General features: G+C 45.6%; 215 protein-coding genes, 7 tRNA genes, 1 other RNA gene, 5 pseudogenes, 1 CRISPR repeat array and 3 riboswitches (2 of these 232 cut by a window edge). Of the genes and pseudogenes, 202 read left to right on the top strand and 26 right to left on the bottom strand.

The window, feature by feature from the left end; genetic code table 11:
- Both comA and BR63_RS07940 read right to left on the bottom strand, forming a co-directional pair.
- Positions 1–331: the start of a phosphosulfolactate synthase gene (gene comA / locus BR63_RS07945; protein WP_051966152.1), read on the bottom strand. The gene continues 485 nt to the left of window position 1, outside the view; only the first 331 of its 816 coding nucleotides appear in the window; it begins with the start codon at positions 329–331; the stop codon falls past the left edge of the window.
- Between the two features lie 175 nt (positions 332–506).
- Positions 507–1,352, bottom strand: coding sequence for a transposase (locus tag BR63_RS07940; protein WP_051966154.1), 846 nt, complete (start codon positions 1,350–1,352; stop codon positions 507–509).
- A 276-nt stretch (positions 1,353–1,628) separates the two neighbouring features.
- On the opposite strand from BR63_RS07940, the gene BR63_RS07935 reads away from it, so the two are divergent.
- The 3 genes from BR63_RS07935 (at position 1,629) to BR63_RS07925 (ending at position 4,908) form a co-directional block, all read left to right on the top strand.
- The gene (locus BR63_RS07935; protein ID WP_034424846.1) at positions 1,629–3,083 is read left to right on the top strand and encodes a menaquinone biosynthesis decarboxylase; all 1,455 of its coding nucleotides are present in this window, start codon (positions 1,629–1,631) and stop codon (positions 3,081–3,083) included.
- On the top strand, positions 3,064–3,924 hold the full coding sequence (locus tag BR63_RS07930; RefSeq protein ID WP_034424847.1) for a UbiA-like polyprenyltransferase: 861 nt from the start codon (positions 3,064–3,066) through the stop codon (positions 3,922–3,924). The genes BR63_RS07935 and BR63_RS07930 overlap by 20 nt, the downstream gene beginning before the upstream one ends.
- A gap of 240 nt (positions 3,925–4,164) precedes the next feature.
- Positions 4,165–4,908 (top strand): demethylmenaquinone methyltransferase, encoded by a 744-nt coding sequence (locus BR63_RS07925; protein WP_034424848.1) that lies wholly within the window; start codon positions 4,165–4,167, stop codon positions 4,906–4,908.
- Positions 4,909–5,132: 224 nt separating this feature from the next.
- Here the strand turns inward: BR63_RS07925 and BR63_RS07920 are convergent, their stop codons facing one another.
- Together BR63_RS07920 and BR63_RS07915 are read right to left on the bottom strand one after the other, a co-directional pair.
- The gene (locus BR63_RS07920) at positions 5,133–5,546 is read right to left on the bottom strand and encodes a hypothetical protein (protein ID WP_034424851.1); all 414 of its coding nucleotides are present in this window, start codon (positions 5,544–5,546) and stop codon (positions 5,133–5,135) included.
- Positions 5,547–5,560: 14 nt separating this feature from the next.
- The gene (locus BR63_RS07915; RefSeq protein WP_034424853.1) at positions 5,561–5,968 is read right to left on the bottom strand and encodes a ferritin family protein; all 408 of its coding nucleotides are present in this window, start codon (positions 5,966–5,968) and stop codon (positions 5,561–5,563) included.
- Between the two features lie 180 nt (positions 5,969–6,148).
- On the opposite strand from BR63_RS07915, the gene BR63_RS07910 reads away from it, so the two are divergent.
- From BR63_RS07910 to BR63_RS07895, 4 genes are read left to right on the top strand one after another with little or no spacing between them, the layout of a single operon-like run.
- Positions 6,149–8,011: a spore germination protein gene (locus tag BR63_RS07910; protein WP_081908283.1), complete on the top strand. Its 1,863-nt coding sequence runs from the start codon at positions 6,149–6,151 to the stop codon at positions 8,009–8,011.
- On the top strand, positions 7,995–9,107 hold the full coding sequence (locus BR63_RS07905) for a GerAB/ArcD/ProY family transporter (protein WP_034424854.1): 1,113 nt from the start codon (positions 7,995–7,997) through the stop codon (positions 9,105–9,107). Before BR63_RS07910 ends, BR63_RS07905 begins: the two co-directional genes overlap by 17 nt.
- Complete coding sequence (locus BR63_RS07900) at positions 9,082–10,359, top strand: Ger(x)C family spore germination protein (RefSeq protein ID WP_034424855.1); 1,278 nt, start codon at positions 9,082–9,084, stop codon at positions 10,357–10,359. The genes BR63_RS07905 and BR63_RS07900 overlap by 26 nt, the downstream gene beginning before the upstream one ends.
- A 2-nt stretch (positions 10,360–10,361) precedes the next feature.
- Complete coding sequence (locus tag BR63_RS07895; protein ID WP_034424856.1) at positions 10,362–10,544, top strand: hypothetical protein; 183 nt, start codon at positions 10,362–10,364, stop codon at positions 10,542–10,544.
- Positions 10,545–10,618: 74 nt separating this feature from the next.
- On the opposite strand, the gene BR63_RS07890 is transcribed toward BR63_RS07895, so the two are convergent.
- Complete coding sequence (locus tag BR63_RS07890; RefSeq protein WP_034424857.1) at positions 10,619–10,807, bottom strand: 4-oxalocrotonate tautomerase; 189 nt, start codon at positions 10,805–10,807, stop codon at positions 10,619–10,621.
- 393 nt (positions 10,808–11,200) lie between these two features.
- Between BR63_RS07890 and BR63_RS07885 the strand changes: the two genes are divergently transcribed.
- The 4 genes from BR63_RS07885 to BR63_RS07870 all read left to right on the top strand — a co-directional run bounded on the left by BR63_RS07885 (position 11,201) and on the right by BR63_RS07870 (position 14,665).
- Complete coding sequence (locus BR63_RS07885; protein ID WP_187142658.1) at positions 11,201–12,460, top strand: IS91 family transposase; 1,260 nt, start codon at positions 11,201–11,203, stop codon at positions 12,458–12,460.
- Positions 12,408–12,662 (top strand): hypothetical protein, encoded by a 255-nt coding sequence (locus BR63_RS07880; RefSeq protein ID WP_243269976.1) that lies wholly within the window; start codon positions 12,408–12,410, stop codon positions 12,660–12,662. Before BR63_RS07885 ends, BR63_RS07880 begins: the two co-directional genes overlap by 53 nt.
- 541 nt (positions 12,663–13,203) lie before the next feature.
- Positions 13,204–14,463 carry an IS91 family transposase gene (locus BR63_RS07875; protein ID WP_187142658.1) on the top strand — a complete coding sequence of 420 codons (1,260 nt, stop codon included), beginning with the start codon at positions 13,204–13,206 and terminating at the stop codon, positions 14,461–14,463.
- On the top strand, positions 14,411–14,665 hold the full coding sequence (locus tag BR63_RS07870; protein ID WP_243269976.1) for a hypothetical protein: 255 nt from the start codon (positions 14,411–14,413) through the stop codon (positions 14,663–14,665). The genes BR63_RS07875 and BR63_RS07870 overlap by 53 nt, the downstream gene beginning before the upstream one ends.
- A gap of 35 nt (positions 14,666–14,700) precedes the next feature.
- Here the strand turns inward: BR63_RS07870 and BR63_RS07865 are convergent, their stop codons facing one another.
- Positions 14,701–14,934: a hypothetical protein gene (locus BR63_RS07865; protein ID WP_034425168.1), complete on the bottom strand. Its 234-nt coding sequence runs from the start codon at positions 14,932–14,934 to the stop codon at positions 14,701–14,703.
- A gap of 396 nt (positions 14,935–15,330) precedes the next feature.
- Here BR63_RS07865 and BR63_RS07860 point away from each other — a divergent pair, with 396 nt between their 5' ends.
- The gene (locus tag BR63_RS07860; protein WP_034425169.1) at positions 15,331–16,578 is read left to right on the top strand and encodes a Glu/Leu/Phe/Val family dehydrogenase; all 1,248 of its coding nucleotides are present in this window, start codon (positions 15,331–15,333) and stop codon (positions 16,576–16,578) included.
- Positions 16,579–16,645: 67 nt separating this feature from the next.
- Positions 16,646–17,722, top strand: a complete 1,077-nt coding sequence (locus BR63_RS07855; protein ID WP_051966183.1) for a peptidoglycan-binding protein — start codon at positions 16,646–16,648, stop codon at positions 17,720–17,722.
- Between the two features lie 44 nt (positions 17,723–17,766).
- On the opposite strand, the gene BR63_RS07850 is transcribed toward BR63_RS07855, so the two are convergent.
- Positions 17,767–17,988: a DUF4177 domain-containing protein gene (locus tag BR63_RS07850; protein WP_034425170.1), complete on the bottom strand. Its 222-nt coding sequence runs from the start codon at positions 17,986–17,988 to the stop codon at positions 17,767–17,769.
- A gap of 147 nt (positions 17,989–18,135) precedes the next feature.
- On the bottom strand, positions 18,136–19,089 hold the full coding sequence (locus BR63_RS07845; protein ID WP_051966185.1) for a GGDEF domain-containing protein: 954 nt from the start codon (positions 19,087–19,089) through the stop codon (positions 18,136–18,138).
- A gap of 210 nt (positions 19,090–19,299) precedes the next feature.
- Between BR63_RS07845 and BR63_RS07840 the strand changes: the two genes are divergently transcribed.
- From BR63_RS07840 to BR63_RS07830, 3 genes are all read left to right on the top strand, one after another.
- Entirely contained in the window at positions 19,300–20,061 is a 762-nt protein-coding gene (locus BR63_RS07840; protein ID WP_034425171.1) for an ATP-binding protein, read from the top strand.
- A gap of 134 nt (positions 20,062–20,195) precedes the next feature.
- Positions 20,196–20,630: a nucleotide triphosphate diphosphatase NUDT15 gene (locus BR63_RS07835; protein ID WP_051966187.1), complete on the top strand. Its 435-nt coding sequence runs from the start codon at positions 20,196–20,198 to the stop codon at positions 20,628–20,630.
- 40 nt (positions 20,631–20,670) lie between these two features.
- Positions 20,671–21,516: an MBL fold metallo-hydrolase gene (locus BR63_RS07830; protein WP_051966189.1), complete on the top strand. Its 846-nt coding sequence runs from the start codon at positions 20,671–20,673 to the stop codon at positions 21,514–21,516.
- 72 nt (positions 21,517–21,588) lie between these two features.
- On the opposite strand, the gene BR63_RS07825 is transcribed toward BR63_RS07830, so the two are convergent.
- Positions 21,589–21,753, bottom strand: coding sequence for a hypothetical protein (locus BR63_RS07825; protein ID WP_187142855.1), 165 nt, complete (start codon positions 21,751–21,753; stop codon positions 21,589–21,591).
- 277 nt (positions 21,754–22,030) lie between these two features.
- On the opposite strand from BR63_RS07825, the gene BR63_RS07820 reads away from it, so the two are divergent.
- The 12 genes and pseudogenes from BR63_RS07820 to BR63_RS07770 all read left to right on the top strand — a co-directional run bounded on the left by BR63_RS07820 (position 22,031) and on the right by BR63_RS07770 (position 32,166).
- Positions 22,031–22,273 carry a YkoF family thiamine/hydroxymethylpyrimidine-binding protein gene (locus tag BR63_RS07820; RefSeq protein ID WP_034425172.1) on the top strand — a complete coding sequence of 81 codons (243 nt, stop codon included), beginning with the start codon at positions 22,031–22,033 and terminating at the stop codon, positions 22,271–22,273.
- 126 nt (positions 22,274–22,399) lie between these two features.
- Positions 22,400–22,834 (top strand): GNAT family N-acetyltransferase, encoded by a 435-nt coding sequence (locus BR63_RS07815; RefSeq protein WP_034425174.1) that lies wholly within the window; start codon positions 22,400–22,402, stop codon positions 22,832–22,834.
- Between the two features lie 205 nt (positions 22,835–23,039).
- Positions 23,040–23,777 (top strand): HesA/MoeB/ThiF family protein, encoded by a 738-nt coding sequence (locus BR63_RS07810; protein WP_034425176.1) that lies wholly within the window; start codon positions 23,040–23,042, stop codon positions 23,775–23,777.
- 15 nt (positions 23,778–23,792) lie between these two features.
- Positions 23,793–23,910: riboswitch (molybdenum cofactor riboswitch) on the top strand.
- Positions 23,911–23,975: 65 nt separating this feature from the next.
- The gene (locus BR63_RS07805) at positions 23,976–25,202 is read left to right on the top strand and encodes a molybdopterin molybdotransferase MoeA (RefSeq protein ID WP_034425178.1); all 1,227 of its coding nucleotides are present in this window, start codon (positions 23,976–23,978) and stop codon (positions 25,200–25,202) included.
- Positions 25,203–25,214: 12 nt separating this feature from the next.
- Positions 25,215–27,122, top strand: coding sequence for a molybdopterin biosynthesis protein (locus tag BR63_RS07800; protein WP_081908300.1), 1,908 nt, complete (start codon positions 25,215–25,217; stop codon positions 27,120–27,122).
- 25 nt (positions 27,123–27,147) lie between these two features.
- On the top strand, positions 27,148–27,840 hold the full coding sequence (locus tag BR63_RS07795) for an ABC transporter permease (RefSeq protein ID WP_034425181.1): 693 nt from the start codon (positions 27,148–27,150) through the stop codon (positions 27,838–27,840).
- A gap of 5 nt (positions 27,841–27,845) precedes the next feature.
- Positions 27,846–28,544, top strand: coding sequence for an ATP-binding cassette domain-containing protein (locus BR63_RS07790; RefSeq protein ID WP_034425183.1), 699 nt, complete (start codon positions 27,846–27,848; stop codon positions 28,542–28,544).
- 14 nt (positions 28,545–28,558) lie between these two features.
- Complete coding sequence (gene moaA, locus BR63_RS07785; RefSeq protein ID WP_034425185.1) at positions 28,559–29,551, top strand: GTP 3',8-cyclase MoaA; 993 nt, start codon at positions 28,559–28,561, stop codon at positions 29,549–29,551.
- 13 nt (positions 29,552–29,564) lie between these two features.
- Positions 29,565–30,026 (top strand): annotated as a pseudogene (gene mobB / locus BR63_RS19500) (molybdopterin-guanine dinucleotide biosynthesis protein B); the annotation flags it as partial.
- 42 nt (positions 30,027–30,068) lie between these two features.
- Complete coding sequence (moaC, locus tag BR63_RS19495) at positions 30,069–30,551, top strand: cyclic pyranopterin monophosphate synthase MoaC (protein ID WP_034425197.1); 483 nt, start codon at positions 30,069–30,071, stop codon at positions 30,549–30,551.
- Positions 30,552–30,640: 89 nt separating this feature from the next.
- Complete coding sequence (locus BR63_RS07775) at positions 30,641–31,558, top strand: MOSC domain-containing protein (protein WP_034425187.1); 918 nt, start codon at positions 30,641–30,643, stop codon at positions 31,556–31,558.
- Positions 31,559–31,611: 53 nt separating this feature from the next.
- Complete coding sequence (locus BR63_RS07770; RefSeq protein ID WP_034425188.1) at positions 31,612–32,166, top strand: UbiX family flavin prenyltransferase; 555 nt, start codon at positions 31,612–31,614, stop codon at positions 32,164–32,166.
- 83 nt (positions 32,167–32,249) lie between these two features.
- Here the strand turns inward: BR63_RS07770 and BR63_RS19745 are convergent, their stop codons facing one another.
- The gene (locus BR63_RS19745; RefSeq protein ID WP_276568964.1) at positions 32,250–32,540 is read right to left on the bottom strand and encodes a CC/Se motif family (seleno)protein; all 291 of its coding nucleotides are present in this window, start codon (positions 32,538–32,540) and stop codon (positions 32,250–32,252) included.
- Positions 32,541–32,646: 106 nt separating this feature from the next.
- Here BR63_RS19745 and BR63_RS07760 point away from each other — a divergent pair, with 106 nt between their 5' ends.
- Together BR63_RS07760 and BR63_RS07755 are read left to right on the top strand one after the other, a co-directional pair.
- Entirely contained in the window at positions 32,647–32,895 is a 249-nt protein-coding gene (locus tag BR63_RS07760) for a hypothetical protein (protein ID WP_051966191.1), read from the top strand.
- A gap of 18 nt (positions 32,896–32,913) precedes the next feature.
- Positions 32,914–33,336, top strand: coding sequence for an acyl-CoA thioesterase (locus tag BR63_RS07755; RefSeq protein WP_034425190.1), 423 nt, complete (start codon positions 32,914–32,916; stop codon positions 33,334–33,336).
- A gap of 115 nt (positions 33,337–33,451) precedes the next feature.
- On the opposite strand, the gene hcp is transcribed toward BR63_RS07755, so the two are convergent.
- The gene (gene hcp, locus BR63_RS07750; RefSeq protein WP_034425191.1) at positions 33,452–34,735 is read right to left on the bottom strand and encodes a hydroxylamine reductase; all 1,284 of its coding nucleotides are present in this window, start codon (positions 34,733–34,735) and stop codon (positions 33,452–33,454) included.
- Positions 34,736–35,047: 312 nt separating this feature from the next.
- On the opposite strand from hcp, the gene BR63_RS07745 reads away from it, so the two are divergent.
- The 10 genes from BR63_RS07745 (at position 35,048) to BR63_RS07700 (ending at position 44,706) form a co-directional block, all read left to right on the top strand.
- Complete coding sequence (locus BR63_RS07745; protein WP_153802177.1) at positions 35,048–35,194, top strand: hypothetical protein; 147 nt, start codon at positions 35,048–35,050, stop codon at positions 35,192–35,194.
- Between the two features lie 63 nt (positions 35,195–35,257).
- On the top strand, positions 35,258–36,517 hold the full coding sequence (locus tag BR63_RS07740) for an IS91 family transposase (RefSeq protein ID WP_187142854.1): 1,260 nt from the start codon (positions 35,258–35,260) through the stop codon (positions 36,515–36,517).
- Positions 36,465–36,719 (top strand): hypothetical protein, encoded by a 255-nt coding sequence (locus BR63_RS07735; protein WP_243269976.1) that lies wholly within the window; start codon positions 36,465–36,467, stop codon positions 36,717–36,719. Before BR63_RS07740 ends, BR63_RS07735 begins: the two co-directional genes overlap by 53 nt.
- Positions 36,720–36,927: 208 nt before the next feature.
- A complete protein-coding gene (locus BR63_RS07730) occupies positions 36,928–38,187 on the top strand; it encodes an IS91 family transposase (RefSeq protein WP_187142658.1) in 1,260 nt (419 codons plus the stop codon).
- On the top strand, positions 38,135–38,389 hold the full coding sequence (locus BR63_RS07725; protein ID WP_243269976.1) for a hypothetical protein: 255 nt from the start codon (positions 38,135–38,137) through the stop codon (positions 38,387–38,389). The genes BR63_RS07730 and BR63_RS07725 overlap by 53 nt, the downstream gene beginning before the upstream one ends.
- A 196-nt stretch (positions 38,390–38,585) precedes the next feature.
- Positions 38,586–38,825, top strand: a complete 240-nt coding sequence (locus BR63_RS07720) for a spore germination protein (protein WP_034425710.1) — start codon at positions 38,586–38,588, stop codon at positions 38,823–38,825.
- Between the two features lie 259 nt (positions 38,826–39,084).
- Positions 39,085–40,038, top strand: a complete 954-nt coding sequence (locus tag BR63_RS07715) for a D-2-hydroxyacid dehydrogenase (RefSeq protein ID WP_034425708.1) — start codon at positions 39,085–39,087, stop codon at positions 40,036–40,038.
- Positions 40,039–40,082: 44 nt separating this feature from the next.
- Positions 40,083–40,721, top strand: a complete 639-nt coding sequence (locus tag BR63_RS07710) for a potassium channel family protein (protein WP_034425706.1) — start codon at positions 40,083–40,085, stop codon at positions 40,719–40,721.
- Positions 40,722–40,860: 139 nt separating this feature from the next.
- On the top strand, positions 40,861–42,852 hold the full coding sequence (locus BR63_RS07705; RefSeq protein ID WP_051966259.1) for a PAS domain-containing hybrid sensor histidine kinase/response regulator: 1,992 nt from the start codon (positions 40,861–40,863) through the stop codon (positions 42,850–42,852).
- A gap of 159 nt (positions 42,853–43,011) precedes the next feature.
- Positions 43,012–44,706, top strand: a complete 1,695-nt coding sequence (locus BR63_RS07700) for a methyl-accepting chemotaxis protein (protein ID WP_051966257.1) — start codon at positions 43,012–43,014, stop codon at positions 44,704–44,706.
- 57 nt (positions 44,707–44,763) lie between these two features.
- On the opposite strand, the gene BR63_RS07695 is transcribed toward BR63_RS07700, so the two are convergent.
- Complete coding sequence (locus BR63_RS07695) at positions 44,764–46,023, bottom strand: glycosyltransferase family 2 protein (protein ID WP_338056032.1); 1,260 nt, start codon at positions 46,021–46,023, stop codon at positions 44,764–44,766.
- Positions 46,024–46,453: 430 nt separating this feature from the next.
- Positions 46,454–46,567, top strand: a riboswitch (SAM riboswitch).
- Between the two features lie 134 nt (positions 46,568–46,701).
- Here BR63_RS07695 and BR63_RS07690 point away from each other — a divergent pair.
- The 4 genes and pseudogenes from BR63_RS07690 to BR63_RS07675 all read left to right on the top strand — a co-directional run bounded on the left by BR63_RS07690 (position 46,702) and on the right by BR63_RS07675 (position 50,866).
- A complete protein-coding gene (locus tag BR63_RS07690) occupies positions 46,702–47,514 on the top strand; it encodes a MetQ/NlpA family ABC transporter substrate-binding protein (RefSeq protein ID WP_207724777.1) in 813 nt (270 codons plus the stop codon).
- A gap of 101 nt (positions 47,515–47,615) precedes the next feature.
- Complete coding sequence (locus BR63_RS07685) at positions 47,616–48,647, top strand: methionine ABC transporter ATP-binding protein (RefSeq protein ID WP_034425699.1); 1,032 nt, start codon at positions 47,616–47,618, stop codon at positions 48,645–48,647.
- On the top strand, positions 48,637–49,329 hold the full coding sequence (locus BR63_RS07680; RefSeq protein ID WP_051966255.1) for a methionine ABC transporter permease: 693 nt from the start codon (positions 48,637–48,639) through the stop codon (positions 49,327–49,329). Before BR63_RS07685 ends, BR63_RS07680 begins: the two co-directional genes overlap by 11 nt.
- A 299-nt stretch (positions 49,330–49,628) precedes the next feature.
- A pseudogene (locus tag BR63_RS07675) lies at positions 49,629–50,866 on the top strand (IS110 family RNA-guided transposase).
- 411 nt (positions 50,867–51,277) lie between these two features.
- Here the strand turns inward: BR63_RS07675 and BR63_RS07670 are convergent.
- On the bottom strand, positions 51,278–52,171 hold the full coding sequence (locus BR63_RS07670) for an MBL fold metallo-hydrolase (RefSeq protein ID WP_034422372.1): 894 nt from the start codon (positions 52,169–52,171) through the stop codon (positions 51,278–51,280).
- A 129-nt stretch (positions 52,172–52,300) separates the two neighbouring features.
- On the opposite strand from BR63_RS07670, the gene BR63_RS07665 reads away from it, so the two are divergent.
- From BR63_RS07665 to BR63_RS19740, 16 genes are all read left to right on the top strand, one after another.
- Positions 52,301–52,504 carry a PspC domain-containing protein gene (locus BR63_RS07665; RefSeq protein WP_034422375.1) on the top strand — a complete coding sequence of 68 codons (204 nt, stop codon included), beginning with the start codon at positions 52,301–52,303 and terminating at the stop codon, positions 52,502–52,504.
- Positions 52,505–52,656: 152 nt separating this feature from the next.
- The gene (locus BR63_RS07660; RefSeq protein ID WP_034422378.1) at positions 52,657–53,853 is read left to right on the top strand and encodes an efflux RND transporter periplasmic adaptor subunit; all 1,197 of its coding nucleotides are present in this window, start codon (positions 52,657–52,659) and stop codon (positions 53,851–53,853) included.
- A complete protein-coding gene (locus tag BR63_RS07655; RefSeq protein WP_034422381.1) occupies positions 53,837–54,571 on the top strand; it encodes an ABC transporter ATP-binding protein in 735 nt (244 codons plus the stop codon). The genes BR63_RS07660 and BR63_RS07655 overlap by 17 nt, the downstream gene beginning before the upstream one ends.
- A gap of 3 nt (positions 54,572–54,574) precedes the next feature.
- A complete protein-coding gene (locus BR63_RS07650) occupies positions 54,575–55,771 on the top strand; it encodes an ABC transporter permease (RefSeq protein WP_034422383.1) in 1,197 nt (398 codons plus the stop codon).
- 101 nt (positions 55,772–55,872) lie between these two features.
- The gene (yhbY, locus tag BR63_RS07645) at positions 55,873–56,166 is read left to right on the top strand and encodes a ribosome assembly RNA-binding protein YhbY (protein WP_034422385.1); all 294 of its coding nucleotides are present in this window, start codon (positions 55,873–55,875) and stop codon (positions 56,164–56,166) included.
- Between the two features lie 31 nt (positions 56,167–56,197).
- On the top strand, positions 56,198–57,328 hold the full coding sequence (gene proB / locus BR63_RS07640) for a glutamate 5-kinase (RefSeq protein WP_034422388.1): 1,131 nt from the start codon (positions 56,198–56,200) through the stop codon (positions 57,326–57,328).
- Between the two features lie 13 nt (positions 57,329–57,341).
- Positions 57,342–58,595: a glutamate-5-semialdehyde dehydrogenase gene (locus BR63_RS07635; protein ID WP_081908158.1), complete on the top strand. Its 1,254-nt coding sequence runs from the start codon at positions 57,342–57,344 to the stop codon at positions 58,593–58,595.
- Positions 58,596–59,023: 428 nt separating this feature from the next.
- Positions 59,024–59,668, top strand: a complete 645-nt coding sequence (gene nadD / locus BR63_RS07630) for a nicotinate-nucleotide adenylyltransferase (RefSeq protein ID WP_051965752.1) — start codon at positions 59,024–59,026, stop codon at positions 59,666–59,668.
- 88 nt (positions 59,669–59,756) lie between these two features.
- A complete protein-coding gene (locus tag BR63_RS07625) occupies positions 59,757–60,008 on the top strand; it encodes an RNA recognition motif domain-containing protein (protein WP_034422391.1) in 252 nt (83 codons plus the stop codon).
- A gap of 59 nt (positions 60,009–60,067) precedes the next feature.
- Complete coding sequence (yqeK, locus tag BR63_RS07620; RefSeq protein ID WP_034422393.1) at positions 60,068–60,655, top strand: bis(5'-nucleosyl)-tetraphosphatase (symmetrical) YqeK; 588 nt, start codon at positions 60,068–60,070, stop codon at positions 60,653–60,655.
- A gap of 36 nt (positions 60,656–60,691) precedes the next feature.
- Positions 60,692–61,045, top strand: coding sequence for a ribosome silencing factor (gene rsfS / locus BR63_RS07615; RefSeq protein ID WP_034422395.1), 354 nt, complete (start codon positions 60,692–60,694; stop codon positions 61,043–61,045).
- On the top strand, positions 61,042–61,788 hold the full coding sequence (locus BR63_RS07610; RefSeq protein ID WP_034422397.1) for a class I SAM-dependent DNA methyltransferase: 747 nt from the start codon (positions 61,042–61,044) through the stop codon (positions 61,786–61,788). Before rsfS ends, BR63_RS07610 begins: the two co-directional genes overlap by 4 nt.
- 101 nt (positions 61,789–61,889) lie before the next feature.
- Positions 61,890–61,965 (top strand) — tRNA-Ala (locus BR63_RS07605).
- 450 nt (positions 61,966–62,415) lie between these two features.
- Positions 62,416–62,868, top strand: a complete 453-nt coding sequence (locus BR63_RS07600; RefSeq protein WP_161781880.1) for an IS3 family transposase — start codon at positions 62,416–62,418, stop codon at positions 62,866–62,868.
- Positions 62,869–63,042: 174 nt separating this feature from the next.
- Entirely contained in the window at positions 63,043–63,618 is a 576-nt protein-coding gene (locus tag BR63_RS07590) for a hypothetical protein (RefSeq protein ID WP_034422399.1), read from the top strand.
- A 221-nt stretch (positions 63,619–63,839) separates the two neighbouring features.
- Positions 63,840–63,974: a hypothetical protein gene (locus BR63_RS19740; protein WP_276568963.1), complete on the top strand. Its 135-nt coding sequence runs from the start codon at positions 63,840–63,842 to the stop codon at positions 63,972–63,974.
- 97 nt (positions 63,975–64,071) lie between these two features.
- On the opposite strand, the gene BR63_RS07585 is transcribed toward BR63_RS19740, so the two are convergent.
- Positions 64,072–65,814 carry a methyl-accepting chemotaxis protein gene (locus BR63_RS07585; protein ID WP_034422401.1) on the bottom strand — a complete coding sequence of 581 codons (1,743 nt, stop codon included), beginning with the start codon at positions 65,812–65,814 and terminating at the stop codon, positions 64,072–64,074.
- A gap of 338 nt (positions 65,815–66,152) precedes the next feature.
- Here BR63_RS07585 and leuS point away from each other — a divergent pair, with 338 nt between their 5' ends.
- From leuS to holA, 8 genes are all read left to right on the top strand, one after another.
- Entirely contained in the window at positions 66,153–68,621 is a 2,469-nt protein-coding gene (gene leuS, locus BR63_RS07580) for a leucine--tRNA ligase (RefSeq protein WP_034422403.1), read from the top strand.
- A 19-nt stretch (positions 68,622–68,640) separates the two neighbouring features.
- Positions 68,641–68,877 (top strand): type I restriction-modification system subunit M N-terminal domain-containing protein, encoded by a 237-nt coding sequence (locus BR63_RS07575; protein WP_034422405.1) that lies wholly within the window; start codon positions 68,641–68,643, stop codon positions 68,875–68,877.
- Between the two features lie 92 nt (positions 68,878–68,969).
- Positions 68,970–69,566 carry an alpha/beta fold hydrolase gene (locus BR63_RS07570; protein ID WP_034422407.1) on the top strand — a complete coding sequence of 199 codons (597 nt, stop codon included), beginning with the start codon at positions 68,970–68,972 and terminating at the stop codon, positions 69,564–69,566.
- A 158-nt stretch (positions 69,567–69,724) separates the two neighbouring features.
- Positions 69,725–70,312 (top strand): helix-hairpin-helix domain-containing protein, encoded by a 588-nt coding sequence (locus BR63_RS07565; RefSeq protein ID WP_051965755.1) that lies wholly within the window; start codon positions 69,725–69,727, stop codon positions 70,310–70,312.
- Between the two features lie 102 nt (positions 70,313–70,414).
- On the top strand, positions 70,415–72,652 hold the full coding sequence (locus BR63_RS07560) for a DNA internalization-related competence protein ComEC/Rec2 (protein WP_161781882.1): 2,238 nt from the start codon (positions 70,415–70,417) through the stop codon (positions 72,650–72,652).
- Positions 72,653–73,058: 406 nt separating this feature from the next.
- Positions 73,059–74,198, top strand: coding sequence for a GGDEF domain-containing protein (locus BR63_RS07555; protein WP_034422411.1), 1,140 nt, complete (start codon positions 73,059–73,061; stop codon positions 74,196–74,198).
- A 119-nt stretch (positions 74,199–74,317) separates the two neighbouring features.
- Complete coding sequence (locus tag BR63_RS07550) at positions 74,318–75,517, top strand: D-alanyl-D-alanine carboxypeptidase family protein (protein WP_051965759.1); 1,200 nt, start codon at positions 74,318–74,320, stop codon at positions 75,515–75,517.
- 8 nt (positions 75,518–75,525) lie between these two features.
- Complete coding sequence (holA, locus tag BR63_RS07545; RefSeq protein ID WP_034422412.1) at positions 75,526–76,551, top strand: DNA polymerase III subunit delta; 1,026 nt, start codon at positions 75,526–75,528, stop codon at positions 76,549–76,551.
- 193 nt (positions 76,552–76,744) lie between these two features.
- Here holA and rpsT read toward each other — a convergent pair whose 3' ends face one another.
- On the bottom strand, positions 76,745–77,011 hold the full coding sequence (gene rpsT, locus BR63_RS07540) for a 30S ribosomal protein S20 (RefSeq protein ID WP_034422413.1): 267 nt from the start codon (positions 77,009–77,011) through the stop codon (positions 76,745–76,747).
- 152 nt (positions 77,012–77,163) lie between these two features.
- Here rpsT and BR63_RS07535 point away from each other — a divergent pair, with 152 nt between their 5' ends.
- The 24 genes from BR63_RS07535 to BR63_RS07420 all read left to right on the top strand — a co-directional run bounded on the left by BR63_RS07535 (position 77,164) and on the right by BR63_RS07420 (position 104,553).
- Positions 77,164–77,493, top strand: coding sequence for a phage holin family protein (locus BR63_RS07535; protein WP_034422414.1), 330 nt, complete (start codon positions 77,164–77,166; stop codon positions 77,491–77,493).
- Between the two features lie 51 nt (positions 77,494–77,544).
- The gene (spoIIP, locus tag BR63_RS07530) at positions 77,545–78,684 is read left to right on the top strand and encodes a stage II sporulation protein P (RefSeq protein ID WP_051965761.1); all 1,140 of its coding nucleotides are present in this window, start codon (positions 77,545–77,547) and stop codon (positions 78,682–78,684) included.
- Between the two features lie 229 nt (positions 78,685–78,913).
- Entirely contained in the window at positions 78,914–79,636 is a 723-nt protein-coding gene (locus BR63_RS07525; RefSeq protein ID WP_243270081.1) for a LuxR family transcriptional regulator, read from the top strand.
- Between the two features lie 12 nt (positions 79,637–79,648).
- Positions 79,649–81,745: an ATP-binding protein gene (locus tag BR63_RS07520; protein ID WP_081908162.1), complete on the top strand. Its 2,097-nt coding sequence runs from the start codon at positions 79,649–79,651 to the stop codon at positions 81,743–81,745.
- Positions 81,723–82,634, top strand: a complete 912-nt coding sequence (locus tag BR63_RS07515; protein WP_034422416.1) for a response regulator — start codon at positions 81,723–81,725, stop codon at positions 82,632–82,634. Before BR63_RS07520 ends, BR63_RS07515 begins: the two co-directional genes overlap by 23 nt.
- Positions 82,635–82,934: 300 nt before the next feature.
- Positions 82,935–85,649, top strand: coding sequence for a 4-hydroxyphenylacetate decarboxylase large subunit (hpdB, locus tag BR63_RS07510; protein ID WP_034422418.1), 2,715 nt, complete (start codon positions 82,935–82,937; stop codon positions 85,647–85,649).
- A 20-nt stretch (positions 85,650–85,669) separates the two neighbouring features.
- Positions 85,670–85,936: a 4-hydroxyphenylacetate decarboxylase small subunit gene (gene hpdC / locus BR63_RS07505; RefSeq protein ID WP_034422420.1), complete on the top strand. Its 267-nt coding sequence runs from the start codon at positions 85,670–85,672 to the stop codon at positions 85,934–85,936.
- A gap of 106 nt (positions 85,937–86,042) precedes the next feature.
- Positions 86,043–87,335: an MFS transporter gene (locus BR63_RS07500; protein ID WP_034422421.1), complete on the top strand. Its 1,293-nt coding sequence runs from the start codon at positions 86,043–86,045 to the stop codon at positions 87,333–87,335.
- Between the two features lie 82 nt (positions 87,336–87,417).
- Positions 87,418–88,371, top strand: coding sequence for a 4-hydroxyphenylacetate decarboxylase activase (gene hpdA / locus BR63_RS07495; protein ID WP_338056031.1), 954 nt, complete (start codon positions 87,418–87,420; stop codon positions 88,369–88,371).
- Positions 88,372–88,507: 136 nt separating this feature from the next.
- Positions 88,508–88,879, top strand: coding sequence for a hypothetical protein (locus tag BR63_RS07490; RefSeq protein WP_034422424.1), 372 nt, complete (start codon positions 88,508–88,510; stop codon positions 88,877–88,879).
- A gap of 39 nt (positions 88,880–88,918) precedes the next feature.
- A complete protein-coding gene (gene murJ, locus BR63_RS07485; protein ID WP_034422426.1) occupies positions 88,919–90,481 on the top strand; it encodes a murein biosynthesis integral membrane protein MurJ in 1,563 nt (520 codons plus the stop codon).
- A gap of 111 nt (positions 90,482–90,592) precedes the next feature.
- The gene (lepA, locus tag BR63_RS07480; RefSeq protein ID WP_034422428.1) at positions 90,593–92,395 is read left to right on the top strand and encodes a translation elongation factor 4; all 1,803 of its coding nucleotides are present in this window, start codon (positions 90,593–90,595) and stop codon (positions 92,393–92,395) included.
- 8 nt (positions 92,396–92,403) lie between these two features.
- A complete protein-coding gene (gene hemW, locus BR63_RS07475) occupies positions 92,404–93,540 on the top strand; it encodes a radical SAM family heme chaperone HemW (protein ID WP_034422429.1) in 1,137 nt (378 codons plus the stop codon).
- 248 nt (positions 93,541–93,788) lie between these two features.
- Positions 93,789–94,814 (top strand): heat-inducible transcriptional repressor HrcA, encoded by a 1,026-nt coding sequence (gene hrcA, locus BR63_RS07470; RefSeq protein ID WP_034422431.1) that lies wholly within the window; start codon positions 93,789–93,791, stop codon positions 94,812–94,814.
- A gap of 21 nt (positions 94,815–94,835) precedes the next feature.
- Positions 94,836–96,407, top strand: a complete 1,572-nt coding sequence (locus tag BR63_RS07465; RefSeq protein WP_034422433.1) for a TCP-1/cpn60 chaperonin family protein — start codon at positions 94,836–94,838, stop codon at positions 96,405–96,407.
- Between the two features lie 13 nt (positions 96,408–96,420).
- A complete protein-coding gene (gene grpE, locus BR63_RS07460) occupies positions 96,421–97,011 on the top strand; it encodes a nucleotide exchange factor GrpE (RefSeq protein ID WP_051965763.1) in 591 nt (196 codons plus the stop codon).
- A 21-nt stretch (positions 97,012–97,032) separates the two neighbouring features.
- Positions 97,033–98,862: a molecular chaperone DnaK gene (dnaK, locus tag BR63_RS07455; protein ID WP_034422437.1), complete on the top strand. Its 1,830-nt coding sequence runs from the start codon at positions 97,033–97,035 to the stop codon at positions 98,860–98,862.
- A gap of 253 nt (positions 98,863–99,115) precedes the next feature.
- On the top strand, positions 99,116–100,258 hold the full coding sequence (dnaJ, locus tag BR63_RS07450; protein WP_034422438.1) for a molecular chaperone DnaJ: 1,143 nt from the start codon (positions 99,116–99,118) through the stop codon (positions 100,256–100,258).
- A 10-nt stretch (positions 100,259–100,268) separates the two neighbouring features.
- Positions 100,269–101,198: a 50S ribosomal protein L11 methyltransferase gene (prmA, locus tag BR63_RS07445; RefSeq protein WP_034422440.1), complete on the top strand. Its 930-nt coding sequence runs from the start codon at positions 100,269–100,271 to the stop codon at positions 101,196–101,198.
- 157 nt (positions 101,199–101,355) lie between these two features.
- Entirely contained in the window at positions 101,356–102,096 is a 741-nt protein-coding gene (locus tag BR63_RS07440; RefSeq protein WP_034422443.1) for a 16S rRNA (uracil(1498)-N(3))-methyltransferase, read from the top strand.
- Between the two features lie 2 nt (positions 102,097–102,098).
- Positions 102,099–103,412 carry a tRNA (N(6)-L-threonylcarbamoyladenosine(37)-C(2))-methylthiotransferase MtaB gene (gene mtaB / locus BR63_RS07435; protein WP_034422445.1) on the top strand — a complete coding sequence of 438 codons (1,314 nt, stop codon included), beginning with the start codon at positions 102,099–102,101 and terminating at the stop codon, positions 103,410–103,412.
- Positions 103,413–103,432: 20 nt separating this feature from the next.
- Positions 103,433–103,774 (top strand): histidine triad nucleotide-binding protein, encoded by a 342-nt coding sequence (locus BR63_RS07430; protein ID WP_034422447.1) that lies wholly within the window; start codon positions 103,433–103,435, stop codon positions 103,772–103,774.
- Between the two features lie 131 nt (positions 103,775–103,905).
- Positions 103,906–104,082, top strand: a complete 177-nt coding sequence (gene rpsU, locus BR63_RS07425; protein ID WP_034422448.1) for a 30S ribosomal protein S21 — start codon at positions 103,906–103,908, stop codon at positions 104,080–104,082.
- Positions 104,083–104,094: 12 nt separating this feature from the next.
- Positions 104,095–104,553: a GatB/YqeY domain-containing protein gene (locus BR63_RS07420; protein ID WP_034422449.1), complete on the top strand. Its 459-nt coding sequence runs from the start codon at positions 104,095–104,097 to the stop codon at positions 104,551–104,553.
- A gap of 55 nt (positions 104,554–104,608) precedes the next feature.
- Here BR63_RS07420 and BR63_RS07415 read toward each other — a convergent pair whose 3' ends face one another.
- On the bottom strand, positions 104,609–105,214 hold the full coding sequence (locus BR63_RS07415) for a lytic transglycosylase domain-containing protein (protein ID WP_051965764.1): 606 nt from the start codon (positions 105,212–105,214) through the stop codon (positions 104,609–104,611).
- 225 nt (positions 105,215–105,439) lie between these two features.
- Between BR63_RS07415 and BR63_RS07410 the strand changes: the two genes are divergently transcribed.
- The 63 genes from BR63_RS07410 (at position 105,440) to BR63_RS07100 (ending at position 174,103) form a co-directional block, all read left to right on the top strand.
- Positions 105,440–106,762 carry an NfeD family protein gene (locus BR63_RS07410; protein WP_034422451.1) on the top strand — a complete coding sequence of 441 codons (1,323 nt, stop codon included), beginning with the start codon at positions 105,440–105,442 and terminating at the stop codon, positions 106,760–106,762.
- A gap of 16 nt (positions 106,763–106,778) precedes the next feature.
- Complete coding sequence (gene floA / locus BR63_RS07405; RefSeq protein ID WP_276568962.1) at positions 106,779–107,774, top strand: flotillin-like protein FloA; 996 nt, start codon at positions 106,779–106,781, stop codon at positions 107,772–107,774.
- Between the two features lie 110 nt (positions 107,775–107,884).
- The gene (locus BR63_RS07400; protein ID WP_034422453.1) at positions 107,885–108,403 is read left to right on the top strand and encodes a hypothetical protein; all 519 of its coding nucleotides are present in this window, start codon (positions 107,885–107,887) and stop codon (positions 108,401–108,403) included.
- A gap of 173 nt (positions 108,404–108,576) precedes the next feature.
- Complete coding sequence (cas6, locus tag BR63_RS07395) at positions 108,577–109,536, top strand: CRISPR system precrRNA processing endoribonuclease RAMP protein Cas6 (protein WP_034422455.1); 960 nt, start codon at positions 108,577–108,579, stop codon at positions 109,534–109,536.
- Between the two features lie 587 nt (positions 109,537–110,123).
- Complete coding sequence (cas3, locus tag BR63_RS07390; protein WP_034422458.1) at positions 110,124–112,556, top strand: CRISPR-associated helicase Cas3'; 2,433 nt, start codon at positions 110,124–110,126, stop codon at positions 112,554–112,556.
- A 10-nt stretch (positions 112,557–112,566) separates the two neighbouring features.
- Entirely contained in the window at positions 112,567–114,273 is a 1,707-nt protein-coding gene (locus tag BR63_RS07385; RefSeq protein WP_034422459.1) for a hypothetical protein, read from the top strand.
- Positions 114,274–114,301: 28 nt separating this feature from the next.
- Positions 114,302–115,270, top strand: coding sequence for a DevR family CRISPR-associated autoregulator (locus BR63_RS07380; RefSeq protein WP_034422461.1), 969 nt, complete (start codon positions 114,302–114,304; stop codon positions 115,268–115,270).
- A 1-nt stretch (position 115,271) separates the two neighbouring features.
- Positions 115,272–116,000: a hypothetical protein gene (locus tag BR63_RS07375; RefSeq protein WP_034422463.1), complete on the top strand. Its 729-nt coding sequence runs from the start codon at positions 115,272–115,274 to the stop codon at positions 115,998–116,000.
- A gap of 176 nt (positions 116,001–116,176) precedes the next feature.
- Positions 116,177–117,184: a CRISPR-associated endonuclease Cas1 gene (gene cas1, locus BR63_RS07370; RefSeq protein ID WP_034422464.1), complete on the top strand. Its 1,008-nt coding sequence runs from the start codon at positions 116,177–116,179 to the stop codon at positions 117,182–117,184.
- Positions 117,184–117,453, top strand: coding sequence for a CRISPR-associated endonuclease Cas2 (gene cas2, locus BR63_RS07365; protein ID WP_034422466.1), 270 nt, complete (start codon positions 117,184–117,186; stop codon positions 117,451–117,453). The genes cas1 and cas2 overlap by 1 nt, the downstream gene beginning before the upstream one ends.
- The gene (cas4, locus tag BR63_RS07360) at positions 117,446–118,021 is read left to right on the top strand and encodes a CRISPR-associated protein Cas4 (protein ID WP_034422468.1); all 576 of its coding nucleotides are present in this window, start codon (positions 117,446–117,448) and stop codon (positions 118,019–118,021) included. Before cas2 ends, cas4 begins: the two co-directional genes overlap by 8 nt.
- 5 nt (positions 118,022–118,026) lie before the next feature.
- Positions 118,027–118,947 carry a type I-A CRISPR-associated protein Cas4/Csa1 gene (gene cas4a / locus BR63_RS07355; protein ID WP_034422469.1) on the top strand — a complete coding sequence of 307 codons (921 nt, stop codon included), beginning with the start codon at positions 118,027–118,029 and terminating at the stop codon, positions 118,945–118,947.
- A gap of 266 nt (positions 118,948–119,213) precedes the next feature.
- Positions 119,214–124,837: direct repeats of the CRISPR family, unit length 37 nt; unit sequence GTTCCATTGAATAGACCCGATACATGGGGACTGAAAG.
- Positions 124,838–125,593: 756 nt separating this feature from the next.
- Entirely contained in the window at positions 125,594–126,043 is a 450-nt protein-coding gene (locus BR63_RS07350) for a copper chaperone Copz family protein (RefSeq protein WP_034425768.1), read from the top strand.
- Positions 126,044–126,375: 332 nt separating this feature from the next.
- Positions 126,376–126,660 carry a sporulation protein YqfC gene (gene yqfC, locus BR63_RS07345; RefSeq protein ID WP_034425764.1) on the top strand — a complete coding sequence of 95 codons (285 nt, stop codon included), beginning with the start codon at positions 126,376–126,378 and terminating at the stop codon, positions 126,658–126,660.
- 11 nt (positions 126,661–126,671) lie between these two features.
- Complete coding sequence (gene yqfD / locus BR63_RS07340; RefSeq protein WP_034425762.1) at positions 126,672–127,883, top strand: sporulation protein YqfD; 1,212 nt, start codon at positions 126,672–126,674, stop codon at positions 127,881–127,883.
- Positions 127,884–127,913: 30 nt separating this feature from the next.
- A complete protein-coding gene (locus BR63_RS07335; protein WP_051966275.1) occupies positions 127,914–128,939 on the top strand; it encodes a PhoH family protein in 1,026 nt (341 codons plus the stop codon).
- 66 nt (positions 128,940–129,005) lie between these two features.
- On the top strand, positions 129,006–131,150 hold the full coding sequence (locus tag BR63_RS07330; RefSeq protein ID WP_051966273.1) for an HD family phosphohydrolase: 2,145 nt from the start codon (positions 129,006–129,008) through the stop codon (positions 131,148–131,150).
- The gene (gene ybeY, locus BR63_RS07325; RefSeq protein WP_081908337.1) at positions 131,080–131,556 is read left to right on the top strand and encodes an rRNA maturation RNase YbeY; all 477 of its coding nucleotides are present in this window, start codon (positions 131,080–131,082) and stop codon (positions 131,554–131,556) included. The genes BR63_RS07330 and ybeY overlap by 71 nt, the downstream gene beginning before the upstream one ends.
- A 7-nt stretch (positions 131,557–131,563) precedes the next feature.
- Positions 131,564–131,902, top strand: coding sequence for a diacylglycerol kinase family protein (locus BR63_RS07320; protein ID WP_034425754.1), 339 nt, complete (start codon positions 131,564–131,566; stop codon positions 131,900–131,902).
- 12 nt (positions 131,903–131,914) lie between these two features.
- On the top strand, positions 131,915–133,189 hold the full coding sequence (locus BR63_RS07315; protein WP_207724775.1) for a hemolysin family protein: 1,275 nt from the start codon (positions 131,915–131,917) through the stop codon (positions 133,187–133,189).
- 29 nt (positions 133,190–133,218) lie between these two features.
- A complete protein-coding gene (locus tag BR63_RS07310; RefSeq protein WP_034425750.1) occupies positions 133,219–133,854 on the top strand; it encodes a DUF502 domain-containing protein in 636 nt (211 codons plus the stop codon).
- Positions 133,855–133,872: 18 nt separating this feature from the next.
- A complete protein-coding gene (locus BR63_RS07305) occupies positions 133,873–134,910 on the top strand; it encodes a DUF3048 domain-containing protein (protein WP_051966271.1) in 1,038 nt (345 codons plus the stop codon).
- An 11-nt stretch (positions 134,911–134,921) separates the two neighbouring features.
- Entirely contained in the window at positions 134,922–135,347 is a 426-nt protein-coding gene (locus BR63_RS07300; protein ID WP_207724774.1) for a cytidine deaminase, read from the top strand.
- 68 nt (positions 135,348–135,415) lie between these two features.
- Positions 135,416–135,640 carry a MerR family transcriptional regulator gene (locus tag BR63_RS07295; protein WP_243270002.1) on the top strand — a complete coding sequence of 75 codons (225 nt, stop codon included), beginning with the start codon at positions 135,416–135,418 and terminating at the stop codon, positions 135,638–135,640.
- A complete protein-coding gene (locus BR63_RS07290; RefSeq protein ID WP_187142711.1) occupies positions 135,609–137,054 on the top strand; it encodes an IS200/IS605 family accessory protein TnpB-related protein in 1,446 nt (481 codons plus the stop codon). Before BR63_RS07295 ends, BR63_RS07290 begins: the two co-directional genes overlap by 32 nt.
- Positions 137,055–137,173: 119 nt before the next feature.
- A complete protein-coding gene (locus BR63_RS19335; RefSeq protein WP_153802080.1) occupies positions 137,174–137,350 on the top strand; it encodes a hypothetical protein in 177 nt (58 codons plus the stop codon).
- A gap of 79 nt (positions 137,351–137,429) precedes the next feature.
- Positions 137,430–138,332 (top strand): GTPase Era, encoded by a 903-nt coding sequence (era, locus tag BR63_RS07285; RefSeq protein WP_034422268.1) that lies wholly within the window; start codon positions 137,430–137,432, stop codon positions 138,330–138,332.
- Between the two features lie 96 nt (positions 138,333–138,428).
- A complete protein-coding gene (locus BR63_RS07280; RefSeq protein ID WP_034422270.1) occupies positions 138,429–139,580 on the top strand; it encodes a YibE/F family protein in 1,152 nt (383 codons plus the stop codon).
- 199 nt (positions 139,581–139,779) lie between these two features.
- On the top strand, positions 139,780–141,147 hold the full coding sequence (gene mgtE / locus BR63_RS07275) for a magnesium transporter (protein ID WP_034422273.1): 1,368 nt from the start codon (positions 139,780–139,782) through the stop codon (positions 141,145–141,147).
- Between the two features lie 15 nt (positions 141,148–141,162).
- Positions 141,163–141,840, top strand: coding sequence for a deoxyribose-phosphate aldolase (gene deoC, locus BR63_RS07270; RefSeq protein WP_034422274.1), 678 nt, complete (start codon positions 141,163–141,165; stop codon positions 141,838–141,840).
- A 21-nt stretch (positions 141,841–141,861) separates the two neighbouring features.
- Positions 141,862–142,521: a LuxR C-terminal-related transcriptional regulator gene (locus tag BR63_RS07265; RefSeq protein ID WP_034422275.1), complete on the top strand. Its 660-nt coding sequence runs from the start codon at positions 141,862–141,864 to the stop codon at positions 142,519–142,521.
- A 194-nt stretch (positions 142,522–142,715) separates the two neighbouring features.
- Entirely contained in the window at positions 142,716–142,937 is a 222-nt protein-coding gene (locus BR63_RS07260; RefSeq protein WP_034422278.1) for a FeoA family protein, read from the top strand.
- Positions 142,938–142,950: 13 nt separating this feature from the next.
- Positions 142,951–144,924: a ferrous iron transport protein B gene (feoB, locus tag BR63_RS07255; protein WP_051965742.1), complete on the top strand. Its 1,974-nt coding sequence runs from the start codon at positions 142,951–142,953 to the stop codon at positions 144,922–144,924.
- A gap of 2 nt (positions 144,925–144,926) precedes the next feature.
- A complete protein-coding gene (locus tag BR63_RS07250) occupies positions 144,927–145,064 on the top strand; it encodes a hypothetical protein (RefSeq protein WP_153802081.1) in 138 nt (45 codons plus the stop codon).
- Positions 145,065–145,322: 258 nt separating this feature from the next.
- Positions 145,323–145,454 carry a YqzL family protein gene (locus BR63_RS07245; protein ID WP_081908150.1) on the top strand — a complete coding sequence of 44 codons (132 nt, stop codon included), beginning with the start codon at positions 145,323–145,325 and terminating at the stop codon, positions 145,452–145,454.
- A 4-nt stretch (positions 145,455–145,458) separates the two neighbouring features.
- Positions 145,459–146,196 carry a DNA repair protein RecO gene (recO, locus tag BR63_RS07240; protein ID WP_051965743.1) on the top strand — a complete coding sequence of 246 codons (738 nt, stop codon included), beginning with the start codon at positions 145,459–145,461 and terminating at the stop codon, positions 146,194–146,196.
- Between the two features lie 61 nt (positions 146,197–146,257).
- On the top strand, positions 146,258–146,710 hold the full coding sequence (locus tag BR63_RS07235) for a DUF4342 domain-containing protein (protein WP_034422280.1): 453 nt from the start codon (positions 146,258–146,260) through the stop codon (positions 146,708–146,710).
- A gap of 486 nt (positions 146,711–147,196) precedes the next feature.
- The gene (gene glyQ / locus BR63_RS07230) at positions 147,197–148,114 is read left to right on the top strand and encodes a glycine--tRNA ligase subunit alpha (protein ID WP_034422281.1); all 918 of its coding nucleotides are present in this window, start codon (positions 147,197–147,199) and stop codon (positions 148,112–148,114) included.
- Positions 148,115–148,116: 2 nt separating this feature from the next.
- On the top strand, positions 148,117–150,192 hold the full coding sequence (glyS, locus tag BR63_RS07225) for a glycine--tRNA ligase subunit beta (protein ID WP_034422283.1): 2,076 nt from the start codon (positions 148,117–148,119) through the stop codon (positions 150,190–150,192).
- 213 nt (positions 150,193–150,405) lie between these two features.
- Complete coding sequence (locus tag BR63_RS07220; RefSeq protein WP_034422284.1) at positions 150,406–150,825, top strand: MaoC family dehydratase; 420 nt, start codon at positions 150,406–150,408, stop codon at positions 150,823–150,825.
- A gap of 152 nt (positions 150,826–150,977) precedes the next feature.
- Positions 150,978–152,189: a threonine ammonia-lyase gene (ilvA, locus tag BR63_RS07215; protein ID WP_034422286.1), complete on the top strand. Its 1,212-nt coding sequence runs from the start codon at positions 150,978–150,980 to the stop codon at positions 152,187–152,189.
- A gap of 12 nt (positions 152,190–152,201) precedes the next feature.
- Complete coding sequence (sdaAB, locus tag BR63_RS07210) at positions 152,202–152,873, top strand: L-serine ammonia-lyase, iron-sulfur-dependent subunit beta (RefSeq protein WP_207724773.1); 672 nt, start codon at positions 152,202–152,204, stop codon at positions 152,871–152,873.
- A gap of 9 nt (positions 152,874–152,882) precedes the next feature.
- Positions 152,883–153,758, top strand: a complete 876-nt coding sequence (gene sdaAA, locus BR63_RS07205) for an L-serine ammonia-lyase, iron-sulfur-dependent, subunit alpha (protein ID WP_034422288.1) — start codon at positions 152,883–152,885, stop codon at positions 153,756–153,758.
- A 181-nt stretch (positions 153,759–153,939) separates the two neighbouring features.
- A complete protein-coding gene (gene ccpN / locus BR63_RS07200; protein ID WP_276568980.1) occupies positions 153,940–154,599 on the top strand; it encodes a transcriptional regulator CcpN in 660 nt (219 codons plus the stop codon).
- Entirely contained in the window at positions 154,557–155,414 is an 858-nt protein-coding gene (locus tag BR63_RS07195; protein WP_051965745.1) for a pyruvate, water dikinase regulatory protein, read from the top strand. The genes ccpN and BR63_RS07195 overlap by 43 nt, the downstream gene beginning before the upstream one ends.
- On the top strand, positions 155,404–158,049 hold the full coding sequence (gene ppdK, locus BR63_RS07190) for a pyruvate, phosphate dikinase (protein ID WP_034422291.1): 2,646 nt from the start codon (positions 155,404–155,406) through the stop codon (positions 158,047–158,049). Before BR63_RS07195 ends, ppdK begins: the two co-directional genes overlap by 11 nt.
- 152 nt (positions 158,050–158,201) lie before the next feature.
- On the top strand, positions 158,202–159,245 hold the full coding sequence (locus BR63_RS07185; protein ID WP_034422292.1) for a deoxyguanosinetriphosphate triphosphohydrolase: 1,044 nt from the start codon (positions 158,202–158,204) through the stop codon (positions 159,243–159,245).
- Positions 159,246–159,464: 219 nt separating this feature from the next.
- Positions 159,465–161,294 (top strand): DNA primase, encoded by a 1,830-nt coding sequence (gene dnaG, locus BR63_RS07180; RefSeq protein WP_051965747.1) that lies wholly within the window; start codon positions 159,465–159,467, stop codon positions 161,292–161,294.
- Positions 161,284–162,414: an RNA polymerase sigma factor RpoD gene (gene rpoD / locus BR63_RS07175; protein ID WP_243270078.1), complete on the top strand. Its 1,131-nt coding sequence runs from the start codon at positions 161,284–161,286 to the stop codon at positions 162,412–162,414. Before dnaG ends, rpoD begins: the two co-directional genes overlap by 11 nt.
- Before the next feature lie 63 nt (positions 162,415–162,477).
- Positions 162,478–162,552, top strand: a tRNA-Ile gene (locus BR63_RS07170).
- Between the two features lie 8 nt (positions 162,553–162,560).
- Positions 162,561–162,636, top strand: a tRNA-Val gene (locus BR63_RS07165).
- A gap of 331 nt (positions 162,637–162,967) precedes the next feature.
- The gene (locus BR63_RS07160; protein WP_034422297.1) at positions 162,968–163,231 is read left to right on the top strand and encodes a gamma-glutamyltransferase; all 264 of its coding nucleotides are present in this window, start codon (positions 162,968–162,970) and stop codon (positions 163,229–163,231) included.
- A gap of 3 nt (positions 163,232–163,234) precedes the next feature.
- A complete protein-coding gene (locus BR63_RS07155; RefSeq protein WP_034422298.1) occupies positions 163,235–163,444 on the top strand; it encodes a hypothetical protein in 210 nt (69 codons plus the stop codon).
- A 150-nt stretch (positions 163,445–163,594) separates the two neighbouring features.
- Entirely contained in the window at positions 163,595–164,302 is a 708-nt protein-coding gene (locus tag BR63_RS07150; protein ID WP_034422300.1) for a tRNA (adenine(22)-N(1))-methyltransferase, read from the top strand.
- The gene (locus BR63_RS07145; protein ID WP_034422302.1) at positions 164,278–165,390 is read left to right on the top strand and encodes a Nif3-like dinuclear metal center hexameric protein; all 1,113 of its coding nucleotides are present in this window, start codon (positions 164,278–164,280) and stop codon (positions 165,388–165,390) included. Before BR63_RS07150 ends, BR63_RS07145 begins: the two co-directional genes overlap by 25 nt.
- Before the next feature lie 61 nt (positions 165,391–165,451).
- Positions 165,452–166,165: a zinc ribbon domain-containing protein gene (locus BR63_RS07140; protein ID WP_034422304.1), complete on the top strand. Its 714-nt coding sequence runs from the start codon at positions 165,452–165,454 to the stop codon at positions 166,163–166,165.
- Between the two features lie 35 nt (positions 166,166–166,200).
- Entirely contained in the window at positions 166,201–167,571 is a 1,371-nt protein-coding gene (locus BR63_RS19490) for a stalk domain-containing protein (protein WP_081908152.1), read from the top strand.
- Between the two features lie 249 nt (positions 167,572–167,820).
- A complete protein-coding gene (locus BR63_RS07130) occupies positions 167,821–169,518 on the top strand; it encodes an FAD-dependent oxidoreductase (RefSeq protein WP_034422306.1) in 1,698 nt (565 codons plus the stop codon).
- An 85-nt stretch (positions 169,519–169,603) separates the two neighbouring features.
- Positions 169,604–169,777, top strand: coding sequence for a hypothetical protein (locus BR63_RS07125; protein ID WP_161781878.1), 174 nt, complete (start codon positions 169,604–169,606; stop codon positions 169,775–169,777).
- Between the two features lie 80 nt (positions 169,778–169,857).
- A complete protein-coding gene (locus BR63_RS07120) occupies positions 169,858–170,253 on the top strand; it encodes an iron-sulfur cluster assembly scaffold protein (RefSeq protein ID WP_034422307.1) in 396 nt (131 codons plus the stop codon).
- A gap of 309 nt (positions 170,254–170,562) precedes the next feature.
- The gene (locus BR63_RS07110; RefSeq protein WP_034422309.1) at positions 170,563–171,360 is read left to right on the top strand and encodes an FAD binding domain-containing protein; all 798 of its coding nucleotides are present in this window, start codon (positions 170,563–170,565) and stop codon (positions 171,358–171,360) included.
- Positions 171,351–171,800, top strand: a complete 450-nt coding sequence (locus BR63_RS07105) for a (2Fe-2S)-binding protein (RefSeq protein ID WP_034422310.1) — start codon at positions 171,351–171,353, stop codon at positions 171,798–171,800. The genes BR63_RS07110 and BR63_RS07105 overlap by 10 nt, the downstream gene beginning before the upstream one ends.
- Before the next feature lie 2 nt (positions 171,801–171,802).
- Positions 171,803–174,103, top strand: coding sequence for a xanthine dehydrogenase family protein molybdopterin-binding subunit (locus BR63_RS07100; RefSeq protein WP_034422312.1), 2,301 nt, complete (start codon positions 171,803–171,805; stop codon positions 174,101–174,103).
- Between the two features lie 143 nt (positions 174,104–174,246).
- Here BR63_RS07100 and BR63_RS07095 read toward each other — a convergent pair whose 3' ends face one another.
- From BR63_RS07095 to rnpB, 4 genes are all read right to left on the bottom strand, one after another.
- A complete protein-coding gene (locus BR63_RS07095; RefSeq protein WP_034422314.1) occupies positions 174,247–174,492 on the bottom strand; it encodes a DUF1540 domain-containing protein in 246 nt (81 codons plus the stop codon).
- Positions 174,493–174,591: 99 nt separating this feature from the next.
- Entirely contained in the window at positions 174,592–175,500 is a 909-nt protein-coding gene (locus BR63_RS07090) for an esterase/lipase family protein (RefSeq protein WP_034422315.1), read from the bottom strand.
- A gap of 69 nt (positions 175,501–175,569) precedes the next feature.
- Positions 175,570–176,265 carry a zinc dependent phospholipase C family protein gene (locus BR63_RS07085; RefSeq protein ID WP_034422316.1) on the bottom strand — a complete coding sequence of 232 codons (696 nt, stop codon included), beginning with the start codon at positions 176,263–176,265 and terminating at the stop codon, positions 175,570–175,572.
- A gap of 136 nt (positions 176,266–176,401) precedes the next feature.
- Positions 176,402–176,771, bottom strand: an RNA gene (rnpB, locus tag BR63_RS07080) — RNase P RNA component class A.
- 278 nt (positions 176,772–177,049) lie between these two features.
- On the opposite strand from rnpB, the gene BR63_RS07075 reads away from it, so the two are divergent.
- The 6 genes from BR63_RS07075 (at position 177,050) to BR63_RS07050 (ending at position 188,043) form a co-directional block, all read left to right on the top strand.
- Entirely contained in the window at positions 177,050–177,523 is a 474-nt protein-coding gene (locus BR63_RS07075) for an HAD family hydrolase (RefSeq protein WP_034422317.1), read from the top strand.
- 16 nt (positions 177,524–177,539) lie between these two features.
- A complete protein-coding gene (gene dapF / locus BR63_RS07070) occupies positions 177,540–178,400 on the top strand; it encodes a diaminopimelate epimerase (protein ID WP_034422318.1) in 861 nt (286 codons plus the stop codon).
- A 70-nt stretch (positions 178,401–178,470) separates the two neighbouring features.
- The gene (ilvN, locus tag BR63_RS07065) at positions 178,471–178,965 is read left to right on the top strand and encodes an acetolactate synthase small subunit (protein WP_034422320.1); all 495 of its coding nucleotides are present in this window, start codon (positions 178,471–178,473) and stop codon (positions 178,963–178,965) included.
- A 161-nt stretch (positions 178,966–179,126) separates the two neighbouring features.
- Positions 179,127–182,603 carry a helicase-exonuclease AddAB subunit AddB gene (addB, locus tag BR63_RS07060; protein ID WP_034422322.1) on the top strand — a complete coding sequence of 1,159 codons (3,477 nt, stop codon included), beginning with the start codon at positions 179,127–179,129 and terminating at the stop codon, positions 182,601–182,603.
- A complete protein-coding gene (addA, locus tag BR63_RS07055) occupies positions 182,596–186,342 on the top strand; it encodes a helicase-exonuclease AddAB subunit AddA (RefSeq protein ID WP_034422323.1) in 3,747 nt (1,248 codons plus the stop codon). Before addB ends, addA begins: the two co-directional genes overlap by 8 nt.
- Before the next feature lie 96 nt (positions 186,343–186,438).
- Positions 186,439–188,043 carry a sigma-54-dependent Fis family transcriptional regulator gene (locus tag BR63_RS07050; RefSeq protein WP_034422325.1) on the top strand — a complete coding sequence of 535 codons (1,605 nt, stop codon included), beginning with the start codon at positions 186,439–186,441 and terminating at the stop codon, positions 188,041–188,043.
- 165 nt (positions 188,044–188,208) lie between these two features.
- Here BR63_RS07050 and BR63_RS07045 read toward each other — a convergent pair whose 3' ends face one another.
- Together BR63_RS07045 and BR63_RS07040 are read right to left on the bottom strand one after the other, a co-directional pair.
- Positions 188,209–188,439 (bottom strand): MoaD/ThiS family protein, encoded by a 231-nt coding sequence (locus BR63_RS07045; RefSeq protein WP_243270111.1) that lies wholly within the window; start codon positions 188,437–188,439, stop codon positions 188,209–188,211.
- 19 nt (positions 188,440–188,458) lie between these two features.
- On the bottom strand, positions 188,459–190,189 hold the full coding sequence (locus tag BR63_RS07040) for an aldehyde ferredoxin oxidoreductase family protein (protein WP_207724772.1): 1,731 nt from the start codon (positions 190,187–190,189) through the stop codon (positions 188,459–188,461).
- Positions 190,190–190,571: 382 nt separating this feature from the next.
- On the opposite strand from BR63_RS07040, the gene BR63_RS07035 reads away from it, so the two are divergent.
- A complete protein-coding gene (locus BR63_RS07035) occupies positions 190,572–191,222 on the top strand; it encodes a TVP38/TMEM64 family protein (RefSeq protein WP_051965748.1) in 651 nt (216 codons plus the stop codon).
- A gap of 89 nt (positions 191,223–191,311) precedes the next feature.
- Here BR63_RS07035 and BR63_RS07030 read toward each other — a convergent pair whose 3' ends face one another.
- Positions 191,312–191,956: an MtnX-like HAD-IB family phosphatase gene (locus BR63_RS07030; RefSeq protein ID WP_034422329.1), complete on the bottom strand. Its 645-nt coding sequence runs from the start codon at positions 191,954–191,956 to the stop codon at positions 191,312–191,314.
- A 299-nt stretch (positions 191,957–192,255) separates the two neighbouring features.
- Positions 192,256–192,368: riboswitch (FMN riboswitch) on the top strand.
- Positions 192,369–192,494: 126 nt separating this feature from the next.
- Between BR63_RS07030 and BR63_RS07025 the strand changes: the two genes are divergently transcribed.
- Positions 192,495–193,058, top strand: a complete 564-nt coding sequence (locus BR63_RS07025) for an ECF transporter S component (protein WP_034422331.1) — start codon at positions 192,495–192,497, stop codon at positions 193,056–193,058.
- Positions 193,059–193,161: 103 nt separating this feature from the next.
- Here BR63_RS07025 and BR63_RS07020 read toward each other — a convergent pair whose 3' ends face one another.
- Positions 193,162–194,343: a pyridoxal-phosphate-dependent aminotransferase family protein gene (locus BR63_RS07020; RefSeq protein ID WP_034422333.1), complete on the bottom strand. Its 1,182-nt coding sequence runs from the start codon at positions 194,341–194,343 to the stop codon at positions 193,162–193,164.
- A gap of 154 nt (positions 194,344–194,497) precedes the next feature.
- Between BR63_RS07020 and BR63_RS07015 the strand changes: the two genes are divergently transcribed.
- The 18 genes from BR63_RS07015 (at position 194,498) to BR63_RS06930 (ending at position 207,348) form a co-directional block, all read left to right on the top strand.
- Positions 194,498–194,833, top strand: coding sequence for a cupin domain-containing protein (locus BR63_RS07015; RefSeq protein WP_034422334.1), 336 nt, complete (start codon positions 194,498–194,500; stop codon positions 194,831–194,833).
- 348 nt (positions 194,834–195,181) lie between these two features.
- The gene (gene ychF / locus BR63_RS07010; RefSeq protein ID WP_034422336.1) at positions 195,182–196,264 is read left to right on the top strand and encodes a redox-regulated ATPase YchF; all 1,083 of its coding nucleotides are present in this window, start codon (positions 195,182–195,184) and stop codon (positions 196,262–196,264) included.
- Between the two features lie 196 nt (positions 196,265–196,460).
- Positions 196,461–196,631, top strand: coding sequence for a hypothetical protein (locus tag BR63_RS07005; protein WP_153802084.1), 171 nt, complete (start codon positions 196,461–196,463; stop codon positions 196,629–196,631).
- A 110-nt stretch (positions 196,632–196,741) separates the two neighbouring features.
- On the top strand, positions 196,742–197,182 hold the full coding sequence (locus BR63_RS07000) for an NUDIX hydrolase (protein ID WP_034422338.1): 441 nt from the start codon (positions 196,742–196,744) through the stop codon (positions 197,180–197,182).
- A gap of 132 nt (positions 197,183–197,314) precedes the next feature.
- The gene (locus BR63_RS06995; protein WP_034422340.1) at positions 197,315–197,611 is read left to right on the top strand and encodes a hypothetical protein; all 297 of its coding nucleotides are present in this window, start codon (positions 197,315–197,317) and stop codon (positions 197,609–197,611) included.
- 67 nt (positions 197,612–197,678) lie between these two features.
- Entirely contained in the window at positions 197,679–198,926 is a 1,248-nt protein-coding gene (locus BR63_RS06990; RefSeq protein WP_034422342.1) for a sigma-54 interaction domain-containing protein, read from the top strand.
- 194 nt (positions 198,927–199,120) lie between these two features.
- Complete coding sequence (gene ald, locus BR63_RS06985; protein ID WP_034422344.1) at positions 199,121–200,236, top strand: alanine dehydrogenase; 1,116 nt, start codon at positions 199,121–199,123, stop codon at positions 200,234–200,236.
- Between the two features lie 131 nt (positions 200,237–200,367).
- The gene (locus BR63_RS06980; RefSeq protein WP_034422347.1) at positions 200,368–201,468 is read left to right on the top strand and encodes a DUF362 domain-containing protein; all 1,101 of its coding nucleotides are present in this window, start codon (positions 200,368–200,370) and stop codon (positions 201,466–201,468) included.
- A gap of 141 nt (positions 201,469–201,609) precedes the next feature.
- Entirely contained in the window at positions 201,610–202,068 is a 459-nt protein-coding gene (locus tag BR63_RS06975) for a pyruvoyl-dependent arginine decarboxylase (protein ID WP_034422349.1), read from the top strand.
- A gap of 10 nt (positions 202,069–202,078) precedes the next feature.
- On the top strand, positions 202,079–202,912 hold the full coding sequence (gene speE / locus BR63_RS06970) for a polyamine aminopropyltransferase (protein ID WP_034422351.1): 834 nt from the start codon (positions 202,079–202,081) through the stop codon (positions 202,910–202,912).
- 32 nt (positions 202,913–202,944) lie between these two features.
- Positions 202,945–203,793, top strand: coding sequence for an agmatinase (speB, locus tag BR63_RS06965; RefSeq protein WP_034422367.1), 849 nt, complete (start codon positions 202,945–202,947; stop codon positions 203,791–203,793).
- A gap of 180 nt (positions 203,794–203,973) precedes the next feature.
- Positions 203,974–204,049: transfer RNA gene (locus BR63_RS06960), tRNA-Phe, on the top strand.
- Positions 204,050–204,064: 15 nt separating this feature from the next.
- A tRNA-Gly gene (locus BR63_RS06955) sits at positions 204,065–204,139 on the top strand.
- Between the two features lie 144 nt (positions 204,140–204,283).
- Positions 204,284–205,213, top strand: a complete 930-nt coding sequence (locus tag BR63_RS06950) for an inositol monophosphatase family protein (protein ID WP_207724771.1) — start codon at positions 204,284–204,286, stop codon at positions 205,211–205,213.
- A 71-nt stretch (positions 205,214–205,284) separates the two neighbouring features.
- A tRNA-Cys gene (locus BR63_RS06945) sits at positions 205,285–205,360 on the top strand.
- Positions 205,361–205,485: 125 nt separating this feature from the next.
- Positions 205,486–205,574: transfer RNA gene (locus tag BR63_RS06940), tRNA-Leu, on the top strand.
- A gap of 312 nt (positions 205,575–205,886) precedes the next feature.
- A complete protein-coding gene (locus tag BR63_RS06935) occupies positions 205,887–207,146 on the top strand; it encodes an IS91 family transposase (RefSeq protein ID WP_187142658.1) in 1,260 nt (419 codons plus the stop codon).
- A complete protein-coding gene (locus BR63_RS06930; protein WP_243269976.1) occupies positions 207,094–207,348 on the top strand; it encodes a hypothetical protein in 255 nt (84 codons plus the stop codon). Before BR63_RS06935 ends, BR63_RS06930 begins: the two co-directional genes overlap by 53 nt.
- A gap of 99 nt (positions 207,349–207,447) precedes the next feature.
- Here BR63_RS06930 and BR63_RS06925 read toward each other — a convergent pair whose 3' ends face one another.
- Positions 207,448–207,756 carry a hypothetical protein gene (locus BR63_RS06925; protein WP_187142851.1) on the bottom strand — a complete coding sequence of 103 codons (309 nt, stop codon included), beginning with the start codon at positions 207,754–207,756 and terminating at the stop codon, positions 207,448–207,450.
- Between the two features lie 417 nt (positions 207,757–208,173).
- On the opposite strand from BR63_RS06925, the pseudogene BR63_RS06920 reads away from it, so the two are divergent.
- From BR63_RS06920 to BR63_RS06905, 4 genes and pseudogenes are all read left to right on the top strand, one after another.
- Positions 208,174–209,411 (top strand): annotated as a pseudogene (locus tag BR63_RS06920) (IS110 family RNA-guided transposase).
- Positions 209,412–209,637: 226 nt separating this feature from the next.
- Complete coding sequence (locus BR63_RS06915; protein WP_034426067.1) at positions 209,638–212,730, top strand: DEAD/DEAH box helicase; 3,093 nt, start codon at positions 209,638–209,640, stop codon at positions 212,728–212,730.
- A 3-nt stretch (positions 212,731–212,733) separates the two neighbouring features.
- A complete protein-coding gene (locus BR63_RS06910) occupies positions 212,734–213,627 on the top strand; it encodes an SWIM zinc finger family protein (RefSeq protein ID WP_034426071.1) in 894 nt (297 codons plus the stop codon).
- 223 nt (positions 213,628–213,850) lie between these two features.
- Positions 213,851–214,922, top strand: a pseudogene (locus BR63_RS06905) (IS3 family transposase).
- 259 nt (positions 214,923–215,181) lie between these two features.
- Here BR63_RS06905 and BR63_RS06900 read toward each other — a convergent pair.
- On the bottom strand, positions 215,182–215,763 hold the full coding sequence (locus tag BR63_RS06900) for a nitroreductase family protein (protein ID WP_034425800.1): 582 nt from the start codon (positions 215,761–215,763) through the stop codon (positions 215,182–215,184).
- Between the two features lie 447 nt (positions 215,764–216,210).
- Between BR63_RS06900 and BR63_RS06895 the strand changes: the two genes are divergently transcribed.
- The 17 genes and pseudogenes from BR63_RS06895 to BR63_RS06810 all read left to right on the top strand — a co-directional run.
- Positions 216,211–216,978 carry a creatininase family protein gene (locus tag BR63_RS06895; RefSeq protein ID WP_034425805.1) on the top strand — a complete coding sequence of 256 codons (768 nt, stop codon included), beginning with the start codon at positions 216,211–216,213 and terminating at the stop codon, positions 216,976–216,978.
- Between the two features lie 80 nt (positions 216,979–217,058).
- Complete coding sequence (locus tag BR63_RS06890; protein ID WP_034425799.1) at positions 217,059–218,222, top strand: ABC transporter substrate-binding protein; 1,164 nt, start codon at positions 217,059–217,061, stop codon at positions 218,220–218,222.
- Positions 218,223–218,308: 86 nt separating this feature from the next.
- Positions 218,309–219,178 (top strand): branched-chain amino acid ABC transporter permease, encoded by an 870-nt coding sequence (locus BR63_RS06885; RefSeq protein ID WP_051966277.1) that lies wholly within the window; start codon positions 218,309–218,311, stop codon positions 219,176–219,178.
- Positions 219,179–219,199: 21 nt separating this feature from the next.
- Entirely contained in the window at positions 219,200–220,183 is a 984-nt protein-coding gene (locus BR63_RS06880) for a branched-chain amino acid ABC transporter permease (protein ID WP_051966276.1), read from the top strand.
- Between the two features lie 20 nt (positions 220,184–220,203).
- Entirely contained in the window at positions 220,204–220,995 is a 792-nt protein-coding gene (locus BR63_RS06875; RefSeq protein ID WP_034425794.1) for an ABC transporter ATP-binding protein, read from the top strand.
- A complete protein-coding gene (locus BR63_RS06870; RefSeq protein ID WP_034425791.1) occupies positions 220,982–221,686 on the top strand; it encodes an ABC transporter ATP-binding protein in 705 nt (234 codons plus the stop codon). The genes BR63_RS06875 and BR63_RS06870 overlap by 14 nt, the downstream gene beginning before the upstream one ends.
- A 246-nt stretch (positions 221,687–221,932) precedes the next feature.
- Entirely contained in the window at positions 221,933–222,937 is a 1,005-nt protein-coding gene (gene asrA, locus BR63_RS06865) for an anaerobic sulfite reductase subunit AsrA (RefSeq protein WP_034425789.1), read from the top strand.
- The gene (gene asrB, locus BR63_RS06860; protein WP_420825503.1) at positions 222,930–223,721 is read left to right on the top strand and encodes an anaerobic sulfite reductase subunit AsrB; all 792 of its coding nucleotides are present in this window, start codon (positions 222,930–222,932) and stop codon (positions 223,719–223,721) included. Before asrA ends, asrB begins: the two co-directional genes overlap by 8 nt.
- 14 nt (positions 223,722–223,735) lie before the next feature.
- Complete coding sequence (asrC, locus tag BR63_RS06855; protein ID WP_034425784.1) at positions 223,736–224,740, top strand: sulfite reductase subunit C; 1,005 nt, start codon at positions 223,736–223,738, stop codon at positions 224,738–224,740.
- Positions 224,741–225,224: 484 nt separating this feature from the next.
- Complete coding sequence (locus BR63_RS06850; protein ID WP_187142800.1) at positions 225,225–225,407, top strand: hypothetical protein; 183 nt, start codon at positions 225,225–225,227, stop codon at positions 225,405–225,407.
- A gap of 113 nt (positions 225,408–225,520) precedes the next feature.
- The gene (locus BR63_RS06845) at positions 225,521–226,186 is read left to right on the top strand and encodes a reverse transcriptase domain-containing protein (RefSeq protein WP_243270077.1); all 666 of its coding nucleotides are present in this window, start codon (positions 225,521–225,523) and stop codon (positions 226,184–226,186) included.
- Positions 226,187–226,370: 184 nt separating this feature from the next.
- Positions 226,371–227,168: pseudogene (locus BR63_RS06835) on the top strand (IS3 family transposase); the annotation flags it as partial.
- A gap of 459 nt (positions 227,169–227,627) precedes the next feature.
- Positions 227,628–227,936, top strand: a complete 309-nt coding sequence (locus BR63_RS06830; protein WP_051966088.1) for an ACT domain-containing protein — start codon at positions 227,628–227,630, stop codon at positions 227,934–227,936.
- Positions 227,937–227,947: 11 nt separating this feature from the next.
- The gene (locus BR63_RS06825) at positions 227,948–229,315 is read left to right on the top strand and encodes a PFL family protein (RefSeq protein WP_034424423.1); all 1,368 of its coding nucleotides are present in this window, start codon (positions 227,948–227,950) and stop codon (positions 229,313–229,315) included.
- A 31-nt stretch (positions 229,316–229,346) separates the two neighbouring features.
- Positions 229,347–229,892, top strand: a complete 546-nt coding sequence (locus tag BR63_RS06820) for a pyruvate kinase alpha/beta domain-containing protein (RefSeq protein WP_034424422.1) — start codon at positions 229,347–229,349, stop codon at positions 229,890–229,892.
- A gap of 272 nt (positions 229,893–230,164) precedes the next feature.
- Positions 230,165–230,464 carry a DUF5665 domain-containing protein gene (locus BR63_RS06815; RefSeq protein ID WP_034424421.1) on the top strand — a complete coding sequence of 100 codons (300 nt, stop codon included), beginning with the start codon at positions 230,165–230,167 and terminating at the stop codon, positions 230,462–230,464.
- Positions 230,465–230,487: 23 nt separating this feature from the next.
- Positions 230,488–230,686 carry the beginning of a nitroreductase family protein gene (locus BR63_RS06810; RefSeq protein WP_034424420.1) on the top strand. Its footprint extends 326 nt past the window's final position, so 199 of the gene's 525 nt are visible here — the first part of the coding sequence; the start codon lies at positions 230,488–230,490; the stop codon falls past the right edge of the window.

Here is a 230,686-nt window from a genome sequence, read left to right as displayed (position 1 = left end):
TATTGAACCCCAGTTCTTTAATACGTGTCAAAAAGGCTTCATAGCGACCCTGCAGTAAGGCTACCTCCATAAAGGTACCGCCCGGGTAGATCTTAACATCATATTTACGGCAAAGATCAATCTTAGCCTTTAAATATTCTTCACTGTAAAGGGCAGGTGTGCCAAAACCGAGTTTGAGAAAATCCAGGTAGTTTCCGGCTACCTCCAGGAGGTCTTTTAATTCTCTCATTCCCAGTCCTTTATCAATGACCATGGTTATCCCGCTTCTTCTGGGTTTTAAACCTCTTTCTCCCAAAGGATAATGAATGATACCCTGCCATGATTTCATCATGAATGCCCATCTCCTTATAATTGAAGCCGCTAGTGCGGTTTCTTTCACCTCCTGCTTATGTGATATGATAGGACAATTGAGAGAAGTGCCTGATTTCACAAAGGTCAGACCACCAACCTTCTCTGTCAAGCCTCCCCCTAAATGTTAAATAGTTGTAGTTGAGGTGCTTGGCACCTCAACTATTTAACATTCTCTTAACAATACTGGCTAATTCCTTTGTTTTATCATTGGATTTATTTTTGGTATCGAGGTATCTACTAATTCCTGATAAGCTTATATCTAAAAAGCCTGATAATTCATTTCTGGTATAATGAAATTCTTCATAGGCTAACTGACAGAAAAGCTGGCGGCCTGATACGGCGTTTTTTATACGAGAATCAGAGAGAATTGATTTAGGTGATACATTAAGATGGTCACTTACTGTCCTAAGTAGGTGTTCCAGGGTGGGGAGGGGTAGGGTATACGGTGGGGATGAAAGGGTATCATTTTTTATATCTACTAACTGCTGATAGGTTCTTAACATTCTTTCAGGTGTTTCGAAAAGATCAACAACAACCGACAGGTCAATGAGGTTTGATTTTAATTGAAGGATATCGTGGTGACTTGTCCAGGGGTAATCCCTTAAAAATTCAACTAGTCCTGCTCTCATAGGGTTGAGGTGGATATATCTAATTAACTGCAGCAAATACTGGTTTTCCTCTACGTGAAAGGCTTTATAACGATCCTGAAAAAGACTACCGACTTTATTGTGTCTCATATTGAAATAATGGGCATAATTACTTTGTAATCCGTGCATGAATTTACCAAGGGGGATGGCGGATACCTTTACTAAAAAATGAAAGTGATTAGGCATAAGAGTATAGCACAATATAGAGATATTGTTCTTTTCTTTTTGTTCCCATAAAAACTTAAGAAACACATGGTAATCTTTTTTATCTATAAAGATATTGTCTTTGTTATTACCACGGTTCAAAACATGATAGATAGTTCCCTCCATATGGTTTCGTGGTTTTCTAGGCATCTTATTTATACCTCCCTAATAAATCGAATTTCCTATATCCATATTTTCAACAATAGTAATAAAATCCCTCTATGGAAATAGGAATATTCAGATAGTTTAGGTGCCAGGCACCTAAACTAATTAACATTATCTTAACAATACTGAATAGAACCAGTCATGTTATAAAAGGGGGGATGGGACTGGGAAAGTTGACTTCTAGACACTTGTACACATGTAAGGTATTATGGATTAAGTAAGCACTTACCGATACTTTAGATAGTTGTGGGGTGAAAAACCATGGCATATCGTAATTTACGAGATTTTATGCAGGAACTGGAGAAAAAGGGATTGCTGCACAAGGTTGAGGCAGAGGTAGACCCTGTACTGGAGATCACGGAAATTACGGACAGGATCTCCAAGTCCTTTGGTCCCGCTTTATATTTTTCCAAGGTGAAAGGCTCACCTTATCCCGTCTTGATTAACACCTTCGGCAGTATGGAACGAATGACAATGGCTTTAGGGGTGCAAAATCTCGATGAAATCGGCGCCCGTATTGAAGAGTATTTAGCCCTGCCCCATGTAGCAGGGGGAAACTTCATGGATAAACTTCTGGCTCTACCCAAAGTTGCGGAAGTAACCAGGTTTATGCCCAAAATGGTGAAAAAGGCTCCCTGCCAGGAAGTAGTGGAGCATGATCCTGATCTCAACACCTTACCTATTTTACACTGCTGGCCCCAGGACGGGGGAAGGTTTATCACCCTGCCTTTAGTCTTTACCAAAGACCCGGAGACGGGAAAGCGCAACTGCGGCATGTACCGCATGCATGTTTATGACGGTAAAACCACCGGTATGCACTGGCACCTGCATAAAGACGGTTCCCGGCATTATCACAGGTATAAGGAAAAGAAGGGAAGGATGGAGGTTGCAGTAGCTATAGGTGCTGATCCTGCCACAATTTATGCGGCTACAGCCCCCCTGCCCAAAGATATCGATGAAATGATTTTTGCCGGTTTCTTACGGAAAGAACCGGTGGAAATGGTGAAATGCAAAACCGTGGATATAGAGGTACCGGCAGAAGCCGAGTTTGTGTTAGAGGGGTATGTTGATCCTGAAGAGAGACGGATGGAAGGGCCCTTTGGCGACCATACCGGTTATTACTCCCTGGCTGATGAATATCCTGTTTTTCATCTTACATGTATGACCCGCAGGGCTAAACCCATCTATCCTGCCACTGTAGTGGGCAAACCGCCTATGGAGGATTGTTTCCTGGGCAAAGCCACGGAGAGAATTTTTTTGCCTTTATTGAAACTCCAGTTGCCGGAAATTGTAGACATGAACTTACCTTTGGAAGGTGTGTTCCATAACTGTGCTGTAGTTTCCATCAAAAAAAGTTACCCCGGCCATGCCAAGAAAGTGATGCATGCCATCTGGGGTATGGGCCAGATGATGTTTACCAAAATGATCATTGTGGTGGATGAACACATTGATGTCCAGGATATGTCCACCGTATGGTGGAAGGTCTTTAATAATATCGATGCCAGGCGCGATGTAGTGGTGGTGGAAGGACCCCTGGATGCCCTGGATCACGCTTCGCCGCTTCCGCACTATGGAGCAAAAATGGGTATCGATGCTACGAAAAAATGGCCCAGTGAGGGACATCACCGGGAATGGCCTGATGATATAGTCATGTCCCCGGAGATTAAGGACCTGGTGACGAGGAGATGGCAGGAATATGGCTTTAGTAAGAAATAAAGTTAGGACCTTTGCTGAACTGGTGAAATTTGAACACACCATCTTTGCCCTGCCTTTTGCCTACATGGGGGCTTTATTAGCGAAAAAAGCCCTGCCTACCTGGCCGCAGTTTATTTGGATTACGCTAGCCATGGTGGGGGCCCGAAGTGCTGCCATGGGTCTGAACAGGGTCATCGACCGCTATATTGATAAAGAAAATCCCCGTACTGCTAACCGCCACTTACCCCGGGGCCTTATCTCCGTAGGGGAAGTCATGTTATTCGTGGTGCTGTCTTTTCTTTTGCTCATCTATGCCACCTACCGGCTCAGTCCCCGGCATCTTATTTATTTACCGGTGATTATGGCTATTTTAACAGGTTATTCTTATACGAAGCGTTTTACCTGGCTGTGCCATCTTGTTTTAGGGGTTGCCATCGGTTTTGCCCCCATGGGGGGATGGATAGGTGTCACCCAAAGTATGCAGTTGGGAACTTTTATCTTAGGTTTGGTGGTAGCCTTTTGGATTGCCGGGTTTGATATCATTTACGCTACTCAGGACCTTGAGTTTGACCGTCAATACGGCCTTTATTCCATGCCTGTCACCTTTGGTTTAAAGAAAGCCCTCTTTGTGGCCAAGCTGTTCCATGTGGTGGTAGTATTATTACTGGTTAGCCTGTATTTCCTGCTGGATTTGGGCTGGTGGTACCTGGCAGGGGTCTTCGTCACCAACCTCCTGCTTCATTACGAGCATTCCATTATCTCACCCCAGGATCTGAGCCGGGTCAATGTGGCATTCTTCAATATAAACGGGTTGATTAGTATACAACTGTTAGTGTTTACCCTGCTGGATATATTGCTTTAGAATCGTTAACTGTAAACAGTGAACCGTGAACGGTAATCGCTACCCGTTACCCGATCCCCGCTACCCGAAAATAAAATAAAAGATGAAAAATTTGGGAAGCGGGAAGCGTCAGGAAATTCGTTTTATGCGAAGAGCGGGATACGTGGGGGCAAGCCTGGATAAATATTGGTGACGCAAAAGCGGTATGAGTGTCTAGTAACTAAGAACTAGTAACTAGTAACTGAACAAGGATGTGACATCATGAACAAACACCTGGGGGAGCAGTTTGAAGGTAAAGAGGAGTATGTGAAGAACCTTTTCAACTCTATAGCTCCCTTTTATGACCGGATGAATATGATTATGACCTGGGGACTTCTCAAAAGCTGGCAGAGGTTTGTGTTGAACCTAACCAACCTTAGGCCCGGGGATAAAGCTTTGGATGTGTGTACGGGTACAGGGGAGCTGGCCTTTCAGATGGCGGAAAAGGTTGGTCCTACAGGGGAAGTCATGGGTTTAGATTTGTCTGAAGAAATGCTGAGTATTGCCCGGGAAAAATTAGTAAAGCAGTACCCTCAGCGTAAAGTGATTTTTATGGAAGGTAATGCCCTTTCACTGCCTTTTCCTGCCGGGGAATTTGCCTGTGTTACCACGGGATTCGCTATGCGGAATGTGGTGGATATTCCCCTGGCTGTCCGGGAGATGACGCGGGTATGTAAAAAAGGGGGGAGGGTGATCTGCCTGGAAATTTCCCAGCCTACCATTCCTCTTTTTCGGCAAGGATTTAGTTTATACTTTTTTCACTTTATCCCCCTTTTGGGGCGTCTTGTGGATAAGGGGCAAAGGATTTTCGGTCGCTTACCTGCCTATACATGGCTGCCGGAGTCTTTGAAAAAATTTCCCGATAGGGAAACCCTGGCCCAGATTTTTCGTGAGGCGGGCTTGCGGGAAGTCAAGTATTATCCCTTGAGCGGGGGAGTGGTTACTGTGCATGTAGGCGTCAAGTAAGTTACTAGTTATCAGTTACTAGTTATTAGTGAATAAAGCACTATAATTTAAGTGTTAAGTATAAGTAGAAAGAGCCACTAACCAATTGGGTTATGGCTCTTTCTTTGATTGTTCAGGAAAGTATAACTTTATAATCAGTAAGTAGAAAAGGGATGTGGAAATTGATGCGGCGTAGCCGCATTTTTATTTTACTAGTAACTAAGAACTAGTAACTAGTAACTAATTTACCCAATAAGGTACAGCAATCTCATGGCATTGAGGGCATGATCGTGCATGGTATCGAAGAAGACATCCCGGTAGCAGGCATCGGCAATAAGATATAGTTCTTTAAGCCAGTTGAAGAGTTGGGCTTCTTCTTTAAAAGCGTAGCGGGCGGCATCGACAAAATTGGTGAATTGGCGAGGTTCTTCCAGGGCTTCTTCATGAAGCGGTGGAATAGCTTTTCCGCCCATTTCCATGTAGAGTTTCTTCATTTTTTCCATAGTATGATGGACGGTCATGCGGTTCATTTCCACCATTCTGCGAGCCTCTTCCGTGGGGGCGTTTTGAATCATGTAACCGTAGACATGATGGAGTTCCATGAGTTCTCCCACAATCGTTGTTAAGAAAGCGGGTAAAGTAAAAGTCATATGAATCATAATTCATCCTCCTTTTAGTTTAATAAATAAGTGAGTAACATAGCATGACGGAATTCATCATGCATGGCATTAAAAAGTGTATCGCGATACTCAGGATTGTCTGTCATAAGATACATATCTTTGTACTTTCTAAAATCGGCATATTCATCAAAAAGCTGCATGCGTACATGATCTAGAAAGGTCATGTTTTCGTTCACGGGCATCATATGCATACCCGTATCACGCGGCTCTGTTCCGGTAAGTTCTTCGTAGATTTTTTCAAAAGCCTCTGCATGCCTATGTTCATCCTGGGCATTCATCATCATTATATGTCGTGCTTCTTCTGTAGGCGCCATTTGGGCCATCGTCATATAGTGGTGATGCGCCTGCATTTCTGCAAAATAGGATTCTAAAATCAGTTGAGTAAACCTGTCATGAGCCATTGTCACACCCTCCTTGATAGTGTCTCTATATACAATATGCTTAGTGTGGAAAAGGGTGACAAGTTGACAAAAGGAGTGCTGCTTAGGCAGCACTCCTTTTGTCTGGTTTGTCAGTTTTACTAATAGCATATTTTTACCAGGGATTTAACAGAATAATAGAATAGGAAGGGAGGTCCGACTATGCCGCAGGAAAATAAAAAAACGGAAAAGTCACCAATCCCCCCGACTGGTTTCGTACAAAAGCTGTGGGAAATGAGCAAAAACACCCTAACTTTCAAGGCAGAAAAGCAGAGGGAAGGCTTTATTTTGTTAGGTGTGGAAGATGGACCCTCTAAGGGAAAAAGTCAGGCTGAGGATAATAATAAAACCAAAGATAAGAGCCGCAAAAAAGCGGGGAAGCGAGAGGATCCCCGGGTTAATAAGAAACCGATCCGCGTCCAGCGCCTTTCCTCCTATAACAATAATAAAGGTGTAGAAGAAAAACCGGAGAAGAGGGTTAGCCCCGAAAACCTTTTGGTAGATCCCCAGTTAAAGATAAATAAATACTATATCGAGGAAATCTATTCCCTTCCCAAGAATAAGGATATAATTCTCAGGGAATTTACGATTTCTCTAAAACCTCCTCTCAAGGCCTTTGCGGTTTTTATGGAGGGACTGTCCGACAAAAACATCATCAATGATGTCGTTTTAAAGCCTCTGATGATTCTCTCCAATCTGGAAGAAAAAACTGATCTTTATAACCTGGCCGAATACATTAAGGATAATATTTTGCCGGGCAACCAGGTGGAAATAACCAATGAATACAGAAAAATTGTAGAGAGTGTGAATTACGGGGGGACTGCGGTTTTTATAGAAGGAAGCCCCTATTGCCTGTTGGTTGAAACAAAGGGGTGGGACAGGCGTGCAGTGGGTAAACCGGCTACTGAACAGGTTATCCGCGGGCCTCATGAGGCTTTTAATGAAACCCTGCGCTCCAATACCGGACTTGTACGAAAGCTCATTCGTAATGAGAAGTTGATTACCGAGATGTTTCCTCTTGGTGAACGCAATAAGACCAATATAGCCATTATGTACATCGAAGATATTGCTAACCCTGAACTGGTCAGGGAGGTTAAACGGAGAATTAACTCTATCAAAACTGATTTCGTGGCCGAATCAGGGATTTTAGAACAGTTTATAGAGGACCATCCCCTGATGCCCAGTCCCCAGGTCTTAAGCACGGAAAGGCCCGACCGGGTAGCTGCTTTTCTGGTGGAAGGGAGGGTTGCCATTTTTGTGGACGGCAACCCTAACATTCTCATTGTGCCCACTACTCTCTTTAGCCTGCTGCACAGTGCTGAAGACTATTATCTTCGCATGCCCTACGGTAATTTTGTGCGTTTACTGCGGGTTGTTGCCGTTTTTATTGCCATCATGACTCCCTCCATTTATGTAGCCATCATCACTTTCCACCAGGAAATGATTCCTACCGAACTAATATTGGCTATTGCCGCCAGTCGAGAAACAGTTCCTTTTCCCACCATTCTGGAAGTGATGATGATGGAGTTGGCTTTTGAGCTGATCCGAGAGGCGGGGGTTAGGGTACCCGGTGTCATTGGTAATACCATCGGTATTGTGGGGGCCTTAATTTTGGGCCAAGCTGCTGTCCAGGCCGGAATTGTCAGCCCTATTCTAATCATTGTCGTAGCGGTAACGGGTTTAGCGTCCTTTGCTATTCCTAACTATTCCCTTTCCTTTGCTTTCCGTGGTGTGCGTTTTATCTTTACTCTCCTTGCGGCCGGTTTTGGTTTTTTTGGTGTTTCTGCCGGATTATTTCTTTTATTGACCACTATGTGCAGTATGAAATCTTTCGGTGTTCCCATGTTGTCCCCTATCGGGCCCCGGACTAAAGCCGGGCCTGACCTGGTACTGCGAGGTCCCATGTGGTCTATGGAGGAGCGGCCAGATAGCCTGGATACCCTGGACCGGCAGCGCCAGCCCCGGGTGAGCCGGGGTTGGGTGAAGCCGAAGAAGGAGGATCAGGATAATGAACAATATCGTTAAACTGGGGTACAGTGAAGCGGCAGCTATGACCATTGTTTTTTTGGGAACCAAGGTATTCCTGGGTTACCCCCGGACTATAGTACAATTTGGCTCTACTACTGCCTGGTTAGTCATACTTATTAATCTATCCGTTGCCGTTGTTGTCTGGCTGGTCATCTCATCACTCCTGGGTCGTTACCCCGGGAAATCCATCATGACCATTAATGAGCTGGTACTGGGGCCTGTGTTAGGGCTGGGTGCCAACGTGCTTATTTTCTTCTATGCAACAGTTGATAATAGTATACACTTAAGGCTTTTTAGCGAAGCGGTAATCCTCACAGCCTTACCCCAAGCACCCATCTCTTCCCTGGCTTTTCTTTTTATCATTCCCGTATGGTTGGCAACCTACCTGGGTCTGGAAGCATTGAGTCGCAGTTCCTATATCGCTTTTCCTTTTGTCCTGGTAGGAGTGATAATAGTACTTTTAGCCCTGTACCCTTATTGGGATTCCAGACAGTTGTTACCTATAATGGGAGAGGGACTGGTTCCAATTCTAAAATATGGTGTCCTTGGTGTAACGAGTTTTGCCGAGGTTATCCTCCTTGCTTATTATGTGCCCTTTTTTGCCTTTGGGCCCCAACAATTAAGATACGTGGGATTATTTAGTTTAAGCTTTATAGCCGTGATTTTCCTGATGGTGGTCATTACTTATCTTATGGTTTTTCCCTTTCCTTCGGCTATGGAAACACTTGCTCCTTTTTATCAATTGAGCCGCACCATATTTCTGGGAAGATACTTTCAGAGGGTGGAGGCGCTTTTTGTTCTCTTCTGGACCTTTATTGCTTTTTTACGCCTGGCTCTGGGAGTACTGGTATCGGCAATCATTTTACAGGATACGTTAAAACTCCCCTATTACCGTCCTCTTTTGCCTGCCCTATGTATTTTAATCTTTAGTGTTGCATTAACACCTATCAGCCTAATTCAAGCTGTAGATATTGAAAAAATACGCATAATTACCGGCTGGTTATTCACAATGGCCTTACCCTGCGGGGTCTGGCTGGTGGCTCTGTTGCGGGGGAAGGGGGAGAAAAGTGACAAAAATAAACCGAACGCTTAAACTCCTTCTGCTTAGTATTATCATTATGCTTCTGCCCACAGGGTGCTGGGGGGCCAGGGAAACGGACCAGATGGCCTATATCCTGGTTATGGGTATTGATAAAGGCCAAAACAATCTTGTAGAAGTAACATTCCAGATTGCCAAACCTCAAAATATTGGGGGAGGTGAGGGAGGAGGGGGAGGACAGGGGGCCAATACAGAAATCGTTTCTGTAGAAGCAGCTTCTCTTTTTGGCGCCCTCCAGCTGGCCAATGCTTTTGTGAGCAGGGAACTGACCTTCATCCACAATAAAGTAGTGATTGTCTCCGAAGATATCGCCCGGGAAGGGATGAGCAAATACATCAATCCTCTGGTACGGAGCCGGGAGATACGGCGAACCACATTTCTCATGGTCAGTAAGGGGAAAGCCCGGGATTTTATTGAAAAAAATAAGCCGGTGCTGGACAGGAACCCTTCGCGGCAGTTTGAAACATTGATGCAGGGTAATTTTATTACGGGGATTATACCCTATGGCACGATCCATGAATTTTATATTAACATCAAGTCACCGGGAAGTGAACCCTTTACCAATCTGGTAGGAGTTCAAAAAGAAGGGGAACCGGGCAGTAAAAAGCAGGGAGGTGACGATAAAATTATGAATGAAGTAGCTTACTTGCCCGGGGAAATCCCCCGCAAAGGTGGTAATAAAATAGAGGTAATAGGCCTTGCAGCATTTCGTAGTGACAAACTGGCTGGTTTTCTTAACGGTGCGGAAACTCGCTATCATCAGATGGTTACGGGTAGGTTTAGGAGTGCTATTTTTACTTTTCCTGACCCCCAGAGAGATGATAGAAAAAATATTATAGTTATGGAAATCAAAAAAGGCAGCAATCCTACTGTCAAAGTAACTTTAACGGGGGATAAACCTCTCATTGAGGTGAACCTTGTTCTAGAAGGGGAAATTGTTAGTATCCAGAGCGGTATTAACTATGAAGCCACAGACAAAATCGGTGAGTTGCAAAGCAACATCGAAAGGTTGATATCCGGTGAGGTGCTGAAAGTAATCAGAAAGACCCAGCAGGAATTTAAAAGCGACATTTTCGGCTTTGGCGAATACACCCGCCAATACTTCTGGGTCTGGAAGGAGTGGGAGAAATTTGACTGGCTAAAGCGTTACCCCGAGGCTGAGGTTAAAGTAACCACAAGCCTCGCCATACGCCGCACAGGGCTCATGACCAAGACAGTACCCACCCATTCCGGTTGGGGGGAATAACTATGGGGGGATTTTTGTATGACCTTTTTTTATGGACGGTACCTCTTTTGATTAGTTTCTATACCTTAACATATGCCTGGTGGCTGTGGCAGCAGAAAAAGAAAAGGGGTGCTCTCGGGGTGGCGGCTTTGGCTCTTTTTACTGCCCTTTACCCCGGCTTTGTGTTGTTTTTTATCCACAAATAAAAGAAAGGGACGCCTTTTTCAGGCAACCCCTTTTTTCTTTCATTTACTACCAACTGCCAACTAACAACTACCAACTATGATTGGTCACACTTCAACACGCCACCATCGGCGATGTTGTGTTTTTCCATATCCCGGATAATAATCTTAACGCTTTCCCTCTTGCAATTGATGGTTTTCACTAGAGCCTCTGTTACTTCTTTTACCATAGCCCTTTTTTGTTCAATTGTCCTGCCGCCGATCATTTCAATTTGCACAATTGGCATGATAAGTACCTCCCTTAAAAATGTATTGCAAACTTTATTATTCGCCTATTTCCTGGGGAAACCCTGCAGGCTCTTTTAGAAAAAAACAAGAATAATATTTCACAAAAAAGAAAAAAACATCTAGACAAAACCTTAAATTCCATTTTATAATGTATACAAGAGTGGGATGAAGCCTCGCAAGAGTTCTTCCGCTTAGCAAAAACTGTATCTGCAGTGACATGGGTCACCCCATTGTTAAGAGTGCAGGTAGTAAATCGCTCAAGTGATTTACTACCTGCTTTTTTTAACGTATAGGAAAGTATAAAAATTTTTGTGGTTCTCAGCCCTTGCTAAGCAAGGGTTTTTTCATTTTTTAACGAAAGCAGGAAGTAGTTGTTAGAAAGGTGAGAACATATGGGCCAGGATAATATCTTAAGAGAGATATTTTTTGATGAGAACAAGCATTGGGAAAAGTTTGTTAATAAATACGAAGACAGAATACGTCCTGTTGTGATAAAGGAAATCAATAAATTTAATCGATGTGGACAAAAAGAAGCAGGATTTACTCTGTTCGCATGTCCGGTATGTGGAGAAATGAAAATAGTTCCTCACACGTGTAAGGGACGTTTTTGTACATCGTGCGCAACCGGATACACCCAAGAATGGAGTCGAGAAACCAGTAAAAGAATGTATCCGGTTCCTCATCGCCACATCATGTTTACAGTGGACGAACGTTTGTGGGAAATATTTACCCGTCATAGAGAACTCTTGAAAGATCTAATGGACCTGGCAGTAAAAATACTATTAGAATGGCTGAAGAAAAGAGGAAAAGTCAAATCCGGCGCCATGGTAGGAATACATACCTTTGGAGCAAGAATGAACTTCAATCCCCATGTACATATCCTAGTAACTGAAGGTGGTTTTGACGGAGCGGGGAAATGGGTTGTTAAAGACTTTATCCCATATGTAATGCTGAGGAAAAGGTGGCAGGCGGCAGTAATGGAGATGTTGAAGAAAAAACTGCCGGAACAAGAAGTTAAACGATATAAGAAGTTGTTTCAAAAGATATGGGATGATAACCCTGAAGGATTTGTAATCTATGGTCCGCCCAATAAAAAAGGACAAGGGTCAGTAGAAGCCCAAGTAGGATATATAGGGCGGTACATGAGAAGACCTGCCATGGCGTTAAGCAGAATTGTAGACTATGACGGGGAAAATGTAACCTTTAAATACTTTGATAAAACAGAGCAAAAAGAAAAACAAGAAACCATCACCGTAGAAGAATTCATATCACGGATAATAAGGCATATACCGGATGAGCAATTTAAAACAATCCGGTATTATGGAATTTACTCCAGAAGGAGTAAAAGATTGGCTGACAAATTAATGGAAGCATACCTGGGAAGGCAGAAAAGAAGGAAAAACGGCCAAAGAGGAAAGCAACGGATAGGCTGGAGAAATAAAATAGAAGAATTCACAGGAAAAGACCCGTTAGAATGTATGAGATGTAAAGAGATAATGGAATACAAGGGGAAAGTGTGTCTAAAATCAGGGATATTGAAAGTTGTTGATGCCGTAGATGACTTTGCTAAAAAAAGACTAAAGGAGTTGGCAGGAATAGATGAGCCCAGTAAGCAGAAAAAGAAAGAAACACGCAAAGAAAAAGCCGCCTAAAGTAGGCGGCAAGGCAACCATCAAATTTGTTTGTTTGCAGTGTAACATAGAAGAAGACATTCCGAAGGAAGTGGTGGATTACTGCGATATGATGGATGACGGAGATATTTCAGTTCCACCAAGGTTTAGTTGTGAGGTTTGTGGCGGTGAGATGCGCCCAAAAGAATACTTAGGTGTGCATGGTATTAAATATGAGTTATAGGAACCAAAGAGCGCGCGACCTTGGTCGCGCTTTTTTTAAATTGAAATTATAATGATATAAGGCTTTGGACTGGGGATCACCCTCCCCTATGGGGAGCGACTCCGGACCTGCTTAAACCAGTCATTCTCTACACGGCCCGGTCTACCCCCGGAGCCATCTGTAGTTGAGCAGGTAGCTAGCGTTCCCCTGGCTACCTGTGTATGTTTTTGGGGAAGGGTTGTAAATTATCGAAGACCTCATCAATACCGGAACCACCGTCAAACAGGCTATAACTATGGCCAAGGCCCATGGCGAAAAGAAAAATTTTGCGGCTTAAGTTGTTTCTCGCCCCAGTAGGAGATGAAGATAACCAAGATACAAAAGAGATATATACATTGGAGGGTACTAAAAAAGTTAAAACCCGGCTGCCTTGCGCCCGGGTTTTAACTTTTTTAACGTATAGGAAAGTATAAAAATTTTTGTGGTTCTCAGCCCTTGCTAAGCAAGGGTTTTTTCATTTTTTAACGAAAGCAGGAAGTAGTTGTTAGAAAGGTGAGAACATATGGGCCAGGATAATATCTTAAGAGAGATATTTTTTGATGAGAACAAGCATTGGGAAAAGTTTGTTAATAAATACGAAGACAGAATACGTCCTGTTGTGATAAAGGAAATCAATAAATTTAATCGATGTGGACAAAAAGAAGCAGGATTTACTCTGTTCGCATGTCCGGTATGTGGAGAAATGAAAATAGTTCCTCACACGTGTAAGGGACGTTTTTGTACATCGTGCGCAACCGGATACACCCAAGAATGGAGTCGAGAAACCAGTAAAAGAATGTATCCGGTTCCTCATCGCCACATCATGTTTACAGTGGACGAACGTTTGTGGGAAATATTTACCCGTCATAGAGAACTCTTGAAAGATCTAATGGACCTGGCAGTAAAAATACTATTAGAATGGCTGAAGAAAAGAGGAAAAGTCAAATCCGGCGCCATGGTAGGAATACATACCTTTGGAGCAAGAATGAACTTCAATCCCCATGTACATATCCTAGTAACTGAAGGTGGTTTTGACGGAGCGGGGAAATGGGTTGTTAAAGACTTTATCCCATATGTAATGCTGAGGAAAAGGTGGCAGGCGGCAGTAATGGAGATGTTGAAGAAAAAACTGCCGGAACAAGAAGTTAAACGATATAAGAAGTTGTTTCAAAAGATATGGGATGATAACCCTGAAGGATTTGTAATCTATGGTCCGCCCAATAAAAAAGGACAAGGGTCAGTAGAAGCCCAAGTAGGATATATAGGGCGGTACATGAGAAGACCTGCCATGGCGTTAAGCAGAATTGTAGACTATGACGGGGAAAATGTAACCTTTAAATACTTTGATAAAACAGAGCAAAAAGAAAAACAAGAAACCATCACCGTAGAAGAATTCATATCACGGATAATAAGGCATATACCGGATGAGCAATTTAAAACAATCCGGTATTATGGAATTTACTCCAGAAGGAGTAAAAGATTGGCTGACAAATTAATGGAAGCATACCTGGGAAGGCAGAAAAGAAGGAAAAACGGCCAAAGAGGAAAGCAACGGATAGGCTGGAGAAATAAAATAGAAGAATTCACAGGAAAAGACCCGTTAGAATGTATGAGATGTAAAGAGATAATGGAATACAAGGGGAAAGTGTGTCTAAAATCAGGGATATTGAAAGTTGTTGATGCCGTAGATGACTTTGCTAAAAAAAGACTAAAGGAGTTGGCAGGAATAGATGAGCCCAGTAAGCAGAAAAAGAAAGAAACACGCAAAGAAAAAGCCGCCTAAAGTAGGCGGCAAGGCAACCATCAAATTTGTTTGTTTGCAGTGTAACATAGAAGAAGACATTCCGAAGGAAGTGGTGGATTACTGCGATATGATGGATGACGGAGATATTTCAGTTCCACCAAGGTTTAGTTGTGAGGTTTGTGGCGGTGAGATGCGCCCAAAAGAATACTTAGGTGTGCATGGTATTAAATATGAGTTATAGGAACCAAAGAGCGCGCGACCTTGGTCGCGCTTTTTTTATGTGCCATTATGATCCCTTGCTTCTACCTGTTGTTCCGCCGCAGTCTGGTTATCTTCATCGAGAGTCGACTCTTCTTCCATCAGCTGCTGCCGTAATGTAACAGCCTCCGGAGAAGTATCTTCCGATAGAGAAAGAGCCAGTTTGAATCGTTCTAAAGCCAGTGCTCCCGGTGGTAAACTGTTGATGGTACTGGCACAAACGGCAGGATTAATTTCCTGATTTTCGCTCATAGGTTTCACCATCCTGACCAATGTATTTACATTCTTATCATTCCCGGGCCTCGTAAACTCCTATGCTGGTAATAGCGACCTCTTAAATGCAAAAAATCCACCCACTGGCGGATTTTATTATTACGCACTTTTGGTGATCAAATAATTTTAGAAAAAGATTGCCCCTATTGTTGGGGGCATTACACAAAAATTATATAAAACATTGGAGGGTATAATTAAGAATACCATATATCTTGCGTATGAACAATAAGGTAGCAGCCTTATCTCAGAAGTGAAAAAATATTTTTTCTCTTTCATGAGTATAGAGGAAATTAATATTTAATATACTGTATACACGATACACTGCAAAATGGTATAATTAAGCTGAAAATTTAAAAAATCTCAGGGGGGATTCACATGGAGAACAACCTTTTCTATCAAAGGGCTATCAGTTTGGTACAAAAAGCCTGTGATAACCTGGGACTTGATGAGGCAACCCGTCAGGTGCTGACTGAACCCAAACGGGCGGTGGAAGTGGCCATTCCTGTCAAGATGGATGACGGTTCAACCCGTGTTTTTAAAGGTTGGAGGGTGCTGCACACCGATGTGATGGGACCAGGCAAAGGTGGTATCAGGTTCCATCCAGAAACGACTTTCGATGAGGTAAAGGCCTTGGCCACGCTCATGACTTTTAAATGTGCCATAGCCGGATTACCTTACGGCGGCGGAAAAGGTGGCGTACAGGTTAATCCCAGGGAATTATCAGTAATGGAGTTAGAACGCTTAAGCCGCGGTTATATCAGAGCCATTGCTCCTGTCATCGGTGTTGATAAAGATGTTCCGGCACCGGACGTGTATACAAACCCCCAGATCATGGCCTGGATGATGGACGAATTTTCCATTATCCAGCAAAATCCTGAATTCGGTGTCATTACCGGTAAACCTCTAAGTGTAGGCGGTTCCAAAGGTCGTGTATCGGCAACCGCCCAGGGCAGTCTCTATGTAACGAGAGCCGCTTACCGCAGCATGGGTAGGGAATTAGCCGGGGCGACCGTATGTGTTCACGGTTACGGTAATGCCGGAGCCATAGCCGCCCGTCTCTTTGCGGCTGAGGGTGCCAAAATTATCGCTATTTGTGACAGCAAATCGGGAGTTTATGATCCTCAAGGAATCAATGTTGACCTGGCTGATGAAATTAAGGCTAAAACCGGCAGTCTGAAAACTTACCCAAACGGCAAACAAGTTACACCCGATGATGTTTTGGAAATTCCCTGCGATATCTTTTTACCCGCCTCTTTAGAGGGGATTATTCACGAAGGTAATGTGGATAAAATCCAGACCAGCCTGATTTCCGAACTGGCCAACGGACCAATTACACCGGAAGCCGATGAAGTTCTTAATAAAAAAGGAGTCATCATTCTTCCCGATATTTTAGCCAGCGCCGGTGGTGTTACCGTGAGTTATTTCGAATGGGTACAAAATAGAACCGGTCTCTACTGGTCTGATGCGGAGGTACAGGAACGGTTGGAAAATATGCTGGTTGATGCCTTCTATACCATTAAAAAATTTAAAGAGGAGAAAAACTGGGATAACTGGCGGGCGGCTGCTTTTGGTGTGGCTGTACAGCGTGTGGCTAAAGCTTTGAAAGATAGAGGCTGGTGCTAGAATAACAATATCACCCGCTAAAACATATCATATAGGGCAAATCATATCATAAGGAGATGATTACCCTATGCAATATGTGGTTCAAGCGGGTGACACCTTATCATCGATTGCCCAAAGATTTAATACTACAGTTGAAGCTATTGTACGGGCTAATAATATCAGCAATCCCAACCTAATTTTTGTTGGTCAGGTTTTGATCATTCCTACAGGACCCACACCCACACCACCACCACCGCCACCTCCACCAACAACTGTCTGTCCCCGCTTAAGTTTAGGAAGCCGAGGTCCTGCTGTTACCCGGTTGCAAGTTTTACTAAAGAATGCCGGTATTGACCCGGGACCCGCCGACGGTATTTTTGGACCGAAGACCGACGCTGCGGTAAGGGCTTTTCAACGGCAGCGGGGATTACCTGTTACAGGTATAGTTGATGTACCAACCTGGGTTGCTTTAGGTGAGAATTGTGGTGTAACTCCCGGACCAACTCCCCCTCCTCCGCCTCCGCCGGAAGAGTGCCATTGCCCTGTATTAAGACTGGGCCGTAGGGGCCCCGCTGTAAGGTTGCTGCAGAGACTTTTACAAGAACGGGGTTTTTATTCAGGTGCAATAGACGGAGATTTCGGTAGAAGAACAGAGCGGGCTGTGCGGCAATTCCAGCGTCAACAAGGCTTACCCGTAACGGGTGTGGTTGATGAAGCCACCTGGAGGGCTCTGGGAGTAAGTTGTTGTCCAATTGAACCCAGACCCCCTGCTGGGATGCCCATTGATACCAAGGTTGTACGAGGTTTGCGACTCATACTTTTTACAGACAAACGTGTTTATCAACGGGGAGAGAGCATAAAAATTACCCTGACCAAAACAAACACCACGGATGATCCTATAACATTAAGGTATCCTACTACTCAAATTATCGAAATTACAGCTACTAACGCCCAGGGAAATGTAGTATGGCGCTGGTCGGAGGGCCGTCAATTCGCCCAGGCCCAGCGGGTAATCACTATCTTCGAGGGTGGCACACAGGTAATTACCGAGTTTTGGAACCAGCTAGATAATAATGGGCGTCAGGTACCGCCTGGAACATATACTATTACGGCGAGAAACCTGGCTCTTGAAGTCACCTTGTCTGTGCAGATTGAAATAAGATAGAATCAAGAACAAAGCACCTCGTTTAGAGGTGCTTTGTTCTTGGTCTAGTCGCTATAAGGAGGGTAGTTAATATTGAAGAGGGAGGTTTTTTTTTCTCGAGAGAAGATGGCAAGGAGACAGAGTTCGGATTTTTTACATTGGTGGGGAAGGATAGTTACCAGGGCCCAGCCTTCGGTAGCCAGGTCATTTAGGGCCGAATCAAGAACGGCCCCGGATAGGCATGTATTCTGGTTTTCAATTTGCACGGTTTTATATTCATAACGCATGTTTGTTCTCCCCAGTCAATTAAATACTATAAAATTTATACCTTTCTCCTAGCTTATACTATTCCTTGTAAAAACTACTGGGGACAAAAAAAGTGACCGGACAGCTTTGTGTGCTCCTTAATTTATTTATAGACCCTATAAAAATAATTAATAAACGTAAACATAATTTTTCCCTCGTTCTTTAGCCTTATAGAGAGCCTCATCGGCTTTTTGTAAAATACCCTCCGGGTTATGGGCGTCGTCGGGGAAGGCCGCAATCCCTATAGATAAGCTGATACGGGAATAAATAAGGAATTTGGGATGAATTAAGACCTTGTTGCGGATCCTTTCCGCAATTTGCTTGCTGTCTTCTTTCGAGGTGTGAGGTAAGATAATGGCGAATTCATCACCGCCGTAACGGGAGGAAATATCCGAGGACCGTGTACACTCCTTGATTGTAGCCGCCACGATTTTGAGGACATAATCGCCATGATGGTGACCTTGTGTATCATTAAGAATCTTAAAGTCATCAAGGTCTAAAAGCAGCAGGGAAAAAGGTATTTTCCCATCTACTAACTGGGACAAGGCGTGATTAAAAAAACGCCTGTTGTGAATTTTTGTTAATGTGTCCAGGTTAGCCTGGGTGAAATACGTTTGACGATAACTCTGCTGTTGTGCCCACGTAAAAAGGGCCAGGATAAAGAAAAGAATAACCTGTATACTCATCAGAGCCGGGGAAAACTTAGCATAATACCCCGTAAACAAATAGGCGAGACCGGCGAGAAAAGCCGTAAACAAGGCCGGGTAGGGTTTTATATGGGAAGCCATACTGATGATAGGAAGAAAATAAAAACCTGCCAGTACCTGACCATAATGCCTGCCGTAGTAAACAATGAAGCTGATTAAAATCAGGTCAATAAAAAAACTGCAGAAAAAAACGAGAGGAATATTCTTTTTTAGTCTTGCCAGTAAAAAAAGGATAAGGGCGTAAAGAAAGGTAAACCCGGCAACGTAATAAAATTCCCGGGGGAGATTCTGGTTCATAAGCAAAAAACCGGGAAGGAAAAGAATACATACCATTAAGCGTAAAAAAGACATCTTTTCCACGACTATATTGGCCATTTTTTATCCTCCTCTTCTCCCCCTTTTTTTACTTTATTCTCTATAAGAAGGCTTTTACCCTCTGTAAATCCCTTAAATTTCTGGAAAATCGCATGAAGTAAGTACAAACAAATCAAGGTTTAGGATGATTTAAATCACAGACTGATTTTTACCTTTCTGCCATAATGAAAGTACAAAAAACACTAGTTAATTGTTAAGGAGGTAATATAGATGGCTGTACGTAAAATTGTGAAAATTGACGAGGAAAAGTGCAACGGCTGCGGTATTTGTGTACCGGCCTGTGCAGAGGGTGCTATTCAAATCATTGACGGGAAAGCCCGCCTGCTGGCGGAAAACCTGTGTGACGGGCTGGGAGCCTGTTTAGGGCCTTGTCCCATGAATGCCATCACCATTGAAGAAAGGGAAGCGGAGGAATTCGATGAAGCGGCTGTAGAAAAACACAAGAAGAGTATTGGACGGGAACCCCATAAACACGAACATCATGAAACCCCTAAACCGGTAGCACCGCCCGCCGGTGGCTGCCCAGGCTCCAGGCTGATGTCTTTCCGTAATGAAGAGGAAAAGGCCGGCACGTATCAGGGAGAGCTGCCCAGTGCTTTGAGACAGTGGCCTGTACAGTTAAATTTACTCCCTGTTACAGCACCGTTTTTTGAAGGAGCCGACTTACTGCTGGCTGCTGACTGCGTACCCCTGGTTTATGCCGATTTTCACCGTAAATTCCTCAAAGGCAAAACAGTAGCCATGGGCTGTCCGAAACTGGATAATGTAGAACATTATTTGGAAAAACTGACGGCTATCATTAAGCACAATAACCTAAAGAGTATTACTGTTACCCATATGGAAGTGCCCTGCTGTTATGGCATGGTGCGCCTGGTACAGGAGGCAGTAAAGCGTTCCGATAAAAAGATCCCTGTACAGCGTGTAAAAATTGGGGTACGCGGGGAGATTCTCGAAACTGAATTAATGGTATAAAGGAAAAAGGAGTAGGTTCCCGGAGGACTTACTCCTTTTTTGCGATTAAATTACCGGAAAAAGAGTAAAGAGGTGTTATAATGAACTAAAGGTAATCAAATTTTATAGTAATAACACATGTTTTTGGAGGAAAAATGAAACCTGGGGTAGCTGTTGGCGTGCTTGTTATTGAAAAGGGGAAAGTCCTCTTGGGGAAAAGGCATCCTGATTTGGTAGGAGGAGGGTACTGGTGCGTCCCCATGGGGAGGCTGGAGTATGGAGAAGCCATACGGGAATGCGGCTTGCGGGAGCTAGAGGAAGAAAGCGGTCTTACTGCCCGGGAGATTCGTGTTTTATCAGTACATAATGTTATTTTACCCACATCACACTATTTAACCTTTAGCCTTCTGGCCCATGGCATTTCTGGTGAACCTCAAGTGAAATCACCCCTGGAAATTACAGAATGGGCATGGTTCTCCTTAGACCAGCTGCCCCAGCCTCTTTTTTATCCCATTAAGGAAATGATTACAGTTTACCACCGGCAGCATTCTCTAATTGATGGGGTGGTATTAGAACATCGCTGGGGTTAATTATTTCCTGTAATAATGATTTATGGAATGGAGGGAGAAAATGGTAGACAACCTTATAGTGCAAATTCTTGCCGATAATAAGGCGGGGGGGAAAGGTCTTCTAGCTGAGCACGGCTTATCTTTACTGGTGGAATGTGATGGGGAACAGCTTCTCTTTGATACCGGACAAGGGTTGGTACTGAATCATAATGCAGCGAAACTTAACATTGATCTGGCTCAAATAAAAAAAGTCGCCCTGAGCCATGGTCATTACGACCATACGGGAGGATTACTTTCCCTGCTTAAAGGGGGCTGTCATCCTGTTGTTTACGCCCACCCCGATGTTTTTATCACACGCTATGTTCGCGAAAAAGAAGTGATGCGTGATTGTGGCCTGCCTTTTTCCCAAAAAGAATTGGAAGAACAGGGGGCCAGTTTTACCTTTTCCCGAGGTCCCACTGAACTCTATCCAGGGGTGATCTTGTCTGGAGAGATACCGCGCCTTTCCCCTGTGGAATATCCTAATTTCCTGGTTCCCGGTAAGGAGGAATGGCTTAAGGACTCCCTCGCCGATGACCAGTTTATTTTAGTCTTGACAAAACAGGGCCCGGTTTTGATTTTAGGCTGTACACACGCAGGGCTAGCCAATACCCTGGCCTATGCCCAAAGACTGGCGGGTGGACAGAGGATTTTTGCTGTCCTGGGAGGTATGCACCTTGCGGAGGCCAAACCCGCTGTGATTGAGAATAATATAAATATTATCCGGGAAAGTGGTATAGAATATGTCATACCACTACACTGCACAGGGTTTCACGCTATGTCTCGATTGTACCAGGTTTTTGATCCCAAGTTTAAAGAGGGCAAAGTGGGTATGAAAATTAGTTTTAGCGAATTATTATGTTCATAAACATAAAAAAGTGAAGGCCGTCCCCGGGGGACGGCTTTTAACAAAGGAAGATATTAATGCAAAATCCACAAACTAGCGGCGAACCGTGGGTCTAAAATTGTCTAAAACTCCGAGCACAACATGGGCCAGGCCGAAACCTGCTATGCCTGCACCCAGACTTCCCCCAACTAAAGCCCCGACTCCGGTTACAGCAGCACCTACTCCTGTAACAATCCAGCCCGTAGTGTTCTTTTGCATTAATTTCACCTCCCTAGCATTATTATTTCTTCTTCCCGGGTGATTATGAGGAGTTTTTTTCTATGCCGGGATAACTAAATGCATATTTAAGGTAAATTGAGTTAAAGTTAAATAGTGTCCAAAAAAATCCCGGGATAAAAGAGTCTGGTTAGTCCTTCCACCGGATGCAGAGAAATTCTCCCCCCGGGATTTTTCTTTTTTGCCTTACTTATGATGTATAGAAAAAAAGGGAATTACCAAACAATACTGATGTAAAAGCATACGAGGAGGTAAAAACATGAAAATATGTGCCGAAGTATCCTTATACCCGCAAAAAACCAATAAGGCCTCGGAGATTATTAATGATTCCCTGGAAGCTATTAAAACCAGCGGAGTAGAATATGAGGTTGGCTCTATGTCTACCCACCTGCATGGTGAGGAAGGTGCTGTATGGCGCAGTCTGATGACCATGTTTAACACAGCGGATAAAGAGGGAGAAGTAAGTATGGTGGTGACCGTAACCAACTCCGCTCATAACTAGTTGGAGAAATGGTCGTAAAGTGGTAATATTATACTTGTGTTATCTAAACAGAAGGAAATATCCTTCTGTTTCTTTATAGCAGGAGTCTATTATGTACTTTTGTTTCAATTAAGGACGGTGTAGAGAATGGTGGAGATAAGAGAAGCAGAGTTAGGCGATATTGAGGCAATCATTATACTGGTTGGCGAACTGGGATATACCATGACCAGGGAAGAAGAAAGAGATGTTCTCCGGTACATGATAGAAAATCCCGATTATTATGTGTATCTGGCCATATACCAGGGGGAAATAGTGGGGCTGGTCAGCTTTAACATAAAATATTATCTGCATAAAGCCAGGCCAGTGGCTTACATCGGCAGCATGGTGGTAAAAGAAGGCTTGCGCTCGCTGGGTATTGGAAAAATGCTTATGGCCAAGGTGGAGGAAATTGCCCTAATAAGAAATTGTCTTAGTATCCAGCTCAATAGTAACAAAAGAAGGGTCAGGGCCCACGAATTTTATCGAAAATTAGGTTATAGCGAAGTCTCTTTGAAGTTTGAAAAAATATTAAAAGAAGAATAGTCAACTGTCAGTGATTGAGATGATTAGGTGAACCGATGACCCAAACAAGATGTATGTTATATGTGGGTATCGGATAGCTCTTGGCCTGTTACTTTTTGGGGCTGCCCCTCTTATACCTGTTAAAACGTTACAACTGGGATAGGATTAGCAGGATTTTTCTTATGGACGTGGAATACCTTTAAAAAGCTAGTTTGGGGGAATAAGCATGACTGAGTATCCAAAAGAATTTTTGCGTTACGAGCGGCAGTTGATTCTTCCCCAGGTAGGCGAAGATGGTCAAAGAAAACTGTTGTCGGCCAAGGTCCTGGTCGTAGGAACAGGCGGATTGGGCTCCCCAGTTTTATATTATCTGGCGGCGGCAGGAGTAGGGACCCTGGGATTGGTAGACAGTGATACCGTAGAGATAACTAACCTTAATCGCCAGATTATTCACTGGGAAAAAGACTTATCCAGGCCTAAGGTTATTTCGGCCCGAGAGAAACTAGAGGCCTTTAACTCCCAGCTTAAAATAAACACCTATCAAATGCTTTTTGATCCCCATACTGCCCGGGAAATCATTCCCCAGTATGATCTTGTCATTGCCGCTGTTGACAATTTAGAAACTCGCCGGGTAATCAATGAGGTCTGTTTCGCCCTGGAAAAACCCTGGATTGAAGGCGGCGTTAAAGATTTTGCCGGGCTTATCACCACTTTTCGTCCTCCCCAGGGACCTTGTTACCAGTGCCTTTATCCCGACGTAAATCTCCGGGAGAAGAGACCTATAGGGCTTATGGGTGTAATGCCCGGAGTGATTGGGGTACTGCAGGCCCAGGAAGCCATCAAACTCATCCTGGGAATTGGCACACCTTTGGCAGGGAGACTTCTAATTTTCGATGCCCTGGAAACAAGGTTTGAGACCATTACTTTAGCTCGTAATCCTCAATGTCCTATCTGCAGCCACTAAATTTTTCACAAAGAGAATAAAAGATAACTCCGAACTCACAATACCTAAGGGAAACTATGGTATTTGAGTCAATGGGTACCAGGAGAAATTCTGCTGCCTCCCGTGTTTGGAAAGGAGATTTGCTTCATAGTGATTTCACTGCCGGCATCTTTCCGAGGGAGGGAAAATGCTGGCAATTATTTTTATTGAGGTGATAATGTGCGCCTTTTGCAAGTTACTTCACCGGAAGATGTACTAAGAATTATCAGGGAAAATTTTTCCTCTTTAGGTGGGGAAACCGTAGAGATTAAACATGCAGGGCAGCGTGTCGTGGGCAGCGATGTGATTGCCCCGGAAGATGTGCCCGGTTTTGACCGTTCCACAGTAGATGGCTATGCGCTGAGGGCTTGCGACAGTTTTGGCGCCGGTGAAGCCATGCCGGCCTTGCTCAACCTTGGAGGTGAGGTACGGATGGGTGAAGCAGCGCCTCACCTCCCCCTGGGAGCCTGCATCTATGTACCCACCGGGGGGATGATCCCTGAGGGTGCAGATGCAGTGGTCATGCTGGAAGATACGGAGGTTTTGGGGGATATCGTCAATTGTTACCGGCAAGTGGCTCCGGGAGAAAACATCATCAGGCGGGGAGAAGATATCAGCCGGGGGGAAGTAATCTTGAAAAAGGGACGCCTGCTGCGTGCTCCGGAAATCGGGGTACTTGCATCCCTGGGCATCACAGACCTTCAGGTGACAGTAAAACCCAGGGTAGGCATCCTCTCCACGGGTGATGAAATCGTTCCCTATACGACGGCTTCACTGCCGCCCGGGCAAGTCCGGGACAGTAATGCTTTAGCTGTAGGTGAACTGGCCCGGCAAAAAGGTGCGGAAATTATCTACGGAGGTATTCTGCAGGATTCCTATGAGATTTTTAAATCCGGGGTGGAAGAATTACTAGAGCAGGTAGATTTTCTCGTTCTTTCCGGAGGAAGTTCCGTGGGCACCAGGGATTTTACTGCCCAGGTGCTGGAGGAACTGGGCAAACCGGGTCTTTTGGTGGAAGGGGTAGCCATACAGCCGGGAAAACCGACACTTCTGGCCAAGTGCCGGGAGAAACCCGTCCTGGGTCTTCCTGGGCATCCCGTTTCCGCTTTAAATATTTTTGCCTTGTTCGGTACAGCCATTATTGACAGGTTATTAGGCAGAGAGGAACAGGAATTCTTAGCCACGGTGAAAGCGCGCTTAAGCAAAAATATACCCTCACGTACGGGAAGAACGGACTTTGTGCGAGTTAAACTCAGTAAAAAAGATAATGTGACAGAAGCCACGCCCGTTTTTGGCCGTTCTGGGCTCTTACGGACTTTAGCCGATGCTCAGGGGCTTGTGATTGTCCCGGCTCAGAGTGAGGGCGTCCTGGCCGGTTCCGAGGTAGACGTCATTTTATGGGAATAGGTGGTGGAAGATGTGCGGAAAATCTATTTAAACAATACACTACGGAGCCAGGCAAAACAGATACTCCTGGAAAAGGTTGATTTTACGCCTAAGAAAGAAACGATACCCGTTACTGCCGCCTTAGGCCGGGTCACAGCTGAGGCGCTTTTTGCTGAATGCTCCATGCCCTCTTATCCTGCCTCGGCCATGGACGGGATTACGGTAAAGGCCCAGGAGACTTATGGGGCTAATGACCAGAATCCTCTTGTCCTTACCGAAGGGAAAAATTATCTGGTGGTGGATACGGGAGACCCCATACCCGAAGGTTTTGATGCCGTCATCAAGATAGAGGATGTCCAGCCTATCGGAGAAAACCAGGTGGAAATCATGGCTCCCGCCGCTCCCTGGCAGCATGTGCGCCCTGTAGGTGAGGATGTGGTGGCGGGAGAAATTATTGTACCTGCTTTTCATTATTTGACTCCCCCCGATTTAGGGGCTATTCTGGCAGGTGGTAAAGAACAAATAAAAGTTTTAGCCAAACCCAAGGTGACCATTATACCTACCGGGGATGAACTGGTAACACCGGGCACCAGGGCCAAAGTTGGAGAGATTATTGAGTTTAACGGTACCGTCATAGCCAATTATCTCAGGCAGTGGGGAGCCGAACCTTACCTCCATGAAATAGTGAGAGATAAGCTCCGGAATTTAAAACAGGCTGTAGAGGAGGCTTTGCCCCACTCCGATGTGGTTATCATTAACGCGGGGTCTTCCGCCGGCCGGGAAGATTTTACCGTCCATGTCATTGAGTCAATGGGAGAGGTTCTGGTGCACGGCATTGCCACGCGTCCCGGTAAGCCAACTATCCTTGGCATTATAGAAGGAAAGCCTGTCATCGGTTTACCGGGGTATCCCGTTTCCGCTTATCTGGCTTTAGACTGGTTTGTCAAACCCCTCATTTATAAATACCTGCACCTGGCTGAACCCCAACGTCCCCGGCTCAAAGCCAAACTGGGGCGCCGCATTGTTTCCGAGATGGGCAGCGAAGAATTCGTCCGCATGACGGTGGGATTTATCAATGGTAATTATGTGGCCAATCCCCTGAACCGTGGGGCGGGAGTAACCATGTCCCTGGTGAAAGCCCATGGGTTGCTTACCATACCGGCGGAATCCCTGGGTTATGAGCAGGGAGAAGAAGTGGAAATAGAGCTCCTGCGCCCGGAACAGGAATTAAAAAACACCCTGGTGGCTGTAGGCAGCCATGATTTAACCCTTGATCTTTTAGCTACCGCTTTAAGGCGTATTGATCCCAGGCTCTTTTTATCTTCCTCCCATGTAGGCAGTATGGGGGGAATGATGGCAATCAAGAAAGGTGAAGCTCATCTGGCCGGAGTCCACCTCTTCGACAGCCAGACAGGGGAGTACAATATTCCCTATTTAGAAAAGTATTTAGGGGGAGAAAATGTTATCCTGGTAAACCTGGTGTACAGGATGCAAGGGTGGATGGTTTCCCCGGGTAACCCCTTGGATATCCGGAATGTTAGAGATATTGTAAGGACCAGGGCTCTCTTTATCAACAGGCAGAAGGGTGCGGGAACCCGCCTGCTTTTCGATTATCTATTGCAGCAAGAAGGCATAAGCACTAGTGAAATACTGGGTTACCACCGTGAAGAGTATTCCCACTTGAATGTAGCCGCCGCAGTGGCTGCGGGAACGGCTCAGGTGGGATTGGGTATTCTCTCTGCGGCCCGGGCCTATCACCTGGATTTCGTTCCCGTGGGTGAAGAACGTTATGACCTGTTGATGACCAGGGATTTTTATCATTCTTCCCTGGGACAGACTTTGTTACAGGTGATCAAAGATCCCGTTTTTCAACAAGAAGTAGAAACACTGGGTGGATACAGCATGCGAGACGCGGGAAAAGTCATGTACGGGTATGTGTAATGCCCTGTCCCCCAGGGAAAGGTAGATGAATTTGCTGGGAGAAGCTTTATACAAAGCATTAGAACTTATTTTTTCGGGAGATAGGGAGCTTTATCAGGTTATTGGCCGGTCTCTTTATATATCCATCACAGCGGTTGTCCTGGCCGGTATCTTTGGCATACCGGTGGGGCTGTTCTTAGGTCTTAGGAATTTTCGCGGAAAAAGTATCATTCTTAAAATATTGTACGTGGCTATGGGCCTCCCGCCTGTCTTTGTGGGCCTCCTGGTCTTTCTTTTACTCTCACGCAGCGGCCCCATAGCACCTTACTTTTATATCCTTTTCACACCGTTAGCCATGATTTTAGCCCAGTTTATCCTGGCTTTTCCTATTGTGGTGGGATTAACGATTTTGGCAGTAGCGGGAAAAGCCGAGATGGTGCTCATGACAGCCCGTGGTTTAGGGGCCAGCCCCAGGCAGGCGTTATTGACCCTGGTTACGGAATTAAAGGTAGCGCTGGTCACTGCCCTGGTCACGGCTTTTGGCCGGGTCATTGCCGAGGTAGGCGCAGTGATGCTGGTGGGAGGAGATATTAAAGGCTATACCCAGGTCCTAACCACCGCCATTGTCCTGGAGACCCGCCGGGGCAACTTTTCCCTGGCCATTGCTTTAGGGCTGGTTCTTCTACTGCTGTCTTTTATCGTGAACAGCCTGTTGTATGCCTGGCAGTACCGGAGGTGAGGAGGATGCTGGAAATAAAAGATATTTCCCAGTGCTACGGCCAACACTGGGTGTTAAAGGAGATTAATTTTACTTTTACAGAGGGTAGGATTTACGGGATTATCGGACCCAACGGTGCAGGAAAAAGTACACTCCTCCGGGTACTTACCGCTATGGAAAAGCCCCGGGCAGGTGAGATTTGGTGGGAGAAGAAACTCTTAACCCAGCCTATACCTGAAATCACCTGCATGTGGCAGAAGCCTTACCTTTTCCAAACCACGGTCAAAGAAAACCTGCTCTACGGTTTAAAAATCAGGAAGTGGCCCCAAAGAGAACAGAACGAGAGGCTAGAATATCTTCTCGATAAATTCCGTCTTAGGGAGTATAAGCATAAATACGCAGAGGCCCTGTCAGGTGGGGAAGGAGCCCGGGTAGCCCTGGCCAGGGCCATAGCCCCCCGGCCCCGCCTCCTGGTCCTGGATGAACCGGCAGCCAATCTGGATCCGGGGCATACAGGTCTTTTGGAAAATATCCTTAAGGAAATCTGCCGGGCGGAGGGGATGGCGGCCATTGTGGTTACCCATGATATGTTCCAGGCCAAACGGCTGGCCGATATCACGCTCTTTTTAAGTGAAGGAAGATTGATTGAAGCGGGAACTACCGATTTACTCTTTACTCAGCCACAGTCGGAAAAGACACGCAAGTTTATTTCGGGGGAAATATAGGTGGGGGTATGTAAATGATGAAGTTATTGGAAGACAGGTACGGGCGAAGGCATGATTATCTCCGGATTTCCGTAACGGACCGCTGTAACCTGCGCTGTGTTTACTGCATGGGACCGGAAGGGGTCAAACTCCTTGAGCACCGGCAGATTCTAAGCTATGAGGAGATTCTTAAAATAGTAAGAGCAGCGGCCGAAGTGGGTGTAAAAAAAATCCGGATTACCGGGGGGGAACCCCTGGTGCGCAAAGGTATAGAATACCTCATCAAAAAGATTGCGGAAACTCCCGGTATCGAGGATATAGCCATGACGACCAACGGCCTCCTCCTGGAAGAGAAGGCTCTTGCCTTAAAAGAGGCCGGTCTAAAACGTGTCAATGTAAGTCTTGATTCCTTAAAGCCTGAGACTTACAGCCAGGTCACCAGGGGTGGGGATCTTAATAAAGCCCTGGCCGGCATTAAAGCAGCCCTTCATTACCGGTTGACCCCCGTAAAAATAAATGTAGTGCTTATGAAAGGGATTAACGATGAGGAAATTGACGATTTTCTCCGTTTAACCCTGGAATACCCCCTGCACGTGAGATTTATTGAATACATGCCCATAGATGCCCATGATATCGCCTGGGAGGGAAAATATCTTTCTCTCCAGGCCGTCAAAGAAAGGGCCAGCACCCTGGGCTTGCCTCTGGAGTCTATAGAAGTTAGAGGCTGTGGTCCTGCCGAGATGTTTAAACTTCCCGGTGCCCTGGGCTCCGTTGGTCTTATACATCCTGTCAGTAAACATTTTTGTTTTAGTTGCAACAGGCTGCGTCTCACAGCTGACGGGTATTTAAAACCCTGTCTTTACTGGCAGGAGGAACTGCCTGTGCGTCCCGTCCTTAATGACAAGGAGGCCTTACAGGAATTATTCCGGAAAGCTCTGGATGTAAAAAGACAGCAACATACCATGAGCCCCCAAAGAAACCGCGATCTGGAAGAAGACAGGCGCGGCATGTCTAAGGTTGGTGGGTGAGGAGGATGTATTTATGACAGTACCGATGGTATCTATTGTGGCCCGTGCTTCGGGGACAGGTAAGACTACAGTCATGGAACAGTTAATCAGTGAATTAATTAAACTGGGTTACAGGGTGGGCGCTATTAAAAACGATGCCCATGGGTTCCAGTTGGATCATCCCGGCAAAGATTCCTGGCGCTTTGCCCAGGCCGGGGCCAGGGCGATAGCCATTATCTCTTCGGAAAAGTATGCCATCATCCAGCAGACACCGGCCCGCAGAAACCTGGACGATATAGGGTCATTGCTGCAGGATGTAGACATCATTCTCATCGAAGGATACAAGTGGGGAAATAAGCCCAAGATTGAAGTGATCAGGCAGGAAACAGGAAAAGAAATCGTCGCTCCCTTGGAGGACCTGGCAGCGGTGGTAACGGATATAGCTGATTTGGAAGCCCCTGTGCCTACTTTTTCTTTTGACCGCATAAACCTTCTGGCAGAGTTTGTTGCCGCAAAATATCTGAAAACCAAACCACCTCTGGCGGAGTTGACCCATTTTGATGTTCACGGCCGGGCCCATATGGTGGATGTATCGGAAAAAAATGTGACCCAGCGAGAAGCTGTGGCCAGGGGTGAAATTTCCATGAACAGGTATACTTTTGCCCTGGTGAAGGCAGGGAGAATGGCCAAAGGCGATGTCCTGGCAGTAGCTCAGGTGGCCGCTATTATGGGTGTTAAGGAAACCAGCCGTTTGATACCCATGTGTCATCCTCTCTTTGTGAGTGGCGTTTCCGTAGACTTTAACCTGGATGAGAACGAGCATAAAATTGAGGTGACCGTAAAAGTAAAGACTTCGGGCCAGACAGGCGTTGAAATGGAGGCCTTAACAGGCGTAAACGTGGCCCTTTTAACCATTTATGATATGTGTAAAGCAGTGGATAAAGAGATGGTCATGGGAAATATCCGGCTGCTTGAGAAGAAAGGCGGGCGTTCCGGGCATTTTCAGAGGGAAACACCTTAAGTTTTTACGCATAGGTATTTTTATGGTAGTCGGATAGCGGTAATCGGAAGGCGAATGCCGCGGAAGCGGCTATAAGGAGGGAAAGAAGAATGGGAAAGTTAGTGGCCGTGTGTACCAGTAAAAGAAAAGGGGAACGGAAGAAGAACGTTGGCACTGTGATGCTCTTGAAAAACCTGGGGCTGGAGGGGGATGCCCATGCGGGCTTTGCCCACCGCCAGGTGAGCTTGTTAGCCCTGGAAAGCATTCAGAAGATGCGGGATTTAGGCCTTGATGTTAACCCCGGGGATTTTGCAGAGAATCTTACTACCCAGGGCCTGGATTTATTGAAACTGCCGGTGGGAACACGACTAAAAATAGGCAGGGATGTCTACCTGCGGGTAACGCAAATCGGCAAAGAGTGCCACACCCGCTGCGCTATTTATTACCAGGCCGGGGATTGCGTGATGCCTAAGGAAGGGATTTTTGCCGAGGTCCTGCGGGGAGGGACCGTTTCTGTAGATGATGAAATAAATCCATATCCCCGGTATCGTTTTGCCGTCATCACGGCCAGTGATAAGGGCTCCCAGGGAGAACGGGAAGATAAAAGCGGTCCCCTTTTACAGGAGATGCTTTTACCCTGGGGTGATGTGGTGGCTTACCATGTAGTGCCTGATGAAATAGATAAACTGGGGGAATTGATGCGTAAATTAGCCGATGAAGAAAAAGTTGATTTAATTCTTACCAATGGAGGTACAGGGTTAAGCCCCAGGGATGTAACCCCGGAAGCCACCCTGCAGGTTATCGATAGGATAGTTCCCGGTATTCCCGAAGCCATGCGCCAGGAAAGCCTAAAAATTACCCCAAAAGCCATGCTTTCCCGGGGTATTGCCGGGACCAGAGGCAAGACTCTCATCATTAATCTCCCGGGCAGTCCTAAAGGGGTGCGGGAGAACCTCCAGGTGTTTTTGCAGGTCATTGACCATGCTTTGGAGATACTGACCGGGCGTGGCGGCGAATGCGGCAATTAGTTAGTTGTTAGTTGTTGGTTGATAGTTGGCAGTTGTGAGTTGGAGATGATTGCATGCGAATTGTTGTGGGCATTACGGGGGCTAGCGGTACGATTTATGGCATCAGGCTGCTGGAAGCATTAAAAAAATCGGATGTAGAAACACATCTAATCATGAGTAACTGGGCCCTCGAAAATCTCAAATTGGAAACGGATTATTCCCTGGAGAATGTAAAAAAATTAGCGTTTAAATATTATGCCAGCAAGGACCTGGGGGCGGCTGTATCAAGTGGTTCTTTTCGTACTGATGGCATGGTGGTTATACCCTGCAGTATGAAGACCCTTGCTGCCATCGCCCATGGCTATAGTGATTCCCTAATCCAGAGGGCTGCCGACGTAACCATGAAGGAGCGGCGTAAGCTTATTCTGGTTCCCCGGGAAACACCCTTAAGCAGTATTCATCTGGAGAATATGCTGAAATTGTCACGGCTGGGGGTTGTCATCATGCCCCCCATGCCTGCCTTCTATCATAAACCCAAGGACATTATAGATATTGTAGACCACCTGGTGGCAAGAATCCTGGACCAATTGAAGATAGAACATCAGTTAAGCTCCCGGTGGGGGGAATAAAACAAAGACCCAGTACTATTTTTAGTACTGGGTTAAATTTTTAGTATTTCAATCAGGGTTTTTCCTAAAGGCTATCAGGTTGGTCAGCAGGAAAGGCCCTGTACTTCCAGTTCCTTAAAAATCCACATTCCCTGGAGAGAGATGGTTGCTTTCACGCCAGGTTTATGTTTTACGGCTTGTGAAAGGTAAATGGAGATGCCGTCTTTCTCCACCAGAGTAAATCCCTGCTTTTGTGCTGGCTCGCCCACAGACACGGTGGGCTTTAGCATGCCGCCACATCAGCCGCTTCCTAAACGCATGCACTGGATGGTAATCATACCACCTTTGTTCTTAATAAAAGCTAAGGCTTCATCGGTTATGTTAAGATCAAACACACTGATCCCTCCCTTATTATCCGTTTATTAGTATTGTAACAAAAGCTTTAAAAGGAGTGAAAGAAATTATTTTGTTCTGTTTTAAACCAAAATATCTTGTCTTAAGATGGTTTTTCATGTAAATTATGAACATGTTGATAATATCTTTGTATCTAAAAATATTTGCAAACAGTTGGCTGTCCTGCGCGCCAAAAATCTCGTGGTCGGTGCCAAGGAAGGTACCAGGGTAGCTTATTCTGTGAAAGACCCCCTCGTTTTTCAGGTTTTAGATGGTGCCAGGCGCATCTTTGACAACCATCTGGTTGACACCTTGACTTCCTGGACAGAAATAAAAAAGAACCTTGGAAGTAGGTAATGATTAGGGGGGATCTCCATGATAAACGAAACGAAAGTACGCGTCACCTACAAGGATACTGACCAGATGGGCGTAGTTTACTACGGCAACTATTTCACCTGGCAGGAAATAGGGCGTACCGAACTCTTGCGCTCTTTAGGCTATACCTATAAACAGATGGAAGAGGAGAAGGTCCTTTTGCCGGTAATTGAAGCAACCTGCCGCTATAAACATCCGGCCAGATATGATGACATGGTTTTGATAAAGACCCGGATAGCGGAGTTATCCCCTGTGCGTATCGTTTTCTACTACGAGATGATGAATGAAAGCGGGGATATTCTTTTGGCTTTTGGCAGCACCAGTCATGCTTTTGTTAATGAGGCCGGCCGCCCTATAAACTTAAAAAAGCGGAATCCCGAGGTTTGGGAGATTGTTTCTCAGGCCGTTGGGAAAAGTGAATAATAAGATGCGAAAGCCCCACCGTTTTTCCGGTAGGGCTTTCTATTTACTTAATCAACAAAGTATGACTGACTATATGCGGGAATCGGAAGTCGGAGATCGGAAGTTAAAGACTTTATTAGCCTTTCAGCATGTTCTGCAGGTCTTCCTGGGCGTTGCCGGTGAGTTTCAGGTTGAAGTGCTTCTGGAGCACATTGACCACGCCGGGAGTGAGGAATTCGGGTGCTTTGGGACCGATGTAGATATTCTGTACACCCAGACTGAAGAGACCGAGGAGGATAGCGACGGCTTTTTGTTCAAACCAGGAAAGAACGATGCTCACGGGCAGTTCATTGACGGAGCAGTTGAAGGCTTCAGCCAAAGCCACAGCAATTTTTACTGCAGAAATGGAGTTGTTGCACTGTCCCAGGTCAATGTAGCGCGGTATTCCGTCAATAGTGCCGAAGTCGTGGTCATTGAAGCGGAACTTGCCGCAGGAGGTGGTGAGAATCACACAATCCTGGGGTACGGAAAGAGCTAATTCACGGTAGTATTCCCCACCTTTACCGGGGGCGTCACAGCCGGCGATGACAAAGAAGCGGCGGATTTTCCCGGATTTAACGGCGTCGATGATCTGGGGGGCTAAGCCCAGGACCGTGGTATGATGGAAACCGGTGAGCAGTGATTTATCGGATTCTATATTGGCTTCTGGTAAAGAGAGGGCTTTCTCAATAAGGGGAGTAAAATCATCGTTTTCGATCTTGGTAACCCCTTCTAAGCCTGTCACATCATAGGAGAACATGCGGTCGCCATAGGTGCCCTTGATAGGCATTACACAGTTGGTGGTAGCCAGGATAGCACCGGGGAATTCTTCGAAAAGCTTGCGCTGGTCATACCAGGCCTTACCGATATTTCCTTTGAGATGGGGATATTTTTTCAATTCAGGATACCCATGGGCGGGAAGCATTTCCGAGTGGGTGTAGATGTTTATCCCTTTGCCTTCCGTCTGTTTCAGCAGTTCTTTGAGGGCAAAGAGGTTGTGACCGGTTACCACGATAGCCTTTCCTTCGATTTTATCTGAAGAAACTTGTATGGGCTTAGGGATACCTAGATATTCTGTATGGGCTTTATCCAGCAGTTCCATGGCTTTCACTGTAGCGGAACCTACTCTAAGGGCCATTTTAATATGTTCTTCCAGGTTGAAGTTCACATTGGTTAAGGTCATATAGAGGGCTTCCTGGGTAATGTTGTCAATTTCAGGATCAGTATATCCCAGCTGCTGGGCGTGGGTACGGTAGGCCGCCACACCTTTCAAACCAAAAATAATGGTATCCTGCAGGCTGGCGATATCCTCGTTTTTGCCACAGACCCCGATTTTAGTACAGCCTCCTGAGGGAGTTTGCATACACTGGTAACAAAACATCAATATTCCTCCTTTAAAATTGTTTTGCACACTTATATCCTAATGCTTTCCGGATGGTTATGCTGTGATATAAATCATAGCGGTGACTGACAAAATTAACATTCGTCAACACTTAAGAGGCAGAATATCTGGAGTAAATGAAAACAACTATCGATAAAGAGAAGTGCTCAGGAGGCCTCAGGAGCTAGGTATCGTGCGGGTAATGACGCTGTTAACAATAAGTATACAATATAATTGACAAAGATACTTGCCAATAACATAAAAATAGCAGTATAATGTAAATGAAAACAATTATCAATGGAGGTGTGAGATATGTTAAACTATCTTACTGGAGATAAATTTGTTCAAAACAGAGTAAAAAAAGAAATGGACAGATATAAAAAAGAGTTGGGTAAAAAAATGGGTCAATACAAACTCTGGAAAGCTGAATTGATAGAAAACCTTTACACAAGAAGATAAACAAGGCTCAGGCCTTGTTTTTTTAACGAAAACAGGAAGTAGTCGTTAGAAAGGTGAGAACATATGGGCCAGGATAATATCTTAAGAGAGATATTTTTTGATGAGAACAAGCATTGGGAAAAGTTTGTTAATAAACACGAAGACAGAATACGTCCTGTTGTGATAAAGGAAATCAATAAATTTAATCGATGTGGACAAAAAGAAGCAGGATTTACTCTGTTCGCATGTCCGGTATGTGGAGAAATGAAAATAGTTCCTCACACGTGTAAGGGACGTTTTTGTACATCGTGCGCAACCGGATACACCCAAGAATGGAGTCGAGAAACCAGTAAAAGAATGTATCCGGTTCCTCATCGCCACATCATGTTTACAGTGGACGAACGTTTGTGGGAAATATTTACCCGTCATAGAGAACTCTTGAAAGATCTAATGGACCTGGCAGTAAAAATACTATTAGAATGGCTGAAGAAAAGAGGAAAAGTCAAATCCGGCGCCATGGTAGGAATACATACCTTTGGAGCAAGAATGAACTTCAATCCCCATGTACATATCCTAGTAACTGAAGGTGGTTTTGACGGAGCGGGGAAATGGGTTGTTAAAGACTTTATCCCATATGTAATGCTGAGGAAAAGGTGGCAGGCGGCAGTAATGGAGATGTTGAAGAAAAAACTGCCGGAACAAGAAGTTAAACGATATAAGAAGTTGTTTCAAAAGATATGGGATGATAACCCTGAAGGATTTGTAATCTATGGTCCGCCCAATAAAAAAGGACAAGGGTCAGTAGAAGCCCAAGTAGGATATATAGGGCGGTACATGAGAAGACCTGCCATGGCGTTAAGCAGAATTGTAGACTATGACGGGGAAAATGTAACCTTTAAATACTTTGATAAAACAGAGCAAAAAGAAAAACAAGAAACCATCACCGTAGAAGAATTCATATCACGGATAATAAGGCATATACCGGATGAGCAATTTAAAACAATCCGGTATTATGGAATTTACTCCAGAAGGAGTAAAAGATTGGCTGACAAATTAATGGAAGCATACCTGGGAAGGCAGAAAAGAAGGAAAAACGGCCAAAGAGGAAAGCAACGGATAGGCTGGAGAAATAAAATAGAAGAATTCACAGGAAAAGACCCGTTAGAATGTATGAGATGTAAAGAGATAATGGAATACAAGGGGAAAGTGTGTCTAAAATCAGGGATATTGAAAGTTGTTGATGCCGTAGATGACTTTGCTAAAAAAAGACTAAAGGAGTTGGCAGGAATAGATGAGCCCAGTAAGCAGAAAAAGAAAGAAACACGCAAAGAAAAAGCCGCCTAAAGTAGGCGGCAAGGCAACCATCAAATTTGTTTGTTTGCAGTGTAACATAGAAGAAGACATTCCGAAGGAAGTGGTGGATTACTGCGATATGATGGATGACGGAGATATTTCAGTTCCACCAAGGTTTAGTTGTGAGGTTTGTGGCGGTGAGATGCGCCCAAAAGAATACTTAGGTGTGCATGGTATTAAATATGAGTTATAGGAACCAAAGAGCGCGCGACCTTGGTCGCGCTTTTTTTAACGTATAGGAAAGTATAAAAATTTTTGTGGTTCTCAGCCCTTGTTAAGCAAGGGTTTTTTCAAACGTATAGGAAAGTATAAAAATTTTTGTGGTTCTCAGCCCTTGTTAAGCAAGGGTTTTTTCATTTTTTAACGAAAGCAGGAAGTAGTTGTTAGAAAGGTGAGAACATATGGGCCAGGATAATATCTTAAGAGAGATATTTTTTGATGAGAACAAGCATTGGGAAAAGTTTGTTAATAAATACGAAGACAGAATACGTCCTGTTGTGATAAAGGAAATCAATAAATTTAATCGATGTGGACAAAAAGAAGCAGGATTTACTCTGTTCGCATGTCCGGTATGTGGAGAAATGAAAATAGTTCCTCACACGTGTAAGGGACGTTTTTGTACATCGTGCGCAACCGGATACACCCAAGAATGGAGTCGAGAAACCAGTAAAAGAATGTATCCGGTTCCTCATCGCCACATCATGTTTACAGTGGACGAACGTTTGTGGGAAATATTTACCCGTCATAGAGAACTCTTGAAAGATCTAATGGACCTGGCAGTAAAAATACTATTAGAATGGCTGAAGAAAAGAGGAAAAGTCAAATCCGGCGCCATGGTAGGAATACATACCTTTGGAGCAAGAATGAACTTCAATCCCCATGTACATATCCTAGTAACTGAAGGTGGTTTTGACGGAGCGGGGAAATGGGTTGTTAAAGACTTTATCCCATATGTAATGCTGAGGAAAAGGTGGCAGGCGGCAGTAATGGAGATGTTGAAGAAAAAACTGCCGGAACAAGAAGTTAAACGATATAAGAAGTTGTTTCAAAAGATATGGGATGATAACCCTGAAGGATTTGTAATCTATGGTCCGCCCAATAAAAAAGGACAAGGGTCAGTAGAAGCCCAAGTAGGATATATAGGGCGGTACATGAGAAGACCTGCCATGGCGTTAAGCAGAATTGTAGACTATGACGGGGAAAATGTAACCTTTAAATACTTTGATAAAACAGAGCAAAAAGAAAAACAAGAAACCATCACCGTAGAAGAATTCATATCACGGATAATAAGGCATATACCGGATGAGCAATTTAAAACAATCCGGTATTATGGAATTTACTCCAGAAGGAGTAAAAGATTGGCTGACAAATTAATGGAAGCATACCTGGGAAGGCAGAAAAGAAGGAAAAACGGCCAAAGAGGAAAGCAACGGATAGGCTGGAGAAATAAAATAGAAGAATTCACAGGAAAAGACCCGTTAGAATGTATGAGATGTAAAGAGATAATGGAATACAAGGGGAAAGTGTGTCTAAAATCAGGGATATTGAAAGTTGTTGATGCCGTAGATGACTTTGCTAAAAAAAGACTAAAGGAGTTGGCAGGAATAGATGAGCCCAGTAAGCAGAAAAAGAAAGAAACACGCAAAGAAAAAGCCGCCTAAAGTAGGCGGCAAGGCAACCATCAAATTTGTTTGTTTGCAGTGTAACATAGAAGAAGACATTCCGAAGGAAGTGGTGGATTACTGCGATATGATGGATGACGGAGATATTTCAGTTCCACCAAGGTTTAGTTGTGAGGTTTGTGGCGGTGAGATGCGCCCAAAAGAATACTTAGGTGTGCATGGTATTAAATATGAGTTATAGGAACCAAAGAGCGCGCGACCTTGGTCGCGCTTTTTTTATTGTACAGGAAAGCAAGCTGTACTTTCCTGTACAAAAGTATAAATATAAATAGTCATAAAGGGTAAATTAGTAAGACAAGTACCATTCTGTTTTCCACTTACATAGAATAGGGTATAACCGAACACGCAAATAGTTTGGTTACAAGGAGACAGAAGGTATGCCCGGTTCATTGATTAACTTTAACATCGGGATCATTAAAGTTAATAGTATGTCTGGTTCTTCAAGTTTTGTAGTGGGGGATGCCGTTTTCCCGGGTACCCAGAGCCAAACCAAAAACTTCACGACCGGCGCCTTTAACACAGGCGATGCCGCTCCCATTAACTGCCCTAATGCACCATTCTTTAATGATCCCGACGTGATCGACACCTCCAGCCCCAGGCAGTTTACGGCCACTTAAACCAGCATATTTAAGTATCATACTCTTTTTCTATGCCCTATGAGGGCTATTTTTTGTGTTGTATCTAACGTTCTTTTTATTCCGCTAATTGATTAAATTATCATACTTGATGGCGTTATGCAGGAAATAGTGAGTTCATGAAGAAAATGACATGATATCAAGTACTGATATTCTCCCAGGGAATTTTTTATGATAGATCTTTTTCGGAGAAAAGTATATATACATTTAGAGAGTTACTAGTTCAGAAAGGAGGCCAAGCATGGCTAAAATTATGACTACTTTTCCGCTAAAAGAAAGACATTTGAAACTCATCATGGAACTGGGACAGCTGGAAGTGAAAGTTTTTCCGAATATTAAGGAGGCAAGCCCTTATCTGAAGAGCACTGAGATATTACTGACTTATGGCGAAGATTTAACACCTGAGATTCTTTCCGAAGCCACCAATCTCAAATGGATTCAGGTAATAAGCGCAGGGCTGGATAAAATGCCTTTTGCCTACTTAAAAACACGACCGGATATCCTGATCACCAACGCCAGGGGTATGCATGGCGGGCCTATGGCAGAGTTTACGATAGGGGCCATTCTTTTATTGGCCCGGAAAAATGTAGAAATCCTGGAGAATCAGAAGAAACATCTGTGGGACCGTTCAATCCGTGTGGAAGAAATTGCTGGCGCCACCTTAGGGATTGTGGGTGTAGGGAGTATTGGGCAAACCATAGCCAAAAGGGCAAAAGCCTTTGACATGAGGGTACTGGGACTTAATACGGATGGCCGGCCTGTAGACGGCGTAGATGTTATGTATGCGAGGAGCGGGCTCCATGATTTGTTGAGTCAAAGTGACTATGTGGTAGTAGTTACACCCCTTACCCATGCTACCCGGGATATGTTTGGACAGGCGGAATTTAGGGTCATGAAGCCCAGTGCCTATTTTATCAATATAGGAAGAGGAGAATTGGTCCAGGAGGAGGCTCTGCTTAAGGCTCTTCACGAGAAGTGGATTCGCGGCGCCTTGTTGGATGTTTTTCGGGAAGAGCCTTTACCCCCCGAAAGCCCTTTGTGGGATGCACCCAACTGTGTGATTATCCCTCATTTATCCGGACGCTCACCCAAGTATATTGAGCGAGCCATGGAGATTTTCCGCCATAACTTAAGTGTGTACCTGCGGAAACAGGGTGAGTTTATGAATGTCATCAACGTTCATAAAGGTTATTAGTGAGGGAAAGACTATTAGACAGTAAAATCATGGGGAGGAAAGGCATGAGACAATTTGCTGTCATTGGTCTAGGTCGTTTTGGCATGAGTGTGGCCCGTACTCTCCATGCCCTGGGCTATGACGTTCTGGCTGTTGATAGTAGTGAAGACTTGGTGCAAGAAGCTACCCAGTATGTTACTCATGCCGTTCAGGCCGATGCCCGGGATGAAGAGACCCTCCGTTCCCTGGGTATTCGTAATTTTGACCTGGTTGTCGTAGCCATTGGCGAAGATATTGAAGCCAATGTCCTGGTGACAGTCATATTGAAACAGTTAGGTGTAAAGTACGTCATTGCCAAGGCCCACAGCCCTTTGCACGGACAAGTTTTAGAGAAGATTGGTGCCGATAAAGTAGTTTACCCTGAACGGGATATGGCCTTACGCCTGGCTCACAACTTAACGACTTCCAATATCCTGGATTATATTGAACTGTCTCCCCAGTACAGCATTGTAGAATTAACCGCAAAAGAGAGATATCATCATAAGACCCTGGCTGAACTTAATCTCAGGGTAAAAGAGGGAATCTGGGTCCTGGCCGTGAAAAGGGATGGAACCCTTCATGCGGGGCCCGGGGGTGAGTTTCGTATCTTACCTGGCGATGAACTGATTCTTATCTGTCCTACAAATAAATTGGCAAGTTTATAATGTATGAAAAAAATCAGGTTTAACTACCTGGTTTTTTTATAACATTTTTACGAACGACAAATATCGACAATATTTAAGAAGGGAATTTCCGGGTCTTTGGCGAAAAAACTTTTTATGTTTGTATGTTGGGGGAGTGGAAATGGGAGATGGGGATACTATAGAACATAGAAAAAAAGGAAAAATGCAAATAGTTAATAATCAGGTGTTGCAGTACAAATCAGTGGAAGAGGGATTTCAGCAGTCCTTATCTCTCCTGAGGGCTACTCTGGAATCGACAGCAGATGGTATTTTGGTAGTAGACCGGAATAGGAAAATTGTTAGCTTTAACCAAAAGTTTCTAGATATGTGGCAAGTTCCGGAGTATTTAGTGAAAGATTTTCCTGATAACACGCAGTTATTAGCCTATGTTTCTAAGCAGTTAAAAGACCCTGATGCTTTTTACAAAAAAGTGATGGACATGTATCAGCAACCCGAAATAATCTGTTTTGATCTCCTGGAACGTAAAGACGGTAGAGTATACGAAAGATATTCCATACCACAACGGATTGGTGAAGAGATTGTGGGGAGGGTCTGGAGTTTTCGGGATGTTACTGAACAAAAAAAAGTGGAGAGGGCTTTGCGGGAAAGTGAAGAACGTTACCGGGAGCTGGTGGAATATTCTCCTGATTCTATAGTTATACATTGTGAAGGAAGGATTGTCTTTGCTAATTCGGCAGCTTTGAAGCTCCTGGGGGCCGGGGCCATGGACGATATCTACGGTAAACCTGTCCTCGATTTTATCCATGAGGATTATAAAAAACTAGTACTGCAACGTATCGGGGAAGTAGAACAAGGTAAGGTAGTTCCTATTCTTGAGGAAAAGTTAATTCGCCTCGATGGAAAAGTGTTAGACTGTGAGATCCTGATTACACCTTTTCAACATCAAGGTAAACCTGCAGTATTGGTAATAGTACGTGATATTACAGAACAAAAACAAATGGAACAAGAACTCTTAAAAGCCGACAGGCTGGAAGCCCTTCGTCTCCTGGCAGGGGGGATTGCCCATGATTTTAATAACATCCTCACAATAATTTTGGGCAATATCTCCCTGGCCAAGATTTCCGTGAGGTCAAATGAAAAAATATATAGGAAACTGGAGGAAATAAAGAAAGCGACACTGCAGGCCAAAGAACTTACCCAGCAGCTTCTAACTTTGGCTAAAGGGGGAGCGCCTGTGAAAAAGACGGTATCTTTAGGGGATTTTCTTAGAGAGACCGTTGTCTTTGCGCTGCGCGGCTCCAATGTCTTAGCGGAATTTACCCTGCCCGATGACCTGTGGCTGGTGGAGATAGATGAGAATCAAATGAGCCAGGTGATTTATAATCTAGTAATTAACGCTGTGCAGGCTATGCCTTCCGGTGGTGTTATCCAGGTCAAAACGGAGAATATCTCCCATGGCAGGGAGGAGACAGCGGCGGTAGGTATATCCCTTTGCCAGAGAAATTATGTAAAAATCTCTATTGAAGACCAGGGTATTGGCATAGGCAGGGAATACCTGCACAAGATCTTTGACCCATATTTTACAACCAAACAAAAAGGAAGTGGCCTCGGGCTGGCAACTTCTTACTCTATTATTAAAAAACACGAGGGACACATTAGTGTCGAATCTGAAGTTGGCCGGGGGACGACGTTTCACATATACTTGCCGGCATCTTTGGGGAAAAATGCGAACCCTGAGATGGAAGAAGAAGAACTGCTACTGGGAAAAGGTACAGTTCTGGTTATGGAAGATGACCCCGCCATTGTGAACATTGCGGCGGAGATGCTTCAACTGCTGGGCTATGAGGCCAGGTTTGCCGGTAACGGCAGGGAAGCTTTAGCCATGTTCCAGGAAGCCAAAGAAGCGGGGACACCATTTGCCTGTGTGATTATGGATTTAACCATCCGGGGAGGTATGGGAGGAAGAGATGTGATTGAAAAAATACGTCAAATTGATCCTACCATCAAAGCCATAGTTGCCAGTGGTTATAGCAACGATCCTGTTCTGGCTGATCATAAACGATACGGCTTTCATGGTGTTGTTGCCAAGCCCTATGAAGTAAAAACCCTGGGTAAAGTCCTGCAAAAAGTGCTGAATGAGGAACCATTTTGACTAAATGTTAGATTAATACCTGAAAAGTGTCCGTTTTTTCTAATAAAAACCTTCCACCGGAGAAGGAATTTAGCTAAATTTGTCAAATGTAGTAATTATTAATTTTTTAAATTATTTGGGACGGTAGTATAAAAATAAGAATTGGAAGGAGTCGATAAGGTGTTCAACGTAAAACTTCGTACAAGACTGCTGGGCCTTATTTTGTTTTTCGCCCTTGTATTAGGTTTTATCGGTTTTCAGGTGATGACGGAACTTAAAAAGATTGATGATTCAGTAACGGTGTTGTACGAAAAATCAGTATCTGGACTTGTCGCCCTTAGTGATAGTAAGTCATCTCTCCAGGAGATGAGCCGTGCGGCATTGATGTATATCCTGTCCCAGGACGACGGGCAGCGGGAAGCTATGGAGAAACTAATCAGTCAACAGGAAAATGCCGTATATCAGGCCATTGCCAATTTTGAAAAAGTAGCTTCTGATGATGTACAAAAAATAAATATCGACCAAATTAAAAAGAGGCTTGTAGATTATTCTACTACGGTGGAAATAATTAAGGCAAAAAGTAAAAAGGGTGAATTCAACAATGATTATCTGAATGAGCTCACCCAAAAACAGATTTCTGTTTTCCAGAATATCCAAACTCTGCAGAATTATCAGCAGAAGTTAAGTTTAACCAAGTATGAGGAGAGCCATGATGCCTATAACAAGGCACATAATTTCCTCCTGATTATCATATCCGTCAGTATCCTCCTGGCTTTTGTCTTTGGTATCGCCATCTACCGTTCTATTATGAAACCTCTCTGGGAATTAACCAGAATCGCAAAAGGTTTGGAGGAAGGGGATTTAAGGTCGGAAGTAAAATACACGGCGAAAAACGAGATTGGTCAGGCTATGGCTGCTTTTGCCTCCGCCACGCGCAATTTACGGCAGTTGATTGTGCAGATTGATGAGACGGCCCAGGGAGTGGCCCAGGCCAGCACTGAACTTTCTTCTGCTGCTGAACAAACTGGCGAAGGGGCTAATCAGGTAGCCGTTACGGTGGAAAACCTGGCCAGAGCCACAGAGGCCCAAATGATGCAGACGGAAAGCGTGAAAAAGGCTGTGGAGGCCATGATTGAGGCAGTTAATAAAATCAACGAAAGTTATCAAAGAGCCCAGGCTGATACAGACTTAACCAGCCGGTTGGCAGGTGATGGACAGAATTATATCGACCGGGCTGTGGCTCAAATGGAGCAGATTAAAAATTCTTCCTACGCTATGGGGGATAAGGTTAAGGGCTTAGGCGCCTTATCAAAGCAAATCGGGGAGATTGTGGATATTATCAGTGCCATTGCCGAACAGACAAACCTGCTGGCCTTAAATGCTGCTATTGAGGCGGCCAGGGCTGGTGAACACGGCAGGGGCTTTGCCGTAGTGGCGGAAGAAGTGCGTAAACTGGCTGAACAATCCGGCCAGTCGGCCCAGGAAATAGCCGCTTTGATTACGGGCATCCAAAAAGGTGTGGAGGAGGCCATAGTGGTTATGGAGCGGGGCGCTAACGAAGTAAATGCCGGCACCCAGAGCATCGAAATCAGCGGCAAGTCCTTCAAGGAGATAATGAAATCAATTGACCATCTGAAGGCAGCAATGAGCGAGGTTGGTTTGTCTGCACAGCAGATTTATCAAAAAAGCAATGAGGTACAAAAGAGCATTGCTGTAACCATTCAAGAGTTTGAGAATACGGCCGCTCATACAGAGGAAGTCTCCGCTACTGCTGAAGAACAGGCAGCGGCCATGGAACAAATGATAGCTTCCACCTCCACGCTCAGCAACCTGGCGGAAGAGCTGAAGTCTTCGGTCCGCAAATTTAAAATATAGAAAAAAACAAAGAACCCAGAAGCTAGATGGCTTCTGGGTTCTTTACTTTATTATTCGTTATCTTTGTCTCATTATATCAGCATAGCTGATATTGCGGGTGTGTATGGTATGGGACCAGGACACCCGGGTTTTGCTGAAGAAACTAATGAACACGATAGGTATCCAGCTGTAGACAAAGGCGGGATAATGGAAGAATACCCATTTAACGATGCGCTTGGGCAGATTATCGAGCCAAATGACTAAGAAGGGGTAGATAATCTGCAATGTGCTCACAAGTTCCCATAAGAGGGGAGGCCAGATGTATTTAAAGATAGAGGTGTAGATGTCTACAAAGAAACTATCGATGAGACCCAGGACAGAAAAAATACCCATGCATATGACGAGAAGTGGCTGGAGAATTACCATGGCGGCATCGAGGAGGACGAGGTCTCTCTTTTTTATTCCTTCTTTAATAAACTCTAAACTGTAAGTACGGAATAATTCTACGTGACCTAAGGCCCAACGCTTCCGCTGGTTCCATGCTTGTTTGAAGGTAAGCGGTTTTTCATCGTACACAACAGCCTCATGGGCCCAGGTGGTCTTATGACCCAGGAGCAGGGCTTTTAAACTGAATTCCAGGTCCTCTGTCAGGGAGGTTGCTCCCCAACCGATTTCTTTCAAGACATCGACAGAAATGGCCATACCCGTGCCACCGAGGTAATTGGAGAGGCCTAAATTATATCTGGCTAACTGGAGCATCCTGTTAGCAACCCAGAAGGCCATGGCAAAAGCAGCGGATACCCAGGTATCATGGGGATTTTTTGCATCAATGTATCCCTGGACGATTTTTGCCCCATCGCAAAGCCTGTTGTTCATGTGATTAAGGAACTGTGGATCAACCAGGTTGTCCGCATCAAACACCACTACGGCGTCGTATTTTTTAGGCATATTAAAAAGTTTGGCGAAGAACCATTCCAGGGCATAGCCTTTACCCCGCAGGGTGGTGTCAAAGCGTTCAAAAACCGTGGCTCCGCGGTTTCGTGCAGCGGCGGCGGTACCATCGTTAGAATTATCAGCAATGACAAATACGTCATAAAGTTCTTTGGGATAAGTAAGAGCCATTAAGTTATCAACGAGAGGGCCGATGACCGTTTCTTCATTATGGGCCGGTACAACCAGGGCAAATCGTTTCTGGGGTGCATGTACTTTAGGTGTACGAAATTGGGCCAGGCCGGACATACCAAGTATGAAGAAATATACGGCCACCAGTGATAAGATTACCTGTGCCGGTATCATAATTACATCCAAGGGTAGAGAAAAGAGTTCATTAGTGTCCACTGGATTTCTCCTCCAAATTAAAATTCACAAACATTGTTACCACAACAATCTTACATTAGTATTAATACCCAAAGACAACCGTTTTATTAGCCAATTTTAGCCCAATTTTGCCGGGTTAAGGCAATTTGAGAAAATTACTTTCCAAAACATAGCATTACCTAATCTTAGAACAATTTACGTGGTTTTTTTCGAAAACCTAACGCTTTATTAGACGAAGAAAGCTTCTTTTTGTTCCCCAAGGTTTTTTGGGGGGCCTGCATGATTATAGCATATTTTCCAGGAAGATTACAGCTATTTTCTTATTAATACATATTGTCAATAGGTAAAATAATGTTAATATTTTCCACAAACTTTTTTCATAGACTGTATTGACAAAAAAACAAAGCCAGTGTAATCTACTATACAACTGTTGCAAAACACAACTGAATATCTCTTATCCAGAGAGGTGGAGGGACTGGCCCGATGAAACCCAGCAACGGGCCTCACGGCAAGACCGGAGGCGCTGTGCTAATTCCTGCAAGATTAATTTCTTGACAGATAAGAGCGCGAGTTAGTATATTAATTCCCTCTTTATCTGTGGTGATGAGGAGGGATTTATTTTTTTACCAGTAGAGTTTAACCAACTAGTTTACGCTTAGTTTTTTAAGAATCACACCAACATAAAACACAAGGAGGGACATGATGAAAAAACATATTTTTATTATTGCGATCATTCTATTGCTTGTTGTTGCTGTTACCGGCTGTGGCAGCAAGAAAACCACCCCCGAGGCACCCGCTAAATTGAAAGTCGGTGTTACGGCGGGTCCCCATGAACAGATTATGAATAAAGTGAAAGAACTGGCCAAGAAGGAAGGATTGGATATTGAGGTTGTGGTGTTTAATGAATATGTTCAGCCCAACATACAGCTGGCGGAAAAGGTCCTTGACCTCAACAGCTTTCAACATGGCCCTTATTTAGAGAACTTTATAAAAGAAAGAGGCCTAAAATTAGTTAAATTGGCAGATACGGTTACTTTTCCTATGGGCATTTACTCGCAAAAAATAAAAAATGTGAATGAACTGAAAGCAGGAGATAAAGTGGGTCTTCCCAATGATCCTACTAACGAAGCCAGGGCTCTGCAGCTTTTTGAGAAAGCGAATCTTATCAAATTAAAAGAGGGAGTAGGAAACAAAGCAACGGTCAGAGATATTGTGGAAAATCCTAAAAACTTAGTGTTTGTAGAATTGGAAGCTCCTATCATTTTGAGAACTCTTCCTGATTTGGCTGCTGCTGCCATTAATACTAATTTTATTATCCAGGCAGGTAAATCACCTGTACAGGATTCCATCTTCATTGAACCAAAAGATTCACCATGGGTAAATATCATTGCTGTTCGTCAGGGAGAGGAAAACAATCCATTATATCAAAAGTTCGTAAAAATTTATCGTTCTGAAGAAGTAAAACAGTTTATTAATGAAAAACTTAAAGATTCCGTGGTTCCTTCCTGGTAAACAGGAGATATGGTACTCACCCTCCCCCCTTTCCTGAACCCCTCATTTAGAATTAGCCGGGTACGGGAAAGGGGATAGGGATGGAGTAAGGGAGAGAGAAAATGATCAAGCTAACGAACTTATCTAAGACTTATAGGAATAACGGTAAAGAAGTAAAAGCTTTACAGGACATTAATCTTCACGTTCCAAAAGGCGAGATTTTCGGTGTCATTGGTTACAGTGGCGCCGGAAAAAGTTCCCTGATCCGTTGTGTCAATATGCTGGAGGTACCCGATGCAGGATCAGTTTCTGTTAATGGCGTAGAGATGACTCAATTAAAAGGACACAAGTTACGCCAGGCCCGGCGGAAAATTGGCATGATCTTCCAGCACTTTAACCTGCTGCAGTCGGCCAATGTCCTGGAAAATGTGGCCGTACCCCTCCAGCTAGGTGGGATAAAGAAACATGAAGCAGAGAAAAAGGTAAGACACCTCCTGGAGGTAGTGGGATTAAGTGAAAAAGCAGAAAGTTATCCCCAGCAGCTTTCCGGGGGACAGAAGCAAAGGGTGGCCATTGCCCGGGCTTTAGCCAGTGATATAGATATCTTGCTTTGTGATGAGGCTACTTCAGCCCTGGATCCCCAGACAACGGATTCTATCTTAGACCTCTTGCTGGATATTAATCGTAAGTTTGGCATCACCATACTCCTGATTACCCATGAGATGCACGTGATTAAAAAGATATGTGATAGGGTGGCCGTTTTGGAACAGGGGAAAATCATAGAGGAAAATAGTGTGATTAATCTATTTACTAATCCCCAGACTGAAACCACCAGGCGTTTCATTAAAAACATTATTGATGACGATTTGCCGCAAAGCATCTGGGAGAAGCTGCGCCAGGAAAAAAGAGAGCCTGGTGTGGTATTGAGGCTTACTTTTGTAGGCTGTACAACAGCCCAGCCTATGCTGGCCCAGCTGGCTAAAGAGTACACCCTGTGGCCCAATATTCTCTATGGTAATATTACCCAAGTTAAAGATCGTACTTTGGGTAGATTAATTGTGGAATTACAAGGAGACAATTCCTTTGTTCAAAAGGGAATAGGGTTTCTTCAGGAAAAAGGGGTAAAAACGGAGGTGATGGAACATGTCCGGTAGTGGCGGAATCTTCCTCTGGTTAAGCCAGCGGGGGGCTGAGGTAGCGCCGATCCTGGGAAAAGCAACGGTGGAAACACTTTTAATGGTCTTGATAACTCTTGTTTTGGCAACTTTAGTAGGAGTACCTCTTGGTATTATCCTTGTAATAACCAGACCCGGACATATCCTGGCCAGTCCCAGGGTATATCAGGGTTTGAACATAATGATCAATTTAATACGGGCTATTCCTTTTATTATCCTGATGGTTGCTTTATTGCCCCTGAGCCGGCAGATTGTGGGAACTACTATTGGGGTAAAGGGAGCCATTGTTCCTCTAACTATTTTTACCATACCTTTTATCGGCAGAGTGGTAGAATCTACCCTCTTGGAAGTTGATCCCGGCCTGATTGAGGCTTTTCAGGCCATGGGGGCCACTCCTTTCCAGATTATACACAGGGTTCTGATTAAAGAATCCAAATCGGGATTGATTCTGGCCCTGACTATTGCCGCTATCAGTCTCATCGGTGCCTCGGCCATGGCCGGTATTGTAGGTGCCGGTGGACTGGGGGACCTGGCTATCCGTTTTGGTTATGTGCGCTATGAACTGGATGTCATGATCATTACCATCATCGTCCTGATTATTCTGGTCCAGGGAGTGCAATCCCTGGGTAACCGTCTGGCTGCCAGCCTAAAGAAGAGATAAAAATATGTATTCGCTTTAAAATTTTCATAAAAACCACCCATGCCTAGAAGGCACAACCAATTATGAAAATATGTAGAAGTGATTACAATGGTCTAATTTTCTGCTACATTGGAATTATCAGGGACAAAGGTTGATTATATTTTGATGGTATAACCTCGACTAAAAACCTAACCTGATTGCCTTTGAGCACAGCCAATTGTCGCCCCTTGTTTTTAAGGACTTGGGAACAGCACGGGTACTAAACTCCATATTTTCTCGGGCAATCATCCCTGAAATCCATTGGAGCAGGAGTGAGTCGTATGCAAGACATTCTGGAAATTTGTTGTGGTCTTGATGTCCACAAGGAAACTGTTGTCGCCTGCTTATTAAAAGGCAATGTTGACGGGGAACCAGTTAAAACCATCCGCACTTTTTCCACCCTTCTTGCTGGACTTGATGAACTAAAAGCCTGGCTGGAAGAGGAAAACTGCCGGAATGTGGCTATGGAAAGTACTGGTGTTTATTGGCAGCCTGTATATAACGTACTGGAAGAAGCCTTTGACGGCAGTATGGTTTTGATTGTTACCAACGCCCGGCACATGAAGAATGTTCCTGGCAAAAAGACCGACATGAAGGACGCTGAATGGATAGCCACTCTCTTGCGTGCCGGATTGTTAGAAGGAAGTTTTATCCCCTCGAAACCTATCCGGGAACTCCGTAATCTGACCCGGTACCGTAAAAGCATCGTCGAGGAAATTACTTCCCAGAAAAATCGGATTGAAAAGCACTTACAAAGCTGCGGCTTTAAGCTGTCAACATTTCTTACCGATATATTCGGCGTATCAGGCCGAGCAATTATAGATCACCTTTGCTGCTACGGGAAGATATCTGCCCGCGAAGTAGAAACATTTGTAAAGGGGCGCGCTAAGAGCAAGCTCCATGAGATCAAACAGGCTGTCAATGGTAAAATGGATGTTCACCAAAGGGAGTTCCTCAAGCTTTTGCTAGGGTGGCTGGATCAGCACTACGAGCATCTTCACCAGGTAGAGCAAAAGCTTGAGGAAAAACTCAAGCAATATCAAAGACAACTGGAGCAACTGGACGGCATCCCGGGGATTGACAAAACCGCCGCTGCTGCAATCTTGGCGGAAATCGGCATTGATATGAGCCGATTCAAAACCGCGGAACATATCTGTTCCTGGGCGGGCTTAAGTCCTGGTAATAATGAAAGTGCAGGAAAAAAAAGTCCACCCGTACCACCCATGGCAACACCTATCTAAAACGAATCCTTTGCGAAATTGCCTGGTGCATCACCCGAATACGCGATAGCTATTTATCGTCTTGGTACTGGAAGATAAAACAACGCCGCGGGGCCAAGAAAGCTCTCATTGCATTAGCCAGAAAGCTCCTCGTGATCATTTACAACTTATTGAAGAAAGATGTTGACTACGACGAGACATCCTTTGAAAAAGCTAAACAAAAACAGGAAAAATTCCGTGTAAAAAGAATTATTGCCGAAGCTAAAAAACTCGGTCTGGAGGTGAGAGAAGTCCAGTAAGCTGTCTAACAGTTATATCCTCCAGAAGGATTAATCCGTCAGATGCATGAACTTGCATCTGCTAGTTCGTTATTGTCTTTTTTGCCTTACAAGCATATTGATTATTTGATAGGGTTATTTTCGTACTAACTTAACAGTTACTACACACTTGGTTAAAGTTTTTTGCATATACTAAAGATGACAGTAAGGTTAAAACATCAGGTGCGGGTCGGGTAAGACCTAGCTGGCTTACACTTGATCCCGCACCTGTTGATATAAACTTTTCTTCATCAAACCCTCCCCAATTTTACCCAGTAGATATATCGTGTCGTGGATAACCGGAGCTTTCTCCGGTTTTTTCTTTAATGAAAAGTCCCCGGGAAATTATCCCGGTGCCTGAAATATTTTTGCTCTCTTTTTCGTCTACATTATTTAGGATTGGTTTCTATGCCAGCAGAGGAGGTTATCGCAATAGACCACATTGATTTTCCCCGTGTTGACCAGGTAACTCAGCAAGGCCTGGAGGCTGGCCTGCATCAGGTAGAAGGAGGAGGGATTGTTAATGGTTATATTTTTCTCCCGGAGTATTTTCCCCAGCAGTTCTGTTGTGGTGTGCGGCTCTTTAAGGTGGCCCAGTACCATGTCCAGTAATTCCTCCAGGAATTTTTTGTTGACAAGCGTTAATTCTACCGGGTTTTCAACCACACTGCCATGGGAGGGAACGTAAAAGTCATAAGAACTCTCAGAGAGTTTGCCCAGAGTATGTAAGACAGCCCCTATGTCCACGAAATAAGGGAGGCCATGTTTAGCCAGTATTTCCGGGGCGAAAAGGGCATCGGCCAGGTATAAAGTTCCTTCATAAGCGATCCCTATTTGTCCGGGAGTGTGGCCGGGTAGAGGGATAACATCAACAGCAAAACCCAGGAGGTCTTGCTTACCTGGTTCCAGGCAGATATCAACAGAGCAAGGAGGGGCCTGGAGAAATTTATTTTCCATAGTCTTTAAAGGGGTGGCCCCTCCGAACAGGTAAAAGGGTTCCAGATGAGGATGTTCTATGAAAGGTTTCTCTTGAAAAGAGCTTATAACCGGTATGTTTAAACTGTTTTTTATGTAAGCTGCACCTCCCGTGTGGTCAGCATGGGCATGAGTCAAAATAAGACCCGACAGCTTCAAATTCTTTTCATTAATCAGTTTTAGAACTTTCTTAGCTACACTTACCTCAATTCCGGCATCAATCAAGATTGACTTTTCTCCACTGCAGATTAATCCTAAATTTACTCCCGCATCGATATAGGCCGTTTCCTTTGACAAAAAGTGTATGTCCATTAACAAATCCCCTTTTATTTTAATTTGGTAGAAATAATTATATAATAGATAATCAGTAAAACAAATTCATACTGCAATTATTGATAAGCCTTTGGTGTTTCTAGATAACGCTATTAGGAGGAATGCAAAATGGCAGAGAAAAAATTATACCGGTCCCATACTAAAAAAATGCTGGGTGGTGTATGTGGCGGTTTGGCAGAATATTTTAACATCGACGTAACCCTCATTCGTCTTTTATGGGCTGCCGCTGTTTTCATGATGGGAACAGGAGTACTGTTCTATATTCTATGCTGGATCATTATTCCCGAGGAGCCCTTTTATACTATAAGTTAGTTTCCGACCATGATTTTAAATTGTACAGTAAAGTGTGACTTTTGCCGAAAAGGGTGTTTGACTACTGTCACTGTTTACGGTTAACGGTTCACTGTTCACGAAGCCGTATATTAGTTTCATATTAATATAAACCAGGGTGGAGGGAGAGAGCTTTGCATTTGGCTTGGCAATTACCACGTAAGAAGTGGTTAGTCACGGGAACCATCCTGTTACTTATATTAGGCTTAGTATCTTACAAGGTATGGAGCGGACAGAGTAATAAAAGTGTAATCATCGTAAAAACTGCCCAGGTTAAAAAGCAGGATTTAGAAGCCAATATTTACACCACAGGCACTTTACAGCCTGCACAGCAGAAAGAATATTATGCCAAAGCGGCCACTACGGTGAAGGAAATCCTAAAAGAACCCGGGACAAAAGTAACCCAGGGGGAGCCAATCGTCATTCTTGATGACAGCCAGGCTTTACTAGATTTGGGGCAGGCCGAAAGTACACTGGCCCTGCAGGAAAGCGAATACCGGAAAGGGCTGAGTAATAAGCTTTTCCTGGAAAAGAAACTGGAAGATGCCCAAAAGAATCTCCAGCGCCAGGAACAGTTGTATGAACTGGGGGCCGTGGCCCTGAAGGAAATAGAAGGATACAGGCTGGAGGTAGCCAGCCTGGAAAACCAGCTGGCAGCTATAGACTTGAAGGCCCTGGAAGCCCAGGTTAATAAAGCTAAACTGGCCTTGCAGGGAGCCCGGGAGGTTGCGACCAGCACTGTGATTACCAGTCCCTTTGACGGTACAGTACTGAAAATTGGGGTCAAGGAGAATCAACCCGTGACACCGGGGATGTTTATTGCCAGTATTGGCGATGTCCATACCCTGGAAGTAAATTGTTCCGTAAATGAATATGATGCCCTCAAACTGAAAATCGGCCAAAAGGCGCAAATCAGCAGTGAAGGACTGCGGGAGAAGAAATTTAGCGGGGAGATTACTCAAGTTGCCCCCCAGGCCGAAGTGGAGCAAACCACCACTGGTTCAGAAAACAGGGTAAAAGTGAAATTAACCCTGACGGAAAAAGTAGAAGAGTTAAAACCTGGCTATAGTGTGAACGTAAAGATTTTAACAGATAAAAAAGCTGACGCTTTGATTGTGCCTATTGAAGCCCTGCTGCAGCGGGATGGTAAAGATGTAGTGTTTGTCTACCAGGATGGCTTAGCCGTACTGCGTGAGGTGAAAAAAGGACTCAGCACGGAATTGTACCAGGAAATCACAGAAGGATTGGCACAGGGTGAGCTGGTCATCATTACTTCCCAGGAAAAGCTTAAAGATAATACCAGGGTGAAGACTAATGATAAAAATAAGTAATCTCACAAAGGTTTACCGGACGGGAGCTATCTCCGTCACCGCTTTAAAAGGGATTAATTTAGAAGTGGCAAAGGGAAGCATGGTAGCCATTATGGGACCTTCGGGCTCGGGGAAATCTACCATGATGAATATTTTGGGCTGTTTGGACAGGGCCACCTCCGGCTCGTATATTATTGACGGGGTGGATGTTTCCACTTTACAGGAGAAGGAGCTGGCCAAAATACGTAACCATAAAATAGGTTTTGTTTTTCAGACTTTCAACTTGCTCCCCCGTCTCACAGCCTTGAAAAACGTAGAGCTTCCCATGATTTATGCCGGGATACCCGCCAAAGAAAGAAGGGAGCGGGCTTTAAAAGCATTGGACAAGGTAGGTTTGGCAGACAGGATTCATCACCGTCCCAACGAATTGTCCGGCGGACAAAGACAGCGGGTGGCTATTGCCAGGGCCTTAGTGAATAATCCTGCCATTATTTTAGCCGACGAACCCACCGGTAACCTGGATACCCGTTCCGGGGAAGAAATCATGGACATCTTCCAGCAGTTAAACCAGGAGGAGGGTGTGACCATCATCATTGTTACCCATGAACGGGAAATCGCTGATCACACCAGGCGTATTGTCCATTTTCGGGACGGCGTGATTATTAAAGATGAGGAAGTACTGACTCCCATATCGGCCCGGACAACTCTGGCCGCACTTCCTCCTGCCGGGGAGGTGTAATAATTGGATATTCTAGAGAGTATTAAGGTTGCTTTGGAAGGTATCTGGGTAAATAAATTAAGGTCTGCCTTAACCATGCTGGGCATAATTATTGGAGTAGCGGCAGTTATTGCTGTAGTGACCATTGGACAGGGTGGGCGTGCTGCTATTCTTTCTTCTTTGGAAAGTATGGGTACTAATCTTTTTGTGGTTTACCCTTCCAGCCGCAATGCCACTACCCCTATTACCAGACAGGATCTAATCACCCTGGAGGATGTTGAGGCCATAAAAAACATTGTGCCTACTGTGAAAGCCGTGGCTCCTACCAGCTATCTTTCCATCATGACCCAGGTGGGCAGACAGAAAGAAAAGACCACCATTATCTGTACCGGTCAGGATTATAAAAGCATACGAAATTTGGAACTTGTGGAAGGGCGTTATTTTACCTCCGAGGAGAATAACAGCAGGCGGCGTGTGGCGGTGATCAATGAGGAATTAGCCAAGACCTACTTTTCAGGTGAATCAGCCCTGGGTAAACAGGTTTATCTCATGAATACACCCTTCATTGTCATCGGTGTGGTGAAAAACGATCCCTCAAATGCCCTGGGCTTTGGCGGCGATCCGCCGAAAGAGGCTACCATTCCTTTTCATACAGGCGAGACTCTTTTCCGTAACTTACGAATTCAGATAGAAGGGCAGACCTACAGTAAAGAAGAGGTACAGGAGACTATAGACCAGATTGTAAAACTCCTGCACAAGAGACATCGCAATGAAGGAAAATACCGGGGGTACAGCCTGGATCAGGAAGTGGCTACAGCCAATAAAATCCTGGGGATTATCGCCTTGATCATTGGTTCTATCGCGGGGATTTCCCTCCTGGTAGGCGGTATTGGTGTGATGAATATTATGCTTGTTTCCGTTACGGAGCGGACCAGGGAGATCGGCATCAGAATGGCTTTAGGCGCGCGAAGGAGGGATATTCTCGTCCAGTTCTTGATTGAAGCCGTAGTTATATGTCTGGTGGGAGGAACCATTGGAACCATTTTAGGCACAGGGGGGGCTTTGGCCGTGGCTTTAATCGCCAAGTGGCCGCCCTTGATTACACCGGGTACCATTTTTATTGCCTTTTTCTTTTCCGCTTCCATCGGAATCTTTTTCGGTATTTACCCTGCCAACAAGGCGGCCAAATTAGACCCCATTGAAGCCTTGCGCTATGAATGATTTCACTAGTAAGAATGGCGAGATATTGATATAATAAATCTACTAATTGGCTTTAAGGAGGTGTGATACCGGTATCCCTTAAAGAGGATACTGGTAGTTAAATGCTTACCGGTAAACAGCGAAGGTTTTTGCGGGCCCTGGGTACAGGGATTGATCCTGTTATTCAGATAGGCAAGGGTGGTATAGGAGATACTTTGGTTCAGCAGCTGGACGAAGCTTTGGAAGCCCGGGAACTTGTAAAAATCCGGGTAATCAATAATGCCCCTCTTGAACCCCGTGAGATTGCTGAACAGCTGGCTGAAGCCACAAATTCAGAGTTGGTACAGGTAATCGGCAGGAATCTATTGTACTACCGTCGTTCCTTAAAAAAACCTTCAATTGAGCTGCCCAGTTGATTACACAGGAGAGAAACCAGGTGATAGAGAAATGGATGAGAAATTTAGGGAACTTTTAATCAGAGCTCACCGGATTGTGGTTAAGGTAGGAACCAGTACTTTAACTCACTCCACCGGTAAGCTCAATTTGTTTCGTTTAGAAAGTCTCGTCAGGGAAATGGTGGATCTGCGCCACCAGGGCAGAGAAGTAATCCTGGTCACATCCGGTGCCGTAGGTGCCGGTATGGGAAAAATGGGGCTTTCTGAACGTCCCAAAACCATGCCGGAAAAACAGGCCCTGGCGGCTATTGGACAGGGTATTCTCATGCACATGTATGAAAAACTCTTTGGTGAATATGGCGAAACAGTGGCCCAGGTTTTGCTGACCAAGGATGACATTGCCCACCGTGAGCGTTATCTCAACGGTAGGAATACCCTTTTAACTTTACTGAGGTTTGGGGTCACACCGATTATTAATGAAAACGATACGGTAGTCTTCGAAGAAATTAAATTTGGCGATAATGATACCCTGGCAGCTTTGGTGGCAGGGCTGGTCGATGCCGATCTCCTTGTCCTCCTGTCTGATATTGAAGGGTTATATACGGCAGACCCCCGTAAAGATCCCTCAGCTACCCTGATCAACCTGGTAGAGGAGATAACTCCCCAGGTAGAGGGGCTGGCCGGTGATCCCGGTTCCAAATTGGGCAGTGGTGGTATGTTCACCAAAATACAGGCTGCGAAAATTGCCTGTAACTCCGGTATTCCTATGGTCATTACCAACGGCTCCCGTAAGAATGTTTTACGGGAGATTGTGTCCGGTGATTATCCAGGAACATTATTTGTACCCCGTGACCACAGGATTGGCGCACGCAAACGCTGGATTGCTTTTGGTTCACGGATAAATGGTACCATTTGGCTTGATGAGGGAGCGGAGAAGGCTATTCTTACCAGGGGGAAAAGCTTATTGCCAAGCGGTATTACTAAGGTTGAAGGGGAATTCCCGCCGGGCAGTGTAGTGAGTCTTTGGGGACAAAACGGAGAGATTGCGCGCGGGATTGTGAATTACAGTTCCGAAGATATCGAGAAAATTAAAGGGGCCCAGACCAAAGAGATCATGTCTATTTTGGGACATAAGGATTATGATGAAGTAATACACCGGGATAATTTAACCTTGAGAACTTAAAGGAGGTTTGGCTGTGCTTTGTGAGGAGTTGAAGATTAAGGGGCAGCTGGCTAAAGAGGCCAGCATTCTTTTAAGTACACTTTCTACCGAGACGAAAAATCAGGCTCTGGCCGCTATGGCAGAGGCCCTGGAACGCCATGAGGAAGAAATTTTGGCGGCAAACCAGAAGGATATAGATAGGGCCAAAGAAAAAGGTATTGGCAATGCTATGTTAGACCGGCTGCTTCTTACGCCGTCCCGTATTAAGGAGATGGCCCATGGTTTACGGGCGTTAATAGCTTTACCTGATCCTGTTGGGGAAATAGAGGCTGTCTGGAAGGGGGCCCAGGCCATTGAAATTGGCCGCATGCGCGTTCCTCTGGGTGTGATTGGTATTATTTATGAAGCGCGGCCCAATGTTACCGTAGACGCTGCAGGGCTTTGTTTGAAAACCGGGAACGCCGTTATTCTGCGGGGCGGATCGGAAGCCCTTCATTCCAATATCACTATCACCCGTGTCATCAGCCAGGCTGCCGAGTCCGCCTGGATTCCCCGGGGAAGTATTCAATTGATCGAAAATCCCGACCGGGAAGTGGCAGTCCAGCTGATGAAACTCAACGAATATTTGGATGTTTTAATCCCCAGGGGTGGGGCCGGGCTTATTCAGACGGTGGTGCAGAACAGTACTGTCCCCGTCATAGAAACTGGTATAGGCAACTGCCATGTCTATGTGGATAGTGAAGCCGATCTGGCCATGGCTGAAGAAATCATTATTAATGCCAAATGCCAGCGCCCTGCGGTCTGTAATGCTGCCGAAACTTTGCTGGTTCACGAAAAAGTAGCGGCGGACTTTATACCCAAAGCAGGTAAACGTCTTAGACAATTAGGAGTAGAAATTCGCGGTTGTAACCGGACAAGGGCCCTTTTCCCCGAAGCTAAGGCTGTTACTGAGGAAGATTACGCTGCGGAATTTTTAGACCTGATCCTGGCTGTGAAAGTTGTGGATAGTTTGGATGAGGCCTTACAGCATATCAGGACTTTCGGTACTAAGCATTCAGAGGCAATTGTTACAGAAAGCTACCGTAACTCCCGGCGTTTTCTGAAGGAAGTGGATGCGGCGGCGGTTTACGTTAATGCTTCTACTCGCTTTACTGATGGTTTTCAGTTTGGTTTTGGTGCAGAAATAGGGATCAGCACACAGAAGCTCCATGCCCGGGGACCCATGGGCCTAAAAGAGTTAACGACCATTAAATACGTCATTCAGGGTGATGGACAGGTGAGAAAATAGTTGATAGTTGGTAGTTGGTAGTTGGCCGCAATATAAGTTACTAGTTATTAGTTCCTAGTTACTAGTGGGAAACGAAAAAGAGTCTGTTAGCATTATGCTAGCGGACTCTTTGTGTTATGAAAAACAATAGCTGCTTCGCTCCAGGTCTGAAAGTCTTAAATCGGAAGTCGGCAGTCGGAAATCGGAAAGTTGTTTTAGTTCAGCGGAACATATTTCTTATTTTGTAGTAAAGGAGCTTATGAGGCTGCAGCCAGTAAAGCCGGGACTCCAAGTGCCGGAGGAAACGTCTTAACCTGTATCCCATGCAGCACCACCTCCTTTTCAGCTTTATCTTATGCAGGTGGTGGGCAGTTTGTTACAAAAGTGAAGCTTGAGAGTCCATGATGAAGAATGTTATACTAATATAAAATGTGGTGTAGAGGTATGATATGGATTACCATGAAGAATTGCATTTACAAAAAGTCTCTCGGGTAGGGCTGATGGGCGGTACTTTTGACCCCATTCATTCAGGACACCTGGTTACGGCCGAAGCTGCCCGTTCCGAGTTTAGTCTGGATAAAGTCATATTTGTACCTTCTGGACAACCTCCTCATAAAAAAGGTCTGCCCATCAGCGGTAAAGAGTTTCGCTACTTGATGACGGTATTGGCTACCGCACCTAATCCTTATTTTGAAGTTTCCCGGGTTGAATTGGAACGTCCCGGTGAATCCTTTGCCATTGATACCGTCAGGTACTTTAAAGACCTGCTTAATCCCGGTAGTGAACTCTATTTTATTACCGGTGCCGATGCTATACTGGAAATTGTTACCTGGAAAGAAGTAGAAGAGCTGCTGGAAAACTGTACCTTTATTGCCGCGACACGGCCCGGTTTTGATTTAAATGAGCTGCGATACAAGTTGCTGGAAAAGTTGACCGACAAACACTTAAAAAAGATCATTCCTCTCGAAGTGCCTGCCATGGCTATCTCGTCTACGGACATACGCAACAGAGTCAAAAATAAAGGTACCATTAAGTATCTTTTGCCGGAATCAGTGGAAAATTTCATCTATAAAAATGAATTATATCGTACTTAACAGTTCATTCTTCACAGGGTATAATATACTTCCTTTAACACATAATAGAAACAAGCTTATACCTATATACTTTAGTGAGGTGAATGAATTGGCTAAAACACTATATGTGGGCAATCTGCCATGGGCAACTACTCCCGAGGATTTAAGTGCAGCTTTTAGTAACCATGGTCAAGTTATCAGTAGTCGGATCATCAAAGATAAAGAAACAGGTCGTTCCCGTGGTTTCGGTTTCGTTGAAGTGGCTGATGAAGATGCGGAAAAAATGATTGCTGCTATGGACGGTAAGGAATTTAATGGAAGGACCTTAACCGTCAATGAAGCAAAAGTCCGTGCTGAATAGTCAATACCGACTGGAATCTGCCCCCTGTAAACTAGGGGGTTTTTGTATGGAGAGGAAAGATGAAAGACTTAAGCTACTATAAGGAAATCATCAAGGAGAAACTTAGTAAAAAAAGATTTGAGCACTCCTTGCGTGTGGCAGAAACAGCCTTGGAAATGGCCAAAAGTAGGGGACTCGATGAGGAACAGGTTCATCTTGCCGCACTGCTCCACGATTATGCTAAAGATTTACCTTCTGATGAACTTTTGCGAATCGGCCGGAAAAAGGGTATTATTTTATATAAAGCTGAGGAAGTCCAGCCAGATTTATTACATGGTCCGGTAGGAGCCTGGCTTTTAAAACAGGAACTGGAAATTACCGACGAAGCTGTCTTGCAGGCTATACGTTATCATACTACAGGACATTATCCCATGACTGAGCTGGATAAAATTATTTATCTCGCAGACTTGCTGGAGCCAGGACGTACCTATGAGGGAATTGCCTCCCTAAGAGCGATCTGTGCAGAAAATATAGACAAAGGATTACTTTTTGCCTTTGATTCCACGCTCAGGTATGTTCTGGAACGAAAAATGCTCATTCACCCCTTGACTGTGGAGGCAAGAAACTGGCTTCTTCTCCAACTTCATGATAATTTTAATGATGAGTAATGATTATAGATATTTATTTTAAAAAGGAGGCTTTTCATGGATAGTAAAGAGGTAGCGCTCCTGGCCGCCCGGGCAATTGACGAAAAGAAAGGTAGAGATATATCGATCCTTAAATTAAAAGAGCTCTCTTTGATTACAGATTATTTTGTCCTGGGCAACGGTAATTCTCGAATCCAAACTCAGGCTATTGCTGATAACGTGGAAGAACAGTTGGCTAAGCAGGGAATCATGCTTCTGCGCCGGGAGGGTTACCCCGAGGGCAGGTGGATTTTAATGGACTTCGGTACAGTTGTTGTTCATATCTTTCAGGAAGAAGAACGTAACTTTTACAATTTGGAAAGGTTGTGGGGAGACGCCCCCAGGATACCTTTTGCCGGGCAAAAACAATGAAGAGCTATGGTGAACTGGCCAAAATATATGATAAGCTGATGGATCATATTGACTATGCCGCTTATACCGATTTTTATTTAAGCCTGGCGGCAAAACATGGCTGGAAGGGGCGGAAAGTCCTGGACTTAGCCTGTGGTACGGGAAATATTTCTTTAGAGCTCCTGAAGCGAGGCTACGAAGTCCAGGGGCTGGATATTTCCGAGGAAATGCTCATGGTGGCCGACGAAAAAATATTTGCTTCTGGTTTTACTCCCCGTCTATATCGTCAAAACATGAGAAATTTCCAGCTCATGGAGAAGGTTGACTTAGTCATATGTGCCTTTGACAGTCTAAATTACCTGTTAAAAGAAGAGGACCTGGAGAGAACCTTTTCTTGTGTGTACAGGGCTTTGGACGAGCACGGTCTCTTTCTTTTTGATGTCCATAGTTATCATAAGTTTACCCATGTGCTGGGTCAGAATACCCTGGCCTACGCAGGTGACGATACCTGCTATATCTGGCAGAATAATTTTTCAGCGGAAACCGGTATTTGTCAGATGAACCTGGATATCTTCCAGCAAGATAAAAGCGGTATGTACCGGCGTTTCCAGGAATATCACCAGGAACGTTATTATTCGGAAGCACAGTTGAAGCAGTTGCTGGAAGGAAAAAATTTGTCAGTGTTGGGTATTTACAGTGACCTGAAGTTTGCTGCTCCTCACCCCGAAGCGGAAAGGCTGTTTTACGTAGCGCAAAAGGCTTAAATAAATTTCCCAGGAAATTCATTTATTTTTAAGGTTGACAAGATGTCCTCCAGTACATATAATCTATATATGTGAGGTCAATGAGGCCCAAAAACATATACGGGGCTATAGCGCAGTTGGGAGCGCGCTTGACTGGCAGTCAAGAGGTCAGGGGTTCGAATCCCCTTAGCTCCACCATTGAAATTAACACACCGATGAGGTGTGTTTTTTTGTATTGGTTACAATATAAGAACCCCTGACCTCGAGGGGGCTTGGGGGAGAAGCTCCCCTAATTGGATAAGGAGGGTCACAGCGGAGCGTCCTAGGGAACCATCCGGTTCCCTGGGAAAAGGGCGTGAGCCCTTGGGTCGGCGGGTTCGAATCCCCTTAGCTCCACCATTGAAATTAACACACCGATGAGGTGTGTTTTTTTGTATTGGTTACAATATAAGTGGACTGTACTCGGTTTGCTGGACACGCAGAAAGGTTGTTATAATAGAACCTAAAGAAAGGGCGTGTTAGGCAAATGACTGAAAAGAGCAAATTTAGCGCTGACTACAAGAAAGAAATCGTTAAGCCTACTACAGACCTTGGCAAGAAACCCGTTAGTATAGCAGAACAGACATATGGTCATTGAAGAATAAAAAAGTGCTTAAAAGAAAAAGGATAAAATGTAGTAACCGGCGTTTAGCACGACTGATGAAAGAAAACGGGTTAATCAGCCGCCTGAAAAGAAAATACAAGGCTACTACCAACTCAAACCATGGCTACCCCGTAGCCCCTAACCTTTTAGAGAAAGACTTTAAAGCTGAAAGGCCTAACCAGAAATGGGTTGGTGATATTACATATATTCCGACAGACGAAGGCTGGCTTTATTTAGCAGCTGTAGAAGACCTCTTTCACAAAAAGGTTATCGGCTGGGCACTGGACAGTCGTATGACAAAACAGCTAACCATTGATGCTATTGAACAGGCGATTATTAAGAAAAAAACCTGCCCAAGGACTATCTTTCATTCTGACAGGGGATCCCAATATGCTGCCTATGCCTGTCAGGATAAGCTTGTTGCCAGGTATACGGCAAAGCATGAGCGCCAAAGGTGATTGTTATGACAACGCTTGTATGGAGTCCTTCTTCGCCACACTAAAAAAAGAACTTGTCCATGGCTATGTTTGCAAAGCGAGCATGTAAACCCAATCCACTAAATTTTCCAGCACTAAAATTGTTTAGGTAAAGCAACAATAATAACGGACAATAATTTATTAGGAGTGGTTAAGGTGTTCAAGATTAAAGACAGAATTGTTTTGGGCGTTGTGGCCGGTTTAGCCGGAAATGCCATAAAAATGGCGATTGATGAAGTCTCCATAAAAAAAAAGATATCACAGCGTTCGTTCCGTAAAACTGCTGCCGGTGTGTGGGTGTCAAAACAAAGTGAGGCGACTAACATAAAAGGACAAATTCTCGGGGGCTTACTTGATTTTGGGATGGGTATATTGGGTGGTATTGCATCGGTATATTTACTGTCTAAAACCGGGCGAGACCATATTGTAACTAAAGGAATTACTTCAGGAATAACAATGGGTTCGTTTATTACTTTTATTTTGGGTGCTTTACCCACAAATCAAGTTAGACCAACGGATGCCGCTAGTAACTTATCCTACATGGCGAGTCATGCTGTATACGGGCTTGTTACAACTGCCGTAGCCGCAAAATTAGGCCACCCATCGTTATTTGATACCAAACCGCAAAACGATTACCTTAAGCCTTCGGAACCGACCACAGAACAAATAAAGAGCAATGTAATGCCAATAAAATCCAAGAGTTGCAGGACGGAAAGAAAACAGCCTCTTTAAAGTTGTTTAACACTAGGTAAAATCGGGGCATTAGCGCAGTTGGGTATTTACAATGCTCCAGGACCAATTTTAACCATAAGTAGGAAACTTACGCTAGCCAGGGCGTGAGGATTTTGTCGGTATGCAAGGGGCTATTTATTTTTAGTCAAGCAATCACCTTATGGGGCAATGTTTCATATACTACATTAAAGACAACATCCCAATATGAAAGGAGAATTGTTATGGCTAATGTAAATGCACCTGATCCTGGTTGTGGTTTCTTCCCATTCTTTGGAGGACGTGGATTTGCTATTCTCTTTCTGGTAATCCTCATCCTCTTATTATTCCCCGGATTCTGGGGTGGAGTCGGCTATTAAGCCATCTATTTAAGTAGGAATTAAGTAGGAACCTCCTTCTGAAAACCCCCTTTCACGGGGGTTTTCTCATATATTTTGGAGATATTCCTGTTAGATATTATCTTTTCTGAAGGATAAATCTGTTGACTTCCCGGCTCAGTTCCTCTGCCATATGGGCCAGATTTTGGCTGGTAGCCGAGAGTTCTTCCATAGTGGCTGCCTGTTCCTGAGTGGCTGCCGAAACAGTCTGGGTGCCGCCTGCTATCTCTTTGCTAATGCAATCTATATTGCGGATGGCGTTTACTATTTGTTCACTGCCGCTGGCCATCTGCTGGGTGGAGGCCGTTATCTCCTGGAGCTGGGTAATAACCTGCTGGATAGAATCCAAAATGGTTTTAAAGGTCTTTCCGGCATTGTTGCTGACCTCAGTACCGATTTTGATAATCTGTATACTGCTCTTCATAGACTGGACGGCGTTTTCGGTATCCTTCTGTATTTCGCCGATGAGTAAAGCAATTTTTTTCGTAGCTTCCTGGGACTGCTCTGCCAGTTTGCGCACTTCCTCAGCTACTACGGCAAAACCTCTGCCGTGTTCACCTGCCCGGGCTGATTCAATGGCCGCATTGAGAGCCAGGAGATTAGTCTGCTCAGCGATGCTGGAGATGGTTGTGATGATTTGTCCAATTTCCTTAGAGCTCTCGCCCAGCCTGTAAACTACCTCAGCCACTGAGGAGGAAGTTGTCTCAATGGTGCTCATTTGTTTGCTTACTTCATCTATCACTTTTCCGCCATTTTTGGCGAGCTCAGAGGTTCTCTGGGATACATTGGATAACTGGTTGGCACTGGCTGCTACCTGCTCTATGGCCGCGGACATTTCTTCAATGACAGATACGGTATCATCGACGGAGCTTAACTGTTTTTCAGCGCCTTTAGCTACTGTAGTGATGGTTTCAGCTACCTTATTTGCAGCCTGGGAGGTTTGTTCAGCTGCCGAAGCTGCGTGCTGGGATAGGGTTGTAATGGCATTGGAACTATCTTTTATTTTCCAGAGAACGTCTAAGAAGCTATCCTGGATTTTATTTATGGCCTGAGCTAAGATGCCAATTTCATCAGAACTGCTTTTCGTCTTTTCACTGATTTCGTCTCTCAGGTCTCCTTGGGCATATTGATTTGCTACGTTGGCCATCTCCAGGATAGGATTGCGAATAATTCTTGTCAAAAAGAAACTCAGAATACCTCCGATAACCACCGCTATTCCGGTCATGAGTAAGGCTGTAAATAGAACTTCATTAGCTTTCGAGTGTGATTTTTCTAATTGAGTTAGAATAAGCTTCTCATTTTCGTGGAGTAATTCCTCAATAGACGCTGATAACTTGTCTGTTATAGGAATCAGGGTATTAGCAATAACGAGGGTCTTTTCTTTTAATAACTTAGCATCCTCCAACTTACCTTCGGCTAATGCTTGATGATGCTGCCTGGCAATGGGGGCAAGATCTTTTAGTAAACCGTCTTTGTAGGAAGTAGTGACTTTGATAAGGTCCTGTACATGCTCTTTTCTTTCGGGTTTCGCTATTTTAAGGAGTTCATCCTCCAGTTTTAAGGTGTTGTTCATGGCCGTTTCAACTTGTTGGTAATACTTCTCGTCGCCATAGGCGATAAAGGCCCGGATAGCTGCTACCCCGCTTTTAAATTCTTTCTCAATTTCTGCTTCCAGTACCAACCGCCGGTTGGACAGCTCAACATCCTTTATTAATTCATTTGTATCTTTGAGGTTTATATAGGAATAACCTCCGAGAATAACTATCAGCAAGAGCATGATTAGGAAACCGCCGCTGATTTTTTTGCCGATGCTTATTTTCATGAGCAGCACCTCTTTCTCATCCGACATAAATCTGCTGTATATGTTAAATTATACTATATTCTGGTATAAATATCTAATTATCTAGAATGTAATAAAACTGTATACTTTTTCATCACCTTTCGTTTTTTTCCAAACAAAGTAGTAGCGTAGGCGTCCCATGGCAAAAAATGTCGCTGATCCCTTGAATTCCACTGTTAAGGGGATTATAATAAGATGAAGCCACCATGCAAGTAACCTCTCGTTCCCTGAGGGATGAGAGGTTTTCACACATTTTCCATATATATTCAGACACATAGTTGATATAATTTGTATTTATATAGCCTAGGGAGGTATTATTCGTGCAGGAACGCTATAATTTTTCTGAAATTGAAGAGAAGTGGCAAAAAAAATGGGCCGACAGACTTATGTACAAAGTGGACGAGGATCCAGGCAAAGTGAAGTACTATTGTCTGGAAATGTTCCCTTATCCTTCAGGGAACCTCCATATGGGCCATGTACGGAACTATTCTATAGGTGATGTAGTAGCCCGTTTTAAAACTATGCGCGGCTATAATGTCCTGCATCCCATGGGTTGGGACGCTTTTGGTCTGCCTGCGGAAAACGCAGCTATCAAACACGGCATTCCACCGGCCAAATGGACTCTGGACAATATTAATAACATGCGCCGTCAATTAAAATCCATGGGCATTAGTTACGACTGGGACAGGGAGGTAACTACCTGCCTTCCCGATTATTATAAATGGACCCAGTGGCTTTTCCTGCAGTTCTACAAAAATGGCCTGGCCTATAAGAAGAAGGCCCATGTGAACTGGTGCCCCAGTTGTGCTACTGTTCTTGCCAATGAGCAGGTAGTGGACGGGGCCTGTGAACGCTGCGATACAGTAGTGGAGAAAAAGGCCCTGGAGCAGTGGTTCTTCCGGATTACCGATTATGCCCAGGAACTCTTGGACAGTCTGGCTGATTTGCCCGGCTGGCCCGAAAAAGTAAAGACCATGCAGGAAAACTGGATCGGCCGCAGTGAAGGTGCAGAAATTCACTTTACTGTGGAAAAAACCGGAGAAAAAATACCGGTTTATACAACACGGCAGGACACTGTTTTTGGTGTTACTTACCTGGTCTTAGCTCCCGAACACCCCATGGTGGAAAAGCTTATTGCGGGAACCGAATATGAAGAGCCTGTTAAGAGTTTCGTGAAAAGTGTACAGCAGATGACGGAAATTGCCCGTACCTCCACGGAAACGGAAAAGGAAGGTATGTTTATCGGCGCCTATGTTATAAATCCCCTTAATGAAGAAAGAGTACCTATCTGGGTCGCCAATTATGTCCTCTTAGATTACGGAACAGGGGCAGTAATGGGTGTGCCAGCCCATGACGAGAGAGACTTTGCTTTTGCTAAGAAGTACAATTTGCCCATTCGTATTGTCATTGAGCCTGTGGGGCAGGAATTAAAGCTGGAAGAAATGACTACAGCTTATACTGATGACGGGATAATGGTTAACTCCGGAGAATTTACAGGTCTTCCCAATAAAGAAGGACTGGTTAGGGTAGCCAACCATTTGGAGGAAAGAGGGAAAGGTAAGAGAAAAATCAACTTCCGCCTGAGGGACTGGCTTATTTCCCGCCAGCGCTACTGGGGGGCCCCTATTCCTATCATTTACTGCGAGAAGTGTGGTGCTGTTCCGGTACCCGACAAAGATTTGCCTGTGTATTTACCTTTAGATGTGGAATTCCGCCCTACAGGCGAGTCCCCGCTAAACCATATTCCCGAATTCCTCCATACCACCTGTCCTGAGTGTGGCGGCCCAGCTACACGGGAAACGGATACCATGGATACCTTTGTATGCTCCTCTTGGTACTTCTTGCGCTATACTGATCCCAAAAACACGGAGGAGGCTTTTGGTAAAGAAAAAGTTGACTACTGGATGAACGTCGACCAGTATATCGGCGGGGTGGAACACGCTATATTACACCTGCTGTATGCTCGTTTTTTCACCAAGGCTCTGAGTAATTTTGGTTTGGTAAGTGCCCGGGAACCCTTTAAGAACCTGTTGACTCAGGGTATGGTTCTTAAAGATGGGTCCAAGATGTCCAAGTCTAAGGGCAATGTGGTCAGCCCGGAAGAAATCATCAAGAAATTCGGTGCTGATACGGCACGGCTCTTTATCCTTTTTGCCGCTCCTCCCGAACGTGATCTGGAATGGAGTGACCAGGGTGTGGAAGGCTCTTACCGCTTCTTAAACCGGGTTTGGCGGCTGGTCTATCATTATCAAAAGGAATTACAAGAAATTAAGCCCCAGGACATCCTTTCCCCTGAAGATAAGGACCTGCGCCGTCTGGTTCACGGGACCATTAAAAAGGTAACGGAAGATGTTGAACAGCGCTTTAATTTCAATACGGCCATCAGTGCCATTATGGAACTGGTAAATGGCCTCTACCAGTACAAGGAAAGGCCTAATCAGAATTTATCCCTGGTAAAAGAGGCCATCGATGCACTGTTACTTCTCCTGGCACCTTTTGCTCCCCATATTACAGAAGAATTGTGGGAAGCCGTCGGTAACAAGGACAGCATCCATAAGCAGTCCTGGCCCGTTTACAGCGAAGAGGCTCTAATTGCAGATGAAGTGGAAGTAGTCCTGCAGATTAACGGCAAGGTTCGTGACCGGCTGGTGGTACCTGCCCAATTAGATAGGGCTGAACTTGAGAAAGCCGTTCTGGCTATGGATAAAGCTAAAGCAGCCATTGAAGGGAAAGAGATTGTTAAGATAATAACTGTACCGGGTAAGTTGGTTAATATTGTTGTAAAGTAGTTGTAGGATGCTATAAGATTTGACGTGGAAAGCGGCTGATATACTTCGGGGGGAGCTTAACGCCGCAGAATATAAGGATTATATATTTGGGATGCTTTTCCTAAAAAGGATGAACGATGAGTTTAAGATTGAAAGAAATAAGAAACGGGAGGACTTTTTAGCGGGAGGTATGCCTGAAGAGGAAGTCAAAGAGCTGGAACTTTTTCCTGGGAGGCCTGCTGATATTGCCGGGAGTGGCCATGGTATCAGTTCGTGAGCGTAGGGATTCACGACGAGAGAATAACTGTATAAAAAAACCTCAACTGGTTCACAGTATTACAGAGGCGGCTACGGAAGGGGGAAAGGTAATTGCAGGAAAAAACGCTTAACCTGGGTGATAGAAAAGTTTTCTACCGGGAGATAGAGGGGGCGAAAACCCCTGTCCTTTTTCTACATGGCAAACGGTTTACCTCCCAGGACTGGTTAGGGCAGAAGGTAATTGACAAACTTGCCGCTCTCGGTCACCGGGTTATAGCCCTGGATCTTCCGGGATACGGTCAATCCGATGAACTGAATGGACTCTCATTTGCCGACTTTTTTACAGAACTGGAGACAAAACTCAACCTGGACAACTTCTGTCTAGTGGGGCCTTCCTTTGGGGGTAAGATTGCCCTGGAGAGGGCTATTAAGGGTGATCATAAACTGTCGGGGTTGGTGGTTATCGCACCGGCTGAAGTGGACAATTATCTCCATGTTATACATAAGGTGCATATTCCCGTATTAATCGTCTGGGGTGAGGAGGATAAGGTTGTACCTGTTGAGTATGCGAGTCGCCTTGCAGCAGTTTTACCCCAGCGTGAGGTTCATATCATAAGGGGCAGGGGTCATACCTGTTATTTTGAGGAACCCGAGTTATATGCCGATATTGTAATCAATTTTCTCCATAGAAATATGCAGAACAAATGAAGGGTTTGGAGTCAGTAAAAGATAGAAATCTCGTGTGTTTAAGGACACGAGATTTTCTGTTTTTATATTAAATAACTTTATCCCGACAGCTTGCAGGAAAATACCGGACCATGGCGAAAACTGGTAATTGTTACATATATTTGTCGAGGTGTTAAGTCATGTTGGATAGTCTTTCTAAAAAAGCCCAGGTACTAATCTTACTGGCTCTTGGGGTGATGATTTTCTTTGCCGGCGTAAAATATCAGGAAAACCGCCTGACTTCAGTGATGATGGAGAAATCAGCGCTGCAGGTGGAACAAAAGCCTGTCGTACAGGCTCCTAAAACCTTAACGGTGCATGTGGTAGGGGCTGTAGCCAAGCCCGGGGTCTACACCCTGGAGGAAGGAAAACGGATTCATGACCTTATCCAGTTGGCCTCTCTTTTACCGGAGGCTGATACTGCTTTAATAAATTTGGCAGCCCCGCTCCAGGACGGTAAGCAGGTATATGTGCCCTTTAAAGGAGAAGCAAATGCCGGCGGCACACCTCAGAAAACAGGTGCCCCGGGTGACGGCCTCATCAATATTAATACAGCAGGGGTAAAGGAACTGGATTCCTTACCGGGCATCGGCCCTGCCTTGGCCCAGCGCATTATCGACTACCGCGAGAATCACGGTAATTTTGCTGCGGTGGAAGATATTACTAAGGTATCCGGCATTGGCCCCTCTACACTGCAAAAATTCAAGCACCTCATTACGGTAAAATAAGCTATGACTGGCAGCAGTTTGCACATAAGAAAGCGTCCCCTCCTTGTACTGACGTGTTTTTATGGCCTGGGGATCATCTTTGGCTTTTACTTTAAAGGAAGTTTGTGGTGGCTAATCTTAGGCGGGTTAACCTTTCTGGTAAATCTAATCTACTTTATTAGGAAAGGAAAGCTCCAAAGCACTCTTTTTCTGTTGTGTTTCGTTTTTTTCGGGGCACTATGGTATAACCTTCATTGTCTGCCTCCCGATTCTTACCGGCATTGGCTTGATGAAGTGGTAGAGGGCCAGGGAACGGTGATTTCTTATCCCAGGCCCGGAGCCGCCGGTCTCTCTTTCATGGTGGACCTCCACAGGTTATCCCGGGGGGAGCAGGAACTGCCCGGGGGGATCAGAGTTTTACTCAGGACAAAGGGAGACGCTCAGGTTCTACCCGGTACAGTGGTGGGTGTTCGTGGAAAACTTTCTTTACCCCGCCAGGCCCGTAATCCCGGTGAATTCGATTACCGTCAATACCTGGCCAACGGCCAGATCTTTTACCAGCTGACTACCCAAGATAACGGTTTAACGGTAATCAGTGAAGGTCAGGGAGTAAGGACTTGGCTGGCCCGGGAGCGGGAGAAAATTGCTTCTCATTTGGCCCAAATCATTCCTCTAAAAGAGCGGGGTCTTTTATTAGGGGTATTATTCGGTGATAAAAGCGGCATCCCCGACACAGATTATGAGGCTTATCAAAGGGCGGGCGTGGTCCACCTCTTTGCCGTGTCGGGCTTGCATGTGGGGTTTGTTTTGGGCCTGGTCTGGGCCCTTCTCTCCTTTTGGGAGGTACGGCCTCTTTTTCGCCTGCTGCTAGGGGCAGGATGTTTAACCGTTTATTTTTTCCTGGTAGGCTGGACAGCCTCCATCGTGAGGGCCATCATCATGGCCCTGGTTGGCTTAGTGGCTTTGACAGTGGGCAAGAAACAGGATCTTTATACTACCTTAGCCCTGGCTGCCCTCATCATTTTGGTGGCAAACCCGGGGGAACTGTTGCAAACGGGTTTTCAACTCTCCTTTGTAACGACGGCAGGCCTCATCTACCTTACTCCCTGGCTGGGGAATTTGGGACTGGGAAAAATCCTGGCCCCTGCAGTAGCAGCCCAATTGGCAGGTATCCCCTTGGGGGCATATTATTTTAACCAGATATCCCTGGTGGCTCCCTTTCTCAATATTATTGCCGTAGGTGCCGGCGGGATCATTGTAGGTCTGGCCATGATAGGAAGTATCCTCTACTTTGTCTGGCCTCCTTTGGGGGATCCCTTTTTCTTAGGGGCCGGCGGCCTGCTCTATGCTCTAAGTGAATTCATTCTCTGGTGGGGCCGGCAGGAATGGACGGGTCTTATAGTACCTACTCCTCCCCTGGCACTCATTGTTATTCTTTATGCCTTCCTTTTCCTGGCTCCTCATCTGTATAACTTCATCCCTTACTGGCGGAGCTTTTTCCCGCCAGTTTACCGGCAAAGAATCCTTACTGCTTTTATCATTATAGGCATAACCTGTTTCCTGTGGCCCCATATGGGCAAAACCCAGGTAGTTTTTTTGGATGTGGGGCAGGGAGACAGCATCTTTATTAAAACACCCGGTGGTAAAACCATTCTGCTGGATGGCGGCGGAACTCCCGGTTCTGATTACTCCATCGGTAAGCAGGTTTTAAAACCTTTTTTAAGAAGGCAGGGGTTACGGAAGATTGACCTGGTCATCATGTCCCACTCCGATACCGACCACAGCGAAGGACTCCTGGAGGTTATACCCTATTTTAATGTGGGCCAAATTATCGTACCGCCCCTGGAGCAGGGGGACAAAGTGGAGGAGGCCCTTCTGCAAGTGGCCAGGAAACGTAATATTCCCTTAAATTCTGTCACAGCCGGTCAGTATATACAGGTTGATGACCAGGTCCGTTTAGAAGTGTTACACCCTGATGGAGAAAGGATATGGCACGGGAACAATAAATCCCTGGTTTTAAAGTTGATTTATCAAGAAGCGGAATGGCTCTTAACCGGGGACATAGAAAATGAAGCCATAGCTTATCTCCTGGCCCAAAAAGAGGACTTGCGGGCTGATATTCTGAAACTCCCCCATCATGGCAGTATTTCTTCATACAGTGAAGAATTCTATCGCCAGGTAGGACCCTGGGCAGTGATTGTCTCAGCAGGCATCAATAAGTTTAACCATCCCCACCCCAGGGTGAGGGGCTATTTTTCAGAACGGGGAATCCCTTTTTACCTCACCAGGGATAACGGTGCTATCATTACCTGGAGTAAGGGAAGGAAGATAGAGGCAAGGACGTTTATACCAAGCCTGTGAATCTCTCGGCCGGCCATTATTATATGGAAGATTGTTAAAAAGCCCTGAGGCTTGTCCCCTTAGGGTTTTTGTATTTCTACCATTAATCTAGAATTTACAATAGCTTATTGCCAATACCCATCAATTTACCCAAAGAATCTATACGTTGATCCGAATATATGGTAATATTTGGTATTGAGATAGTAAATTATACAAAAAGGGGAAGCAAGAGAGACAAAAGCCCCAAAAAGTGTGTTACATAGTAAAAGATTCTTTGGTTAAAAATATGTAAATTGTTTTTTGTGGTTCTAGTTTAAAGCGTTTATTAAAAGTTTATACATGAAAGGTATCAGCCCACCAGTTGTAGAAAGTAACTTAAAAGTCCATGTAAAAAAGTTGTCTGATTAGGTTAGTGGAGATGAGTTGAATGGAAATGGATGAGAAAAGGTTTAGGGAAGAATATTTACAAGAAATTTCACAAATCACCCTAAAATATGGGACGATATTCTCTGGTTTGGTCTTTCCTGCAGTCACAATCATCATGTTCATTGAGCTATTGACCTATGAGTCAATAAGCCTCGTTGTCTGCCGTGTTCTTTTTCTCATCCCTATGGGTGTTTTCTTAATATGCACGTATTCCACTTTCAGACACAATTTAAAAATGGTCATTCCCCTTCATGCCCTTTCGTTAACAGGTGGTATGTTGATGATGACTGGCTTGACCGTCATCAAATATAAAAGTGAGGCCTTTTCTCCCGCCTATAAAATAGCCTCTCTTACGGGAGGTTTAGTGACAGTTATTTTTCTCGCTTTTTTATTTTCCGCAGGGGCCAGGCGTTACCTGATTTACATTGTTTCTCTGCCTTTGATCGCTTTGCTGATCGTGTTTTCTTTAGATAAAGAGCTAACCTGGAAGGAAATAGCCTTCTTTGTTAATCCGGTAGGAGCTGGCCTGGCCGCCATTGTGTTTTCCATCATACAGGAAAAATTCTCATATCAAGAATTTAAAATGAAGAAACTTGCCGAAATAAGAAAAATAAAACTGGAAGAAGAGATTGAGGAAAGGAAACACCTGGAGAAGAAACTCCAGGAAAAAGTCGCACGAGATGATCTTACCGGAGTTTTTAACAGAAGGGCAGCTTTATCCTTTTTAGAAAAACATGTAGAAGAGTGTCGTTTGAACAAAGAGGCTCTGACTATTTGTTACATTGATCTAGACAATCTTAAAAAAGTGAATGACATTTATGGTCATGCTGCCGGAGATAAGATGATTGTTAATTTCACTGAAATATTAAAGAAAAATACCAGGGACTGTGATTATGTATGTAGGATAGGTGGTGATGAGTTTCTGATCATCTTCCCCAGTTGCACGGCCGGTGAAGCCGAAAAAATCATTGACCGGGTGAGAAATGTTTATAACAGTAAAAGAATTCATGACCATATCAAGATGGATTTTAGTTATGGTTTTGCCGAATATAGTATGTTGGCTTGTAACGGGATAGCTGAATTTATAGAATTAGCGGACAATAATATGTATAAGCACAAATTGCAGAAGAATATCTGTTAGCCTTCCTTGGTTATATCCTGTCTGATGCTGGCTGGCATTTCCTTTTTCTGTCTAGTCGGTTAAAGTGACAACTTGTGGTATAATAGGGAAAGCACTATTTAAGAAAAGGTGGTTACATAATGCAGAAGACAGGATTCTTTTTAGTGCTTTGCCTTTTATTACTACTGGCCATGCCGGTGGCAGCCGCTCCCCAGGTAACAGGTAAGAGTGCCGTTCTTATCGATGCTCAAAGCGGCCAGGTCCTTTATGATATGGCCAAAGATGAAAAGCTCCCCCCTGCCAGCACCACAAAAATACTTACCGCCATCATCGCTATTGAAAGCGGTAAACTGGATGAAATGGTAACTGTGGGTCCCAATCCGCCTCTGGTTGAAGGGACTAAGGTTTATCTGGAAGCCGGGGAAAAGGTAAAGCTCCGCGATTTGGTATTAGCCGCTCTCGTCCATTCAGCCAACGATGCTGCCCTGGCTGTCGGAGAATATCTGGCCGGGTCTGCCCCGGAATTTGCCAAGATAATGAATGCAAAAGCTCAGGCCCTGGGTGCGGTGAACAGTAATTTTGTCAATCCTCACGGCCTGTCTGAAGACAATCACTATACTACCGCTTACGACCTGGCGCTGATAGGACGTTATGCCATGACCAATGAGACTTTTCGCAGTATGGTCAAAACCAAGGTGTTAGACTGGAATGGCAAGGCCTGGCAGACAAGGCTGATTAATATTAATAAACTGTTATGGTCTTATGATGGCGCCGATGGTGTTAAAACAGGGTACACCACAGAGGCCAAATCTACCATCGTGGCCTCTGCCACCCGTAATGGACAAACTTTAATCGCCGTGGTCTTAGGTTCGAGCGGCAGCAATATCTGGCAGGATGCCGAAAACCTTCTGGATTACGGGTTTGCAAATTTTCAAGGAATCGAACTGGCTCATCCCGAAAAAGTAGTGGCTACCGTGGATATTACTCCTAAAGAAAAGTTACAGTTGGTTCCGAAAGAAGCGGTACAGCTGGCTTTACCCCAGGAAGGAAATAAAAAGATTGACACCAAAGTTGTTTTAGAGCCCCTGCAGGTCCCCATTGCCCAGGGGCAAAGGGTGGGGAGTCTGGTCTTCTTCCTGGATGGCAAAGAAATCAGCCGGGTAGAGCTTTTGGCTAAAAATGCAGTGTCCCGTCATATTGGTTTTACCAATATCATGTTATATCTTGGGGCGGGGCTTTTCTTCCTGCAAGTGTTGTGGAGGAGTTTTCTCCTTTATAAAAGAAGTAGAAGAAGTCGATACGGTTATAACTCCTCTTACCGGGGTTATCGTTCATACTAGGAGGTTTCATGCTGTTTCAGAGTGTTATTAATAGTATTAAACGTGGTATGGTCTCTCCTGTTTATCTCCTGCACGGTGAAGAAGAGTACCTGCAGGAGTTGATTATTAAGGCTTTAAAGGAACATCTTTTAACGCCGGAAACAGGGGATTTCAATTATGACGAGCTTGACGGTGAGAATGTCTCACCCGGGCAAATTGTGGCCAGTGCCAATACCCTGCCCGTCTTTGCCGAAAAAAGACTGGTGATTGTCAAACGGCCTTCTCCCTATTTTTTGAGCAAGAAAAAGGAAGGGGAGGATACCGGCGTCGATGATAAGTGCCTGATAGAATACATCTCGGAACCTTTATCTTCCACCTGCCTGGTTTTCTGGTTAAAGGAAACAGCGGATAAACGTAAAAAGTTATACAAGACAATAGAGAAAAAGGGCCAGGTTGTAGAGGTCACTCCCTTAAAGGGGACGGAACTCAGCAACTGGCTGCAGGAACAGGCCGGGGCCCTGGGAAAGGTTCTCGAACCCAATGCGCTGGAGTATATTGTCTTTCACGCCAGTCATGACCTGCGCTCTCTTAAAAATGAACTGGATAAACTGGCCCTTTTTGCCGGAGAGGAGCGGACCATTTCCCTGCCGGTAGTGGAAAAGCTGTTAACCAAAAGCATTGAAGCCAATATATTTGACCTGGTGGATAGTCTGGGTTTGAGAAAAACAGAGGAGGCCCTTCATGAGTTAAGGAACCTCCTGGTAATGGGTGAACCGGCCATCCGTATTCTCTTTATGATCGCCCGACAGTTTCGTCTTATCCTAATGGTGAAGGACCTGGAACAGAGAGGGTTTTCCGAAAAACAGATTACGGCGGAACTATCCCTTCATCCTTATGTTACCGGGAAAATCCTGCGCCAGGCCAGGAATTTCACCTTCCCAGAACTTGAGCGCAACCTGGAGATCATCCTGGAAACCGATTTTGCCTTAAAAAACGGTTCTCCTGTCCAGGCTGCGCTGGAAAACCTGATACTGAAGCTAGCAACTAGTTCGTAGTTCGCGGTTGGCAGCGAAGTAGTTACTAGTTATTAGTTACTAGCGGTGACCGGTAACCTGTGGTCAGTTATTATTAACCGGTCACTGGACACCGGGCTCTGGTCACTAATTCAGACTTCGGAAATCGGATATTGGATTTGGAGGAATAGCCGGAAATCGTAAAAAATAAGCGTCATATCATGACGCTTATTTTTTAGCTTGCAGTTTTATTTAATCTCCGTGTTAAGCGGGATTTTTTCCGGGCCGCCATATTTTTATGGATAATACCCTTGGCAGCAAGTTTGTCGATAACACGAATAGCTCTTACCAGAGTATCCTTGGCTGCTTCAAGGTCAGCTCCCTTAAGGGCGTTTTCAAAACGGCGAACTGCAGTTTTCATCATTGATTTATAGGCAGCATTCCTGACAGTACGAATGCGGGCTATTTTTGCTCTTTTTAATGCTGATTTGATGTTGGCCATATCCAGTTCACCTCCTTTAAGGGTTGCTTTCGCAATAAAAAATTCACGAACTACATTTTATCATTCTTGCCTGGAAAAGGCAAGAAGATCTTGACACAGTTAGTATAAGTTTATAGCGATTCGTTTAAGCTAGTAAAAAAGGAGGTGAAAAAATGCTAGGTGCCATCGTTCGCTTTATCGTTTCGGCCCTTGTTTTACTTATTGTAAGCTGGCTATTGCCCGGTATCTCGGTAGCCGGCTTTACCGGAGCCCTGTTAGCGGCAATTGTCATTGCCGTGCTGGGGTGGGTGGCGGAAAGACTTATGGGTAAACGTGTTTCACCTCAGGCCCGCGGTTTTGTGGGTTTTCTCACTGCTGCCGTAGTGATTTATCTCACCCAATTTATCCTGCCAGGAATGATGAGTGTATCCATAATCGGTGCATTACTGGCTTCTCTGGTCATTGGGCTTGTAGATGCTATCGTACCCACTGAATTACGTTAAGGCATATTCTTTCTTCCCCATTCATATAGTCTAAGGAAAGGATGGGGAAGTATGTTTTTTTTCAGGCGCAAATCACCCTTTTCCCGGCATTGGTTATGGAGGGTCAAGCCTCTAAAATTTAGAAGGGGCTTTGTTTTACTAGGATTAATTATAATACTGACTGTTTTGTTCATCTCCCACAGAGAACCGTTGAGTGTGCCTGTTTCCACAGGTGCAAAGCCCGTATCGCAGGATATTTTGCAAAAAATCTATCATGTTATAGGCTTAGAGGATTTGGATCACCGGAAAATATTACATGAAGGTTTGCCGGTGGGGTCACTGGCTATGCAAAACTCAGATTTCTTAGGGGAATGGGACAACTTCTTTCACCATATTATGCTGGCCATCACAGGGGTAGACTCCCGTAATCCGGCTTTAATTATGGGGAGAGAATTGAGTTTTTCTTCCCTTCCGGGTAATGCAGCAGTAACGGCTTTAGATACCACTATAGATGAGAATGGTGAAGAAGACTTTTACCTGCCGGGCCAGGATGACAATCTGGATGATTGGGTACCCATTCCCGATACGGAGTTTCCGCCTGTTCAGTTGAACGGTGAACCCATGATTCTCATTTATAATACCCACAATGCTGAATCTTATCGTCCTTCCGAAGGCCTCTCCAGGCAGGAGGGGAAAAACGGCGGCGTGGTGACCGTTAGCAAAACCCTGGCCCAGGCTATTGAGAGTAAACATAAAATTAAGACTCTCACCACTGATATCATCCATGATTATCCCGACTGGACCAAATCCTATATTAATTCTATGCGGACGGTCCAGGCCCTTCTGAAACAAAATTCCAAAATTCAGACGGTTATCGATATTCACCGTGATGCTGGACTGCAATCCCGTTCCAGTACTTTGACCCGTATCAACAAGAAAGATTGTGCCAAGGTACTTATTGTGGTGGGAACGGAGCATCCCCGCTGGAAGGAAAATTTAGCCTTCGCCGAAAAGATAGAGAAAAAAGCCAATGAAATGTATCCGGATTTAATAAAAGGTATACGCCTGGCAAAAGGCCGGCGCTACAACCAGCACCTGCATCCCCGGGCCTTGTTATTAGAATTTGGCAGTGACTTGAATACCTTGGATGATGCCAAGAACTCGGCCAAGTTAATGGCGGATGTCATTGCTGAGGTGTTGAAAGGGAAATAAAATAATAGTATAAAGAGAGTTCAGGCTCTCTTTTTCATTTTTTTAGCTTTGGCAAACTCAAAGATAAATGGGGAGCTTTGCAGTAAAATAAAAAAACACTACAATAATTCTTTAGTCATACATGCTTTTGTCCGTAGTGATATAATGTTGGCAGGAAATGCTAATTCTAGGGTCAGTGCAAGTTTACCCTTTGCCTGTAGTCTACCGTAAAAAAAATGAGGTGAGGATTGTGGAAAAAGAACCCTTACTTTACCAAACATGGCTAAAAAAAGTGGGTAAAGAGAAAATCCAAGCCTTCCAGGATTCTTTTGCTAAATCATTCGAAATCAGCTTATGTATCTTGTCCTCTAAAGGCAAACCCCTCACGATTTGGTCCAATTCCTTATTGTTTTGTCACTATATGATGAGGAAAAACAGAGAACGCTGCATTCGGGAACGGCAGGATGCGATCAATTATGTTCTAAAACAGCAAAAACCCCATATTTTTGAATGTTATATGGGACTTACCCTTTTTGTCTGTCCTATATTTAATTGCAACGAAATTGTTTGTGTAGCCTATGGCGGCGGCGTCAACCTGAATAAAAAAGAAAGCTATGACAGCAGCAAAATTGATTGTAACGTGCCTATCTTGGCCGAAAGGAAACTAAAAGATATCATCAACTTGTTGGGGGAAACATTTAACCTCCTCGACGGCCGTCAGGAATTAACACAGGAAGGCCCCACTAAGAATAGGACACCGAAAGAGTTACGTTTTTTACAAAATAAATTGAGCCGAAGGGAAATAGAGATTGTTGAGTTGATCAACGACGGGCTGACCAATAAGGAGATTTCTGAACATTTATATATTAGTGAAAAAACGGTAAAGACTCATGTAAGTAATATTTTAGCCAAATTAGAGATGAAAGACAGAATGCAGTTAATTATTTTTTGTAGACAGAATAATGTCGTCTAGCAGGAGGCATTTATGTCTATCAATAAAAAGCTTTTAATTTTTGTTATTGTCCTTGTGGTTGTCCCTATGCTTCTACTGTTCCTTATTTCTACCTTAGTTTTGGATAAGCAAATAGAAAAAAGTGCCCAGAGTTATTTGGAAAATGCCTTAAAAATTGCCCGGAACCGGATGATTGGCCGGCTGGAAGAGATGAAAAAGGGTTGTCAAACTTTTACTCAATCTCCTGAATTCCGGAAAAGTGTGAAGGAGAAAAATCTTCTTTCCCTGGGCCAGGAGTTAGGGGAGTTAAAAACCGTCTATGATTATCTGGACTTTATTATTGTTTTGGATGCCAACAAGGACCCTTTAGTCAGCTTACCCGCCACTAAAAAGCAAAATTTAGAAGTTCTGCAAGGATTGATGGAGCAGGTTGGCCAGAATAAAGAAGCCTTGTCTTCCGAAACGATGTTTGACTTGAACGATCTGTTTCCTCCCGATTCGGAGGAATACAATAAGTTCAAAGTGAAAATAGCCCGTAACGGCCAAGGAGGATCAGAGGAGCAACAATATCTCACCAAATGTTTAGCCGGAGTGGCCGTTGCTCCCATTTACTGGGATGACCACAAAGAACGTCTCTCAGGATTTTTGCTGGTAGGGGATATTGTCAACAACGATCAATATTTCCCCAAAACCTACAGTTTAAGCGTAAAAGATTCCTATTTAGCCATCTCTATTCAGGGTGTCCGTGTTACCTCCAATATCCGCAGCCCCAAAAAAGAAAACTTCATAGGAAGCCGAATACCTATTCCCCTGGAGAGCCTGGAAGGACTTAAGAATTCCTATTTTGGCCGGGTGAATATGGATGATGAAATTCATGTTTTTTTAGACGAGCCTATCTCAGATCATGAAGGACGAATTGTGGGGGTCCTGGGCGTAGGGATCCCCGAAGAAAAGTTTTCCGTGCTGATTAATACGAACCGTAACTTGATTTTTGTGGTTACTTTCTTGTGTTTGTGTATTATGCTGGTCATTGGACGCCGAATATCCCTGAGAATTACCAGGCCTATTATAGAAGCCACCAGGTTCGCGGAAGCTATTGTGCGGGGTGAACGGGATTTAATCATTAAAGAAGAACTCCTGGAAGATGGCCGCAGCGAGACGACCATTCTCTTAAAAACCTTTCAAAAAATGGCCCGTGATTTAAAGGAAAGTGAAGAGGAAAGGAAACGGTTCTTAGATAAGTTGAAAGAAGAGCATGACCAGCAGCAAAAATTGGCTGAACAGTTGCAAGTGATGAATGATGAACTGGAAGAAAAGGTAGAGGCCCGGACCCAGGATCTGCGGCAGGCCATCATCGCCTTAAAGAAAGCCGATGAGGTAAAATCACAGTTTCTGGCCAATATGAGCCATGAACTGAGGACCCCTTTAAATGCCATTATTTCTGCTTCTGAAATTTTAAGGGATAAAATTTTTGGTTCCCTCAACGAAAAACAGGAGAAATATATTCAAAACATTTGGAACAGCGGTGTGCATTTGCTGCAGTTGATCAATGATATCCTGGATCTCTCCAAGATTGAGGCGGGAAAGATGACCCTATCCTTAAGTCATTTTTATATTGCGGAGATCGTTGCCAACAGTTTTCAAGTCGTCAAAACTCTGGCCTACCGTAAAAATATTGAAGTGTCTACTCAAATATTTCCCGGAGATTTTATGATTAAAGCCGACGGGAAAAAGCTCAAGCAGATTTTGTATAATCTCCTGTCCAATGCCATTAAGTTTACACCTGAGGGAGGAAAGGTAGAGGTAGAGGTGTATAAGAGAGGGGAATTTATGCAGGTAATGATAAGGGATAACGGCATAGGGATTAAAGAGGAGGACCAAGAAAGGGTTTTTAGAGAGTTTGAACAGGTGGATAGTTCTTACGAACGACAGCATGAAGGGACAGGTCTGGGTTTACCGTTGACTAAGAAACTGGTAGAAATGCACGGTGGGGAGATTTATCTCACTAGCAAACCGGACCAGGGAACGGAGGTTATCTTTACCATACCCATTGATACAGAATCGTTTTTAGCCAGTAGGGCTAATGTAGTGGCAAAGAGGGATGGCAATGGAAAAGGTCTTAATTGTTGATGATAATGAACAAAATTGCGATTTAATGAAAGACATCTTAGCCAATTGGGGGTATGAAGTATATCAAGCCTTTCAAGGGAGGGAAGCTATTAACCTGACCCTGGAGCATCAACCCGATGTGATTCTCTTAGATGTGATGCTGCCCGGTATGAATGGTTTTGAGGTTTGTCATGAACTAAAAAACAACCCCCGGACCCAGGATATTCCCATTATTATGTTAACTGTCTTGAATGATGTAGAAGACCGCCTGCGTGGCTTTAAAGTGGGTGCAGAAATCTTCTTATCCAAACCTATAAACTATAACGAGTTGAAATACAGGATAGCCTCCCTGATCAAACAAAAAAAGGTGCTGGAAAAAATGGAGCACCAGTGCCAGGTTGTAGAAACCTTACTGGAAATCATGAAGACCCGGGACCAGCATCTTTATTTACATGTGGCCAGGGTCCGGGAATACTGCCGGAAGGTGGCCAAACTTTTGGCTCTCCCAGACCAGCAGCAGGAACAACTCTTAATCGGGGCGTCCTTGCATGATATCGGTAAAATTGTAACGGGGTCCTCGCCGGAACACACCTGGCTAGGAGAAAGGATGGTTCAGCCTTTACAGATGGGCCATTGGCTGAAAGATTTGGTACGGGGGCATCACGAAAAGTTAAACGGTCAGGGTTTCCCCGCTGGTTTAAAAGAAAAAGAAATTCCTTGGCAGCTCCAGATTTTAGCGGGTGTCAATCGTTTTGTAGAATTGTGGGAGGAGCAGGGTTCTAAGGAAGTGGCTTTGATTCTCTTCGGGGATGAGGTGAAGGGAGGGTGTTGGGCTGCCAGTGTAGAAAAAGCACTGGGGCAGGTGCTAGAAGATGAGAAATTTATAGAACGTTTGACTTTAAGCAAGTAAACCGTCATTTGACGACCGTCAATTGGCGGTTTACTTTTTTGCCCTTTTGGCTGTAAAGCAAAACAACTTTACAACATAGTGGGGGGAGGAAAAAGCCCACGGTAGGGCCTGAGGCGGAAACGGCCTGAAAAGTTCGTCACATTATCCAACTTCTGACTGATATAACCCCCAAACCGGCTCTATTAGAATCAAAGCTGAGGAGACAATGGAACAAATTGAAAGGAGGTGCCCAGAGTTCATTGCAGTGAAGTCAATCTTTAGCCTGGATCGTTTAAAAAGGTTAGGAGGAGGATTGTTCGGATGGTAAAGAAACTGGCTGATATTCTAGCGGAAAAAGGGCTGGACATTAATTTCCAGTATGGTGGCAAAGCCCCTGAGGAAATGGTGGGGCGGGAAATTAAAAAAGAACCTTTTCCAAGAGTGAAAAAACTGAAGGAGCAATACTATAATACCTTGTCTTCGGCGACCATGGAGTTTCCTTACTGGTATACTCGTAAATATAGGGAACTGGAAGGAGAGATCCCTGTGGTCAGGAGAGCGGCGGCGCTGAAACATGCCTTTTCGCATATTACGCCTACCATTTGGCCCGGTGAACTCCTTGTGGGGGGAAAAGCTTTCTATTATAGAGGCTCTTTTCCCATGCCTTGGCTGTCTGAAGGGTACTATATGGCCAAAGAAGATGAGCTTTATAAGTCTGCTTTGGAAAGAGGCAGTGTGAGTGCAGGAGAACTAAGCAAGTTCGGCTCCGGTGGGGGAAACGTTGTCCAGAGCTTTGGTAATGTCACCTCCATTGCCGGTAAATTTGGCCTTCGTAATGAGGAAGTAGGCGCCCTTGTCAAGTGTGCGAAGGAATGGGTCGGAAAATCCGTAGATGATTTGGGCCACAAGTACGAACAGATGGTTCCTGAATATGACATAAAAGAAAAAGTCATGAGAAGTTTGGTTTGTATGTTCGATTCTGGCTACACCTTACCATTGGGCCGGGAAGTTATAAATTACTATTATCCTCTCCAGTATGGTTTTGACGGTCTGATTAAGATGGCTAAGGAGAAAAAAGCTGAGGTAGCGGGAAGGGCTGACGGAGACGGGCTGATTGGTATGGACCGGCTGTACTTCTATGAAGCTGTGATTTTAGTTTTAGAAGGCATTCAGGCCTGGATTCGCAATTATGCGAAGGAGGCAAGGAGATTAGCGGCGGAATGCGTTGATGATGCCCAGCAGAAAAAAGAATATGAAGAAATTGCTGAAATCATGGACTGGATTTCCTCCCAACAGCCCCGTACCTTCCGGGAAGCTTTACAACTCACTTATCTGATCCATATTGCTGTCCTGAACGAAGATGCTATTTCCGGTATGTCGCCCGGCAGGCTGGGGCAAGTCCTGTGGCCCTGGTTTGAACAGGATATGGAAGCAGGGCGCATCGATGAAGGCCAGGTCCTGGAGCTTTTGGAATGTCACAGAATGAAGTTCACCTGCATCGATTGCTTTGCCTCCACGGGTGTGGTCGGCGGTGTGCTCTCCGGGAATACCTTCAATAACCTGAGTATGGGCGGTTTGACCAGAGACGGCAGATCAGCCGCCAACCGGCTGGAAATGCTGATTATGGAAGCCGGCATGACCAATGAAACCACCCAGCCTACCCTTTCGGTATTGTACGATGAAAAACTCCCCGAAGACTTCCTGTTGAAGGCCGTTGAATGTAACAAGACGGGCACGGGTTATCCGGCCTGGATGAACAATCAGAATGCCATTCAATTTCTCCTGAAACAATACGGGTCTGAAGGAATGACCCTGGAGGAGGCACGGGCCATTGCCATCGGCGGTTGTTTGGAGACATCACCCTGTGCCTGGCATGAACTCACTTTGAACGGCAAAACATACTGGATTCCCGGGGGAGCCGGCCAGCCAACCAGTGTAGGCGTTCACTTTATCGCCAACCCCAAAGTCCTGGAACTGGTGCTGTTCAATGGTTATGACCATAGGACCAAAGAACAGGTCCTGCCACCCCATAATAAGAAGCTGGAAACTTATGAAGAGTTATGGGATACTTTCAAAGAGTACTATGAAATCATTGTAGATGCCCTCACGACAACCAATAACATTCAGCATGATATCTGGCGCAAACACAATATGTCCATTTTCCATTCTCTTTGCAAACCCGACTGCCTGGAGAAGGGACATCATATCGGCAACCTGGGTATACGTTATAATGCTACTTTCAACGTAGAAAGTTGCGGCCAGATCAACCAGATTAACGCTCTGGTGGCTCTTAAGAAATTAGTTTATGAAGAGAAAAAATACAGCCTGGATGAAATGCGCCAAGCCATTCTAGATAACTTTGGTTTTAAGACAGCGGCAGAAGTAGGAAGCTTCTCCCTCGCGGCCCAAGAGAAGAAAGAGGATGGGGATAAATACGACAAGATCCACAGTGACTGTTTGAAAGCGCCTAAATATGGTAACGATGATCCTTATGCCGACGCTGTTCTGAAAGAATACGAAGACTGGTTCTGTGACATGTGTACTCATTATGAATCCCTCTACGGCAAACCTTTGTACTCCTGCCAGATCTCCGTTTCTACCCACGGACCGCAAGGGGCGGCTACCCTGGCCTCTGCCGATGGCCGCTTAGCAGGGACTACGTATGCTGACGGCTCAATGTCTGCTTATCCCGGCACCGATAGGAATGGCCCCTATGCCCTCTTTACCTCGGCTACCGTTTGGGATCAGGCGCAATCGCAAAACTCTCAGATGAACCTGAAGATTCATCCCAACGCCGTTAGAGGGCTGGAAGGTTCTAAGAAGCTCCTGGAGTTGACGCGGGCTTATATGAGACGGGGCGGTTTCCATATCCAGTACAACATTGTAGACTCTAAAATTTTGAAGGATGCCCAGGCCCATCCCGAGGGATACAGGGACCTGATGGTCAGGGTGGCCGGCTTTACCCAGTACTGGGTGGAAATCGGTAAGCCTATTCAGGATGAAGTCATAGCCAGAACTGAATATGAAGGAATTTAAAGAGACGGAGGGATGATAGAATGACTAAAGGTAATTTAAAGCATGATGACTGCAGGAATTTTATACCTATTGACGTAGCCAAGGGTTTCTGCAACGTCAAAAAAATGAATGTGCTCATTGATACCCCTGCTTGTGAGCAATTTAAAGCCTTACCCAAATGCAAAGTTTGTGTGAACTTTACAGTTCCTGATGAAAAATCCCTGGGCACTTGTGTTGGGTTTAAGGATAATTATTGGACATATGCAGATCTCAGAGCGGTAACCTGTGAAATGTATAAAGCAAAATAACACCTATTAGGAAGGGGAAGGGTGCAGCGCAGGCCATTGCACCCTTCTGGCCTAATTTAGGGCTTGACCGTGGTTAAAAAAACTAAATTGAAATGAAGGTGAAGATATGGAAGATAGTAGTGCAAAAAAAATAGGTTATATGGTAGTGGCCGCTTCCTGGCTGGCTGTATTCTGTCTTTTCGGCTACCGGGCTACCTTCTCTGTTCTCTTAGGTCCTATGTCCAAGAGTATGGGTTGGACTGTGTCCCAAACATCCATTGGTTACTCTCTAATGATGACAGTGTATGCCGTTACAGCCTTCTTCAGTGGGATGATAATTGATAAATGGGGAACTAAACCTGCTTATCTTATTGGCTCTGTTTTTGCCGCATTGGGATTTTATGTAACCAGTTTAACCGACAGCTATGGACAATATTTGGCTTCTTATGCCATCTTTGCAGGGATAGGCACTGGGATGCTGTGGGTTTCCTCTACTGTTTCTGTACGTAAATGGTATATTGGTAAATATTACGCTAAAATGTGGGGGATGGCTTTTATGGGGGCTCCGGTAGCCCAGGTTGTCCTGAGCTTGGGGGTTAAAAAGGTTTTGTTAACCATGGATTGGCGTCAGGCCATGCAAGGTTTAGCATTAGTCGTGTTCATAGCCCTCATTATAGCTGCTCTGCTGGCTAAGAAAAATCCTGAAGCCTATAATGTCAAGCCTTTTGGTCTTGCTCCCGCCAGTTCCGCCGCCCCGGCAGCAACTGAGTATGATTGGAATCTTAAAGAGGCCTTTAGCAAATATGCTATTTGGGGGGCTATACTGGCCTTTCTCACCAGTATGGTGGCCGAATTTCTGATTTGGACTCAGGTTGTCATGTATTGGACAAAAGATGTGAAGATGGCCCTCAGCAGTGCTACCAACCTTTATGTTACCATTGGGATTGTAGGTATTTTCAGTATGCCCCTCATGGGCGTGGTGGCTGATAAAGCGGTACAGAAGCTGAAGAATGAGGTTAAAGGGCGGAAAATTATGCTGATTTTTGCTCCCCTCGTAGGAGTTGTAGCCTGTATTTGCCTGTTAATGACCAGGACTTCCATCTTTTTTGGCCTGATTTCCTGCGTTCTCTTTGCTGTCTACTGGGCTATTGAACCGGGTGGTGTTGCCGGTTACGCGGGAGCCGTCTATGGCAGAAAAAGCCTGGGGAAGATCTGGGGATTAGCTACCTTAGTAGTCATGGGGATCGGACCTGCTTTGGGAAGTTTTATGGGCGGTTATCTCTTTGATCTCTCCGGTTCCTACTTCTATTCGATTATCTTTGCCTTGTGTTCCTTTGCCCTTTCTGCCCTGGTAGCCATGACACTTCCTTTAAGTGCCGAACCTACTAATACTTCAGGGGATATTGAGATTAAGGCGTAATAAGCAGCTGCGTGGGGGGTGAGGGAACGTTGGAAGCTGTCCTTATTCTTCCCGTGGCTAAGGACAAGGACACAAGGGAGGAATGATGTTGAAAGAGAATAAGGGGTTAGTTTTTGATATTCAGAGTTATTCTGTGCACGACGGACCCGGCTGCAGGACTTTGGTTTTCTTGAGCGGGTGTCCTTTGCGATGCCAGTGGTGTGCCAATCCGGAAGGATGGGAATACCGCCGGAGGCCGATGTTAAGAATGAGCAAGTGTGTTCACTTGAGCCAAGGTTGTACGCGTTGTCTACGGGCCTGTCCCTTTGAGGCCATCAGTAGGTATAGTGACGGTACGGGTATAATGATTAACTGGACTATTTGCGCCTCCTGTGAAACCATGGAATGTACTGAGGCCTGTCTCCATGAGGCTTTAGTGGTTTGCGGTAAATGGATAAGTGAGTCGGAGCTGATGCGTATTCTAAACAGGGACAGGAATTTTTGGGGAGCCAGAGGAGGCGTGACCTTCAGCGGCGGGGAACCCTTCTTACAACGAGACTTTATTTTAGCTGTTTTGAAAAAATGCAAGGAAGCTTATATCCATACTGCCGTGGAAACCACAGCTTATACCGACAGGGATTTCCTCTTGCAAGCCATGAAGTATATCGATTTCGCTTTTATCGATATCAAACATATGGACCCTGAAAGGCATAAAGAAAAAACGGGCGTTACGAATGAAATCATTTTAGCCAATATAGTTGCTTTGGTTACCTCGCACTGGCCGGGCAGGCTGGTGATACGCATGCCAGTAATAGAGGGGTTCAACGATTCTGAGGATAATATTATCGCTACGGCTGATTTTATGAAAAAGGTAGGATTGAAGGAGATCAATCTCCTTCCTTTTCACCGCCTGGGAGAATCCAAATGGCGGCAGTTGGGAATGGACTATCCCTATAGTGAAAAGGAAGGAATACCAGAGGAAGTACTGGGCCCTCTCCAGGACATCTTTTTAGAGAGGGATATTCTTTGTTATGTAGGCCATGATACTCCTTTTTAACTCGTGGATCAAAAATAGTCGCAAGGTAGTGTTATCTAAAACATAAGACATATGGGCATTGCTTCGTGCAATGCCTTTTTCCTTTGTTTAAATCATCCCGATTACGGGAAGTGTATGAAGAGAAAGGAGGAAGGCCATGCTTTCTTACAGGAAACAAATGATGCTGATCTCCCTGTTTGCCCTTGTTTTTATGAGTCTGGGGCTTTTCACCACTTTTTACAGCATGAAAAGAATTACCCAGTGGCCTGTGGAAGATATGCTCTCTTTTCACTATGAAGCGGAAAAAATCCAGTTAAAACTGGTGGGGCAGGATTTCGCTCTGGATAATGTGAGAATTCCCCAAGGGCCTGCAATCCCTCAGCTGCCTCTTGCCGAAAAACTGAAAGCTGCTCCCGCTGCCGCCAGAGACAGCCTCATCAAGTTGTTTCAAGATACCAGGTCCCTGGGCTTACATGGCTATAGAGGCCTTAAGGAAATTGTTGTAGACAAGCTTAGGCAGTTTCGATAGAATTATTTAGCGTAAAACGAGATTAGAAGGTGTTTCTCAATGTCGACAGGTACAAAGGTAGCCAAGGCTGCCGGGATCATCATGGTGGCCATGGTCCTTTCCCGGATTATCGGATATGTGCGGGATATGGTCATTTTAGCCCGCTTTGGCCAGAACAAATTCACCGATGCCTACAACGCAGCCTTTTCTATTCCGGATTTTCTATATTATTTACTGGTGGGGGGAGCCTTAAGTTCTGCCTTTATCCCTGTATTCTCCAGTTATATTGCCACCCAGAAAGAAGAGGACGGCTGGCGTGTTGCCAGTACAATTTTTAATATTGTCATCATTCTGATGCTGGTGGGAATCACCATCGGTTTTATTTTTGCGCCTGCCTTAATTTATATCCTCGTTCCCGGCTTTTCCCCCGACAATTTGGACCTGACGGTGAAAATGACCCGTATCATGTTTTTACAAACTTTCTTTATGGCTTTAAACGGCATCTCTATGGGGATTCTTAATTCCTATCAGCATTTCCTGGCGCCTGCCGTAGGCTCGGTGATGTATAACCTGGGGATCATTGTGGTAGGTTTACTGCTGGCTCCATCCTTTGGCATAGTAGGTTTTGCCATTGGTGTGGTGGTAGGGGCCGCTTTAAATTTTGCCGTACAGCTGCCGGCTCTCTTAAAGCTGGGTTTACGGTACCGTCCAATTATGGACTTGAGCCACCCCGGTGTCAAAAAGATCGGCACCTTAATCTTACCCGTGTTAATCGGACTTTCGGTAACCCACTTTAACCTTTTTGTTAACCAAAACCTTGGTTCCAGTCTTTCTGAAGGTATGATTACTGCCTTAAGAAATGCCCAGCGTATTATGCAGCTGCCCATAGGTATTTTCGCCATCGCCATTGCTGTAGCCGTCTTTCCTACTTTAACCGGACACGCCGCCCGGGGAGAGAAAGAAGAATTCAAAAAAACCATGTCTTTAGGTGTCCGCACCATTATCTTTGTCACTTTGCCCGCTGCCGTGGGGTTAATTGCCCTGAAGACTCCTGTGGTGCGCCTTCTCTTTCAGCAAGGAAAGTTTACCGTAGAGGATACCCGGGCTACAGCCTATGCCCTCTTGTTTTACAGCATCGGCTTGTTTGCTTATTCTGCCATCCAGCTCTTAAACAGGGTATTTTACTCCCTTCAGGATACCAGGACGCCCGTTACCGTAGGAATTGGCACTATTCTGGTGAATATTGCTTTGAACTTTCTCTTGATAAAACCCCTGGGCCACGGCGGGCTGGCCCTGGCTTATTCCATAGCGGGAATCGTTAACCTTTTAGGACTCCTCCTGATCTTAAGACAAAAAATCGGGGGCATTGACGGAAAAAGAATCCTGGCGTCTTTTACCAAGACTCTGCTTGTCTCCCTGGTTATGGGTTTGATTGCCTATTTAACGGCCCGGTTTATCGAAATGTTAGTAGGGACAACTACTAAATTTGGCCAGCTGCTGCAGGTGGGGGGTGGGGTCAGTGTTGGTGTCCTTGTCTTTGCTGTCCTGGTACTGCTTCTCAAAATGGAAGAAGGAGAACTGGCCAAATCCTTATTCCTCAGGCGTTTCCAGAAGCGGCGCTAGTTGCTACCCTATAGGATAATTGCTATAATATTTTGAGTATCTTTTTGCGAAGCGAACTTTCCCACTAGTAACTAATAACTAGTAACTAGTAACTAACTGTAAGGAGGAAACATGAGTCAGGAGCATATACGCAATTTTTGTATCATCGCCCATATTGACCATGGCAAGTCGACCCTGGCTGACCGGCTCTTAGAATATACAGGTGCTCTTAGCGCCCGGGAAATGACGGATCAGGTACTGGACCAGATGGAGCTGGAGCGGGAAAGGGGCATTACCATAAAACTCCAGGCCGTACGCATGAAATATGTGGGTTCTGATGGCAAGGAATACCTCTTAAACCTCATTGATACTCCGGGCCATGTGGACTTTACTTACGAAGTCTCCCGCAGTTTGGCCGCCTGCGAAGGGGCTATCCTGGTGGTGGATGCGGCCCAGGGTATTGAGGCCCAGACCCTGGCCAACGTGTATTTGGCCCTGGAACATGACCTGGAAATCATCCCGGTCATTAATAAGATAGATTTGCCCAGTGCCGAACCGGAACGGGTAAAAAAGGAAATCGAAGAAATCATCGGTCTTGACTGCAGCGAAGCCATCCTGGCCTCGGCCAAAGAGGGAATCGGCATACCTGAAATATTAGAGGCGGTAATCCAAAAGGTTCCACCTCCCCAAGGCAATCCCCAGGCTCCTTTAAAGGCCCTGATTTTCGATTCCCACTTCGATCCCTATAAGGGAGCTATTTCCTATTTACGGGTTGTGGATGGCTCCATCAAAAAGGGTATGAAGATCAAAATGATGTCTACAGGGAAAGAGTTCGAAGTGACGGAGGTTGGTGTCTTTACGCCGGCCATGCGCATGGTGGATGAATTGACTACCGGTACTGTGGGCTTTATGGCGGCCAGTATCAAAAACGTGAAAGACACCAGGGTGGGTGACACCATCACCGATGGGGAAAAGCCGGCTGCAGAACCATTGCCGGGCTACCGCAAGGTAACACCCATGGTTTTCTGCGGCCTCTATCCTATTGATACCGGTGATTACGAAAACCTTCGTGATGCCCTGGAAAAGTTAAAGCTCAATGATGCTTCCTTAATATATGAACCGGAAACATCAGTCGCTTTAGGTTTTGGTTTTCGCTGTGGTTTCTTAGGTCTTCTGCATATGGAAATTATCCAGGAACGGCTGGAGCGGGAATATAACTTAAACCTCTTAACCACAGCCCCCAGTGTTATCTACAGGATTCTTAAAACCAACGGCGAGTTAATCGAAATTGATAATCCCACGAAACTGCCGCCTGTCCAGCAAATCGAATCCATCTCCGAACCCTATGTCACGGCCACCATTATGGTGCCGACCGATTATGTAGGTCCGGTCATGGAACTGGCCCAGGAGAAGAGGGGAACCTTCCTGACTATGGATTATCTCTCGGCTAGCCGGGTCATGCTGAAGTATGACCTGCCTTTAAGTGAAATCGTTTATGATTTCTTTGACCAGTTGAAGTCCCGTACCCGGGGCTATGCCTCTCTGGATTATGAAGTAACCGGCTATAAGGAGTCGGACCTGGTCAAACTGGATGTCCTGGTAAACGGGGAAATTGTCGACGCCCTCTCCTTTATCGTGCACCGTGACCGGGCTTACACCCGGGGGCGGGCCCTTACGGAGAAACTGCGGGAAATTATTCCCCGGCAGATGTTTGAAGTGCCTATCCAGGCTGCCATTGGTAATAAGATCATCGCCAGGGAAACCATTAAAGCTATGCGTAAAAACGTGCTTGATAAGTGTTATGGCGGGGATATTACCCGTAAACGCAAACTCCTGGAAAAGCAAAAAGAAGGTAAGCGGCGTATGAAGCAGGTGGGCAGCGTGGAAATTCCCCAGGAAGCCTTCATGGCCGTCTTAAGCCTTGATGATAAGTAGGTGGGCAGATGGAACGCGCTCTTTATGTACACATCCCTTTCTGTGAAGTCAAATGCCGGTATTGTGATTTCACCTCTTATCCCGGCAGGGGGGAAGGAGAGAAGGAGACCTACCTGCAGGCCTTGTGTAAAGAAGCTAAATATTATGGGAGCTTGTTTCCTGAAGAAAAGTTTAAAAGTCTTTATATCGGAGGAGGAACGCCTACCTGTTTGTCCGGCAGGCAGCTAAGCCTTCTCTTTTCCTTTTTACACGCCTCTTTTACTTTTGGGGATAATATGGAGTGTACCGTAGAGGGTAACCCCGGCACTATAAATAAGGAAAAAATCCTGGCCCTCCTGGAGAGTGGGTGTAACCGCCTTTCCCTGGGGGTACAGAGCTTTTTAGAAGATGATTTAAAAAGGCTGGGGCGTATACACACCCCGCAAGAAGTGTATAATACTTACAGTCTGGCCAGGGAAGCAGGATTTGCTAATATTAATCTGGATCTGATGTACGGCCTGCCAGGGCAATCACTGGCGGGGTGGCAAGAGAACCTGCGCAAGGTGACAGCATTAAGACCGGAACATATTTCCCTGTACCAGCTCCATGTGGAAGAAGGAACCCCTTTTTATACCATGCTCCGGCGCGGAGAAATACAGGAGTTTGATAATGAACTGGCCTTAGCCATGTACGAGGAGGCCATTCATTTTCTGACCGGTGCCGGTTATCATCACTACGAAATAAGTAATTTTGCTTTACCCGGGAAAGAAAGCGCCCATAACCAGGTTTACTGGCGTAATGAAGAATATATGGGCCTGGGTGCAGGTGCATCGGGGTATCTTCAGGGGATACGTTATAGAAACCATTCTGCCCTTCAAGAGTATGTGGGGGCGGTTCATTCCGGTAAAAAGCTCAGAGCGGAAGAGGAAGTAATTACGGAGGAGATGAAAAGAAGCGAGACTATGTTTCTAGGATTAAGGCTCTTAAAGGGTGTGGAAAAGGAACGCTTTTTAGCCAGGCATCATATAACAATGGAAGAGTGTTTCGGAAACACACTCGATAAATTGGTTAAACGGGGATACCTGGTGAATACCGCAACTCATGTGGCTTTAACCCGGCAGGGTTTGTATCTTGCCAATGAGGTTTTTCAGGAATTTCTACCTTAAATACGATTTTCCGACTTCCGAAGTCCGACTGAAAATCACTAGAAGCTAGGAACTAATAAATAGTAACTGCTTCGTGGCCAACTGGCCAACTATCGGTTGTCAGATATCGGTAGGCAGATGTCGATGCCCACGGCGCAGTGCGACAATGGAGACAAGCCGGCGTTGACAAAAAAAAAGGCAAGTGGTATGTTAAAATAGAAAACTTTAGCACTCGATAGAGGGGAGTGCTAACAAGGGGGTGGTACAGCATGAAAATGGATGAAAGAAAACAAAAAGTTTTACAGGCTATCATCCTGGATTACATTGCTACCGCGGAACCTGTTGGCTCTCGTACTATTTCCCGTAAATATAACCTGGGTGTAAGCCCGGCTACCGTAAGAAATGAAATGGCCGACCTGGAAGAATTGGGTTTGATTGAACAGCCCCATACTTCTGCCGGAAGGATACCTTCCCAGTCAGGTTACAGGTATTATGTGGACTGCCTGATGGAAAAAGAGCCTTTGGATAGAGATATCAAAGACATGATCAGCAAGGCCATGATGGTGAGAATCCGGGAAACGGAGGCGCTGATTCAGGTTTCCAGCAAACTGTTATCCCAACTGACTAATTACACGGCCCTTGTCCTGGCTCCTGCCCTGGGCAGGAATGCCCTGCGGCACCTGCAGATCTTACCTATTGATGACAGTAAGGCTGTGGTGGTGATGGTGCTTGATAACGGCCACGTGGAACATAAGGTAATTGACGTTCCCGGAGGCTTAAATCATGAAGACTTCACCGCCATTTCCCGGGTGCTCAATGAACGGCTGTATGGTCTCTCCGTTGAACAATGGCGTCCTACCATCCTGCAAACCATCTATCATGAACTGCTCTACCAGAAAAAACTGCTGAACAGTGTGATTGAGCTGGTAGAAAACGCCATTAGCCTGGAAGAGGAGAATAAAGTTTACCTGGGAGGAACCTTAAACATCCTGAACCAGCCCGAATTTAAAGACATTGAAAAGGTAAAAGGGCTCCTGGAACTCCTGGAGCAGGAAGCGGCTATAAAAGAGGTATTGCATCCTGCCCCGGAGGCCGGGATTACGGTAAAGATCGGCTCGGAGAATATCCATCAGAGCATGAAAAACTGCAGCCTGATTACAGCCACTTACCACCTGAACGGGCGGGTGATCGGCACTTTAGGAGTATTAGGGCCTACCCGTATGGAATATTCTAAAGCTGTGAGTATTCTGGAATATATAACAGAAGCCTTATCCAAAGCCATTACAAGGCTATAAGCATTACCGGAGGTTCCCTGAATGAGTGTAAAACAACAAGTCACGCAGAACTCTGAGGTGGATGAAAGACTGGCGGCCCTGATGACCAATGCCAATGCCATCAGGGCCATTGCCCAGGCCGTAGAAGGGACCATTGGACCCAAAGGCCTGGATACCATGCTGGTAGACCAGTTTGGTGATGTGGTCATTACCAATGACGGTGTAACGATCCTGGATATGATGGATGTCAATCACCCGGCGGCCAGGATGCTCATTAAGATCGCCAAGGCTCAGCAGGAGGAAATCGGCGACGGCACCACCACGGCTACCATTATGGCGGGGGCTCTGGTCAGCGAGGGTGTGGCCCAGGTTTTAAAGGGCGTACCTGTGGCCAAAGTCATCGAGGGGTTACGTATTGGGGTCAAGAAAGCCCTCTCTGTCCTGGAGGCTAAGACCATCCAGATAAAGGACATCCGGGACCCTCTATTGAAGCAGGTAGCCCTGGTGGCAGGCCGGGAGAACGAAGATATTGCCGAACTGGTGGTGCAGGCTGCCATTTTGATGGGCCAGGAAAAGCTTCGCGATCCTTCCTTTAAATTGGCGGAAATCATCCGCGCTGAGGAAGGTGCGGAGAACCAGGTGGTACCCGGGGTGATCATCAACAAAGAGCCCATGAATTCGGAAATGCCAAAGAAACTGGGGCCTGTAAAGGTCCTGGTTATTGATGATGCCCTGGAACCTGAGGAGGTTGAGGATGAAGCCCTGGCTACGGAGGCCGGTTTTACGCGTTATCTGGCCCTGCAGGAAGAATTCAGGAACAACATCAAAAAAATTATAGAAGCCGGTGTTAACCTGATCCTGGTTGACCGGGGAGTAGATGCTGCTGCGGAAGAGTTTCTGACCGACCATCAGGTCATGGTGCTGCAGCGGGTTTCCAATCGAGAACTGCGCCGGGCCGGCGAACATACCGGAGCCAGGCTGTTAAAAAGAACCGGTTTAAAAAAAGAATTAGCTGAGCTGGAAAAATATACCGGCAGTGCCCGGGAGGCCTTCCTGGATGAAAAATTAGAGCATGTGCGCCTGCTGGGGGGTGCAGGTAAAGCCGAGGCGACTATCCTCGTAGGTGCTTCCACAGAAGAGGTTGTGGGCGAGCGGGAACGTATCGCCAAAGATGCCGCTTCCGCCATACAGGCTGCAGTCAGAGGCGGTATTGTCCCGGGAGGAGGGTCTATAGAACTGGCCATCGCCCGGCACATCGAGGAGGCCCGTAAAGATGTCCGGGGCATGGCAGCCTATGGTCTGGATTGTGTGATTGCGGCCCTCAAGAAGCCTTTCTCGCAAATAGTCCTCAATGCCGGTTTTAATCCCCTGGAGAAACTGGGAGATGTTATGGCAGCCCAGGCCGAAAGCGGTCTTGACTCTTTAGGTATCGACTGTGATACCGGGGAAGTAAAGGACATGGGCCAACTCGGTGTATTTGACCCTGCCCTGGTTAAAAAGCATGCCCTTAAGGCTGCGGGGGAGGTAGCGGAAGCTATTCTACGCATTGATACAATTATCAAAAAGAAAGAAACAAAGCCGCACAATGATGTGAAAGGCGAAGATTTTGTCTAGGTGGTGACAAGTGATGGAAAAAGACAGGCCGAATCCTCAGGAAACAGCCGGCACCGAAAGGGAACCGGCGGAAGAGATGAACATGAATCCCGATGAAGAAAACATGGGGATGGAATCTGAGGAAAAACCGGGTAATGAATTAGAAATGCAGCTGGCCCAAAAAAACGCAGAGGTGGAAGAATTAAAGGAGAGAATTCTCAGGCTGCATGCGGACTTTGACAACTACCGCAAGCGTACCAATAAGGAAAAAGAAGAGTGGTTCCAATATGCTTCGCAAGGTGTGGTGATAAATCTCCTGCCTGTCCTTGACAACCTGGAACGAGCCCTGGGTTCTATGGAACAACAGGTGGAAGACAAACAGGGTCTGATGGCAGGCGTCAATATGATTTACCGGCAGCTCATGGATGTGCTCCAGCGGGAAGGCTTACAGCCTATCGAGGCTTTAGGCCGGCTTTTTGATCCCCTGCTCCATGAAGCCATTATGCAGGTACCTGTCGAAGAGGGCCAGGAGGACAATTTAATTGTGGAAGAACTGCGCAAAGGCTATCGTTTTAAAGATAAAGTAATCAGACCAACTATGGTTAAAGTTGCAAAAAACATGTAACTTTAAAGGAGGAAGAAAAGCATGAGCAAAGTGATAGGCATTGACTTAGGTACTACTAACTCCTGTGTAGCATTTATGGAAGGTGGAGAAGCTGTTGTCATCCCTAATGCTGAAGGAAACAGGACCACTCCTTCTGTGGTAGCTTTCTCCAAGTCGGGAGAGCGGCTGGTGGGCCAGGTGGCCAAACGCCAGGCCATTACCAACCCTGACCGTACCATCATCTCCATTAAACGTCATATGGGTACTGATCACAAAGTCCGTATTGATGATAAGGAATATACACCCCAGGAAATCTCCGCCATGATCCTGCAAAAGCTGAAAGCTGATGCGGAAAGTTACCTGGGAACTAAAGTCACCCAGGCCGTTATTACTGTACCTGCTTACTTTACCGACAGCCAGCGCCAGGCTACCCGTGATGCCGGTCGTATTGCCGGTTTGGAGGTCTTACGTATTATCAACGAGCCTACCGCCGCTGCCCTGGCTTATGGTCTCGACAAGGAAGAAGACCAGACCATCCTGGTCTATGACTTAGGGGGGGGAACTTTCGACGTTTCCATCCTGGAACTGGGTGACGGTGTTTTTGAAGTAAAAGCCACCAGCGGCAATAACCGCCTGGGCGGTGATGACTTTGACGAGCGCATCATCAACTGGATGGTAGAGGAATTTAAGAAACAGACGGGTATCGACCTCAAGTCTGACAGAATGGCCTTACAGCGCCTCAAGGAAGCCGCTGAGAAAGCCAAGCATGAATTATCCTCCGTGCTCACTACAAATATTAACCTTCCTTTTATTACGGCAACGGCAGAGGGGCCGCAGCACCTGGATTTAACCCTGACCAGGGCTAAATTTAATGAACTCACCGCTGACCTGGTGGAAATGACCATGGGTCCCACCCGCCAGGCTTTAAGAGATGCCGGGCTGGATGTCAAGGATATTGATAAGATCCTCCTGGTAGGCGGTTCCACCAGGATCCCAGCCGTACAGGATGCCATCAGGAATCTTTTGGGCAAGGAGCCCTTCAAGGGCATCAACCCCGATGAATGTGTGGCCATCGGTGCTGCTATCCAGGCAGGGGTACTGGCCGGAGAAGTAAAAGATGTTCTGCTTTTGGACGTTACACCTCTTTCCCTGGGTATTGAGACCCTGGGCGGGGTATTTACCCGCCTGATTGAGCGCAATACCACCATTCCTACTTCCAAGAGCCAGATTTTCTCTACAGCTGCCGATAACCAGACAACAGTAGAAATTCATGTGCTGCAGGGTGAACGGGAAATGGCTGCCTACAACAAGACCCTGGGCCGTTTCCAGCTTACCGGTATTCCTCCTGCCCCCAGGGGTGTGCCTCAGATTGAAGTCAAGTTCGACATTGATGCCAACGGTATCGTCAACGTATCGGCGAAGGACCTGGGAACAGGTAAAGAACAGAAAATTACCATTACCGCTTCCACGGGGCTTTCCAAAGATGAGATCGAAAGAATGGTAAAAGAAGCGGAAAAGAACGCTGCTGAAGATAAGAAACGTAAAGAAGAGGCGGAAATCAGGAACCAGGCTGACAACCTCATCTATCAGACGGAAAAAACCCTGAAAGAGGCGGGGGATAAGGCCGACAAAGGGGAAGTAGACAAGATTAATGAGGCCAAGGAAGCCTTGAAGAACGCCATGCAGAGTAACAATGTGGAAGAAATCAAGGCTAAGTCGGAAGCCCTTACCAATGTCCTGTATCAGCTCACTGCCAAAATGTACCAGAATGCCGGTGCCGGGGCCCCCGGTGGGGAAGGGCCCAAGGAGGGAGCCGGCAAGAGCCAGGATAATGTGGTTGACGCCGATTATGAAATTAAGGAAGATAAATAATTAAGGAAAGGCTCCCGCTAAGGTGAGGACTTTGGCGTGAGCCCTCTTTCTTGATAACCTTTTCGGTGACCGGTGACCTGTGACCAGGATCAGTGATCGGTGACCAGTGACCAGTTAATAAACCGGACTCCGGACACTGGGCTCTGATCACTTACACAGGTGCCGGACTCCGGACACTGGACTCCGGTCACTGAATTCGGATATCGGATGTCGGTAAGCGGAAATCGTTTAAAAGAGTGAGGAGGTGACACCGGTGGCCAAAAGAGACTATTATGAGGTATTAGGTGTAGAACGAAATGCCTCAGAGACAGAAATAAAGAAAGCATACAGGAAGTTGGCCCGGCAGTATCACCCTGATGTAAACCCAGGCGACAAAACTGCTGAGGAAAGATTCAAGGAAATCAATGAAGCCTATGAAGTTCTAAGTGACCCCGATAAGCGGGCACGCTATGATCAGTTTGGTCATGCCGGTACCGATCCCAACGGTTTTGGCGGCTTTGGAGGCTTTGGCGGAGCCGGTGACTTTACCGGATTCGGCGATATTTTTGATATGTTCTTTGGGGGAGCCGCCCAAAGAGCCAACCGGGGACCGCAAGTCGGTTCCGACTTGCGCCTCGATCTGGAATTAACCTTTGAAGAGGCTGCCTTTGGTGTGGAAAAGGATATTGAATTACCCAGGTTAGAAAACTGTCCTACCTGTGAAGGTACCGGCGCCAAACCGGGAACCCGTCCCGCTGCCTGTCCCAAGTGCCAGGGTACAGGTCAGGTGCGCTATACGCAAAAAACGATGCTCGGCCATTTCCAGACCATCAAGACCTGTCCGGAATGCGGCGGTGAAGGCAAAGTCATTACCACACCCTGTCCTGAATGTCACGGTAAAGGTAAGATACGTAAAACCCGTAAACTCCACATCAAGATTCCTGCCGGTGTGGATACAGGTTCACGCATTCGTTTAGCAGGAGAAGGTGAGGCCGGCCTCAGAGGCGGGCCGCCCGGAGACCTCTATGTCTATATTGAAGTAAGACCCCATAAAATCTTTGAAAGACATGGGGACGATATATATTTGGAAATGCCTATTACTTTCGTGCAGGCAGCCCTGGGAGACGAAATTAAAGTGCCTACCCTGGAGGGGAAGGCTGCTTTAAGAATTCCCGAAGGGACCCAGACAGGTACTGTTTTCCGCCTCCGCGGTCAGGGTATACCCCATCTGAAGGGGAGTGGCCGGGGAGACCAGCACGTGAAAGTGGTTGTGGTTACTCCCACCAAGCTTTCGGAAGAACAGAAAAAATTATTGCGGGACTTTGCGAAAGTAAGCGGTGAAGAAAATTACAGGCCCCAGGAAAAGGGGAAGGAAAAAGGGATCTTTGAGCGGCTTTGGGATTCTCTGAAGGGTTAGGAGGATATCAATGGAGTGGCAAGAAATCAGTATTAGTACTGTGCCTGAGGCAGTGGAGGCTATTTCGGATATTTTCTATGAACTTGGGTCCGGCGGTGTAGTCATCGAAGATCCTGAACTGGTGAAGGCCATGGCCGGAAGCGGTCAATGGGATGCTTATGAGCTGCCGGAAGACCTCTTAAACAGGCCCTTGACTTTAGTCAAAGGGTATTTGCCCGTTGATGACAGGCTGCCCGGAAAACTGGAGGAACTCAGGGCGGAGGTGGCTGAGATCATGAGCCGCCTGGACCAGCCCCTGCCCGAGCTTATCATCTCCTCTTTAAACGAGGAGGACTGGGCCAATTCCTGGAAGGCATATTTCAAACCGGTCAAAATAGGAGAACGGGTGGTGGTCTGTCCTTCCTGGGAACGCTATGAGGCCTCGGAAGAGGACATTGTGCTGGACCTGGACCCGGGGATGGCCTTTGGCACGGGTACTCATGCCACGACTGCCATGTGTGTGAGATTCCTGGAGCAATATGTGAAAAAGGATGATACAGTCCTTGATGTGGGGACTGGGACCGGCATTTTGGCTATGTGTGCCGCCCGTTTGGGGGCCAGCCAGGTCAAAGCCTTTGATTATGATCCCACTGCCGTCAAGGTTGCCGCTGAAAATATCAAGAAGAATAACCTGGATGATAAGATTCAAGTCCAGGTCAATGACCTTCTCGCCGGTATTACGGACCAGGCGGACCTGATCGTAGCCAATATCATTGCCGATATTATTATTAAATTGTTTCCCCAGGCAAAAACTAACCTCAAAGAAAACGGTATTTTTATTACCTCCGGTATCATCGGTGAACGGAGAGACGATGTAGTCCATACCGGCCTGGATTTGGGCTTTGAACTTGTAGAGGAAAGTTGCCAGGAAGACTGGGTGGCCTTGGTGTGGCAAAAGTAAGTTATTAGTTATTAGTTCCTAGTTACTAGTGGTTTAGGGTCGGATTTCGGCCGTAGGATATCCGATGTCGTATTCCTGATACTGGAAACTGAGCTCTGGTTACTATAGTCGGATATCACATCGGAAAGCGGAAGTCGCCTGAAGAGGATGTGTTAACGTGCACAGGTTTTATGTATCCAGGGAACAGATCAATAATGGTACTGCAACAGTTAACGGCGAGGAATATAAGCACCTGGCCAGAGTCCTGCGCCTGGCTCCCGGTGATCCTGTTGTTGTTTTCGATGGAGCCGGTTGGGAATATGATGGAGTCATCAAGAGACTCCAGGATGGACAGGCTGATGTTTCCCTTACCTCTTCCCGCTTCCTGCCCAGGGAGAGCACCCTCGAGGTATGGTTAGCCCAGGGACTGCCCAAAGGGGATAAGATGGAGTTAATTATCCAAAAGGCTACAGAACTGGGGGTGCGGGGAATTATTCCTTTAGAACTGGAACGCAGTATTGTCAAACTGGATGAGAAAAAGAAAAAAGAGAAGCGGGAGCGCTGGCAGAAGATTGCTGTGGAAGCCGTAAAACAGTCACGTCGCTCGCTGATTCCCCAAGTGCTGCAGCCTTGTTCCCTGGAGCTTTTCCTGCGGAATATACCTCAGGGAGCTTTACTCCTGGTACCCTGGGAAGAGGGAGGCGCTTCTCTTAAAGTGGTTTTAGAGAAAACACCTTCTAATAAACCCGTATACATCGTCATAGGACCGGAGGGGGGTCTCTCGGAAAAAGAAGTGGCCTTAGCCAGGTCCTCCGGTGCTGTTACCGTATCTTTAGGCCCCCGGATACTACGGACGGAAACTGCCGGATTAGCGGCTGTCACGGCTGTAATGTACCAGTGGGGCGACCTGGGGGCATGAAGATGAAAGGCAGAGTGGCGTTTTATACCTTAGGCTGCAAAGTTAATCAGAACGAAACAGAGGCCCTTACGGGGATGTTTAAAAGCCGGGGCTATGAAGTGGTGGACTTTGAAGACCCTGCCGATGTCTATGTCATCAATACCTGCACGGTGACCCATTTAGGTGACCGCAAATCGCGCCAGATGATAAGAAAAGCTGTCAAGGCCAATCCCCAGGCGAAAATCGTGGTGACGGGCTGTTATGCCCAAACCTCGCCCGGGGAAGTAACCCAGATACCCGGGGTTAACCTGGTGGTGGGCACCAGTGAAAGAGGAAGGATCGTAGACCTGGTAGAGGAATTAGGCGACAGGAAAAGCTCCCTTACTCTGGTTAAAGATATTAAAGAACAAAAAGTTTTTGAGGATATTCCCCTGGAAAAAATTATTGAAAGGGCCCGGGCCTACCTAAAAGTCCAGGAAGGCTGTGAGCAGTTCTGTTCCTACTGTATTATTCCTTATGCCCGGGGACCGGTGCGCAGCCGCAGCATCGGCAATACCATTCAGGAAGCACAAAAACTGATCAGGGCAGGCTTTAAGGAGATTATCTTAACGGGTATTCACCTGGGGGCCTATGGTAAGGACCTGAAAGAAGGGGTAGAACTTGCTGATCTTCTCGCCGAACTTTTGCCTTTAGCTCCCGAGGTCAGGTGGCGCCTCAGTTCTATCGAACCCACGGAGGTTACAGCCAGGATACTAAAACTTTTGGTCGAATATAAAAACTTCTGCCCCCATCTTCATTTGCCCTTACAAAGCGCCCATGATGAGATTTTAAAAGCCATGAACAGGCCCTATACTACAAAAGAATACAGGGATATTGTGACAAAGATCAGAACTAAGGTACCAGGCATCAGTATTACCACAGATATTATGGTCGGTTTTCCCGGAGAAAGGGAGGAACAATTCAACCAGGGATATGAGTTTGTCAGGGAAATGGCCTTCAGTGACATCCATGTCTTTAAATATTCACCGCGCCGGGGTACGCCTGCAGCAGAGTTTCCCAGGCAGGTTCCTCCCCCCGTTAAAGAGGAACGCAGCAGAAAGCTAATTTTACTGGCGGAAGAGCTGGCGAAAAACTATAGCAGGAAGTTTTTGGGAAATACTTTAGATGTACTGGTGGAAACATACCTTAGTCACGGGTACTGGGAAGGGCATACCCCCAATTATTTAAAAGTCCAGTTCCCTTCCTGCGGGGTTAGTCGGGGGCAAATTGTCCCTGTAAAAATTAAAGAGGTCCAGGGGAAAAAATGTTTGGGAGAAATTAACCCAAGTGTATCTTAAAAAGAAAAGGGGGGAGAGCAGTGAGCGATTGCATTTTCTGTAAAATTGCCGAAGGAACGATACCCAGCAAAAAGGTTTATGAGGATGAGAAGGTTCTCGCCTTTCATGACATCAATCCCGTTGCGCCAGTACATGTACTGGTTATTCCTAAAAAACACATCACAAGCTTGGCTACTATGGAAAAAGAAGACCAGGGATTAATAGGGCACATTTTTGGAGTAATACATAACCTGGCTGAGGAACTCAAGTTGCAAAAGGGTTACCGCGTTGTCAACAACTGTGGGGAAGAAGGAGGCCAGACGGTGGCCCATCTTCATTTCCATTTGTTAGGTGGAAGAAGTTTTGCCTGGCCGCCAGGTTAATCCTTGACCCTCTCCTTTTATTACAGTATAATTAAGGATGTGTATTTTAGCTGAAATCCCGCTTTTTACTGCTGTAATATACGTAGCACGTTATTCAGCAACACGGTCGTTAGTGGAGGGAGGGAGAAAGAATGAGTGAAGTCAGAGTTGGAAAAAACGAATCTCTCGACAGTGCACTCCGCCGCTTTAAGCGTACGTGCCAAAAAGCCGGCGTTTTATCAGAGGTTAGAAAACGCGAGCACTATGAGAAGCCTAGCGTCAGAAGAAAGAAGAAATCTGAGGCAGCGAGAAAGCGTAAGTTTAAATAGGGGGTCCCTTTAATGAGTCTTAAAGAAAGACTTACGGCGGATATGAAGGAAGCCATGAAAGCCAAAGACGCCGGTAAACTTAAACTTTCCGTAATCCGAATGGTAAAAGCAGCCATTAAGAACCAGGAAATTGAGCGGGGACATGAACTAAGTGATGAAGAAGTTATTGAGGTATTGGCTCGGGAAGTAAAGATGCGCCGTGATTCCATTCCGGAATACGAGAAAGCCAACCGTCCTGAAACCGTGGAAACTCTCCAACAAGAAATTAATATACTTATGGAGTATCTCCCTCAACAGCTCTCCCAACAAGAGATTCTTGAACTGGTTAAAAAGGTTGTGCACGAAGTTGGTGCCCAATCCCCCAAGGATATGGGAAAAGTTATGGGCAAAATTGTGCCCCTCACCAAAGGCAGAGCCGATGGTAAGCTGGTCAACGAGTTAGTCAAACAAGTTTTACAAGGTGAAGCATAAAAAAGCAGCCTGGCAAGAGCCAGGCTGTTAATTTTATAATATTAATTAAGGTTATTCAATACGTATTGAGGGCTAAACCTTCACTAATACGCCGGGAGTAAGTGCTCACTGCCGTACCCCGTTTTTTCATGTATGCAAGGAGACCGGCGGGGCCCCTGTTATAGGCCGTAAGGGCTTTGTGGTAGTCTTTGTCATAAATATCCAGGAGCTTACTAAGGAAGTAGGTGCCCAGCTTAATGTTGTACTCGGCATTAAAAAGCAGTTCTTTTTCCGGGGGAAGCCCCAGCTCTCTGGACAGTTCTTCCGCAGTCTCGGGTCTAATCTGGCACAATCCTATGGCTCCATGGGGGCTGATGGCATTAGCTGTGAATTTACTTTCCAGTTTAATTAGTTCCAACATCATGGTGGGATTTATTTTATACTTTTCACTTTCCCGGAGGACAAGGGCGATAATTTCGGGACTTGTTTGATATATTTCCGTATAGCGTTTGATCCTTTCTAATTCGTTTTTTAGCCGCTGGGCTTCCTCCTGCCATTTTAAAAGTTCATCCTCTAAAGCTTCCTTTTGTAAATAAAACATACATATACAGAGGACTGCGGTCAGAACAATGGCAGCATAGAAGAAAACTAAACGGGGTAATTTAATGGGCCCAAAATTCATGGTTAAATCACTCCTTTCTTACCATTTCGCCCTAAAACGACAAAATAGTGAGCCAAGGATAATGTTGGAAAGACATAAACGTAAACTATTATAATGAATTGTGAGGATGAAGGCAATCGAACAAATTGTAAAGATTTTAAAATAAAAATAACTAACATTCTTAGCTAAAGGAATGGTAGAATATTTATAACCAGGTAAAAATTGCTCCGTGGAAGAAGGTGAAATATGAAAAGATACGGCTTGATTGTATACTGGCTTATTACTTGCTTACTGCTAACACTCATTCCCGGAAGTCTCTTGGCTGCTTCCACTAAAACTGTCTATGTCATACCCATCAGAGATACCATAGATCCGGGTTTATCTAAATTCGTAGCCAGAAGTTATGCAGAGGCGGAAAAACTTAAAGCGGATATGGTCCTTTTAGAAATAGACACACCTGGCGGCCGGGTAGATGCAGCTTTACAGATCAGGGATACGATTCGCCAAAGTTCCATTCCCACCACGGCTCTGGTTAAAGGCGGTGCTATCTCTGCCGGTGCTTTGATTACCCTGGCCAGCAAAACTATTGCCATGCAGCCGGGAGCCACCATAGGTGATGCTGAACCCCGTTCCGGTTCCCAAAGAGCCGATGAAAAGTTTGTTTCCTACTGGGCTAAAGAAATGGCAGCCACGGCTGAAGTCAATGGCCGTGACCCCAAATATGCCATAGCTATGGCTGACCGGGATGCCGGTGTCCCGGGATTAGTGGAAAAAGGCAAGCTTTTGACCCTCACCTATCAGGAAGCAGCTAAAGTTGGATACAGCGACTACACGGTCAACGATAGGAATGAGTTATTAACTAAACTGGGCTTTAGTGACGCGCGGATCATCGAAGCGGAGGCCTCGGTTTCGGAAAAGCTTACTCGTTTTGTGACCAATCCCTTTGTAGCTCCTTTCTTACTCACCATAGGTATTGCCGGGATCATCATCGAGTTTCTTACTGTGGGCTGGGGTATCGCCGGGGTGATCGGTCTTGTTTCTTTAGCCCTTTACTTTGGAGGACATCTCCTGGCCGGCTTTACCGGCTGGGAAGCCGTGCTTCTTTTCCTCTTAGGGCTCATCCTCCTGGTGGTGGAAGCTTTGGTCCCTGGTTTTGGCCTGCCGGGGATCGGCGGTATCCTTAGCATTATCGCCAGTATTGTGCTTTCTGCCCCTAGCTGGGAAGCAGGGGTCATTTCCCTGGTATTATCACTGGTCGGCACCATCGTACTGGTCCTTTTAAGCTTTAAAATTCTTACCAAGCGCAAGTTTTGGCACCGCCTGGTCTTACCTTTAAAATATAATAAAGAAGAGGGCTACGTTTCACAGATCCAGGATTTAACCAAATATGTGGGTCGTCGAGGAGTGGCTTACACTGTCCTGCGCCCTGCAGGGACAGTGGAACTTGATGATGGAACACGCCTTGATGTAGTCACTGAGGGGGATTTTATTCCCAAAGGCAGTAAAGTTGTGGTAGACAGGGTGGAAGGAATACGTATTATCGTCCATGCCCTGAAGGAAGAATCTTAAAAAGGAGGAATGTTTAGTGCCTGAATTAATTGCTCTAATTATTATGGTGGCCATTGTTTTTGTCGGTGTGGCCGTCCTGTTCAGCTTTATACCCGTGGGCCTGTGGATTTCCGCCCTGGCGGCCGGTGTAAAAATCGGCATTTTTACCCTGGTGGGTATGCGTTTCCGTCGTGTGCCTCCAAGCTTAATTGTTAACAGCTTAATCAAAGCCGATAAAGCAGGCCTCAACGTAACCACAAACCAGCTGGAAGCCCATTACCTGGCAGGCGGTAATGTAGACAGAGTTGTCAATGCCCTCATTGCCGCGGAAAGGGCCAATATTCCCCTGGCCTTTGAACGGGCCGCAGCCATTGATCTGGCCGGTCGTAACGTCTTAGAAGCCGTGCAGATGAGTGTTAACCCCCGTGTCATTGAAACTCCCGTCATTGCCGCCATGGCGAAGAACGGTATCGAAGTAAGGGCCCGGGCCAGAGTAACTGTACGGGCTAACATTGACCGTCTGGTGGGCGGCGCCGGCGAAGAGACAATTATCGCCCGGGTAGGCGAAGGTATCGTTACAACGGTGGGCAGCTCCGAGTCCCATAAAGAAGTATTGGAAAACCCCGATCTTATTTCCCGTACTGTCCTGAACAAGGGCCTGGATGCGGGGACCGCCTTTGAAATTCTCTCCATTGATATTGCTGATGTTGACGTTGGACGCAACATCGGTGCCCAGTTGCAAACGGATCAGGCTGAAGCCGACAAGCGTATTGCCCAGGCTAAGGCTGAAGAGCGCCGCGCTCTGGCCGTAGCCCGTGAACAGGAAATGAAGGCTGCAGTACAGGAAATGCGTGCGAAAGTTGTAGAAGCAGAGGCTGAAGTGCCCAAAGCCATGGCCCAGGCTCTGCGGGAAGGGAAACTGGGTGTCATGGATTATTATCAAATGCAGAACATCCTGGCAGATACCAGCATGAGAGATGCCATTGCCAAGGGCGGCCCTGTCCAGGGCAGCGGTGACAGTGGCAAGAAATAACCACGGACGACATCCGCTTGCCGACCTCCGATATCCGATTTCCGGGATCTGATGAAAACCACTAATAACTGATAACTAGTAACTAGTAACTAATGAGGGGGTGTCCCCTTTTGGAAGATTTAATAGGGATTATCATCTTCATTATCTTCATAGCCCTGCGGACTTTTGCCGACCGCAAAAAAGGGATGGAAAGAAAAAGACCGCCGCAGCAGGAACCGCGGCGTAAACCTGTTCCTGAAGTGATCCGGGAGGAACGGACCGAGGAGTCCGCTCCTCAGAATTTCCCATTTCCTTTTCCAATCCCCATACCAGGCATGGAAATGGAACTGCCGGGCAGGAAACGGGTAAAAAAAGCTAAACCGGCCACTGTAGCCCCACATCTTGAGCAACCTAGACCTGCACAGCGGGTACAGCCTTCCATGGCCTTATATGAAGAAGGACGGGGCGTGGACGGGCAAGGTTACATGGAGGGCGTTACGGAGGAACGCGGGGAGGAAAGGGTACTTGAACCTGTACCTCAAGTGTTGGCCGAACCCGCTATGGCCTTTCCTTCCCCCGCTGAACTGCGCCAGGCCATCATCTGGAGCGAAATACTTCAGAAGCCGAAGGCTTTAAGGAGAAGAAGGTAGGAAAAAAAGAGAGAGCAGATGCCTAAAGAAGGGTCTGCTCTTTTTTCTACCTATTTATAAAAAATGTGGAAAAATATGTTTTATTTAGCAGGAATTAAACTAATATTTGACGAAATGGTTAAAATAACCATGCTCCCATTATAGTGAAGACCCTATTTAAAGGGGGCTGAAGAATGTTTGCTGATTTTAAAATCGCCAAGTACGAGATCACTCTGGAAGCCGGTGAAGAAGGGTTACACCTGCCAGCTTACAAAGGTTCTACCTTAAGGGGCGGGTTTGGCACGGCTTTCAGGAGAATCGCCTGCGCTCAACCCAAAAGTCCATGTTCGCAATGTTTGCTAAAAAGCAACTGTCCTTACGCTTACATTTTCGAGACGGAGCCGCCACCCGATTCCCTTGTCTTAAAAAACTACGATACTATCCCCAGGCCTTTCGTACTGGAGCCTCCCCTGGAGACCCGGACTTTTTATGGCCCAGGAGAAAGACTCACTTTTCATCTTCTTTTGTTTGGACGGGCTATTCCTTACCTACCCTATTTTATTGTGGTTTTCCGGGAACTGGGGGAACTGGGCATCGGTAAGGGCAGGAAGAAGTACCGATTAGCCGAGTTAACGGCCGTCAATGACCTCACGGAAGAACGAGAAGTCGTTTACTCCGGTGACAATCAATTAGTTCGTAACTTCGACCTTACGGTGAGTGGTAGAGATGTTCTGAACTATGATAAAACATGGGAACAGAATGTATTATCTATTGATTTTCAAACTATGACCAGGTTGAAGTTTGAAGGCAGATATGTAGGTAATGTTCCTTTTCACATCCTGATCAGAAACCTGCTCCGCCGGCTCTCCTCTCTTTATTATTTTCATCATGGCGTTATGCCGAACGGGAATTTCCAGGAGATCATCAAACAAGCAGAAAAAATCAGGACAGTTTCCGAGGAATTTATCTGGGTTGACTGGGAACGCTATTCTTCCCGCCAGGATACCAGGATGAATCTCGGCGGTGTGGTAGGCAACGTAACCTACGAGGGGGAATTGGCAGAATTTATGCAATTATTAACTCTTGGTCAGTTTACCCATGTGGGTAAAGGGGCTACGTTTGGCATGGGGAAGTATCAGGTGAGGTTTGAGTAGAAATCGGCATTAACACTTTCAGTCCCCTTGTAAGCGGGTTATCTAGTTAAGGAAAAACTACAACAAAAACTTTTATAGTTTCAGTCTCCTTGTTATTAGCGGAATTTTAAACGGAAGACATAAGGTTATATTCATGTCTTTAATAACGAACATCAATGGGATATCTTTAAAAAATAAACTCAAGCGACAATAGCCTTACCTCCTGCAGCTATATTATCTGGTTTGTTAAATAGTATTAACAAAATGGCAACAATTCCAAGATCTGTCCTGAATAAAAATAAATTCTACGATACACAATTATAACAGCAAATCTGGATTAAGATTAAATACAACTTCAACTATTATAAGGAGGTAAGAAAATGCTTCTATCACTATTGAGTATTTTCTCGTCTTTGTTGCAGCTAATAAAAAATTTTACTGATACGACCAAACAAACGATTTTAATTGAGGTATTTTGCTACGATCACGGCTATACTCGATGCGAGGGTGTAGTAACAAGAAAGGGAAGCGTCGAAAATTTTATACTCATAATATTTTCAGTATGTAACAGTTATAACCGGCAGAATTAAAAATAGGCGGTGACTTTGTTGGATAATCTTTTCGAAGCCTTAATGGCTAAGCCAACAGCCAAGTTATACAACTATCAGTACAGTGTAGCTAATTCATTACTTAACGGACGGAATGTTATCATATCAGCCCCAACGGGGGCTGGAAAAACATGGGCTGCTCTATTAGCATATCTTTGGAGCAGGCTTGAAAGTCAGCCCTTTGTAGATCGGGTCTTTTATGCCTTACCCTTAAGGAGTTTGGCCGGTAACTTGTATAAGTCTATGCGAGCTGCATGTAGTAATGTGTTTAAACTACAGGATAATCTAGTCAGCCCCAAAAGGGAGTATAACGAAATATGTATTACAATTCAAACGGGTGAGCAACAGGATGATAGATATTACCAAGGGGATATCTGTTTTACAACCATAGACCAATTGTTAGCAGCATATCTTAATTTACCCCTGTCACTACCCTCTAGTCAGGCTAATATTAACGCGGGGGCGTTCATTGGTTCCCTAATAATATTAGATGAAGTGCATTTACTTGATCCCCAAAGGTCTTTTGCCACAGTTCTGGAGATGGTTAACCGGTTAAAGCCATATACTCAGTTTGTCTTTATGACAGCGACTCTTTCTTCTCCCGCGATTAATGTCCTAAAAGAACATCTTAATGCAGTTGAAATAACTGTCACAGAACAGGAGTTAAAAAAAATGCCAAGTCATCGGGATAAACAAAGGGAGTATCGTTGGGTTAGTGAACCTTTATCTATAGATAGAATTTTAAAGTATCACCAGAATGGGCGAACATTGGTAGTGTGTAATACAGTAGGGCGAGCCCAAGAAATATATAACGGTCTAAAACAAAAACTTCCGGTAGATTGTCAACTTGTTCTATTACACAGCCGTTTTTTTCCTGAGGACCGTCAAAAGAAAGAAGAAAAGCTTTCGTTATACCTGGGTCCCGAGGCAACTACTTCCAATGTGATTTTAGTGGCTACTCAGGTCATTGAAGCTGGTATAGATATAAGTGCCGATAATTTACATACAGAGTTATGCCCTGCCAATGCTTTACTACAAAGAGCCGGACGCTGTGCCAGATATCCTAATCCTAGAAATAAAGGAACTGTGTGGATATATGAATTAGAAAAGACTCCTACTGGTCAATATAAATTAGGCCCCTATCGTGGGGAAAGTGCTAAGCTTGTAGACAAAACTCGTAAGGCAATGCTCGAGATAGATGGTAGCTGTCTTAACTTCTCAGATGAGGTTAAGCTAATTGATCAGGTTCATAAAGATGAAGTGAATATTATATCTGGTATTTGCCAATCACTTAACAGTTGGCGAAAAAAGGTTGATTCTTCATTAGACGGTGGAGACCTTGCACTTGCGAGGGATTTAATAAGAGATGTAGATTCAGTAGGCATTATATTAACTGAAAATCCATTAAGTATAAATCTTGAACAGAATCCTCAAATGCTATCTGTTCCTAGGTCAAGTCTTTTCAAAATTGGAGAATATTTTGATGGTAAAATAGACAACCCGGTGGGATGGCATCCGATGGAGACTGAGAATGAAACTATAGGGCTTAATTTACAATGGAAAACTATAAATACAATACAAGAGTTAACTACTGCGTGGTTAATTGTTCTCTCTCCAACTGTAGCCAGTTATTCTTCTGATATAGGATTATGCTTAGATAAGGAAGGATCCCAGGTTCCGGTACGCTACAGAAAAAAGAATAGTTTTAAACCTTTCAGTTATAAGATTGAACCATATATAGCCCATGCACATGCAACTTTAGATTTTAGTAGAAGGACTGATGTTACGTACCAAAAAGGTATTAAAAAGCTGGAGTATAACCTTAATTTGCCCCCTGGTTTAGTTAACACATTAACAGAATTGTTATGTGTATTACATGATAGTGGCAAGTTGACAAGAAAATGGCAAACAGGTATATGGGCCTGGCAAAAGGATTACTATCCAGCAGATGGAGAAGGATATGATGGGCAACCTCTTGCTCATGCTACTTTTTGTCCGGAAAATGGAGATTATAAACGCCAGCTAAAAGAATCTTACAAACGTGGAAACCACGCTGTCGAAGGTGCTTTTATGGTGACAAATGGAATATACACATACCTCTTGGAGAAATTAGGGGATGAAAATATAGCTGAATTGTTAACAAGGGTAAGTATTACTGTTATTGCACGCCACCATAGTTCTAGGGCGAAAGAAGTGCAGCTTTTTGAGCTTTGGCCTAAAGCGAAATTTTGGATTAGTAAGTCCTTGGAGCCACTAGGAATTAGTAAATATTTTTATGATATAGCTGTACCTCAAGGTGAGAAGGATAAAGAGGATTTCCGTAATCTTATTCTTACAGCAGAAAATGACCGAAAATGGGTTCCTTTATATTGGTTTTTAGTTCGAAGACTTCGTTTGGTAGACCAGGGATCCTTAAAATGGACTACTAATTAAGGAGGGTGTTATGTCAAAGGGTGAGTTTCAAGTATTAAAAAAGACAGGAACTTATGCAGATGCTTTAGTAGCCATCGGCTTGGCTGACTTGTTAGGCTCTTTTGAGCATGATGGAGTTACGAGAAAGACCAGAATAGTTGATGAGGGAGAAGTCTACACCATCAAAATATCACCGGAATTGTCTATTGAGGAAATACTAAAGTGGAAGCGAGACCCGGGTTATATCTATATTCGGATTAAAAAGACTGACCCCGTTCCGCCAGGGTTCCCTTGGTACGATTATGAAGGAGAGAAGGAGGTTGAGAAAAATTATCAAGAATTTCAAAAAACAACTGCCAGAAAAGGAAAACAAATTGGAAAGGCTATGCAGGAACAGGGGGTTATCCCTCCTTCAAAGCCAAAAGATGATTTGTCTATAATGAAAATATTTAATTCTATGCGTATGGGTTCTAACGCCTACAATCAATTATTTCAGGCCATTCTGGAAACTGATGATATGTCATCGATTTTGCTAAATAAATTGTCCCGCTTTGGTTTTCAAAATATAAAGGAAGTAAATCAAAATAATGATGATAAACTTCATAATGCTGTTTCTACGCTCCAACTTTTTAATCCAGTTGCAGGTAAAGGGGTTCATCGACCAAAACCTGATAGTAGTAGTCCAAGTTCCATCTCACCTAAGTTGCTTGACTGGTTCGAAGAGTGGATGAAGTTTCGGGCCATGCATATAGGTCTTCTGGCTTACAACACAGGAAATGATGGGAAAGATACCAAAGTGATGGTGATTGCTCCTGGAGACATAAGTACGAAAAACTTAAAAACTTTGAGGGATGATTTACTAAGTGAGCGTATTAGGGGGTCAGTTTGGTTAGATATTCAGGCTTCCCTAAATATTACAGAAAAGCTAATTAAGCATTCCGAAGAGTTCCAGCAGGGTACAGGTTCTATTAAGCTGGCGGGTCGTACTCCAAAAGATATTATTAGAGGTATTTATAACACCTATTTTAAAAATCTGGGTACTGCTTCTGCTGTTATGAATGTGTCTTTCTTAGGAATGCCGGATTGGTTTCAAGTACATAACCATCAAGACGCTGAGGATTGGCTGGGTATTTTGGCAGAACACAAAAAATGTTTGAGAACTTTAGATGAAAGTCATTCTAATGATATAGCACTCTTGTTGACTTATCGAGATTTTCTTTCTACAGGAGACTATAGAACTTTTTTCGATTTTCTTGCTGCTTATGGTGCTCACTTTATTCAATGTCAAGTTCAGAAAAAGCATGCTCAAGCTTTTACTACACAGAATTTAAGGAGGATATTTATGTCAGACTTTAAGGAGATTATAGAAAATCATGGATTTCTAAATATAGCTACGGCAATTAGAAAGTCAACTATTAGCCCGCAAATTAGAAAATCAATGACAGGGAAAGCACCTTTTGAAATTCAATATGGTCTTGCGCAAAAGTGGAAACGTAAAGTTAAGTTTCAAAATGAGTTTATCACAGAGCTATCCGAGTTTGTTCAATCATATAATGCTGAAAATACTAAACGTATGGAACAGGGGAAGGAAACAAGAAAGAATATTACTACCGAAGATTTAAATCAGGTCTTCACCTTAATTAAACATTACGGTTCCGAACTGGTGGGAATGCTCCTTCTAGCTTACGGTTATGCAAGAGAACCTCGTGAGGAAGAGTCGCTGGACAAAGTTAATTAACAATAAAATTTTAGGGAGGTAAATTTGTATGAAAATCCATTCACTGGCAGTTTCTGGTCTTGTTACTTTAAACTTACATTCTCTTAATAATGAAGGAGCAGAAGGTAATTATCTACAGACGCGTGAAGTACAGGTTGTAGATAGTGAAGGAAAGATGTATGCGGTCAATGCCATTTCCGGAGATATGTTTAAGCATATTCAAGCTGAACATTTGTATAATTTGGCAACTGAAAAAAGTCTTCCCTTATGTGGTCCTTGTCAAAAGTTTGATGCTAATCGCATAGTGGCTGATACCGAGTTCGCTGGTGCTATCCCCAAGGATACTCCAGATAATATTGTATTAAGTGAGGCTATTAAGAAATGTATTATCGATGATGCGGAGGGTATCCTTATTACTAGTGAAGTTGGTGGCAAGAAGAGAGCTATTGGTCGTAAATCTGTCCTAGAATTTGGTTGGGTTGTGGGACGCCCAGATGTTACCAAGACAGAGTCGTACTTTCATGTTAAATACGCGCCTGAAGGACGAGGTAAAGGTTCAGGTGATGAAAGTGGTGCCAATACGGGACAAAATATTTTTCACCGACCCGCATCTTCGGGACAATATGCGGTTGTCTTAAATATAGATTTATTCAGAGTGGGTCGAAATGATATTAACCTTGAATATGTTTTGCCGGACCAGGAGCGAGAAAAAAGAATAAAGGCTGTTTTACAAAGTGTACTCTTTACATTCCTTAAACCAAACGGTGCCCACCGTAATACACAGAATCCCCATATAGTAAATTTTGAAGGTATAATTTCAGTATCGACTAGTACTGTACCAGCTCCAGTTGCAAGTGCTTTAAATCCCAATTATGAAGAGGAGATTAAGACCGTAAAAAATGCCCTTGATAAACTTCACCCACAAGCCGTAACACTTTATCCTTTTAATTCTTTAGGAGAGTTTGCGGAAAAAATGGGAGACTTAATATTACAAGTCAAACCTTATGAGGCGATGTGATATGAATTCAGTTAATAAATACTGGCTTATAGCATCGTATTTACCAGTGTCTTTATTTTCTTTACGTAGTAGCTATAGTACTTCAAGCGGAGGTAAAACTCTTTTTGTACCGACCCCTTATGCGTGCAAACTTGCAATGGTAGATGCAGCTTTTCGCATGGAAGGAGAAAATTTAGCCCGCTGGATATTTAACCTGATAAAAAGTCGGGAAATAAGATTGTGCCCGCCAAAACATCTGACTGTAAATCATACTTTTATAAAGATAAAAAGGGAACCAAAAGAAAAAAAACCTGAGGAACCCTATATATCTTCTATAGCCTTTCGTGAATTCTGCTATTTTCAAGGAAAGATGAAGATAGCATTAGACGCATATGCCCTCAATGAGGAAGATATAGATAAAATTAATTTGGTCCTAGCACATATCAATTATTTTGGTAAGCGAGGAAGCTTCTTTCAATTTGGCGGAACACGAATGGTGGAAGGTGAGTTAGAAGGTTTTATTTTACCAATACCTTCCTCTCATAAATCCTTTAAACCTGACTTGTACGGAATAACCCAGTATTTGGACGAATTAGGGGAAGTTGATGCTAAAGACTTCTTTGAACGAATCAATAGCTTTTCAAATAAAAGTATCGAGTTAGGAAAGCACCGTGTTTTAAGGCCTTACTTGCTCCCGTACCGGCAAGTCACCAGTTCGAAAAGTTATACTTATTATCGTAATGACTCTTAAACCTCTACAAGTAATGAATAAAAATAATAATATTCTTCAAGGAGAGCCCATCACATGTAATTGTGGTGGGTTCTCCTTTCTGTCACCACTTTCAAGTTACGTCAATTGTATTGGAGAATATATGTTCCACTTTATGGCAATAATCTAGCCAGGAAGAAGGTCGAGGAGCTGGTCGAATGCAATTATACATATCCAACTTTGGTTCTTTCCTGGGCAAGAAAAGTGAAAGATTGATAGTCAAGGAAAACAATAAAGTCGTTAACGAAATACCCTTCCATGACCTGGAGCAGATTATTATTGATAACCCTGGTGTTTCTTTATCTACGGACTGCATTCGAGAATGTGTCAGACATGGGATTTATATAAGCTTCCTGGATTTTTCAGGGACCCCTTATGCCAGTTTGATTTCACCATATTTGGTTGGCACGGCCATGACCCGTCGCGAGCAATTAATGGCCTACAATGACCAAAGAGGAATCCATTTAGCTAAGGCCTTTGTGGAAGGTAAACTGAAAAACCAGCTCAATATCTTAAAATACTTTGCCAAGTACCGTAAAGGTGCTAATCGTGAGCTTTATGAACAGATTTACCACGGAATCACCTGGATGGAGAAGTTTGCCGAAGAACTGAAAGAAATAAAAGGGAAGTGTATTGATGATATCCGCGGACAAATCATGTCAGTGGAGGGGCGGGTTGGCAATATCTATTGGGATATGGTAAAACTCCTTACCGATGGGAAAATAGAATTTCCCGGACGAGAACATCGCGGAGCAGGTGACCCCTTCAATTCTTTATTAAATTACGGGTACGGAATATTAAACCAGCAGATCGAGAAGGCTCTGGTCCTGGCCGGCCTTGATATTTTTTGCGGTTACCTGCATGTAGATAGGCCGGGGAAGAAAAGCCTGGTCTATGATTTTATCGAAGAATTTCGCCAGCCGGTAGTGGACAGGGTTGTCATTGCCATCGTAAACAAAGGAATTGAGATTGGTATGGACGGGGAATATTTGGATACTCAGACGAAGAGAGATTTTGCGGCACGGATTTTTGAGCGCCTTGATCATAAAGAAAGCTTCCAGGGCAAAAAGTCAGCCTTAAAAACCATCATTCAGAACCAGGCCAGGCGGATTGCCACCTTTTTACGGGGAGAGGCGAAGTATAAGCCTTTTGTTAGTAGTTGGTAATGCGTACTTTAGTTAGCTATGATATTGAAGATGATAGAATCCGCAACAAGATTTGTGAAGCTTGTAAAGATTATGGTCTTGCGCGTATCCAATACAGTGTCTTTATCGGTGATCTTAACCACAACCGCAGAGACGAATTGCGCCAGCGGCTTAGAAGAATCCTGGGTAAAAACCTTGGCAAAATCCTCATCTGCCCCATTTGTGATAAGGACTTAAGGCTTATGAACGAAATTCGGGTAGAACCAGGGGGCATTATCATAGATGATTAAATTAAGAGTCACTGATGTTAAGCAATACATTTACTGCCCGCGCATAATTTATTTTACCTATGTCTGCCCGGTGGAGAAAAAAATTACCCGTAAAATGGAGTACGGGAAAGAAGAACACTTGGAACTGGATCGCCTGGAAAAGCGGCGTACTTTCAAACGGTATAGCCTTTCCGAGGGGGAGCGGCGGTTTCACCAGTACCTTCGCTCAGAACGGTTGGGTTTGGAAGGTAAGCTGGATATGCACATTGTCTCGGAAGGAGAATATTTCCCCGTAGAGTTTAAGCATACAAGAAAAGGGCCATCCCTAAATCATAAATATCAACTGGTAAGCTATGCTATGCTCTTAGAGGATTATTATAACAAGCCGGTTCGCTATGGATTTTTATACATTATTCCGGAAAAAACACCTTATCCTATCCAAATTACTCCTAATGCCCGGATATTTGTCAAAGATGTCTTAGAAAAAATTCGAGAGATAATTCTCAAGGAAAGAATACCCCGTCCCAACCAGCATAAGGGCCGTTGTACTGATTGCGAATATAGAAACTATTGTGGGGATGTGAGTTAGAAAAAATGTATTTTCTCACTGATGAAGAACGCAAACAATTACTAAAGAGTTATTTGCCTAAGTCCAGGCAGATGGATATAGCCGATGAACTCAGGGGCTGGAATTGGAATCAGCCTCCCTTGGAGCCCGTGTATGATATTAAGCTTGCCCTCTATGAAATCGCCAATTCTTACTGCCCAACTAACCGCGATTTATTTTTGCGTCGCATAGATGGTGTAAAAGCGAGGCCCAATGCTGCCATGCTTCGGGGTAAACTTTTACACCAGGTTTTGGTTGATGTACTGGTCCGGGCAAAGAAACTCATCTATCTCCATGGTGTGGGTAACTACCAGGAGTTTTTACAAGAGCATAAAATTCCTTTCAAAACAAATTTTGAACGGTATCGCTCCCAACTTTCCGAAGAAGAATTCAGTAGTTTAGCAAGAGACGCTGAAATCCTCGCCAACTTTGAGACTTCAAGGATTGTTGCCCGTATCCAGGAAATTTTAATAAAGCAACCTTATATTGCCGAAGATTCCTTGGTCTCCTTAGCTATTCCCGTGGTAGTAGAGCAGAAATTGGACGGGTCATTCCTGGGGTTGAGCCAAAATTTAAGCGCCGATGCTTTTACTTTCTCAGAACCCATGATCATTGACCTTAAGTTTGGGGAACCTAAAAAATTTCACCGCTTGACTACTACCGGTTATGCTCTGGTGATGGAGGCTATTCATGAATTTCCAGTTAACCTGGGGTGCTTAGTCTATGCGGAATTTAAGAATGGAAGACTGAGCGTAAAAAAAGACATTCACATTATTGATGATGAGTTAAGACAATGGTTTATCGAAGAACGGGATGAAAAAATGCGGATGATTTATGAGGAAATTGACCCCGGAATTGCCCAGAACTGCTATGATACCTGCCCTTATTACCGTAACTGCCTTGGCTAATATTTTTCTTTAAAAGACAGGATTTATCTTATCTTTTATAGAAATTATCTTATGAATGTTTGCAAGAAATGATTTGAAAGGGGGAAAGCTTATAGTAGTTAGCGTTTATCTACGATTTGGTTCGTAATAGGGGGAAATGGTATTTTCGCAAAAGACCTGGTATTTCAAACAGAAAATATTTTTGCGGAAAAATAGATGTAGCTTGATTTATTTTGGAGTCCCGAAACGCAAGTCACAAGCCATTTCTAGGCATTTCGCCAAAGTCGGTTCCATTGAATAGACCCGATACATGGGGACTGAAAGGAATATTCTCCAGAGCCTTATCGCCCCCGCAGGCTTCGTTCCATTGAATAGACCCGATACATGGGGACTGAAAGGCAGTTTCAACCAGTCAGCCCCGAAAGGGGAATACATCAGTTCCATTGAATAGACCCGATACATGGGGACTGAAAGTATTTCTTTTTGTTCGCTACGCATTTTTTCCAGTAATTGTTCCATTGAATAGACCCGATACATGGGGACTGAAAGCAAACTTAGCCCTTCGCCCCATTTGAGCAGGACTTTTTGTTCCATTGAATAGACCCGATACATGGGGACTGAAAGTCGGTTGTAAGTTCGAAATATAAAGGTTCGTCTTGAGTTGGTTCCATTGAATAGACCCGATACATGGGGACTGAAAGTTGACACGGGGACCCCTGCCCCTCGGACTCCCCAGGAGTTCCATTGAATAGACCCGATACATGGGGACTGAAAGCCAACTCGAATAGTACGTTATTGTTGTGAAAAATTGAAGTTCCATTGAATAGACCCGATACATGGGGACTGAAAGAGGAAGTCTACCGGAGTAACGAACCCATAAACATTGCGTTCCATTGAATAGACCCGATACATGGGGACTGAAAGTTGGCCTTACCGCCTGCCACTCAAGACTTCACTCTTATCAGTTCCATTGAATAGACCCGATACATGGGGACTGAAAGCGGCAAAGTCTACGCCGTAATGGAAACGCTTGGTCTGTTCCATTGAATAGACCCGATACATGGGGACTGAAAGATCTAAGTAACCGTAATATAGAATTACGGGTTTCGGTCGTTCCATTGAATAGACCCGATACATGGGGACTGAAAGAAAAATCATCCTCTGTCAATTTATTTTTTCCTTCTGCGTTCCATTGAATAGACCCGATACATGGGGACTGAAAGAACAAATGTATAGAATTGCCAATATTGGAAGTGTTGAGTTCCATTGAATAGACCCGATACATGGGGACTGAAAGTTATAATCTTGCAGCTTATTGATATCTTGTTATCGGCGTTCCATTGAATAGACCCGATACATGGGGACTGAAAGAAAAAATCGATTTAGATAATGATTACGCTTCCTTAATAGTTCCATTGAATAGACCCGATACATGGGGACTGAAAGTTGAAGTTACCGATGGGGAAAGTGACCGCTCAAGGAGCGTTCCATTGAATAGACCCGATACATGGGGACTGAAAGTTTGCATTGTGGGATTTTATAAAGCACATGATGACACGTTCCATTGAATAGACCCGATACATGGGGACTGAAAGATATATTTGTCTGGAAAGGAGAAATACTACGAGGCGAGTTCCATTGAATAGACCCGATACATGGGGACTGAAAGATACCCTTTCCCGATACGTTTCACTATCTGCCTCCTGGGTTCCATTGAATAGACCCGATACATGGGGACTGAAAGTTATTTTCTTTGTCCGATAATCGTTATATGCGGTATCTGTTCCATTGAATAGACCCGATACATGGGGACTGAAAGTTTTTGACTTTCCATCAGTTCTTTTGTGATGTCGGGTTCCATTGAATAGACCCGATACATGGGGACTGAAAGATCCTTTGCAGGTTGAGTTATTTTTCTAGCCAGTGCAGTTCCATTGAATAGACCCGATACATGGGGACTGAAAGAATACATTCCAACATATTCCCAATTAGGGTTTGATTTAAGTTCCATTGAATAGACCCGATACATGGGGACTGAAAGACGTTATAGGCTGCTATAATTGCAGAAGTTGTTTTACGTTCCATTGAATAGACCCGATACATGGGGACTGAAAGTATGATTCTTCCTTCTTCGGCTTGTCCAAAAATTGCAGTTCCATTGAATAGACCCGATACATGGGGACTGAAAGGTTATGTCGATTCTAACCGGATTTTTTATTCTCAAAGGGTTCCATTGAATAGACCCGATACATGGGGACTGAAAGCTAAAAAATCATACACAGACGACTATATGGAAGAAGCGTTCCATTGAATAGACCCGATACATGGGGACTGAAAGGGGAAACAACCTGCACTATATCCATTTCCACCGCACACGTTCCATTGAATAGACCCGATACATGGGGACTGAAAGGCTTTATTTTTTGCTCAAGCAATCCTTCTTTTTTGATTGTTCCATTGAATAGACCCGATACATGGGGACTGAAAGTTTGACACCGGGACCCCGGGCCCGTGTCGCATGGCCCTGTTCCATTGAATAGACCCGATACATGGGGACTGAAAGGAAAGAAGCAGAGCAGAGATTGCGTGATTGCCGGGACGTTCCATTGAATAGACCCGATACATGGGGACTGAAAGGCCAAAGGATTGCCAACTTGATGAGATGACATATAGCGTTCCATTGAATAGACCCGATACATGGGGACTGAAAGACAAAAGGCGCAATGGTATCTGAATAAACTAATCGAGAGTTCCATTGAATAGACCCGATACATGGGGACTGAAAGGATGTAATTGTCTCTATAACTGCTACGATTTGTATTTTGTTCCATTGAATAGACCCGATACATGGGGACTGAAAGGCGGAAGAATATTTTAGGCAGTTTAGAAGATAGGGCTAGTTCCATTGAATAGACCCGATACATGGGGACTGAAAGCTCCTATCGTGCGATTCTTTTCGCCTGACGCAGGAACGTTCCATTGAATAGACCCGATACATGGGGACTGAAAGTATATAGTATTGACGGTGAATGGCCATAGGTCCGAATGTTCCATTGAATAGACCCGATACATGGGGACTGAAAGATACTAGTAAAATTTTCAAATAATGAAAGAACCAACTGTTCCATTGAATAGACCCGATACATGGGGACTGAAAGAGGCTCTCGGCTATAAACCGTATAGGCACCATCGTCCGTTCCATTGAATAGACCCGATACATGGGGACTGAAAGTCATTAGCAACTACCCGCATATCACCGATAGCATTACCGTTCCATTGAATAGACCCGATACATGGGGACTGAAAGTTAGTTCTTCCAATTCGTTTCCTCGTTCAATCAGTTTATGTTCCATTGAATAGACCCGATACATGGGGACTGAAAGGATACTTGATGACATGGCCCAGGACGGAGAAAGAGAAAAGTTCCATTGAATAGACCCGATACATGGGGACTGAAAGAGTTCTTGTTTCATTACACTAGTAGGTTTACCGATGAGTTCCATTGAATAGACCCGATACATGGGGACTGAAAGTATCAAAAACCGCCAGGAGGCAGACAGTGAAACATATCGGTTCCATTGAATAGACCCGATACATGGGGACTGAAAGCGCAAGTATAATCATACCCGTTCACCGCATCAGTAGTAGTTCCATTGAATAGACCCGATACATGGGGACTGAAAGCCCCTGACATCCATTTCTAGATTTATCATTTCATGAGTTCCATTGAATAGACCCGATACATGGGGACTGAAAGAAGACATGTTCGAGTTGGCTGACCTGCTGAGGGCGGCGTTCCATTGAATAGACCCGATACATGGGGACTGAAAGCCTCATAATTTTTCTTCGGCGGCATTTTTACAACCGGGGTTCCATTGAATAGACCCGATACATGGGGACTGAAAGTCATAGAAACCATTACAATTCGTGGACAGAGGAGTAAGTTCCATTGAATAGACCCGATACATGGGGACTGAAAGTTTTCTCGGACATAAGGAATTTCCTTGACAGCAGACGTGTTCCATTGAATAGACCCGATACATGGGGACTGAAAGTTGTTAGAACAACTCCTGCAAATACGGCAGTAACTTTTGTTCCATTGAATAGACCCGATACATGGGGACTGAAAGACTCTTTCTCAACCCTCTGTTGTATATTTGGCTCTACGTTCCATTGAATAGACCCGATACATGGGGACTGAAAGCAAACTGTTTTATGTTCGCCATTCCCATACCTCCTTTTGTTCCATTGAATAGACCCGATACATGGGGACTGAAAGTCCAAAATTGCTTTGTTATTGACTTTTTCAATGCAAAAGTTCCATTGAATAGACCCGATACATGGGGACTGAAAGAAATATTGTCCTGTTATAACATTAGATGTTGATACGCGTTCCATTGAATAGACCCGATACATGGGGACTGAAAGGTACTTATCTATAACATCTTGTATCCACCGTCCGGATTGTTCCATTGAATAGACCCGATACATGGGGACTGAAAGACCAGTTTCCCCTGTTGATACACTGGCTTTTCTGTAGTTCCATTGAATAGACCCGATACATGGGGACTGAAAGCCCGCTCCCCCTGTGGGAGGCATTCAAGATAAAACTAGTTCCATTGAATAGACCCGATACATGGGGACTGAAAGGTAGATTTCACCATAAAGCTGTACGGCCCCGGGGATATGTTCCATTGAATAGACCCGATACATGGGGACTGAAAGATGACGTTCAGTCGCTGGTTTGCCAATCCCATCAAGGGTTCCATTGAATAGACCCGATACATGGGGACTGAAAGAATTAATAGGCAAGGGTATTCACCCCCCTTAGTCAGGTTCCATTGAATAGACCCGATACATGGGGACTGAAAGCCCTCTGCGGCCATAATAATGCATGCACCGCAAACTGTTCCATTGAATAGACCCGATACATGGGGACTGAAAGATCTATACAGATGGCAACAAACGAACAAGCCAACATCTGTTCCATTGAATAGACCCGATACATGGGGACTGAAAGGTATAGTGACATCAAGCGTAGTCGGCACCTGGGCAGCAGTTCCATTGAATAGACCCGATACATGGTGACTGAAAGCGCATTTGTCGCTGACATCTTCGACGTTGTGATCATCAGTTCCATTGAATAGACCCGATACATGGGGACTGAAAGACGAAAATTTTAAAAGGATTCTTATAAGGAATCTTGCGTTCCATTGAATAGACCCGATACATGGGGACTGAAAGTTAGTAAGTTAAGAATGATTGCTGGCCGAGATAGAGCAGTTCCATTGAATAGACCCGATACATGGGGACTGAAAGGTACGACCAGGGGTTCATTGTCTGGTCCCCACCCGACGTTCCATTGAATAGACCCGATACATGGGGACTGAAAGTCAAACATAACATGTTTAGGCATGATTATCACCTCAGTTCCATTGAATAGACCCGATACATGGGGACTGAAAGAATTTCAGGCTTTATTTTTCTAATATGCCCTTTCTCGTTCCATTGAATAGACCCGATACATGGGGACTGAAAGATGTGGGAAGCGGCGGTGGGTATGCGGCAATCCGGCCTAGTTCCATTGAATAGACCCGATACATGGGGACTGAAAGATGATGATTCAAGCCATGTTGATATTGTTGCATCACTGTTCCATTGAATAGACCCGATACATGGGGACTGAAAGAAAAGTCATAAAGCCTTATCCACCCCTTTCATCTATGTTCCATTGAATAGACCCGATACATGGGGACTGAAAGAATTTCAGGCTTTATTTTTCTAATATGCCCTTTCTCGTTCCATTGAATAGACCCGATACATGGGGACTGAAAGATGTGGGAAGCGGCGGTGGGTATGCGGCAATCCGGCCTAGTTCCATTGAATAGACCCGATACATGGGGACTGAAAGTCTTTTGGTTTGCCTTGGAGCATCGAAAAGAGCCATGGTGGTGCAATGAAACAGACAAGATGGTAATGAAAAAAGCAGCCCTATTAAGGCCGCTTTCTTATAACTTGTTTATCTATATTTAATTCTTTAATCAAAGCATTTTCAAGGTTTGAGAAAAATTTATATTAGCTTTTTCCGCTTTTGTGTTTAGCCAATTTGGTATACTAAGTGTTTTTTTAATTGCACGATTATCATTTTCTTTTCGATAAAGATCTGTATCAACGTCAAATAGATTAACAAACCCATTTTAGTAATCTATAAGTATTTAAACGAGGGGCTTATTTCAGCCCGCCGCTTTTAGGATGTTATGTAATGTACCGATTGGGACATCTCCTTTATGTCGAGGGATTGGTATCTTTATCTCCGGCTTATCTGGGTTAGTAGCCAGGTAGAGAGGGTAAGGAGATTACTACATCAGAAATTCTCTACTTATGGTATAATTTAGGAAAAGAGTGGTAACCCAATAGAATATCCTCTTCTGGATCATAGTGGTCATTGTTTGGGTTTCCCGCTTTTATTTGCAGTAATCCCTGGGATTATTGCAGGTATATTGCCAAATATATTTCTGGAGATTGGGCATATAATACCTAATGAAAGAGAAGAAGTTAGCGTTTGAAGGTGTTTAGGTAAAAAGATTGCCGCACAATTTGAAATGTCCTTTCATCTGTAATACGATAAATCGCTGATATAATACCTGGTTAAGGAAGTGATTCTCACATGTGTGATTGCTGTTGCGAAAAGGAAAATAACTTTGCCCGATGCCCTGTTTGTCAGACTATGGGGCAGCTGGTAAAAAGTATTACTGTGAAAAATTTAGTGGCAGAAGATTTAGTACCCCAAATAAAAGAAAATGACTATTATTTATGTGCAAATCCCAAATGTGACATTGTGTACTTTGATACCAATGGCAATGTATATACCCAACAGGAAGTAAAGATGCCTGTCTGGTTTAAAGAAGGGGCTAGCCCTAAATATGCCTGTTATTGCAATAAAGTTACGGTTGAGGAAGTCATAAACGCTGTAATAAATAAAGGAGCTAAAGATTTGAAAGCTGTGACGGAAATAACAGGGGCAATGAAGCATGGCAAATGTCTCACAAACAATCCGTCTGGTCAATGCTGTCATAAAGAGATGCAAAGGATTATTGACAATGCTCTTCAATCATGAAGCAGTATAAACTTATTCTAACCATATTTTGGCCCATGGGCACTTCTCCAATGCTGTTGTATGCTGTATACGGCGAAAAATTTGACGTAGAAGGAGAAGGTGCAAATGAAAAGACTAGGACTATTACCAAAGCTCTTATTTGCCATCGCTGTTGGTATTTTACTGGGCAGCATCGGACCCGAATGGTTCATAGTAAATTTACCATATACAAAAACCTCTCTGTGCTATTGGTGCAGGGAGGTTTTTTTCTTCCCGGGTTACTCCATAGGGGTTTTGTTCTTATTGCCCGCTGCCAGGCATAAAATGAAAAGGAAGATGGGAGGGGAGCAGCAATGAATCTAAACCAGCACAGCAAAAACGTTCAGCAAAAAATTGCACATTACCTGGATATTCCCAAAGAAATTATCCTGGATTTACCCAAAATCACTCTCATTGGGGATATTCAGCTCTATATAGAAAACCACCGGGGAATTATTGAATATACTTCTGAGAAAATCCGTATCGCTATAGCTATTGGGGAACTGGAAATTGGCGGTGAAAAACTGGTCATTCGCAATATCACACGGGAAGAGATGTATCTGGACGGTCATATCAAGTCGGTTCAGTTTAACCGGTAGGAGGGAGAAAGATGAAATGGTACGGGATGCTGACCGGTTATGTGGAAGTGAACCTCTGGGGGGAAAATCCCGAAAGAGTTATTAATATGGCCATGAGCAGGGGAATATACCTGTGGGATATACGCCAGGTGGATAAGGGCTATTTTCGCCTGAAAGTTCGTTTGGGGGGATACAAGGCCTTGCGCCATATTGTCAGGAGGTCTTCCTGTAAGGTTAAAATCAGGGAAAAAAAAGGATTCCCTTTTTGGCTTTTCCGGGCGCAAAAACGAAAAATCCTTGTCTCCGGGGTACTATTTTTTTGTTTAACCCTTTACCTGCTTAGCTCTTTCGTTTGGTTCATCGAAATCCGGGGTAATGAAAGGGTGCCTGGCGATCTTATCTTAACTAAAGTGGAGGAGCGGGGACTGAAAAAAGGAGTACCCATCAAAAGCTTTAATAAAGAGACAGTTAAAGAAAAACTACTTATTGAAATCCCTGAATTGGCCTGGGTGGGAATCACTATCCAGGGAACCAAGGTGATTATCGAAGTGGTGGAAAAAACGGTAGTCCCTTATACAGATGACAGTAAACCGGCGGATTTGGTGGCCGGTATGGATGGACAGGTGGAAGAACTTTTAGTGTTGAAAGGTACACCTCTGATCAAAGAGGGGGATATGGTAACCAAGGGTCAGGTACTGATCCAGGGGTTAGTCTACCCGCAAATACAGGTGAACCAGGACGGCAGTATTACACCCAGCGGTAATCCCGAAAGGGTACGGGCCCGTGGTGTGGTACGCTCTAAGGTAACACGGAAACTGATTGGACAGTGTGCTGTAAAGGAAGAAGGGGATTTGGATACAGGCGCCGAGACAACTATTGTCATCCTAAGATTTATGGGGAGGGAGGTTATTGTCAGCGGCCCCAAAACTGTACCTTATGAGCGGTATCGCAAGATTAGACTGGTGAAAACCCTATTCCAGGGCAGGAATATACTACCTCCTGTCGAATTAATAACTGATACTTATTTCCAACAAGAGCATTATGAGAAGAACTGGGGTGTGGAAGGAGCGTACCAGGAAGCCGTGAAGAGGGCCCGTGCGGAATTACTGAAAGCACTCCCTCAAGACCACCGTATTATTAAAGAAGGACATGAGCCCGTGCCTGCAGAGAAAAAGGGTTTGATTAAAGCCCTTTATTTCCTGGAAACTATCGAGGACATAGGCGTTTATAAAGTTTCTTCCTGACTTCCTATAGGGTATAATATATAATTAGGAATGTATTTCATTTTACGAAGCAAGGAGGTTACTAACTCATTGACTGCTATCAAAGAAAGGCACTTGAGTCTCAGTAATCAGGAAGCAGCAGTCTTATATGGACTCCAGGATGAGAACCTGAAGTTCCTGGAAAACCATTTGGGAGCAAAAATTGTGGCCCGGGGCGGTGAAATACTGATCACGGGCAGTTCCGAAGAAGTGGATATAGCTTATGAGGTCTTTAACCAGCTTATTGAATTGATTCGTACCGGAAACGTGATTACGATTCCCGATATTAACTACTGTTTAAGAGTGGTAACCGAAGGTAAAGGCGCTAATTTGACAGATATGCTGAACCAGGTGCTGCAGGTTACGGCCAGGGGCAGACAAATTAAACCCAAAACCATTGGTCAGTATAATTACGTCCAGGCCATCAAAAACCATGACATCGTTTTTGGCATTGGTCCTGCCGGGACGGGCAAAACGTATCTCGCTGTGGTCATGGCAGTTACGGCTTTGAAAAATAAAGAAGTAAACCGTATCATTCTCACCCGTCCCGCTGTGGAAGCAGGCGAGAAGTTAGGCTTTCTGCCCGGTGACTTACAGGAGAAGGTAGACCCTTATCTTCGTCCCCTTTATGACGGTCTTTATGATGTACTGGGTATTGAAACGGCCCAGCGCTATATGGATAAGTCCGTTATCGAAATAGCACCCCTGGCATATATGCGGGGAAGAACACTGGATGATTCCTTTATCATTCTGGATGAAGCACAGAATACTACCCCGGAGCAGATGAAAATGTTTCTCACCCGGATTGGCTTTGGTTCCAAAGCGGTAGTGACAGGCGATGTTACCCAGGTAGACTTACCAAAGAATGCTAACTCCGGCCTGGTCGTGGTACAGAAAATCCTGAAAGGTATTAAAGGCATAAGTTTTCAGTATTTAAGCCAGGCCGATGTGATCAGGCACCCTGTAGTACAGCGCATTATCCTGGCTTACGAGGAGTACCAGAGACAGGAAGAAGAAGGTAATGCCAAGGGTTTATAGGAGGAGATCACTATAACTGGTAACAAAAGGAGAATTCAGCCTCCAAAGTTTATAGGAAATATCTGGGTGAACAGGAAGGTACGCCGGTTTACCTGGTTTCTTATTTTCTTTTTAGGGATAATGGGTATCTTTGCCACCCACTTCCTGCCGGAGAATTACTCTTTAAAGGAAGGAGAGGTGGCCCCCTATACCATCAAGGCCCGCCAGACCATTACCTTTGAAGATGCCAAGAAAACTGCGGAACGCAAACGTTTGGCCGCGGAAAAGATCCCTGATGTTTATGTAATGGACAAGAAGGTGCTGTCCGAGCTGGAGGAAGATATTGCCCGTACTTTTCAGGACTTTTTAAACATTACCAAAAATGATGCTCTGGATAATAAGGAAAAAGTACGGACTATTAAAAATGAATTCAAAATTAGCGAGGACACGGCCAATAACCTCCTGACCATTGAAACTGAGACCATTAAGGCCTTGCGGGCGGAAACCATTAGTCTGGTCAGGGCCCAGTGGCAGAACGGGGTAAAAACAAACGAAGTAGATGAAAGATTAACGAAAATATTTTCCCAGGTTGAGCTGTTGAATATCAAAGCCTCCTATAAAGAACTGATTAAGGGCGTTTTGCATAAAGTTGAATTCAGACCCAACCATCTTCTGGATGAAGATGCCACCCGCAAAGCGAGAGAAGAAGCCCAAAGGAATGAAGGCCCTGTTTTTGTGACCATCCGTAAAGATCAGAAAATTGTTGGTGAGGGAGAAGTCGTAACCGCCGAACATATAGAAATTTTGAAACTTATGGGTTATCAAAGGACAGCTTCGCCCTATGTCACCGTCGGCGGAATCGGGCTCTTTGTTTTATTGATGCTGGTGCTTACCATCCTGTTTTTGCGTCACTACCGCAGGGATTTGTACCGCAAGGAAAACAATTTACTTCTTTTAAGCCTTCTCTTTTTTATCACCTTGCTGTTGGCCAAACTGATTGCCACTATTAAGATTAGTCCCCAGCCGCAAGTAGCCGAGCTTGTGGGTTATCTGATACCAATTTCCGCCGGTTCTATGTTAGTGGCCATTTTACTAGATACGAAGCTGGCCATCTTTTTGACCACCGTGCTCAGCTTTTTTGTGGGAATTCTCACTGGCAACCAGCTTAGCTATGCCATTAATGCCTTTACCGGCGGCCTGGTGGGGATATATAGCGTTTCTAAGTTCAGTCAGAGACTGGACTGGGTTAAAGCCGGACTTTTTGTGGCTCTCGCCCAGATTATCACCATTATCTCCCTCGGTTTAATGAACAACAGTTCTTGGCAACTGATGCTTATTGGCAGTTTTCTGGGGCTCTTGAACGGGCTTTTTTCCGCTATTTTTGCTTATGGCAGCTTACCCTTTTTGGAATCGGGATTTAAGGTCACCACCAGTGTCCGTTTGTTGGAACTCTCCAATCCCAACCATCCTCTTTTAAAGAGACTGCTTTTCGAAGCGCCCGGGACATATCATCACAGCATTCTGGTGGGTAACCTGGGTGAGGCGGCGGCCGATGCGGTGGGAGCTGATTCCCTGCTGGTACGGGTGGGCGCTTATTATCACGATATCGGTAAACTGAAAAGACCCTATTTCTTTATTGAAAACCAGTTGGGCGGGGAGAATCCCCATGAAAAGCTGACACCGTCCTTGAGTACTTTGATTATCACTTCCCATGTCAAAGACGGTGTGGAACTGGCTAAGCAGCATGGCATACCGCCGGTGATCATTGATCTGATTCAACAGCACCATGGGACCAGTTTGGCTACCTATTTTTATCATAAAGCTTTAGAATTGGGGAACGCTGATAATGTCAAAGAAAGTGATTACCGCTACGATGCACCCAAACCCCAGTCGAAGGAAGCTGCCATTATTATGCTGGCAGACAATGTGGAAGCTGCTGTACGTTCCATGACCTCAACTTCCAGCGGTAAAATTGAAGGTTTAGTGCGTAAAATTATCAAAGAACGCCTGCAGGATGGACAGTTGGATGAATCTGCTTTGACTTTCAAGGATTTAGATTTGATTGCCACGGCCTTTACCAGGATTTTAAGCGGGATTTTCCATTCCCGTATTGAATACCCGGAAAATGTGCTGCAAGCAATGGAAGGGAGCAATCTTCTCGATGGAGATCTTAATCGACAATCAACAGACGAGAATTCCGGTAACACCGGAGATGGAGAAAATAATTCGTGATGTCATCCTCAAGGCAGGGGAATATTTGGAGCTGGAGGACAATGTGGAGGTTAGTGTGGCTTTGGTAGATGATGAGAACATTCGAGCGTTGAATCGCGACTACCGGGCCATGGACTGTCCTACTGATGTGCTTTCCTTTGCTCTGGATGAAGAGGATATCACAGAAGAAAGAACCTTTGTGGAAGCCGGGGATACCCACCTTCTGGGTGATATCATTATTTCCCTGGAGATGACTTTGGCCCAGGCCCAGGAGTATGGCCACAGCTTTACCAGGGAATTGGCCTTCCTCACCGTCCATGGCATGCTGCATCTTCTGGGTTACGATCATACAGACGAGGACGAAGAAGCTGAAATGCGCAGTTTGGAGGAAGCCATCCTCGGGCAGTTAAATATTACAAGGGAATAAAACTTTTATGAAAAAGAAAATACTTGGCTTACATTATGCTATAAGGGGCATTGTCATTTGCAGTAAAACCGAGCGCAATATGAAGATTCACCTGTTTTTTGCTCTGACGGTTCTTGTCTATGCCTATTACCGGGATCTGGTTTTATGGAAATGGGCACTCCTTATTATGACCATTAGTCTGGTATTAATTACAGAGATGATTAACACTGCAGTGGAGTCAGCTGTTGACTTATGTACACTTGACGACCATCCCCTGGCGCAGAAAGCCAAGGACGTTGCTGCGGGGGCTGTTCTGCTGGCAGCCCTTAACGCGATTATCATGGGCATGGTTATTTTTTTCATCTAGGAGGCGGAATCTTTGTCAGGTTCGCAAATGCTCCAGCTAGTACTGTTGCTGGGACTATTGGGTTTATCAGCCTTTTTTTCGGCATCGGAAACGGCCATCTTTTCTGTCAATAAGGTTAAAATCCGGCACCTGGCCGAAGAAGGAAACCGTAACGCCATTCTTACCAGGAAATTGCTGGATCAGCCCAATAAGCTTATTTCTACCATCCTCATTGGCAATAATGTGGTGAACATCGGTGCTACGGCCCTGGCTACTACCCTGGCCATCACTTTTTTCGGGGACACAGGTGCGGGGATTGCTACCGGGATCATGACCATCCTGGTCCTTGTCTTTGGCGAGATTACGCCCAAAACCCTGGCTGCCAGCAGGGCTGAAAGTTTTTCTTTGAAAGTTAGTGGGTATTTAAACTCTTTAGCCACATTGTTATCGCCCGTAATTAAAGTATTGAATTTTGTTACCAATGGCATTGTGAAACTCATGGGAGGACCTGCGGATAAAAACCCTTTTATCACGGAAGAAGAACTGCGCATGCTGGTGAATGTGGGCCAGGAAGAAGGCCTTATTGACCAGGATGAGAGAGAAATGATCGACAGCATCTTTGAATTTGACGATACCCTGGTCAGGGAAGTGATGGTCCCCCGCATTGACATCATTGCCGTGAATGTCAATGACAGCCTATCCTCTGTGATTAATCTGATTGTTGATGTGGGGCATTCCCGCATTCCCGTTTACGAGCAAACCATTGATAACATCATAGGTGTCATTTATGCCAAGGATCTCTTGAAAAATCTCCTGGGCGCCCAGGAAAATATCACGGAGATCCGCCGTCTCATGCGGCCCGCCTATTATGTGCCGGAAAGCAAAAAAGTGCGTGACCTTTTTGCGGAATTGCGCAAAGAAAAGGTCCATATGGCCATTGTCTTGGATGAATACGGCGGTACGGCGGGTCTGGTGACCATTGAGGACATGATTGAGGAAATTGTGGGTGATATCCAGGATGAATTTGACCGGGAGGAAAAACATATTGAGACTTTAGCCGATGGCTCTTTGCGGGTTGATGCCCGTACCTCCATTTACGATATTAACGAACTCCTGGAACTGGACCTGCCCGATGATGAATTTGATACCATCAGCGGTCTGGTCTTTCATACCTTGGGTAAACTGCCCTATGAGGGACAGGAAGTAGAAATAGACGATTTACATATTATCGTAGAAAAAATAGTAGGAAGACGGATTGCTAAGCTCCGCCTCATTAAGAAAAACCGGGAGGAGAATCTTACAGATTAGTTAGCATCCAGGAGGAGTGGGAGAAGTTTATGAGAAAGAAATTACAAAGTTATTTTCTCGCAGGCATATTGGTACTTTTGCCTATTGTCATCAGTTTCTACACCCTCTGGTTGATCTTTAACTTTTTCGATAATTTGATTATCAGCCACCTTCCCGTGATCAGGAACACCCTCCTGGGTGAATGGGTTATCTGGGCCCAAAATGTCCATGGGGTAGGGTTTGTGTTAACTTTGACTGTCGTCCTGCTAACGGGCCTTCTCGCCAGGAATTATCTGGGAAAACAGTTGATTTCTTTAAGTGACAGAGTTCTATCCCATATCCCCGTAGTACGCAGTGTTTATGTTACGGTAAAACAAGTTTTAGATACCGTACTACAGAAAGAGAACAAAGCTTTTCAGCAAGTGGTCATGCTGGAGTATCCCCGGAAAGGTTTATATGCCCTGGCATTTCTCACCGGTGTATCGCAAGGGGAGATTCAGGAAAAAACCCGGGAGGAAGTTGTCAATGTCTTTTTACCGACAACACCCAACCCAACCTCCGGTTTTTTACTCTTAGTACCCAAGAAAGATATTATCCCTTTGGAAATGTCTGTGGAAGATGGTATCAAACTGATTATTTCGGGAGGAGTTATTTCTCCCGAGACCAAAAAGAGAGTTACAGAGTAGATAAAAGGGGTTAGGGAGATGAGAGGAAAGTTCCTAAAATGGGCCATATTAGGTATATTTTTAAGTATCTTATCGGGTGCAGCGGCTTATTATTATATGCGTCCCCATATTCCCCCAAATATAGCTGGCATTAATCATTTCACCAATCCTGACAAACAGAAAAGAGAACAGCAGGAAGTGGTTCCTTTCCCGGGCTGGAAGGATGCCCCGCGCAAAAGGGCTCTGGCTGTGATTATCGATAACGCCCCTGCGGCGCGGCCCCAATCGGGCTTAGACCAGGCCGATGTGGTGGTGGAAACCCCCGTGGAGGGTGGGATGACGCGTTTCCTGGCTGTTATCAGCCGGTATGAGACGGAACTGGTAGGGCCTATCCGCAGTGCCAGGTCTTATCTGGTGGACCTGGCTAAAGAGTATAATGGCATTTTAGTCCATGCAGGCGGGTCAGAGGATGCTATCGAAGCCATAGACAGGGAAAAGTCAGATCACCTGGATGAAATAGAGGGAGGACCCCAGGTAGATGCGGCTTTTTGGCGGGTTCCGGACCGGGCTAAACCCCATAACTTATATGCCAGTTCGGAAAGTTTGCGCCGTGCCGCCAAAGAATTGAATTATAACCTGACCGTACCGCCCCCGGAGCGTTCCTATATTTCCCAGGGGATCGAAATATCAGGGGAGCCCATGGAGGAAATTAATATTTTCTACCCCAACCGGGAGAGTCAAATTCGCTATACATATAATAAGGAACGTAAGGTTTTCGAAAGGTTCATGGCGGAAAAGCCCCACGTGAACCCTAAAGGTGAACAGATTGTAGCAGCCAATGTTGTTGTGCAGTATGTCCCCTACCGGGTGCTGAACGGAGACGGCAATCTCCAGCTCATTCTCCATGGTGAGGGTAATGCCCTGATCTTTCGTGACGGAAAGGTCATAAAAGGTTTATGGCAGAAACAGCCCGGCGGCTTTACCCGATTTGTGGATATGAAGGGTAAAAGTATCACTCTGGTGCCGGGTCCCACCTGGATTCAGGTAGTGACCAAAGGTACGAGAGTCGATTATTGAGGTGAATAAAAGTGGATGACATTCTTATTGAGAAAGCGCGGCAGGCCAGGGAGCATGCTTATGCCCCGTACTCGGGTTTTAAGGTAGGAGCGGCCCTTTTGGCCCAAAACGGGGAAATCTATACAGGCTGTAATGTGGAAAATGCCTCCTATGGTTTAACCAGCTGTGCCGAGCGTAATGCTGTTTTCAAAGCTGTTTGTGCCGGGGAGAGGAAATTTGAGCGTCTGGCGCTGGTAACTGATCTGGTTAATCCCGCCGCTCCTTGCGGCGCCTGCAGGCAAGTCCTGGCCGAATTTGCCCCTGATCTGACTGTGATTATGGCCAATACCCGGGGAGAAAAAAGAATAACAACAGTCAGGGAACTTTTACCTTATGCCTTCACACCCGCTGATCTCAAGGAGGTAAGTAACAGTTACAGATTAATTGAACAAAAGTAAATAAAAAACAATAATCCATTGACATCGAACAAGTGTTCTAATTAGAATAATGGCAAGGGGTGGTGTCAATGGAAAAGATGCTAACATCTCATCAGGCAGCAAAGCTACTAAACGTATGGCCTCACACGTTGCGCCGCCGGGAAAGAGAAGGGAAATTAAAACCATTGCGCACACCCGGCGGTCACAGGCGTTATAAAGAATCGCAGATAATGGCTTTGATTGGTGAAGAGATAACTGTCATTGAAAGCGAGGTGGCTGCCGGTGAAAACGACAGCGATGGGAGTAATCCTTGAACTCACCGAAACCCAGCAAGCCTACCTCGATAACCTCATGGCCCGTTACTGTGCAGCAGTCAGGTGGAGCTTTAAAAGATTACTGGAAGGCAAAGGAATCCAGGACATCCGCCAAGGCGTGCAAGTCAAGTATAACCTCAACTCCCGGCAGGCTAACGATGCGGTGTATGATGCCCAAAGCACCATCAAAAGCCAACATCAATTGGTAAAATTACACTACGCCAATACTCTGGCCAAAGTAGAATTTACCCAAAAGCGAATAGCCAAAGCCAAATCGTCCAGGAAAAAAGCCAACCTGCAAAAACGGCTGGCGAAAGAACAAAGAAAGCTGTCATACTGGCAAAAACATCTGGAAGCCAAGACCTTTCCGGCAGTTGTTTTCGGCGGCAAAAAACTGTTTCTGGAAAGATGTAAAGGCAATATCACCCGGAAAGAATGGCAGGAAGCAAGAAGCAACCGTTACCTGTCCCGGGGAGACAAGACCAAGGGCGGCAACTTGAACACTCGCTTATACGAAGTTGATGGTCAAATCTATCTTGATATAGCAGCGGAACAGGTGCAGACGGAGAAAACTGTCAGATATAACCGGATTACAGCGCCGGTCTACCTGGCCCATAAACCCTCAAAAAAGACGGGTAAAATTAACGGACGGAACTACCGGCAGATGGTAGTGGATTATCTAAAAACAGGCGCTGCCTATCAAATAGAAATAATCCGTAAGGACGGCAGGTACTATATTCATGTCACCATCGAAGAAGATATTCCGGTTCCCTATCATGCCCACAGTGTTGTTGGGGTAGATACCAACCCTGACGGCTTAGGGGTGGCTCTGACAGACTACCTGGGGCAGTACCGTGGCAGTCAGTGGTTAAGACAGGGAGAATGGACTTATGCCGGAAGCAACCGGAGGGATAACCTTATTGGAGAAACGGTAAAGAAAGTAGTGGCTCTGGCAAAGGAAACAGGCAGCGCCCTGGTGACAGAGGACTTAAAGCTTAAACACGACAAGTCCGTAACGGCCAAATTTAACCGTATGAGTCACGGTTTTGTCTGGTCAAAATTTTTGGCAGATGCAGAACGGAGGGCTTTGAGGGAAGGAGTGCCGGTGTTCAAAGTAAAACCGGCCTTTACCTCGGTAATAGGAATTCTGAAATACCAGCACCAGTACGGGTTATCAAACCACCAGGCAGCAGCCTTGGTGATAGCCCGGAGGGGTCTGGGTCATGTTTCAGAAAGAGTTCCCAAATTACTGGCAGACAGGTTTATCAAAGCAAAAGAAGGCTTTAGAAAGCTAAATAACTGGCAGCAGTGGTCTGCTGTCAAGAAAGCAATATTAAAACATCTAAAGAAGAAAGGGGTGAACAGCCTGGTTTCCTGGCATGTTCACCGGAAAGAACTGTTAGGTGTAGGGTAAAACCCTATTCTCATAAGTTTGCGTTATGGCAGCAGTACACGCTGTGAAAGGCTGCTGTCATAAGTTAACTACCGAGGCAAGGGTAACACCCTTTCTGGGCAGGACGGACCCGACACTCAATGGAACAAGAGTATTTTTCGCAGAAGGGGATCTTAAAAGTCACAACTGCTTTTAGAAATATGCTGATAAAATTGAGTGCCGGGACGGCGGTGAACCGCAAGGCAAACCACCCGGAACATAAGCGAGAGCTTATGGCCTGGCAGTTGAATCCTGTGACACTGCCTCTCGTTAGTTGACGGGAGAGAAAACTAAATGAATCTGGATTATCCTGTATAAATCAGATATGTTTAGCTTTCAGAAACCAGGATACTTGTAATGACTGATAAGGAATACCGTTCCGGCTTTGTGGCTCTCATCGGGCGGCCCAATGCCGGTAAATCAACCTTACTGAATACGCTCATCGGGCAAAAGATTGCCATTATGTCAGACAAGCCCCAGACTACCCGCAATAAAATCATGGGAGTCCTGACAAAAAGCGAGGGGCAGATCATTTTCCTGGATACTCCCGGCATTCACAAACCCAAGGATAAACTGGGAGAATATATGGTGAGCACTGCCCTGGATACTTTACATGAAGTGGATGTTATTTATTATCTGGTGGATGTGACCGTTCCTTTCGGAGGTGGGGAAGCCTATGTGATAGATGCCTTGTCCAAGGTTAACACGCCTGTTTTCCTTCTCCTGAATAAAATTGACCGGATTCCTAAACCAGAGATCCTACCCTTGATTGAGTTTTATCAGGGCAAGCATAAATGGACGGAGGTAGTACCTATCTCCGCGCTCAAGGGTGAGAATACAGACTCCCTCATCCGGGCCACCCTGCAGTATTTACCGCCCGGGCCCCAGTATTACCCGGAGGATGCCATTACCGACCAGCCGGAAAGACTCATTGTGGCCGAACTCATCAGGGAAAAAGTAATCCAGGCCACCCGGGAGGAAGTACCCCATTCCGTGGCAGTGGAAGTAGAACTGATGGAAAGGCGCTCCCCGGAACTGGTCTATGTGGGGGCCACAATCTATACGGAGCGTGACTCCCAGAAGGGAATATTAATCGGTAAAAAAGGTGAGATGTTGAAAAACATCGGCAGCCAGGCTCGCCAGGATATCGAAAGATTGCTAGGCAACAAAGTATTTTTGGAACTCTGGGTGAAGGTAAAGGCCGACTGGCGCAACCGGGAGAGGCTTTTACGTGAGTTTGGCTATTCTGAGCAGTACTAATATTTCAGGCTGTGGATTACTGGCACTTGCCAAAGACAAATCCTGTCCATCCGGGATATAATGAGAAAAAGAAACTAAGCAAACTAGGGGTGGACTATGCAGCGTTTTTGGGCTTTCCTCATCTCTCTTGTCATCATTTGTGCAGGTTATTTTTACAGTAGTACCCTGCAATATGAAAAGCAGGATAACCCTGAAGTCCTGACCAAAGGGGTTGTCCTGGACGTTAAAGAAATGGCTCCCGCCGGGGGAGAAAAGAACAATCCGGCCTTACTTGAGAAACAGTGGGCTGTGCGCCTCAAAATCACGGAAGGTTTTTATAAAGGCAGGCTTATTGACACCGTTCATTATCAGGATAGTAATCCTGCCTATGACTTTATGGTTAAACCCGGGGATAAGGTTGTGGTAAGCCTGGATGTAGAGGATTTTGTCCTTAAAGAAGCCTATATCTCCAGCCTGGCCCGCGATCATTATCTGGGGTTACTGGCACTCATCTTTTCCGGTTCCATTCTGGCTATTGGGCTCAGGCAAGGATTTAAGACCCTTCTCTCTTTAATCATTACGTGTCTGGCCGTTTTTAAGATTTTACTCCCAGCCATTCTGGCGGGGAAAAACCCTATTACGGTTAGCATCTTGATCTGTACCGGAGTCACCATTATTACCCACATGTTGATTACCGGTTTCAGCAAAAAGTCCCTGGCCGCCATCACCGGGACGGTGATAGGACTGGTCCTGGGAGGGGGCCTGGCCAAATACGTTATCGTTCTCACCAGGGTCAACGGCCTTAATTCCGAAGAGAGTCAAATGCTTTACTATAGTTTTACCCGGGGGACCCTGGATGTGACCGGTTTATTGTTTGCGGGTATTATTATCGGTGCCCTGGGAGCAGTCATGGACGTGGCCATGTCTATTGCTTCCAGCATCAGCGAAATGAATGAGCTTAACCCGGAACTCACCTTCCGTCACCTCTTCCAAAGCGGTCTGAACGTGGGTAAGGATATTATCGGGACCATGGCCAACACCCTTATCCTGGCCTATACAGGAAGTTCCCTGCCCCTGATGCTTTTATTAATGGCCAACAACGTGCCGTATTTAAAATTTATCAACCTGGACATGATCGCCGTGGAAATCATCCGGGCTTTAGCGGGGAGTATCGGTTTGTTTCTGGCCGTTCCCTTTACGGCCTTAACCAGTGCGTTTCTGTACAAAAAAAAGATGGGCAAGATGGAGCGTACCTTTCTTGACACGTAGGATTAAACTTGATAGAGTAGATTTGATGGTAAGCCTTTCTTCTCCGGAAAGGCTTACCCTGTTTTAGTAAACAATAGTGGAGGTGGGTTTTAGTGGATTCGTACCCCCCTAGCAGGCCAAACTTAAAATAAATAGGGGAGCAGAATCACTGAAGATCCCGTCTTTTGTGCTGCTCCCCTAGGAGAAAGGAGGATGCAGCATGGTTAAAGATAAGAAATTACTTCTTGAGGAATTGGAAGCATATATCGCCCATCTTGACGCAGAAAAAGCCAAAACCTTTCTTAATGACTTGCAGCCTGTAGATATTGCGGAAATCATCGAAGAACTGGAGCTTAAAGAACAGCAGTGGATCTTATCCTTGCTGGACAGCGAGACGGCGGCCCTGGTCCTTAATGAGCTTGATCCTGAGTTAGGAGGAGAGCTTTTAGGTCACTTAAATGAGGAGCGGGCCGGTGAGATCCTGGAAGAGATGTCTTTTGACGATGCCGCCGACCTTTTGAGTGAATTGTCGGATCAGGAGCAGAACAAGTACCTGGAGCTCCTGGAGTCGGAGGACCAGCAGGACGTCCGGGAACTCATGACCTACCGCGAAGACACGGCCGGGGGCCTGATGACCACCGAATATGTGGCTGTACGGGAGGATATTACGGCAGCCAGGGCTATTGAGGTTCTGCGGGAGATAGCACCTGATGCCGAAACAGTATATTATGTCTACGTGATAAATTTGAAAAACCAGCTGGTTGGGGTTATCTCCTTAAGGGAGTTAATCATCGCCAACCCTGATTCCCTCATTCGCGATATCATGCGCAGGAAAGTCGTCAGTGTCCCTGTAGATATGGACCAGGAAGAAGTTGCCCGTATTGTTACCAAATATAATTTTCTCGCCGTACCTGTTATTGACCATGACAATTCTCTCCTGGGGATTATTACGGTAGACGACGTCATCGACGTTATTCATGAGGAAGCTGCGGAAGACTTGTACCGTTTGGCCGGTGCCGCCGGTGAAGAAGAAGAGGAGGAGGAAGAGTTTTTTCAGAGGATTTTTGCCTCTCTGAAGGCTCGGCTCCCCTGGCTTTTTATCACCATGTTGGGTGGTTTGGTCTCGGGCCGGGTTTTAAGCGGTTTTTCCGAACAGATTGATGCCGTAGTAGCCCTGGCCTTTTTTATCCCGCTTCTTACAGGCATGGGTGGCAACGTGGGCACCCAGTCTTCGACCGTAACCGTACGGGGTATTGCTACGGGACAGATTAAAGAAGACCAGATTTTTACCGTTGTTTTAAGAGAGTCCCTGGTAGGGGCGGCCATAGGGTCTATTTTGGGCCTTATCGTAGGTGTTATTGCCTCTGTCTGGCAGCAGAAACCCATGCTCGGTATTGTAGTGGGACTGGCCATGTTAGGCAATATGCTGACAGCGGCGACGATGGGTACGCTGGTGCCTCTCATCTTCCGCAGGATTGGTATTGACCCGGCGGTAGCTTCGGCGCCTTTCATCTCTACTGCCATTGATATTACCGGCCTGTTAATTTATTCAACCCTGGCTACCTTACTGATTGCTTATCTTTTATAGGAAAGGGAGGGTTATATGTTATCATTGCGTGAAGTAGCCCAAAGCATTGACCACACTTTGCTGAGGTCCGATTCTACTGAAAAACAGGTTTTACAGCTTTGTCAGGAGGCCAGGGATTTTGGCTTTAAAGCCGTCTGTGTCTTGCCCTGTTATGTAACTTTGGCCGTTAAATCTTTAAAAGAATCAGGTATTACCGTAGCCACCGTGATAGGATTTCCTCTAGGGGCCCACCTCCCGGAGGTAAAAGCTTATGAGGCTAAACTTGCTTTTAGCCAGGGAGCGGACGAAGTGGATATGGTCATCAACATCGGTGCTTTAAAAGAAAAGAAGATGTCCTACGTTTATGACGATATTAGTGCCGTTGTCAGTGAGGCCCGGGCTTATCCGGGTAAAGTGGTAAAGGTCATTATCGAGACGGCCTTGTTAAGCCGGGAAGAAAAGCTCCTGGCCTGTCAAGCTGCCGTAGAGGCAGGAGCAGATTTCGTTAAGACCTCTACCGGTTTTGGTGGCGGGGGAGCTACTGTGGAAGATGTCCAGCTGATGGCGGAGGCTGTCCGGGGTAAGGCAAAAGTCAAAGCCTCAGGGGGGATTAGGACCTGGGAACAGGCTCAAGCGCTCATGAATGCAGGGGCCCAGCGCCTGGGAACCAGCAGCGGCCCGGCCATTCTCCAGTCACAGCTGACCAAACAGTAAATAAACGCGTGGAGGTACAAGGTGGAGCAAAACCAGGCAAAACTCAGGCTCTTAATAGTAGAACCTGAGTTTCTTGTACGCAAAGGAATCAGCAGTATTTTAGATAGTATTCCGGAATTCCGGGTAGCCGGTGAAGCCGCTACGGCCAAAGAGGCCCTGGAGCTCTTTAAAAAATATGAATTTGACTGTGTGCTTACAGAATTATGGCAGGAAAACCCGGATAAATCCCTTTTAGCAAAGCTTAGGGAGCACAATATCAATGTTCCTGTGGTGGTTTTAACGGCTTCACGGGCGGTCCAGTCCCTTTTTGATGCCATGCGCTTAGGGGCCCAGGGGTATCTCCTTAAAACCCTTTCCCCGGAGGTCTGGAAACAGGTGATATTGAGTGCTGTAAACAAAGACAGGCCTTTTGCAACAAAAGTAGCATGTGACATCTTAAGAGAATTAGCCCCTCAACTGGAGGAGAGGGATAAAGCTCCTGAGGAAGAGGTGGCATCTGTTACAGCCCGGGAAAAAGAGATCCTCATTTTACTGGCCCAGGGTCTCAGTAATAAGGAAATAGGGGATAAACTGGGTATCTCTCCTAATACGGTCAAAAATCATCTCCAGAGGCTGCAAAATAAATTAGGTGTTGAGAACAGAACCCAAATGATGTCGTATGCCATAAAAAAATATTTATAGAAATAGCGAAAAATTTTCTTGTCCCTATTAGTATAAACCTACTAATAATCCCGGATTAGTTAGTCTTTTGCGACTAATTAATCCGGTTTTTTTCTTATTGATTAGTACATTTAAACTCTAGTTAAATTTTCCTTCGTGTAGTAAAATATGAGTAGGATGAATGAAAATAATTCTCAATTAAGGGGAGATGACATATGAAACTATCACAGGTAAAAAAAGGGCAGGTAGTGAAAATTGCCCGTATTCCTAATGAACAGGTACGTTCTCAAGCCATTCGCTTCGGCATCGGTGAGGGAAGTGTTGTCATATGTGAAGAAATTATACCGGCAGGTCCGGTTATTTTGAGGAAAAACCGGCAGGAAATTGCCGTAGGAAGGGGCCTGGCGGAGGAAATCACCATTCAGGCCGTAAGTTAAGGAGGGAAAGAATTTGGCTCACTGTCACGAACTGGGTTTAAAGATTGACATACCCGAAAATGGTAGAAAAATAGTCTTAGCCGGTAATCCCAATGTGGGTAAATCCGTATTCTTTAATGCCCTGACCGGCCTGTATGTGGATGTCTCCAATTATCCTGGTACGACCCTGGAGATTTCCCATGGGAGATACGGGAAAGATGCGGTGATTGATACGCCGGGTGTTTACGGTATTTCTTCTTTTAATGATGAAGAGCGGATTGCCCGTGATGTGATCCTGGCCGCTGATGTGGTTGTCAACGTGGTGGATGCGGTGCACCTGGAAAGGGATTTGTTCCTCACCCAGCAGATTATTGATACGGGAGTTCCTGTGGTAATGGCTCTTAACATGGTGGATGAGGCTGCCCGCCAGGGGATGGAAATTGATGTGAAGCTTTTGAGTGAGCTTCTGGGAATTCCCGTGGTTCCCACCATTGCCGTACAGAAAGAGGGGCTGGAAGAGCTGAAAAAGGCCATCGACCGGGCAAAACCGGGGAATATCTCTCCGGAACTGCAAAGTCGCCTAACCCGGATGGCCACCCGGGTAGCCAGCCAGGGAGAAGCCCTGCTCATTTTAGAAGGGGACCCTGTAGTGGCGGAAAGGCATGGCTTAAAGCCAGGCCCTCACCGGGAAGAAATCTACCTGGCTCGCCGGGAAAGGGTTAACTACATTGTGAGTAAGGTGATCCGGGAAATCTCCCATGGTGCTACTTTCAGTACCAGACTGGGACGCTGGATGTTAAGACCGGTCACGGGTGTACCTATCCTGGCCGTTACCTTATATCTCATGTACAAGATTATTGGTGTCTTCGTTGCCGGAGATGTGGTTGGTTTTACCGAGGAAACATTAATGCAGGGCTATTACGAACCGGCTATACGGGGGCTTGTTACGAAATTCATGGCAGAAGATTCTACTCTGGGGCAAATCTTAATCGGCGAGTTTGGCCTCCTAACCATGACCGTAACTTATGTTTTAGGACTCCTTTTACCGCTGGTGGTAGGATTTTATTTAATCCTTTCCACTTTGGAGGACTCCGGTTATTTGCCACGTATTGCCGCCCTGGTAGATAGAGTTTTAACAGCGGTAGGCTTAAATGGTCGGGCCGTCATACCCATGATTTTGGGTTTTGGTTGTGTGACACTGGCGACCATCGTTACACGGCTTTTGGGTTCCGAACGGGAGAGACGTATCGCTATTTTCCTATTGGCCCTGGCTATTCCCTGTTCCGCCCAATTGGGTGTCATTGCCGGGATGCTGGCTGGTCTGGGCGCTCCTTATATAGCCCTTTATGTTCTAGTGATCTTTACGGTACTGGTTATCGTAGGGACTCTACTAAACTATGTGCTGCCCGGTAAATCCTCTGATCTTTTAATTGACTTGCCTCCTCTAAGACTGCCCAGGATTAATAACGTGTTGAAAAAGACAGGTACAAAATCGTTCCAGTTCCTGCAGGAAGCTACGCCTATCTTTGCCCTGGGTGCCCTTTTAATCAGCACACTTCAGGTCACAGGCATCCTGGAAATACTCCAGAACCTGCTGGCACCTCTTACCGTAGGTTGGTTGAATCTCCCCAAAGAATCGGCAACGGCCTTTATCATGGGTATTGTGAGGAGAGACTTTGGGGCCGCCGGATTGACAGAATTGTCCCTGGATCCCATGCAGACACTGGTAGCTTTAATCACCATCACTTTATTCGTTCCCTGTATTGCGGCGATGCTGGTACTGTTTAAAGAAAGAGGCAAACAAGAAGCTCCTTTCATCTGGATAGGAAGCTGGATCGTAGCCTTCCTGGTAGGCGGTACTGTAGCGCAGCTTGCTAAGACTTATCCCAACCATGCCGTGACCGCTGTTGCCCTTTCCTTTACAATACTTACAGCCTTAACAGTTTTTGTGATCAAAAACTTAAAGACACGTCTGGCCCTCAAAGCAAATATGGCGAAGGAGGGTTAAACATGAAGTGCCCGCGCTGTGGCTATGAGGTTAAAACGGGAGAACTCCGCTGTCCCCGCTGTATGCAAAACCTTTTAGCCTGTGGCGGCTGCAGTGGAAACTGTTCCGCCTGTCTGACAAAAAAAGAAGAAAGGAAGTAAAAATTACAAGAAGGCTGCGAAGCCTTCTTTCTTGTCTTACTATTTCTGAGGTCGGCTGTCGGCTATCGGATATCGGAAGTCGAAGCGGTGCGGCTGCGATTTTCATCAGTAGGCTTGCTTTTGTTTTTGCACAATCGCTATAATAGGAATTGGAATAAGGTACAACTGCTGGCAGAAAAAAACCAGTATATCATGACTGATGAGGGCTCAAGCTAAGTAAGCAGCAAAATCATCTTGCCAGAAAGGATATCAAAAACTATGCGTACATCAAAGATTTTCTGGGAGTTTTTCAGCAGTACAGGTAACATCGGTGCCTATCTGATTTACAAAGAAATTACAAAAAATCAGGGAGCAGAGTACGGGTATAAAAAGATAAAGAGGGCTGAATAAGGGGATGAGTTTATACAAAACACAGGCCCTGGTCCTGCGCAGCAAGGAATATGCCGAGGCTGACTGTCTCCTTACCCTTTTAACCAGAAAAAAAGGAAAGGTGAGAGCCATTGCCAAAGGGGTCAGAAAACCAACCAGCCGTTTACGCGGCGGAGTACAACTTTTTACCCTTAATGAAATGTTGCTTTATGAGGGTAAAAGCTTGGATATTGTGACGCAGAGCCAGTGCTTGGAAGGATTTACATTCCTTCAAGAGAGTATAGGCAGTATGACTGCTGCCAGTTATTGGGCAGAACTTCTGGATTCACTGACGCCCGAGGGGGAAGTGGATTCCGAAGTTTTTAATTTAGCCCTGGCGGGCTTCCATATTATCTGTCTGGAGGCCAGGGAGTTAATTATCCACGGCCTGGAAATCAAGCTTTTATCTTTACTGGGCTATAATCCTTTAATGGATACTTGCGTTTCCTGTGGGGAGCCTCTCAGGATTCAGGAGAAAATAGCTTTTTCCACGGATTTGGGCGGAGTGTTGTGCTCTTCCTGTATCCAAAAGGATAGCCTTTATTTTACCCGGGAGGTTATGCAGGTTTGGCAGCAGATGCTGCGCATGGATTTGGGTAAATTAAACCGTATCAAAATTTCCGGGCAGGGGATGACCATCCTGGACCGGGTCATCGAAGATTTCCTCTATACACAGTTAGGACATCCCCTTAAATCCAGGCCTATTTTAAAAATGATGCTTTAGGAAAAAGACACGTATGTGCTTATGTTCTCTTGGATACAAATATAAATGGAGGTGTTAAACAATGGATGAACTTGAAAAAATTGATCTTCTGCGGGAGAGGCTTGGTGTAAGTTACAGGGAAGCCAAAGAAGCTCTGGACCAAGCCCAGGGTGATGTGGTACAGGCCTTAATCAATTTGGAAAACCGCCGTGAAAGCTGGGACGATAAGCTTGAAGACAAGGGCAAACAGATTGTTGATTACATAAAGGACATCATCAAAAAAGGCAATGTGACCAAAGTCCGCCTGAAGAAAGGTGATAAGGTAATTTTCGAAATACCCGCCACTGTGGGAGCATTGGGCGTGGGGGGCGCCTTATTCAGTACGCCTCTGGCCATTATCGGTGTTGTGGGTACGGTGGCGGCACTCATTAAAAACTACAGCCTGGAAATCGTACGTCCCGATGGTAAAGTAGAAAAGCACGATCTCAAGTTTTTAGAAGAGAGTTACGAGAAAAAAGACAAGGACAAATTCTAGGAGTAAGCAACTACCAACTACCAACTATCAACTAACAACTACGTTACTGCTTGACAAACAACCTTTCCTCTGGTAAATTATCACTGATATTAAGTGAATAAGGCTGTGAAGGGGAAGAAAGCTGTGGAACCGGCAACAAAGCGAGTCAGGGAGAGTGGAAGCCTGGCCAAGGTCATAGTGTATGGCACCCCGGAGCCGGGAAAAAAATCAAGGGGACCTCCGCCAGGAGGTCAAGCAGGGTGGAACCGCGGGAATAACCTCTCGTCCCTGCAGCAGAAATGCTGCGAGGATGGGAGGATTTTTTATTTACGACTTCCGCCTTCCGATGTCCGATATCCGATTTCTAACTAACTTAATCGCTGCCCGCCACCCGCTACCAGCTACCCGAAAATATACTGCTAATTCGGGTATCGGGAATCGGGAAACGGGGAGCGTCAGTCACTACCAACTAACAACTACCAACTAAAGGAAGGATGTGCCAAAGAGATGAACTTTCAGGAAATTATTTTAGCCTTGAATAAGTTCTGGGGTGAAAAGGGCTGTATTATCCAGCAGCCCTATGATTTGGAAAAGGGAGCAGGTACCATGAATCCCGCTACTTTTCTCCGAGCCCTGGGTCCTGAACCCTGGAATGTGGCTTATGTGGAACCGTCCCGCCGTCCTACGGACGGACGCTACGGGGAAAACCCCAACCGTTTACAGCATTATTACCAGTACCAGGTGATTTTAAAGCCCTCTCCCGATGATGTCCTGGAACTCTACCTGGAGAGCCTGCGTTCCATCGGAATTATTCCCGAACAGCATGATATTCGTTTTGTGGAGGACAACTGGGAATCTCCTACCCTGGGCGCCTGGGGGTTAGGCTGGGAGGTCTGGTTGGACGGCATGGAGGTTACCCAGTTCACTTACTTTCAGCAGTGCGGCGGTATCGACTGTAAGCCTGTTTCCGCGGAAATCACCTACGGTATCGAACGTCTGGCCATGTTCATCCAGGAAAAAGAGAGTGTCTTTGACATTGAATGGGTGAATGGTATTACTTACGGTGATGTGCATCACCAGGGAGAAGTTGATTATTCCCACTACAATTTTGAAGTTGCAGATGTGGCCATGCTGTTTAATCTTTTTGAGGCCTATGAAAAAGAAGCATTGAGGGTTATTGAAAAAGGCCTGGTACAGCCAGCCTATGACTATGTCTTAAAATGCTCCCATACCTTCAACCTTTTAGATGCCAGGGGAGCCATCAGTGTCACAGAACGTACAGGATTCATCGCCCGGGTGAGAAATATGGCTCGTATTTGTGCCCAGGCCTATGTGAAACAGCGGGAATCTCTGGGTTATCCCCTGCTGAAAAACGCCATGGAGAGAGCGCGGCTTGGTCTTACCCCACCGGAGAAGGAGGCATAAGAATGGCTAATTACTTATTAGAGATCGGCACTGAGGAAATTCCGGCAAAATTTATGCCCGGAACTTTAAATCAGTTACGGGAAAATGCGGAGAAGAAATTAGAGGAATGTCGCCTCAAATATGAAAAGATCAGGGTTATGGGTACACCCCGGCGCCTGACCCTGATTATTGAAGGACTGGCGGAAAAAGAAGAAGACCTTAAGGAAGAAGTTAGGGGGCCGGCCAAGAAAGCAGCTATTGACCCTGAAGGCAAATTTACCAAGGCGGCCGAAGGGTTTGCCCGTGCCCAGGGTGTTCCGGTAGAAAGCTTAATTATTAAGGAAACAGGAAACGGGGAGTATCTCTTTGCTTTGCGTGAGGTTAAAGGGAAGCCTACGGCCCAAGTTTTACCGGAGATTGTCCCGCAGTTGATTACTTCTCTCAATTTCCCCAAGCCTATGCGCTGGGGCAATAAGGAAATGCGTTTTGCCCGTCCCATCCGCTGGCTGGTCTCACTTTTAGATGAGCAAATAATTCCCTTTGAATTAGAGGGACTTAAGGCCAACAGGATGACTAAAGGCCACCGCTTCCTGGGACAGCCTGAATTCGCTATTAAGAATCCTGGCACGTATGTGGAACAATTAAAGGAAAATTTTGTACTGGTGGATCAGGATGTGAGAAGAGCAGAATGCTGGCGGCAGATCCAGGAACTGGCCCAAACAGTAGAAGGGGTCGTTACGGAAGACGAGGAACTGCTGGAGGAAGTCACTTACCTTTTGGAGTGGCCTACAGCTTTAATGGGAAATTTTGCAGAAAGCTACCTGGCTATTCCTGAGGAAGTCGTGATCACGCCCATGCGTGAACATCAACGCTACTTCCCCGTCCGGGACAAAGAAGGGAAACTTTTAAACCGCTTTATCACGGTACGTAATGGTAATGCAGAATACCTGGATATTGTACGGGCCGGAAACGAAAAGGTCCTGAAAGCACGCCTGGCCGATGCCCGCTTTTTCTGGGAAGAGGACCAGAAAATCAAACTGGAGGAGTACCTCCCCCGCCTGGAGAAAATCGTCTTTCAGGAGAGCCTGGGAACAGTGGCCCAAAAGATCACCAGGATTAAGAAAAATGTCGAGAAGCTGGCCCAGGTGTTACAACTGGGTGACAATATCCAGGCCAATGCCTTAAGAGCTGCCGAACTGGCCAAGGCGGATTTGGTCACCAACATGGTTTATGAATTTCCTGAATTGCAGGGGATCATGGGTCGTTATTACGCCCTGCTTTCCGGGGAACTGCCCCAGGTGGCTCAGGCTATCCTGGAACACTACCAGCCCCGTTTTGCAGGTGACGCCATCCCGGCCAGCGCTGAAGGGGCCCTGGTCAGTATCGCCGACAAGATGGACACTATTGCCGGCTGTTTTGCCATTGGCATCGAGCCTACAGGCTCCCAGGACCCCTACGCTTTGAGACGGCAGGCTATGGGCATCTGCCTGATTCTTTTGGGGCATAAATACGAGGCGGCCCTGGATCAGCTTATTGCTGCAGCCCTGGCTAATTATAAAAATGTTTTACCTGCGGAGAAATTAGGCGAGGCCACACAGAAAAAAATCAAGGAATTCTTCCAGCCCCGGATTAAAAACATTCTCAGTGATGAGGGGCATCGTTACGACGTCATTGACGCTGTGCTGGGCATCGATTACAATTATGTGACCGTAACAGCGGCCCGGGCCCAGGCTCTCACGGAAATGAAGGGCAATGCTGAATTCCAGGCCTTGTTGACTTCCTTCACCAGGGCCTACAACCTGGCCAAAAAAGTTGACCGGGCGGAGATTACCCCTGAATACCTGACCGAAGATGCTGAAAAAGCCTTATACGGGGCCTTAAAGGAAGGGGAAAGCAAGGTAAAGGTTTTGGCAGAGGAAAAGAATTATGTTGAGATTATCAAGGAGCTTTCCCGGCTGGCCCAGCCCATCAACAGGTTCTTTACAGAGCTGATGGTGATGGTGGAGGACGAAAAAGTACGCGAAAACCGCCTGGGGTTATTATTGCGGATTGTGGAGCTTACCCGGATCGTGGGTGATTTAAGTAAGATAGTGATTTAGAATAAGGCAGGCTAAAAAGCCTGTCTTTATATTTGTACCGTTATGTATAATCTCATACACTTAAAAGTATCTCTATATTCGGGAGTCGGCCGCATAGTGGTATTGTTTCATTGAGCGAGACGTTTGGCCTGTCACATTGACAGGGAAGAAAATGCCAAAGTAGTATTAAGAAAGAGGAGATTGCCCTAACAATAGAAACGGGAGGAGTAGAACATGTATAAACAAAGAACATTTAGTGAATTAAAAATTGGGATGAAGGAAAGCATGACAAAAAAAATCACCAAAGAATTAATTGGAAAATTTGCGGAAATTACGGACGATTATAATCCCGTCCATGTTGACGAGGAATACGCTAAGGATACCATGTTTGGCAAAAATATCGCCCACGGTATGCTTAGCGCCGGGTTAATTTCCGCTGTTTTAGGAACCAAACTGCCTGGACCCGGTAATCTGTATATGTCCCAGGAATTAAAATTTAGAGCTCCTGTTTTTATCGATGATGTTATTACAGCCTGGGCAGAAATCATAGAACTTAATGAAGAAAAGCACCGGGTGAAGTTAGCCACCTGGTGTGAAAACCAGGACGGGAAAATTGTCATAGAAGGAACGGGTATGGTTTATTTTGATAAGTAAGTGCTGGGAAGGCCTTATCGTGAAGATAAGGCTTTTTCTATCCTGAAAAAAATGCATTTCTAAAAACCAGTTGATTAATACTAAGGGTAATTTGACAAATAGACGGCCGGAAATTACGATGTTAGGTAGATAACGGTAGAGGGGGAAGGAATGTGATAGACCTCAAGGATATAATTGAGGCCAGGGATAATCTTAAAGGCATCACGCATCTGACGAACCTGGATTTATCCACTACCTTCAGCAACATGGCAGGGGCAAAAGTCTATTTAAAAACAGAAAACCTGCAAAAGACGGGCTCCTTTAAAATCCGCGGCGCCTATAACAAGGTGGCCCAGCTGTCAGAAAAAGAAGCCCAGAGGGGAGTAATTGCGGCCTCGGCCGGGAATCATGCCCAGGGTGTAGCCATGGCCGCGGCCAAGGCCGGTATCCCCTCGGTCATTGTCATGCCTGAAGGTGCTCCTCTCAGTAAAGTAATGGCTACCCGTGATTACGGAGCCCGGGTTGTCCTCCATGGCCAGGTTTATGATGATGCTTACCAGAAAGCGAAAGAAATCCAGAGAAGCACGGAGGCAACCTTTATCCATGCCTTTGATGATCCTCATGTGATTGCCGGCCAGGGCACCATCGGCCTGGAGATACTGGACCAGCTTCCGGAATTGGATATGGTCTTTGTACCCATCGGGGGCGGAGGATTAGCCAGCGGTGTGGCCCTTGCCATTAAGTCCCGGAAACCTCAGGTAAAAGTGATCGGTGTAGAGGCGGAAGGCGCTGCCTGTATGAAAGCATCCCGGGAGGCCGGGAAAATTTGCAACCTGACCTCAGCCAGTACCATTGCCGATGGCATTGCCGTCAAATGTCCCGGTAATCTTACCTTTGACCTCATTCAACAATATGTAGACGATATTGTTACCGTAGACGACGAAGAAATTGCCAGCACCATTTTACTCCTCCTGGAAAGAGCGAAACTTGTGGTGGAAGGTGCCGGTGCTGTAGCCCTGGCTTCGGTTTTATATCATAAATACCCTGTGGCCGGCAAAAATGTGGCGGTTGTGGTCAGCGGAGGTAATATTGATGTGAACTTTATTTCCCGGATTATTGAAAAAGGTTTGGTGAAAGCAGGGCGCCATATCCGCCTGTCTACAGCCATGATTGATAAGCCAGGCTCCCTCCAGGCCTTCCTGCACGTCATTGCTCAAGAACGGGGTAATGTCATTTCCATTAATCATGACCGGACCCGGACCCGCCTCCCTCTGGATCAGGCCATCGTGGAGGCAGTCATTGAGACCCAGAGCAAAGAGCATGGGGAAAGGATTGTCCAGGCCCTGGAACACAGGGGTTTTAAAGTAGAATTGGTAAGTTTGTAAGGAGAGATAAAGATGGCTAAATACATGAGTTGTTTTGATATTATTGGTCCCATCATGGTAGGTCCCTCCAGTTCCCACACTGCCGGCGCTGTGAGGTTAGGTAAAATGGCCCGTTACCTGTTAGGGGAAAATCCCCGCAAAACGGACATTTTCCTTCACGGTTCTTTCCGGGAAACCTACCGGGGACATGGTACCGACCTGGCCCTGATTGCCGGTTTACTGGGCCTGGAGACAGATGACACCCGCATTAAAGAGTCTTTTCGACTGGCTAAGGAGGCCTCTTTAGATTTTTCTTTTCAACCTGCAGACCTGGGGGATGTTCATCCCAATACCGTACGTTTTCTTTTGGAAGGGGAGACGGGTTACCGCCTGGAAATGCAAGGGTCCTCCACGGGTGGGGGTAATATCGTGGTTACGGAAATCAACGGGTTTCCTGTGGAACTGTATGGTAATTTTGAAACTATCATCACTACCCACCGGGATGTGCCGGGTGTGATTGCCCAGGTGACCCAGGTCCTCTCCCGCCATGGCATTAATATAGCCTTCATGCGGGTAGCCCGTAAGAATAAAGGGAAAATGGCCAGCATGATGATTGAAACAGATCAGAGTATTCCCCAGGAAGTTTTAGAAGAAATTAAAGAGTTACCTTATATGTCCTCGGTTCGTTTAGTAGGGAAAGTGTAGGTGAAACATATGGAATGGAGTTCATTGGCTGAAATGGCTGCCTGCGCAGAGGAGCAGGGGATTTCCCTTGGTCGCCTGGTTTTTCTGGGAGAGGTCCAGGACACGGAAGGCCAAGAAAGATCAGTATATGAACGAATGAGCAAAAGCTGGCAGGTCATGAAGGAGGCCGTGCAGGAAGGGCTTAACAACCCCAGTAAATCCCGGGGCGGGATGATCGGGGGGGAAGGGCATAAATTAGCGGCTTACCTCAAGAAAGGCAGGTCTTTAAGCGGGGACGTATTGGACGCAGTGAGCAGAGCCTTGGCTGTGGCAGAATTAAATGCTGCCATGGGTAAGATTGTGGCGGCGCCCACGGCGGGTTCCTGCGGCATTATTCCGGGGGTATTGACCATGCTGCAGGAAAAACTAAACCTTTCCGATGAGGCTGTTATCTACGCTCTATTTGCGGCTTCGGGTATAGGACTCATCATTGCCCAGCGTGCCTCCCTTTCCGGTGCCCAGGGGGGCTGCCAGGCTGAATGCGGTTCGGCGGCAGCCATGGCTGCTGCAGCAGTCGTAGAACTGGCGGGTGGCACCCCTTTTCAGGTATTGGATGCCGTTGCCATCAGTATGAAAAATAACCTGGGCCTGGTCTGTGACCCTGTGGCAGGTCTGGTGGAAGTACCCTGTGCCAAACGAAATGCCCTGGGAGCCGCCAATGCCCTGGTAGCGGCTGATATGGCCCTGGCAGGTATAGTAAGTGTAATCCCGGCTGATGAGGTGATCGGGGCTATGGGAGAAATCGGCAGGACTATGCCCGAAGCATTAAGAGAGACGGCTCAGGGTGGGTTAGCCAGGACTCCTACCGGGTTAAAATTAGCGAAAAAATTTTTAAGTTTAGAGTAAACAGTAGCAAATAGGGGGCCCCCCTATTTTTTTACAATTTATACTTAATTTTTAGCTAAAAAATTATAACATAAGCAGGATTTTTGATTATGCCTATAGTATATCATTATAAGTGTAACATTGATAAATAGTATGACATAAATAAATATTGTGGCTGATAATTGAAAGAGAGGTGATAACCATTCAACTGACTGAGCGCCAGGAACTGATCATCAAGATAGTACAGGACCAGGGGCCCATCACGGGAGAGGAAATAGCCGATCTCATCGGGCTTACCAGAGCTACGCTGCGCCCTGACCTGGCTCTCCTCACCAAATCCGGCTTACTGGAAGCCCGGCCCAAGGTGGGCTATTATTATACGGGTAAGAGTCTTTCCTCCAAGCTCTCGGAGGAAATAAAGAAACTGAAGGTGAAAGATTTTAAGGCGATTCCGGCCGTAGTAAGTGATAAATCGTCTGTTTACGATGTGATTGTAGCCTTGTTCGTTCAGGACGTGGGCACTATTTACATCGTTAGTGAGGGTGGGATTTTAGAAGGCGTAGTCTCACGCAAGGATTTATTAAAGATAGCATTAGGTCAGGTGGATATTCATAAGATACCCATAACAGTAGTCATGACACGGATGCCCAACATTATCAGCACTACACCCGAAGAATCTCTGTTGGCGGCCGCGCAAAAACTCATCAACCACGAAATTGATTCCCTCCCTGTAGTACGTCCAGTCACGGTTGAGGGACGTGAAAGATTAGAGGTTATCGGCCGAGTTACGAAAACTACCATAACGAAAGCATTTGTCGAATTAGGTGCAGACAAATTAATTCAGAGGGGGGAAAGACCATAGCTATTCCAGTCGTCTATGTGATTTCAGATTCCATCGGTGAAACAGCCGAGTTTGTAGCCAAAGCCGCAGCCAGCCAGTTTAATTCCGGGGAAATTGAGATAAGAAGAATTCCTTACGTATCAGACGAGGAACATTTAGAACAGGTACTCTCGGAAGCCAGTGAATATAAGGCAGTGGTGGCTTATACTTTAGTGGTACCCGCTTTACGCCAGCGGCTAGCGGAAATTGCCCAGGAGAAGGGGCTAATTGTGGTCGATGTCATAGGTCCTATGCTAGAGGCCCTGGGAAAGGTTAGTAAGACTACACCACGGTTAGAACCGGGGTTATTGCATAAATTAGATGATGAATATTTCCGTAAAGTTGAGGCTATTGAGTTTGCCGTTAAATATGATGACGGTAAGGATCCCCGGGGCGTATTGTATGCCGACGTTGTGCTTATTGGCATATCCCGTACTTCCAAGACACCCTTATGCATGTACCTGGCCCATAAGCGGCTGAAAGCCGCAAACATTCCTCTTGTTCCTGAGGTAGCCCCCCCGGAGGAACTCTTTAAACTTCCACCGCGAAAAGTGATCGGGCTCACCATTAAACCGGAAATTCTTAACCCCATCCGCCAGGAACGCCTAAAAGCTTTAGGCCTGGCTTCCAATGCAGATTACGCCAGCATGGAACGAATTTTACATGAACTTGACTATGCGGAAAATATTATGAAAAAACTGGGCTGCCCTGTCATCGACGTATCCAATAAAGCCGTAGAAGAAACAGCCAGCAAAATTTTGCAAATCTATTACCGGGGTGATCGAAATGAAAAATAAGGTCTATGTCTATCTCTTTGAGGAAGGTAAAGCAGGCATGAAGTCACTGCTGGGGGGTAAAGGAGCAAACCTGGCCGAGATGACCAACATCGGTCTTCCTGTACCGCCCGGCCTGACCATTACTACGGAAGCATGTAACGAGTATTTCCGGAAGAACCGGGAATTTCCCGAGGGTATGGAGGAGCTTTTATGGCAAAAGCTGAAGGCCATAGAAGAAAAGACAGGAAAAATTTTCGGCGATCCTCAAAACCCCTTGCTTGTATCGGTACGGTCAGGAGCCGTTGTCTCCATGCCGGGTATGATGGATACCATTCTCAATTTGGGTCTCAACGATGAAACAGTGGAAGGATTGGCCCAGTCCACCCAGAACCGGCGTTTTGCCCTGGATTGCTATCGCCGTTTCATCCAGATGTTTTCCGATGTGGTCCTGGGCGTAGAACACTTCCAGTTTGAAACGGCTTTGGAGAAAAAGAAGCACGAGCTTGGCGTGGAGCAGGACCAGGATTTAACACCTGAAGCCCTGGCCCAATTAATTAAAGAATACAAGACCATCGTAAAACGGGCGGTGGGCCAGGAATTCCCCGGTGACCCCAAGACCCAGCTTTTAATGGCTGTCCGTGCCGTCTTTAATTCCTGGCATAATCCACGGGCTGAGGTTTACCGCCGCATCAACAAAATACCTGCCGATTTAGGCACGGCGGTCAATGTTCAATCTATGGTCTTTGGCAATATGGGTAATGATTCCGGTACGGGTGTGGCCTTTACCAGGAACCCCTCTAACGGTGAGAGGGTCCTCTATGGCGAATACTTGATTAATGCCCAGGGTGAGGATGTAGTGGCCGGTATCCGTACTCCCCAGCCCATTCAAAAATTAGAGGAAGACCTGCCCCAGGTTTATGAACAGTTTGTAAACATCTGCAGGCTTCTGGAAAACCATTACCGGGATATGCAGGATATTGAATTTACCATTGAGCGGGGTAAACTATATATGCTCCAGACCCGTAACGGTAAAAGAACGGCTCATGCCGCCATTAAGATTGCTGTGGATATGGTGGAAGAAGGCCTTATCACCAGGGAAGAAGCCATAAGCAGGATCGATCCCGCATCGTTAGATCAACTCCTGCACAGACGTATAGACACAAGCGCTAAATTAAATGTGATTGCCAAAGGGCTCCCCGCTTCCCCCGGGGCAGCGTCAGGCCAGGTGGTCTTTGATGCCGACAAAGCGGAAGCCCTGGGTAAAGAAGGGAAAAAGGTCATACTGGTACGTACGGAAACAACCCCCGATGATATTCACGGGATTGTCATGGCGCAGGGTATTCTCACCAGCCGCGGCGGCATGACCAGCCACGCGGCCGTTGTAGCCCGGGGTATGGGCAAATGCTGTGTCTGTGGCTGTGAAAGCCTGAAAATTGATTACGAAGGTAAAACAGCCCGTGTCGATGATATAGTCATTAAAGAACACGATATTATCTCCCTGGATGGCAGTACGGGCGCCGTTATGTTGGGTGAGGTTAAGCTCATAGACCCCGAGTTGAGCGGGGAATTTCAAAAACTCCTGACCTGGGCCGATGAGATACGCGTACTTGGGGTAAGAGCCAATGCCGATAATCCCCAGGATGCCGCCAAGGCCAGGGAATTTGGGGCTAAAGGCATCGGTCTCTGCCGTACGGAGCATATGTTTATGGCACCGGACCGGATTCCTATCGTCCAGGAAATGATTATGGCCGAAACTTACCCCGAAAGGGAAAAAGCTTTAGAAAAGCTCCTACCCATGCAGGAAGAGGACTTTTACGGGATACTCAAAGTAATGAGCGGCTATCCCGTCACCATCCGTCTCCTGGATCCTCCCCTCCATGAGTTCCTGCCTAATATAGAGGAACTGGTGGTAGAAATAACCCAGCTTAAAATGAACAACGGAGACCCGGAAGAGTTGTCTAAGTTGGAGAATATTTTACGAAAAGCGAGAACCCTCCACGAATTTAACCCCATGTTGGGTCACCGGGGCTGCCGTCTGGGTATTAGCTATCCCGAGATTTACCGGATGCAGGCCCGGGCCATTTTCCAGGCTGTTGTCCGCCTGACCCGGGAGGGCTTCAAGGTCATTCCCGAAGTGGAAATACCCCTGGTGATTGACAAGAACGAGCTGGCTATCTTACGCCGTGATGTGGAAGAGGTAGCCCAAGAAGTTATGAAAGAAACAGGGCTGAAGTTTGAATATACAGTAGGGACTATGATTGAACTGCCCAGGGCTTGTCTTACAGCGGGAGAAATTGCGGAAGTCGCTGACTTTTTTGCCTTCGGTACCAATGACTTAACGCAGACAACCCTTGGCTTCAGCCGTGATGACGCCGAAGGGAAGTTTATGAACCATTACCTGGAGAAAAAGATTCTTACCAGCAATCCCTTTATTGTCCTGGACCGGGAAGGTGTAGGAAAATTAATGGAGTTGGCCGTTAAAGGAGGCCGGGAGAAAAAGCCAGGATTCAAGGTGGGTATCTGCGGTGAGCACGGGGGGGAACCCAGTTCCATTGAATTCTGCCACCTGTTGAACCTGGATTATGTAAGCTGTTCTCCTTTCCGTGTGCCCATCGCCCGCCTGGCTGCAGCCCAGGCTAAAATCAAACATGGCTAGAAGTTAGGCCCCACTGTTAAGTGGGGCCTAACACATTTTTCTCCCATCCCGCTTTCCGGGGGATTTTGAGTTGTGGATGCTTTACTAAAAAGAAGGATTTTGGGGGACTTTAGTGTAATTAAGAAATAAGATTATTTTGTGGTGGAGGCTTTATGTCCATACGCGACGAAATAGAGCAGCTGGAAGAATTGACCCTTGCTTCCTACGCCATGCGCTCCCGTGACAGCCGCGGCCGGGTCATTGACGAAGAACCTGATCCTTTGCGTACCTGTTATATGAGGGACCGCGACCGTATTATTCATTCAAAATCCTTCCGGCGTTTAAAACATAAGACGCAAGTCTATATCTCTCCCGAGAATGACCATTATCGCACCCGTTTAACCCATACCCTGGAAGTGAATCAGATTTCTAAAACCGTGGGGGCTGCTCTCCGCTTAAACCTGGATCTGATCGAAGCCATTGCCATGGGTCATGATGTAGGGCATACTCCCTTTTCCCATACGGGGGAAGAGGTTCTTAATATGTTATTGCCGGGTGGTTTTCGCCATAATGAAAACAGTGTGCGGGTACTTACCCGGATTGAACAGGGTAAAAGAGGCTGCGGCCTCAATTTATCCAGGGAAGTACTGGATGGCGTATTACACCACAGCGGGTTTGCTACCAAAGAGCAGGTTCCCGCTACCCTGGAAGGTCAGGTTGTACGCTACGCAGATAAGATTGCTTATGTCCAGCATGATATTGACGACAGCATCAGGGCAGGTGTTTTAACGAAAGAAGATCTCCCCGGGGAATACCTGGAAATCCTGGGACACAGCCATGGTGAACGTATAGCTACCCTGGTTCTGGATTTGATCGAGCATAGCAGGAAAAAACTTGAGAAGGGAGAACTTAAGATAACGTTAGGGCCCAGGGTGGATAGGGCCTTACAGGGGCTCCGCAAGTTTATGTTTGAGCATGTTTATAAAGGACCGCTCTGCCGTTTGGAAAGAGAAAAAGCCATGTATGTGGTGGAGTTTGTTTTTAACTATTACCGGAAAAACCCGGAGAAAATGCCTGATTTTTACGTGCAGATTGCCCGGGAGGAGGGCGTAGACCGGGGAGTTGCCGACTACATTTCCGGTATGACTGATAACTACTGTGTTGCTGTGTTTAAGGACCTGATTTTACCCCGCTCCTTACTGAAGGCGAAATTTTAAAGGAATAATTTACAAGTAATGCAAGAATAATAGGTAAAAACAATTTAATACTATTTTTCTAATAAAAAAGAAGGAATTTCTTTGTGTTTCTCGAATAAATGACAATTGTTTTCATTCATTTCTAGGTTTCCTTTCAGTCTAAAACTTTGCGAAAAAGCAGGAAAAAATAATAGATATGGCGAAAACAATATCAACTGATGATGGGGTGGTGACCGGGTCATGTCAGGACGAATTCCCGAAGAGTTTATAAGTGACCTGCGGCACCGGGTAGATATTGTGGAAATTATCCGTGAATATTTACCTTTAAGAAAACAGGGCAACAATTTTATTGGCTTATGTCCTTTCCATCAGGAGAAAACTCCTTCCTTTGTGGTTTCACCCCAGAAACAAATTTACCATTGCTTTGGCTGTGGTAAAGGCGGCAACGTTTTTTCTTTCCTCATGGAAAAAAATAGTCTCAGCTATCCCGAAGCTGTACTGTATTTAGCCAAACGCTGCGGGATTACCATGCCCGAGAATGACGTTTCACCTGAAAAAGCCAGGCAAGAAAAGAAGAAGCAGCGCTACTATGAAATCAATGAATTTGTGACACAATATTACCATCGCCTCTTATTTGAAGGAGCCGGTAAAGAAGCACTGCTTTATCTGGAGAGGCGGGGACTGAGCCAAGATAGTTGTGAAAAATTCCTCCTGGGTTACGCCCCACAAGCTTGGGACCAGCTAACCCGTTTGTTATTGGATAAAAAGGTTTTACCTGAGGAACTGCTTATTTTGGGATTGGCAAGTAAAGCCCAAAATGGCAATCTCATTGACCGTTTCCGTAACAGGTTGATGTTTCCTATTTGTGACGAACGAGGACGTGTCGTGGGCTTCGGCGGCCGGGTATTGGATGATTCTTTACCTAAGTACTTAAATTCCCCGGATACGCCGCTTTTTAGTAAAGGGAGATTTCTGTATGGTCTGAATCTAGCCAAGGGACCCATCCGCACTCAGGATCAGGTCATCATTATGGAAGGTTATATGGATGTAATCACTGCTCACCAGCACGGGATTAGTAATGCTGTGGCGACTTTGGGTACAGCCCTCACTACTGAACAGGCTAGAATGATGATGCGTTACACCTATAATACCGCCACCTGTTTTGATGCCGACAGTGCAGGACAGGAGGCCACCCTGCGGGGCCTCGATATTCTCCGGCAATTAGGCTGTCATGTTTCCGTCGTAACCATACCTGACGGCAAAGACCCCGATGAATTTCTTAACAAACAGGGTAGAGAGGCATTTTTAAAAAGAATACAGGAAGCCCTCCCCCTTTTAGAATATAAACTGCAGAAAATGCTGGAAAAATACGATGCTAGTACCGTAAATGGTAAAATCCAGGTGGTGCAGGGACTCATACCCGACCTTCATAAGGTACAGAGTCCCGTAGCCAGGCAAGGTTTTATCCAGTTGTTGGCCGATAAGCTTGGCTTTCCCGAGGTAGCTATTCATGCCGAGATCAGGAAATACCAGCAGGGAGAGGCTGGGCCAAATACAGGGGATAGAAACCTCAAATTGAGTAAGAATAAATTCGTTGCCGTTTCGGCCACCGCAAAGGCGGAGAGAACTCTCATCCGCCTGGCAGTAGAGATTCCGGAAATCACCCCGCAAATTGAAGAAGCCGGTGGGATAGAGCTTTTTACCCATAATTCTTTAAAAGAAATTTATCAGCTGAATTTAGTTATGCGTCAGGCTGGTCATAATATAAAGGCCAATGATTTAATGGCCTTTTTGGAAGCCAAAGAAAGCCAGGAAATCCTGGCAGAAATACTGATGGCCGATGAACTGCCCCAAGATTGGGAACGTGCCTTAAGAGACTGTCTTACAATTTTAGAACTTGAATATATTAATAGAAAAATCCAGGAAAAAAGCAACCTTATGATTCAATGTGAACAAAAGGGTGATATCAGCAAATCCCAAGAGTTGATGGCTCACATCCAACAATTGGTTATCCATAAACAGAGATTAATAGCTACCCTACGGAAGGGGGGGAATGGGTTTGAAAACTGAAAAAGACATAGAACAACTAAAAATTAATGGCGTGAAAGAACTTATCCAGAAAGGCAAAAAACGCGGTATTTTAACCTACCGTGAAATAATGGATACTCTACAGGGTGTGGAAATGACCCCTGAACAGATAGACGAGGTTTATGAACACCTCGGTTCCATGGGTATTGATGTGGTGCCTGATTCTGCTGATATTGAATCTTTCGGCGATGCACATGAGCCGGAGGTTATGGATGACCACCCGGAAGTTGAGGATGGGGAGATTGAAATTGATCTTTCCGTACCTGAGGGTGTTGGCATTGATGACCCTGTACGCATGTACTTAAAGGAAATTGGCCGGGTTCCCCTGCTCTCAGCTGAAGAGGAAGTGGAATTAGCTAAGAGGATGGAGCAGGGAGATGAGGAAGCCAAGCGTCGTTTGGCTGAAGCCAACTTGCGGCTTGTGGTCAGTATCGCCAAGCGCTATGTAGGTAGGGGCATGTTGTTTTTAGATTTGATCCAGGAAGGTAACCTGGGCTTAATCAAAGCGGTAGAAAAATTTGATTACCGGAAAGGCTATAAGTTCAGTACTTACGCTACCTGGTGGATTAGGCAGGCCATTACCAGAGCCATTGCTGACCAGGCCCGGACCATTCGTATTCCTGTGCATATGGTGGAAACCATCAACAAGCTCATTAGGGTTTCACGTCAATTGTTGCAAGAGTTAGGCCGGGAGCCATCACCTGAGGAAATCGCCAAAGAGATGGATATTCCTGTGGAAAGGGTGAGGGAAATTCTAAAAATTGCCCAGGAACCTGTATCCCTGGAAACGCCCATTGGCGAAGAAGAAGACAGTCATTTAGGCGATTTTATTGAGGATGAAGATGCACCGGCACCTGCCGAAGCGGCCTCCTTTATTCTCCTCAAGGAACAGTTGGAAGAAGTTCTGGAGACATTAACTCCCCGGGAAGAAAAAGTCCTCCGTTTACGTTTTGGTCTCGATGACGGGCGGGCCCGCACCCTGGAAGAAGTAGGCCAGGAATTTGGCGTTACCCGGGAAAGAATCAGGCAAATAGAAGCCAAAGCCTTAAGAAAACTTCGTCACCCCAGCCGCAGCCGCAAATTAAAAGATTATTTGGATTAAATTACTATTGACCGCTGCGGAAAATTATTATACAATAATCATTGTCTCCGATGGAGATTGACCGGGCCTATAGCTCAGCGGTAGAGCAACCGGCTCATAACCGGTTGGTCCCTGGTTCGATCCCAGGTGGGCCCACCAACTAAATTGGGCGATTAGCTCAGCTGGGAGAGCGCCTGCCTTACAAGCAGGATGTCGGCAGTTCGATCCTGTCATCGCCCACCATCTTTAAACAAAACATAGCACCATGCTCATGCATGGTGCTTTTTGTGCGCGACAACGGGGACGGTTCTACTGTCGCATTGCTTTTGTTTGCGACAATGTTCTGTCATTTATCAACTGGTGAAGTAATTATGCACTTACGCAAGCGTGACCCTAAATTAAGACTTTTTTATGATATAATAAGCATGATGAAGCCGGGTAACGGGTAAAACGGGTAGACTAGAGGGGGATCTCTATGCATCGTCCTGTGGTCATGGGTAAACTTGGTATGGTTTAATGCCATGGAAGCTGCCATTACGGTTAATGTCGTTCTCAATGTGGTGTAGCCCTATGCTTGCGGCATGGGCGGGGATGTCTTCTTTCTGTACCCGGTTGTGTCCACGCCTGGCAGGAAATTTATGAGCGATTCGCCACCAAGAGTTTGGCATATTTATTTGCCCCGACCATAGATTATGCCCAGGGTTTCCCAGCCAGTCATCACCTGGTAGAAATTATCCGCAAATATAGTGATATACTACAAAAGGACCGGGAACTGCAAAAAAAATTTTTTACCCCGGGGCAGCGTTTCCCGTCCCGGAGATATCATCTGCCAGGATGATTAATGGACTTTTACCTGGGAACTATCGCCCAGAAGATAGAGAAAGAATTTTCCACCTCGTTCCAGAATCTCCGCATAGAACAGACTAAAGAAAAACTAAGGTTCGCCGCCAGTTATGGCATCCGGCCACTGGCGGCATTAGGCACATCCTGTGTCGTCGAAATCAGACCACCCTCAACATTCCATTTATGGAATGTTGAGGGTGGGGTCTGACCATATGAATGCCCCTCTGATTTTTCATCCTCACTTCGCAAAGTCTGTTTCGCTATGCTCCAATATGGAACTTTTATGGCAAATTCCTTATTCTGAGGATTACTTTCAGGGTAGTGGTGTACTACTTCATTGAAAGAAAGAGGTAATAACGTGCTCAATTTATCCCAGCGTTTACTGGCCCTGGCCCGTTTGGTGCCGCAGGGTTCCAGGGTGGCAGATATCGGTACGGACCATGCTTTTCTCCCCTGTTATTTGGTGAAAGAAGGGATTGCTTCCTTTGTCATAGGCGTGGATGTTCATGAAGGACCATACCAGGCGGCCTGCCGTACCGTGAGGGCCTACAATGTGGCGGAACAGGTAGAAATACGGCGGGGCGACGGGCTGACAGCGCTTATGCCGGGTGAGGTAGATGTGGTGATTATTGCCGGGATGGGAGGAAGTACCGGCAGGGACATTTTAGAGAATTCTCCTCAAGTAGTGGAAAAACTGAAAAAAATGATTTTCCAGCCCATGAACGGAGCTGACGTAGTTCGCAGGTGGCTGTCGGAGCATAACTGGGTGATTACCGGAGAGGATATTATTTACGAAGATAAAAGACTTTTTGTGGTAATTGCTGCGGAAAAAGGGGAAAGAACGGCCCTCACGGAAGAAGAAATTCATTATGGGCCTCTCTTAATCAAGATGAGACACCCTTTACTGCAGGAAGTTTTACAGAAAGATATAGAAGCGATGCAGGAAATACTCAAGCAGTTGGCGAAATCTCAAAATCAAGAGAGTAGAGTAAAAGTAAATGAATTTACGAGAAAAATCCACATGGCAAAGGGGTTACAGGAATGGTTGTTCGCTGCCAAACAGTAGCACAGTTAATTGAAAAATTTGCACCCAAATACTTGGCCGAGGACTGGGATAATATCGGCCTGCAGATAGGCGACCCGGCCCAGGAGGTAAGGAAGATTTTTGTCTCCCTGGATTTGAACCTAGAAGTCCTTGATGAAGCCCTCAGCCTGGGCGCAGACATGCTTGTTGTGCACCATACGCCCCTTTTCAAACCCCTTAAAAACATCAGGACTGATTTGCCTTTGGGCCGCCTTATTGCCAGGATTGTGGAAAACCGGCTGGTTCTCTATACTGCTCATACCAACCTGGATTCGACCTGGGGTGGTGTAAATGATGTTTTGGCCCAAAAACTCAAGCTCCAGGATGTAACAATACTCTCCTCCGGCTGGCAGCAGAAACTCTTTAAACTGGTGGTATTCGTGCCCCTGGATTACGTGGAAAAGGTTCGTGAGGCCATTTCTGTGGCAGGAGGAGGGTGGATCGGTAATTACTCCGACTGTACATTCCAGTTAAAAGGCACGGGGACTTTCCGGCCCTTGTCCGGCACCAATCCTTTTATCGGTGAGCAGGGTAAACTGGAATATGTTGAGGAAATTCGCCTGGAGACCATTGTTCCGGAAGAAATTCTTTCTAAAGTCGTGAAAGCTATGCTCAAAGCACATCCCTATGAAGAAGTGGCTTATGACATCTATCCCCTGGCCAACCCCGGTAAGCAGGCAGGTTTGGGGAGAGTGGGTTATTTGGCTGCACCCTTATCCCTAGCAGATTTTATTGAACTCGTGAAAGAATCCCTGGGGATATCTCATGTCCGTTATTGCGGCGATTTGCATAAAACCGTCCGTAAAATTGCCTTATGCGGGGGAAGCGGCGCTTCTTTTATTGCCCAGGCCGTTTTTGCCGGTGTCCAGGTTTTGTTAACTGGAGATATCAAGTACCATGAGGCCCAGGAAGCTCTTTCTCAGGACCTGGCACTGGTGGACGGCGGCCATTTTGCCACAGAACAGCCTGTTGTTGATGTATTGGCCGATTTCCTCCGCCAGCAGCTGGCTAAGGAGGATGTACAGGTTTTTGTTTCCCGGATCAATACAGATCCTTTTCGTTATTTATAGGATGGGAAGTTATTTCCTGTCCTTTTATTTTTTTTAAGATCATCAAGAGAGGAGAGGTAGTATGGAACAAGCAAGATTAATATGGGATTTGCAAGCAATCGCCCAGGAAGAGTATGTCCTGCAGAAAAAAGAAGGATTAAAGTCTCTGGTGGTTCGCTTAAAACAACTGCAGGACAGCATTAAAAGAGCGGAAGAAGAAAGCAGCAAACTGGGTAACCTCCTTGCCGGGGCAGAGGCTAAGGCTACCAAGCTTGATACAGAAGTAGCGAGGATCACCAAACAGGCCCAGGGAAGTAAGGATAAGTTGTACCAGGCCAAAGGCGGGTCTTTAAAAGAATTATTAAGTTTACAGCAATCTCTGATCAAAATGGAAGAAGAAGTGAATAAGAGTGAAAACCGTTACATGGAGGTACTGAATGAGATAGAAAACCTCAAGAAGAAACAAGAGCAGGTGAAGGAAATTATTAAATCCCTGAAGAAAGAATATAACGAGGGTGTGAAGGAGTATAAGAAAGCCGTAAGCCAGCTGGATTTTAAACTTGCCGAACTAAAACTAAAGAGGGAGGAAATCGAGGAGCAATTAAGTCCTGAGACATTACGGCTTTATACGGAAACGGAAAGGCGTTTTCCCAGGAATGCCGTGGCAAAAATCAAAGGGGGGACTTGTTCAGGCTGCCACATCAGTATCCCCTCGGTTTTAGTCCTGCGCATCAAAGAGGGTAAAACTTTACAGCGCTGCGACAACTGCGGGAGAATTTTAATAAACATTCCCTAAGCACCTAGTTTTAGCTGAGTTAAGTGGAGGACAGCATGAAAAAAAGAGCAACAATAATCATTCTAATCTTTTTACTTTTCATCTCTCTTCATGTACAGGCAGCAGAATTATCCTATAGCATAAAAGATCAAACCTATTACCAGGTGACCACTACTTATTACTTTAAAAACGTGGGCACATCGACTGCCCGGGATATTAATCTTGCCATAACATTACCCAATGTCTATTTAACGAAAAACATGCCCTATTCCCATTTGATAGCCACCAAATACTCACAAGAGCCCCTGGAAATCACTACAGACCTGAAAGGCAATCGCACCGGTAAGTTTAATATTGCGGCTATTAAGCCAGGTGAAAAAAAAAGCTTAAGTATCCAGCAAGTTTACCGCGTGGGTAAGATTAGTTTTACCATTGATCCTGGGAAAATAGAAAGTTATAAGCCCCTGGAGCCGGCATTGATTCCTTATTTGAAGCCGGCACCGGGCATCGAGAGCGATAATCCCCTAATCATCAAGAAAGCCAAGGAGATAACCGGAGGGGAAACCAATCCTTTTCTTAAAGCCAAAAAGATTTTTGCTTTTTTGAACAGCCATATGCATTATGCCGATAAACCCACAGATCCTGCCAATAAGGGGGCTCTCTCCGCATTGCAAACAGGGATCGGGGTCTGTGAGGATTACTCTGATTTAATGGTAGCCCTTCTGCGGGCTGTAGGGGTACCAAGCCGCACTGTGGCCGGGTGGATGGGAACTATAAGCCAACCCCAGGTGACTATTGCCGACGAAAGCGGTCAGAAGCTTCCGGGTCATATGTGGGTGGAATACTACCTGCCTGGTTATGGCTGGATACCGGCTGATCCCACTTATACATATCTCTATAATGGGGTTCCTACCGTTGATTACAGCAGGTTGACGGGATTAAATGAACTGCGTTATGCAGAGGAAAGCGAGGCAGAAAGTTACCGGGTTTATTACAGTTACTATAATGGTAAATTGGAAGGATACTTCACCATCACCTTAACCAAAAGCCAGATTCCCCCCAGTTATGATGCCGACCGGGAACCGGTAACCCTTTACCTGGAAGGACTGCCCCTTATTTATGATGTCGAACCGGTAATTGCCGGAGGACGTACTTTAGTACCGCTGCGGGGCATTTTCAGTACTCTGGGGGCTCTTGTATCCTGGGATGAAGCTTCCCAAACCGTAACAGCCAGGACAGCCTCTAAAACAATTACCCTGAAGATTGGGAGCACCAATGCACAAATAAACGGACAAAATGTAGTCCTGGATGTCCCGCCCCAAATTATTGCCAACAGGACCATGGTGCCCCTGCGCTTTATTGGCGAAGCCCTGGGGGTACAAGTTAACTGGGATAGTAATATCAGAGTGATCAATCTCAACTTTTAATCTTTTTCCCTCAATGCCGGTTACCGGCAGTTTTTTTGATATCATAATCCGCCCGGAGGACTCCCGCCTCTAAGCGAAGCGTAGGCGGGAGAGGCTCACGCAGTCATTAACGGGTGCAGTGGAGAAGTGGACATGTAATTATTGTTGACGTATGCTCAAAATAGGTTTAGTATAGAGATGAATTAAATTTAACAAATGTTTATAATATAAACGAATACAGATTGTAAATATTAGCAGAGGGGGGCTTTTATGACCAACAAGTATGTGATTATTGGCGGGGTTGCATGTGGACCTAAGGTTGCAGCGAGATTGCGCCGCTTAGACCTGGATGCGGAAATTACCATTATTGAAAAGGGAGAAATTCTCTCCTATGGCGGTTGTGGTATGCCATATTACATTTCCGACGAAGTGCATGATATCAAGGAACTGTGGAGTACGCCCGTAGGTGTTCCCCGTGACGTCCAGTTCTTTAAGAAAGTAAAAAATATCGAGATTATGGATAGAACCCTGGCCCAGAAAATCAACCGTACAGAGAAAAAAGTTGAGGTAGTGAGACTGGAAACTGGTGAGGTCCAGGAGATCTCTTATGACAAGCTGGTATTAGCTGTTGGGGGCACACCCGTGGACCCGCCCATTCCCGGGAAAAACTTAAACAATGTGTATAAACTGAATCATCCCTATGATGCCGAAGGAATTAAAAAAGCTGTAGGCACTGGTAAAATTAAAAATGCGGTTATTGTAGGCGGGGGGTTAATAGGTTTAGAAGTAGCCGAATCCTTAACAAAACTGGGCATCAAAGTCGTTATTGTGGAGATGCTGGATCGTGTCTTACCCAAAATGCTGGATATCGAAATGGCCAGTCTCTTAATGCATGACATGAGAGTTAACGGGGTCGATATTTCCGTCAATAATAAGGTTTTAAGTTTCGAAGGTGACGACCAGGGGAACCTGAAGGCAGTTGTGACAGAACAGGGGACCATAGAAGCCCAACTGGCCCTGGTCTCCATTGGTGTAAGACCCAACAGTAAACTTGCTCAGGAAGCAGGTTTGGAAATAACAGACAATGACGCCATCAAAGTAAACGAATACCTGCAAACAACAGACCCGGATATCTATGCCGGTGGCGATTGTGTAGATAATTATCATTTAATTTTAAAGAAACGAGTCTATACCCCTTTGGGCGATCTGGCCAATATCCATGGAAGGATAATTGCCAATAATATTGCCGGGACTCCGGAAGAATTTCCAGGTGTATTGGGAACAACTATTTGCAGGGTTTTTGATTTTAACGCGGGTAGTGTAGGGCTTACTGAAGAGAGGGCGCGGGAACTACATTATGATGTGGTCACAGTACTTGCACCTGGGCCTGATAAAGCCCATTTTTATCCAACAGCAAAAACTATTTTTATTAAACTGGTCGGAAACAAAAAAGATGGAAAAATTATTGGCGCACAGGTTATCGGACCTGGTGATGTGGCCAAAAGGTTGAATATGTTAAGTTTGGGACTTTATTATGGAATAACGGCCAAAGAAATGGCCAAGATGGATCTTGCTTATGCTCCACCTTTTGCGCCTGCTATGGATAACTTAATCACGGCGGCCAATATTATACAAAACAAGATTGATGGTATTGCCAAATCCATTTCCGTATTGGATGTAAAGAAAAAGTTAGAGAATAATGAAGACTTTATCTTATTGGATGTGAGAAGCCCTAAAGAAGTAGAAGAGATGTCTTTACCTTATAAAAACGTAGTCTATATACCCCTGGGTGTGTTAAGAGAAAAGTATGACCAACTTCCTCGCGATAAGGAAATTATCATATTCTGTAAAGTTAGCCTGCGGGGATATGAGGCGCAAAGGATATTAGAAGAAAAGGGATTTACCAATATCAAGTTTATGGATGGCGGCATAGTGAGCTGGCCTTTCGAACGTAGTGTCAAGAAATGATAAGATAAGAGGTGGTTAATCATGGCCCAATGTAACAGTAATACCCGTGGCTGTAACGAAGAGAAATGTGGACAGGATGCATGTCATGGTGGTAAGAAAAGTTATCAAAGCCAACCTCATATGTCAGGAGTTTAAAATACCTTTGCTGTGTGTCCTGCCCTTGCAATCCTCCCTCAGTACCTTGGGTGATGAAGGCAGGATAGAAGAATTTAACAGTGAGGAGTTCTTAAAGACCGACCTTTTACTTGTTCAGTTTTAGAAGCCAATCGTATAGGCATATAGTTAGAAGGTGCTCTCATAGATAGAGAGTACCTTTTACTTAGAGAGGGAGGTTTTTATATGTATACCGAGAAGATATTAGACCACTTTACTAATCCGCGTAACCTGGGAGTTTTGGAAGATGCCGATGGCATCGGCGTATTGGGAGATCCAGGATGTGGAGATTATATAAAAGTCTATATTAAGGTAACTGATGATCATATTAGTGATATACGCTTTCAGATAGCCGGATGTCCGGCGGCCATTGCCTGTGGCAGTGCCATGACCGAACTGGCGAAAGGCAAATCCATAGATGAGGCCGCGGAAATTTGCGATGCAGATATACTGGAGTACCTGGGGGGGCTTCCCGAGGAAAAGGCCCACTGTTCCAATCTGGGAGCGGGTGCTTTACAAAATGCCATCATTAATTATCTGGTAAAAGCGCTGCAACAGCAAGAGCATGTAACTGTTATCTAGATAAGGTATGGGGCATTAGGTGGTCATATGTATAGAACCCTGTTTATAGTATAATTAATGGGTTCTCATGAGTGCCAGAAGCAAAATTGCGGAAGCTATTATCAAAGGCAAGGCCATGAGGATAGAAGGTGGGAATTATAAAATCGCGAAAGGTGTTATAAGTGGTGACGGGTCTGATTGCCCTGATTTTAAATATTGTTTTACCCGAAGACCAGGAAAAAGGATTACAAAATAAAAAGGTCGAATCTATCACGGAAAAGGCTTAACATCTTGTAATGCTTAACCATTGAGGGATGAGGGAGGATCATTATGTTTACAATTCAGGACTATGTTGTTCCCGGAACGCTGGAAGAAGCGTACGGGATTTTAAAAGCAAAAAGGAATAATACCATTCTTGGCGGATGTGCCTTTCTGCGGCTGGGTTCTCAAAGAATAGGGACCGCCATTGATTTAGCCAGGCTTAATTTAAATTTCATCAACGAGTATGAACAAACCATTGAAATTGGGGCCATGACCACTTTCCGTGACGTTGAGATAAGCCCCCTTTTGAAAGAATACTTTAACGGTCTTTTACCCCAAGCGGTAAAGCATATCGTGGGGGTACAGCTGCGCAATATTGTGACGGTAGGCGGTACCGTTTATTCCCGTTACGGTTTTTCCGATCTCATCACGGCCCTACTCTCCCTGGAAGCTGAGGTGGAGTTATTTAAGGCCGGGCGGGTTTCTCTGGAAAACTTTCTGGAAAACGGGTCGGCAAAAGATATTCTGGTTAAAGTAATCATTCCCAAGACGGCCAAAAAAGCGGTATTTAACAGCATGCGGAATTCGCAAAGCGACTATGCCATTGTAAATGTCGCCGTCTCTAAAGAGGGAGACCGGTGGCTTTTAGTGGCAGGGGCCAGACCCCAGCGGGCCCAAATTGCCAAAGAGGCTTCGTTATATTTGGCCAACAGCAGCTTATCTTCGGAGGACATCGAACATGCTGCAAACCTGGCCACCAGTGAATTGACCTTCGGCAGTAACATGCGGGCCAGTCAAAAATACCGTGAGGCCGTCTGCAAAGTTCTTCTAAAAAGAGCCATAGGGGAGGTTTTAGCGTGCGAATAAAGGTGACGGTCAATGAAAAAGTGATGGAAATGGAAGCCCCTTATGATGAATTTTTAGCCGATACATTGAGAAAGCATGGTTTTTTAAGCGTGAAAAAGGGGTGCAATACGGGCTCCTGTGGTTTATGTACCGTCTGGCTGGACGGTAAACCGGTACTCTCCTGTTCTTTTCTTACAATGAGAGTAAACGGGGGAAATATTACCACTATTGAGGGTGTGCAGAAAGAGGCCCGGGAGTTTGCCGATTTCCTGGTCAAGGAAGGCGCAGACCAGTGTGGCTTCTGCAGCCCCGGGTTTATCATGACGGTCCTGGCCATGAAGCGAGAGTTGTCCAACCCTACAGAAGAAGATATCATCCACTATCTGACAGGGAATCTTTGCCGCTGCACAGGGTATCAGGGACAGTTGCGAGCAATTAAAAAATATCTGGGGGTTGTGTAGTGATGCGTATAGTAAATCAGCCAATCTCTAAGATTGACGGGATGGATATTACCACGGGAAAGCCTGTTTATACAGACGATTTGGCTCACGGCCATGAGCTGGTGGTAAAAATTCTGAGAAGCCCTTATGCTTTTGCCAGGATCAAAGCCATTAATTTAGAAAAAGCTAGCCGGATACCCGGCGTGGAGTGCATACTTACATATCAAGACGTTCCCAAAACACGTTTTACCATGGCCGGGCAGTCCTATCCCGAGCCCTCCCCCTACGACCGTTTAATCTTAGACGAATACGTGAGGTATGTGGGGGATGAAGTAGCCATTATCGCCGCCGCAGATGAGAAGGCGGCCGAAAAAGCTATGAAGCTGATTAAAGTAGAATACGAAATCCTGGAGCCCGTTCTGGATTTTGAAAAGGCTATCGGTCATCCCTCAGTAGTCCATCCGGAAGGAGATGTCACAGTAAATATGGACATCGGGATGGATAAAACAAAGAATATCGCCTCTTCCTGTAAAATCGAAGTCGGTGATGTGGAAGGGGAACTGAAAAACAGTGATGTGGTCGTGGAAGGAACCTATTATACGCAGGCCCAGGCCCATGCCATGATGGAAACTTACCGTGCCCTAACCTATTTTGACCACAATGGAAGGCTTACCATCGTCAGTTCCACTCAGATTCCCTTCCACGTGAGAAGGATTGTGGCCAGGGCTTTGCAAATCCCCATGAGCAGGGTCAGGGTCATCAAGCCCAGGATTGGCGGCGGGTTCGGAGGGAAGCAGACAGCCTCGGTGGAAGTCTTTCCTGCTCTCGTGACCTTGAAAACTGGCAAGCCCGCTAAGATCATTTACGACAGAAGGGAAACCTTTGCCTGTACCACCAGCCGTCATGCCATGCGGATTACTGTAAGACTGGGGGCCGATAAAGAGGGGAATATCAAAGCGATAGATATGCAGGCTTTGTCTGATACAGGGGCCTATGGCGAACACGCCCCTACGGTTTTTGCCGTGGCCGGGTATAAGACACTGCCCCTGTATGGTAAAGCCAGGGCCGTCAGGTATATGGGCCATGCCGTCTATACCAACAAAATGCCGGCAGGGGCCTTACGGGGCTATGGCGTGACCCAAGGCACATTTGCCCTGGAATCAGCCATCAATGAACTGGCGGCTAAACTACAGATGGACCCGGCGGAGTTGCGGGAAAAGAATATTATCAGGGAAGGGGACGCCCATCCGGTTTTAGGTGAAACCCCGGAAGGAAAGCCGGTTGTATTGGCAAGCAGTGCCTTGGACCGCTGTATTAAAAGAGGTAAAGAACTCATTGGCTGGGAGGAAAAATACCCCCGGAAAGTTGTCAGTGACACCAAAATCCGTGCCGTGGGCATGGCCATCACCATGCAGGGTTCAGGGATAGCCGGCATTGATACGGCTTCTGCCGTCATCAAGTTGAATGATGACGGTTTCTATACCCTGCTCTTAGGTTCCACAGATATGGGGACCGGCAGCGACACCACCATGGCCCAAATAGCCGCAGAAGTATTGGAAACCACCATGGACAAAATCATTGTCCATGCCGCCGATACGGATATCTCACCCTATGATACGGGTTCCTATGCATCCAGCACTGCCTATGTCACAGGAAATGCCGTCATCAAGGCTGCCGAAGACATGAGAACAAAAATTATAGAGGCCGGAGCTAAACTTTTAGGTGTGGATTCTGAAGAAATAGAATTTGACGGTGAGTTCGTGCGGGCGATAAATAAAGATCTATCCTTATCCCTTGATGAAATGGCCCGGCGTTTAATTTCCGGGGAAGGAAAGTTGCAGCTGGTAGGTACGGGTACTTTTGGCGGGGATACAAGTCCTCCGCCATTTATTGCCGGCTTTGCCGAAGTAGAAGTTGATACGGAGACGGGGAAAATAGATGTAATTGAATACGTGGCTGTTGTGGATTGCGGCACCATGATTAACCCTAACCTTGTCCGCATCCAGGTGGAAGGCGGCCTGGTCCAGGGTATCGGCATGGCCATGTATGAAGATGTCAAATACAGTGAGCGTGGCAAAATGCAGACCGATACCTTTATGCAGTATAAAATCCCCTGCAGGAAGGATATCGGGAAGATTACGGTGGAGTTTGAGCCCAGTTATGAGCCCACGGGGCCCTTCGGCGCCAAGTCTGTGGGTGAAGTGGTCATTAATACACCTTCACCGGCCATCGCCCATGCTGTTTATAATGCTGTCGGTGTTAACATCAGAAATCTGCCCATTACGCCTGAAAAGGTATTAATGGCAATTCTGGAGAAAAAATAAAGGAAGAAGAAAGAACCGGACTCCACGGAGTCCAAATAACTTATTTATATGACAGAGTTTTTGCCATAAAAAATAATAAAGATGACCCCCGGCACGGGGATCATCTTTATTAGAGGATATCAATACCTGGAGTAATTACCTGATTAGGTTGTCTTCTTTACTCCGTCTAATCTTTCATCGCCAGAACCTTTGCGCACAAAAGTTTTACAACAGGTGGCCATGCAGTCGTCAACAGGTGTAGTGGGGAATTGGGCATGATTGGGTGCATCTAATGTATCTGGCCTTTCAGCGGCTAAGTTGTCGGATGTTACCATAATTTCATTAGCTGCACAAATGTTACCTTTGTCCCAGTAGTGACAAGTGTTCACACTGCAATAGATATTGGACATAATGTAAAACCTCCTTGTACATTTTGCGTTTATTGTTTGTCGATTTAAATAAAGATATTCCTATATCCTTACTATTCGTGATTGTTTTTTGGCAGATGATTAGGGGGAGGGTGAAGCCAGGGTTACGATATAGGAAATGACACTCTGGTCATCTAAGATTTGCAAATGGCTGTTGAATCTGTATTTAGAATGGGTGGGGTTATTGTTTAAAATGAACCCCGCTGTGAGAGGATCTCCTTCGGCATCGATTAGGCAGGAGGTTTTGCTGCGTACAAAATAATCTTTATAATGTGAGAAGGTCGCTACTTGTATCCCATCTCTTTGCAGTTGTTTGATGGATGAAGTGCGTAACTGAAGGAAATCTTGATAAAACCGGGATTCATAAATTAGTTCTTTAACTGCAGTGCTCCCCCAAACTGAGCCACTAGCATCGAGAATTCTCATAAGTATTCCCGGAACATTGATGGTAGAGCCCATTAAAGGAGAATTTAAGGTGATAACACCATGGATTTTTTTCCTGCTTTCCGGGTGGGTCGTACTTACAAAATCCAAGGCTATTCTGCCCCCTAAACTATGCCCCACCAGAATAAAGCGGGCCTCGGGGTTAGCCTGAGTTATATTTTCAATTAATTGTTCTAATTGGTATACACTAAGATAAAGGGATTGACCGGTATTTTTACGGGTGTACGGGTAGGGGACCCAATTGCCGTTCTCAATGTGCCCGCCCATATAACTATAGAGGAGAAAGCGGTTATCGTGGTATGAATAACCTACTACAGACATGGCACGTCTAATGTTTTCAAATCCCATGTTGGCAAAAGGACTGCCATCACACCAGCTATCTATACCATGGAGAAACACAAAATAGAGATTACGGTTAGAAGTTACAGATTCTGGTGGCAGAATAGGCCGGTGGCCCTCATACCGCTCATTTTTTATATGGATAATATCTGTAAATGAAAATAAAACAAAAGTAAGAATGATGATTAATAATCCGTTTTTCTTCATAACCGCCCCAGCACCGCAATATTTATGAATAAAAGCAGCAATATCGCATAAGAATGTTGTCACTCGTGCTCAATGAACTAACCGGTAGAACCACAACCAGAAGCCGCTTGTGCTGGCTTGGGCTCGTGGTAGAAGTATACTTGCCGCCAGGTGATAATGATCTTCAGGACTGTTTAACTGAACGTATGGAAAATAATCAAAGGAGTAAGCAGCATTTAAATGAATCCATTCCTCCGGTTTCTTAAGATCAAGGTATATGTCACCATGGGTGATGGAGTAATTTTCCCGGTGTTTCCTGACCCATCTTTCAAATTCAACGTGACCCTTTCCCAAAACGCAACGGGAATGGTGGGGAACACACATATCCTGAACCAGGTGCGTGGCCGCTCCCAGAAAAAACATGGCCTTTTCATACTGTTTATTTTTCCATAGTTCAAGGGATTTCACCAAAAAATATTCACAGGTCAGGGTTGCATTGGGCCACAGCCATTTACCGGCTTTGGTCTCGTTATCATAGAAGTGGCAAAAAGCCTTTAATCCCGTATCCGCCCAGGTGACCCCCAAGTCCAGTTCTTCTGAAAAATAGCTAAAGAAATCGGCTTCCTTTCGATAACCGTCATTGTACAGTATTTCTTTAGCCTGTCGGTTTAAAAAAGTGTGGGTAAGGCTTGCTCCCCTAACACAATGCATGGGCAAAGGTAATGTTTTTAGTTTTTGGTAATTGACTGTCAAGGGACTAAGCATGGAAAGCACTAGATTGAACATTGATGTACCTCTCGCGCGTAACAGTGGAATATTTTATTTTTACCACTATTGGGTCTATAATATCTATAACCGTTGAAAAAAATTGAAGAAAAGAAAAAAATAAAAGAGCGTGGAATATCCACGCTCTTAACTGAAGCACAAGAGTTTGCCTGTAAGCCGAGTTCTGTACTCCTTGCGGAGCGATGATCATCTATCTGGGATGCCAGTTACCTGGCACCTCAAGCGACCTAACCCGGGAGCGGAACGGGCAGTTCCATTGCTCCTCTATTCGGTCTTGCTCCAGGTGGGGTTTACCGAGCCAGCCAGTCACCTGGCTGCTGGTGAGCTCTTACCTCACCTTTCCACCCTTGCCTGTGCGAACCTGTCGCCATCGGCGGTATGTCTCTGTGGCACTTTCCTTGGAGTCGCCTCCACTGGGTATTACCCAGCACCCTGCCCTGCGGAGCTCGGACTTTCCTCAGACACAGCCTTTCGGCATTTGTGCCCGCGATCATCCGGCATACTCATGTGCTTTATTTTTTCAAGGAATTAAATTGTAGCATATTACATAATGTATAGCAACATGTAATAGTTGGTATATCTATGATACCAAATCATTTAAGAATAGTTTTTTCTGGTTTTATATTCTCTATTTCACCAATTTCTATCATAATTATACTATAGACCGCAAGAAAATGATAGTGATTACTATTAACAGATTTTATAAAAATTTTCCTTGGGAAAGGTTAGCTGGTAAAGAATTGAGACAACATTAGATTATTCGATCTTGCAAGGAGGGAGAATCATGTTTAGCTACAACATACCTGGACGGGGTATCATTCATATTGAGCACCTGGTTTTAGACTTAAACGGGACTATTGCTGTGGATGGTAAAATAATTCCCGCGGTATTTCCACTTTTGGAACAAATACAAGAGAACCTGACAGTACATATCATAACTTCCGATACTTTCGGCAGCGTGGAGGAGCAGTGTCAGGGTTTGCCTTTTGTGATAAAAAAACTGTCTTCCGGGGACCATATCCGGGAGAAAGAGGAATACGTTAAAACTTTGGGAGTACATAAAGTTTTGGCCATAGGTAACGGCGTAAATGATGCCAGGATGTTAAAAAACAGTATCCTCTCCATTGCCGTGATCGGAAGGGAAGGTTGTGCCCGGGAAGCTCTCTTTAATGCACAAATAATTGTCCAAAGCATCGAGGATGCTTTGGCTCTCGTCCTTAATCCTCAAAGAATGAGGGCCACTTTGCGTTCTTATTAAAAGGAAGGTGTATGACATGAAGTTTGATTATTACAAGTATCACGCGCTAGGCAATGATTATATCGTCATTGACCCTGGTGAATGTGACATAAAAATGACGCCTGATAACATCCGCCTCATCTGTCACCGCCATTTTGGGATAGGTTCGGACGGTATTCTCTATGGACCACTGGTAAACCCGCAAAAAGAACTGGTCCTCAAGATCTACAACCCCGACGGCAGTGAAGCCGAAAAGAGCGGGAACGGGATCAGGATTTTTTCCCGGTATCTTTTTGAAAGAAAATATGTCCAGGGTAAAAACTTTTCGCTAAGAACCCTGGGCGGTGCTGTCCAGGTGGAAATCCTGGATGAAGGGGCATCTCTGATTAAAGTGGACATGGGGAGGGTAACCTTTAGTGCCGAGGAGATACCGGTTCTCGGACTGGAGGGTGAAGTGGTAGCGAGGGAACTAACACTTACCAGTGGAGAAAAAATGCCGGTTACCTGTGTATCTATCGGTAATCCCCACTGTGTGGTGCCCATGGAAGGAATTTCCTGGGAAATAGCTCATAAATATGGCCCGCTCCTGGAAAACCATCCCCAGTTTCCCAAAAGAATAAATGTCCAGTTTCTTAAGGTTTTGGACCCTCGAAATCTGGCCATTGAAATCTGGGAAAGGGGCGCCGGCTATACCCTGGCCTCCGGCAGCAGCAGCTGTGCGGCTGCCAGTGCGGCTTACAGGTTGGGATTATGTGAAAAAGAAGTTAATGTCCATATGCCGGGAGGTACCATTAAGATAGAGATAGCAGAGGACTGGAATGTCCGGATGACAGGCCCTGTTACCGCTGTAGCCAAAGGTTGTTTCGGCCCGGACCTGCTGGCGGCTTTACAAATTTAGGTTGACAATCTGTCCCTCTATTCAATATAATACCTGCAAATGCATCGTGTTTTGAAGGAGGAGGCAAGTTATGGCCCATACTTTAGCTGTGCTGGTAGAGAATCGCCCTGGTGTTCTGACCAGAATTTCCGGGCTGATCAGCCGGAGAGCCTTTAATATTGAGAGTATTGCTGCCGGCTACACGGAAGAACCCGATATGACCCGGATCACCATTGTAGTCAATGGCGATGACCTGGAAATTGAACAGGTCGTGAATCAGCTTTCAAAATTAGTTGATGTCATTAAGATTGTCAACCTGACGGAAGTAGACTCTCTGGACCGGGAATTGGTGTTAATCAAGGTGAAAGCATTACCCGAGAAACGCTCAGATATTGTGGATATCGTAGATATTTTCCGGGCTAAAATTGTTGATGTAAACCGGGAGACTATGGTCATTGAGTTAACGGGTTCACAGGATAAAATTGATGCCCTCTGTGAAGTGCTGCAGGACCATGGCATCATTGAGATCGTTCGTACGGGGAAGATTGTGATCTCACGGGGACCTCTGCCTGCCAAAAATTTATGAAAATACATAAAATGCGGCTGAAACAGCAAAGTTTTCAGCCGTTTTTAGTTTTATTTTAAATTTAAACAAATTGCAGGAACCTATGTATAGGCAGTGGAAATATTCATAAAAGAAACACCAGTGATATTAAAAAGAGGTCGATAAAGGAGAGGGGGATTGGGGTGACCCTGAGATTCATTATCGGAAGGGCCGGTACCGGTAAAACCCACACGTGTCTTACGGAAATAGTAGAAAGGGCCTCAAGGGACAGCAGTACAAACCTGATTTATCTCGTCCCGGAACAGGCCACCTTTCAAACAGAGAAAGCCATTCTACAGCGGCATCCTGCGGGCGGCATCATGAATATTCAGGTGTTAAGCTTCCAGCGCTTGGCCTGGCGGGTTTTGCAGGAGACAGGGGGAGGATTGTTTCCTCCTTTAAACGAGCTGGGCAAGATTTTAATCCTGCGGCGCCTTGTGGAAATACATAAAGAGAAGTTTAAGGTATTCGGACGGGTCATTGAACGGCCCGGATTTTTGGAAACCCTGGTTAAAGGTATTTCTGAGTTTAAACTGTATGCCGTCTCTCCCCAACTGCTGGAAACTTGCTTACAACATGAAGAAATAAACAGGCATCCCTCTTTACCCGACAAACTGGCGGATTTGGCCTTAATATATCAGGAATTTGAGGCCTATATCAAAAACCAGTACCTGGATACCGATGATTATCTAGATCTCCTGGCTAATAACATTCACCGGGCTTCATTTTTACGGGATGCTGAGGTCTGGGTAGACGGTTTCCACGGTTTTACTCCCCAGGAGTATCATGTTCTCTCGGAACTGTTGCTGAAATGTGCTAGGGTGAATGTCACTGTCTGCCTGGCGGAAGAGCACACCAGGAAGCTTTTGCCGGAAACTCACACCTTTTATCCACCCTGGGAAACATACCAGAGGCTGCGCCAGCTTGCCTTTGAGGTGAATTGTCCTCTGGAAAAAGATGATGTTTTGGATTTTAGCGGTGAGCATCGTTTTTACCGGCGAAGGGATCTGGCTTTCTTGGAAAACAGTTTCCTGGAAGAGGGAAAAGTTAGCCATCCACCAGGAGCAGGTTTAAAACTGGTGGCCGCTGCCAACCGGCGGGCAGAAATAGAGGGAGTGGCCAGGGAAATTATCAGGCTGTGCCGGGAAGAAGGGTATCGTTACCAGGATGTAGCTGTGTTATTGCGGGATTTCAGCCAGTATGAGCTGTTACTGCCAACCATTTTCTCCGATTATGAAATCCCATATTTTTTAGATATGAAGCGTCCCGTACACCACCATCCCCTTTTAGAGTTATTACGGGCCGCCCTTGAGGTAGTGGAAAAAGGCTGGAATTATGACCCTGTTTTCCGTTACCTGAAAACGGATTTGGTTCCCCTCTCCCGCCAGGATGTAGACCTTTTGGAAAACTACTGCCTGGCCCATGGAATCCGAGGTTCGCGCTGGACCGATGGACGACCCTGGCAGTACAGGCGCTCACTTACCTTAGGTGAAGAAAGGGAACTAACCCAGGGAGAAGAGACGGAATTACGGCGCCTCAACAAGGCGAGGGAACGGGCAGCTGCCGCCCTTTTGGCCCTGCAAAACCGCTGTAAGAAAAGTCACACAGCCCAGGATTATTGCTTTAGCCTTTTTAGGCTTTTAGAGGACCTGGGTGTTACCTGGAAACTGGAGTTCTGGAGCAAAAAAGCCGAGGAAGCAGGACGCCTGGAAGAAGCCAGGCTTCATGCCCAGGTGTGGGATAAGGTCATGGAACTCCTGGACCAGACGGCGGAAGTTTTGGGAAAGGAACCGTTAAATATCACGGAATTCAGCCAGGTCTTTAACAGTGGTTTGGAAGGAATACAATTAGGTTTGATACCTCCGGGATTAGATCAGGTGCTGGTCGGGTCCCTGGAAAGGTCCCGAAATCCCGATTTAAAAGGGGTTTTTGTACTAGGGGTTAATGAGGGAGTACTCCCGGCCCGCAGCCTGGAAGAGGGCCTGTTCTTTGACGATGAACGAAAAGCCCTGGCGGAGACAGGTATCTCCCTGGCTCCCGGCAGTGAGAAGCGACTGTACGGTGAACAGTTCTTGATTTATCTTGCCCTGACCAGAGCCAGTGATTTCTTATGGGTCAGCTACCCTATGGCTGATGGGGATGGTAAAGCTTTGGCTCCCTCTCCCTTGATTGCCAGGCTCCGGGAGCTATTCACCCCGGGGGAAGAGAAGTTAGCACTGGCCGTATGTACTGTGGAGCCTACCGGCGATAATGACGAAGATTATGTCGTTCATTCTTACCGGACCCTGGGATACCTGGCAGCTGTTCTGCGCCAGGCTGTAGAAGGAAAAGCAATAAACCCCCTCTGGTGGCATGTCTATAACTGGTATATAGACCAAAAAGAATGGCAGAAGCCCGTGAGCAGGGTAGTCCAGGGTCTTTATCATGTCAACCAGGAAGCCAGAATATCCCGGGAACAGGTCAGAAAAATATACGGGACAACTTTGCTCGCCAGCATATCAAGGCTGGAAAGGTTTAAGGCCTGTCCCTTTGCCCATTTCCTGGCCTACGGGCTAAAACTCAAAGCAAGGCCGGAATTTAAATTGGGGGCCCCTGACCTGGGGCAGTTTTTCCATAAAGCCCTGGAGCGTTTCTATCAATACCTGCAGGACCATGAGCTGGAGTGGGCTGAATTAACCATGGAACAGGCCCGGGAGATTACCGAAGAGATTGTGAATGAACTGGTACCCCAGCTGCAAAACGAACTGCTTTTAAGTACGGCCCGCTACAGGTATTTAACAGGAAAACTGAAACGTACGGTCTTAAGGGCCGTCTGGGTCTTACGGGAACACGCCCGCCGTGGGACATTCCGTCCCCTTGGTGTAGAGATTGCTTTTGGGAAAGAGGGAGCTTTACCGGGGTTGCAGCTAACCCTGGCTGACGGAAGCACCATCATTTTACAGGGAAGGATTGACAGGGTGGACGGAGCCGCCGGTGACAAAGGTTATTACCTGCGGATCATAGACTTTAAATCGGGCTCTTCTTCTCTCAGCCTCCTGGAGATTTATTACGGCCTCAAGCTCCAGCTTTTGACTTACCTGGATGTGGTGTTAACCCACGCCCCTCATCTCATAGAGGGAGAAGCCTATCCGGGAGGCGTGCTCTATTTTACCATTAAAGACCCCTTTATCACGGAAAAAGGGCCTCTTTCCCCGGCGGAAATTGAAAAGAAAATTCTGCGGGAATTAAAAATGAAAGGGTATCTTCTCAAAGATCCTGAGGTCGCAAAAATGATGGATGCTGAGATTAGCGGCCCTTCGGACCTAATTCCCGTAAGCTTAAGTAAAGAGCAGGAATTTTATAAAGGAACTGCCAATGCCCTCACTCTGGAAGAATTCACGAAATTGCGCCAGCATGTGGAGAAAATCCTCAAGGAAATAGGGCAGGAAATTATGGAAGGGGACGTGGGGATTCAGCCCTACCAGTACAAAGGGAAACGGCCCTGCACCTACTGCCTGTATGCCCGTGTTTGCCGTTTTGACCTTAGTGTTCCCGGCAATTCTTACCGTGTGCTTAAGGAACGGGAAGCGGGAGAAATCTGGTATGAGATTGGCGTTAAGGAGGTGGCGGAAGATGAGTAAACCGGCCTGGACCAGAGAACAGGAGACAGCCATCTATTACAGGGGTGAGAATATTCTGGTAGCTGCTGCCGCGGGAGCGGGCAAAACCGCCGTCCTGGTAGAAAGGATCATCCAGCGGGTCCTGGATTCCACCCAGCCCGTGGACGTGGATAAGCTGCTGGTAGTAACCTTTACCAACGCCGCTGCCCAGGAAATGAGGGAAAGAATTAACAGCGCCCTCACCAGGCGCTACCAGGATAACCCCACTGATAAACACTTACAGCGCCAGCTTTTACTGCTCAGTAGAGCCTCTATTTCTACCCTCCATGCTTTTTGCCTGGAAATCATCAGGCAGAACTATTACCAGCTATCCTTACCGGGAGGGTTGGCCCTGGACCCCCGTTTCCGAATTGCCGATGATACCGAGGCCATGCTTTTGCAACTGGAGGTGCTGGAAGAACTATTTGAAGATAAATATACGGAGGAAGACGAAATATTCCTGGAACTGGTGGAGGGGTTTGGCGGAGAGAGGGACGACAAGATTCTCCAGGACCTGGTATTAAAGCTTTATGAATTTTCTCGGAGCCAGCCCCGACCCTCTTTATGGCTCGCCCATGTGGAACACTCTTTTCAGGCCAACCTGGAGGATGAAATCACCCAGTCCCTCTTCCACAATATGCTGGAGAGTATCATCATACCCCTGGAGGATGGCCTGGAAAAACTGAAAGAAGCCCAGCGCCTGGCCCTCAGCCCGGGAGGGCCGGCTCTCTATAACAAGAACCTGACGGAAGAAATACATCTCCTGGAAGACATCCTGGCTAAGGGTAAAGTGTCCTGGCAGGCTGTTTACGAGGCGATGCAAGGCTTTAGATTTAACTCCCTGAAACCCTGCCGGGCTGAGGTAGACGAAGCTTTAAAAAAGCAAGTGCAGGAACTCAGGGATGAGGTAAAAAAATCCCTGCAGCAGCTGCAGCAGGAATATTTTAATCGTTCCCCGGTGGAAATGCTCCAGGATATGCGTGACATGGCTCCGCTCATGGGGGCCCTGTGTCATCTGGTGGAGGAATTTTCTTTCCGTTTTCTCAAAGCCAAATTACAGCGTAATATCATCGATTTCTCCGATATCGAACATTTTACTCTGGCTTTACTGCGTAAAGAGGAAGGGGGACAGTGGCTCCCTTCGCCCCTGGCTGAAAAGCTGAGGACCAGGTATGAGGAAGTGCTGATCGATGAGTACCAGGACATCAATCCTGTACAGGAAGCTATCCTCGCTTTCGTCTCGCGCCAGAATGGGGAAAAACCCAATATGTTTATGGTGGGGGACGTTAAACAAAGTATTTATGGTTTTCGCATGGCCGAGCCCGGTCTTTTCCTGGCCAAATACCGTGCTTACGGCCAGGAGCCCGGCGTACGGGGCAAAAAAATTATCCTGGCGGAAAATTTCCGCAGCAGGCAGGAGATTATTCGGGGGGTAAACTTTATTTTTCGCCAGTTGATGAGCCCCAAAGTGGGCGGTATCATTTACGACCGGGAGGCGGAACTGGTCTGTGGCGCCAGCTATCCCCCGGGTACAGGTCCTGGGACCGCTGCCATTGAAGTGCATATGCTGCAAAAGAATAGGAATCAAGGGGAACAGGTCCAGCGGGAAGAAAAAGAGGAGAACCCAGGAGATTACCTGGAAAGCGAAGAGTTAGATACTGTAGAGCTGGAAGCACGGCTCATCGGCCGGCGCATCTTGCAGCTCTTCTCGGGGGAAAGCGAAGGCGGACCGTTTTTGGTCTGGGACCGGGGGAAAGGGGAATACCGCCCGGTCACTTACCGGGATATGGTGGTACTGCTCAGGACTACCAGGGGGCAGGCCCATACCTACCTGGAAGTATTCCGCCAGTTGGGGATTCCCGCTTATGCGGAAGTAGGGACAGGTTATTTTGCCGCCCAAGAAGTACAGACCATGGTTGCGCTGCTGCAGGTTATTGATAATCCCCGCCAGGACATACCCCTGGTAGCTACCTTGCGTTCACCCCTGGTGGGTTTGACGGCCGAAGAACTCACAAGTGTCAGGCTTCAGCGGCCCTATGGTGATTTTTATGATTCCTTACGTTTGGCGGCACGCAAAGAAAGTGGGCGGCTGGGGGAAGAACTCCGTGCTTTCTTACAAAAATTACAGAGCTGGCGCACCTATGCCCGGCGTAATTCCCTGGTCGATTTAATCTGGCTTTTATACAGGGAAACAGGGTACTACGATTATGCAGGAGCTATGCCCGGCGGGAAACAGAGACAGGCTAACCTGCGGGCCCTCCATGACAGGGCCAAAGAGTATGAAAGCACTACCTACCGGGGGCTCTTTAAATTCCTGCGTTTCCTGGAAAAGTTAGAAGAGACCAACAACGACCTGGGGGCAGCCCGGGCCCTGGGTGAAAACGAAGATGTGGTCAGGATCATGAGTGTTCATAAGAGCAAAGGCCTGGAGTTTCCCGTGGTGTTTCTGGCCGGCTTGGGCAGGAAGTTTAACCAGCAGGACCTGCAGCAGGATATTTTGCTTGATAAAGAACTGGGTCTGGGGCCCGTCTGGGTGGATTACCGGCAGCGTCTGAAATACCCCACGTTGGCCAAAATGGCTATAAAAAATAAGTTGAAAAGAGATCTCCTGGCTGAAGAAATCCGTCTTTTGTATGTGGCTATGACACGGGCCAGGGAAAAATTAATTCTTGTGGGCACCCTGAAAGACACTGAAAAGAAAATAAAAAGTTGGGGAAAAGTAATAGGCCGGGAGGAGTGGGAACTGCCCTTGGGGGTTTTAACACAGGCCAGCTGCTACTGGGATTGGTTGGGACCCTGCCTGATCCGTCATCGCTCCGGTGAGCCCCTGCGGGCTAAAGGTACAGGGCTTGGATTCCCTGCCCCTTCTTTAGCTGATTATCCCGTGGACTTTAAAATTTCTTTCTGGGAAACCCCTCTACAGATCACACAAGAGGAAAATAGCGGCGATTACCGTACTTATCTGGATAAGGTGAGGCGGTTGGAGCCGGTGCCTTATAGCCCGGTTGAAACGACTGGAATAATCCACAGGCTGGCCTGGGCTTACCCACACCGGGCTTTAGCTGATATCCCGGCCAAATTATCGGTGACTGAAATAAAAAACCGTTACCAGTATTTAGCCCAGGACCATAGTGCCAGCCTTGCTTTTGTTCACTGGCGTGAATTAACCAGGCGGCCCCGTTTTCTCCAGGAGAAAAAAGGATTGTCAGCTAATGAAAAAGGCTCCGCTTACCATCTGGTGATGAGGCATCTGGAAGTAACCCAGGAACTGAGTAGGGAAAACATTGAGGGACAAATCCGGAGCCTGGTGGAAAGGGAAGTGCTGACGCCTGCCCAGGGAGAAGCCGTAGATGCCGGGAAAATAGAACAATTCTTTCATTCACCTCTGGGACAGAGAATGAGAAAGGCAGAGAAGCTGCTGCGGGAAGTCACCTTTACCCTTGTCTTACCTGTGGCCGAATTATACCCCGAAGTGGAAGATTATCCTGAGGAAAAGATTCTCGTCCAGGGGACCATTGACTGCCTGTGGGAAGAGAGCGAAGGCTTTGTCCTGATGGACTATAAAACCGACCTGGTAACAGAGGAAACGATGGAAAACTTAAGAAGCCGTTATCACATCCAAATGATGTTGTACAGCCGGGCGGCAGAGCAGATCTTAAAAAAACCGGTACGGGAAAAGATCCTTTATTCCTTTGCCTTGGACCAGCCCCTAATTTTATAAAGTTATTCCGGGGAATATTGCTCTTTGCAGGAATTTGTGAACACAATATATAATATAATATTTTGATCTGGTCTACCTTAAGAGGAGGGATGATGTATGCTTTTAAAAGCACCCCAGGTAGCAAAAGCCTGGAAAAAATTTGTCTACCACGGGAAATTGGATAAAACCCTCCCGACCGTTGTAGCCCGTTCCTGGGAGAGATGTCTGACTAAGCTGGATCCTTTCACCGCTAACCATTTGGATAAGCTGGAGGAACATCGTTTTAAGGAATTACTGGAAAGATACAGTATGCTTATTGAGGTGGCTAAACCAATCATGGAAGAAATCTATCTTTCTATGAAAGGTTCCGGCTTCTGTGTTATTCTTACAGATCCCCAGGGCTACATCCTGAAAGTGCTGGGAGACACCAGTTTTATGGAAAAAGCCCGGCGGGTAAACCTCTCCCAGGGGGTTAACTGGCATGAACACAGGAAAGGAACCAATGCCATCGGAACAGCGTTGGTAGAAGAGAAACCGGTGACTATCTTTGCCCAGGAACATTTATTAAAGGAAAATCATTTTTTGACCTGCTCTGCCGCTCCTATTTTTAACAGTAAAGGGGAAGTGGCAGGGGTACTGGATATTTCGGGCAATTACTACCGGGCTCATCCCCATAATTTGGCTCTGGTGGTGGCCGGGGCCAAAGCCATACAAAACCGCCTGATCATGCTGGAGAGCCAGAAACATAAAAATATGACGCCGGTTTACCAGCACAAGGCCGTTTATACTTTTGATTCCATTATCGCTGAAAGTGAAAAAATGCAGACAGTGATAAAGCTGGCCAGGCGTGCAGCTCAAACTGAATCTACCGTTTTGCTCCAGGGCGAAAGCGGCACGGGAAAAGAATTGCTGGCTCATGCCATCCATAATAAAAGCAGCCGTTGTCACGGGCCCTTTGTAGCCATTAACTGTGGGGGCGTACCCCAGAACCTGGTAGAAAGTGAACTCTTTGGCTATGAAGAAGGTGCCTTTACCGGCGCCCGGGCCAGGGGGGCCAAAGGTAAATTTGAGTTGGCCAATGGCGGTACTCTGTTTCTGGATGAGATAGCCGAACTGCCTTTAGATTGCCAGGCGGCCCTGCTCCGCGTCCTCCAGGAAAAGTGTTATCACCGTATTGGCGGAGTTCAGCTTATTCCCGCAGATGTGCGGATTATCGCTGCCACCAATAAAAATCTTTATGAACAGGTGCAGCAAGGGAAATTTCGCCTGGACCTTTACTACCGGCTAAACGTGATCACCATTGAAATCCCTCCCCTCCGGGAGCGCCGGGAGGATATCGGTATTCTTACGGACCATATCCTGGCGGATTTGAGCAGCCGCTATCATCATGCTGGCCTGGAGGTCTCACCCCAGGTAGACCAGTTGTTCTACACCTATTCCTGGCCGGGTAATGTCCGTGAACTGGTCAATGTCCTGGAAAGGGCTATTCACCTGGCCGATAACAAAATTATTTTGCCCGAGCATCTGCCTACCACCTTACAGACCTTGTACAATGTGAGTCCACAGGACGGCGGGGGTACGGTTATGGATAACCTGGAGGTTCAGACCATTAGATTAGCTCTGAAGCGGTATGGTAACAACATCACCCAGACCTCCCGTTATCTTGGTATCTCACGTAACACCCTGTATCGCAAAATAGAGAAATACCGGATAAAAATATAAGATAATGGTTTTATAGAACCCCTTATTAGCATTGGGGGCGGTTTGAACTGGCTCAAACCATCCAGGAATTACTAGGACAGGAAGAGGTTCAAGGGGTTGTAATCTGCTAAGAAAAAGGGGGGGATGGCACATGTGTACCATCCCCCTTTAATGCACCTATTCAGTTTAGCCCCCGCCGATAGGAGGGAAGATGGCTATGCGAGACCCATTTTTTAAAGGATAGGAATTAAACTGTCGTATCCCGTCTACCATCACAATTAAGTTTGATTCATCTGGTAATTGCAAATAGGCAAGTAAATCACCAATCGTACTGTCTTCAGGAATATCTACCAGGAGAGGCCCTTTTTTTGCTTCAGGTATGGTGTCCCGTAAATATGCATAGAGGCGAACCTCCACTTGCAATGGTTTTCACTCCTTAAAAGTTGAATACTTTATCCAATTCTTCACCGGCAATGTCAAAAGTGGTGTTGTGGGGCGGAACCGGTTCATTGGCAAAGAACTCGGGGAGGCGGTCATGGGCAGGTGTAAATCCTGCTCTTGTATTGAATTCTCTTTCCACCCTTAAGACTGCTTTGCCCAATTCTGTAATATCATCTACAGTTACTTTTACCCCGTACTGGGCGGTAAGCATATCGGCCACTTTCGGCAGTGCTTCCGGCTCATCTAAGACAGTAAAGGCTACAAAGAGACAGAGACCGGAACTGTCGATGGCAGCAGTGGCGATTTGCAGGCCCCGGGAAAGGTCTACCTGACCTTCTGTGCCGAGAGGATTAACAAAACCGCCGACCTTTAGAATATTAGTGGCTACACTGTATCCCGCCGTATGGTCAGCACCCATAGTGGTAGTAGCGTAGGTAACACCGATACCTTTTACGGCCCGGGGGTCATAAGCAGGAATCCCCTGTTTTTTCACAACGGGTACCCGGGTTATACCATAGGCTTGGCCTGTAAAGGCTGCACCCTGGCCCAGGATTCTTCCCAGGGGGGTAGCTTTGCCAATTTCATTTTTCAGGAGATTAAGCATACCTTCCCCATCGCCGAAGGGGATAACACCAGCTTCCATGGCTACTGCCATGGTTACACCCATTTCAATGGTATCCAGGCCCAGATCATCACAGAGGCGGTCGGCCATGGCAATCTGGTCCAGATTGTCAATACAGCAGTCGGCTCCAAAGGCCCAGATGGTTTCATATTCAAAGCCGGCTGTGAGGTAATTGCCCTCAGCGTCGTTATAAATTTGCGAACAGCGCATGACACAGCCGGGATGGCAGGCATGAGTGGGATTGCCTTTCCGGGCCAGAATCGTGTCATACATGAATTCGCCACTGATCTTTTCAGCACCTTCGAAACGTCCCCGCTTAAAGTTTTCCGTAGGCAGTCCACCTGCTTCATTTAATATGTTAATCAGAACAGCTGTACCGTAAGTGGGTAAACCCGTACCACAGGTAGGGTTAGCCAGGAGCATCTTGCTAAAGGCTTGAGCGGCTCCCCTAAAGGCTTCTTTATCTTTGATTTCTACACCTGGGGCATTAGTGTCGTCAATAACTAGGGCTTTAAGTCCTTTGGATCCCATGACAGCCCCCGTACCGCCGCGGCCGGCATGGCGCACGGGATGTCCTTCCATATCTGCTACAGCAATGGAAGCAGCGCTCATCTTGTTTTCTCCGGCTGGTCCGATGGAGATGACACCGGCTTTTTCCCCGAATTGGGCTCTTAACAATTCACCCGTTTCATAATTACCTTTTCCTATTATTTTATCGGCGGGAAGGAGTTGGCCTCCCTCATTATCTATTTTGAGGATGTACCATTTATCGTCTTTGGGCTGGCCTTCGACGATAATCGCTTTCACACCTAAACGGGCCAGTTTTTGGGCAGCAACACCACCGGCGTTGCTTTCCTTGATTGTACCGGTAAGGGGACTTTTGGTACCAACGGAAAGACGTCCCGAGCTGGGAGCAGGAGTCCCGGCCAGAAGCCCTGGGGCGAAGACCAGTTTGTTGTTGGGACCTAAAGCATGACTGTGGGGATCAACTTCGGCGTTGATGATGTGTGACGTTAGGGCACGCCCACCCATTAACTGGTACTTCTCCGGCACCGTTTCTTTTTTGATAGAGAGGTCAGACATGTTTACCCTTAGAATATACACAATATACACCCCCATAAAATATTTTGGTAAAGAAAAAAGATGTCCCTCTCACAGACATCTCTTCCTTTGCGCACCGGCAGGCCAGGGAATTGCTCCCCTGACCCAACGCTCAGCCTTTCCCCGGGGGACAGGATGAGTCGGAAGCAATATGCTCTTATCTTCTAAACAGTTGCAAAATTCGTGCCAATGGTCGTATCAGGGTTGGAAAGGGCAAATTGCTTCAAAACAGAGCAGCAAAAACAACGGATTGTGTCAGAATGGAACAGGGGTATTTAAGAATTTTTCTGTAAAATTGGCATAAGATAAGCCCTGTTGAGATAGGATTTTGCTACGGGAATGGAGAAGTATATTAAGATAACTACTCATGGATGAGGAGCCTGATATGATAAAGAAAATACTTCTTGTTTTATTGACAATAGGAGCTATTTTTTACTGGGGAGCCGACCTAGTGGCCATTCTGGCCACAGGCAATATGACAGCTCTCAAGGAGCTGATTCTGCGCGGCGGGTACCTGGCGCCCCTCATATCTTTCGCCCTGATCATTATACAGGCCTTTATCTCACCCTTGCCCTCGGTGATGATTTTCATAGCCAACGGCATCATTTTCGGGAGCTGGGGGGGGTTTCTCATCTCCTGGGTGGGGTCTTTGTGCAGTGCTGTGGTATGTTTCGGGCTAATCCGCTATCTTGGGCTTAATATTACAGCCCCGCCGCGGATATTAGCGTCAATGATCAAATTAATCGAAGAATACCAGGATCAGGCTGTCTTTGTGGCCCGGGTCTTGCCTTTTGTTCCCTTTGACCTGGCCAGCTACGCTTTTGCCTTAACCCATGTAAGGTTGAAAACTTTCCTGGTGGGAACTGCTTTGGGTCAAACTCCCGCTATCCTCTTTTATTCCCTCTGGGGGAGGGAGCAGTATGCCTGGTACATTAACCTGGGAGGAATACTGGTCTGGGTGGCCGTCATTTCGGTAATTTATTATGTGTGGCAGAAAATGAGAAAGAAAAAAGAGAAAATGGAGAATGTCACCTAAAGATAAAAGGCACCCTGGTGGGTGCCTTAAGTTTCCAACAAATATGCGGAAGTCGGAAATCAGAGGTTGGAAGTCGAAGCAGCATAGCTTTATCTTTCATCATGTTCTTTTAGCCAGCTCAGGATATCGGCAAAGGAGGAAAAAGGAATCACCGGGAGATTCTCTTTTTGGCAGTAGTTCAGCAAACGGCCTTTGGCGAAAATAAGGTCGGCAGCCTGGCAGCCGCACATATCGGAGTAGCCGTCACCGATATAAACTACCTCTGCGGCATCTTCTTTTAGCCGGGATACCAGTTCTTTTTTACAGGTCCCGCATTTATTGCATTCTGTCAATTGAAAAGGGCTGTCAATATCATATTGATTATCCCTTATGACAAGGCGGTTGGAGAAACAGGGGAGATGGCTTAGCCCGGCTTTTCCCAGGATAATGGATAGATTGAAATCGTACCCGTCACTGATGATGAAAAGTTTTTCTCCGCGGCTTTCCACATACCCGACAAAATCGCGGAAAGTCTCATCAATGGGTATGTTGGCGAGAAAAGAGGCCAGTTCCTCTATGGTCACATTAAACAGGCGAAAGATTTCCCGGGCACAGCTCTGGGTGGTCAGTTCTCCTTTTTCCCAGCGGTGAAGGCTTTCCTGCCAACCCTCGCCGGCAAAAGCTTTGGTCATAGCATCACAGGTATCCTCAAGGGTGATGGTCCCATCAAAATCAACGAAGAAGACACGTTTCATAAATACCCCGCAATTTTAGTTGTTAGTTGGTAGTTGATAGTTGTTAGTTGTTAGTTGAAGGTCGCAGTTCACAGTTGGCAGCTGGCAGATATTAGGACCGGTGACCCATGACCTGTGACCAGTTTTTTAACTGGACTCCGGACACTGGTCTCTGGTCACCCAAATTTGATGTCGGACCTCGGAAGTCGGAATTCGGAAGTTGGAAAGGGTCGTTATTATTTTAACAGAAGTAAGCCCTAAAAGGGAATTGTCAAATAGTTAAAGATCAATATAATATTAATTAAGGACAAAAGAAAAGCAAACTCCTTCGGGGAAGGTGAAATTCCTTACCGGCGGTAAAGCCCGCGAGCCGTATGGTTGATCTGGTGTAATTCCAGGGCCGACAGTACAGTCTGGATGGGAGAAGGAGATAAACAGCATGCTGAAATAGTATTGCTGTTGGTTATTGCCTTTTTCTCCCGGAGGTTAACCCCTTCGGGATTTTTGTTTGGAGTTTGCCGGTAGTCCGAATAATCATTTACAAAGGAGATGTTTACCTATGTCGACAAAACAAATGGTACGTTTGGCTCTGCTGGCTGGTTTTGGGGTTCTCTTAATGTACGCCGTTGCTTTTCCTTTGCCTTTCTTTCCCGAATTTCTTACTTATGACCCAGGCGACATTCCTGCCCTTATCGCCGCTTTTGCAGTAGGTCCCTGGGCGGGAGTTCTGGTGCAGCTGTTGAAAAACGTCATTACCTTTTTGATTGGCGGTTCCAAGGCGGGAATCATCGGTGTCACTGCCAATTTCATTGCCGGGGGTACTATGGCTTTGGTGGCAGGTTTAGTATACTCCCTGAAGAAAACCAGAGGAATGGCGGTGATAGGTCTTTTGGCCGGCGTTGTGACAACTACTCTGGTCATGGGTGCGGTCAACTATTTCTGGTTATTGCCGCTCTGGGGTGTGCCGGCCAATCAGGTACTGCCCATGCTAACCGGCGCCGTCTTACCTTTTAATGCTGTGAAGTTTTCTCTTTCTTCGGTTGTTACCTTTGCCCTCTATAAAAAGGTCAAGAGTATCATAGAGGTAGAAAAGTATGATCCCGTTGTGGAAAATAAACAGTAAAAGTCTTGAAAAATTATCCTGGCTGTAGAACTGGAAGATGTGGAAATTCTCATTTATCAATAACATTTGGAGCCTACCTAGCTGGTAGGCTCCTTAAATTTTTTTATTTGTTTTTATATACCTCTAAAGCAGCAGCAATACCGGCACCGGGCTCTACGGTTTTACCCTGGTAGACAAAGGCTGCTTCTAAGGCCGTAAGGAGTGTCAGGACATTTTTCTCTGTAGAGTTATGGCCCATGAGGCCGAAACGCCAAACTTTTCCTTTGCCTTCTCCTAATCCGCCGCCGATCTCGATGTTATACTTGTTGAGGAGGAACTTCCTGGTTGACGCATCTTCCACGCCTTCAGGTATCCAGGCTGTAGTGAGAGAGGGCAATTGACGGCCTTCCTGGGCGTATAGCTTAAAGCCCATGGCCTTTAAGCCGGCTTTTAAGGCCTCAGCATTTAGTTTATGCCGGGCGAAACGGGCTTCCAGGCCTTCCTCATAAATCACACGCAAACATTCCCGGAGAGCATAACCCATGGAAATAGGCGCAGTATGGTGGTAGAAGCGCTCCTGGCCCCAGTAATTCTGAATCATGGTGAGGTCCAGGTACCAGCTTTGTACTTTGTTTTTCCGCTTATTTATAACAGCCCGGGCTTTCTCGTTAAAAGTAACGGGGGCCAGACCGGGCGGGCAGCTCAGGCATTTCTGGGTGCCGCTGTAAGCCGCGTCAATCCCCCATTCGTCAATTTTAACTTCCACACCGCCTAAGGAAGTGACACAGTCTACCACCAGGAGGCAGTCCGCTTCTTTACAAATAGCGGAAATTTCCTCCAGGGGCTGGAGAATACCCGTGGATGTTTCAGCATGAACAATAGCAACCAGCTTGGGTTTCACGGACTCTACGGCTTTTTTCACTTCGGCGGCCTCAATGATTTGGCCCCAGGGTGCGTTGACTACTGTTACTTCTGCCCCGGCCCTTTGCGCCACATCCACCATGCGCTGGCCAAAGACGCCGTTTACACATACCACTACTTTGTCACCCGGCTCCACCAGGTTGACAAAAACCGTTTCCATACCGGCGCTGCCCGTACCGGACATAGCCATGGTCAGTTCGTTTTTAGTCTGAAACACATAGCGTAAGAGGGACATATTGTCATTCATGATCTGTAAAAATTCCGGGTCCAAATGTCCCACCAGAGGTGCAGCCATGGCCCGCAGAACGCGGGGGTCGGCATTACTGGGCCCGGGACCTAACAACAGGCGTTCACTGGGTTTGAGTTCTGCATAATCATTACACATATCCTTTCATCCTTTCATCATAAAATTCCAATAAAATATTTAGACAAAAAATGTGAGTTCCCTGCTTTGAACAAAAAGAAAAATAAAATCCCCAAGGCTCTTTAATCATAGTATAATTGAATTACCAGATTTTATATATTGTGGGGAGGTAAGTATGAGTTATCTTGTAAAGCTGGCCGATGTTACGGAAATCGACAGGCTCAATGCCAGGGTCCGCCTGGCAGTGTCCAAAAACACCATTGGTGAAGAAGATGTGAGCCAGGGTTTATTACGTTTGGAACCCGGAAAGGCCATGAATGAGCATATTCATGAGAAAAGCGTGGAAATATTCTTCCCTGTAGAAGGACAGTGTGAAATCGTCATTAACGGGGAATCCTATCACCTGGAACCGGGGATAATCGCCCGGGTACCTAAAGGGGTTTCCCATTATCTCAACAATATTTATGACAAGGAATTCAAAGTTGTCTTTACCCATGTTCCCCATGTCTAAGTTGCAAAAAGGCAAGGTTTCGCACCTTGCCTTTTAATTTATTAGACACTCATGCTGTTAACAGCACCCGCAGAAGAATGAAATCATTTTAAGTCTGTTTAGCTATGCTCCGATAGGGATCGTTTGTGGCAAAACCTTCATTCTAATTGATAATTTCAGAGTAGTAGTGGTTTTTTAGGTGTCGGAAATCCGATTGCGGAAATCATTAACCGGCAACCGGTCACCGGTTACTGGTCACTGAATTCGGGCGTCGGGAAGCGGGCAGCGGGAAGCGTAAGATATTTGCTCCCAAGCTTCCTTTATGGTAATATCTTTTTGGTGCCATACAAGCTTAGGAGGAGAAAGACAGTGAAAATCGGATTGATAGGCTTACCCCTGACAGGGAAAACTACCTTTTTTAACCTGTTAACCAGCGGCAAGGTGGCTACAGGCAATTTTTCCGGTAAGGCAGAGGCCAACGTAGGTGTGGCCCGGGTTCCTGATGTGCGGATTGACTTTTTGAGCAACCTCTACAAACCTAAAAAAACTACCTATGCTCAGATAGAGTTTACTGATATTGCGGGGCTCATGGTCAGCGAGGGTGACCACAAGGCTGCCAGCAAATTCCTCAATGACGTGAGAAACTGTGATGCCTTGGTTCATGTTTTGAGGGCTTTTGCTAATCCTGATGTCGTCCACGTGGTGGGAGAGATTAACCCGGCCAGGGACCTGGAAGCGGTAGAGATGGAACTTTTGTTTTCCGACATGGAGCTCATTGAAAAACGTATGGAAAGGATCAAGACTGGCAAGAAGATCACCAAAGAAAATCAGGTTGAATTAAATATCCTGGAAAAGTGCTACAGTGTCTTAGAATCAGGCATGTCCATGCGTGATGTGGAGCTTTCGGAGGAAGAACGGATCTCCTTGCGCAACTATGCCTTCCTTACGGAAAAACCCCGCCTGGCTGTAGTTAATTTAGATGAAGAACAGTTTAAAAAGAAAGAATACCCTCATCGCCAGGAACTCCAGGCTTTATGCCGGGAAAAGAATATTCCTCTCCTGGAAATCTGTGCCTTGATGGAGCTGGAAATTAGCGAACTGGAGGAAGAGGACAAGAAATTGTTTATGGAGGACCTGGGGCTTGAGGCTACGGGGATAGAACTATTAGCCAGAAATGTCTACGAACACCTGGGATTAATCTCTTTCTTCACTGTGGGTGAGGACGAAGTCCGGGCCTGGACCATTGATAAAGGAACAAATGCCAAGGAAGCCGCAGGAAAAATTCATTCCGATATAGAGAGAGGCTTTATTAGAGCGGAAATCGTAAAATACAAAGATATTGCCGAACTGGGCGCTATGAGTAAAGTTAAGGAAAAAGGACTTTTCCGCCTGGAAGGCAAGGAATATATAGTCGAAGACGGTGACATCATCAACTTCAGATTCAATGTTTAAAAGGCCAGGTATGGCCTTTTTCTATTGGGCTTTATAGCTATTTAGCACATAAAAAAGAAAAAAAATAATAATATATTACCTAACAATGCTAAAACACTTCCTGTTGGGAAAAACTAATAGAAAAAGTTGGTTCGGAAAAATTACCAAAGTGGAGATGAACCCAATTGTTTTCTGAGGTTAACAGGAGGTGTGGCTTTTGACAGAAAAGAACTACCGTATCGCAGCAAAATGTCCCCATTTCGAATCAATCCGCTCTTCTGGAGGCTGGGAGGCAGGAATTATTGACACAAAAAGTTATATGCCAAGCTGTGAGCACTGTGTCAATTGGTTTGGCGGCTCCTGTGATTTGTTTTTAGCCAGGGGGTAAAAGGTTAAATAAACTTTAATTAAATGTTAAATTTAAGGCAGGAGATGCCGGACGGATTGTCGAAAATAGTAATGGCGAAGTTCCCAAATTAAAAGTAGGAGGGATCTACCATGTTGACGAGAGTTTGTGCTGGCGGTGTAGTGTTTTTTGAGGATCAGGTATTCATCCTGAAAAATGACAAGGGTGAATGGGTACTGCCGAAAGGAGTTATCCGCTTTAACCAGCTACCTCAGGAAGTAGCTATTGACCGTGTCAGGGAAGAAGGAGGAGTTACCGCACAGATTGTTTCCCCGGCAGGAGAAACAAGCTACGAATTCTATTCTTACTCTCGGAAGCAACCAGTATGCAACAGAATTGACTGGTTTATTATGGAAGCAGGGAGCGATTCCTACTCCGTGAACCGGGAGGAAGGCTTTTCTGATGGTGGGTTCTTCCCTATCGAAGAGGCTTTAGAGAAAATTACTTACAGTCAAGACAGGTCACTTGTTCGTTTGGCTTACCGGAAATATAACTATTACCGGAGCGAAGAATTAGTGGCCACGGTGGGCTAAAGCCGACAACAACTTCATCAGTGTCTGGTAAGGTTTTCACTTCAAAGACTGAAGGGAAAACCTTATTTTTTTGGTATAAACCCGGCGGCGTAAACATAGAATGCTTTAACCCTATTAAGGAGCGTGACGAAAATGGAAGGCATTAAGTGTCCCATGTGTAAAGCGATCAGCCTGGAGCCGGGAATAAGTGACGGGGATATGGTCAGATGCACCTACTGCCAGGCCAAGTTTACCGTGACCAAATTCCGCAGGTATAACCTGGTTCCCCAGGATGTGGATAAAATCTCTTCCGGCCAGGAACAGAAACACCTTTTGGAAAGATTTGTAAGGAAGTTAGACAATGAAAAATTAATGTTGCTCCTGGAACTTTTGTCCAAAGAGATTATGCACCGGATGAAAAGCCAGGAACCTGCAGAGAAAAGTATGTAAAAGTGTTAAGAAATAAAGGAATTTACCGGGCGGTGTAGAATTTTCACCCTAGGAGGAGGGGGGGATCATGGATACACTCAAGTTAAAGATACCTTATGAAGACCGCCTGGGCCTGGTCCTGGATGTTTCCAAGGTTCTCTTTAACCATGGCTTGAATATAGTGGCTCTCCAGTTAGTATCCAATGTCATGTTTCTGGAAATTGAAAACCACCTGCCGGAAACCTGGCCTCTCTTAAAAGAAGAATTGGAAGGTGTGTATTCCGTTCTCTCTGTGGAACGGATTAATGATATGCCCTACCAGTCCAGGGAAAAACAGATTGAGGCCATCATCAACTCCATCAGTCCCTCAGCCAACCCTTCCCAGGGCTTTGGGGAGATTGTAGGTGTAAGCCACGCTATTAAAAAGGCCATCGCCCTGGCGGAGCACGTGGCCAATACGGATACTACCATCATGCTGCGGGGGGAAAGCGGCACGGGTAAAGAACTGTTTGCCCGGGCCATTCATATGCACAGCCGGCGCCGGGATAAAGTATTTGTACCCATCAACTGCGGCGCCTTGCCGGAAAGTCTCCTGGAAAGCGAACTGTTCGGCTATGTGGAAGGAGCCTTTACCGGGGCCAAAAAAGGTGGCCGGGTTGGCCTTTTCCAGTTCGCCAGCGGCGGAACCATCTTCCTGGATGAGATCAGCGACCTGCCTATGCCCCTGCAGGTAAAACTTTTGCGGGTACTCCAGGAGGGAAAAGTACGGCCTTTGGGGGCAAATGAAGAGATACCTGTGAATTGCCGGGTAATTACGGCTACCAATCGTAATATTGAAGAAATGGTGCAAAAAGGTACTTTCCGGGAAGACCTTTACTACCGCCTGAATGTCATTCCCATTCAAATACCGCCTTTACGCCAGCGCAAGGAAGACATCGTCCTCCTGGCAGAAAACTATTTGACCAAACACAAAAAACGCTGCGGAGTGGAAAAATACCTGACGGCCCCGGCAGTGGAAAAACTCGTCAACTACAGCTGGTACGGCAATGTCCGGGAATTGGAAAATGTTTTGGAGAGAGCCCTGCATCTTTCCGCAGGTCAGGAGATTACCACACAGCATATAATCTTTGATGGGGAAGGGGAGGTAGCGGTCGCTGTCGAGAGTACTCCCGAACGTATTTATTTAAAACGGGCAGCAGCTCAGGCGGAAAAAGAAGTCATCCTGTCGGCTCTGAAAACGTACGGCAGTGTGCGCAAGGCAGCCAAAGCTTTGGGAGTATCCCATACCACCATATCCAATAAAATTAAAAAGCTGGGTATTGAGACTGGCAAATAAAATTGACGGCGGCAACATATCGTGCCGCCGTCAATTTTATTTTAACTGGACATGTGACAATAAAAGTTGCCACACTCCCGGGGAACAACAATGTAAAGGCGCCAAATCAATGTTGAAACAAGGAATATTTTTCCTGCTTTTGGGCATGATTTTTGCATGAAAGTATGACAACGATATTAGAAGGAGGTTTAACTATGATTATTGGTGTACCTAAGGAAATTAAGAATAATGAGAATCGTGTAGGAATTACTCCTGCCGGGGTCAAAGCCCTGGTAAATGCAGGCCATACCGTACTGGTGGAACAATCAGCCGGTTTAGGCAGCGGGATTGCCGACACGGATTACATCCAGGCAGGAGCACAAATCGTGGGGTCTGCCCTGGCAGTATTTGCCCAGGCAGATATGATCATCAAGGTAAAAGAACCTCTACCCGCGGAATATGACTTATTTAAGGATGGACAAATTCTCTATACTTATTTGCATCTGGCCCCGGAACCGGAATTAACCAAAGTCCTTATGGAGAAAAACGTAGTCTCCATTGCCTATGAGACTGTCCAGTTACCCAATGGTTCTCTGCCCCTTTTAACCCCTATGAGTGAGGTAGCCGGGAGAATGTCCGTCCAAATCGGTGCTCACTACTTGGAAAAGCCCCAGGGCGGACGGGGTGTGCTCTTAGGTGGCGTTCCCGGGGTGGAACCGGCGGAAGTCGTCATTATCGGCGGCGGTATTGTGGGAACCAACGCTGCCAAGATGGCCGTGGGGATGGGTGCCCAGGTGACGATTATTGAAAGAAATCCTGACCGTTTGAGATACCTGGATGACCTCTTTATGGGCCGCGTCAAGACCATGATGTCCAATGCCTATAATATTGAAAAAGAAGTGGCCAAGGCCGACCTCCTGGTTGGCGCCGTCCTCATTCCCGGCGCCCGGGCTCCTCGCCTGGTAACGGAAGAAATGGTCAAGCAGATGAAACCGGGTTCTGTCATTGTAGACGTAGCCATTGACCAGGGAGGTTCCATCGAAACTATCGACCGTGTTACCACCCACAGCGATCCCATTTATGTGAAACACGGCGTTGTTCACTATTCTGTAGCCAACATGCCCGGAGCTGTAGCCCGTACTTCCACCTTCGCCCTCACCAATGTTACCATTCCTTATGCTGTGGAGATTGCCAACAAGGGCTGGAAACAGGCTGTCCTGGACAATCCTGTCCTGGCCAAAGGTGTTAACGTGGTAAACGGCAAGATTACTTACCAGGCTGTAGCTGAGGCCCACAACCTGCCTTACACTCCGCTGGAAAAAGCTATCTAAGGCAATACCCATTAATTGAAGAGTAGAGGGGTGCGCGAAGGGCGTACCCTTTTTCTTTTGCTTCATTTTAAGACAGAGGCAGGATAACCGTGCTTTACCGCGAAAAGATAAGAATTGAAGGAGGAATGAAAATGCCAAGCAAAGTATATTTCACCGATATGCGGGCCAAGCATGGTTTGAATCTTTTGGACAAACTGGGCAAGCTCTATGATGCTGCCGGGTTCCAGGAGTTTATCAAACCCAAAGAGTTGGTGGCTTTAAAAGTTCATTTCGGAGAACGGGGAAATACTTCTTATATCAGGCCCCAGTTTCTTCGCAAGATTGTCGACAAGGTAAAAACGGCAGGGGGTAAACCCTTTTTGACCGATGCCAATACTCTCTACGTGGGGAGCCGGGCCAATGCTGTAGACCATCTCATCACGGCCATCGAAAACGGCTTTCCCTATTCGGTAGTGAATGCTCCCTTAGTCATTGCCGATGGTTTAAACGGCAAGGATTACAGGACAGTGGAAGTAAACCTGAAACACTTTAAAGAAGTGAAGATTGGCAGTGCCATCTTCCATGCCGACAGCTTTATCGCTGTCAGCCATTTTAAAGGCCACGAGGCTACAGGTTTCGGCGGTACTTTGAAGAATGTGGGCATGGGTTCGGGCAGCCGGAGCGGCAAACAACAGATGCACTCCGATTTATTACCGAGAATTAAGGATGGCAAATGCCTGGCCTGCGGGCGGTGTATCAAATGGTGTCCTGGCGAGGCAATTTCCGTAGCGGAACAGGCCATTATTGAATACGAGAAATGTATGGGCTGCGGGGAATGTACTGTAACCTGTCCCCACGGCGCTATCGGCATTAACTGGAAGACCCAGCAGGATGTGATCCAGGAGAAGATTGTGGAATATGCCTATGGCGTTCTTAAAGATAAGAAGGATAAGGCAGGGTTTATTACCTTTGTCATGGGTGTGACCCCGGATTGTGACTGTGTAAGTTATAGCGATGCTCCCATTATTGGGGATGTGGGCATCTTGGCTTCCCGTGATCCCGTGGCTTTGGACCAGGCCTGTATAGACCTGGTGAACCAGCAGGCGGGTCTTAAAAACAGCCGGCTGGGTGAAGAGAACCAGGCCGAGGATAAATTCGGAACTCTTTATCCCGATGTGGACTGGGGGGTACAGCTGGCCTACGGTGAAGAAATCGGACTGGGAACCCGGGATTATGAACTGGTGAAAATTTAATGTCTGAAAGCCCTTGCTTTAGGGCTTTTTTTCATATATTATAGCGAGGGTAACAGAGAGGGTAAAATCTGGTTTATTTTCAACTTGATTCTGGTATAATAACACTGTTAATTTTTATCCGAAAATAAAGGGGGTAAAAACATGTTGCCAACACCTAAAATGTACAAGGTTGTGGCGGGCAGCAGTGAGGGGAGAAGTTCCCTGACAGCTTTTGATGGAGCGCTGCTGAAAGCCGGTATTGGTAATATCAATCTCATTCGCGTGAGCAGCATTTTACCACCCGGGGCAGTGTATAAGCCTGATCTGGAAATACCCCCGGGATCCCTGGTACCGACGGCTTACGGATCTATTGTTTGTAAGGAGCCGGGTAAAGTGATTGCCGCGGCAGTTGGTGTAGGTGTCTCCGAAAATAACTTCGGTGTCATCATGGAGTACTCGGGTTATAGTACCAAGCAGGAAGCGGAAGAGACCATTAGGAAAATGGTGGAGGAAGCCTTTGCACTGCGTGGTATGAAACTGGTTGATGTAAAGATAGCGGCTGTGGAGCACACCGTGGAAAAAATCGGCTGTGCTTTGGCGGCTGTACCATTATGGTATTAGGAGGAGAAAAATGAAGAGTGATTTGTGGATTACCGAAAAACAAACAGAAGACTTAGCTATTTCCTTTAGAGTGAAGAAGACTCTTCATGAGGAGCAAACGGATTTTCAGCATTTGGCTCTGGTGGATACATATGAATTTGGCCGTATGCTCTTTTTGGACAACTGTGTCATGACCTCTATTAAAGACGAATTTGTTTATCACGAAATGATCAGCCTGGTGGCTCTAAATACCCACCCCAACCCGGAGCACGTCCTGGTTATTGGCGGCGGAGACGGGGGAGCCATCAGGGAGATAGTGAAACACCCCAAAGTCAAAACAGCTACCTTAGTAGAGATTGATGGCCGTGTCATCGAAACTTCCAAGGAGTATTTGCCGGAAATAGCCGCAGCTTTTGATAATCCGAAAGTCACCGTTTTGGTCGATGATGGGATTAAACATATTCAGGAGAATAAGAACAAGTATGATGTTATTCTGGTGGACTCCACAGACCCCGTAGGGCCGGCTGTAGGGCTCTTTGCTTCCGACTTTTACAAAAATGTCTACGATGCCCTGAGAGAAGACGGTATCATGGTGGCCCAAAGTGAATCCCCTTTTATGCACCAGGATCTTATTAAAGGAATACATAATGATCTGAAGCACATTTTCCCGCTGGTTAAATTATATCTGGCGGCCATTCCTACTTATCCCACAGGACTCTGGAGCTTTACCCTGGCTTCGAAAAAACATGATCCGCAAAAGGTTAATCCCGAGGACATCGCTGATACCAACACCCGTTACTATAACAAGAACATCCATTTCGCTGCCTTTGTACTGCCTAATTTTGCCGCAGAGATTTTCAAGTAGGATAAGGGAGGGTATTAGCTTTGCACGAGTATATGTACCGTCCCACGGGCTTCATGGGGACAAGGGAGACTTATGAAGAAGCTCAAGCTGTCCTGGTAGGACTGCCCATGGACTTCACCGTAAGCCTGCGCCCTGGCACCAGGATGGGTCCCCAGCAAATCCGGAACGTTTCCTTTGGCATTGAAGACTACAGCGTTTATTTGGATAGAAGCCTTAATGACATCAGCTTTTATGATGCAGGTGACGTGGCTCTGCCTTTCGGCAACGTTGCGGGCAGCCTGCAGCGCATGGAGGAAGTGGCTGCAAAAATTTTTGCCGATAAAAAATTTCCCCTCTTTTTGGGCGGGGAACACCTGGTGACTTATCCTCTTGTTAAAGCCTGTCATAAGTTTTACCCCGATTTGGTGGTCATTCATTTTGATGCTCATGCAGATTTAAGAGAAGACTACGAGGGTGAGGAACAGTCCCATGCCACTGTGATTAATAAAGTGGCCAAACTTTTAGGACCCAAAAGGGTTTACCAGTTTGGTATACGTTCCGGCATCAAAGAAGAGTTTGAATTTGCTAAAGAACATACTCACATGTATGTGGATGAAATTTTCCCCGCCCTGGGGAAAGTAGTAGGTGAATTACAGGGCAACCCCATTTTTATCACTCTGGATATTGATGTGGTAGATCCTGCCTTTGCCCCGGGTACAGGAACCCCAGAGCCTGGCGGCTGTACGGCACGGGAACTCCTGGCCGCTATTCACACTATGAAAACATTGAATGTGGTAGGTATGGACATCGTAGAGGTTTCTCCCATGAATGACGAGTCTGAAAGAACCGCTTTCCTGGCTGCCAAACTGGTACGGGAAGCACTTCTAGCTTATGTAAAATAAGGTACAGAAAAAAACAGAATAACATATATTAACGGGGAGAATGGGCTTGACTTGAGCCCGTCTCCCTGCTATACTCAAATAGTCTCGTCTGGCAAATCCGGCAGTGCAAGAAGAAAAAAGAAGTTGACAGGACGCTAAAAGCAATGTTAAAATATCACTTGTCAACTGGTGAAAGCAACTGCCTCGGTAGCTCAGTCGGTAGAGCAGAGGACTGAAAATCCTCGTGTCGGTGGTTCGATTCCGCCCCGAGGCACCATTAAAAAACGAATGTGCGGAAGTGGCTCAGTGGTAGAGCATCGCCTTGCCAAGGCGAGGGTCGCGGGTTCGAATCCCGTCTTCCGCTCCAGAAGCATACAACCTGGCTTAAGCCGGGTTTTTTGTTGCTTAAATTTAAACTTGCCTGCACTGATTTTGCTGTATTGAGTGCATAGAGCACATCATCTATAATGAATAATGGCTGTCGATGGCGGACTGTATCATTAGGGATGGGATGGTGAAGAGGGTGGACAAGCACTTCTACTTCCGGTATGGTAGGGATCTCATAGAGAAAATTAACAGAGTAGTACGGGAAGAGATGAAATCTCCCCAATGTTCTTTATTTTTTAAACATGATTGTCTTAATGTATCGGGAGACGTCCCCACGGGTTTTGATGAGATCATAAACAGGACTGTTCTTAATTTTGTGCATGAAAGAAAAGAAGTTTTCCCCGTTATCCTGGTCAGTGAAGAGACGGGTGTGGACGTAATTGGTGATAATCCCAGGCATTTTATGCTGGTAGATCCTATTGACGGGTCTAATAATGTCCGGCCATGGTTGACACCCTCCCCGGTTTTATCTGTATCCATTGCCTTTGGTAAATTGGCTGACCTGGAGATTACCGGCAACCACCGGGCCCTGGAATTCACCATGCAAAAAGAAATCTTTGCTGACAAGTGGTATTATTCCTCCGATGACTGCTCTTATTATCAAAGTGAAGGGGAGGAACTGAAGCTCAGGACATCACCTCTCACCAAACTGTATAAAAAGGCTGTGATTGGGATTGATCTTGATGTACAAAGTTCAACGCCCATCAACCAGTTAAATCTCTTGACCAGTGAACTGGTCTTACGGCGGGCCGGTTCTTCTATCCTGGATCTTTGCCAGGTGGCCAGCGGCCAGTATGACGCCTATGTCAGCCTGGGTAGACGCTTGAAGGTGACAGATGTCTGCCAGCCTTTTCACCTGGTCCAGTGTGCCGGTGGAGATTTTCAGATGAAAGTTTATTTAAACGGACAAACGAATACCGGCTTGCATGATACTTTCCTGTATGATATAATCAAAACCCGTGAGGTTAGTTTGCTCAACAAACTCAAGTTTAATGTCATTGCCGCGGGCACACCGGAACTTGGCAGAGAACTTGCTCGACTCACAGGATTTTAGGAAAAATATTTAACTTGACGATTGCTGAGATTTTTGATAAGATATCTTCTGTACCGATTGAAACATGGTGTGGTGCGGTGGCGAAGAGGCTAACGCTGCGGACTGCAAATCCGCCATCCGTCGGTTCAAATCCGACCCGCACCTCCAATATTAATATATTACGATTATCCGACTACCGAATTCCGACTTCCGAGGAAAGTTAATAGTTTTCGGATATCGGAAAGCGGATATCGGTTATCGAATACAAGTAAAACAAACAATATATACCACATGCCCGGGTGGCGGAATAGGCAGACGCACAGGACTTAAAATCCTGCGGGACTTACCTCCCGTGCCGGTTCAAGTCCGGCTCCGGGCACCACTTAGAAAAGATAAAGACACCGAAAGAGGTGTCTTTTTTGTAGTTTGGGAAATTATATAAATTTCCTAAACAGGGGTGTTAGGGGACGTAGTCCCTTAAGCTTAGATAAGGAGGGTAACAGCGGAGCGTCATAGGGAACGTATGGGTTCCCTTTGAAAGAACAAAAGCACAACAATTAATTTAGTGCACGTACGTGCTTTTGTTCACGTATAGGAAAGTATAAAAATTTTTGTGGTTCTCAGCCCTTGCTAAGCAAGGGTTTTTTCATTTTTTAACGAAAGCAGGAAGTAGTTGTTAGAAAGGTGAGAACATATGGGCCAGGATAATATCTTAAGAGAGATATTTTTTGATGAGAACAAGCATTGGGAAAAGTTTGTTAATAAATACGAAGACAGAATACGTCCTGTTGTGATAAAGGAAATCAATAAATTTAATCGATGTGGACAAAAAGAAGCAGGATTTACTCTGTTCGCATGTCCGGTATGTGGAGAAATGAAAATAGTTCCTCACACGTGTAAGGGACGTTTTTGTACATCGTGCGCAACCGGATACACCCAAGAATGGAGTCGAGAAACCAGTAAAAGAATGTATCCGGTTCCTCATCGCCACATCATGTTTACAGTGGACGAACGTTTGTGGGAAATATTTACCCGTCATAGAGAACTCTTGAAAGATCTAATGGACCTGGCAGTAAAAATACTATTAGAATGGCTGAAGAAAAGAGGAAAAGTCAAATCCGGCGCCATGGTAGGAATACATACCTTTGGAGCAAGAATGAACTTCAATCCCCATGTACATATCCTAGTAACTGAAGGTGGTTTTGACGGAGCGGGGAAATGGGTTGTTAAAGACTTTATCCCATATGTAATGCTGAGGAAAAGGTGGCAGGCGGCAGTAATGGAGATGTTGAAGAAAAAACTGCCGGAACAAGAAGTTAAACGATATAAGAAGTTGTTTCAAAAGATATGGGATGATAACCCTGAAGGATTTGTAATCTATGGTCCGCCCAATAAAAAAGGACAAGGGTCAGTAGAAGCCCAAGTAGGATATATAGGGCGGTACATGAGAAGACCTGCCATGGCGTTAAGCAGAATTGTAGACTATGACGGGGAAAATGTAACCTTTAAATACTTTGATAAAACAGAGCAAAAAGAAAAACAAGAAACCATCACCGTAGAAGAATTCATATCACGGATAATAAGGCATATACCGGATGAGCAATTTAAAACAATCCGGTATTATGGAATTTACTCCAGAAGGAGTAAAAGATTGGCTGACAAATTAATGGAAGCATACCTGGGAAGGCAGAAAAGAAGGAAAAACGGCCAAAGAGGAAAGCAACGGATAGGCTGGAGAAATAAAATAGAAGAATTCACAGGAAAAGACCCGTTAGAATGTATGAGATGTAAAGAGATAATGGAATACAAGGGGAAAGTGTGTCTAAAATCAGGGATATTGAAAGTTGTTGATGCCGTAGATGACTTTGCTAAAAAAAGACTAAAGGAGTTGGCAGGAATAGATGAGCCCAGTAAGCAGAAAAAGAAAGAAACACGCAAAGAAAAAGCCGCCTAAAGTAGGCGGCAAGGCAACCATCAAATTTGTTTGTTTGCAGTGTAACATAGAAGAAGACATTCCGAAGGAAGTGGTGGATTACTGCGATATGATGGATGACGGAGATATTTCAGTTCCACCAAGGTTTAGTTGTGAGGTTTGTGGCGGTGAGATGCGCCCAAAAGAATACTTAGGTGTGCATGGTATTAAATATGAGTTATAGGAACCAAAGAGCGCGCGACCTTGGTCGCGCTTTTTTTATGTTGTGTGTCCTATTTTTAAATACTGCTTGTCCAGTAACTGGTTACTCATTTTACCCCGGTTACTTTATTCTCCGAATATGCGCTGTCTCCATTTGCAGTACATCTACTTTAGCTTCGATACGGCCCAGGGTAGAGAGTATTTTTTCGTTTACATCGGTCTGGACTTCACGGGCATCGAAGAGGGCTTTTATTTTATCTACGGTTTCGTTTTCAAACTTGGAAATACTTTCTTCGACTTTATCGAATCGTTTACCAGTTTCTGTTTTAAATTCAGTCATTTCTGTTTTAAATTCAGTCATTTCTTTTCTAAATTCGGAGAATTCTCTGTACATCTTTTCCATGAGGTTATAAATTCTTTCGTTCTCCATCAGTTTCACCTTCTTTGAGCATTATATTGTTAAATTGTCCCTACGAAACATTTCCATCGCTTCATGACTAATACTATATGAAGCATTAAAATTTTTCAACAAGGAGCGTAAAACCTAGTCATTAAAAGCCCAAGATGGGTTTACCTAAAAACCACCCATGCCTAGAAGGCACAACCAATTATGAAAATATGTAGAAGTGATTACAATGGTCTAATTTTCTGCTACATTGGAATTATCAGGGACAAAGGTTGATTGTATTTTGATGGTATAACCTCGACTAAAAACCTAACCTGATTGCCTTTGAGCACGGCCAATTGTCGCCCCTTGTTTTTAAGGACTTGGGAACAGCACGGGTACTAAACTCCATATTTTCTCGGGCAATCATCCCTGAAATCCATTGGAGCAGGAGTGAGTCGTATGCAAGACATTCTGGAAATTTGTTGTGGTCTTGATGTCCACAAGGAAACTGTTGTCGCCTGCTTATTAAAAGGCAATGTTGACGGGGAACCAGTTAAAACCATCCGCACTTTTTCCACCCTTCTTGCTGGACTTGATGAACTAAAAGCCTGGCTGGAAGAGGAAAACTGCCGGAATGTGGCTATGGAAAGTACTGGTGTTTATTGGCAGCCTGTATATAACGTACTGGAAGAAGCCTTTGACGGCAGTATGGTTTTGATTGTTACCAACGCCCGGCACATGAAGAATGTTCCTGGCAAAAAGACCGACATGAAGGACGCTGAATGGATAGCCACTCTCTTGCGTGCCGGATTGTTAGAAGGAAGTTTTATCCCCTCGAAACCTATCCGGGAACTCCGTAATCTGACCCGGTACCGTAAAAGCATCGTCGAGGAAATTACTTCCCAGAAAAATCGGATTGAAAAGCACTTACAAAGCTGCGGCTTTAAGCTGTCAACATTTCTTACCGATATATTCGGCGTATCAGGCCGAGCAATTATAGATCACCTTTGCTGCTACGGGAAGATATCTGCCCGCGAAGTAGAAACATTTGTAAAGGGGCGCGCTAAGAGCAAGCTCCATGAGATCAAACAGGCTGTCAATGGTAAAATGGATGTTCACCAAAGGGAGTTCCTCAAGCTTTTGCTAGGGTGGCTGGATCAGCACTACGAGCATCTTCACCAGGTAGAGCAAAAGCTTGAGGAAAAACTCAAGCAATATCAAAGACAACTGGAGCAACTGGACGGCATCCCGGGGATTGACAAAACCGCCGCTGCTGCAATCTTGGCGGAAATCGGCATTGATATGAGCCGATTCAAAACCGCGGAACATATCTGTTCCTGGGCGGGCTTAAGTCCTGGTAATAATGAAAGTGCAGGAAAAAAAAGTCCACCCGTACCACCCATGGCAACACCTATCTAAAACGAATCCTTTGCGAAATTGCCTGGTGCATCACCCGAATACGCGATAGCTATTTATCGTCTTGGTACTGGAAGATAAAACAACGCCGCGGGGCCAAGAAAGCTCTCATTGCATTAGCCAGAAAGCTCCTCGTGATCATTTACAACTTATTGAAGAAAGATGTTGACTACGACGAGACATCCTTTGAAAAAGCTAAACAAAAACAGGAAAAATTCCGTGTAAAAAGAATTATTGCCGAAGCTAAAAAACTCGGTCTGGAGGTGAGAGAAGTCCAGTAAGCTGTCTAACAGTTATATCCTCCAGAAGGATTAATCCGTCAGATGCATGAACTTGCATCTGCTAGTTCGTTATTGTCTTTTTTGCCTTACAAGCATATTGATTATTTGATAGGGTTATTTTCGTACTAACATGTGGTTAATTCAGTTTACTTTTCCCTAAATTATTGTTTTAATATTAATAATGTTAGAGATTCATAATTCTCAAAAAAACAAGGAGCATTAATTAATGATTGTTTTACATTTAGCCATGTATGATGGAAGTTGGTTTCTCTGGGGAGAAATATTACATAATGATGAAAGCAACAGTGCTAAAAGGGGCCGGCCAAAAACTAAAATTACTAAACCGGAGATATTGCCTGGTGATATAGGGCCTGTTCCTTTAAAAGAGGCTCTTCTTTCTGTTGGAATAGAGACAGGTTCAAAAAAGAGCAGGAATCTCACAGCCTGGCTGCCTTCCAGTGCCAGTGGCCCCATAGGCTCAAGGCATATAAATACAGGGAACTTTGCAATTAAAGAAGAACCAGTGCTGCGTCCCTGGAGGGTAACGGTATTGCCCCTGTCACCAAAAGAGGTAATATACTTTTTATCTGCCTGTATTGGAAAAGAGTTTCTTGATTTAGGTGTGATGTTGGGTTCTGATGTAATTTTTTGGACCAAGGTCATACAGTTTGCCGCAGTCCTTACCGTACGGGAGAGGTTTTTACCCGGCGTGAGGGAAGAAAAAGGTATATATTATGCCCATTGGGAGCCATTCCTGGCGGATGACGAGTTAAAGAGCTTAAAGCAATTGGCCCAGGCCATGCCGGCCGTTTGTCAGGCCTTGCATGAAGATAGTGAAGCGCCACCGGTCGCCGGATCTTTTGCTTTGTTATCCCAGGCCACGTCTCTTATGGTGGATGCTATTGTGAGGGAAGGGGCTAATCAAAAATATCCTGAAGCAAGCAAGGGAGGGGGTAAGGCCCCGGACTTTGACAGTATTCATGATCAATGGCTCTATGCCCTGCAGTCGCCCACCGGGGAAATGAAAGACAGTCCGGAGGTTTTAGCCCGGTTCATTACTACTGTGGCTGAATGGAAGAAAAAGGCCTTTTTCTTAGCCACTGCCCCTTTCCGGTTTTGCTTTCGTTTAGAAGAACCCAAGGAGGACAAAGACGAATGGGTTGTTTCATATTTACTGCAGTCCGTGGATGACCCCAGTTTTTTAATTCCCGTGAAAGAAGCCTGGCAGGCGGATAAAAAAATGACCAAATTGTTTAAAGGCAAAAAGATTTCTCTTCACGAGTTTATTTTGACTGCTCTGGGACAGGGGGCGGCAATTTGCCCCCGTATTGAGGAAAGCTTGAAGACTGCCCTGCCCACGGGATATACCCTTGATACTGCAGGAGCTTATGAATTTCTAAGAGAAAGGGCTCCTGTTTTGCAGCAGGCCGGTTTTACCGTAATCTTGCCGGCCTGGTGGTCCCGTAAAGGTGAGCGTAGCCGACTGAGGGCTTACGCACGGGTTGAAACGCCCAAATATCCGGGCGGTGGCCATCTTTCATTGGATAGTATTGTTTCGTTTTCCTGGGAAGTAGCCCTGGGTGAGGAAACCCTTTCCCACAAAGAATTGGAGAATCTGGTAAAAATGAAAGTCCCCTTGGTTAAGATGCGGGGCCAATGGGTAGAAGTAAATGCTCAGGAGATACAGACACTCCTTAACCAGTGGCATAAAAAGGAGGGTTCAGTAAGAACTCGCGATATCGTTCGAATGGCGCTGGGAGCAGGGGATACTTTAGGAAATATTCCTTTTGAAGGGGTTAGGGCCAGCGGATGGATAGCTGATTTACTTGAGCAACTTCAGGGGGCAGCACCCTGGGCAGAGCTGCCGGCTCCCCAGGGCCTTCAAGGTCACTTGCGTCCTTACCAGAGTAAAGGTTATTCCTGGCTGGGTTTTATGACAAGGCTGGGCCTGGGCACCTGTCTGGCTGATGATATGGGTTTGGGAAAAAGCATTCAGACCCTGGCCCTCATTCAACACGTACGGGAACAAGGAGAAAAACGCCCGGTGCTGATTATTTGCCCTACATCAGTTTTGGGAAACTGGCAAAAAGAAGTCCAACGTTTTACCCCTGATTTGTCTTTTATGGTTCATCACGGGAACGAACGGGAAAAGGAGAAATCGTCTTTTATACAAGAAGTCAGGGAACGGTCCATAGTTATCTCCAGTTATTCGTTATTACACAGAGATTTCGAACTGTTTAGAGAGATAACCTGGGCAGGGGTTGTCCTGGATGAAGCTCAGAATATCAAAAATTCCCAAACCAAGCAAGCCCAGGCGGTTCGGTCTCTGCAATCCGATTGGAAGGTGGCCCTGACAGGGACCCCGGTGGAAAATAACGTGGGCGACCTCTGGTCCCTTATGGAATTTATAAATCCCGGTTTTTTAGGAAATCAGGCCAAGTTTAAGCGGGATTTTTACATTCCCATTCAAGTTAACCGGAATGAAGCTGTGGCTGAGAAATTAAAACGTATTACCGGCCCCTTCATTTTGCGGCGGTTGAAGAGTGACAAGGCGATTATTAATGACCTCCCGGAAAAAATGGAAATCAAGACCTATTGTACCTTGACCAAAGAACAAGCTTCCCTTTATGCAGCCGTGGTCAGAGAAGTGGAACTCGCTTTGGCAGAAAGTGAAGGGATGGAGCGTAAGGGGCTTATTTTAGCGACCCTGGCTAAATTGAAGCAAGTATGTAATCATCCGGCTCAGTTTTTGAAGGATCGTTCCTCTATTGCCGGTCGCTCGGGAAAACTTGCTCGTTTAACAGAAATGTGTGAAGAGATTCTTGCTGTGGGCGATAGGGCCTTAATCTTTACGCAGTTTGCTGAAATGGGTGAAATCCTCAGAAAATATCTTACGGAAACCTTTGGCCCCAGGGTGCTTTTCCTTCACGGCGGTGTGCCGAAGAAGGAGAGGGACCGGATGGTAGATCTTTTTCAAAGGGAAGAAGGCCCACCCTTGTTTATTCTTTCTTTGAAGGCGGGGGGGACTGGACTTAACTTAACCAAAGCCAATCATGTCATCCATTTTGACCGCTGGTGGAACCCGGCTGTGGAAAACCAGGCCACCGACCGGGCTTTTCGCATCGGGCAGACAAAAAATGTCCAGGTCTATAAGTTTATCTGTGCTGGGACATTGGAAGAGAGAATTGATGAAATGATTGAACGGAAAAAAGAAGTAGCAGGTCAGGTGGTTAAAACCGGCGAGGAATGGCTGACGGAACTTAGCACAGCCGAGCTTAAAGAAATCATGGCCCTTGGCCGTGAAGCGATAGGAGAATAAGGTATGGGATGGGATTTTTATGACTATACACCTTCTGTACCCCGTAAGGCTAAAGGAGGAATTAAAGCTGAAGGAAAGAAGGGCTCTTTTGGTAAGAACTGGTGGGCTAAACAATGGAATGGGGTATTGGAAAGCTTTAACCTGGGGGCCAGGCTTAACCGGGGAAAGAGCTATGCCCGTCAGGGGCAGGTTTTATCTGTGGAGATTAAGAAGGGGATAGTGAATGCCAGGGTCCAGGGCTCACGGGTTAAACCTTATACAGTAAAACTCAAGGTAAAGACTCTTTCTACAGGCGAATGGGACAGGGTTATTACCGGCTTAGCTGCCCATGCCCTTTTTACCACTAAACTTTTAACCGGAGAAATGCCCCACGAGATCGAGACAGTATTTAAGCAGGCCGGGGTTTCCCTTTTTCCTGCTAAACAAAATGACTTGGAAACCGATTGCTCTTGTCCGGATTGGTCCAATCCTTGTAAACATATTGCCGCTGTGTATTATATTTTGGGAAAAGAATTTGACCGGGACCCTTTTCTGATTTTTAAGCTCCGGGGCATAGAACGGGAAGAATTATTGGATAGATTAGGGAAAATGGGAACTGTTTCCGGAAAACCCTCAGAGGAATCAGTACCATCAGGTATTAAAGATTTAAATGAAGAACCTTGGGGAGTTCTCACCACGGATCTTAGCGCCTTCTGGGAAGGAGAAAAAATAAAGGATGATATCTTCGGGGAAATTGCTTTTCCCAGCCAAAGGCTTGCTCTTTTGCGAAAGCTTGGGAATTTGCCCTTTTGGCGGGGTAAAGAATCTATGCTGGCGGCATTGGAACCCGTATATACCAAAGGAGCGGAGCTAGGTTTGGAACTGGTTACCGGGACTGCTATTGAGCAAAAGAAGTAGATTAGCGGGCAAGATAAAACCCAGTTACTCAACCATGAGAAAAGCATATCTATTCATTGTTTCATGATAATCTTTGAGAACTTGGATAGGGTAACCCACGCTTCTGACGGTGGTATAAACGTCAATGGCCAGTGCATCTGCACCTGAGGTGGACTGTACTCGGTTTGCTGGACACGCAGAAAGGTTGTTATAATAGAACCTAAAGAAAGGGCGTGTTAAGCAAATGACTGAAAAAAACAAATTTAGCGCTGATTACAAAAAAGAAATCGTTAAGCTTATTACAGACCTTGGTAAGAAACCTGTTAAAGTAGCAGAAGATATTGGCGTCAGTGCTACAACAATCCGGCGTTGGGTACAACAATGCAACGCTCACGGCGACCAGGCCTTTCCCGGCAAAGGAAATCTCAAGAGTGATGATGCTGAACGAAAGGCTTTAGAAAGAAAGATCAAGGATCTTGAGGAGGAAAATGCACAGGAGCGCTTACTATGACTGGCTCAGCCGACCTATAACCATGCGGAGACAGGAAGACCAAGAACTGACAGAAATCATTAAACAGATATTCGAAGAATCCAGACAGACCTATGGTCATCGAAGAATAAAGAAAGTGCTTAAAAGAAAAGGGATAAAATGTAGTAACCGGCGTATAGCACGGCTGATAAAAGAAAACGGGTTAATCAGCCGCCTGAAAAGAAAATACAAGGCTACTACCAACTCAAACCATGGCTACCCCGTAGCCCCTAACCTTTTAGAGAAAGACTTTAAAGCTGAGAGGCCTAACCAGAAATGGGTCGGCGATATTACATATATTCCGACAGACGAAGGCTGGCTATATTTAGCAGCCGTAGAAGACCTCTTTCACAAAAAGGTTATCGGCTGGACCCTGGACAGTCGTATGACAAAACAGCTAACCATTGATGCTATTGAACAGGCGATTATTAAGGAAAAACCTAACAAAGGACTTATCTTTCACTCCGACAGGGGATCCCAATATGCAGCCTATGCCTATCAGGATAAGCTTGTTTCCAATGGCATACGGCAAAGCATGAGCGCCAAAGGTGATTGTTATGACAACGCTTGTATGGAGTCCTTCTTCGCCACACTAAAAAAAGAACTTATCCATGGCCGTCGTTTCCGAACACGGGATGAGGCTAAGCTAATGATCATAGACTATATCGAGACATTCTACAATGCAAAACAACTGCACAGTGCCTTGGGATATATGTCTCCTGTAGAGTTTGAAAGGCATTACAGAAAATCTCTGGCAAGCCTAGCTTACACAAAGAAAAACTATTAAAGGCTTGGATAGGCTCCTGTCGGCCCTATGAATGGTAATATATGGGTATGACCCAGGTTATATTCAGAATATTATGCTTATTACCCTGGCAAAGCAAAAGTGAAAATACAAAGAATCCCCTTTTTATGAAATAATGAGTATTTCTAAGAAAAGAGGAGAAAAGCGCCGTTCTGCGTGTCCAGTTTAGTTAAATCACTCCATCAAAGAAAGACCCCGTCAAACCAGGCTAGTTAGGTTTGACGGGGTCTTTGTAATTCCTCTAAAAACTTTCCTGAATTACTACTCTATCTAATGGGAAACGACCGGTCGGAGCTGTTTGCTCTGCAGCATAACCGAGGGTGATCATCATTACTGGAATATATTGTTCAGGAATTCGTAGTTCCTTCCGAAGCGATTCCTGGTCGAAGGCTGTCATGGGGCAGGAATCAATACCATTGGCTTTAGCGGCAAGCATTAACTGCATGGCAGCAAGAGCAGGATTAAGAAGGGCTCCCTTTTTCCGGGAATCTTCATTGTTTATGTAACCCCCTTGAATCTGTTTAACTAAATTAGCATCGCTGTAAAGTTCTTCTGCATTTTTGTAGGCTTCAGTGTCGCCTAGCACAATTACAAGAGCGGAACAGTCTGCTACATGTTGTTGATTGTACGCAATCGGGAGGAGGCGTTGCTTCCTTTCCTGCTCCTGAATGACAATAAACTTCCAATGTTGAAGATTCCAGCCAGAAGGCGCCGTAGTAGCCAAATCTAAGATTTCATTCAAAGTTTCCTGGGAGATTTTTTCATCCTTTTTATAATTCCTGATACTCCTGCGTTCTCTCATTACATCTTTGATATTGCTCATAATCTTCACCTCTTTAACTAATTTTGCTATTTCCTCCCAGTATCAAGTTTATAACATTATGTGTCTCAGGACAACCTTACTACCAGACTGAGGGTTTGTAGTAAATTTACAAATTTTACATAGTTATTTTATATACCAGCAATCTACAGGACTTATATTTACGAATCAGATAAGATAGAACAACTGCAAGTGAGATATGAGACAACAGGGGAGCAAAGCTCTCCTTATTAAAACCCCCCCCCCGTTGGGATTACTATTCCCATATCTGAGCTGTTATAGTACAAAAATACAAAAGATTCGGTATGTTGTATTTAATGTATATGTCATATAAACAAATGCTTGCTACCAATAGATGGAGGTAGTAAAATAATAACAATATAATATTTAGACAATACGCTATTGACTGACTACATTTTATTTAGTCATTGTGGGAGAGGAGAAATGGAAGTGAACGTCTGGTTACAGGAGAATAGTTGGGATGAAGTTGAAGTACTAAAAGAAAAGTCCGGCGGGGTGATTGTCATTCCTGTGGGCAGCACTGAACAGCACGGTAGCCACCTTCCTCTGGGGACGGATACCATGGTGGCCATGATGCTCGCAGAAGATGCTGCTAAAAAAACAGGTATTCCGGTTGCACCACCCCTCTGGTTTGGCTGGAGCCCCCATCATATGGTTTTGCCTGGCACTATTACATTAAGACCTGAGGTCTTGATTGAAGTTTTATATGATGTTATTGAATCCTTATCTAAACACGGGTTCCAGAAGTTCGTGGTGATTAACGGGCATAGAATAGTGAATATTCCCTGGATGCAAATCTCGGCGGAACGTGCCCAACGGGTATTAGGTGTTAAAGTAGTTCTCTTTGATCCCGCTTATATGTCCAAAGAGATTGTACCTCAATTGGGTTACGGTCCGGTAGGACATTCAGAAGAAATAGAAACTTCCCACATGTTATATAAACACCCCCATCTGGTTCACCTGGAAAAAGCCCAGGATAACCCGGTGCAGAAGCATGAATTGTATTCCGTTGACCCTGCTTATCCTGGTGATACTTTGTGTTATGTCCCCAGTACCATAAAGGACATGCATAAATCTGTGGATGCAGCAGGGGGTACTACCGGTATACCCAGTAAAAGTTCCAAAGAAAAAGGCCAAATCTACCACGACCATGTTGTGGACAACCTGGTTAAGGTGATTGAAAGATTAAAAATTTAGGAGGTGCTCTGTTAGAACATAAGTCTTGTCTCGTTCCAGTAGTGATAAAAATTGAGAGTAGGAAAAGGGAGGAGTTACTGATGTTTCGCTATCATAAGAAAATCGCTGTGATCTTAATGCTGGCCCTCTTACTGGGCAGTATGCTGGGGACCGTAGGCTGTGGTCAGAAATCAGTTCAAAAAGTTTTGAAAATCGGTGTAGTAGGCCCTGAATCCGGTGGCGGTGCCCAGTTGGGACAGGGACAGCGTAAGGCTATACAGATGGCAGTAGATGAGATTAATGCCAACAAGGGTGCCGGCGAATGGAAACTGGAGGTTTTCTTTGAAGATGACGAGGGAAACCCCACCAAGTCAGCCAGTGCCACCAACAAGTTGCTCCAACAGTCCCAGGCTAATGTGATTATCGGGGCTATTCACAGTTCCGCTACTCTTGCTGATATGGTTGTCACTTCCCGGGCTGGTATTCCCCAAATTACTGCAGGGTCAACGGGTGCATCAATAACCGAGCAAAATAACAAGTGGATCTTCCGTACCGCTGTAAACGACGAGTTCCAGGCTAATGCCCTGGTCAAATACGCTAAAGAAGTCCTGGGAATCAAAAAAATGGCTACCTTCACAGCAGCTGACGACTATGGTCAGAGTGGGGCCAAACTCCTGGCCGCTGCTGCGCAAAAATACGGTGTGGAACTGGTGGCCACTCCTACCTATAACAACGGCGATAAGGACTTTAAACCGCAACTTTTGACCATTAAAGAAAAGGGCGCCCAAGGCATCTTCATGTGGGGACTTTATACGGAAGCCGCTCTCATCGCCAAACAAGCCCAGCAGTTAGACGTCAAAGCTCAGCTCTTCGGAGCATCCGGTATGGCTGCCTTAAAACTCATTGAACTGGGTGGCGATGCTGTGCAGGGACTGATTTTAACCCAGACCTTCCTGCCTGATTCCAATGACGAAAAGGTTAAGGAGTTCGTGCAAAAGTACAAGAGCAAATACAATGAGAATCCCATTCCTCATGCTGCCCAGGCTTACGATACTGTGTACATTATTGCGGACGCTGTAAAAAGGGCCAATAGTAACAAACCTGATGCTTTAAGAGATGCTATTGCTAAAACAGCCGGATTAAAACTCGTCACAGGTGAGCCAAAGTTTAATGATAAAGGTGATGACATCGGTAAGCGCCTTTTAATCACCACCATTAAGGGTGATAAATTCGAGCTGGTTAAAGCTGTTATGACGAATGAATAAACAGAGGAAAGCCGCCGGTTTCTTTCCGGATCTGAAAGGAACCGGCCTTCTTTTATTAAACATTTCAGTTAAAGGGAAGTGGGATCTTGCAATACTTTTTAAATGGTTTGCCTATCGGAGCAATTTATGCCCTTGTGGCTTTGAGCTATAGTTTAATCTATGCTGCCTCAGGGGTACTGAACTGGTCCCAGGGCGATATGGTGATGCTGGGGGCCTATTTGGGTTTCACTCTGTTTCAGCTTTTAAACCTTGGTTTTACCCCGGCCCTGTTTATTTCTATGGCTTTTGTGGCCTGCGTAGGGGTCCTGGTCCAGTATTTTATCCTGCGTCCTTTGAGAGAAAGAAAAGCACCCCCTATTAACGTGGTGATCGCTACCCTGGGGGTAGCTATTATTACGAGAAATATAGCTCTTGTCATTTGGGGACCGGATGCCCAGATTTTTTCCTCCCCTGTGAGTGCCAAACCTATTACCCTGGGTGCGTTAAGTATTACTCCTCAGGACATCTTGATCGTAACAGTGGGTATTGGTCTGATGCTGGTGCTCCAGTATTTCCTGAAGAAGACCAAAGAAGGGAAGGCCCTTAGAGCCGTAGCTCAGGACCGCTACGGAGCCATTCTTATGGGTATTGATACCCAGCGCTCCGACGGTGTAGCCTTTGCCGCCAGTGCTGTCTTAGGGGCTGCTGCCGGCATCCTGGTAGCACCTATCTTCTTTGTTACCTTTAACATGGGTGCGGGCATCGGCTTAAAGGGTTTTGTAGCCGCGGTCATCGGAGGACTGGGCTATATACCCGGTGCCATTGCAGGGGGATTCTTTTTGGGAATTGTGGAGGCCATAGCGGGAGGAAAAATCAGCTCCGGTTACCGTGATGCCATAACTTTTGCTTTACTGATTCTTGTTCTGTGGTTAAAACCATCGGGTCTGTTTTTACGTAAAACCCGGCAAAAAGTTTAAAGGTCTGGTGGTGCTGTTTTTATGAAAGGTATAACGAAATGGAGAACTTATGGAATCCTGGGAGTTTTATTACTGCTCTTGTTCCTGGTACCACAGGTAGTTTCTAATATATATTATCTGCACATCATTAACCTGGGCGGTATTTACACCCTCATTACCATCGGCCTCAACCTGCTCTCGGGCTATACCGGACAGGTATCCATGGGACAGGCCGGGTATTTTGCCGTTGGTACTTATGTTTCTTCTCTTTTGATGATGAACCTGAAATTCCCCTTTTGGGCGGCTTTGCTGGTGGCTGTAGTGGCTGCCGCTATCTGCGGTCTGATTATCGGAATTCCTGCCATGAAGCTTTCCGGGCCTTATCTGGTCCTGGCTACGGTGGGTTTTGGAGAGATCGTCAGGCTGGTGCTCCTGAACTGGACACCGGTTACCAAGGGTGCCGCAGGTCTCACAGGGATACCTTTGCCGGAATTTATGGGTATGCGGATTTCCTCAGAAAAGGACTTCTTTTACCTTATCTTTATAGTCCTGCTCCTGGGGACCTATGTAGCCCAGCGTTTAGCTAAATCAAAAATCGGCAGGACTTTTACGGCTATCAGGGAAGATGAATTGGCCGCGGAAGCCATGGGTGTACCAGTTAACCTCTATAAGATTTCTGCTTTTGTCATTAGCGCTGTGTATGCGGGAGTGGCAGGGGCCCTTTTTGGTTCTTTTGCCGGGGTGGCCAGTCCTGACAATTTTACCTTTGATGAATCGGTGGCCTTTTTATCTATGTCTGTCATAGGTGGTAACCGTTCTATTGTAGGGGCTGTCATCGGGGCCTTTGTCCTGACTTTTCTTTCCGAGGCCTTACGTGTTTTTCAGGCCCTGCGTCTGGTCATCTACGGCGGTATTCTGATCTTTACAGTTATCTACATGCCCAAAGGACTGTACGGACTGGTTGAACAGGGCCAAAATTGGTTTAGCCGGCAGTTCCTGGCAGGGAAAAAGGATTATTCCAGCTAAATGACAATGGAGTGATAAGAATGACGGAAGTTACCAATATCCTCGAAGTAAGGGGTGTCAGTAAAAGATTTGGCGGTCTGCAGGCCCTGGATGATATAACCATTGGGGTCAAACCTCAAACGGTCCATGGCATTATCGGGCCCAACGGGGCTGGTAAGACAACTCTTTTTAATGTTATCACGGGACTCATTCAACCGGACCAGGGGGGGCTTTACCTGGAAGGAAGGAGAATAGATTCCCTTAAACCCTACCAGCTTGTACCCCGGGGTGTGGCCCGGACCTTCCAGAATATCCGGTTGTTCAAAGAGATGTCCGTAATTGAAAATGTACTGATCGGGCAGCACGTTCATACTCCTACGCCCATCTTTTCCATCATGATTAACGGGAAAAAATCGCGCTACTGGGAAGAGGTAGCCCTCCAGGAAGCTATGGACGCCTTACGTTTTGTGGGCCTGGAGACAAAGGCTGATGAACAGGTGAAAAATCTCTCCTACGGCCAGCAGCGCCTGGTGGAGTTTGCCAGAGCCCTGGCCGCTAAGCCTAAGTTAATTCTCCTGGACGAGCCTGCTGCCGGTATGAATCCCACGGAGAAAGCCAATCTGCTGCGCTTGGTTTCACTGCTGCAGGAAAAAGGGTATACTATCGTACTGATTGAACATGATATGAAATTGGTTATGAACATCTGTGAAACCATTTCCGTACTGGATCACGGCAAGAAAATAGCGGAAGGAAGACCTGAACATATTCGCAAGCATCCCGATGTCATAAGTGCTTATCTGGGAAAGGGTGATCTCGTCCATGCTGGTAGTTGAAGGGATTAAAGCAAGCTATGGTCATACGGAGGTTCTTCACGGAGTTTCTTTTACGGCAGAGGAAGGTAAGATAACCACCTTAATTGGCGCCAACGGTGCAGGTAAGACTACAACCTTAAATTGCATAGCTGGAGTAATTAAACCTCAAGAAGGCAGGATTCTGTGGAAAGGCCAGGATATCACCACACTGAAACCCAGCCAAATTGTGAGAATGGGGATTTCACTGATTCCTGAAGGAAGGCACGTTTTCCCGCAAATGACGGTAGCCGAAAATTTGGAGATGGGGGCTTATACCAGGAAGGATAAAGAGGGAGTTAGACGTGATTTGGAATGGGTGCTGGAACTTTTTCCGGTTCTCAAGACCAGGTATAAACAGTTGGCCGGTACCATGTCCGGAGGAGAACAGCAAATGCTTGCTGTAGGCAGGTCCTTAATGGCGAATCCGGAACTGATGTTAATGGATGAACCTTCTATGGGGTTAGCACCTATTATTGTCCAGGAAGTTTTTAAAGTTATCCATCAGATTAAGGAAATGGGGAAGACCATCCTGCTGGTGGAGCAGAATGCCACCATGGCTTTAAACCATGCCCATCACGCCTATGTGATTGAGTTAGGTAAAATAGTATTATCAGGTAGTGGAAGAGAACTGCTGCAGAATCCTGAAGTTGAAAAAGCTTATCTCGGCTTGTAGTAATCACCCCAAATAGCTCAGTACAATAATTAGGCGACTGAGAACCCAAAAAATCAGGGTTTTTCAGTCGCCTAATTTTTTCACTGGCCCTAAATGGGCAAGAGGCCTCCCTATTCTACTAAAGTTGATAACTTTATGACTATAAAACCTGCTTATGTATTTTATTTTGTGATATATATCACTTTCAACGGTTTCTGAAACTGGTACAGTTGGGTTGAAAAATATGTGAAAAGGGGGGTCAAGAGGATGGCCTATATTCTAACCCATGCAGAATTTGACACTGTGCTTCAGCGATTAAAACAAGACTATATACTCATTGGTCCAGTACGTAAAAAGAATAAAGGGAAATTTTCTGATGCTGACTTAATTACTTATGGTCAGATTGAATCTCTTTCAGACTTAGAGACTAATGGAAAATCACAATTCTCAGCGAAAGAGACCATATTTCCACCTAGCCAGACGCTTTTTTACTTTACAGAGGATGAGTACAGAGAACCCAAATTTGAACCCCAAAAACAAATAGTCTTTTTACGAGCTTGTGATTTTAATGCAATTAAGCGGTTGGATTTATTATTCTTAGAGAACGGTCAGTTTGTCGATGCTTATTATAAGCGTCTAAGAGAGAAGACCCATTTTTTCGTATTTGGTTGTGAAAAATCTTACGAGAATTGCTTTTGTGTTTCCACGGGAACTAACCAGTGTGAAGGCTATGATGCTTTCTTAAATTTTAAAGGGGAGAAAATCAACTTATTTCCTTCCGAGCCCTTTAAAAGATATTTTGCCGGATACGAAGAAAACGAGGACATATTACCTCAATTTATTGAGAGAAATCACATACAAGTGGATATTCCCGAAGGACTGAGTACGAAAATTTACGATCATCCTTACTGGGACCAGTATGGCAAACGTTGTATCGGCTGCGGGCGCTGTAATTTTTCCTGCCCCACCTGTACCTGTTTTACCATGCAGGATATTTTTTACCGGGATAACAAAAATGCCGGAGAACGTAGACGCGTGTGGGCCAGTTGCCAGGTAGACGGCTTTACAGATATGGCGGGAGGCCATTCCTATCGAAAACAGCAAGGGGAAAGGATGCGTTTCAAGGTAATGCACAAAATCCACGATTTTGCTAAGCGCTTTAACATGCACATGTGTGTGGGCTGTGGCCGCTGTGACGATGTCTGTCCGGAGTACATTTCTTTTAGTCAGTGTATCAGTGGGTTAAAGGGGGTAGTAGCTCATGATAACTAACCCGTATTTACCCCAGCCTGCAGAAATCATCTCCATAACCAAAGAAACAACCACAGATTATACCTTCCGTCTGAAGACTGATATACAGCCTGATTTTGGCCAATTTGTGGAGGTTTCCATACCCAAAGTGGGGGAAGCCCCTATTTCCGTAAGCAATGCGCAGCCTGGCTGGATCGAATTAACCATCAGGCGTGTAGGGCATCTTACCAATGAACTGCATGAGTTAAAACCTGGTGATCTTCTCTTCATTCGAGGCCCCTACGGCAAGGGCTTCCCTAAAGAGCAATATCGAGATAAGTCACTTATTATTGCTGCGGGAGGTACTGGATTAGCTCCTGTACGGAATCTGATCAACTACTATTATCAACACCCTGGTGAAGTTAGGCAATTAAGCCTGTTAATGGGTTTTAAAACGCCTGAAGATATATTATTTAAAGAGGATATTGAAAAATGGCGCAGTAAATTTAAGGTTCTTCTTACTGTAGATAAAGAGAGCCCCGGCTGGTCTGGCCATGTGGGGCTGATCACGAATTTTGTGAAAGATGCTGTTGGCGAGAATTCTTCAGCTTCCCGGGTGATCATTGTCGGTCCGCCCTTAATGATGAAATTTACAAGCCAGGAATTTATTAAGTATAACATTCCTGAAGAGAATATCTGGCTCTCTTTTGAACGCAAAATGTGCTGTGGTATCGGTAAATGCGGTCACTGTAGAATTAATGATACCTATGTCTGCCTGGAAGGACCAGTCTTTCCTTATATCACGGCCAAAAATCTCTTAGACTAAAGGGGTGAAAAAGCTTGTCCGTTGACACGAAAAAAATAAAAAAGAATGCCTATAGGGTTACCAAGACCAGGGGCAAAACCTGTTTACGGGTAAGAGTACCAGGTGGTCATTTACCAAGCCAGTACCTTGAAATAATTAAAGAAATTGCTGATAAGTTCGGTAACGGCACAGTGCACCTTACAACCCGGCAAGGATTTGAAATCCCCGGTATTGATTTTTCCAGTATTGAGGTGATTAATCAATTAATTTCCCCAATAATCGTTGGATTAGAAAAAGAGATAGGGGTTCCTTTGGCAAACGGTTTTGACAAAGGCTACCCGGCAGCCGGTACCAGAAATGTGTCAGCCTGTATCGGCAATCGTGTTTGTACTATGGCGAATTGTGACACAACAGCATTAGCCCAAAAGATAGAGAGAACAATATTCCCTAATGACTTTCATGTCAAAATTGCTGTGACAGGCTGTCCCAACGATTGTATTAAGGCTCACATGCAGGATATTGGTGTAATTGCTCAGGTAGAACCCCTCTATGATGAAACCCGCTGTATTAGTTGCAAGGCTTGTGTTAAGAACTGTCAAAAAGTGGCCACTGGCGCCCTTACCATGGGCAATTATAAAGTGGAAAGAGATCCCCACCGCTGCCTTGGTTGTGGCGAATGTATTCTCAAATGCCCTAACGCTGCCTGGACTCGGGGCAACAAATTTTATCGCTTGGTCATTATGGGTAGGACCGGTAAACGCAATCCCCGTTTAGCCCAAACTTTTGTACAGTGGGCCAGTGAGGATGTGGTCTTAGGGGTAATCAAGAACATGTATAAATATATTGATAAACATATTGATCGAACCTTGGAAAAAGAGCATGTTGGCTACATTTTTGATAGAACCGGCTATAGTGAATTTAAGAATGTGGTACTGGAAGATGTTACATTAAATCCTGAAATTAGAATTAGTAAATTCATTAACTTTCACGGAAGTATATATGATAGTCAAATAATTTTTGAAAATGTTACTAAAGCATAGTAGGTTAAAACCTCTTAATCTGAACCCAAGAGTTTCATACTCTTGGGTTTTTGTGTTCGTCCGGCATGTTTACTGAGCCGATGGGTTGAAAGAAACCCTGTCACCTAACCAGCGGGAAGACAACCCGTAAGCAAGGGCGTCACTGGCCAACGGTGGGGTCTGAAGGAAGCTGAAGGGGGAATCTGGAACATAGCGCAAGCGAACCGGGGTTGGCTCGTCAGGTGGGTAACCTTGCACAAAGTGGGAAAGCCCGAAAGCTGGATAACCTGAGGAGTTAAGACGGATGCGTTCAGATTCAGGCAGGTAGACTTAACCGGAGAAGCCCGGCATCATCCCTCAGAGAGGGTAGGCCCAAACAAGTGGAAACACAAGTGCGGGACGAAGTGATGTGGGGTGGCAGATGACTCCGTAGTAGTGACAAACTCTCGGCCAATGAAAGCTGGTAACAGACGGGAGGGCAAAACCGGGAGGACACTGCACCTGGTTGCAGTGGGGTACAGCAAGCCAAAAGCGGCTGTACTTGCGAAGGGAGGAAGATAAATCAAAGAATGCAACCAAAGTAGACAAAGGATGGGAAGAGAAGACAACTTTGGCTGGAAAGCCAAAGGGAACGGCTGAACCGGGGGTGACGAACCTGCTGGGCAGTACGTCCGCTCAGCCGGAGTAAAGTGACTGGAGAGGTAAGATTGCCAGAGAGCTAGAGACGCCTGGAAAGCACATGAAGGAACCGGCGCGAAATCCTGGACTACAGAGGAAGCATAGCGAAATGGGGTGAAGTGATTGAAGAAATGGTATAGCCTAATAGACAAAGTATACCGGATGGACAACCTGGAAAAAGCATACAAAGCCGTTAAAGCCAACAATGGCGCCCCCGGAGTAGACGGGGAGACCGTGGAAGCCTTCGGCCAAAATCTGCAAGAAAGGTTAAGCCAACTTCAACACGAACTCAAGACCGGCATTTACGAACCCCAACCGGTACTGCGGGTAGAAATACCCAAAGCGGACGGCAGTAAACGCCCGCTAGGTATACCTACAGTCAGGGACCGGATAGTCCAACAAGCCCTCCTAAACATCCTACAACCAATCTTTGAACCCGACTTTCACCCGTCAAGCTATGGATATAGACCTGGGCGCTCCTGTCACCAGGCAGTAGCCAAGGCAGAGATGTTCATAAACAAATATGGACTGAATCATGTTGTAGACATGGACCTATCCAAATGCTTTGACCGGCTGGACCATGAACTAATCCTGGAAGGAGTCAACCGTAAAATCAGTGACGGAAGCATCCTGAAACTGATAAAGAAATTTCTGACTGTTGGAGTAATGAAAGACGGAGCATGGGAAGAAACAGACTTGGGGAGCCCGCAAGGCGGATTATGCAAAGCTTTGCATAATCCGCCTTATGCAAAGAAAGTAGTTATGCAAAGTAAACTTTTGAAATGCTGATGTTTACGGAATTTTTTATTGATTTACTTTGCATAATCTCCCAAGATGATGACAGGGCTTAACGCCCAAATATCATTTTGGAGGAATGTTTATGCGGAGCAAACCAAAGGTAATCTCAAGAGTGATGATGCTGAACGAAAGGCTTTAGAAAGAAAGATCAAGGATCTTGAGGAGGAAAATGCACAGGAGCGCCTACTATGACTGGCTCAGCCGACCTATAACCATGCGGAGACAGGAAGACCAAGAACTGACAGAAATCATTAAACAGATATTCCAAGAATCCAGACAGACCTATGGTCATCGAAGAATAAAGAAAGTGCTTAAAAGAAAAGGGATAAAATGTAGTAACCGGCGTTTAGCACGACTTATGAAAGAAAACGGGTTAATCAGCCGCCTGAAAAGAAAATACAAGGCTACTACCAACTCAAACCATGGCTACCCCGTAGCCCCTAACCTTTTAGAGAAAGACTTTAATGCTGAGAGGCCTAACCAGAAATGGGTCGGCGATATTACATATATTCCGACAGACGAAGGCAGGCTATATTTAGCAGCCGTAGAAGACCTCTTTCACAAAAAGGTTATCGGCTGGACCCTGGACAGTCGTATGACAAAACAGCTAACCATTGATGCCATTGAACAGGCGATTATGAAGGGAAAACCTGCCCAAGGACTTATCTTTCACTCCGACAGGGGATCCCAATATGCAGCCTATGCCTATCAGGATAAGCTTGTTTCCAATGGCATATGGCAAAGCATGAGCGCCAAAGGTGATTGTTATGACAACGCTTGTATGGAGTCCTTCTTCGCCACACTAAAAAAAGAACTTATCCATGGCCGTCGTTTCCGAACACGGGATGAGGCTAAGCTAATGATCATAGACTATATTGAGACATTCTACAATGCAAAACGACTGCACAGTGCCTTGGGATATATGTCTCTCATAGAGTTTGAAAGGCATTACAGAAAATCTCTGGCGGCCTAGCTTACACAAAGAAAAAACTAGTAAAAAGCTGGGATAGGTCTCTGTCGGCCCTATGAATGGAAATATATGGATATCACCCAGATTATATTCAGAATATTATGCTTATTACCCCGGCAAAGCAAAAGTGAAAATACAAAGAATCCCCTTTTTATGAAATAATGAGTAATTCTAAGAAAAGAGGAGAAAAGCGCCGTTCTGTGTGTCCAGTTTAGTTAGATCACTCCAAAATACAATGTCGGCATTTTGCATCACTATAGGTAATAGTGACTGAGATTTATCAGGAGCCGTATACGAGGCCCGTACGTACGGTTCTATGAGAAGGATAAAAGCCGAAGCAAATTACTTCGGCTTTACCTTACTCGATTATTTTTTTTATAAAATGGAAAAAAAAGTGGGCAATATTAATGATAAGCTGTTATAATAACTTAATATTAGGTTATACCAAGGAGGTTAAAGTTTATGAATCAATGGAAGGTACAACATCCACAGCCTGAACAACAGCGTGTGATTGTTACAGTGGTAGGGCAGGACAGAGTGGGTATTATTGCCGGGGTTTCCGGTATATTAGCCGCCCAGGGCGTTAATATTTTGGACATTAGTCAAACCATTCTCCAGGATTTCTTTACCATGATCATGGTGGTGGATATTGCCCACTGTAAGGTTAGTCTCCAGGAACTTCAATTATTACTGAAAGATAAAGGGGAAGAAATCGGAGTTAGTATTAACGCACAGCACGAGGATGTCTTCAAATATATGCACCGCATTTAGGAGGTAGGATCATGCCAATTGCTTTTTCACCGGCGGAAATTATGGAAACAATCCGTATGGTTCAAGCGGAAAATTTAGATATACGTACCATTACCATGGGGATCAGCCTGCGAGATTGCACCCACAGCGATATTCAGGTAGTAGCCCGGAAAATATACGATAAAATAACCCGGAAAGCAGAAAACCTGGTGGAAGTGGGTGAAGCCATTTCCCGGGAGTATGGTATCCCTATCATCAACAAAAGAATTTCAGTTACCCCTATTGCCATCGTTGGAGAAGGTTGTGAGAGCGGGGATTATACAGTCTTGGCAAAAGCCATGGACAAAGCAGCCCAGGAAGTAGGGGTCAATTTTATCGGTGGTTTTTCCGCTCTTGTGCATAAAGGCTTTACCAAGGGTGATGAATATTTGTGTGATTCTATTGCCCAAAGTCTAGCCGAAACAGAAAGGGTTTGTTCCTCGGTTAATGTGGCTTCCACCAAAGCCGGCATTAATATGGATGCCGTCTATCGTATGGGGCAGATTATCAAAGAGACGGCAGAACTGACCAAAGAACAGGGGGCTTTGGGATGTGCCAAGCTTGTGGTCTTTTGCAACGTACCGGAGGACAACCCCTTTATGGCCGGGGCCTTCCATGGTATCGGTGAGCCGGAAACGGTCATCAATGTAGGAGTAAGCGGACCCGGTGTTGTATTGAATGCAGTAAGACAGAATCCTAACGTGGATTTTGGCAGTCTGGCTACCATTATCAAACATACAGCATTTAAAGTCACACGCATGGGAGAACTGGTGGGACGGGAAGCTGCTAAGAGATTAAAGGTTCCCTTTGGTATTGTAGACTTATCCCTGGCACCTACTCCGGCTATTGGGGACAGTGTGGCCGATATTCTTGAGGCTATGGGCCTGGAGAAAGTAGGCACCCACGGTACTACGGCTGCCTTAGCCCTCTTAAATGATGCCGTAAAGAAAGGAGGGGCCATGGCTTCCTCTTATGTAGGCGGTTTGAGCGGGGCCTTTATCCCGGTTAGTGAAGATGCGGGAATGATTAGAGCCGTGGAAGAAGGGAGTTTAAGTATGGATAAGTTAGAGGCCATGACCTGTGTCTGTTCCGTAGGCCTGGATATGATTGCCGTACCCGGTGACACTTCAACTGAAACGATAGCGGCCATTATTGCTGACGAAGCTGCCATCGGCATGATTAATAAGAAGACTACCGCCGTGCGTATTATTCCCGTTCCCGGTAAGAAAGTTGGGGAAAGGGTAGAATTTGGCGGCTTGTTGGGTACGGGTCCTATTATGCCTGTCCATCAATACAGTGCTGAGACCTTTGTGAAAAGGGGCGGCCGTATTCCTGCGCCTATTCTGGCCTTGAATAACTGATAGAAAATACAGTGTTTCCGGAGGTGTTCCAATGTACTTTCCTGAAGCAGGTAAGATTAATACCCCAAAAACAGAGGAATTAGTCCTGGCCAAAGCCAAAGAATTGGGAATTAAACATGTGGTAGTGGCTTCCTGCAGCGGTGAAACGGCCTTGAAATTCCTGGACAAGGGGTTAAATGTGGTCTGTGTTACCCATCATGTGGGCTTTGCCGGCCCGGGTATAGATGAAATGGACCCTGAGAACAGGGCTATGTTGGAGAAAGGCGGCTGCAAGATACTTACCACTACCCATTTACTGGCGGGCGTGGACAGGTCCTTAAAAAACAAGTTTGGCGGCATTTATCCTGCTGAGATTATGGGATTTACCTTACGTCTTTTTGGACAGGGTGTAAAAGTAAGCATAGAGATAGCCTCCATGGCTCTGGATGCAGGACTTATTCCTTACGGGGAAGAGGTTATAGCTGTAGGAGGGACGGCAGAAGGAGCTGATGCTGCCATTGTGGTCACACCCGCCCACTCCAATAATTTCTTTGAAACAAAAGTTCATGAAATCATCTGCAAGCCAAGAAACTGGTAAAATGCCGTTATCTGGCTTCGATTTCCGAAGTCCGCTCTCCGACTACCGAAATATTACGATTGATGGTGTCCTTTACTGCAACTTAATAGAAATTGAACTGTAGTTTCCTCAACAAGAAAGAAGACTTAAGGCTGCATAAAACCTTAAGTCTTTTATTTATAGTATAAGTAATTTTTTGCACAAACAAAGTTTTTCGTTTAATTTCCAGTTTAAATAATCTTAAAATAACTAATAACTAATAACTAGTAACTAATAACTAAGAGGAAAGAAATATGCCGGGGCAGGAAGCAAAACACCGATTAGAGGCCAAGGTTGACGAACTCGTCATTGCCATGGAAAAAATGAAGCTGGCCGAATATGTGGAATACCTGCACAATACCCGAAAAATGCTGGCAATCAACTTAATGGCCGGTGTAGCCCGGGGATTGGGCATGGCCATAGGCTTTACCATTTTAGGTGCAGTAGTTCTTTACTTGCTCCAAAAAATAGTATTGTTAAACCTGCCGCTTATCGGTAACTTTATTGCGGAAATTGTAGAAATGGTCAATGAACATATGCAGACTAAACCTTAATATTTAGTTAGGGAGGTACCAACATGACTAAAGATGTAATGGATGCTATCAGGGATAGACGGAGTATCCGCAAGTTTAAACCTGAACCCCTGCCCCCAGCCACAGTAAGCCGGATCTTAGAAGCAGCGCTGTGGGCACCTTCGGCAGGAAATTTGCAACCATGGAAATTTTACGCTGTCTATAGTCAGAGTAAAAAAGAAGAAATTATGAAGGCTGCCCTGG

This window comes from Thermanaerosceptrum fracticalcis (assembly GCF_000746025.2).
Lineage (GTDB): Bacteria > Bacillota > Peptococcia > DRI-13 > DRI-13 > Thermanaerosceptrum > Thermanaerosceptrum fracticalcis.
Note: the sequence above shows the minus strand (reverse complement) of the source record. Positions and strands in the feature narration are given on the sequence as shown.

What these genes read in the sequence shown, in the direction of transcription:
- BR63_RS07940 (WP_051966154.1), bottom strand. Translation starts at nt 1,352, where the DNA reads ATGCCTAGAAAACCACGAAACCATATGGAGGGAACTATCTATCATGTT.
- BR63_RS07935 (WP_034424846.1), top strand. Translation starts at nt 1,629, where the DNA reads ATGGCATATCGTAATTTACGAGATTTTATGCAGGAACTGGAGAAAAAG.
- BR63_RS07930 (WP_034424847.1), top strand. Translation starts at nt 3,064, where the DNA reads ATGGCTTTAGTAAGAAATAAAGTTAGGACCTTTGCTGAACTGGTGAAA.
- BR63_RS07925 (WP_034424848.1), top strand. Translation starts at nt 4,165, where the DNA reads ATGAACAAACACCTGGGGGAGCAGTTTGAAGGTAAAGAGGAGTATGTG.
- BR63_RS07920 (WP_034424851.1), bottom strand. Translation starts at nt 5,546, where the DNA reads ATGATTCATATGACTTTTACTTTACCCGCTTTCTTAACAACGATTGTG.
- BR63_RS07915 (WP_034424853.1), bottom strand. Translation starts at nt 5,968, where the DNA reads ATGGCTCATGACAGGTTTACTCAACTGATTTTAGAATCCTATTTTGCA.
- BR63_RS07910 (WP_081908283.1), top strand. Translation starts at nt 6,149, where the DNA reads ATGCCGCAGGAAAATAAAAAAACGGAAAAGTCACCAATCCCCCCGACT.
- BR63_RS07905 (WP_034424854.1), top strand. Translation starts at nt 7,995, where the DNA reads ATGAACAATATCGTTAAACTGGGGTACAGTGAAGCGGCAGCTATGACC.
- BR63_RS07895 (WP_034424856.1), top strand. Translation starts at nt 10,362, where the DNA reads ATGGGGGGATTTTTGTATGACCTTTTTTTATGGACGGTACCTCTTTTG.
- BR63_RS07890 (WP_034424857.1), bottom strand. Translation starts at nt 10,807, where the DNA reads ATGCCAATTGTGCAAATTGAAATGATCGGCGGCAGGACAATTGAACAA.
- BR63_RS07885 (WP_187142658.1), top strand. Translation starts at nt 11,201, where the DNA reads ATGGGCCAGGATAATATCTTAAGAGAGATATTTTTTGATGAGAACAAG.
- BR63_RS07880 (WP_243269976.1), top strand. Translation starts at nt 12,408, where the DNA reads ATGAGCCCAGTAAGCAGAAAAAGAAAGAAACACGCAAAGAAAAAGCCG.
- BR63_RS07875 (WP_187142658.1), top strand. Translation starts at nt 13,204, where the DNA reads ATGGGCCAGGATAATATCTTAAGAGAGATATTTTTTGATGAGAACAAG.
- BR63_RS07870 (WP_243269976.1), top strand. Translation starts at nt 14,411, where the DNA reads ATGAGCCCAGTAAGCAGAAAAAGAAAGAAACACGCAAAGAAAAAGCCG.
- BR63_RS07865 (WP_034425168.1), bottom strand. Translation starts at nt 14,934, where the DNA reads ATGAGCGAAAATCAGGAAATTAATCCTGCCGTTTGTGCCAGTACCATC.
- BR63_RS07860 (WP_034425169.1), top strand. Translation starts at nt 15,331, where the DNA reads ATGGAGAACAACCTTTTCTATCAAAGGGCTATCAGTTTGGTACAAAAA.
- BR63_RS07855 (WP_051966183.1), top strand. Translation starts at nt 16,646, where the DNA reads ATGCAATATGTGGTTCAAGCGGGTGACACCTTATCATCGATTGCCCAA.
- BR63_RS07850 (WP_034425170.1), bottom strand. Translation starts at nt 17,988, where the DNA reads ATGCGTTATGAATATAAAACCGTGCAAATTGAAAACCAGAATACATGC.
- BR63_RS07845 (WP_051966185.1), bottom strand. Translation starts at nt 19,089, where the DNA reads ATGGCCAATATAGTCGTGGAAAAGATGTCTTTTTTACGCTTAATGGTA.
- BR63_RS07840 (WP_034425171.1), top strand. Translation starts at nt 19,300, where the DNA reads ATGGCTGTACGTAAAATTGTGAAAATTGACGAGGAAAAGTGCAACGGC.
- BR63_RS07835 (WP_051966187.1), top strand. Translation starts at nt 20,196, where the DNA reads ATGAAACCTGGGGTAGCTGTTGGCGTGCTTGTTATTGAAAAGGGGAAA.
- BR63_RS07830 (WP_051966189.1), top strand. Translation starts at nt 20,671, where the DNA reads ATGGTAGACAACCTTATAGTGCAAATTCTTGCCGATAATAAGGCGGGG.
- BR63_RS07825 (WP_187142855.1), bottom strand. Translation starts at nt 21,753, where the DNA reads ATGCAAAAGAACACTACGGGCTGGATTGTTACAGGAGTAGGTGCTGCT.
- BR63_RS07820 (WP_034425172.1), top strand. Translation starts at nt 22,031, where the DNA reads ATGAAAATATGTGCCGAAGTATCCTTATACCCGCAAAAAACCAATAAG.
- BR63_RS07815 (WP_034425174.1), top strand. Translation starts at nt 22,400, where the DNA reads ATGGTGGAGATAAGAGAAGCAGAGTTAGGCGATATTGAGGCAATCATT.
- BR63_RS07810 (WP_034425176.1), top strand. Translation starts at nt 23,040, where the DNA reads ATGACTGAGTATCCAAAAGAATTTTTGCGTTACGAGCGGCAGTTGATT.
- BR63_RS07795 (WP_034425181.1), top strand. Translation starts at nt 27,148, where the DNA reads ATGAATTTGCTGGGAGAAGCTTTATACAAAGCATTAGAACTTATTTTT.
- BR63_RS07790 (WP_034425183.1), top strand. Translation starts at nt 27,846, where the DNA reads ATGCTGGAAATAAAAGATATTTCCCAGTGCTACGGCCAACACTGGGTG.
- moaA (WP_034425185.1), top strand. Translation starts at nt 28,559, where the DNA reads ATGATGAAGTTATTGGAAGACAGGTACGGGCGAAGGCATGATTATCTC.
- BR63_RS07775 (WP_034425187.1), top strand. Translation starts at nt 30,641, where the DNA reads ATGGGAAAGTTAGTGGCCGTGTGTACCAGTAAAAGAAAAGGGGAACGG.
- BR63_RS07770 (WP_034425188.1), top strand. Translation starts at nt 31,612, where the DNA reads ATGCGAATTGTTGTGGGCATTACGGGGGCTAGCGGTACGATTTATGGC.
- BR63_RS07760 (WP_051966191.1), top strand. Translation starts at nt 32,647, where the DNA reads ATGGTTTTTCATGTAAATTATGAACATGTTGATAATATCTTTGTATCT.
- BR63_RS07755 (WP_034425190.1), top strand. Translation starts at nt 32,914, where the DNA reads ATGATAAACGAAACGAAAGTACGCGTCACCTACAAGGATACTGACCAG.
- hcp (WP_034425191.1), bottom strand. Translation starts at nt 34,735, where the DNA reads ATGTTTTGTTACCAGTGTATGCAAACTCCCTCAGGAGGCTGTACTAAA.
- BR63_RS07745 (WP_153802177.1), top strand. Translation starts at nt 35,048, where the DNA reads ATGTTAAACTATCTTACTGGAGATAAATTTGTTCAAAACAGAGTAAAA.
- BR63_RS07740 (WP_187142854.1), top strand. Translation starts at nt 35,258, where the DNA reads ATGGGCCAGGATAATATCTTAAGAGAGATATTTTTTGATGAGAACAAG.
- BR63_RS07735 (WP_243269976.1), top strand. Translation starts at nt 36,465, where the DNA reads ATGAGCCCAGTAAGCAGAAAAAGAAAGAAACACGCAAAGAAAAAGCCG.
- BR63_RS07730 (WP_187142658.1), top strand. Translation starts at nt 36,928, where the DNA reads ATGGGCCAGGATAATATCTTAAGAGAGATATTTTTTGATGAGAACAAG.
- BR63_RS07725 (WP_243269976.1), top strand. Translation starts at nt 38,135, where the DNA reads ATGAGCCCAGTAAGCAGAAAAAGAAAGAAACACGCAAAGAAAAAGCCG.
- BR63_RS07720 (WP_034425710.1), top strand. Translation starts at nt 38,586, where the DNA reads ATGCCCGGTTCATTGATTAACTTTAACATCGGGATCATTAAAGTTAAT.
- BR63_RS07715 (WP_034425708.1), top strand. Translation starts at nt 39,085, where the DNA reads ATGGCTAAAATTATGACTACTTTTCCGCTAAAAGAAAGACATTTGAAA.
- BR63_RS07710 (WP_034425706.1), top strand. Translation starts at nt 40,083, where the DNA reads ATGAGACAATTTGCTGTCATTGGTCTAGGTCGTTTTGGCATGAGTGTG.
- BR63_RS07705 (WP_051966259.1), top strand. Translation starts at nt 40,861, where the DNA reads ATGGGAGATGGGGATACTATAGAACATAGAAAAAAAGGAAAAATGCAA.
- BR63_RS07690 (WP_207724777.1), top strand. Translation starts at nt 46,702, where the DNA reads ATGATGAAAAAACATATTTTTATTATTGCGATCATTCTATTGCTTGTT.
- BR63_RS07685 (WP_034425699.1), top strand. Translation starts at nt 47,616, where the DNA reads ATGATCAAGCTAACGAACTTATCTAAGACTTATAGGAATAACGGTAAA.
- BR63_RS07680 (WP_051966255.1), top strand. Translation starts at nt 48,637, where the DNA reads ATGTCCGGTAGTGGCGGAATCTTCCTCTGGTTAAGCCAGCGGGGGGCT.
- BR63_RS07670 (WP_034422372.1), bottom strand. Translation starts at nt 52,171, where the DNA reads ATGGACATACACTTTTTGTCAAAGGAAACGGCCTATATCGATGCGGGA.
- BR63_RS07665 (WP_034422375.1), top strand. Translation starts at nt 52,301, where the DNA reads ATGGCAGAGAAAAAATTATACCGGTCCCATACTAAAAAAATGCTGGGT.
- BR63_RS07655 (WP_034422381.1), top strand. Translation starts at nt 53,837, where the DNA reads ATGATAAAAATAAGTAATCTCACAAAGGTTTACCGGACGGGAGCTATC.
- yhbY (WP_034422385.1), top strand. Translation starts at nt 55,873, where the DNA reads ATGCTTACCGGTAAACAGCGAAGGTTTTTGCGGGCCCTGGGTACAGGG.
- proB (WP_034422388.1), top strand. Translation starts at nt 56,198, where the DNA reads ATGGATGAGAAATTTAGGGAACTTTTAATCAGAGCTCACCGGATTGTG.
- nadD (WP_051965752.1), top strand. Translation starts at nt 59,024, where the DNA reads ATGGATTACCATGAAGAATTGCATTTACAAAAAGTCTCTCGGGTAGGG.
- yqeK (WP_034422393.1), top strand. Translation starts at nt 60,068, where the DNA reads ATGAAAGACTTAAGCTACTATAAGGAAATCATCAAGGAGAAACTTAGT.
- rsfS (WP_034422395.1), top strand. Translation starts at nt 60,692, where the DNA reads ATGGATAGTAAAGAGGTAGCGCTCCTGGCCGCCCGGGCAATTGACGAA.
- BR63_RS07610 (WP_034422397.1), top strand. Translation starts at nt 61,042, where the DNA reads ATGAAGAGCTATGGTGAACTGGCCAAAATATATGATAAGCTGATGGAT.
- BR63_RS19740 (WP_276568963.1), top strand. Translation starts at nt 63,840, where the DNA reads ATGGCTAATGTAAATGCACCTGATCCTGGTTGTGGTTTCTTCCCATTC.
- BR63_RS07585 (WP_034422401.1), bottom strand. Translation starts at nt 65,814, where the DNA reads ATGAAAATAAGCATCGGCAAAAAAATCAGCGGCGGTTTCCTAATCATG.
- BR63_RS07565 (WP_051965755.1), top strand. Translation starts at nt 69,725, where the DNA reads ATGTTGGATAGTCTTTCTAAAAAAGCCCAGGTACTAATCTTACTGGCT.
- BR63_RS07555 (WP_034422411.1), top strand. Translation starts at nt 73,059, where the DNA reads ATGGAAATGGATGAGAAAAGGTTTAGGGAAGAATATTTACAAGAAATT.
- BR63_RS07550 (WP_051965759.1), top strand. Translation starts at nt 74,318, where the DNA reads ATGCAGAAGACAGGATTCTTTTTAGTGCTTTGCCTTTTATTACTACTG.
- holA (WP_034422412.1), top strand. Translation starts at nt 75,526, where the DNA reads ATGCTGTTTCAGAGTGTTATTAATAGTATTAAACGTGGTATGGTCTCT.
- rpsT (WP_034422413.1), bottom strand. Translation starts at nt 77,011, where the DNA reads ATGGCCAACATCAAATCAGCATTAAAAAGAGCAAAAATAGCCCGCATT.
- BR63_RS07535 (WP_034422414.1), top strand. Translation starts at nt 77,164, where the DNA reads ATGCTAGGTGCCATCGTTCGCTTTATCGTTTCGGCCCTTGTTTTACTT.
- spoIIP (WP_051965761.1), top strand. Translation starts at nt 77,545, where the DNA reads ATGTTTTTTTTCAGGCGCAAATCACCCTTTTCCCGGCATTGGTTATGG.
- BR63_RS07520 (WP_081908162.1), top strand. Translation starts at nt 79,649, where the DNA reads ATGTCTATCAATAAAAAGCTTTTAATTTTTGTTATTGTCCTTGTGGTT.
- BR63_RS07515 (WP_034422416.1), top strand. Translation starts at nt 81,723, where the DNA reads ATGGAAAAGGTCTTAATTGTTGATGATAATGAACAAAATTGCGATTTA.
- hpdB (WP_034422418.1), top strand. Translation starts at nt 82,935, where the DNA reads ATGGTAAAGAAACTGGCTGATATTCTAGCGGAAAAAGGGCTGGACATT.
- hpdC (WP_034422420.1), top strand. Translation starts at nt 85,670, where the DNA reads ATGACTAAAGGTAATTTAAAGCATGATGACTGCAGGAATTTTATACCT.
- BR63_RS07500 (WP_034422421.1), top strand. Translation starts at nt 86,043, where the DNA reads ATGGAAGATAGTAGTGCAAAAAAAATAGGTTATATGGTAGTGGCCGCT.
- hpdA (WP_338056031.1), top strand. Translation starts at nt 87,418, where the DNA reads ATGATGTTGAAAGAGAATAAGGGGTTAGTTTTTGATATTCAGAGTTAT.
- BR63_RS07490 (WP_034422424.1), top strand. Translation starts at nt 88,508, where the DNA reads ATGCTTTCTTACAGGAAACAAATGATGCTGATCTCCCTGTTTGCCCTT.
- murJ (WP_034422426.1), top strand. Translation starts at nt 88,919, where the DNA reads ATGTCGACAGGTACAAAGGTAGCCAAGGCTGCCGGGATCATCATGGTG.
- lepA (WP_034422428.1), top strand. Translation starts at nt 90,593, where the DNA reads ATGAGTCAGGAGCATATACGCAATTTTTGTATCATCGCCCATATTGAC.
- hemW (WP_034422429.1), top strand. Translation starts at nt 92,404, where the DNA reads ATGGAACGCGCTCTTTATGTACACATCCCTTTCTGTGAAGTCAAATGC.
- hrcA (WP_034422431.1), top strand. Translation starts at nt 93,789, where the DNA reads ATGAAAATGGATGAAAGAAAACAAAAAGTTTTACAGGCTATCATCCTG.
- BR63_RS07465 (WP_034422433.1), top strand. Translation starts at nt 94,836, where the DNA reads ATGAGTGTAAAACAACAAGTCACGCAGAACTCTGAGGTGGATGAAAGA.
- grpE (WP_051965763.1), top strand. Translation starts at nt 96,421, where the DNA reads ATGGAAAAAGACAGGCCGAATCCTCAGGAAACAGCCGGCACCGAAAGG.
- dnaK (WP_034422437.1), top strand. Translation starts at nt 97,033, where the DNA reads ATGAGCAAAGTGATAGGCATTGACTTAGGTACTACTAACTCCTGTGTA.
- prmA (WP_034422440.1), top strand. Translation starts at nt 100,269, where the DNA reads ATGGAGTGGCAAGAAATCAGTATTAGTACTGTGCCTGAGGCAGTGGAG.
- mtaB (WP_034422445.1), top strand. Translation starts at nt 102,099, where the DNA reads ATGAAAGGCAGAGTGGCGTTTTATACCTTAGGCTGCAAAGTTAATCAG.
- rpsU (WP_034422448.1), top strand. Translation starts at nt 103,906, where the DNA reads ATGAGTGAAGTCAGAGTTGGAAAAAACGAATCTCTCGACAGTGCACTC.
- BR63_RS07420 (WP_034422449.1), top strand. Translation starts at nt 104,095, where the DNA reads ATGAGTCTTAAAGAAAGACTTACGGCGGATATGAAGGAAGCCATGAAA.
- BR63_RS07415 (WP_051965764.1), bottom strand. Translation starts at nt 105,214, where the DNA reads ATGAATTTTGGGCCCATTAAATTACCCCGTTTAGTTTTCTTCTATGCT.
- BR63_RS07410 (WP_034422451.1), top strand. Translation starts at nt 105,440, where the DNA reads ATGAAAAGATACGGCTTGATTGTATACTGGCTTATTACTTGCTTACTG.
- cas6 (WP_034422455.1), top strand. Translation starts at nt 108,577, where the DNA reads ATGTTTGCTGATTTTAAAATCGCCAAGTACGAGATCACTCTGGAAGCC.
- BR63_RS07385 (WP_034422459.1), top strand. Translation starts at nt 112,567, where the DNA reads ATGTCAAAGGGTGAGTTTCAAGTATTAAAAAAGACAGGAACTTATGCA.
- BR63_RS07380 (WP_034422461.1), top strand. Translation starts at nt 114,302, where the DNA reads ATGAAAATCCATTCACTGGCAGTTTCTGGTCTTGTTACTTTAAACTTA.
- BR63_RS07375 (WP_034422463.1), top strand. Translation starts at nt 115,272, where the DNA reads ATGAATTCAGTTAATAAATACTGGCTTATAGCATCGTATTTACCAGTG.
- cas1 (WP_034422464.1), top strand. Translation starts at nt 116,177, where the DNA reads ATGCAATTATACATATCCAACTTTGGTTCTTTCCTGGGCAAGAAAAGT.
- cas2 (WP_034422466.1), top strand. Translation starts at nt 117,184, where the DNA reads ATGCGTACTTTAGTTAGCTATGATATTGAAGATGATAGAATCCGCAAC.
- cas4 (WP_034422468.1), top strand. Translation starts at nt 117,446, where the DNA reads ATGATTAAATTAAGAGTCACTGATGTTAAGCAATACATTTACTGCCCG.
- cas4a (WP_034422469.1), top strand. Translation starts at nt 118,027, where the DNA reads ATGTATTTTCTCACTGATGAAGAACGCAAACAATTACTAAAGAGTTAT.
- BR63_RS07350 (WP_034425768.1), top strand. Translation starts at nt 125,594, where the DNA reads ATGTGTGATTGCTGTTGCGAAAAGGAAAATAACTTTGCCCGATGCCCT.
- yqfC (WP_034425764.1), top strand. Translation starts at nt 126,376, where the DNA reads ATGAATCTAAACCAGCACAGCAAAAACGTTCAGCAAAAAATTGCACAT.
- yqfD (WP_034425762.1), top strand. Translation starts at nt 126,672, where the DNA reads ATGAAATGGTACGGGATGCTGACCGGTTATGTGGAAGTGAACCTCTGG.
- BR63_RS07335 (WP_051966275.1), top strand. Translation starts at nt 127,914, where the DNA reads ATGTATTTCATTTTACGAAGCAAGGAGGTTACTAACTCATTGACTGCT.
- ybeY (WP_081908337.1), top strand. Translation starts at nt 131,080, where the DNA reads ATGGAGATCTTAATCGACAATCAACAGACGAGAATTCCGGTAACACCG.
- BR63_RS07320 (WP_034425754.1), top strand. Translation starts at nt 131,564, where the DNA reads ATGAAAAAGAAAATACTTGGCTTACATTATGCTATAAGGGGCATTGTC.
- BR63_RS07310 (WP_034425750.1), top strand. Translation starts at nt 133,219, where the DNA reads ATGAGAAAGAAATTACAAAGTTATTTTCTCGCAGGCATATTGGTACTT.
- BR63_RS07305 (WP_051966271.1), top strand. Translation starts at nt 133,873, where the DNA reads ATGAGAGGAAAGTTCCTAAAATGGGCCATATTAGGTATATTTTTAAGT.
- BR63_RS07295 (WP_243270002.1), top strand. Translation starts at nt 135,416, where the DNA reads ATGGAAAAGATGCTAACATCTCATCAGGCAGCAAAGCTACTAAACGTA.
- BR63_RS19335 (WP_153802080.1), top strand. Translation starts at nt 137,174, where the DNA reads ATGGAACAAGAGTATTTTTCGCAGAAGGGGATCTTAAAAGTCACAACT.
- era (WP_034422268.1), top strand. Translation starts at nt 137,430, where the DNA reads ATGACTGATAAGGAATACCGTTCCGGCTTTGTGGCTCTCATCGGGCGG.
- BR63_RS07280 (WP_034422270.1), top strand. Translation starts at nt 138,429, where the DNA reads ATGCAGCGTTTTTGGGCTTTCCTCATCTCTCTTGTCATCATTTGTGCA.
- mgtE (WP_034422273.1), top strand. Translation starts at nt 139,780, where the DNA reads ATGGTTAAAGATAAGAAATTACTTCTTGAGGAATTGGAAGCATATATC.
- deoC (WP_034422274.1), top strand. Translation starts at nt 141,163, where the DNA reads ATGTTATCATTGCGTGAAGTAGCCCAAAGCATTGACCACACTTTGCTG.
- BR63_RS07260 (WP_034422278.1), top strand. Translation starts at nt 142,716, where the DNA reads ATGAAACTATCACAGGTAAAAAAAGGGCAGGTAGTGAAAATTGCCCGT.
- BR63_RS07250 (WP_153802081.1), top strand. Translation starts at nt 144,927, where the DNA reads ATGAAGTGCCCGCGCTGTGGCTATGAGGTTAAAACGGGAGAACTCCGC.
- BR63_RS07245 (WP_081908150.1), top strand. Translation starts at nt 145,323, where the DNA reads ATGCGTACATCAAAGATTTTCTGGGAGTTTTTCAGCAGTACAGGTAAC.
- recO (WP_051965743.1), top strand. Translation starts at nt 145,459, where the DNA reads ATGAGTTTATACAAAACACAGGCCCTGGTCCTGCGCAGCAAGGAATAT.
- BR63_RS07235 (WP_034422280.1), top strand. Translation starts at nt 146,258, where the DNA reads ATGGATGAACTTGAAAAAATTGATCTTCTGCGGGAGAGGCTTGGTGTA.
- glyQ (WP_034422281.1), top strand. Translation starts at nt 147,197, where the DNA reads ATGAACTTTCAGGAAATTATTTTAGCCTTGAATAAGTTCTGGGGTGAA.
- glyS (WP_034422283.1), top strand. Translation starts at nt 148,117, where the DNA reads ATGGCTAATTACTTATTAGAGATCGGCACTGAGGAAATTCCGGCAAAA.
- BR63_RS07220 (WP_034422284.1), top strand. Translation starts at nt 150,406, where the DNA reads ATGTATAAACAAAGAACATTTAGTGAATTAAAAATTGGGATGAAGGAA.
- sdaAB (WP_207724773.1), top strand. Translation starts at nt 152,202, where the DNA reads ATGGCTAAATACATGAGTTGTTTTGATATTATTGGTCCCATCATGGTA.
- sdaAA (WP_034422288.1), top strand. Translation starts at nt 152,883, where the DNA reads ATGGAATGGAGTTCATTGGCTGAAATGGCTGCCTGCGCAGAGGAGCAG.
- ppdK (WP_034422291.1), top strand. Translation starts at nt 155,404, where the DNA reads ATGAAAAATAAGGTCTATGTCTATCTCTTTGAGGAAGGTAAAGCAGGC.
- BR63_RS07185 (WP_034422292.1), top strand. Translation starts at nt 158,202, where the DNA reads ATGTCCATACGCGACGAAATAGAGCAGCTGGAAGAATTGACCCTTGCT.
- dnaG (WP_051965747.1), top strand. Translation starts at nt 159,465, where the DNA reads ATGTCAGGACGAATTCCCGAAGAGTTTATAAGTGACCTGCGGCACCGG.
- BR63_RS07155 (WP_034422298.1), top strand. Translation starts at nt 163,235, where the DNA reads ATGGACTTTTACCTGGGAACTATCGCCCAGAAGATAGAGAAAGAATTT.
- BR63_RS07145 (WP_034422302.1), top strand. Translation starts at nt 164,278, where the DNA reads ATGGTTGTTCGCTGCCAAACAGTAGCACAGTTAATTGAAAAATTTGCA.
- BR63_RS07140 (WP_034422304.1), top strand. Translation starts at nt 165,452, where the DNA reads ATGGAACAAGCAAGATTAATATGGGATTTGCAAGCAATCGCCCAGGAA.
- BR63_RS19490 (WP_081908152.1), top strand. Translation starts at nt 166,201, where the DNA reads ATGAAAAAAAGAGCAACAATAATCATTCTAATCTTTTTACTTTTCATC.
- BR63_RS07130 (WP_034422306.1), top strand. Translation starts at nt 167,821, where the DNA reads ATGACCAACAAGTATGTGATTATTGGCGGGGTTGCATGTGGACCTAAG.
- BR63_RS07125 (WP_161781878.1), top strand. Translation starts at nt 169,604, where the DNA reads ATGGTGGTAAGAAAAGTTATCAAAGCCAACCTCATATGTCAGGAGTTT.
- BR63_RS07120 (WP_034422307.1), top strand. Translation starts at nt 169,858, where the DNA reads ATGTATACCGAGAAGATATTAGACCACTTTACTAATCCGCGTAACCTG.
- BR63_RS07110 (WP_034422309.1), top strand. Translation starts at nt 170,563, where the DNA reads ATGTTTACAATTCAGGACTATGTTGTTCCCGGAACGCTGGAAGAAGCG.
- BR63_RS07100 (WP_034422312.1), top strand. Translation starts at nt 171,803, where the DNA reads ATGCGTATAGTAAATCAGCCAATCTCTAAGATTGACGGGATGGATATT.
- BR63_RS07095 (WP_034422314.1), bottom strand. Translation starts at nt 174,492, where the DNA reads ATGTCCAATATCTATTGCAGTGTGAACACTTGTCACTACTGGGACAAA.
- BR63_RS07090 (WP_034422315.1), bottom strand. Translation starts at nt 175,500, where the DNA reads ATGAAGAAAAACGGATTATTAATCATCATTCTTACTTTTGTTTTATTT.
- BR63_RS07085 (WP_034422316.1), bottom strand. Translation starts at nt 176,265, where the DNA reads ATGTTCAATCTAGTGCTTTCCATGCTTAGTCCCTTGACAGTCAATTAC.
- BR63_RS07075 (WP_034422317.1), top strand. Translation starts at nt 177,050, where the DNA reads ATGTTTAGCTACAACATACCTGGACGGGGTATCATTCATATTGAGCAC.
- dapF (WP_034422318.1), top strand. Translation starts at nt 177,540, where the DNA reads ATGAAGTTTGATTATTACAAGTATCACGCGCTAGGCAATGATTATATC.
- ilvN (WP_034422320.1), top strand. Translation starts at nt 178,471, where the DNA reads ATGGCCCATACTTTAGCTGTGCTGGTAGAGAATCGCCCTGGTGTTCTG.
- addA (WP_034422323.1), top strand. Translation starts at nt 182,596, where the DNA reads ATGAGTAAACCGGCCTGGACCAGAGAACAGGAGACAGCCATCTATTAC.
- BR63_RS07050 (WP_034422325.1), top strand. Translation starts at nt 186,439, where the DNA reads ATGCTTTTAAAAGCACCCCAGGTAGCAAAAGCCTGGAAAAAATTTGTC.
- BR63_RS07035 (WP_051965748.1), top strand. Translation starts at nt 190,572, where the DNA reads ATGATAAAGAAAATACTTCTTGTTTTATTGACAATAGGAGCTATTTTT.
- BR63_RS07030 (WP_034422329.1), bottom strand. Translation starts at nt 191,956, where the DNA reads ATGAAACGTGTCTTCTTCGTTGATTTTGATGGGACCATCACCCTTGAG.
- BR63_RS07025 (WP_034422331.1), top strand. Translation starts at nt 192,495, where the DNA reads ATGTCGACAAAACAAATGGTACGTTTGGCTCTGCTGGCTGGTTTTGGG.
- BR63_RS07020 (WP_034422333.1), bottom strand. Translation starts at nt 194,343, where the DNA reads ATGTGTAATGATTATGCAGAACTCAAACCCAGTGAACGCCTGTTGTTA.
- BR63_RS07015 (WP_034422334.1), top strand. Translation starts at nt 194,498, where the DNA reads ATGAGTTATCTTGTAAAGCTGGCCGATGTTACGGAAATCGACAGGCTC.
- BR63_RS07000 (WP_034422338.1), top strand. Translation starts at nt 196,742, where the DNA reads ATGTTGACGAGAGTTTGTGCTGGCGGTGTAGTGTTTTTTGAGGATCAG.
- BR63_RS06995 (WP_034422340.1), top strand. Translation starts at nt 197,315, where the DNA reads ATGGAAGGCATTAAGTGTCCCATGTGTAAAGCGATCAGCCTGGAGCCG.
- BR63_RS06990 (WP_034422342.1), top strand. Translation starts at nt 197,679, where the DNA reads ATGGATACACTCAAGTTAAAGATACCTTATGAAGACCGCCTGGGCCTG.
- ald (WP_034422344.1), top strand. Translation starts at nt 199,121, where the DNA reads ATGATTATTGGTGTACCTAAGGAAATTAAGAATAATGAGAATCGTGTA.
- BR63_RS06980 (WP_034422347.1), top strand. Translation starts at nt 200,368, where the DNA reads ATGCCAAGCAAAGTATATTTCACCGATATGCGGGCCAAGCATGGTTTG.
- BR63_RS06975 (WP_034422349.1), top strand. Translation starts at nt 201,610, where the DNA reads ATGTTGCCAACACCTAAAATGTACAAGGTTGTGGCGGGCAGCAGTGAG.
- speE (WP_034422351.1), top strand. Translation starts at nt 202,079, where the DNA reads ATGAAGAGTGATTTGTGGATTACCGAAAAACAAACAGAAGACTTAGCT.
- speB (WP_034422367.1), top strand. Translation starts at nt 202,945, where the DNA reads ATGTACCGTCCCACGGGCTTCATGGGGACAAGGGAGACTTATGAAGAA.
- BR63_RS06950 (WP_207724771.1), top strand. Translation starts at nt 204,284, where the DNA reads ATGGTGAAGAGGGTGGACAAGCACTTCTACTTCCGGTATGGTAGGGAT.
- BR63_RS06935 (WP_187142658.1), top strand. Translation starts at nt 205,887, where the DNA reads ATGGGCCAGGATAATATCTTAAGAGAGATATTTTTTGATGAGAACAAG.
- BR63_RS06930 (WP_243269976.1), top strand. Translation starts at nt 207,094, where the DNA reads ATGAGCCCAGTAAGCAGAAAAAGAAAGAAACACGCAAAGAAAAAGCCG.
- BR63_RS06925 (WP_187142851.1), bottom strand. Translation starts at nt 207,756, where the DNA reads ATGGAGAACGAAAGAATTTATAACCTCATGGAAAAGATGTACAGAGAA.
- BR63_RS06915 (WP_034426067.1), top strand. Translation starts at nt 209,638, where the DNA reads ATGATTGTTTTACATTTAGCCATGTATGATGGAAGTTGGTTTCTCTGG.
- BR63_RS06910 (WP_034426071.1), top strand. Translation starts at nt 212,734, where the DNA reads ATGGGATGGGATTTTTATGACTATACACCTTCTGTACCCCGTAAGGCT.
- BR63_RS06900 (WP_034425800.1), bottom strand. Translation starts at nt 215,763, where the DNA reads ATGAGCAATATCAAAGATGTAATGAGAGAACGCAGGAGTATCAGGAAT.
- BR63_RS06890 (WP_034425799.1), top strand. Translation starts at nt 217,059, where the DNA reads ATGTTTCGCTATCATAAGAAAATCGCTGTGATCTTAATGCTGGCCCTC.
- BR63_RS06880 (WP_051966276.1), top strand. Translation starts at nt 219,200, where the DNA reads ATGAAAGGTATAACGAAATGGAGAACTTATGGAATCCTGGGAGTTTTA.
- BR63_RS06875 (WP_034425794.1), top strand. Translation starts at nt 220,204, where the DNA reads ATGACGGAAGTTACCAATATCCTCGAAGTAAGGGGTGTCAGTAAAAGA.
- BR63_RS06870 (WP_034425791.1), top strand. Translation starts at nt 220,982, where the DNA reads ATGCTGGTAGTTGAAGGGATTAAAGCAAGCTATGGTCATACGGAGGTT.
- asrA (WP_034425789.1), top strand. Translation starts at nt 221,933, where the DNA reads ATGGCCTATATTCTAACCCATGCAGAATTTGACACTGTGCTTCAGCGA.
- BR63_RS06830 (WP_051966088.1), top strand. Translation starts at nt 227,628, where the DNA reads ATGAATCAATGGAAGGTACAACATCCACAGCCTGAACAACAGCGTGTG.
- BR63_RS06825 (WP_034424423.1), top strand. Translation starts at nt 227,948, where the DNA reads ATGCCAATTGCTTTTTCACCGGCGGAAATTATGGAAACAATCCGTATG.
- BR63_RS06820 (WP_034424422.1), top strand. Translation starts at nt 229,347, where the DNA reads ATGTACTTTCCTGAAGCAGGTAAGATTAATACCCCAAAAACAGAGGAA.
- BR63_RS06815 (WP_034424421.1), top strand. Translation starts at nt 230,165, where the DNA reads ATGCCGGGGCAGGAAGCAAAACACCGATTAGAGGCCAAGGTTGACGAA.